This window comes from Microbulbifer sp. MKSA007, assembly GCA_032615215.1.
Taxonomy (GTDB): domain Bacteria; phylum Pseudomonadota; class Gammaproteobacteria; order Pseudomonadales; family Cellvibrionaceae; genus Microbulbifer.
In genome coordinates, this window is sequence record CP128433.1 from 519,045 (window position 1) to 707,500 (window position 188,456).

Genomic DNA, 188,456 nt, shown 5'->3' on the forward strand with positions numbered 1-188,456 from the left:
GGACTGTCCGAGAGGCTGATTAACCCGTAAGGAGCTAAAATGCGTCATTACGAAATTGTATTCCTGGTTCACCCGGACCAGAGCGAGCAGGTACCTGGCATGGTGGAGCGCTACACTGCGTCCATCAAGGAGAGCGGTGGACAGGTTCACCGTCTGGAAGACTGGGGCCGTCGCCGTCTGGCTTACCCGATCAACAAGATCCACAAGGCTCACTACATTCTGATGAACGTAGAATGTTCTGAAGAAGCCCTTGAGGAACTGACTACCAACTTCCGTTACAACGATGCGGTTATCCGTAATCTGGTAATTCGTGAAGATGAGGCGATCACTGAAGAGAGCCCGATCATGAAAGCGGAAAAAGAAAGCCGTGAGCGCAAAGCTGCCCGTGCAGAGCGCACCGAGCGTCGCGAGCGCGCCGGAGAAGAGAAAGCTTCTTCCGACGCTGCAGAAGCTTCTTCCGATAACGCTGAAAGCGAAGAGTAAGGGGATTATCAGATGGCACGTTTTTTCCGTCGTCGCAAGTTCTGCCGTTTCACCGCTGAAGGTGTTAAGCGTATCGACTACAAAGATCTCGATACCCTGAAAGCCTACATCTCCGAGACTGGCAAAATTGTTCCTAGCCGTATTACCGGTACCAAAGCCAAGTATCAGCGTCAGCTGGCCTCTGCGGTCAAGCGCGCTCGCTACCTGGCCCTGCTGCCGTACACGGACAGCCACGAAGCCTAAGCCGCAGTTTGCTTAGACTCATTAATAGAGAAGCTATCTAGATATGCGCGCCGTAGCTGAATTTATTATGCGCGGACGCGTCAGGGCGGTAATCCTCACCATGTTGGGGATTCCGCTGATAAGCCCGGCAATTCTCGCTCTGGTGAGTTTGCGCCGAGGCAGCAGTGACGGCCTGATGGTTTTGGCCTGGGCTCTGTTGCCGATTGTCGTTATGGGTATGAGTGGTCATGTACCACCACTGGTGACTGGTATATCCGCAGGCCATTTTGTTGCAGTTTTTTGCGGCGCCATGGCATTGCGCAGCAGTCGCTCCTGGGCCGCTGGCCTGGTGGCTGTAACGGCGGCATCAGCAGCAGGCATATTGCTGACCTCTCTCTTCAGTGGAGGACTGATGCAAGGGTTCTTGCAGGCAGTCGAGAATGCAGCGGAACAGCCCAATACTGTTCCAATGGATGAACTGAAGCAGATATTTTCGGGTGAATTGCAAATTACCGGTTACCTGGGCCTGATATCGGCGATGAGCGCCACATTGGCTCTGGTACTGGGGCGTTACTGGCAGGCCCTGCTGTACAACCCCGGCGGTTTCCGCCAGGAGTTCCACCAGCTGCGCCTGCCCCTGTGGCTGTCAGCGACAAGTATGTTGTTGTGGGTAGTCAGCTTGGTAACCCCAGGCTACGCATTTTGGGGAGCGGTGATTGCGTTCCCGATGGTGGTAGCTGGTATTGCCCTGGTCCACTGGCTGGTTGCCAGTCGCGGTTGGGGGGTAGGTCCCCTGGTGGCGATGTACATCATGCTGGTGATTGGAGGGCTGCCCCTGGCAGGCTTCCTCTGCGGCCTGGCCCTGGTAGATAGCTGGATAGATATTCGCGGACGCTCTTCCAAATAAGCGCGCCCGCACAATACAGAAATTGAGGAAACCGAGATGGAAGTTATTCTGCTCGATAAAGTAGGCAAACTGGGCAACGTGGGTGACCGCGTTGATGTTAAAGCCGGTTTTGGCCGCAATTTCCTGCTGCCGACTGGTAAGGCAATTGCTGCTACCGCCGCTAACATTGCTGAGTTCGAAGCTAAGCGCGCTGAACTGGAAGCCGCTGCCGCTGCTAAGCTGGCTGAAGCTGAGAGCCGCGCTACCAAGCTGGCCGATCTGGTTGTTACCATCGCTGCTAACGCTGGCGACGAAGGCAAGCTGTTCGGTTCTATCGGCACTCGCGACATCGCTGAAGCGATCTCCGCTGGTGGCGTTGAAGTAGCTAAAGCTGAAGTTAAGCTGCCGGAAGGCGCGCTGCGCGAAGTGGGCGAGTACGACGTAGACGTACAGCTGCACTCCGACGTAATTGCTGCAGTTAAAGTCGTTATCGAAGCCGAGTAAGGTTTTGCTGACGAACGGTTGGTGCTTCGGGCGCCAGCCGCGCTACAATCGGGCGCTGCACCCTATCGGGTCCAGCGCCTGTTTTGTTTTTACTATCCAGTAAAGTTCCATGATCGACGAAAACGCCGCCCCTGAAGAAGAGATCCACAGCGAAGAGAGTTCACCCCTGCCGCATTCGGTAGAGGCGGAGCAGTCTGTGCTCGGCGGCCTGATGCTAGACCCGGGCCGTATTGATGCCGTTGCCGAACAGCTGAGTGAAGAGGATTTCTTCAGCGCCAGTCACCGCAAGATCTTTGCGGTTATGGGCGAGCTGAGTAATGGCGAACAGCCCCTGGATATCGTTACCCTCGCCGAAGGCCTCGCCAGCCGCGACCTGCTCGGTGAAGTGGGTGGCCCTGCCTACCTGGCGGAATTGGCCGAAAATACCCCCTCCGCAGCGAATATCGTCGCCTACGCCAAGATCGTGCGTGAGCGCTCTATGCTGCGCCAGTTGATCGCCGCCGCCGGTGAGATCAGCCGCACCAGTTTTAATCCCGGTGGCCTCGCTTCCGCCGATCTGCTGCAGATGGCCGAGCGCCGCGTGGCGGAAATCGCCGAGGGGCGCGCCAAAGAGGGCGGCTTTGTCGGCGTGGATACCCTGCTGAAAAAGACCGTCGAGCGCATCGATGAGCTGTTCAAGACCGAGGGTGATATCACCGGTATCAGTACCGGTCTTACCGAATTGGACCAGCGCACCTCCGGCTGGCAGCCGGGCGAACTGGTTATTCTCGCCGCGCGTCCCTCCATGGGTAAGACCGCACTGGCATTGAATTTTATTGAGAGCGCCATGCTCTGCCAGGAGAGCCCGACACTGGTCTTCAGTATGGAGATGCCCTCGGACAGCCTGGTGATGCGGATGTTGTCCTCTATTGGTCGTATCGACCAGGGGCGCATCAGGAACGGCAAGCTGCAGGAAGAGGATTGGCCCAAGCTATCCAGTGCCGTGCAGAAGATGAAAGGCAAGTCCCTGTATATCGACGATACGCCGGCACTGAGTCCCAGCGAGGTACGCGCCCGTACCAAGCGCACGGTGCGCGATCACATCAACAAATTGATGCGCGAGAACCCCAAGTTAAGCCGCGAAGACGCCGAGGCCAAGAGTATGCCCGCCATGATTATGGTGGACTACCTGCAGCTGATGCAGGTGAAGGGGTCTACTGAGGGCCGCACCCAGGAGATCTCCGAGATCTCCCGCTCTCTCAAGGCGCTGGCGAAAGAATACGAATGCCCGGTGATTGCCCTGTCGCAGCTTAACCGGGGAGTAGAGCAGCGCCCCAACAAACGGCCGATGAACTCGGACCTGCGGGAATCCGGGGCGATCGAGCAGGACGCTGACGTGATCCTGTTTATCTACCGCGATGAATACTACAACGAGGACAGCCCGGATAAAGGCATGGCCGAGTTGATTATCGGCAAGCAGCGTAACGGTGAGATCGGCACCTGCCGCGCAGCCTTTGTGGGCAAATACACTCGCTTCGATAATCTGGCGCCGGAATACTACCAGGGCGAATAAGCCTTTCTGCTAGGTTTGCGGCTGTCGAATATCCGAGCCTAGGGGAGCCACTTCTTGTTATCCGAGCAAAAGATCCGCGCACTGGTGCTGCAACGCCAATTTATCCACAGCTCCTGGACTGGAGGATTGTCGGGGTTGTTGCAACATCTTGGCGCCCTACAGTTGGATGCTATCCAGCGAATTACCCGGGCCCACCACCACCAGCTCTACAATCGCCTGCCCCGTTACAGTGAGTCACACCTGGCTGAAGCTGAAGAGCACCGCGAAATTTTCGAGTACTGGTCCCACGCCGCTGCCTACCTGCCAATGGCCCACTACCCCTATGCGCGGGTGCGTATGGATCGTATCCGCGCCGGTCAGCGCCACTGGTTTGAAAAGAATGCGAAGCTGTGTCGCTATGTTCTCGATCGTGTGCGAGAGGAGGGTGCCCTGCGGGCCAGTGATTTTGTGCGCACCAAGAGTGGATGGTGGGAGTGGTCCGATGAAAAGAAAGCCCTGGAGCAGTTGTTTCATGAAGGTGAGCTGATGGTCAGCCACCGGGAGGGCTTTCAAAAAGTCTTCGATCTCCCGGAGCGGATACTGCCAGCAAGAATCTCGACCAATGCCGCCTCGGAAATTGAGTACGGCAGCCATCTGGTGCGAACTTTTCTGGGGTGCCAGGGGATTGGCCGAGCGGAGGAAATTGCTTACCTGCGGAGGGACGACAAACCCCTTATCCAGCAGGCCGTTAAGCGTATGCTGGCAAGTGGTGAGCTCACCCCGCAGGGAAAAGAGCTGATGCTCACCGGGCACCTGGACTGGGAGCCAGTACGACCATCGCGCAAAGTGCGCCTGTTATCCCCGTTTGACCCAGTGATATTGCAGCGCAAACGCCTGCGCCGGCTGTTTGATTTTGAATATCAATTGGAGTGCTATGTACCGGCGGCCAAGCGCCGCTATGGCTATTTTTGCCTGCCGATTTTATACGGCGATCAATTCGTGGGGCAGGTGGACTTGAAGGCAGACCGGGATGCGGGTGTATTGCGGGTAGAGGCCTTGCACTGGAATAAGAAACCCGGCGTCTCGCTGGAGGCGAGTTACCACCGGGCTCTGGGGCAGTTTGCCCGCTTTCACGGGCTGGAAAGCGAAGCCGCGCTTACAGCTTGACGACTACGTAGACCTCCTGGCCATCGCGCTGGGTAGGCATAAAGTAATTGCCGCCATAGCGGTAGTACTGGATGCCGTTGATAATTTCAGCGGCATAGCCATTGGGTAGGGTTTCCACCACTTGTCCGGGCTGGAAGCCCTGCGGGCCAGGGTCCGGGGTTGCAGGCACAGTAGCGGGAGCTGCTGCCGTTGCAACAGGAACGGCGACAGCCGGCGCAGGCGCTGGAACAACGGCTACGGGTGCTGGAGCTACAGCCACTGCAGGTGGTGCTACTACGACATAAGTTCGGGTAGCCGGGTGCCACTGATAGTAGGCATCGGCGTACTGGTAATAAGTAATTCCGCCTACATGGACTCTGACAGCACTAGTTGGCAGGGTGACTACCGAGGCTCCCAGAGGGGCGGCGACAACGACGTAACCACGGGGACCGTGGCGGTAGAAGTGTCCGCCATGGTAGTAAAAGGGACGTCCGCCAACTGCGACACGCACATGGCCAACGGGTAGTACGGGCGCAACAAATCCGATCGAAACACGTGGTCCGCGATAAACACCGCCACGGTGGTGGTGGCGATGATCTCCCCCGCGCTCATAACCGCGCGCATCGGCCGGTGGGCTAAAGGCAAAAGCGGCCAGCGCCAGGAACGCACTGGCGCCAATTACGACATTCAGTTTATTCACAGTCTCTCCAGCGAAGTGATTACTCACATTTGACATACTAACCCTTATCCTGACATTAAAGACAGGTTAATTGGTTAAGAATTGTCAAAGTACCGGAGGCTGGATCAGTGGTCAGCGGTTGCGCTGGATGATTCCCATCAGCTTGTACATCAGCTGTGCGGCGGCAAAGTCATAGGCGTGAAAGCCCTCGATCGGCGCAAATTCCAGCAGATCGAAGCCGATAATCTCTCTTTGTCGCGCAACGGATTCGAACAAGTTGAGGGTCTGGTACCAGCCGAGACCACCGGGTACCGGGGTGCCGGTGGAAGGGAAGACCGATGGGTCCATACCGTCCACATCCAATGTAAAGAAGACTTTCTTGGGGAAATTCTCCGGTAACTGGAATTCCTGCACATTGTTGGGCACCAGTTGGTGGGCATCCAGATAGCCCACGTTGTGGTCCTTGCGGGCTTGAACTTCCTCTTCGCAATAGGCGCGGATACCCAGCTGAAATAGGGGAACACCGGCTTCTACCACTAGACGCATCACGCTGGCGTGGCTGTGTTTGTGGCCCTCATAGCGATCGCGAAGGTCGGCGTGGGCATCGATCTGCACCACGCCAAAATCGGTTTCACCGGCGTCCAGTAGCCCTTTGATAATACCCCAGGTCACCGAATGCTCACCGCCGATACCCACCGGCATCTTGCCAAGCGCCAACACTTCTTTGGTGGCTGCGGCGATATTCTCCATCACCTGTTCTGCAGGGCCGGAAACCGAGACCGGCGAGCGGGTGTAGATGCCCAGGTCACAGGGGTTGGAGAAGTTGTCAAAAGTTTCCAGTTGCCAGGATGCTTCCAGGATGGAGGCCGGGCCCTTGCCGGTGCCGCCACCGTAGGAGACGGTTTCCTCATAGGGGATGGGGATAATGTGAAAGAGGGCGTCTTCCGGCTTCGGCTGCTCGATTTCGGAGCCGAGAAAAATGGGGTATTCGTTTTCTGACAACATCTACTGGTCCTCTGGCGGAGGCAATAACTCATTGCCTGCCGCATCTATCTCTATCGGCACTTTTTAGGAGAGGCGCTCCTTAAAATCTTCGTAGCCGAAAGTTTTGATCATCTTCAGGTCGTCGGTATCCGAATTCCACAGGGCGATAGCCGGTAGGGGGATACCGTTAAAAGTATTGGTTTTCACCATGGTGTAGTAGGCCATTTCCTCGAACACCAGTCGCTCGCCAATCCGCAGTGGTTGACTGAAACTGTATTCGCCGATGCTGTCGCCGGCCAGGCAACTCTGTCCGCCCAGGCGATAGGTGTGGGGTAAGTCACCGGGGCGAGCGGCACCGGTAATTTCCGGTCGGTAGGGCATTTCCAGCACATCGGGCATATGGCAGGTGGCAGAGGCGTCGAGGATGGCTTGGTTTTCACCATTCCAGGCGATATCCACTACTTCAGCCACAAGGACTCCTGCGAACAGGGAGATGGCCTCACCGGGTTCCAGGTAGACCTGTACATTGTGCTTGTCGGAAAAGCTGCGCACCGCTTCGACCAGCTCATCCACCTGGTAATCCCGGCGAGTAATATGGTGGCCGCCGCCGAAATTAATCCACTCCATTTGTGGTATCAGATCGCCAAACTTCTCCTCCACGGCAGCGATTGTGCGCTGCAGAGGTTTGAAATCCTGTTCACATAACGTGTGGAAGTGCAGGCCACTGATGCCTTCGAGGGACTCTCCTTCAAACAGCGAGCGCACGATGCCCAGGCGCGAACAAGGGGCGCAGGGGTCGTAGAGATCGGTGTGGCCCTCGGAGTGCTCGGGGTTGATACGCAGGCCAAAACGCAGCTCTGGCCGCTGCTGTTGCATATCCAGGCACAACTCCCGAAAACTCTTCCACTGGGAGAAGGAATTGAAAATTACATGGTGGGCAAATTGCAGTATTTCCCGTAGTTCCTCATCCTTGTAAGCGGCACTGAAGACATGAACTTCCTTGCCTTTGTCGCGACCGCCGTACTCTTCGAACCCCAGTTTGGCTTCGTGCAGGCCACTGGCACAGGTCCCGGATAGATATTCAGCCACGATGGGCCCGGTGCTGAACATGGAAAAGGCCTTGAGCGCTGCCAGTACCTTGGCACCGCTGCGTTCCTGTACATCGGCGAGCAGTGCCAAATTATTGCGCAGGGCAATTTCATCGATCACAAAACAGGGAGAGGGAACGCGGTAGGGATCGAAGCTGCCGAAATAGTCAACGGGGGGAGTGAGGTCCATGGTGCGTTATATCCTGGTGCGGCGGGGCGGGCACTGGAGTCCGCCCCGCTAGGTCGGGAAAGAAGCGATTTACTGGAAGGGCTTATCCAACCAGGTTTCCTGCCAGGGCAGGCCGTACTTGTTCAGGTCATCCATAAAGGGATCCGGGTCCATCTGCTCCATATTCCACACGCCGGGCTTCATCCACTTGCCTTCCAGCATCATCTTGGCACCGATCATGGCCGGTACGCCGGTGGTGTAGGAGATCGCCTGGGATTGAACTTCCTGGTAGCAGTCCTGGTGGTCACAGGTGTTGTAGACGTAGTAGATCTTCTCTTCGCCGTCTTTGCTGCCGCGAATAATGTTGCCGATGCAGGTCTTGCCCTTGGTCAAGGGGCCGAGGCTGGCGGGATCTGGCAGCAGCTCCTTAAGGAACTGGATAGGTACAATTTGCTGGCCCTGGAATTCCACTGGCTCAATACCGGTCATGCCGACGTTTTGCAGGACTTCCAGGTGCTTCAGGTAGCTCTCGCCAAAGGTCATCCAGAAGCGCGCGCGCTCGATTTCCGGGAAGTGCTTGGACAGGGACTCCAGCTCTTCGTGGTAGAGCAGGTAGATATCCTTGTCGCCAATGCCTTCGGGGAAGTTGAAGACGCGCTTTTCTTCCATCGGCTTGGTGGTTACCCACTGGCCGTTTTCCCAGTAGCGGCCGTTGGCGGTGATCTCGCGGATATTAATTTCCGGGTTGAAGTTGGTGGCGAACGGCAGGCCGTGGTCACCGGCATTGCAGTCGAGGATATCCAGGGTGTGGATACGATCGAAGTGGTGCTTCTTGGCGTAGGCGGTAAATACGCTGGTGACGCCGGGATCGAAGCCGCTGCCCAGCAGTGCCATCAGGCCGGCCTTCTCGAATTTTTCCTGGTAGGCCCACTGCCACTTGTACTCGAACTTGGCCTCTTCCGGCGGCTCGTAGTTGGCGGTGTCCAGGTAGTGCACGCCGGTTTCCAGACAGGCATCCATAATGTGCAGGTCCTGGTAGGGCAGGGCCACGTTGATAACCATGTCCGGCTTCACTTTCTCGATAAGCTTAACCAGCTCCGGCACATTGTCCGCGTCGACTTCAGCGGTGTCGATTTTGCGCGGCAGCATAGCGGCAATCTTGTCGCACTTGCTTTTGGTGCGGCTCGCCAGGGTGATATTTTCAAATACTTCAGGAACTCGTGCGCACTTGTGCGCAACCACCTGGCCGACACCGCCGGCGCCGATGATCAGTACGTTGGCCATAAAGATCTCCTTAATCTGCGGCTTTTGCGGCCGCTATCTTTGCAAAGGCGTTGGCGCCTTATTATTCACTTTTCGAAATAGGTGTAACCGCTCATGCTGGCGGTATAGGTTTGCAGAATCTGCTTGCGCTGGGCGGCAGTAATCAGCCCCTGTTTGACGGCGCGCTCCGCCAGGCGACGGAAGCGCTCGAACAGCGCTTTGGGCTGATATTCTACGTAACTCAGTACATCGGAAATACTGTCGCCGTGAATTTCGTGGCTGAAGTCGATACTGCCGTCTTCCTGGATGCGCACGCTCACCACATTGGTGTCCCCGAACAGGTTGTGCAGGTCGCCGAGGGTCTCCTGGTAGGCGCCGATCAGGAAGGTGCCGAGAATATAGTCCTCGCCGTCTTTGAGTTCGTGCAAGGGCAGGGTTTTCTGCTCTTTTTCCCGGCCTATAAAGCGGTCGATCTTGCCGTCACAGTCGCAGGTGATGTCGGCGATGATGGCGGAGCGGGTCGGCGCCTCGTCCAGGCGGTGGATCGGCAATAGCGGGAACACCTGATCGATAGCCCATATATCCGGCACCGATTGGAATACGCTCACATTGGCGTAGTAGATATCCGACAGCACTTCCGGCAGCGCCTGCAGGTCTGCGGGGATTTCCTCGGCTTCATCGAGCAGTTTGCGAATATCCTGGGCGCCCTGCAGGAACAGGTTTTCCGCATTGGCGCGCTCGCGCAGGCTCACCTGGCCGTGCAGGTACAGGGAGCGCACCTCGTCGCGATAGTAGAGCGCGTCGTTGTAGCTCTCTTGCAGGTTTTTGGGGGTGATACTGCGCACTGCGTCCTGCAGGTTGAGCAGCATCTGGTGGTCGCCTTCGCTGATCTTGGTGTGCTCCAGTTCCACCGGCTCGAAACGGGTAGTGTCGAGAATATCGAATAGCAGTACAGAGGAGTAGGCTACAGTGGCGCGGCCGGATTCGGTGATAATCACCGGATGTTCGACTCCCTCGCTATCGAGGGTGCCCATAATGGCTTCCACTACATCGACACAGTACTCGTCCAGGGAGTAATTCTTTGAGTGGGTGTAATTGGTCTTGCTGCCATCGTAATCCACCGCCAGGCCACCGCCCAGATCCAGGTAGCCCATGGGTGCGCCTTCTTCCACCAGATCGGCGTAGTAGCGGCAGGCTTCCAAAACTCCGGTGCGGATGTCGCGGATATTCGGTACCTGCGAGCCCAGGTGATAGTGCAACAACTTGAGACAGTCGAGCATATCGTGGTTGCGCAGTTGATCGACCATGGCGATCAGGTCGTTACTGCCCAGACCGAAAATACTGCGGTCGCCACTGGTCGCATTCCAGTAGCCGCCCACCTTGGAGGCGAGTTTTACCCGTGCGCCGATATTTGGGCGCACCTGCTCGCGCTCGGCGCAGCGGATAATGGTCTCCACTTCCGAGGGCGTTTCCACGACGAAGAAAACCTGTACGCCCAGGCGTTGGGCCTGCAGTCCGAGGTTAATAAATTCCTCGTCCTTATAGCCGTTGCAAACGATCAGGGATTCGGTGTTATCCAGAATGGACAGGGCAGCGATAAGTTCTGCTTTACTGCCCGCCTCCAGGCCGTGGTTAAAGCGGCGGCCGGCATTGGCAATTTCTTCAATGACCTGACACTGCTGGTTCACCTTAATGGGGAACACGCCGCGAAAAACATTGCCGTAGCCGCAATCGTCGATAGCGCGAGCAAAGGATTCGTTAATCCGAGCGATCTGCGCTTCGAGTAAATTCTCAATACGCAATAGCAGGGGCATACCCAGGCCGCGCTCGGTGGCGCCTCGGGCAATGTCCATCAGCGAAACACTGTGTGTTACCCCGTTGGGGCCGTCGACTTGCAGTGAAACTTCACCATTTTCGTTCAAATCGAAATATCCGGCGCCCCAATTGCGGATGCCGTAGAGCTCGGCCGAATCTTCGCAAGTCCAGTCTTTTACTTGTTGCTTTTTCATGGCGCCTTTCTGTTGATATTGGCGGGCGCGAATCTTGGGCCCAGCAGGGCCGGAAAGCAATAACTATAGATAAAAAAACGCTAATTTTTGCGCACTGAAAAGTAAATGGGGAGCGAGTGGATGGCCAGCTCTTTTGCACTCTGCGACAGGGGGCTTAAGAAGGTGATTGATCTGCGCAAATTTGAGTAAAAAAAGGCGGCCCGAGGGCCGCAGGGAGAGGGGGATTGGGTAATCAGTAATAGGTCGGCTTGGGGACAACCCGGTAGCCGCGGTGGCTATGGTCCCACAGGTAGTAGGTGTCATAGGCCACGTAGTAATTGTGTCCACCGGCTACCACGGTCAGTGCTGATGCTGGCAGGCTGTGCACGATGGCGCCGTGGGGGGCCTGGGCTACTACGTAGCCGTGAGAAGCCGGGCGATAAAAAATTCCATCGCTATAGTAGAAGCCCGCTGTTCCGATACTGATACTGACGAAATTACGCGGCAGGTGGCGCCAGCGGTATCCATAACCGTAGTGCGAGGGACGGTAGTGGGGGCGGTGGCCGCGATAACCGTGGCGGTAAACCGGTCTGTGTGCCGCGCGATATTCGTGGCGGTGGCCCTGCTTGTGGCCTTTTCTATGCCCTTTGTTATAGCCTTTGTTGTAGCCCTCTTTATAGGCGTGGCGAACTTCGCGGCGGTGCTGGCGCTCCTCTCTGCGTTCACGTCTGCGCTCTTCTTTCTTGCGCTCTTGTCTGCGGCGTTTCTTTTCCTGCTGGCGGTCGTGATGCTTGTCGTGCTGTTTCTTTAAGTGGCGCTGCTCGCGTTCGGCTCTTCCATATTTGTGGTGGTCGTCCATGGCGCGCTGGTGCCCGCGATGTGACTCGGACAGGGCGGGTGCTGCGATCAGCAGCAGGCTTAGGGTGGCGATGGCAGTAGTGAGGTGTTTCATAACATCTCTCCCGAGCGTGGGGCTCTTTTCTTTCAGATCAGGTCTTTTGTGTATCTTGGCGTGAAGTTTGCCCTGGCGGGTCTGAACACTTCCTGAACTGAATGGGGTAAAATTCGGCGGCAATCGACGGCGTAGATTGTGACTAATAGTTCAGATATGGGCAGAGATTGTCTGGCGGGGCCACAGGCTGGATTCTGCGGCGAAATCTTATTGAGAGCGGCAATTTTGCTATGTTGAGACACCTGGTCTCAGCGAGTATGATGCCGCGCTGATTCATAGTGAGCGGTAGCAAGATGCAAGTCTTCCACCACGTAGCAAGTCTGCGCGAGGCGCTGGCCCAGGCCCGCAAAGACGGCAAGACCGTCGGCTTTGTGCCAACCATGGGCAATCTGCACGATGCCCATATAGAACTGGTCAAAATCGCCCAGCAACACTGCGATCTGGTTGTGGTATCCATCTTCGTCAACCGACTGCAATTCGGTTTGAATGAGGATTGGGATAAGTATCCGCGCACTATGGAGCGGGATATGGCCCGCCTGCGGGAAGCGGACTGTGACTTCCTGTTCCATCCGGATGAGAGTGAGATTTACCCCAACGGCATGGACCAGCAGACCCGCGTGGTTTGTCCGGCGATGACCGATGTCCTGTGCGGCGCCAGCCGACCGGGTCACTTTGAAGGGGTCACCACCGTAGTTTCGAAGCTTTTCAACATTGTGCAGCCGGATAAGGCTATTTTCGGAATTAAGGATTTCCAGCAGTTAGCAGTGATTCGCCGTATGGTGGAAGACCTGTGTATGCCGGTGGAAATTGTGGCGGCGCCGGTGCACCGTGAGGAAGATGGCTTGGCAATGAGCTCTCGCAATGGTTATATCACTGCGGAAGAGCGACCGAAGGTTGCTGTGCTCAACCAGTTACTTAACTGGGCCAAGGATGAAATTGTGGCTGGACGCCGGGATTTCGCCGACCTCGAGACAGAGGCGCGCAAGCGAATTGAAGAGAGTGGCTTTCGAGTTGACTACTTCTCCATCTGTTACAGCAAGGATTTACAGCCAGCGGCAGATGACGATAAAGAAATCACGATCCTGGGAGCTATGTACACCAGTGCAGCGCGCCTGATCGACAATGTTTCCCTGGAACTCTGAGGGGCATCCAACTATGCAAATTGAAATGTTGAAGTGCAAGTTGCACATGGCCGCAGTGACTCAGGCCGAACTCTGGTATGACGGTTCCTGTGCAATTGATGAGGACCTGGTAGAACTGGCTGGCCTGCGCGAATTCGAGAAGATCGATATTTACAATGTGAGCAATGGTGAGCGCTTCCACACCTATGTGATCCTCGCCGAGCGCGGTTCCGGTATTATTTCCATGAACGGCGCCGCTGCACGTAGAGTGCAGGTGGGTGACCGCATTATTATCGCTTCCTATGCGCAGATGACAGAGGGCGAAGCCGATAACCACAAGCCCAAGCTGGTCTATCTGGATGAGAACAACAAAGTAGAGCGCAGCACTAATACGATTCCGGTTCAGCTAGCCGAAGCCTGATTCTTCTCGCTACAGGGCATTGTGCCCTGTAGCATCATCCCCGCCGCTTATTGAGCAGACATTAATAACACTTCCTGATTAAACCTCTTTTCTAGATAGGACTCGTCTAAGGTGTAGTGCCAGAGATTTTTCTTTTGTCCTTTAGCTAGAGCGATTTCGCCGATTCTGCCAGGGTTATATTTAATCGGTTGGGCGTGTTGGTATTTGGCGATAGGGTCCCGATAGGCCTCCTCTAAAGGAATTATCTCCCAGCCTTCCTTCCTCAGTCTTTCAGCCAGATCACCAATAAACAGGGCTGAAATATCCATTTCATGCAACAGTATGACGTGCTTTGGGGAGCGCCCGAGACATTTAATTGCCATATCGTCGTAGTACTTAATGCTCGCCATAAGAGCGTCGACATAAAAGTTGGAGAGTCTTTCCATATCAACTGGTTTTCCGTCTCTCACTGCTGTTTGGAAAAGTTCTTCGATATACCAGTCGTAATTGTTTAAGGTGATATAGGCGTTTTGATAGTTATTTTTCTGTAGTAGATCCCGGATACCGTCGCGTTTCTCGACAGTTTCACCCTCGCGCAGATAGGGAAAGCGAAAATAGGGTTTAAAGTTGTCAAATTGTTGAAGCAGCTGGTGGGCCTGCAAAAAATCCGCTTGATAAGTGGATAGCCCTGTTTCCAGAAAATTGGGATGGCTATGGGTGTGATTGCCAATAATATGCCCGGCTTTATCGTAGAGGTGCATCCGCTCTAACCCTTCCTCATCGAAGGATTGAGTATTGGAAAAGAAGGCTACTTTGCCAACTTTATATTCTTCTAAGTTTTCAATTAACGTTTTGGCCCGGGTTGGTCCATCAAAATAACCATCGGCTTTACGTGGGGCATCATCGAAAGTAATTGCCAGTTGTTTGGCGCTAGCGACTGGGATTGCCAATAAGTAAATTATCAATAATATGACTGAACGCTGCATGGTTTATTACTCTAATGAGTTTAATTACGAGCTGTTCGCCAGGCTAGGATTTAGTTGTCCTTCTATTCAGGTTTTCTGTCTTAATTTACTGGTCAGATAACCTGCGTTGTCCAGTAGCCTAGGCTCAGTTGCGGTAGAGTACGGCTTCCTATTGTGTCCACTATAGCTTCAGATGTATATGGCCAAAATACTTGTTAGTTCCTGCCTTTTGAACTGCGCCGTGCGCTATGACGGTAGTAGTGTTGAGGCTTGTAGCGATGATTTTGAGTGGCTTGTGGATACTCAGGAAATTGTTTCCTTGTGTCCGGAAGTGGCGGCGGGATTGCCTATTCCGAGGGTGCCGGCTGAGATCTGTGGCGCAAATGGAACAGAGGTGTTAGATGGAACTGCCGGGGTTATAGGTAGTGATAGAACAGATCTAACTGAGCAATTTATACTGGGGGCCAAACTGGCTCTGGAATTATGCAGGAAACACAATATCCAGTATGCAGTGCTTACGGAAAATAGTCCCTCTTGCGGAAGTAACTATATTTACGATGGCAGTTTTTCAGGAACAAAAATAATGGGTTCTGGTGTTGTATCTACGCTTCTTCAACGGGCGGGAATAATAGTTTTTAGTCAACATACTGTTGGGCAACTTAGAGAATTGATAAGTGCATCCAGAGCTAACTAAGTTGTTAGCATTAATAAAATTAGATCGGCAAAAAGGGCATTGGTCATAGTTAGGCCCTGTAGGTTGATTAATACCGGCGAAGCCGGTGGCTGCCAGATGTCGGTACGATTAGCGCAGTGTCCCTGAAAATTATCCTTTTGTGACGCAGCACCCAGCCTGTTAGGTTTTGTCATTTTTAGGGTCCAGATTGGCAGTGACTGCTGTGGCAATAAACAGGTAAGACTGAATACCCTGTTGGCTATTTAAATGGCTGCAGGAGGCAGTGGTGGAAGGCAAGTTTTTTAAAGCCGATAGCAAGTTTATCAAAGCCGCATTGGTACTGGCGATCAGTTCCGCGTTTTATGGCTGCAGCGGTGGCAGCGGTGGTGGTGAAGATCCTGCGCTTGTGGATACCACTCCGCCGAGCCTGACACTGACTCCCGCCAGCGGGGCCTCTATTGCAGCAACCGACACCCTACGGCTGGATTTTAGCGAAGCGGTGGCATTGGAGGATGTGTCCTTAAGTGGCGCCATGCAGGAAATGGGAGAGCTCTCTCAAGTCGATCAGGACACCCTGATCTTAACCCCGATAGCGGAGTGGGCAAAGGGACTAGAACTCTCCCTGACAATTGCCGCGCAGGATGCGGCTGGCAACCAGATGGCAGAGGTTGATGCTCACTATACCGTGGATGAAATTGCCCCTTCCGTAGTCAGTGTATCCCCAGCACAGGAGCGTTTGGAGAAGGATGGCGCAATCACGGTACAGTTTTCTGAGTCGATGGATCGCGACAGCCTGCAAATTAGCGGTTTGTTGCTGAATGATGAATACACTTTGACCTGGTCCCAGTCGCGCTTTAATGACGATACCTTGGTGATAGCTCCCAAGAGCCGCTGGCTGTCCGGGGAGAATCGCAGCCTGCACCTTGAAGCCAAAGACCCCGCTGGCCTGGATCTCCCCGCTGAACAGCACAATTTTACTGTGCCATTGTACTTTGAGAATTTTGACAGTGCGCAGGTCGTGATAGGCCAGGATGATTTTTCCAGTACTTTGACGGCCATCAATGCAAAAAATCTTGGCGAGGGGCCCCTGGGTTCCGCTGCCGTTACTGATGAGGGGAAGTTGTTCGTACCCGATTATACAAATAATCGGGTGTTAATTTTTAATTCGGTCCCCACAAGCAATGGAGCGCCGGCCAATGCGGCGCTTAATAAAGATAGTCTTGACGATAGCAGCGGGGGAGAGTTTGGTGGCGGGCCCACAAGCATAAGTTTTGATAGTGGAAAACTTTTAATAAATTACTTGTTTGGTACTCGGGGCCACAGTATTTTTGTTTACGATACTATTCCCGAAGATGGTCGGGCACTGCCTAGTGCCAAACTGCCGCAGGACAGCTGCCAGGGTAACGGCTCCGTATATTCCAGTGCAATGATTGCCGAGGGACGCGTATTCGCGGCCTCGTGGTCTAAAGCTCGAATGGTGGTGTGGGATGACTTGCCCTCAATGGAAGATACGGCACCGGATTGGCTGCTGGGCCAATCCACACTGGAAAACTGCACCCCTAACGACCGTGAGCAAGATGGCTCGGTTATGCAGGCCAGTGCTCGCACATTGGCTACGCCCGGAGATGTGTGGAGCGATGGAGAAAAGTTAGCTATCACCGACTCGGAAAATAACCGGGTACTTCTGTGGAACTCAATGCCTACTAGTAGCTTTGCTCCGGCGGATATAGTTCTGGGGCAAGCAGATTTTGTCAGCAATGAAAGCCAGCCCCCAAGTCGAAAAACCCTGAGTTTATTCGAACGGGGTATCTGGTCGAACGGCATTCAGCTATTTGTAGCGGACAGTGAAAATCACCGAGTATTGATCTGGAACCAGTGGCCACAGGAAAATTTCGCTCCGGCAGATGTTGTCTTGGGTCAGGAAGATTTTGATCGCAGTGCCTTCAACGACAGCAACCAGAATGGGGTTGCTGACGAGGGGGAGTTGCCAAGTGCTGCTACGCTGAAATGGCCCGACGGAATTACCGCTTATGAAGATAAGTTGATTATCAACGACTCGGGTAATAACCGCTTTCTTATTTTCCAATCTCGTTAGTTTTTTCTGCTAAATGTACCGGGCTGGTAACCCGGTACAGGCAAACTTAACTTGATTTTTTTCCAGTCGGACTGCCTGTTTCCAGGGTTCCGGCTGAGATTAGCGGCGGTAGAGGTGCAGAGGTTTTAGCGGGCTCAGCCAAAGTTTTAGGGATAAATAAAGAAGACTTAACTGAGCAATTTATACGGGGAGCTAAACGGGCATTACAGCTATGTCTGCAGCACAATATTAAATACGCAGTACTTACGGAAAATAGCCCATCATGTGGTGGTGATTATATTTACGATGGTAGTTTTTCTGGTGCGAAAATAGTTGGTTCTGGCGTTGTGTCTGCACTACTGAGGAGGGAGGGTATACAGGTATTTAACCAGAATATTGTGGGCAGGCTTAGGAAACTTTTGGAAGTATCCAGAGATAACTAAGCTTTCCAGATATATAGTCATATTAAAGGTAGGTATAAAAGTGAATTCTAAAGTTATCAATTTTAAAGAAAAATTGAACCTGTTCTCGGAGCACTGGTCCCCTAAAGTGATTGCCGAGATGAACGATTACCAGTTTAAATTGGTTAAGATCCAGGGTGAATTTACCTGGCATGATCATCCCGATACCGATGAGGTGTTTGTTGTAATTTCCGGGCATATGCAGATCGAGTTTCGCGATAGTGTCATATCCCTTGGACCTGGTGAGATGACGGTAGTACCAAAGGGTGTGGAGCATAAACCCAGAGCTGAACAGGAATGTGAAGTACTATTGATTGAGCCTAAAGGGGTCGTTAATACGGGCGATGCCGGTGGAGATCTAACTGCGAAAAATGATGTCTGGATCTAAGTGATTGAGCGGTTAATCAACTTTCTTTTACTGTTTGCTTGTCTGATTAACTTGCACCTTTCAGGGCCTGCGTTGGATTGTCTTCGCCCCATGCCAAATTTTGAGATGAGGGGACTGTTTCGCAGCGGCTATGTTATAAAGTGACAAGAATAAAGCTCTAATAAACTCAGATTTCTCTAGGCTAGCCATGCCGCGCTAATAATAAAGGAGAAGATGATGTCTGAAGTGCATACCCGCCCAGTCTCCCCCGGTTTTGCTGCCAATGCGCTTATTAGCGCCGAAGACTACGAGACAATGTACCGCCAGTCGGTAGAGAGCCCAGAGGCGTTCTGGGCACAACAGGCCAAGGACTTTTTGCAATGGGACAAGCCGTTCAGCCAGGTTCTTGAGGAGGATCTGCACAAAGGTCATACCGCCTGGTTCTCCGATGGCCAGTTGAACGTAACCGTGAACTGCATCGATCGGCACCTGGCCAGTCGTGGCGAGCAGACTGCGATTCTGTGGGAGGGAGATGATCCCGCTGATAGTAAGGCGGTCAGCTATCAGAGCCTGTACGAAAATGTGTGTCGCTTGGCCAACCTGCTGAAATCCCGGGGGTTAAAAAGGGGGATCGGGTGTGTATTTATATGCCAATGATCCCCGAAGCGGCCTACGCCATGCTCGCCTGTGCCCGTATCGGCGCTGTGCATTCGGTAGTATTTGGTGGTTTCTCCCCGGTGTCCCTGAAAGACCGTATTCTCGATTCCGATTGTCGTCTGGTGATCACTGCTGATGAAGCGGTTCGGGGCGGTAAGCGAGTACCGCTAAAAGCCAATGTGGATAAAGCACTGGTGGACTGCCCCAATGTTCATACGACAATTGTGGTTAAACACACGGGCACACCGGTAGACTGGGATAGCAAGCGGGATATCTGGTATAGCGAATCCATAGATGAGATGGAGCCGGACTGCGCGCCTGAAGTGATGGGAGCGGAGGACCCACTGTTTATCCTTTATACCTCGGGCTCTACCGGTAAACCCAAAGGGGTCCTGCATACCACTGCCGGCTATCTGCTGATGGCCACCATGACCTTCAAATATACCTTTGATTATCGCGAGGGAGAGATTTTCTGGTGTACTGCCGATGTGGGCTGGATCACTGGGCACAGCTATATCGTCTATGGACCCCTGTGCGCTGGGGCCACCAGTCTGATGTTTGAGGGCGTGCCCACTTTCCCGGATGCCTCACGCTTCTGGCAGGTTGTGGATAAGCATCAGGTCAATATTTTCTACACCGCGCCGACAGCGATTCGAGCGCTGATGGGAGCGGGTGACGAGTTTGTGAAAGCCACCGAGCGCAGTTCCCTGCGACTTTTAGGCACCGTGGGTGAGCCCATAAACCCGGAAGCCTGGGAGTGGTATTACAGCGTGGTGGGCGATGAGCGCTGCCCGATTGTGGACACCTGGTGGCAGACTGAAACCGGTGCGCAGATGATCACCCCATTGCCCGGTGCTATGGCATTGAAACCCGGGTCAGCCACTCGGCCCTTCTTTGGTGTACAGCCCGCGCTGCTGGATAGTGAAGGCCGGGAGATTGAAGGGGAAGGCGAGGGCTCTCTGGTGATTAAAAAGAGCTGGCCCTCCATGATTCGGGATGTGTACGGCAATCGCCAGAGAATGCTGGATACTTATTTTTCCGCATTCCCCGGCTATTACTTTACCGGCGATGGTGCCCGCCGCGATAGTGACGGTTATTACTGGATTACAGGGCGCATTGATGATGTGTTAAATGTCTCTGGACACCGCCTGGGAACAGCTGAGATTGAGAGCGCCCTGGTACTGCACAATGATACGGCGGAGGCAGCGGTGGTAGGTTATCCCCACGATATCAAAGGGCAGGGGATTTATGCCTTTGTAATGCTCAAATCTGGCCATAAGCCCAGTGATGAGCTGAAGGCTGAATTAATTGAGCTCTGCCGCAAGGAGATAGGGCCAATTGCCAAGCCTGACTTTATCCAATGGGCGCCTGCACTGCCAAAAACCCGTTCCGGCAAAATCATGCGGCGTATCCTGAGGAAGATTGCCTGCAATGAGCTGGATAATCTGGGAGATGTTTCCACTCTTGCCGATCCCACTGTGGTTGACGCATTGATTGATCACCGCGAAAATCGCTGACCATAGGTGTGGCGCGTGAAGGTTTTATTGGCCGGGCATAGCCCGGCCTTTTCATTGGGGCAAGAGGTTAAATTCCTCCCCGATTTTTGCGCCATTTTCAGCTAAATAGACAAGTAAATGCCTGCTGCTTTGCACAGTTAGTAACCCTCTAACTCCGGATATTGTTTTAAGGGTATTTACAGTTAAGGAGATTCCGTTTGGAACAGGGACAGTACCTCTGCGATCACTACCGCTTCGCCGCCGATCAGCGCCTCAAGGTTTTTAATTTTTTTGTTGTGTTAACCATGTTTGTTGAGGGCGGGATTTTCACTGCCATGGAGAAAGACTTCCACCCTCTAATCCTGGCGTTGCTGGGAGGGTTTGTGGTCATACTGGTCACTGTATTTTGGCTGATGGACATTCGCAGCCGCCAGCTTCTCAAGCTTGCAGTTCCGGCACTGAAAACCCTGGAAATGGGATTCCCGGAGGAAGCGAGAATTTTTTCCAACGATGCCATTCGCCGAGGTGACTTGGCCCGTTACACTTTCGCTTTCAGGGTTTTGTTGGTGGGGCAGCTGTTCTTTGGTCTGGGCGTCGCTTCTTACGGTATTTATCACTGGTATATCTCCCCCTAATCCCAACCTTGCAGTGGCGGGTATGATTGCATGAAGTGAACCACCTGCCACAACCTCCTCTTTGTCTCGTACGTTTTAAAGTCGGCGCTGCCGGCCTCTCTAGGCTATCTTGCAGAAGTATCCGCTTCTCTCCCGAGGTTTATACGATGCTTGATCATATTCGCCTTTATGTGCACAGCTATGAACGCAGTAAGGACTTCTATCAGCAGGCGCTGATGCCACTGGGATACCAGTTGGTGATGGAGTTTGACGATTGGGCGGGCTTTGGCTGGGCAGATAAAGCGGAATTCTGGATTCGTGGCGGGACCAGCACCACTCCACAATTGCATATTGCCTTTCGCGCTGAAGAGCGGCAGGTGGTCAGGGAGTTCTATCGCTTGGCCCTGGAGGCCGGGGGTAAAGACAATGGCGCACCGGCTGTCTACGAACAATATCACCCGGATTATTACGCCGCCTACGTGCTTGATCCCGATGGGCATAACCTGGAAGTGGTGTGTCATTTACCGGGGGACTTACAGGAATAAGTCGATCGAGATTTGGGAGTAATTTATGAACGAGGTAACTCGAGCAAAATACCTGCCAATAGCGCTGGTCGTTGTAGGAGTGCTTTTTATTCTGGCGATTTACCCGATGATGATGTGGATCTGGCCGGAAGGGTGGGGCTGGACTCCGCGGCAGCTAGAATACGAGCAAATGATTATCGGTATTTATGTCACCTTGGGGGTGTTTTTAATACGCGCTGCAAAAAATCCCGCCGCAAATGCCAGTTTAATTTGGTTCACTATATGGTCCAGCCTTGTACACGCCGTCATTATGTTGGTGCAGGCATTGGTGGATAAAACAGAGCGAATCAATTTGATGGGAGATATTCCCGCACTTTTTTTGATTGCCGCTGTGCTTTGGTACCTTATGCCCAGGCGAAAAAAATCTGATTGAGCATTTACTTTATTTTGACTTGCTAAAAAATCTGAATTGCTCTTTCTGACTCACCGTTATTGATCCCTACTATAAGAGCGATAACAAGGTCTAATTTCCCGCTTATTGTTCTCCCCTATAAGCTCTACTCCTGTAATAGAGATGGCAGTAGAGATAAATAATCCCATGAAATACTTACCCTTATTTGCATTAACTATCGGTCTGATAGGCGGAGCCAATGCAGGGACATTGACTCGCGATAATGGCGCACCTGTCGGAGACAACCAGAACGCACAAACCGCCGGAGAAAATGGCGGTAATTTGCTGCAAGATGTTCAACTGATTCAAAAATTGCAGCGTTTTGCCCGTGAACGTATTCCCGAGCGTGTAGTTCATGCTCGTGGAACTGGTGTTCACGGTGAATTTGTTGCGACGGCTGACCTCAGTGATTTAACCCGCGCAGCGGTGTTTGAGCGCGGTAGTAAAACGCCAGTGTTTGTGCGTTTTTCAACAGTAATCCACTCAAAAGGTTCCCCGGAAACCCTGCGCGATCCCCGTGGATTTGCCACCAAGTTTTATACGGAAGAAGGCAACTGGGATTTAGTGGGTAACAATCTGCCGGTATTTTTTATCCGCGACGCGATTAAATTCCCGGATATGGTTCACTCCCTAAAGCCCTCCCCGGTGACTAATCAACAGGACCCCAACCGTTTCTTTGATTTCTTTAGCCATGTGCCGGAATCCACCCATATGCTGAGCTGGGTCTATTCCGATTACGGTACACCGGCTAACCTGCGCCAGATGGATGGCTGGGGTGTTCACGCCTATAAATTTATCAATGACAAGGGTGAAGTGAACTATGTGAAATTCCACTGGAAAACCCGTCAGGGAATCAAGAACCTGACTGCGGAAGAGACAGCAGAAATTCAGAGCAAGGACTTCAGCCACGCAACTCGCGATATGTATGCCGCGATTGAAAAAGGCGAGTACCCCCAGTGGGATCTGTTTATTAAAGTACTGAAGCCCTCCCAGCTTAACAGCTTTAATTACAACCCCTTGGACGCCACCAAAATGTGGTTGGACGTGAAGGAAACTAAAGTGGGCACCATGACACTTAACCGTGTACCCACTAACTTCTTCCAGGAAACTGAGCAATCCGCGTTTGCGCCGGCCAATATTGTTCCGGGTATTGAGCCTTCGGAAGACCGCTTATTACAGGGCCGCGTATTCTCATACTCCGATACGCAAATGTATCGCCTGGGGGCCAACCACCAGCAATTGCCTATCAACCGTCCCCGTGTTGCAGTAAGTAACTGGAACCAGGATGGGGCGGGTAATTACGGCCAACAGACTTCAGGTGTGAACTATCAGCCGAGCCGTATCGATGCGCGCACCGAGGACCCCAAAGGTCTTTATAGCAACAAGGCGTTGAATGGCAGCACCCAGCAAAAGGCCATTGAAAAGAAACAGCCTTTTGCCCAGGCGGGTGCTTTCTACCGCAGCCTGAGTCCTGAAGAGCGCCAGAATCTGATTGAAAACCTCGCTGGTGATCTGGGTAAAGTGAGTGATGAAAACACTAAGCACATTATGCTGAGCCACTTCTATCAAGCGGACAAGGACTACGGACAGCGCTTAACCAAAGCGGTTGGTGGCGATCTGGATCGCGTGAAAAAACTGGCCCGGTAATTTTTACCCAAGTGCGGGCGACCTCTGTCGCCCGCTAAATTTATACAGGTGAAATTATGAGATCATTTTTATTCGCACTACTGTTTCTCACCTTGGGGGTTCAGGCAGGGGAGCCGGAAAAAACGGAATCTGATTTTACCGAACTCTCTCAGTATTATTTTGCCGCAGCCAGGATTGGTGATACCGAGGTGCTGCGTGAATTTTCGCAAGCGGGTTTCCCCCTGGATGTACGCAACCCGAAAGGTTACACCGCACTGATGATTGCCACTTACAACGGCAAGGGGGAAGCTGTGGATTACCTGTTGCAGAGAGGTGCAGATGCCTGTGCCCAGGATCGCCGTGGCAATACTGCCCTGATGGCAGCGATTTTTCGCGGTGAGTTCGTCCTTGCACGAACCCTGCTAAAGCAGGATTGCGATTCGCAGCAGGTGAATAAGGCCGGCCACTCCGCAGAGGATTTTGCCGAAGTTTTTGGTCGTGACCAAATGGTTCAGCTATTGCAGCAACAGCGGGCAAATGGAGACTAAGACAGTTTTTTGTGCGGTTGGCATTGGGTGGTGTCACCGCTCCTGTCCTGCGTGAACTCCTCTTGAGTTGGCCGCTTTAGCTTGCGGCACATTTCTCAGTTTGTCCCGGCCCCCGCGACCGCGTTAGCATAGCCAGCTGCAATCCAGTTGGTACCCACTATGACCTCGAATCATCATCCCTATGAAGCCCTCACGCCGGACGTGGTGATCGACTGTGTCGAGACTACCGGACTGATTTCCGATGCGCGTATTTTCCCTCTAAACAGTTATGAAAACCGCGTCTATCAGGTGGGTATTGAGGATGCCGAGCCGTTGATTGCCAAGTTCTATCGCCCGGGGCGCTGGAGTGATGAGCAGATATTAGAGGAGCACCAGTTCACCCTGGAGCTGGCAGAGGCCGAAATTCCTGTGGTGGCACCGATACAGTTTGATGGGCGCACCCTGATGGAGTCCGCTGGATTCCGTTTTGCGCTTTTCCCCCGACGGGGCGGTCGCCAGTTGGAGCTGGATAACTTTGACCACCTGGAACAGGTGGGGACCATGTTGGGTCGTATTCATGCGGCCGGCAGCGCCAAACCTTTCAGCTATCGCCCATCCCTCACTTTGCAGCGATTCGCAATCGATAGCCGGGAATTTATCCTGAATGGAGATTTCCTGCCACGTGAGAACCGCGAGGCTTACGCTTCCGTCACGGGCCACATTATCGAACAGATAGCCCCGCTGTTTGAGCGGGACTGGGGTATGCTGCGCTTGCACGGTGATTGCCACAGTGGCAACTTCCTGTGGCGGGATGAGACTCCCTGGTTTGTGGACTTGGACGACTGCCTGATGGGGCCGGCGATCCAGGATATCTGGATGTTGATTTCCGGCAATCGCGCAGAGCAAACCGCTTACCTGGATGCAGTGTTGGAAGGCTATGAAACCTTCTATAGTTTTGATCCCCAGCAGCTGCAGCTGGTGGAGCCTCTGCGCTGCCTGCGGCAGATGCATCACGCCGCCTGGTTGGCGCGACGCTGGCAGGACCCGGCTTTTCCCCAGGCGTTTCCCTGGTTTAATACTGCCCGTTACTGGGCAGAGCATATACTGGCATTGCGCGAGCAGCAGTCTGCGCTGCTGGAGCCCCCGTTGACCCTGGGGGCTGTGTAACATGGAGAAAGCAATAATGGATGCGACATGCACCGAGGCTGAGGCGGATCTGATCTGGGAGAAGATTCGTATAGAGGTGGCGCAGCAGGTAGAGCGGGAGCCGATCCTGGCCAGCTTTCTACACGCGACCATCCTGAACCACAATTCCCTGGAGGCGGCGCTCAGCTTTCACCTGGCCAACAAGCTGGACAATGCGGTGGCACCGGCGCTGTTAATTCGCGAGGTTATCGATGAGGCGCTACAAGCTGACCCTTCCATAGGGCATGCGGCGCGAGCGGATTTGAACGCAATTTACCTGCGGGATTCCGCCTGCCACTCCCTGCACGAGCCGTTCCTGTACTTTAAGGGCTTTCACGCCTTGCAGGTTCACCGTGTGGCCCACTGGCTGTGGCAGCAGCAGCGCCGCTCCCTGGCTATGTTCTTACAGCACCGTGTCTCTGTCGTATTCAGTGTGGATATTCACCCGGCTGCGCGTATGGGTGACGGTATATTGCTGGATCACGCGACCGGTATCGTTATAGGTGAAACGGCTGTAGTGGAAAACAATGTTTCCATCATGCAGTCCGTTACACTGGGCGGCACTGGTAAAGAGAGCGGGGACCGCCATCCGAAAATCCGCCACGGGGTTTTAATCGGTGCGGGCAGCAAGGTGCTGGGTAATATTGAAATTGGCGAGTGCGCCCAGATTGCTTCGGGAAGTGTGGTTCTTAAAACGGTACCGGCAAAGGTGTTAGTGGCCGGAGTGCCGGCAAAAGTTGTCGGGGCAGCCACCTGTGCTGAACCGGCTTTATCCATGGATCAGTGTGCCCTGTCGCAAGTTCAGAAGTAAGGCTTGTCGCCCCGTAGCGAACACAGGCTGCGGGGCTGGGATCACTGGGGAAATGATGCAACGGCACTGTTCTTGGCACTATCCTTTGACCCATGAAATATAGTCTCAGCGCGAAAAATCTTACCTGCCGAAATTTGGAGGCTTATGCGGACTACCGCGCGAGCCTTGTAACTCCGGATTGCACCAAGGAAATTACAGGTATTGTCCGCAGTGATAGCGGCCTGCCTTCCATTGGGCTCAATCAGGTGATTTCCAATATGGTAATGCCGCCGCGCATTATTCAGCGTTTTGCGCTGGATTATTTTGCCGAGCGGCACAGCCCCTTCACCCTTTGGCACAGTGCCACCAAACCCCTGGACAATGACGCTTTGGATGAACTTGGGCTAAAGCGGCGCCAGTCCCTGGTAGCTATGGCCGCCGAGATACCCCGACTCAGCGTTGCCGAGGTTCCGGTAGTGGAACGGCTGACTATTAGTGCGGTGAAAAAGGAGGCCTTGCCTGATTACGGCGCGGTGCAGGCAGCGGCGGCAGGGGAGCTGGAGGGGGCACAATTGACGCACTTCTATCAGGGCCTGCAGGAAATCCCCGAGCAGCGGCGCGGGCGGTTGAAGTTGTTTCTCGCTAGCCTGGATGGTGTGCCGGTGGCCGCCGGTTGCCTGTTTGCGGCAGCGGATGCACTGGGGCTCTATGACCTGGTGACACTTCCGGATTACCGGGGTCGCGGGATTGGTCGGGCCCTGTTCAAGCATCTGCTAACCGCTGCCCAAGGTAGCCACCATAAAAATCTTGTAGCTTTAGTGCCGGCGGATCGTCAGCAGCTACTGCTCGATAGTGGCTTTTTTGCAGTTGGCGAGGTTGCCCGTTATCAATACACTCCGGCGCCGGCGGCCCCTAAGCCCGACTGAAAGGGAAGGCGATAACTTCCTCAATCGATTGGTAACCCGCTTTTAACATCAGCAGTCGGTCGACTCCCAGCGCGACCCCGGCGCACTCGGGCATGCCTTGATCCAGAGCCGCAACCAGACGCTCTTCAAAGGGGTGTACAGGGCGCTGGTTAGCACGGCGGTATTCCAGATCCTTTTCAAAGCGGCGCTGCTGTTCCGCGCTGTCGGTTAGCTCCCAATAGCCATTGGCCAGTTCCAATCCACCCACATAGGCTTCGAAGCGCCTGGCTACGGGGGTCCCCTGTTCGTCTGCCACCACTTTTGCCAGTGCCGCTTGCTCTGCGGGGAAGTCGTAGAGCAGGGTGATGCCCTCCCTCATGGTGGGTTCCAGGCGGTGGCTCATCAGCAGGTCCAGGCACTCACTGCGTTCACGGGGTACAAAAGACAATTCCATTTCCCGCTTAACGCAGGAAATCAGCTCGGCTTCGCTGGCACTGTGGGGGTCCAGTTGCAGCTCCCTTAAAAACAATTCCCGGTAACTGAGGGACTGAACCTGGTCCGTCGCCAAAATACCGCAGAGCAGCTTGGCGACCTCCTCCATCAGTTGGTGATCGTCCCAACCGCAGCGGTACCACTCCAACATGGTGAACTCGGGGTTGTGTCGACCGCCGGATTCGCCCTGGCGAAAAGCCTTACCCAAGTAGTAGCAATCTCCGAGTCCTGCGGCGAGTAAACGCTTTAAACCAAATTCAGGGCTGGTGGCCAGGTAGGCGTTTTCGCCCCGGCACTCGGTGGTGATGGACTCGATATGGGGGTCGCTGGTGGCGCGCTGGGATAGCACCGGAACTTCAGCCTCTACAACATTTCGCTCAGCAAAAAATGTGCGTATTTCAGCGAGTAGCGCAGCGCGTTGGCGCAGGGCTGCAATAGTGGCGGTGGGGCGCCAGGTATCTGTGCTCATGGGGGGTGCTCTGGAGAGGAGCGGCCGTAGGCCGCTCGAGGGGAGGAGGTACTTAGTCTTCCTTGGCACGGCCCAGGTATTCGGCAGTGCGGGTGTCTACCTTGATGGTTTCACCGATTTCCAGGAACAGAGGAACCTTCACAACGGCGCCGGTAGCCAAAGTGGCCGGCTTGGTGCCGCCCTGGGCGGTGTCTCCGCGCAGGCCCGGATCGGTATCGGTAATTTCCAAGATAACGTGGTTGGGGGAGTAACTGCCAGCGGAGAGCCGTTGTACAGGGTTACAGTGCAGATATCCTGCTCTTTGAGCCATTTTGAAGCATCGCCCACAGCATCGCTGCTGGCTTGGTGCTGCTCAAAAGTCTCGGGCTCCATGAAATGGTAAAACTCGCCATCGTTGTACAAGTATTCCATTTCGCGATCCATCACATCCGCAGCTTCCAGGCTTTCACCGGAGCGGAAGGTGCGTTCCCATACGCGACCGGTTTTCAGGTTGCGAAGCTTCACGCGGTTGAACGCCTGGCCCTTACCAGGTTTGACGAATTCGTTTTCCACGATTGAGCAGGGGTCGCCGTCCAGCATCACCTTGAGGCCGCCCTTGAATTCGTTAGTGGAGTAACTAGCCATAGCAAATAGAGCCCTTTAAGTCATTTATCTATATGATTTTTAACGAGTTTTTTGTTTCTAGCCGATTCCGGCCAAGGCTGGGCTAACGCCCTCCGCTTCCGCCACAAATGGTAGCCGCACGTAACTCGTCTGGCTGGGGAAAAGAGACTTCACCGCCAGCCCTGCATGATGGAGCGGGATTATACAGGAGGGTGAGAGCTTGAACGAATAGCCAGAGAGAAATGGAGGGGAGGCGTTCCGGTTGTTATAGCCAAGCTGCAATTATTGGGGCAGCCGGCAGTGCAATGGGCTTTAGCCCATTGCACAAAAAGCACTTAACTTAATGGATCGTCCCCGCCGCCATAACCTTTTCTCTGCATGCGACGCACAAAGTAAGCAAAAGTCGCTTGCGTGCGTTTTTCCTGGAGAATCCAGTCGTGGGCTTCGCGGCCCAATTCGGGATCAATATCCTGGATGGTGCCGGCGGATTCAGCCAGTATTTGCAGTTTGGCAGCGCGCTCGCACTGAACCGCCATTACACAGGCTTCCTCTACAGAGCGACAGGCCATAATCAGGCCGTGGTGTCCCAGTAGGATTGCGCGCTTGTCTCCAATAGCGGCGGAAATCAGCTCACCCTCGCTGTTACCCACGGGCACACCCGGCCAGTCTTTGAGGAAGGCAATATCCTCATACAACATGCAGGCGTCCATATGGGAAATCTTTAGCGGGCGTTCCAGCATGGAAAGTGCACATACGTGCATGGGGTGGGTATGCACAATACAGTTCACATCGGGGCGCGCCCGGTAGATCCAGGAGTGAAAGCGGTTGGCCGGATTGGCCATGCCCTCTCCGGACAGTACTTCGAGGTCTTCGTTGACCTCCAATAAGTTGGATGAGGTAATTTCATCGAAGCCGAGGCCCAGGCGTTGGGTGTAATAAGTACCGGGTTTTTCCGCGCGGGCGGTAATTTGCCCAGCCAGGCCGGAGTCGTGACCATCGTTAAATAAAATTCGGCAAGTCAGCGCAAGCTTTTCTCTCAGAGACCACTCGGGGGTGCTGAGGTGCTGTTTCATTGCTTCACTGGCTCGTTCAACCAGTTCGTTTTTTGCCAGTGATAGTGTTTCAGCCATTGTTATCTCCAATTCTCACAGCAAGTCATATTAATTCTGCGATATTTAATAAATTTTCCTTTTTTATTTTCTTATCGCAGAATAATTTTTAAAAACCTAACTCAAAATGATTCGATCTCTGTCGAATTTATGTTGGTGGCATTTCCCTATGCCCGTGCTTTCTCCAACAACACCTGTGAGTGGGTTGATAAGTGCTTGCTCATTAAGCTGTAACAGCTTCAACTTTTTTATGTTTAGTGGAGTGGTAGGCGGTTTCAATAGAATCGAAGAATTGTAAGCGGGCCTCTACAAGGTGGCGCCCGGCTTCAAGCATTATGTCCAGTTGGCTTGGATCCTTGGAGCCAATATCTACCATAATATCGCGAATGGTTTCTGCATGGCCGTCATCACATTCAATATGCAGCAGGAAAAATTGCATTTCTGCATCGGTTACGCCGCAAGAGCGGAATCCGGCAACAATATCTGTATATAAATCGGGTACCAGGGCTTCGGCTCCCAGGCATAGGGCACCCAATCCTGCACTGGCCCTGAGGTCCCGGCAGTTTTTGAACATGGTATCGATCAGGTGCTGAGTGCCTGGTAAAACTTCTGCGTTTTCCAGGGTTAAACCAAAATGCTCGAGGGTTTCGCGATAGATTTCTGCGTGCGGTTTGGGGCTGTCTGGTTCCAGGCCCAGCTCTTCCATTAGATTCTCGGCAAGCTCCAGGACTTCGTGGTTACTCGGAAGGTTTGCCATCATTGCACAGAGATATCTAACAAAAAATCCACTGTAAATACCTTGTTGAACCAAAAATATTTTTAATTCGTCCAACGTAATGGAGCCTTCACGGCAACGCTTCAAGAAAGGATGTGCGCGAGTTTGCTCAATCAGTAGGTCTTTATTGGCTTCAAGCAATTCAAGCTGCATTTCCATTGGGTAATTCCTTTTTGTAATTCTAAACTTACTGTTTGAACACCTTTTAGGTGTTTTATTTATTTCTTGATAGTGCCCGCCTTTGGCGGGGTCGACAAAATGGTTTTTCTTTGCCGGCGTTTAAATTAACACCAAATTATCCCTATTGTGAATAAGGGAATTATGAATTTTTTGATATTTGTTGATGGTTTTTGGAGGATGTTTTTTCTAGTGATAAAAATTTTATTAATAAATAATTTTTGCTTTGCTTTATCCTTGCCGAATTTCTCAAGGAAAATGTTTTTTGCTCCCTGAATTCATTGTGGAAATGTCGACTGTGTAGATTTTCTTTGTTGCAGTGGAGTGTTTTGTGGGGTAAGGGTTTTTATTGGTAGGTAGAGTGAATACTTGCTTCGCCGATAATGAGTCTATTCCTAAATTCAGGTAAAGAAGAGTTAAGGCTCTGGTTGCTTAAAGATACAGTCCAACTATCCGATATTTTTCCACAGAAGGTTGGTGAAGGTTTTTTGATTATGTTTATAGGGTTTCTGCAAAAATAAATTCAGTTTATGTAATTACCCTAGGGAATCGATTTGAGGGTTCAACTAACTCACTAGATAGGCTCTGAAACAGATGCCATTTCTCTAATGGGTTTGTACGCATTCCCATGTCTACCTGGTCACGGCACCCTTTGTGGGGCATCACTGTCAGTGGTGGCGGGAGATTGCAGTGGGGGATCTGATACAATCTCTTATTTTGTAGTGTATCTCCATGATGGCGTCATCATCGGCCCCCGGTATAGAGCTTATCGACACACAGGAATCCCGCTGCTGGCAGGATGAGTTGTCTGATTTGGTCACTGATCCGGCAGAGTTGATTCAATTACTACAGCTAGACCCGCGTAAGCTCCCCAAGGCCTTGCAAGCAGCTTCGGGCTTTTCCCTGCGCGTGCCGCGCCCCTTTGTCCGGCGCATGCGTTGCGGCGATCCCGAAGACCCATTGTTGTTACAGGTTTTACCCGGTGCGGATGAGTTGGAGAAAGTGCCGGGATTTAGTTCAGACCCCCTTGAAGAGGCAGAAGCTAACCCTCTGCCTGGAGTTGTTCACAAATACCACGGGCGCCTACTGCTGATCACTGCGGGCCAGTGTGCGGTCAATTGTCGTTACTGTTTCCGACGTGAATTCCCCTACGGTGACAACCACCTAACTCGCAGACAGAGCCTGGCAGCTCTAGACTACATTCGCGCGCGCACTGAGCTGCGCGAAGTGATTCTGAGCGGCGGTGATCCTTTGGTTATGAGTGACCGTCAACTGGCCTGGCTCACCGATGAGCTGGCCGAGATTCCCCATGTGGATAAGCTGCGAATTCACAGCCGCCTCCCGATAGTTGCTCCCAGCCGGGTAAACCAGAAAATGTTGGACTGGTTTACCGGTTCCCGCTTGAAGCCCGTGCTGGTGTTGCACTGCAACCACGCCAATGAAATTGATAGTGAGGTGCGGGAGTCTCTGCAAAAGTTGCGAAGCGCAGGGGTTACCCTGCTCAACCAGGCGGTGCTATTAAAAGGCGTCAATGATAGTCGCGAGGCGCTGGGTGCGTTGAGCGAATCCCTCTTTACAGCAGGAGTACTTCCGTACTATTTGCATCAGCTGGATCGAGTAAATGGTGCCGCACATTTTGAAGTCTCTGATGCGAAAGCGCTGGAGCTAATCGAACACCTCCGCCAGCAGTTACCCGGTTATCTGGTACCAAAACTGGTGCGTGAAATCCCCGGCGTCCCATCAAAATCCCCGGTAGTTGCTGAACATAGCTAAACCTCAGCTGATAGCTGTAAGGGTTATCTTTGTGTATTCGACAGGGATTTTCATAAAGAGAGATAGGTTGGGCGAATAAATATCGCCAAATTGATCTAGGCTAACCCTATAACGCCAGTGCCAGATATAGTTGGCCGGTCGACCTATTCAGCAGCTGCTATTTCGCTTTATAGCGCTGTATCCAGGGGCTTCTTAGGTTGGGAAAGTTTGATTAGCGGCTGTGGTTTCGCAAATGGGAAAGGTGGAAGCTTTTGTAGGGGGTGTTGTGTGATTTAGATCACAGGTACCAGTTTGATCTACCCTTGTATGCCATCCTTGACGCCCCCTAAAATTACCGCCAGCGGTAGCTGTGTGCCGCCATTAAAAAAATAGAGCAAATAATGAGTAGCAACGACACAATACGACTTCTCCTGATTCACGATACCCCGTCGGAAGCCCAGCGCCTTGTGAGTATGCTGCACAACGCAGGCCGCCCCAATCGAGCACAGCATGTGGCCAGCGAGGCTGTGTTTAACCGCCTGCTCCAGGATAAAACCTGGGATTTAGTGATCGCGGCTGAAAGCAGTACTCAGGTGCCCCCCTCAGTGGCGTTGCGCACCATCAGCAAGCTGCAAAAAGATGTCCCGGTAATTATGCTGACCGAGCGCACCGGTGCCCAACCTGTGGTGGAAGGTTTGAAGCTCGGAGCCCGCGATGTCGTAGTGGTGGATGAAGACCAACACCTTCTCTTTGTGATACAGCGGGAGCTGGGGGCGCTCGCCAATCGCCGTCAGGCTCGCCTACACGACCGCCGCTATCACGCGACCCTTAACCGTGCCAAGGAGCTACTCGATAGCTCCAAAGATGCCATCGCTTATATATCTGATGGCTTGATCGTCTACGCCAATGACTCCCTTGCAGAGCGCTTTGGTTACGACTCTGGCGAGGACATCGAATACCAGCCACTGATTGATATGCTGGCTGAAAATGAGCAGGAAGAGGGGCGTGAATTCCTCAAAAGCTGCGCTATCGACAACAATGAGCTGGAGGCGAAAGAGTGGAAATTTACCGCTAAGACCGCCTCTGGCGAATCCCTGCCCACTCGCGCAGAAGTACTCAGCACCACTTACGACGATGAGCGCTGTCTGCAGGTGCGTATTGCCTCGCGCCGGGGTGATACGGAGCAATTGGAAGCGCAGCTCAGCGATATCAAGAACCGCGATCCGCTGACCGGGCTTTTCAATCGTCAGCACTTCCTGCAGGTATTGGATTCCAGCATCAAATCTGCAGCGGACTCCCACAATACCGGCGGTCTGATGCTGATAGAAGTGGATCGCTTTGAAGATGAAGTGTTAAAAGTTGTTGGGGTGGCCGGTGCCGATGCTCTGCAAAAAGGCATGGCGGAATTACTCAAGTCCTGCCAACGCAGTGGCGATACCTTGGCCCGGTACAGTGAAGATGCTTTTTGCCTGCTCAGCCCGAATACGACTCCGGACAGCATCGAGCAACGCGCGCAGGATATATTGAAGAAGATTTCCGACACCATCTTCGATGCAGATGGCAAAACCCTGCAAATTACCGCCTCTATCGGTATTTCCTTGATGAGTGAAGCCTCCAGCGGTGCGCAACAGGTGCTGGACCAAGCGTTATCTGCTCACAAGCAGGCTCTGGGTGAAGAAAAGAAAGGTGGGAATTTTGCGCTCTACGAGCCGGATACTGAAGGTGGTGCCGACGCCGATACCTATCACCGTGCACGGGTGGTTCAGGCCCTGGAGGCCGGCAGTCTGAAGCTGCTTTATCAGCCAATTCTCAGTTTGCAGGGAACTGGCGAGCAGTTGTACGAAGTATTGGTGCGTATGCTCGATGACAAGGAAGAGCTGGCACCGCTGGCCTTCCTGCAGGAACTCGGCGATGCGGGCCTGTCGGCGAAAATGGATCGCTGGGTAATTATTACCGCGATCAAGGCCGCCGCAGCCGCCAGGGCTGAGGGTAAGAATATTTCTTTGATGCTGCATATCACCACTGCTTCACTGGTGGACAGCAGCTTACCCGGCTGGCTGGGGGTTGCCTTCAAAGCTGCCAAGGTTGCTCCGGGAACGGTGATCTTCCAGTTGCGTCAGGAGGATATCAACAGCAACCTGCACGCGGCCCGGGACTTTACCACTCAGGTCCAGCAATTGGGTTGTCGCGTTTCGGTCTGTCATTTCGGCACCGGACTCAATCCGTTCAAGGCTCTTGAGCATGTGAAAGTGGATATCGCCAAGATCGATCCCTCCTTCGTGCGCGAGGTCCAGGATGAAGGCGAGAGCAGTGACTCCCTGGCAGGATTGGTACAGCGCTTGGGTGAGGCGGATACCAAGGTGATAGTGCCCCATATTGAGCAGGCCAGTATGCTGCCGACTTTGTGGCAGACCGGTACTGATTATATTCAGGGGTACTATGTGCAGGCGCCGGCGGAGGATATGAACTTCGATTTCAGTCTCGAATAATTTTTCTCTGTAAGCTTTTAAAAAACCGCACCGCCTTAACAGGGGTGCGGTTTTTTATTGCCTGCAAATCAGACGTTGTAGCGGCTGCGTAGGGCGGCGATGGTATTGCGCGCTAGGGCGCCGTACTGCGGTGCCGGTGCCGGTACCAACTCATCAGCTGTGCTTTCACTCCAGGCACGCTGGATATGGTTCTGCCCCGCTTCCTGCTTATAAATCCTTGCCAGGCTGGCGTTGTAATTCTGACTGGTGACTGTATCTACGTGATACCAGTGGGCCTTGGCGCGGGAGTGGGAAACATCCATCAACAGGTAACCGCGCTGGGTGATCTCTACCCACTTGAGGTGTGGTATTAACCCGTCCATAGCAATCGCTGCAACATCCGTCAGGTGGGATTTGTCCAGGAAGCTGGAGGTTACTCCGGGGGTGACAAATTCTCCGCCGAGAGCACCGCGTCCGGTCAGGCGCCCGTATTTCAAGATGCTGAAAGGATTGCTGGCCAGATCCCAGGCCCAGGAGCTGTGGATATCTCCAGTGAGGACGACAAAGTTGTCGATATTATTGTCGGCAATATGGCCGAACAGGCGCTCGCGGGAAGCAGTGTATCCATCCCACTGGTCCATATTCACAGACAAATCCCTGGCCAGGGTGAGTTGCGCCATCATTACCTGTTGCCCCAATACCCGCCAGCGTACGCCATCCGACTGGGACTGGGTCAGGCTGTTGTGCAGCCATTGTTCCTGCTGGGTACCGAGGATGCTGCGCTCCGGGTCGTCGGCGGTCTGCTGATCAAACCAGTTGGCCTGCTCGGAGCGCGCGGCGATGCGGGTATCCAGCATCATCAGGTCCATCAGGTTGCCGAAGCGGAAGCTGCGGTAGATGGCCCTGTCACCAAATAGATCAAAAATGCCGTTATCGCGGATGGGCATCCACTCGAAGTAGGCCTGGTTGGCTACCGAGCGGCGTACAAACCAGTCGCCCTCGCCATCTTGGACATTGTGGTTCTCAGCACCGCCAGCCCATGCGTTGTTAGTGGTTTCATGGTCGTCCCAGACGCAGATAAACGGGTGTTGACGGTGTACCTCCTGTAAATCCGGGTCGGAGCGGTACTGAGCGTAGCGCTCGCGGTAATCCTGGATATCCACCATTTCCTTGGCGGGGATTGGCTCTCGTCCCAGGCCCGTGCCGGTACCGTAGCCACCGGGTCCGTACTCGTAAATGTAATCCCCCAGGTGCAGTACCACATCCAGGTCTGCACGCAGGGCAATTTCCCGGTAAACATTGAAATAACCCATGGGATAGTTGGAGCAGCTGGTCACCGCAAAGCGCAGTTTATCCACATGGCCGATGGGCAGGGTGCGAGTGCGGCCTATGGGCGAGTCGATACCGTTAGAGTAGAAGCGGTAGTAGTAACTGGTGCCGGGTTGCAGACCGCTGGCATCCACTTTGATGGTGTAGTCCACATCGGGCCCGGTAATACCGCTGCCACTATTGACCACCATAGCCATTTCCGGGTCCAGGGCGACTTGCCAGGTGTAGGGCACCATGGACTGGAATTCTGGGTCTGCAGACGGAGTGATACGAGTCCAGAGAATTACGCGATCTGCCAGGGGGTCACCGCTGGCTACGCCGTGCTGGAAGGGCTCCTGGCCGGAACCGTAGGCTTTCAGTAGGGGCAGGGCCGCCAGGCTTGCGCCGGAAAATTGTAGAAACCGCCTCCGGGACAGAGACATGGGGTTCTCCTTATAGTGCTTGTTATAAAAGAACCGCAGTCTGAATCTGGAAAGTGAACGATGTATTAATTCCCGGTCAGTATTTTTCTTCCCTCGCTGCTATTAGTCATGAAATTCGTCCTAAGGCGACGAAACTGAGACATTAATCTGGTTTATTGGCAAAACGCGGCATGACCGTCGGTACCCGTGGCTCGAGTGGGTGATCAGTGAGCCCCCTTACGGCGGGTGCAGAGTCCCCTGTCGTTTCTCATCTGCGCTCTGTCAGGTATCCTGTGGCGCAAATTGAAAAGCTGAACTCAGGGAGTAGACCCATGTTGCCCCGTTTACTGTGTACCAGTCTGATCGTTGGCGGCCTTGCCGTTGCCGGTGGCTGTTCCAAGTCGGAGCCTTCCAAGGCCGAAGTAGACAGTGCGAGCGCGCCGATGAAGGCGTCCGCTGTGATCGAGAAGAAGCCGGGTGTTGAAAAAGCGCCCCAGTCCGGAGTGGATTACCACTCTTTTGCCAACAGCAATGATTACCAGGTGCAACACCTGGATCTGGACCTGACTGTCGACTTCTCCCGCAAGGTTCTTGAAGGTGAAGCCAAGTTGGACTTCAAGCGTCTCAACGACAAGAACCTGCCGATGGTACTGGATACCCGCGAACTGGAAGTGGTTTCTGTATCCGCTAATGGCGCGCCAGTAAAATTCTCCATGGGCGAGAAAGACAGTCACCTGGGCACTCCGCTGAATATTGAGCTTCCGGAAGATGCCGACAGCATTACTATCCGCTACCGTACAGCGCCTGGCGCCTCCGGTGTTCAGTGGCTGGAGCCTCAGCAGACTGCGGGTAAAAAGCATCCGTTCCTGTTTACCCAGGCCCAGGCGATTCACGCGCGCAGCTTTATTCCGCTGCAGGACTCCCCGAAAGTTCGTATCACTTACAACGCCACTGTACGCACTCCGAAAGAACTGCGTGCAGTCATGAGTGCGAACAATGACCCGCAGTCAGCCAAAGATGGCGTCTATGAGTTTGAGATGCCCCAGCGCATTCCTTCCTATCTGATTGCCCTGGCGGTTGGTGACCTGCAGTTCAAACCTATGGGTGAGCGCACCGGTGTCTACGCTGAGCCCTCCATGCTGGAATCTGCAGCGGCGGAGTTTGCCGATACCGAATCCATGCTGGAAGTGACCGAAAAGGCGTATGGCCCCTACCACTGGGATCGTTACGACCTGCTGATTCTGCCACCCAGCTTCCCCTTCGGTGGTATGGAAAACCCGCGCCTTAGCTTTATCACTCCGACGGTGATCGCAGGCGATAAGAGCCTGGTAGCCCTGATTGCCCACGAACTGGCCCACTCCTGGTCCGGCAACCTGGTGACCAATGCCAGCTGGCGCGACCTTTGGCTGAATGAAGGTTTCACCACCTACCTGACTAACCGCATTATGCAGTTCGTCTACGGTGATGAGCGCTACCAGATGGAAATGGCCCTGGGCTATGACGATCTGCAAGCGGATCTGGCTGATAAAGAGCCCCGCGATGAGATTATGGCGATCGACCTGCGCGGACGTGACCCCGATGAAGTCTTCTCCAATATTCCCTACGAGAAAGGTTCCCTATTCCTGTATGAGCTGGAGCAGAAAGTAGGTCGCGAAGCGTTTGACCGCTTCCTGATGGAGTACTTCAACCACTTCTCCTTCCAGAGCATCACCACCGAGGACTTCGTCAAGTATCTCGACAAGACCCTGTTGGTTGAGCACGCCGACAAGCTGGACCGCGATCGCATCCTTCAGTGGATCTTCGATCCGGGTATTCCCGAAGGTGCGCCGCATCCGAAGTCCGATGCCTTCACTAAATTGGATCCAGTACGTCAACAGTGGCTGGACGGCAAACTGGTGGCGAAGGATATTGATACCAAAGGCTGGACTTTCCACCAGTGGAAGTACTTCCTCGATGGTATGCCGGAGAAACTGACGGAAGCGCAGTTGAAGGAATTGGACGGCGCCTTTGGCCTGACCGAATCCCGCAATAACGAGGTGGCTTTCAGCTGGCTGATGATCGCAGTGCGCAACGACTATGAGCCGGCCTTCGAGCGCCTTGAGAATTTCCTCACCAGTATCGGCCGCAACAAGTTCCTGCGCCCGCTATATCGCAATATGGTTGAGACCGGTAAAAAAGACGTGGCTGCGCGTATTTTTGAGCGCGCCAAGGTGGGTTATCACCCGCTGACGGTAAAAGTAAATAGCCTGGTTATTTACGGTAAAAAAGAGAGTTAATCGCTCTCTTTTCCCAGTTGTCGCAATTCCCATAGGTCAATATGAGAGTTGCGGCAACTCTCCCCTTTCTTTTTCCCTTCCACTTTGGCTAATGCTAAAGTTTGCTCCACAAAATATTTTTTATGGGCATTCTTTCAGTTTGTTTTTATAGCTAAGTGAACTGGTACGATAGCGTGATTAATACGCCAGATTTCTGGCATAAAAATCATTAAACGGCTGTTCAAATGGATTGCCTTTGCGTACTCTGCTGCCCAGAGATTTTACTCAGGAAGGGAGGCACCTATGTATAAACGGGCTTTACTAATAGTTGTCCTGGGGCTTTTTCTTGCCAGTTGTGGGCAGAAACCCGGGCCCAGTGCTTGCACGGATCACAACAAGCGGCCCAGTTTCCCTTTTCCTCACGCGATGCTTTAAGAGCTAAGCCGGGTTATACCCCGAGCTTGGCAATTTGTTGGTCATTGAGACCAAATAAGTAGAGGGCGGCGTCCAGGCCAAACAGATTGATGGCCTGGGGGGCCTGTAGCCTCACCTTGGGCTTGGGGTGAATGGCGATACCCACTTCCCCTAAATTCAACATGGGAATATCGTTGGCGCCGTCACCCATAGCGACCACACTTTCCAGTGCCAAATCTAAGCTTCCGGCAATTTCCTGCAGTAACTTGCGTTTGCGATCGCCATCAATAATGGGTTCCACTACTTCGCCGGTGAGGGCCCCTTCGGCAAATGTCAGTTGATTGGCATGGATATAATCCAGGGGCAGGCGCTCTCGCTGCAGGAATTTCGCGAAGTAGGTAAAGCCGCCGGAAAGCAGTGCCGTTTTGCAGCCCAGTGCGCGCAAGGCTGCCAGTAACTCATAGGCCCCTTCTTTTAACGGCAATTCCCGGGCAATTTCTGCCAAACGCTGCTCGGAAAAACCTTTTAGCAGGGCCATACGCCGTTTAAAGCTCTCGCAGAAATCTATGTCCCCGGCCATGGCCGATTGGGTGATGGCGGCAACCTGATCACCGATACCAGTAATTTTTGCCAGCTCGTCAATGACTTCAGCATCAATCAGGGTTGAATCCATATCAAAGCCCGCCAGCTTTGGCACTCTCTGGGTAACAGAAGCCTGGATTGTTAGGTCTACTCCCAACTCATCGGCCACTCCAAGGCAGGCCAGGCGCGCGCTGTCAAAATCGAGGTCGCCATCAATTTGGAAGCGGATAACGGTGCGATCGTGTCTTTGTGCCAAAGTATCAGCGGTGAATAGGCTCCACTGTTGTTCATCAAAAAATCGCAGAAGGTATTGGAGTTGGGATAGGGAGGCAGAGGGGCTCAGCAGGGTGATACACCAAATGGCTTCAAGTGCACTCGGTTCTTCGGGGGCGGGGTAAAGTCCGTAGCCTCACCGGGAAAAGGGGCTACACCGGAATACTCCAGGCCGAGCTTGGCGACTTGATCTCGATAGCTCAGGTAGCGCAGGGTGCCACTTCCTGAAGCCTGGGAAATCTGTTTCAGGGAGAGGTGGAATTCCTGTGAATTTATTTGATCACCCATAAGCTCTGTCCCGATTGAATTAAATGTCCGGCGCATTATAGCTCTTATGAGATTCTTCGCTAAAATTGCCGGGCTTTAATTTCATTGACTGCCGGTCAGCAGGGTTTTTAATGGGCTCAGTTCGAATGGGGAGTAAAATTCCTTTTCGAATTGTGCGAGTTGAATTGAACTATTTCGCCATCTGCTTTACCAATCGCTCAGGAATTAATTGGGTATGCACAATTTTGGTGCCTACCGTTAAAATGCTCGCTGCTCCAAAACAGCTGGGGCAATAGTAAAAAAACAATACGCAAGATGTCTGCCGCCGTTTATGTCAGTTTCCATTGTATCTATTCTTCGCAAAATACCGGCTCAATTAGCACAGTTGTCCAAACGCGCCCGCCAGCGTTTATTGGCACTGGTTATCTGGCTAACACTGGCAATATTCTGTGCGGCGGCACTGGGGCATTTTTATGGTCAGCAGCGCACCGGCCAGATAGAGCGAGACAGAGTTACCGCGAAGGCGGCAGCAACTATTCTCGCGGGGCAGAGCCTGGAGAGTATTGTGGCCGGGGATCGTATCAGCTTACAGCTGATCGCTCGCCAACTGCTGGAGCTTCCAATGGTTTCTGGCATTTTAATTGAGGATGTGGAATCGAATTCCCTGGCCGAAGTGGGGGACCTGAAAGAGGGGGAGACGATCACCGAGCCAGTGGTCCTGCACGATAGTATTGCCGGCAATATTACCGTAGCGTTTGAGCCCGGTAATTCCGTTACCTTCCCTTGGGCCAGCTTGTTGCTGACCCTCGTTTTTGCCCTGCCATTTAGTGCAGCTGCGGCCCTGCTTACCGGTAGCTTGTCCCGGGAGCGCAAATTGCCCGCACAAGTTACTGAGTCTGCTCAAGCTGTAGCTGAAGTTACCGAGCCCAGCGTTGGGCTTTATCTTCGCCCCCTCAACTGGGCGCAGTTGGGCAACCAGTTAAGTCGCAGCGCCCTGGAGGGTTTGCAGCGGGAGCTAGATGGACGTATGCGTTTGCTGCAGCGCATATACGGTGCCACCCCCTGAGTTGCGCTGGGCCACAGATCGGCCTGGATTTCTCTGGAACTGATGCGGCCTTCCGCGCAGTCTGCTGTGGTTTATTGCTGCGGGAGATGCAGAGCGTTAGCCGTGCGACCGGTTTGAAGCTGGCTCTGGCGGTAGTCCCATCCCAGCCACAGAGTCCGGATTTCTGTGCCGATCAGCTACTCAACCAGTCCCGTGGCTTGTTTTTGCACCCGGAACTTCTTGAGGACAGTTCCCTGGTGGGGCGAATTGAGCACCACGGTGCCGGTTGGGCATTGGAGGTGACCGGCCTAACCCCTTCCTATCAAAAACTTCTCAACAATCAGTTGCAACAGCTGCTCGGCGCTGAGTCTACTCCCCACAGGACCCCCGTAGGCTAAGTGACTGGAAGTGCCTTAGGGTTCTTTTTTGGCGCGTGCTTTACGTTTACGTTAACGTAAACTCTTGCTAGGCTTGATGGCATCTTGAGGAAGTCGTTATGAAAGCAGAAGCAAGCCAAATGGAGCCCCATAGTTACAGCATTTCCGAGCTGGCGCGGGAGTTCGATATCACTACTCGCGCCATCCGCTTCTATGAGGACAAGGGCCTGCTCAATCCGGAGCGTCGCGGCCAGACTCGCGTCTATAGTCCCGAAGAGCGTGTGCGCCTAAAGCTGATTCTGCGCGGAAAGCGGCTGGGATTCTCCCTGGATGAGAGCCGCGAAATTATCGATATGTACGACCCGGCCCACGGCAATGTAGAGCAGTTGCACCGTCTATTGGAGCGCATCGCGCAAAAGCGACTGCAGTTACAACAGCAACTGCGGGATATTGAAAGCCTGATGGAAGAGTTGGATGAAGCTGAATCCAGGGCCCGTGAGTCCCTGGCGCAAAGCGATGACAGCAGCGTTTCCTAAACAGATTTCGGCACTGTGCCAAGAGTGGCGCAGTTGCCTCATGTGGTATTGAACAGCCGCCAAGGCGGTTATTTGAATTAAAGACATTTTTAAATATCAGTGGAGCCGTTATGAACACCTCCTACCCAACCCTGAATTTCGGTCTCGGTGAAGACATCGATATGCTCCGTGACATGGTTTACAAGTTCTGCCAGGCGGAGCTGGCCCCGCGCGCGGCGCAGATCGATGAAGAGAACCTGTTTCCAGCGGACATGTGGAAAAAGTTTGGCGAGCTGGGTCTGCTGGGCATGACCGTGGAAGAGGAGTTCGGCGGTTCCAATATGGGTTACCTGGCACACGCTGTAGCCATGGAAGAGATTTCCCGCGCCTCCGCCTCTGTGGGCTTGTCCTACGGTGCCCACTCCAATCTGTGCGTAAACCAGATCCGTAAAAATGGTACCCGTGAGCAGAAGCTCAAGTACCTGCCCAAGCTGTGTTCCGGTGAACATGTAGGCGCCTTGGCCATGAGTGAACCCAACTCCGGTTCCGACGTGGTAAGTCTGCAACTGCGCGCCGAGAAGCGCGGTGATCGCTTTGTTTTGAACGGCAATAAAATGTGGATCACCAACGGTCCCGATGCCGATACCTATGTGATCTACGCTCGCACTGAGCCGGGCATCAGCTCCGGTGGTATCACTGCATTTATCGTTGAGCGCGGTTTTGCCGGCTTCTCCCAGGCGCAAAAGCTCGACAAGCTGGGCATGCGCGGTTCCAACACCTGTGAGCTGGTGTTCGAAGACTGTGAAGTGCCGGAAGAAAATATCCTCGGTGAACTGAACGGCGGTGTACGCGTATTGATGAGCGGTCTCGACTACGAGCGCACGATTCTCTCTGGAGGCCCTGTCGGAATTATGCAGGCCTGCCTGGATGTGGTGGTTCCCTATATTCACGAGCGCAAGCAGTTCGGCAAGGCCATCGGTGAGTTCCAGCTGATGCAGGGCAAGATCGCCGATATGTACGCTGACCTGAATGCCAGCCGCTCTTACTTGTACGCTGTGGCCCGGGCTTGTGATCGCGGTGAGGACTCGCGCAAGGACGCCGCCGCTGTAATCCTGTTTACTGCGGAGCGCGCAACACAGATGGCCCTGCAGGCTATCCAGACACTGGGCGGCAATGGCTACATCAACGAGTACGCCACTGGTCGTCTGCTGCGCGATGCCAAGCTCTACGAAATCGGCGCGGGCACTTCTGAAGTGCGCCGTATGCTGATTGGTCGCGAGCTGTTTAAAGAGACCCGCTAAGGCTGGGCATTTCTTCTCGCCGCCGGCGCCTGTCGGCGGCAGCTGTCTCCAGCCGGGCACTGCGGCAATAAGCTGCGCCCTGTGGAGGTCTTTTCTCCGGGAAAGTGAATCGGACTTTATGAATCAGTTGCAGAGCAAAATAAACACGCGCGACGCCGCCTTTGGCGAAAACCGCGAGCAGATGCAGGCGCTGGTGGCAGACCTGCGCGAGAAAGTGGAAGCCATCGCCCAGGGCGGCGGCGAGCGCGCAAGGGAAAAACACCTGGCGCGAGGAAAATTATTGCCACGGGACCGTATCGATGCGCTGCTCGATCCGGGTAGCCCTTTTATGGAATTCTCCCAGCTGGCGGCTCACGAGGTTTACGGTGAGGATGTTCCGGCCGCGGGTATTATTACCGGTATTGGCACCGTTTCCGGTCAGCCCTGTGTGATAGTAGCTAACGATGCCACTGTAAAAGGTGGAACCTATTATCCCCTCACAGTAAAAAAACACCTGCGCGCGCAGACCATCGCCGAGCAGAACAATCTGCCATGCATTTACCTGGTGGATTCCGGTGGTGCTAATTTGCCGCGCCAGGACGACGTTTTCCCAGACCGTGAGCACTTCGGTCGCATCTTCTTTAACCAAGCCAATCTCTCTGCACAGAATATTCCGCAGATCGCGGTGGTTATGGGTAGCTGCACCGCCGGTGGAGCCTATGTGCCGGCCATGGCAGACGAATCCATTATGGTGAAAGAGCAGGCCACCATCTTCCTGGCGGGCCCGCCCCTGGTGAAAGCGGCCACCGGTGAAGAAGTTTCCGCGGAGGAACTTGGCGGTGCCGAGGTGCACTGTCGCACTTCCGGGGTTTCCGATCACTACGCCAATAATGATGTACACGCCCTGCAGTTAGCGCGCCGCTCTGTAGCTCGCCTGAACCGTATCAAAAATCCTGGCCTGGATATCCAAAAGCCTGTGGAGCCGATTTATCCATCGGAAGACATTTACGGCGTGGTGCCCAAAGATTCGCGCCAGCCGTTTGACGTGCGCGAGATTATAGCGCGGGTTGTGGACGGATCTGAGTTCGATGAATTTAAAGCGTTGTACGGCACCACCCTGGTAACCGGTTTTGCCCGTATCCAGGGCTATCCGGTGGGAATTGTTGCCAATAATGGCATCCTGTTTGCGGAGAGTGCGCAGAAGGGCGCGCACTTTATTGAGTTGTGCGCGCAGCGCAAGATTCCATTGGTTTTCCTGCAAAATATCACTGGTTTCATGGTGGGCAAGCAGTACGAGGCGGGCGGTATCGCCAAACACGGCGCCAAGATGGTGACCGCTGTCGCTACCGCCAAGGTGCCCAAAATTACCATCCTTATCGGCGGCTCTTTCGGCGCCGGTAACTACGGTATGTGTGGCCGCGCCTACGATCCCAACTTCCTGTTTATGTGGCCCAATGCGCGTATCTCGGTTATGGGAGGGGAACAGGCTGCTGGCGTATTGGCCCAGGTGAAGCGCGACCAGATGGCCGCCCGAGGGGAATCCTGGAGCGAAGAGGAAGAGCGCCAGTTTAAGCAGCCGATTGTGGATAACTACGAACACCAGGGGCACCCATACTACGCCTCCGCGCGCTTGTGGGATGACGGCGTTATCGATCCGGCGGATACCCGCCGCGTGCTCGGTCTGTGCCTGGCGGCGGCCAGCCACAAGGAACCGGAAGAGACCAAGTTCGGCGTGTTCCGCATGTAAGGAACCGTGGTTGCGGCGCCAGCGAAATGTTCCGGTGCCGCTTTTGATAGACGCCCCAATCGAGGAATTACAATGAGCGATAAATTGCTGTGCGAAGTGGATAGCGAGGGCGTGGCCACGGTCACCCTGAACCGGCCGGAAATCCACAACGCTTTTGATGATGAACTGATCCACGAGCTGGCCACCACCTTTGACACCCTGGCGCAAAACCCCGCTGTACGTGTGCTGGTACTGGCCTCCAATGGCAAGAGCTTTTCTGCCGGAGCCGACCTCAACTGGATGAAGCGCATGGCGACTTATTCAGAAGAGGAAAACCGCCGCGACGCAGCTGCGCTCGCCGCCATGCTGTACAAGCTCGACACTTTTCCTGCGCCCACCATTGCGCGAGTACAGGGCGCCGCTTTTGGCGGGGCCGTGGGCCTGGTGAGCTGCTGCGATATGGCCGTGGCCTCTGAGCGCGCCAGCTTCTGTTTGTCCGAAGTCAAAATCGGGTTGCTGCCCGCCACCATCAGTCCCTATGTCATCAATGCTATCGGCACTCGCCATGCGCGTCGTTACTTTGTCACAGCGGAACGTTTCCCCGCCGAGCGCGCGGAACAGATCGGTTTGGTATCCGAAGTCTGTGCCGAGGCCGATCTGGATCTGCACGTGCAGAAATTAGTGAACGCCATTGCCGACAACGGCCCCAAGGCAGTTGCAATGGCCAAACAGCTGGCCATGTCCATGTCCAACCGGGTTATTAATAATGAGTTGCAAGGGCAGACCAGCGCGCTGATCGCTGCCGTTCGTGTGTCGCCGGAGGGACAGGAAGGGTTGAGTGCGTTTTTGGAAAAGCGTGCACCCAGTTGGATGAATGGTAGCGAAGGGTAATTTTTATGATTCGCAAACTGTTAATAGCTAATCGCGGCGAAATTGCCTGTCGCATTATCAAGACCGCACGCCGCCTGGGGGTGTCCACTGTCGCCGTTTATTCCGATGCGGATGCCGACGCCCTGCATGTGCAGATGGCGGACGAAGCGGTGCACTTAGGTCCGGCCCAGGCCAGGGATTCGTATCTGGATATCGACAAAGTATTGGCTGCTGCCAAGCAGACTGGTGCCGATGCCATCCATCCGGGTTATGGCTTCCTGTCGGAAAATGCGGAGTTTTGCCGCGCCTGCGATAGCGCCGGCATTATTTTTGTCGGCCCACCCACCGGCGCGATTGAGGCGATGGGCTCCAAGTCCGCGGCCAAGCGTATTATGGAAGAGGCCAATGTGCCTCTGGTGCCCGGTTACCACGGTACCAATCAAAATGAAGAGCTGTTGGAAGGCCATGCCAATCGCATCGGATATCCGGTATTGCTGAAAGCTGCTGCCGGCGGCGGTGGTAAGGGAATGCGCCGTGTCGACAGTGCCGATGAATTCCACGAAGCTCTGGCCGCTGCCAAGCGTGAGGCCATGAATGCCTTTGGCGACGACATTATGTTGCTAGAGCGCTATGTGGTGAGTCCCCGCCATGTGGAAATCCAGGTGTTCTGTGATCAGCAGGGCAATGGCGTCTACCTGTTTGAACGGGATTGCTCGGTGCAGCGCCGCCACCAAAAAGTAGTGGAAGAAGCTCCCGCACCGGGCATGACTCCGGAGCTGCGCGCCCGCATGGGTGAAGCGGCCCTGCGCGCGGCCCACGCGATTGGTTACGTGGGGGCCGGCACGGTGGAATTCCTGCTGGATGCCAGCGGTGCCTTCTACTTTATGGAAATGAATACCCGCCTACAGGTGGAGCACCCGGTGACGGAAATGATCACCGACCAGGATCTTGTGGCCTGGCAGCTGTCAGTTGCCGCTGGCGATACCCTGCCCATGAGCCAGGATGAGCTGCAGATCAACGGCCACGCCATGGAAGTGCGCATCTACGCCGAAGACCCGGACAATGATTTCCTGCCGGCAACCGGCGTGTTGGTGCGCCACCAGCCCCCGGCGGAAGGCGAGGGTGTGCGGGTGGATACCGGTGTGCAGACTGGCGATGAAATCAGCGTGCATTACGACCCGATGATCGCCAAATTGATCTGCCACGGCCGCACCCGCAAAGAAGCCCTGGCCAAATTGGATCGCGCCCTGCGTGATTATCAGATTGCCGGTGTGCGCCACAATATCGAATTCCTGCGCCGAGTGATCAATCACCAAGCCTTTGCCAGCGGTTGTATTTCGACGCACTTTATCGAGGACTACGAGGCGGAAGTACTGCATCAGGAGCAGACACTGACGCCGTTGAAATGTGCTGCTATTGCCGGTTATTTGCAGCAGCGTGAAGAGCGCGATCTGCGCAATAGTGCACCTCAGTGGGACCCTTTCTCCCCTTGGCACAATGGCGATAACTGGCGCAATGCTCTGGCTGGCAGTCGCACCCAGACCGTGGACTACCGTGGCCAGCACGCTCAAATTCGCTTTGTTGCGGAGGGCGATAGCCTGCGCTGGACTTGCGATGCCTTGCCTGAGGAACAAAACAGCGGTGACATTCGCCTGCTGCCAGGGCGCGACTTGATGCTGGTGGATGGCCGTCGCATGAGTTTCTCCGCCGTGGATACCCGCGATGGTGGGGCTGTATTTATTGATGGCACTCAGGTGGAATTCAAGCTGTTGCCACCGGATATGGGCGAGAGCAATGACCAGGCCCACGGCCTCGATGCCCCCATGAACGGCACCATAATTTCGCTGCTGGTTGAGGCCGGCTCTATGGTGGAAAAAGACCAGCCGCTACTGGTAATGGAAGCCATGAAAATGGAACACACCCTGCGGGCTCCAGCCGCTGGCACCGTACAGCAGTTCTTCTGTGCCGAAGGTGAATTAGTGGATGGCGGTAGTCTGCTGGTGGATTTTGCCGGGGAGGAGCAGTAATGACTTTGCCCAAGCAAGTCAAAATCGTCGAAGTGGGCCCCCGCGATGGACTGCAAAATGAAAAGCAGCCTATCTCTGTGGAGACCCGTATCGCTCTGGTGGACAAGCTCAGTGCCAGTGGGCTGTCGGTTATTGAAGCCGGCAGTTTTGTCAGCCCCAAATGGGTACCGCAAATGGCCGCCAGCGAGGAAGTGCTGGCGGGTATCCAGCGCAAAGACGGTGTTATCTACAGCGCGCTCACGCCAAACTTAAAAGGCTATGAGCGCGCAGTGGAAGCCAAAGCAGATGAGGTCGCCGTATTCGGTGCGGCCTCGGAAGCCTTCACCCAGAAAAATATTAATTGCAGTATCGCTGAGAGTCTGGAGCGCTTCCGCCCACTGGTGGAAAAGGCCAAGCAAGACGGCATACCCGTGCGCGGATACGTATCCTGCGTACTTGGTTGCCCCTATGAAGGCGATATTGACCCGGCCAAAGTGGCAGAAGTTAGTGCCGCTCTATTGGAAATGGGTTGCTACGAAATTTCCCTCGGCGACACCATCGGTGTCGGCACCCCGGAATCCGCCAAGCGTATGCTGGAGCAGGTGATGGCCCGTGTACCTGTGGAAAAACTTGCTGTGCATTTCCACGATACCTACGGCCAGGCCTTGGCCAATATCTACGCGGCCTTACAAATGGGTGTCGCAGTAGTAGATTCCGCCGTAGCCGGCCTGGGCGGCTGCCCCTATGCCCGCGGCGCTTCCGGTAATGTTGCCAGTGAGGATGTGCTTTATATGCTCAATGGCATGGGTATTGAAACCGGCGTGGATTTACAGTTGCTGGCAGAGGCTGGGAACTTTATTTCTGAACAGCTGGGGAGGGTGACTAACTCCCGTGTGGCTAAGGCTTTGGTGCCCTGCTGAGGAATTTCTGGGGCGGTTAGAGCGCCGCCCTGAAACTACAAACTTGAAGATCAGATATCTACCCGATAAATCAGAGGGTGGTTATTTCCGTTACCCTCTCTGCAACCCTCTACTCCAAAACCTACGGTATTAGATTTAGCAAAATATGCAGCCATAAGTGATGAAAATTGCTCTTTAGTGTCATTATTGTCTGTTCCATCATTGTGATCGAACTCTATGACTACATGGTTACTTGACCCAGATGAGCAGTCTTCCCCTAATTCGTCACCAATAGCATCTGGTGAGAATTTAATAACCGCGTAGTATTTATAAGTAGTAATACCTTCGATAGTTTTATTCGGCTCAATGGTACTTGATGCAAAACTGGTGCTGGATAGTAGCGCGAGTAGTAGTCCGGAGAATAAATTTTTCATTTTCATAAAAACTAATATTTTTTTGGTTCTCTGTAAATAGGATGGAAACTATTAAGTGGTTTTTCTATTCTGTGATATTGCTTGTGCAAGTAACGTTATTTCTAATAATAGAATGGTCATCGGCAGCGGCTTATTTATCAGAGTAAATCATTATATAATTTATGTTGGCTAGTCCAGCTTCATTACAATTTGTGCCACTTTCCATAACTTGTACAATTTTCCCTGCCATCAACGCAGCAAGAGCAGTGCTATGCTGGGCTTCATTTACTATGGTAATTCTATCTTGTGCATTTGTGTTCTCACACATAGAGTTAGTTATATCGGTATCAAGATATAAAACATTATAGTTCTCTCCAATGCCTTCGGCCTGGATCTTTGTTATTTTTGCTGTCCAAGCAGCAGAGAAAACATTTGCGGAGAATGCAAGTAATATAGTTGCAGTCAAAAATTTTTTCATCTGGATCTCTTGATTAGTTTTAATCAGAATGATTATATTTGGATTTGATGGTTTATATTTTAGTATAAAATAATTTTATGTTTTTGCATATAGTTTTCTCCTTTTTGAGATTTTGCTTGGTGGAACGTATGTCCAGATTTTGAGGGAGGTTGTGTCTTTTATTGCCCTCAATGCTGAACTGCTCTAGGGATCCTCTGATCAACGAAGCATTTTTCCAGAATTAAGCTGAGCTGCTTGAAAAATTCACTTTATTACGCACAAACGCGTAATTTTCGCGTAATAGTCCCCTAATTTTTCATCTGAAACCCTCAATAGGTGGGTTTCAGGCGAACCACCCCTAGGCAGCCAAGTATTTTCTCCCTATTAATAAGTTGGTAAAGCCTGCCAGTAAGCACAGCCTCTCAGTATTTTTTACCAGTCCCCGATAGCGGACCTTGTCATAACCAAATACCCGTTTGATGTAGCGGAAGGGGTGCTCGACCTTCGCTCTTATCTGCGCCTTGATCTTTTCCGCTTTACGGAGTGCATCACGCCCTGGAAGAGTTTTTAGCTTGCTCGGCTTCATTGCTATATACCAATCCGCCTCCCGCTCTTTCAACTCTTCACGTTTCTCCGCACCAATGTACCCAGAGTCTCCCCAGATTCTTTTCTCCTCCCCGTGGAGAACTCGCTCTGTGGTTGTGACATCATGCGAATTCGCTGCTGTTGTATCTATGCTATGTATTACTCCGAGCACATCATCAACCCCGATATGCATTTTCATCCCAAAATGCCACTGATTGATCCTACCCATCAACGATGGACACTCTCTTAAGCGATAAACTACGCAGCAGAGGTGCTCTATGACAAGATCAAATAAACCAACCAAAACCACTCGTAAACAATACTCAGAGGAGTATAGGAAGGATGCCCTAGCACTGGCGCTCAAGGTCGGGGTAAGCGTTGCCGCTAAACAGCTTGGATTGCATCCTTCCCAGATTTACGGATGGCGAAGTAAGTCTAAGTTACATCAGAGCCGAGGGGATGCGGAGAGAGAGCTGGCCACAGAAAATGCTCGACTTAAGCGGCAGCTGGCTGAGCAGGCAGAGGAGCTGGCGATCTTAAAAAAGGCCGCAGCGTACTTTGCAAAGAGCCTGAAATGAGGTACGCCTTCATGCAAAAGCACAGGCATGAATTCAGCATCAAAGCGATGGCCAAGGTATTGGGCGTATCTCGCAGTGGCTTTTATAACTGGGTTTCAAGATCGGCTGACCAATCCAAGCACCAGCAGTACCGAATGCAGCTCGATAGCTTGGTACAGCAGCGCTTTATAGCCAGCAAAGAACGTAGCGGCGCCCCTCGTCTGACGAAGGAGTTGGCCAGTGAGGGGAGTAAATATAATCAGAAAACAATTGCTGCCAGCATGCGTCGACAGGGCCTACGGGCTAAAGCAGGCAGGAGGTATAAAGCCACAACCTACTCAAAACATGGTCTGCCAGTAGCTCCAAATTTGCTTGAGCAGAACTTTAATGCTGAAGCGCCGAATCAGAAATGGGCTGGGGATATTACCTACCTACGAACGGAAGAAGGTTGGTTATATCTGGCTGTAGTGATAGACCTATATAGTCGGCTGATTATTGGTTGGGCGATGTCAGAAACGATGACGGCTACATTGGTCTGTGACGCCCTTCAAATGGCTTTATGGCGACGTAAGAAACCTACGAATGTTATCGTGCATACTGACAGGGGAAGCCAGTATTGTTCTAAAGATTATCAATCTTTAATTACAGCGTATGATCTGCGGTGCAGCATGAGCGCCAAAGGTAATTGCTATGATAATGCTTGTGCAGAAACGTTCTTCCACTCACTTAAGGTAGAAGCAATCCATGGTAACCGCTTTCCTACAAGGTGCCTCATGCGAGAAACCGTATTTGAGTATATAGAGATAGACTACAATCGAAATCGCTTACACAGCGCCAATGGCTATCTCAGCCCTGAGGCGTTTGAGGAACAACTAGTCGCTTAGTGGTGTGTTCGTTGTTGATGGGTAGGATCAGATTGCCTTTCTTTGTTTGATGCATTTCCGGGTCACGTTCTTTCTTTTCATTCTTAGTTGAAGTTGGCGCAGAGATAATAGTGGCATCTACAATCGTGCCTTCACGCAGTACCATCCCATTCTCAGCAAGGTGTTTGTTGATTTCATCAAAAAGAGCTGCACCTAGCTGATTGAGCTCCAGTAAGTGGCGAAAGTTAAGAATCGTTGTTTCATCGGGAATTGGGCTACTCAAAGTCAATCCAGCAAAACTACGCATGGATTCAATTTCATACAGTGCATCTTCCATAGCGGGATCACTGAGATTGTAAAATAGCTGCATGCAATGAATACGAAGCATGACACTCAATGGATATGGCTGTCGGCCACGTTTACCTTGTGGGTAACAAGGAGTGATCTGAGCTTCTAGTCGCTGCCATGGGACGAGGGTTTCCATTTGAGAAAGAAACTTCTCTCGGCGAGTTATACGACGCTTTAGCTTATATTCTGCTTCGGCAAAGGTGACTTGGTGCATGATTCATCGTAGTCTTGATGGGTAGGTGAATATTACCAAATTGACTCAGAATTATTCAGAGGTTCCCTAGATGTTTTAATATCTTAAGGTTTGGTTTTCGTGGCACTATTGGTGGAGATATCTTATTGTTTAGCAAATAATTGATATTTTTATTTTTTTCATTATTTTCTGTAAACATCTTTGCAGGGCTGATTTCTCAAGTGCGGCTGATGAATTATAATTGCCAGTGATGGTGCGTTTCATCGATATTTTTTTTAAAGTTCTGTTGTTTTAATTGGCTTTTAAGTGGTGGAAGATGTAGATGTCGTTGAGGGAGTTAAGATTATTGTTGGTGTTATATTTATAATTTAATAGTTAAAGCCGTATTTGGATCTAACTGGCGGCTAGACACTTTTTGATTTATTTGATTTATTTGATTTTTTGCTGGCCTAAGGCATTGAATTAAGGTTGGTAGATTAGTTGCTATTTACTGGCTCTGATTCCATTACCCTAAATGGCCGCATCATATCGTAATCCTCATGGGATAGTAGATGGCAGTGCCATACATAAAGGCCTTCGCGGTCAAAGCGCGCAATTACCCGGGTCACTTGGCCGGGAAGCGCGATGACCGTATCTTTGGGGCCGCTTTCTTCTGGTTGTGGTGGAAGGGGTTTTCCCTGTAGAGATTCTATTTCCAGGCGTGCACCCTGAAATATCTTATCTGTATGCATAAATTTCTGCTGCTTGGCAATAAGTTTTCCTTTAAAAGGCTGGCGATCCAGTACCTGGAATTCCACCAGATGAATATGGATTGGATGAGCCGATACTGTAGGGTTGTATATTTCCCAGATCTCAACGGCGTTGTGTTGGATTATTTCTGTAGTAGGGTCTTCAAAAAATAGGGAGCCCTCCTTTACTGGACCTAACATGAGCAGATTGCGGCCATAGGGATCATCCAACCGATAGGTGGCAAGTTGTCGTGTGCGACTGGCTTGGTTAAGCCTATTAAGTGGGGTGCGCAAGGGAGTATTTAGGCTGAGTTTTAAATCTCCAGTGGTATTTTTAATCTCTGATTTCTGTTTATTAGAAGGGGGGATCGGTGTTGAAGCAATATGAAATTGTAGGATTTGGCCTGTAGTATTTGGATCGGTAGCTGGTGTGATGCCGCCGCGTCCATCGCTTAATACGCGTTTACCTCCCGGGTTGTAGACAAGTGGAATCGAACTCTTTGGGTCATTGGCCTCTACAAAGCCTTTAAAAGGGACATCCGGTCCAAAGTTTCGCAGTGTTAGTTCACGTCCTTCATAACCGCTGAAATCTACTAAAACATCTGCTCGCTCTGCGGGTGCCAATATCAACTCGTTCAATTTTACAGGGTAATCGAGAAATCCGCCGTCACCGCCGACTTGTACAAAGGGTGTATTTTCGTCGATCCTGAGTATCAGTGTGCGAGTATCAGATGCGTTGAGTAATCGCAATCGATAGACGTGTGGAGTGACACTGACTTTGGGCCAGGTCATACCGTTTACCAGAATAAAATTGCCAAAAAATTCGTCGAGATGGGACGGATTGGGCCAATTGGCCTTAACCACCTCATGGGAAACCGGTGATGGAGGCTGGTCCCTCCAGCCAGGAAAATACAGCTGCCCATCGGAGCTAAACAAGCTGTCTGTAATAGCGGCTACAAAAGTGCGCTCTTCTGCAGGGAGGAGCCTCTCCTGTATCAGACGGTCTTCATTGTCATCGCCAACCAGGTAAAAACCGAATAGACCTGCGTAAACATTAAGGCGCGTCATGCCTAGGGTGTGGTCGTGATACCAGATAGTGGCGGCATCCTGGGAATTGTCGTATTCGTAAATCCTTTTCTCAAATAATGGTCCCGTCTCACGGTAATTGCGGGTGTACCAAGCGAGGGGGTTGCCGTCACTTTTCCACTCTGTATGCCCGCCGTGAAGGTGGATAACCATAGGTACAGCTTTTGGATCTTTTACGTCGGCGAGGTGAATGGATCGATCCACAGGAAATAGATGCGGACCCGGTAGCTCATTGGCCCAGTGTACAAATACCGGTTGGCCTTCTCGGGCGCGAATAGTAGGGCCAGGAGAGTGGATGCGACCTGCATATTCAAAACCCCAGGCTTTTGTCATTAAACGTTTGCCTTCCTTATCCCGTAGCCCCATCCAAACTTCAGTGGGGCGGGCGGGTAGTTTAATCGAGGCTGAGCCCTGAGGGCGGATTTCTACGGGTATTGGCAGTTCATTGACGAACTTATCCACAGTTGCTGGATCCAGCAGCCGCAGGGGAGTTGCTTTAGCCGCATCTTCAGCTGTAGTCAGGGCAAGGGGAATTAACAACAGCAGGGAAAAGATTACCCGAAACATTGGCTGTTTTTAGCAGTAAGTATTTAACAGTCAAGTATAGGTAAACAAGCGGTATCGGTGGAGTTAACTTGGGGGCAGGGAAGGGTGTACAGGGCCCTTCCCTGATGCGAACTTTCATTAGATAAAGCGATTGATCGCCGTTTTGGCATTGTCTTGATAGGTAGGATTGTCCAGGTCCGGGAAAAGCTTCCGCTGTTCACCAAGAGGTCCAGTCAATCCACGTTCACTGCCGTAAAAAATACCTGTGCGGAAGGATCTTGTATCCAGCAGGGCATCGATATAGCGCTTGGCGCCTATTTCTACTTTGTGGACTTTGCCCAATAGCAGCATAATCCGCATCATGCCCTTCATCATATATTGCTTGAATAACGACAGTGTATTGAAGCCCTCTGTGCCTACAGTAGCCCCGGGGCTCATGGTTACGAAGCGGATATGGGGGAATTCCCGCGCCATGGAAGACATCCATAGGGCGCCCATATACTTTATCGGACCATAGGGTACCGTAGCGTCTTTGGTACTCGCATAGAGCTCTCCTTCGCAGATCTGCATAAATTCCTCCACAGAGGCGCTTTTCAGCTCTGGTCGCTTCATCCCCATCTCTTTGACGCCGCGAGCGGCCTCGGAGCCGGCGTAGATAGCAGCCTGCGTTAATTTATTGGCTTTCAGCAACTCGTTAGTCAGTAGTGCATGCCCGAGCAGGTTGACGGCGAAAATTTGTGTGACTCCCTCAGGGGTCTTGTTGTAAAACTCTTTCCCCCCGGTACCGCCAGCATTCATAACCAGAGCATCAACCGGGGAGTCCAGGTTCTTAACTGCCTCTTTCACAGATTGTTGATCCGCGACATCGATCAGCAATACTTCGAAGATATTCCTGCCTGTTTCCGACACCAGCTCGGCCTGGGCTTCCTTGGCCTTGTGCAGATTGCGGCAGCCGAGATAGATCTTGTTAATCTGCTGGTATTCCGCCAGTTGCTTGGCGCACTCCCTGCCTAAGCCTGCATTCGCTCCGGTAATCAAAACACTCTTAATCATCTTTCTGTCTCTGTGGATATTGGGAACTGGTGCCCGGATATGGATATACCCGGCTGTTGGAGAGAAAGATAAGCGGTTAAGCGCCTCGTCTTTTGACATTTCTTGCTGTCTTAGTGGGATACCAAGACCGCAAGAAATATCAAAAATAGGGCCTTACTGGCCAATATGATTAGGTCATCACTCCAAATACGGCAAACTAAGGTGACACTATGAATCAGGCGAGTTCTATAGAAAGAAAAATTTTCCAATTGTTAGTGGTAGCGCTAGCGGTGATCTGTTTTGTACCCGGTGGTATCAGTGCATTTGGAGGGCTGAATGGCAGTGCTGCTCTTAGTGGTGGTGCTATGATTTTTGGCCCGGATAGCCCCTTGAGAGGATTTGGGGATAATCAATATCGATTTGCCTTTGGTGTTTTCTTTGCCCAGGGGTTGGTTCTACTGTATTTCCTGAGCAATATCGAAAAACATAAAGCATTGTTTTACTTCGTGGCTTTATCCCTCTTTATTGGCGGTCTGGGCCGCTTAAGCAATATTCTGGAATTTGGATTGGTGGATGATCAGGTCTTACCCCCTACGATTATTGAGCTTGCGATAGTTCCACTTCTGGTTTTTTGGCATAGGCGAGTAGCCTCTCAAGGTTAGTCATTAGAAGCTATTAGTTAAGCAACTAAAAGTTATTTACGCTTAAGAGGTTATTGCTTTGTTACCAGTATTTTTACATATAGAGTCTTCACCAAACCTGAAAGAATCGCAGGCATTTGATCAGTATATAGGTCTGGCACCGCAATTAATGCAACAGTATGGAGGAGTGCCTATTGCCTCTTATGATGTGGAAGAGGTCTTGGACGGAGGTCGGTCACCAAAGGCATTTGTTGTGGTATCTTTTCCGGATCGGGAGGCGATCTATGCATTCTTTAATGATCCAGCCTACCAGGCAATTATTCCTTTGAGGCACAAGGCATTTACCCATTTACGCTTTTTTATCACTAGTGAGCGAATTTGATTTAAAGGCAAGCTAATGCGGGAAGGTGTTGCTCGAAAATCTCACCGTCCCAACGTAAACAGGCAGTAAAGGAGCCTCTCATGCAGCGATTTTTTAAAAGTATCAACTTCGTAGAGCAGCATCTATACGACAAAATTTCTGTTCATGAAATTGCCGCGGCCTCTCATTACTCAACCTATCACTTCAGTCGTATTTTTAAAGCATTAGTGGGGGACTCACCGAAAGAGTACTTGCGTAAGCGCCGATTGACCGTCGCCGCAAAGAGGTTGTTGAGTGAAGATATTGGTATTCTTGAGCTTTCCATGGAGTGCCAATTTGATTCCCAAGAAGCCTTCACTCGCGCGTTTAAAGCTTTATTTAATGTAACCCCGGCGCAGTATCGAAAGCAGCAGGATCCTTTTCGGTTGTTGTATAAGGATCAATTTAGCCCTCATATGCTGCACTTTTTGCAAAATGAGCTATCCATGGAGCCACAAATTATTTCTCGGCCTGCGATGCAATTGGTGGGGGTAGCGCAGGAATATGATCATGAAAATCTCAGCTTGCCAAAGCTCTGGTCTGCATTTCGGCCCTACAGGGATAAAATCCCCAATCGTATCAGCGATGAATCTTTTGGTATTTATGAGTGTTATGAGGAAGCGGGTGATGAAATTCAGTTTAAGTATGTCTGCTGTGCGCCGGTTGCCGACCTGACTCAGGTACCCGAGGGTATGGTGACGCGGGAACTACCGGAGCAGCTATATGCAAAATTTGTTCACCGTGGATCTATTACCACCCTGGAACAGACATTGAAGTATATTTGGGGAAGCTGGTTGCCAAAGTCCAATTACGACTATATTGAGAGGCCAGACTTTGAGCTGTACCCACCCAGATATCAGGTTGCCAGCCCGACAGCGGAAATGTTTCTCCATATCCCGGTCAAAGAAAGGCCGTAATCGCTTGGAAATAGCGTAGTTTTTTCGCTACTCAATCTTTTCGGTTGCCTGGCCGGCGTTGTATCGGTAATGCCCGGTAATTTTAAAGGAAAACAACATATCTTCCAGCACGGGTCCAGCCCCGATATTGTGTGCGACCAAGTACCGGTTGGTTTTTTGAGAGCGTTTCGCAGTCACAATACCGATATGCGGTAAATTACCGGGCAGCATCCAGGTAACGATGTCCCCCGGTAGATAATCCTCTGCCTTGTCACTTATTGAGAGTGATTGCCCTTTGCGAGTAAAAAAAGCCTGTAGATTGGGTACTCGCCGGTGATCAATATTTTTATCTGGCCTGGAAAGTCCCCATATGCGTTTAGACGGGTAGGCTTGAAAATGGCCCGATATATCCTCGTGAACTTCTTTTTGCAAATCGATCCCCAGCTTCCTATATGATCGAATCACTACGTCGGTACAAACACCGGTATCAGCCGGCACATCTCCATTTGGATAGGGGATAGACACATAAGCAGGATCGTAGCGTACCTTATGATAGGTTCGCTCCAGAGCAGCTTCGGCCAAAGTTATATTTTGTGCATAACTGGCGGCAGAAATCAGGGTACCCAAAAATAGAAATATTCGTTTCACTAGGGCTCCAGTTTTTTTGAGTCTGGGCTGAAATCCTATACTATCGTTTATTTACCCTGCAACACATCAATAACTATTTTACCTTTGGCTCTTCCCTTATTTGGGTAGTCGAGTGCGGCTTGAGTTTCATGTATGGGGTAGACCCGATCAATAACCGGTTTCAAAAATCTTTTCTCAAGTAATGAGGCAAGTTCTGCGAGAGTAGTGCCACTTGGCCATGAATAGACTAGTTGGAGGCGCTGCCTCATCTTTTCAATTAAGGTATCTGACCCTTTAGCTTTGACGGAGACTGATACTAATAGACCATGTTTGTTAAGAACTTTGGCAGACCTTTCTAATACTTCTCCGCCTAAAGAGTCGAGTACAAGGTCATAATCCTTGAGTAATTCCTCAAATTTTTCGGTTTTATAATTGATAACAGTGTCGGCACCGAGTCGTTTGACTAATGTAAAGTTGGCATCACTGGTGGTTGTGGCTACGAAGGCGCCAATATATTTGGCTATTTGTATAGCGATAGTACCGACTCCGCCGGAGCCGGCGTGGATAAGAACTCTTTGCCCTTTCTGTAATTTTCCCACTTCAATGAGATATTGCCAGGCTCTTAAACCCACGAGAGGGAAAGCGGCACACTCATTGTTGGAAAGATTGCAGGGGCGGATAGCTGCGTCCATTGCTTTGATTGAAGTGTATTCGGCAATCGTACCCGTTTGATTTGTATCGGGGCGTGCAAATATCAGATCGCCAATTTTAAAATTTCTGACAGCGCTGCCATAAGACCTGATAATAGCGGCTTGCATATTTCACAGCTCTAAAATTAGAGGATTGATAGCTTTAGTGTGTTGAAAGACTTGCTAGTTTAGTAACTGTAAAAAAATAACGATTGAAAAAAGGGCCCGAAGGCCCCTTGTAGCAGTAAATATAGCCACAATGGCTAGCGCAAGTTACTGATACAGCGGTTATATTCGCGAATATAAATCTTACCACCTACTGCAGGGTTAGCATTTGCCATATCTGCAGCGGCATTCATACAGCCTTCTACCTGGTCTCTAGTCAGACCCCAAGTTTGGGGGCGAGGTTGTGAGCCGCGGATATACATATCCCGGGGATTCTCATAACTACGAATAGAGGTGGGGGGCTGTACTCTGTAGAAATAACGGCCCTGCTCATTAAAGGCATAGAAAGTATTACCACTTTGATAATAAGTCTTGCCGAGAATCTGCACGGGTTCAGCGTTGGATGGGAGGCGCGTCATGCGGTCATCTGCATAACTGAAACCTGCGAGAGAACACAAGAGCACCATTGAAACAAGATATCGCATAACGTCTTCTCCTTCTCCTAGTTTGGCCACAAGTCTACTCAAACTGGGGGAGTGTCCCAACGTGCGGTAATGGAAGTTTCGGTTGTTGTAAAGGTATGTTTTAAGATCCGATCGAGATAACGGTTATGAATTCAATAATTATTTTTTACATGAATAGGTAGAAATCAAAACAATTTCCTAGATAGCGGTTTTCTTATAGTAATCAGGACCTTTATTTTGTTGAGGTATTTGTAAGAAAGCTAAATCGTGGAGATAAGAATCTGGATTAGATTGAAATACAAGAAAAATAGATTGTTACCTACCATTTAAAATGGCTCTGATTAAGGGAAAGTTAAAGGGTGGTTTAAAAAATTACATTGTTGTTTAAAGCTGTCATCGAGCCATAAAATTACTCAGGCGTGCCACAGGAGATAAAGAGACTTGTGAGCTGATCTCTAGCGATAATGGTCAATTTCAATTTATGGCTGCTCACAAAGCCCTTTTCTTAGGCTTGATCAGAGCTTTTGAAATATTAGATTTACTAATTTACAAGCCGAGATTCTGCTCTTTAGAAATGGGTCGTAGGTCCTTATGCCGTGGTTGATGAATGTTCAGCACTCGTACTAAGTAACGAGGCTCTTGTCGCACTAATAGCCTCATAATCTGATACCATCGGCGCAAACCCCTTCGCTAGATGATTTTTTATGAAACTACTGCGTTCACTTCTATTTATTGTGCTTGCCCTAATGGTGATATCTGCCCTGGCTGCGCCGGGTTTTATCGGCCCCAAAGTAGAGGAAATTTGGAAGCAGCAGTTGGGCCGCTTGCAGGGGGGAATTCCACGGGTTACGAACGCGGATGGTTTGGTGCTGAAACCAATACTGAGGTGGCATTGCCGGATGGCACTACCCAGCTCAATACAGAGATCCATCACGGGCCGGTGTTGCTTACCTCTAAGGGGCCGCGCCTGGGTGTGGTTTATACCGAGACCCGGCTGGAGCTGGATCAACTACAGCCTGAATTGCGCGCTCAATTGGAGTCCATTTATGGCGCTTTACAGGCGAGTCCGGTAGTTCTGGAAACCCTGGTTACCGCCGACAACCGGGTGCTGAATACCCTGCGCTTAGACCCTTTCAAAAATACCGGCCCACTCGGAGAGTTGGAGTTTGACGGTGGGGAGATTGCCGTATCTACGGATTACAGCGGTGCTGTGCTGAACGGTGTCGTGGAGCTGGGAAGCTTGCGCCATATTCGCGAAGGTATCGAAGTACTGTTTACCGAGCCCCTTGAAGGCGAGTTTGAATATATGCCCGGCGAGGGCGGTAATGCGGAGCTGCGCTTGTCGTTGCTGAGGGCAGAATCAGATTCCGGGCCGGTTCAATTGCGCGATGTTACCCTAGGTCTGACCTTGGAAGAATTGGCGGCTCAGACCCTGAAAATTATCAGTGACCTGAAGCTCCCCACCGTGGACTCGGCAACACCGATTACCTCTGTGCGCCAGCAGATGACTTTGCCGAGAATTAAGACTGCGGATCTGGGGCACTACCTGCGCGTATTGTTGCCGGCCCCTGAGCGGAATTGGGCCCGTGAAATGAGCCGCCCGCTGCGCCTGGAGCAACAGCTGGCGATTCAATCTCGCAATGGCCCGGTGTTAGTAGATGCTGATATCGATTGGCGGGGTATGCGCAAATCCTCCCGCCGAGGTGCCAGTGAGATCGATCAGTGGCTCAAACCGCTGGTAGGTAGTATGACCGTTAGCGCTGCAGAGCAGGCGCTCTTGCAGTCCCCCCTGGTAGGTCAGGCAATGCTTCTGCGAGATTATGGCCTGCTGATCGAAGACAAGGGTGAGCTGCAAATGTATCTCAAGGTCAACCGCGGCCAGTTGGAGGTGAATGGAGAGCAGTTGCCGGCAGACCTGTTCGTGATGGCACTTACCGGCAGATTCTGATTGCTTGGGGGCCTGCTGTTGTGAAAAAAGCAGGCCTCAAATCCCAGTATCATCACAGCTGCCGTGGTCTTTTAACCCGTATTGCGCATGCCCGCTGCAATCCCTGCGATAGTGACCATCAGCGCACTTTCCAGTACCGCATCACTTTCCCGTTCGCGCAAACGTGCCATCAGCTCGGCCTGCAATAGGTGCAAAGGGTCAGTGTAGGGATCGCGCACGCGGATGGACCAGCGCATTACGGGATTGTTATCCAACAAGCTCTCCCGCCCGGTAAGCTGTTTTAGGGCCTCTACGGTGTGAGCCAGTCGCTCTCTCAAACTGACACCCAGTTGGATTAGGTCTGCATCCTGGGTGAGTCGTTCTTCGTACCAGGAGGCAACGCGGGGATCGGCCTTGGCCAGTACCATTTCTAGCATATCCACAACGCCTTGGAAAAAGGGCCATTGGCGGCTCATATCCCGCAAGATATCAGTTTCATCTGCGTGCTTGAGGGCATTCTCCAAGGCGGCGCCAGTGCCCAGCCAGGCCGGTAACATCAGTCGTATCTGGGTCCAGGCAAACACCCACGGAATCGCCCGCAGTGATTCGACACCGCCACCGGGTTTACGCCTTGCCGGGCGACTGCCCAGGGCCAGGCGGCTCAGCTCGGTTTCCGGGGTGACAGTGCGCAAGTAAGCCACCAGGGCTGGGTCATCCTGCACGACTTCCCGATAGTTGCCGACGGAGACTTCCGTGAGCCGGTCCATCTCCGCGCGCCACTCCGAACGCGGCTCTGCCGGGGGCATCAGTGTCGCCTCCAGAGTTGCGGCGACATACTGCTCCAGGTTGTAGGCGGCTACAGAGGGACGGCCGTATTTGAAGCGAATCATTTCTCCCTGTTCGGTAACGCGAATACGTCCGGCTATTGATCCCGGTGGTTGCGACAGCAGGGCCATACGAGTAGGAGAGCCGCCCCGGGATATGGAGCCGCCACGGCCGTGAAACAGAGTTAGGGGGATACCGTGGTTGCGGAATATTCCGGTGAGAGCTTCCTGTGTGCGGTACTGGGCCCAGGCGGCGCCCAGGAAGCCGGCGTCCTTGGCGGAGTCCGAGTAGCCGATCATCACTTCCTGGCCATCGAGCACACGCTGCTTGTAGAGGGGGATATTCAGCAGGGTACTCATAGTGGTAGCTGCACCATCGAGATCGTCGAGAGTTTCAAACAGGGGAACCACTCGCATTGGCACCTGCACCCCGGCAATTTTTTGCAGCAGCATTACAGCGAGAACATCGGAAGGTGTGGTCGCCATTGAGATAACGTAGGCACCTAATCCCTCGGGACCCTGTTCGGCAATGACCTTGCAGGTCTGTAAGACTTCACTTACCTCTTCGCCACAGAAATCACTGCGGTAAAAGCTCTCGTCCACCAGTGGGCGGCGGCTGTCCAGCTCGGACACCAGGAACTCCTGTTTCTCCTCTTCACTCCAACTGCTGTAATTGCCCATACCCAGATAGCGGGTAATGGCATCCAGAGTGTCAGCGTGGCGGGTGGATTCCTGTCGTATATCCAAGCGCAATAAAGTGATGCCGAAGCAGTTGAGTCGCCTCAGGGTATCTTTAAGTTGGCCATCGGCGATGGCTGAGAGGCCCACATCGCGCAGGGAGCGGTCGATCAGGCGCAGCTCGTCGGCCAGCTGCTCGCTGCTGGTAAACGCGAGGCCGGAAGGCTCTGCACGTCGACCAATGCGGGCCTCCATTTTTTCCCGGGTTATTTTGAGACGGTCGCGAACCTGGCGCAGCACCAGGCGATAGGGCTCGTGGCTGGGGCCAGTGCGCTGTAAAAGTTCTTCGCTGGCGCGATGCATGGACAAGTCTGCGAGCAGGTTTTCCACATCGCGCAGATAGAGGTCGGCGGCCATCCAGCGGGCTAGGTGCAGGACTTCCCGGGTGACGCTGGCGGTGACATTGGGGTTACCGTCCCGATCTCCCCCCATCCAAGAGGCAAAGTGGATGGGAACCCAGTCAACCGGCAGAGGGGGAAGCTTGGCCAGGGCCAATTCACTGTCTATTTCCCGCATACTCCTCGGAACTGCCTGCCACAGGGATTGTTCGATGGTGGCAAAGCCCCACCTGGCTTCATCAACTGGGGTGGGCCTGGAGCGGCGGATCTCGTCGGTGCTCCAGGCGGAAAGAATCTGCTCTTGAAGGTGGCGACGTAAATCCTGGGATTCTTCTGGGGTCAGGTCGGGCCTGTCCAGTGTGTTGAGTAGGTCTGCAACTCGATCGTATTTGCGAATTAGGGTACGGCGTGTCACTTCGGTGGGATGAGCGGTTAGGACCAGTTCTACGGATAACTCTTTAAGTGTCCCGTGGATTTCCTCGGGAGACTTACCCGCTTTGCTTAGCTCTGCCAGTACCTGTCGCAGGCCGCGGTCTGTATCGGGATCTCCGGGAAAGCGCTGGTGCTGGCGGTGCAGTCTCTCGCGATGGCGCTGTTCGGCAATATTGGCAAGGTTTAGAAACTGGCTGAATGCCCGGGCAACTTCCAATAGGGTCGCATCATCCAGGGGGTCGAGTAGCTCTCGCAAGTGATCGGCCTGCATCGCCCCTTTGCTGCGGCTTTCAACGGCCGCCTGACGAATATTCTCAACGGTATCAAATAGTGGCTCGCCAACTTGGTTTCGCAATACTGCGCCGAGCTCTTCACCTAGCAGGCGTACATCTTCCCGCAAGGGGGCATTCTGGTCCTGGTTCACGAATCTATTTCTCCCTGTTAACAACGCGGTGAAAGTCAATCGGATAGGCATATTCGCACACTTTGTGATGAAGCATGCAATGTTGCAGCTGCAACTTCTGGCGAATAAGGGCTTGAGAAAGTAAATGAGGAAAAGTTGGTACAGCCTTTTGGCTAGTCAATCTGCTTTTGTCTTTTACGAGGTGTGAAAGTCGGTAATTTCAGTCAGGGAATCTTGGATTCATTTCTTACTGAGAAGTAGATGGGTCCAAGATACTGGGCCCATCTAATAGAATATTTGCCATTAATAAGCTGGGCGCCGGTCAACAAGTGTCAGCCAGCCGCGAATAACCCGATAGATTACCCATACCCAGTTAATTGCCAGAATCAGGTAGCCCAGCCCCAGTACCCAAATGGTTAGGGAGCCAACAATGGTCCACAGCAGCCAAAACCAGAAGGTGCGAATCTGCCAGCGGAAATGGGACTCGGCCAGGGTGCCGCGAACATCGCTGCGCTTAAAGTAGTTGATTAATACCCCGATAAAAAATGGTACTGCGGTAAATAAGCTGATCGCCTGGATCAGGTAAACCATGATGGCCAGGTCGCGCCCACTTTGTTCTCGGGCTTCCTGACTGCGTTCGGGATACTGCTCTGACATAACTTGTTCTCTCTACTATTCACTCCAATATAGTGTGGTGCAAATAGTGCATTTCAACTTAGCTGCGCTGGGATGTGTTATTTGCGCGGTGGATTGCAGACGCCTTTTCCGCCCCATTATTTCCCAGTAAGAGTACTGTGGCTCGAAATCGGAGCACAGTAGGGTAGTCTATTTTAATGCCCACTCAGTGTGAACATTGCGCTCGCGCCAGGCCTTTAGCTGGCGCACAGATTCGCGCATAAGCTGTAAAAGCTCTGTGCGCTGTTGGCGACAATGTTCTCTTTCACTATCGATAGAGAGGTTTGCGGCCAGGGTACGCAAGCGAGAAGCTATTGTTTCGAGGCCGACCTCAATAGCTGAGCGAGCCAGTCTTTGTGCCTGCTGTTCTGCATCAAGCCAGTGGCGTCCAGTAATAGCGCTGGTTAATGACGTTATTTGTTTTGGCAGGGTAGCGGTGCGCTCGCTGAGTAATTCGGCAAACGTATGGTGGTCCAATGTATCCCGCAGGCGAAATAGGGTATTGGTATTCAGCAGTCGAGTGGGCTTTGCTCCCTGGGGGCCTGCAATGCCCTGGCTTCGGCGAACAGCCCAGCTCAATAATTGCATCAGCTGTCGGTCGCCGATCGGGTGGGTCAATACCCCGGTAAAGCCTCTGGCCTGGTAGCGCTCCTTATCGCCAGAGCTGGCATTTTGTAAAAGGGCAAAAATAGGTAGTTCAGCACCTCTCTCCCTGCGGATTTCCCGCACTGCTTCAACGCCATCCATCAACGGAAGATGGGTATCTGCCAAAATAAGATCGAAGTTTTTTTGCAGTGCAGCGCTGCTACCATCGATCCCATTGCACTCCCGCTGTACGTTATGGCCCATGGTTTCCAGGGTGGGTTGAAGGGAGTCATGCTTACTGTTTTCAACGAGTAAAACAGAGAGCTGTTTGCCGGGCGCACGATGGCTTTCAGTGGGGAGTTTTAATTCTACTGTCTCAACATTACCGCACTGATGTAAGTTCTCCAGGGATTTAAGGGCGCTGTTTAATTGTCTTTTCCCGATTTCTACCAGGGCGCGCGTATTGTTGTCTTCGCTGCGAGCTAATAAATTCAAAGTGCCGAGAAGTGTATCCAGCGGATGCTGTAAATGGTGCCGGGTTATGGTGAGGAGATCAGATTTCTCCTGGCGCAATTGTTCCAGCTCACTGAGAGCATCAGCAAGTTGTTTTTCCAGTGCGATAAATTCGCTGTTACGACTGTGTACCTGTTGGAAAAGATTGCTATTTTCCTTGCTCAAATTTTTAAGCCGGGCATTGGTATCGAGGGTTAATTGGCGTAATTTAACTTGCCTATTTATTGCAAACGCACAAATTAGCAGTAGAAGCACAGCAGGTATTCCCATCCAAAAGAGCGGGACCTGACTTTTTAGTGTGGTAATAACATCGGCCTGTGCAGTACTCGATAAAAATACCGAACCCGAGACCAATAGGCCGAGGCATATGGCACGCAAGAATACGCGACGAGAGGGAATTCCCCCAGACAAAGTGGTTTCTATCATCCTTGTAACCAACGTTATTTAAATTGGACTAAATCCTGCAGTCCAAAAAGGTTTTAATACGACTTGTTGTAATGGATACCCAGGCACATCGGAGATTTTTGATACTGCAATAAGCCCGCTTTTGGTACAAGAAAAATTTTACTTCTGCTGTGGGGGCAGCAGAGGCGCTTCAGTGAACGTACCAATAGAGAAGTAGCCCGCCAGCCCCGTCTGCCCTGCCCTTGGATCGGGTAGCCGGGTTGTTGGCAGGGAGTTAATCTACAGATTGCATCTGATTACATAGAGGGATCTAGCAGCAATGTACTAGGTTGAATGGGTAGTTTAGCGACAGCTTCAGAACAAATTACGCCGGAGCTGTCGCGAGGAAATAGTATTCAGGCAGCCTGGGGAATGCGCTCTTGCAGCAATTGCAACATACGCTCTGAGGGAAGGAAAAGGCGAATGCCATCGCAGTGTGCGAGCAGTTCCCGATAAAAATAATCGAAATGGGTGCAGCCCAAAATCAGGATCTGTACGCCGCTTTTCACCAGTGCCGCGACCAAGTCATCAAGGGCATGTTGGCGAACAATCATTTCTGCGGCGAGGCCGTCCTCGATATCTTCCACAATTTGCAAGTTGCCAATACCGATGACTTTGGCGGTTGTATTGCGCTCGAGTATTTCCCGCTCGATATTGGCGCAGCTCTGGCAGTTGGCGGCCAGCAGTCCAAAGTTGCGATAGCGCTGGGTAAGCTCAGCGTAGACCTCGAGAGGGGATACCACCTCAATGGGGGAGGCAGCTTTTACCGCCGTCATATCCACAGCACCGGAAAGTGAGTTGCAATAGATCATGGCCGCTTCTGCACCGGCCTGGTACAGCTGCTCAATGGCTTCGATCAATTGTTGGGTAAGGGCGTCGCGCTCCAGCGCCTGCAATTGAGTCTGGGCCTGGGGAGAGGAAGATAGGGACAGGCCCACGCCACGAAGTTGGCGCGCGGCGAGGAAGTTCAATCCGAAGCGGGTATCTGTGGGGGTGCCGGCGACCACGCCAACGGTCATGGAACTGTTTTCAATGGCGTTATCGGTCAACACAGTCATGTTCCTCTCTCGTAATGCCTAATCGAGTATCGGTGACCCCTCAGGCAGCGCGTTTGCTCCACAGGGGGACAAGCGTATTAATCCACACTCGGCGCACCCAGTCGAGATAAATTCCGTAGGGGCGGCCAAGAGCTCCCGCGATGAGCATAAAAGTAATACTGGCGGTGGCAATTTCGTCCCAGCTGGCCCCACCGAGGCGCATATTGGCCATATATAGCGGGAACTGGAAGCTGAGGAATACAAAGGTGTCTACCAGATAGGCATTGATAAAGCCGCCACCCCCAAAACGGTTCACAATCCAGTTGCGATACATACTGAATGGACGGGCGATAAGGGTATTGAATACCAGGGCCATCAGGCGAACTTTCAGGTGTTCGTTCCAACTCATACCCGCCAGAATCAGCTCGATGGGGATCGCTACAGCCCAAGAGAAGCTATTCATGGCGAAGATGTCCAGCATAAAGTCCCAGCGGCGCGCACCAGATGCCTTTTCATCTGGGGCATCTGGACTGGATGGGGATAGTGCGGGCGCGGACATTGGGCAAACAACCTCGTAGACAGTGGCCGCCTAAACGACTTTGGCGACAGACCGGCGATTATATCTACAATTTGCATAAAAGCTAGCCTTACATCTCGACTGATAGTTTCTAACGATACATTTGTCCTATTTTTTAATGTTTTTTTAATCTAATTATCTTGTTGTGAAAATCTGGCAGCTGGTCACGAATGGCTGGCACCGGTTAATATGCAACTCTTTGCATAAGATGAGTTGGAGTTTTCATGTCCCTGCGCTTTGCCGTTCTCACCTTGCTGGATATTGAGCCCGGCAGTGGTTATGACCTTAAGCGGCGCTTTGAGCGCAGCGTCTCCCACTTCTGGAGTGCCAGCCATCAACAAATGTATCGCGAGCTGCACAAGTTACATGAGGAGGGCCTGCTGGACTGTGAGGAGCAAGCCCAAGAAGGCAAGCCGGACAAGAAGGTCTATAGCCTCACGGATCTAGGTCGCGCCGAGCTGCGTGACTGGGTCACTCAGCCCAGTGCGCCGCAGAAGATTCGCGAGCCTTTCCTGGTGCGTATGTTCGCCGGTCACAACCTGAGCAAGGATGAAATGCGAGATGCTCTGGAGGCCCAACTGCGCCAACATCGCAGCTCTCTGGAAAGTTACCAGGAGCAAAATGAGCGGGTATTAAAGAGTGATACAGCGCTCCAGGAGCGCTACTGGTTGGCACATCAAACCCTGCTTTTGGGGATTGAGGCGGAAAAGACCTGGATTAGTTGGGCGGAAGGTCTGCTGAGTGAGCTTGAAGAGTCCGTAAAAAAATAACCGCTACTCGCTTGGAATGACGTGCCCGAATCTGGCCAGCGATGCCGTTTGGTGTTCAGTAACCTCGCTCTTTTAGCAAGTGGGGTGACCTTAGCCATGACTTTTACCGTAACACCTATCCGCGAAGATTTTTTAGAAAAGGTTCGTCAAGCAGGTCTAGATGATCTAGGGCAGCCGGTACGGCAGCTGAGCGCCAAGGGCGGTGAGCCATGTCGTGATGTGCGACGGCGCGCACGGCCGGGGGAGAAAATCCTCCTGGCGAGCTACTGCCCTTTCTCTTTTGCCGGTCCTTATCGGGAATACGGGCCTGTATTTGTACTGGCGCAGCCGGGGCCGGAACAAGACTTCAGAGCACAGAACAGCTTCCCCCCGCTAAATAATAATGCGGAAGATTATTTCAAGAGTGGTGTGCCACTAGTGCTTCGCGCCTATAGCGCTGAAGAGCATATCGTGTCTGCGAAATTGGTGGGTCCCGAACAAATAAAAACAGAAGTGAGTGAATATTTTATGCAGGGTGAGATTGATTTCGCTCTGCTGCGCTTCGCTGCTTATGGTTGCTACGCGCTGCGGCTGGATCGCGCATAGTTTTAATAGATATTTGTGAAGGCCAGGTCGCCGGTTAATAAAATCCTGATGTCAGTGGTAGTGAGAACCACGGGTCTTTTTGGTGGTTGTTTCGGAGTTCAGTATTTATTCCCGAACTCCGAAAATATTTCAAAATTAAATGGAGATTTTTTCCAATACCAAGCTGCCAATAGAATAGCCTGCGCCAAAGGAACAGATAATTCCCCGGTCGCCGACCTGCAAGTCATCGCTGTGCAAATTAAACGCAATAACTGAACCGGCACTTGCCGTGTTGGCGTAGCGGTCCAGAACGATGGGCGCGCGTTCAACGCTTGCATTGTCACCCATTAGCTTCTTGGCGATCAGGTTGTTCATATTGATATTGGCCTGATGGAGCCAGTAGCGGCGCACGCTGTGAGGATCGGTGTCCGTCTCTTGCAGATGGGCTTCAATATGAGATGCCGCCATGGGGCAAACTTCTTTAAATACCTTTCGGCCATTCTGGCGGAACAACTTACCGGGACCAAAAGGGTCCACATCGGCGGCGCGAGCGGTGTAGCCAAAGTTCGAACGGATATTGTTGGAGAAAACGGTTTTCGCTTTGGTGCCGAGAATTTCCCAGGCGCTTTCGACAGTACAGGTTTCTCTGCGCTCGATAATGCTGGCTACGGCTACATCGCCAAAGATAAAGTGGCTGTCTCGGTCGGTGTAATCCACTTGTGGTGAGGCCAGCTCGGCATTGATGACCAGTACAGTTTTGGCTGAGCCTGAGCAGATCGCATCCACCGCACGCTGAAGTGAGAAGGTAGCTGAGGAGCAGGCTACTTCCATATCAAAGGCAAAACCATCGATACCCAGTGCACCTTGGATTTCAATAGCAATAGCGGGGTAGGCGCGCTGCATATAGGAGGCACCGACAATGACCAAATCAATGTCAGACGCCTGCTTATCGGCTTTCTCCAGGGCTAGTCTGGCGGCCTTTAAGCCCATTTCGGCTTGAACACTTAGCTCGTCATCTGCACGCTCGGGAATAAGGGGGCGCATGCGCTTCGGATCAAGGATGCCATCGCGAGTCACCACATAGCGGCTCTTGATGCCCGAGGCCTTCTCGATAAATTCTGCAGAAGAGAAAGGTTTTGCCGCGCGCTCACCGGCCTCAATCTCTTGAGCATGCTCAAGATTGTACTGCTCGGCATGGGTGTTATAGGCATCTACCAACTCTTCATTGCTAATAGATTCCGGTGGGGTCCACAGGCCTGTGCCGCTGATGACAATGCCCCGTGGCAACTTGTATTCACTCATCGCTGAATTCCTGGCCCGCGACAACAGAAATGCGGGCAATTTAGTCGCTGTTAGAACCTTAGCAGTGCTGGCAGATGAGGGACTGAGGCGCCAGAACGGCAAGGTAAGCTATTGTGACGGTGGGGTGACTATGGGTCTATTTGTAGTCGCGCCGAACAGTCATGGCGTTCTGGCCAAAACGAAGGCGCTGACCTGTTTTGCCCCGGCTGTGAGTAGCTGGCGAGTGATGATTTCAAGGGTCGCTCCCGTGGTTACAACATCGTCTACCAGGCCGATATGGGCACCCGATATTTCTCCGCGCACGGCAAAGCTGTCAGACAGGTTTTTCAGCCGTTGGTTGCGGCTGAGTTGAGACTGGGTTTTGGTGGATGTTGTTTTGCGCAGTAGTTGCAGATCTACTGGCAGGCACCAGTATTGCCCCAGCCCACTGGCAATAAGTTGAGCCTGGTTGTAACCGCGTTGCCAATAGCGACGCCAGTGCAGAGGAACCGGGGTAAGTATGTCAGGCATATCCTCTGGAGGCCCCAATTGGCGGGCAGCTAGCTGTATAAGGCTGTGTCCGGCGGCCAGGTCCCGGTGGTATTTGAAATGTTGGATTAAGTGGTTGATCGGGTAAGCGTATTGCCAGGCAGCGCTGATCTTCTTTAAGGCGGGTGGCCTCTGTAAACAGGCCGCGCAAATATTATCTTTTGCCGCCGCCAAGGGTAGGGCGCAGTAGCGGCAGCTACGGCCTAGCGCCGGTAGTTCCTGAGTGCAGGCAGAACAGATTCCAACCTCTCCCGATGCTCCGCCGCACAGCAGGCAGCGGGCCAGACTTTGGGCAAGTTTTCTACTGAAAAGCTTGTAAACCATATCGTCTCTTCCGAGTTGACAGCGGTTTGGCCGTGGCTAAACTGGCCAGTCTGGTGGATTGAACGGCAGGCGCTGAATTAGAGCTCGCTGATCGATGCCGCTAGAGCCTGCTAACAGGCTGTGAGTATCCGATTTTAATAAGCAACAGAGAGAGTACGCCCTGTGACTGCCGCCCAGCAAATGCCCGCCGCAGAGATCCGCCACGACTGGACCCGCCAGCAGGTACTGGACCTCTTCGCCATGCCGTTTAGCGACTTGATTTTTACCGCGCAGCAAGTGCACAGAGCTTATTTTGATGCCAATCGGGTACAGGTCAGTACCCTTTGCTCTATCAAGACCGGTGCTTGCCCTGAGGACTGTGCCTACTGTCCCCAAAGTGCCCGCTATGACACCGGGCTGGAGCGGGAAAAACTGATGAAGGTTGAAAAGGTGTTGCAGGAGGCAAGGGCAGCTAAGGCCGGCGGTGCTACCCGCTTCTGCATGGGGGCCGCCTGGCGCTCCCCCAAGAAAAAAGATATGCCTTACGTGACCCAGATGGTACGAGAAGTAAAGGCGTTGGGTATGGAAACCTGTATGACCCTGGGCATGCTAAATGATGATCAGGCCCAGGAGTTGGCGGATGCAGGCCTCGATTACTACAACCACAATTTGGATACTTCGCCGGAATATTACGGTGAGATTATTACCACTCGCACTTACCAGGATCGCCTGGAAACCTTGGGGCGAGTGCGCTCAGCGGGAATGAAGGTCTGTGCTGGTGGCATTGTGGGAATGGGTGAAGGCGATAAAGATCGCGCCGGGTTATTGATGCAATTGGCGAACCTGCCGGAGCACCCCGAATCAGTGCCCATCAATATGCTGGTAAAAGTCGCAGGTACCCCGCTGGAAGAACAAAAGGACCTGGATCCCTTCGAGTTTATTCGCTGCATTGCTGTGGCTCGTATCATGATGCCGAAATCCCATGTGCGCCTATCCGCCGGTCGCGAGCAGATGAGCGATGAGATGCAGGCAATGGCCTTCCTCGCCGGCGCCAACTCTATTTTCTACGGTGAAAAACTGCTGACGACTGCGAATCCGGAAGCTAACGAAGATATGCAGTTGTTCAGTCGCCTGGGTATTAAGCCAGAAGAGTATCAGCAGTACGCCGATGAGGCTGAGGTGGAAGCGGAATTGAACGCTCAGATCACCGAACAGCAAAATGATGCCTTCTTCTACGACGCGGCCAAATGACCCTGAATGAAGTCCTGCAACAGCGCCTCGCCGAGCGCCGCCAGCAGAATCTGTACCGGGAGCTAAAAACCCTCGATCGTGCACCCGGGCCGCGAGCCCGGGTCGATGGGCGGGAGCTACTGGTATTTAGCAGTAACGACTACTTGGGGCTTGCCAGCCGCGAGGAAGTCATCGCAGCACAGAAGGCGGGAGCGGAGTGTGGTGCAGGCGCCACAGCCTCTCACCTGGTTAATGGTCACCTGGATATTCATCACCGCTTGCAGCAGTGCATCGCCGAGGTAACCGGGCGAGAAGCGGCGCTGATATTCTCGAGTGGCTACATGGCGAATATCGGCACTATTTGTGCCCTGCTGGGGCGAGCCGACAATATTGTTTCGGACAGGCTTAATCACGCCTCACTGATTGACGGTGCCCGTTTGAGTGGCGCCAACAGTCTGCGCTTTGCCCATAACGATCTCGCTGGCCTTGAACGCCAATTGCAGCGCGCTACTAGCCGGGGTGGCGCTACTTTAGTAGCGGTGGATGGCGTTTACAGCATGGATGGTGATTTGGCCCCTCTGGCTGAGATTGCCACTCTGTGTAAGCAATACAACGCCTGGTTAATGGTTGATGAGGCCCACGGCTTTGGCGTAATGGGTAGCGAAGCATACCCACTGGCGGGCAGCTGTGCCCTGGCGGGGCTGTCCCAGGAACAAGCCCCGGTTGTGATGGGTACCCTGGGGAAAGCGGTTGGCAATGCCGGTGCCTTTATTGCGGGCTCCCGGTCACTGATAGATTTCCTCACCCAGTTTGCGCGGCCCTATATCTATACCACCGGAATGACGCCAGCAGTGGCTGCCGGCGCCTTGGCTGCTATCGCATTGATTCGCGATGAGCCTCAGTTACAAGGGCGCTTGCGGGTAAATATCGCTTATTTCCGCCGGGGGGCACTACAGCTCGGTCTACCTCTTCAGGCGTCAGCCAGTGCGATACAGCCGCTGGTGTTGGGCTGTGAAAACACTGTGATGGCGGTTGCCAGAGAATTGCAGGAGCGCGGGTTCCTGGTGGGTGCCATTCGCCCGCCTACAGTGCCGCCGGGCACTGCGCGCTTGCGCATTACCCTGAGCGCGGCTCACCGGGCCGAGGATATTGATGAGCTACTAGGCGCGCTGCAGCAGATTTTGCAGGACGCAGGGGTACTGGATAAGTGACACGGGTTGAACACTTGGTTTTCCTGCATGGGTGGGGCGGGAGTGCAGACCTTTGGCGGCCGCTTATAGAATCCCTGGCGCGTCGTCCAGAAGTGCAACTCCACTGTATTGAGTTACCTGGATTTACTACACAAGGTGCTGAGGACTGGCCCCCACTAGAAGCTTTGCTGCAGAAGCTTTACCAGCAACTTCCCCCTCGCTGTATCCTGGTTGGCCACTCCCTCGGCGGTATGCTTGCTGTTCGCCTGGCTTCTATAGCGAAGCAGGACAAAGTTCTGGGGTTAATGACCATAGCTGCCAATGCCTGCTTTGTGGAGCGAGATGGCTGGCCGGGCATGGCCGAGAGCACTTTCAAGGCATTTTTCGATGCTTTTACATCATCTCCGGAGAGTACCTGGGAGCGATTTTGCTCACTACAGGCAAGGGGTGATAGCGCCATGCGCTCTTTGCTTAAAGACCTTAAGGCACAAAAACCTCAAATAAATAGTGATGCCTGGCGGGGAGCATTGTGCTGTCTGGCAGAGTTGGATAACCGCCAATACCTGGAACGTCTGTCCGTGCCCGCACGGCACCTGTTTGGTGACAGGGATGCCCTGGTTCCCATTGAGGCTGCTCGGTCCATTGAGGCGTGTGGGGGCACTATTAAAGTCATACCCGAGACGGGCCATTTACCCCATTGCACCAAGGCTGATATCGTCGCTGAATATCTATTCGAGTTTCTGGGGCCTATTGGCCCCCCCGGCTGAGCCGTTTGATAAGGCTGCGGTAGCTCGCTCTTTTACCCGGGCAGCACAGGGCTACGATGATTGCGCCCATCTGCAGCGGGCAGTCTGCCGGCAACTGTTGGCCCAAGCCGATGACAGCTGGGCACCCCGCACAATCCTCGATTTGGGCAGTGGCACCGGATTCGGTACTGAACTGTTGCGGCGGCATTTTCCTGAGGCGCAAATTATTGCCCTGGATCTGGCGGAGGGGATGCTGAAATTTGCCCGGACGCAAAGACCCGAAGCTGATGGTTACGTTGCGGCCGATGCCGAGCAGTTACCCCTGGCGGCGGGTAGTATTGATTTGGTGTTTTCAAGTATGGCGCTGCAATGGTGCTACCGCCTGCCGCAATTGTTTGCTGAGTTGCAGCGAATACTGGCCCCTGAAGGGCGGTGCCTGGTTGCCACCCTTGGCCCTAAAACCCTGGTGGAATTGAAACAGAGTTGGGCTCAAGTGGATGGGGGTGTACATGTCAATCAGTTCCTGCCCGCCGAGCAATGGCGTGAAGCGGCACTGCACAGTGACCTCAGCGGATTGGTTACGGATGAATTGCGCCTACTGCACTTTGATAGCCTGCGCCAGTTGATGCGGGAGCTTAAGGGAGTGGGTGCACACAATATTAACCGGGCGGCGGATAAAGGTATGACAGGTCGCCGCAAACTGCAGCACTTGTCCGTGGCCTATGAGAATAAGCGGGAAGAGCGTGGATTGCCGGTAACTTACGAGGTGATCTATATGAATCTCACCGCTTGCAGGGCAAAAAAATCCGGCTGACCTGCGCCTATCGCAACGCAGGGAGCCGGGTGCAAGATTGAAGAGATCAGGGGTAGATGTCGATAGGGATTGGCGTCTTCACCAGAGCCCAGATTTCGTCCATTTCGCGATTGGAGGCCACGGCGATACAGCCATCGGTCCAGTTGGTGCGGCGCAGGTGTTTTTCCATATAGGACCATTGGGGCTTGATACCGTGGATCATAATGTCACCGCCGGGACTGACCCCCATTTTGGCTGCCCGTGCACGGTCCTGCTTGTTGGGATAGGACACGTGGATTGAACGGTAAAAACGGCTGTTGGGATTCTTCCAGTCCAGTGTGTAGCGGCCTTCAGGGGTGCGCTCGTCCCCCTGGCGAACCTTGTGTCCCCTGGGGTTATCGCCAAAAGACACGGTATAGCTTTTCACGACACGGCCGTCCCGTATCAGCTGCATGAGTTTCTTGGACTTATAAACTACGACGTGGTCAACGGGATCAACTTTCGCTGAAGCAAAGATTGGCACCAGCAGGAGCAGGGCAAAGGTCAGGTATCGCATGGTCTTTAAGCAGTTCGGGTAGTTGTCGGTTATTTCGCAATGACACCGCATCCCTGCTGTCTGTCCCCTTTAAAAGGGGGTTATTGTGTGAGCGCAACCCCGTGCCTTCTTATCGATGTACGGCCTGATTTGTTCAAAATTTGCGCTACCGGGTTAATTTATCACCATCTGAGTGGCGTGAAAAGTCACGTTATGAAAAAAGTTAACTTTTATTGGAGGAGGGGGTTAGGCCTTGGCAAAAACCTATTTTATCGCCGGTACTGACACCGAGGTCGGCAAGACATATGTGAGCGCCGCACTGCTATCGGCAGCGGCGGAGGCAGGCTTGCAAACGGCGGCAGTGAAGCCTGTGGCATCTGGATGTGAGCACACGGATGATGGCCTGCGCAATGAAGATGCCCTTTTGCTCCAGGAAGCGATGACTCTGAAGCTGCCTTACCAGCAAGTAAACCCCTTTGCCCTGGAGCCCGCTATTGCTCCGCATATAGCGGCCGCAGAGGTGGGTAAGCAGTTAAATGTTGCGCGGATGGCTGGCGTCTGTCGGGGAGTGATGTCTGCAGGGGCCGACCTGGTTTTGATCGAAGGTGCTGGTGGCTGGCGCACCCCGTTGGGCCCAAGAAGCTTTCTGTCCCAGTTGCCCCGGGAACTAAACCTACCGGTCATACTCGTGGTGGGCATGCAACTTGGCTGTATCAACCATGCATTACTCACAGTAGAGGCAATCCGCCGTGATGGGCTTCCGTTAGTGGGTTGGGTAGCCAACTTTGTGCGTGGTGAGGGTATGGCTCGCGCAGAGGAGAATCTGCATACCCTTAAGGCTCTACTGCCGGCTCCTCTTCTAGGCTCTCTTCCATTCGATAGCGCCGCGAACTATCGCAATGCTGCCCAGTACCTGGATATCGATGGGTTAATTGCCCAAGCCGATCACTGATGGGGCGGTAGGATAAGGAGAAGGCGCAAAATGCTGTCCTTACAAGGTGATATTACTAGGCCTGATTATATCTGATTTAAAAAGCTAGTTCGTAGGGCGATATCATTTTCCAGAAGTTGGGCGATATTTCGTGTGTCATCGATACCGGAATGCAGTCGCCCACTAAATGTAAGCCCCGATAGTTTAATAGCCTTGGCTAGGTTGACGCGGTGTCCTTTATTGTCAGCGAATATTTGCTTCACATTAATGTGAGGCAGGTACTGTAAGGGGTTTGCTATTTCCTTTCTGCCTGTTTCCATGCGCAATTGCCATGCATCAAAATTTCCCCAGCTGCCCCATGCGGCTAATTCATAGTTGGAAAGCCAATCTTTGAATTTATCCAGTACCCCGGGTAACAACGAGGCCTTATCAACCTGCTCCTGAGTAATACCCGTTAATTCGGTACAAAATAGTGTCAATTTCCTGTGATGAAAGGGTTTTACGTATAGCTGCCTTTCATCTAATTGAACAAAAGATTTTTGTGTCAAACTTCCCACTATCGCACCCAACTCTATGGTTTCGGCTTCTTCTGGAGGGAGGGGCGGCTCGTTATCACAAGTACATTCGAGATCAACCAAAAGGATACAGGTTTGATTCTTCATCGTTAATTGAGAAGCTTTTTGCAAGAATATTCATGACAATGTTTAATTTATAGTCTATGTAGTTATTCGGATAAAGCTGGCGTGATTTTCTCTAATTTTTCATTATTTCCTAACTCGGTTATTGCAGTTATTGGATTTGCGTTATTGATTTATTAAAGGGGGAAACAAAACGCGCACCAAAAATTTGTATCGTCCAGCAGTAAAAAGTAGATGGATATATTCTTATGGGGATATCTCTTTGATTGGGGTTGGGAAATTGACTACGAATGAGCATACAAATGGCTGGCAACCACCGATTCTTGAAGATCCCAGCAGATACTTGAAACTAGCAAATAATTCTTGGTTTAACTTGCTGGTAGATTTGCAAGACATACTTACTCGAGAGACAGCAATGTTCTGGCGAGGCCAGGGAATTGGAACCGTTCACTTACCTGTTACGACTGGTAGTATTTCGAGCCCAGTTGGGCTGGGCAGTGATTCAATTCCTGTGAGTATTCAATTAAATGGTCAGGAAACATATCTAGCCGACTCCATGCAGTTTCAGCTTGAGTTGTGTTGTCGAATGAAGCCTCGGGGCGCTTATTATCTAATGCCGTCATTTCGTGGGGAGGACTGGGACGCTACACATCTCTGTCAGTTTATGCACAGCGAGGTAGAAATTAGTGGCGACTTGGATGAGGCTATGTCTTTGGCTGAAGGATATATCCGTGTGCTTTGCGAAGCGATACTTAGGGAGCAAGCTGAGTCAATTACACGAGCAATCGGCAGCTTAAGTCACTTAGAGTCAGTGGCAAACGGAGATTTAACTTTTAATTCTGTTACTTTTGATGAAGCCGCCAAGCTTCTTCAGGACAAGCCGGAGTTTATCGATAAAACGGATTACGGGCGAAATCTTACTAGAGCGGGAGAGCGAGAGCTTATCAGAACTATTGGCCCCTTTGTTTGGGTTACCAAGTGGGACCATGGAATTGTTCCTTTTTATCAAGCCATGGATAAAAACGGCTATAGCGCATTAAATAGTGATCTCTTATTTGGATGTGGCGAAGTGGTTGGTTGTGGTGAGAGACATGTTGACGATCTGGCCGTTCTCACAGCTATGAAGGTACATGGGGTAAATCCAGAATCCTATAAGTGGTATACGAATATGAAGCGGGTTTACCCATTGAGAACGGCTGGATTTGGCATGGGTGTTGAGCGATTTTTGATGTGGGTGCTCCAACACGATGATATTCGGGATCTCCAGATATTACCTCGTAGAAATGGATTTGAATTGTCACCATGAGTTCTTTCGATAGGGACCCTTCAAGTTACAATATTTCTAATCAGGTAAGAATTAGCTCACTGGGATTAGCTGAAGATAGAGTACCTCAGCACTTACACCCCATACTTTCATTTATCAATTCATGGGCAAATCAACAAGATGTACCAGTGACTATAACTATAGGTGGAAGCATCGCATCTGGTGAAGCCGATGCTTTTAGTGATTTGGATATCACGGCAGTCTATGAGTCGACTAATCCACTCAATAGGGCCAGAGCTGAATTTGAGCAGATGTTCACCCGGTATTTTAATATTTGCGTGACATTCTCTGCTGTGCATGCGGGAATCCCAAATTTACTTGTTTTCTATACTCGACAAGATGACTGGATTGTAAAGTTAGATATAAGTTTTTTGTATTGTGCAGATCCTCCCTGCTGTATCCAAGAACCATTCATCGTCTTGCGTAAAGATATTCCTATCAACCAAAACACCATGCCTGATACGGAATCAATGTCAGTGCAGGATATTATTCCTCGTTATTGTGGATGGCTTTGGTATACATTTGCAAAAATTAAAAGAGGTGAGAGTCTGGCTGCTTGTGACTCTCTCGCCTTTACACGTAAACATGCCATTATCCCACTTATTCAACAGGCTACAGGTGTTAAATTACAGGGGGATCGGCGATTAGAGCAGCGATTGCCGACCGACTGGGTAGAACAACTTCATAACACTCACCCTCGTACTTTGAAGCCTGAGGATCTTTATTTGAGTCAAGCTAGCCTTCATCAAATTTTCCTGCGAGCGGTTAATGAAATAGGAAAGTCTGATTTGTTACTAGAGGAGCAAAAATATAATCAGCTTGTTGATGTGTTACGACGGCAGGGGCTAACCATTGACTGGCCTGAATAATGATGCAATGTCGGTAAACTTTGGGCGCTCTGGGCATAAGCCCAGAGAAACAATGTTCGAAATGAAAAGTTTACGCTATCAATATGAATAACAGGTTTTATCCTAAGTTAATACCGGGAAAGGCGATAGCAATATATTCACCCTCTTCAAATGTAGCAAGTGAATATCCTGACCGATTAATTCGGAGCGTCAAAGCCTTGGAGCGAACCTTGAATACAAAGGTTGTACTGCCGGAGCAGGTGTGCTTTTCAAGAGGATTTACGGCAGGGACTGCATTGGAGCGGGCTCAGGCGTTTGAGAGTTTATTACTCGATCACTCGATTGCGGGAATCATGTGTTCAATTGGAGGATTCAACTCAGCTGAAATATTAGAACACTTGAATCGAGATATTGTTTGCCGATACCCCAAAGTGTTAATTGGCAACAGCGATGCGACAGCCTTGATTTTAGGTATTTTTAGTTTGAGTGGATGGACTACTTATTTTGGCCCCACGCTGTTACCTCAGTTTGGCGAATACCCTCAGCCTTTTGCTTTTACGATCGAGAACCTTTTTTCTGCCATTGGTAATAATGAGACCTTGACAGAGCTAAGAGATCCTGCTGCATGGACTCGTGAATTTACTGACTGGGGTGAAAGTCCGCAACGGCGTCGTTTGATGGGAAAAGACAGTCACCGAATAGTTTATCGAGAAGGGCTGGGTGAGGGGATATTGTTTGGAGGGAATATAGAGACGCTAAATATGCTTGTGGGTACGCCATATCTTAATATCCCCTCAGATATTATTTTTTTCTGGGAGGCCCACGCTGAAGAAGCGCGACTAGAGAGGGTTCGTCGTGCCCTTACCCATTTGCGTCAATCAGGGATACTCTCTCACGTTAGAGGTATGCTTATTGGACGCTCGCCATATTGCACTGATATAGCCGGCGTCACGCTAAAAGATACGGTTCTTGAGGCTTGTGCGGATTTCGACTTTCCAATAGTGGCGAATCTAAGCTTTGGGCACACAGATCCCATGTTGACTTTACCAATCGGTGTTTTGGCTAATGTTTGTGTAATGAAAGGTAGTGAGGCCCGTATCACAATTGTCTAACTTACTTTTATCAAAACAGGGATGCCCATGCGGTTATTGCTTGAGTACCCCGGGGGAGAGGTCGCAATTTACTGTCTGCCAAAATGATGTTGCGACCGCACTAATACCGATACGGCCGAGAATTAGGGGGAATGTGGTGGTGGTGCCTCACGTCTATCATACGGATTTTTCCACATTCAATCAGAGTGAGTTCCGCGATCTATTTAAGTGTGTCAGGGAGTCTACTTTTGCAGTAGAAAACCTCTATGATCCTGATGGCACCAATGTCTGGTGTGATTGGGGGGAAATTACGGGGCGATCCTATCTTCACTTAGTTTGGGAGATTGTCCCCAGGAGTGACAGGAAAGCGGGTAGAAAATATCGCTATACGGATATTTTTTCGTGTCCGCAATGGAGTTCGCCGGAGAGGGCGAAGGAAGCTGCACGTCTACGCGGTGCTCTCAATTTCTCGAAATAACCCCTATTATAAAACGATCATAACTTGTATTGAGTTTGCTGTGCCTTATACGTTTCGAGTTCGAAGGCCGTGCCCGCTATGTACACTGATGCATTCGAATGTTCCGCTGGTAAAGGAGATGAAGCACGCTTGCCTGGCGGTAAATCCGAGGCAGCGCAGTAAAGGCGCATTGTTAGTAATCCCTTCTTGGCACACGAATCATTTTACCGCTTGTGACTCGGCAGTTTTATCAGATGTCAGCAATTTGATCCTAACGGGTGTTGATATTCTGCGAGAGGCATTTCAGCCAGATGGTATTCATACATTCTGCAATTCTGGAGTGTCCGCAGGCCAGTCTGAAGATCACATGCATGTGCAAATCATCCCGCGATATGCAGATGAGCCCTATTCATTTGTACCCAGTGATGAGATTCCACTATTAGCTGAGGATAAGTTAGCCGAACTCGTCAGCGTTCTACTGCGAAGGAGCGCCAATGTAGACTAGCAGCAGTTTTTTCAGCCGGCTCTAGTGAGCGGTACAGCATCCATTCAACAGATTGTTCCCACTCTTTAGAACTGAGTGCTTGTCAGGTTCCTCAAAGCCCGAGACTGTTGACATTAGGGCGCTTCGGCCCTAGATTCAAACGAGCGTTTGAAACACTTGAATGAGGACCGGGAGCATGGCCGACTATAAGGCGCCACTAAGGGAGATGAACTTCCTACTTCACGAGGTATTTGCTGCGGAAAAACTCTGGGCGGAATTGCCCGGGTTGGCTGGAGCGGTAGATCGTGAGACCGCAGATGCGATTCTCGAAGAGATGGCCAAGCTGGCTGCCAACACCCTGGATCCGATCAATCGCACTGGCGACGAAGAGGGCTGCCAGTGGAATGACGGTGTGGTGACCACGCCGAAAGGCTTTAAAGAAGCCTATGCCACCTTCTGTGAAGGCGGCTGGGGTGGACTGCTGGGCAACCCGGAATACGGCGGCATGGGTATGCCGAAAATGCTGGGCGCTCAGGTTGAGGAGATGATCAATGCTTCAAATATCTCTTTTGCACTCTACCCGGTTCTGACTAACGGCGCCTGCCTGGCAATTGATGCCCACGCCAGTGATGCGCTGAAAGAAAAATACCTGCCCAAGATGTATGAGGGAACCTGGGCTGGTGCCATGGGCCTTACCGAGCCTCACGCCGGTACAGACCTGGGTATTATCCGCACCAAGGCCGAGCCCCGTGGCGATGGCAGCTTTAGCATTAGCGGCAGCAAGATCTTTATCACCGGCGGTGATCAGGATCTGTCCGAAAACATAATTCACCTGGTATTGGCAAAATTGCCAGACGCACCCAAGGGACCGAGAGGCATCTCGCTGTTCCTGGTGCCCAAATACAAGGTGAACGAAGACAACAGCATCGGCGAGCACAATGATGTGAACTGTGGCTCGATCGAGCACAAAATGGGTATCAAGGCCTCCGCTACCTGTGCGATGAACTTCGACGGCGCCCAAGGCTGGCTGGTCGGCGAGGAGAACAAAGGACTCGCGGCCATGTTTACCATGATGAACTACGAGCGTCTGGGTGTCGGTATCCAGGGCCTCGGCGCTTCAGATCGCTCCTATCAGAATGCTGTTGAATACGCTCGCGACCGTATCCAAAGCCGCTCTCCAGCGGGCGCCAAGCAGCCGGAGAAAGCCGCAGACCCCATCATTGTGCACCCGGATGTGCGCCGTATGCTGCTTACCCAAAAAGCTTTGGTGAATGGTGGCCGCGCCCTGTCCACTTACGTGGCCAAGTGGTTGGATATTTCCAAGTTCGGCGAGGGTGAAGAGAAAAGGAACGCGGAGAATATGGTTGCCTTGCTGACCCCGGTAGCCAAAGCCTTTACTACCGATATGGGATTGGATTGCACGATCCTCGGTCAGCAGGTCTTCGGTGGCCACGGTTATATCCGCGAATGGGGCCAGGAACAGTTGGTACGCGATGTGCGTATTACCCAGATCTATGAAGGAACCAATGGTATCCAGGCTCTGGATCTGGTGGGCCGTAAGACTGTAGCCACTGGCGGTGCTCTATTCGAATTGTTTGCTGCAGATGTACAGGGCTTTATCGATGCCCAGATTGATCGAGAGGAAATGGCAGAGTTTATCCAGCCGCTCATCGCTGAGATGCAACGCCTGCGTGAAGCAACTGAGAATATGGTTGCCGCCACTCAGCAAGACCCCCACGCACCGGGTGCTGCCTCTGTAGAGTACCTGCACCTGTTCGGCTACGTCGCTTACGCCTTTATGTGGGCGAAAATTGTGTCTGCGGCGCTGCCGAAAGCGGAAGCGGATAGCTTCTACAGCGGCCAGATAAAGACAGCGCGCTTCTACTTTGCTCGCCTGTTGCCACGTACCCAGGCATTGGCCGGCAGTGTCAATGCAGGCAGCGCTAGCTTGATGGACTTGGAGGAAGAGCTGTTCTAACAGCCCCCAAAGAAAGTGTTAAAAAGCCCCGCATCGCGGGGCTTTTTTGTGGAGCTGTAGAAAGCTTTCTCCTAAACTCAGGGCACAAAAATAACGAGCGAAAGTGCCCATGTTAGATCCCTCCGAAAAGAAACTCTCCGATGAAGACCAAGCCAAGGTCGATAAATACCTGCAGTCCGGCATCAACAGTGTCGAACGCAAGCCTTTCCGTCCCTGGGTATTGTTACTAGGCTTGTTAGCGTTATTGACGCTGCTATCGTTGCTGAGCCTGTATATCGCCCAGACAAAAGGTATCGTTTAGCGCGGCGTGGAGCTTCCCAAGTGCTGGAGTAGCTGCCATTCGTCACCGGAAACTGGCTGGATAGACAGGCGCCCCTGTTTTACCAGCACCATCTCAGCCAATTGGGGGATGCCCTTGATTTCTGCGAGGGGCACCGGCCGTTGGAACTCACTTCGCCAGCGAATATCCACGCAGTACCAGCGCGGTTTATCTTCGCTGGCCTTGGGGTCAAAGTACTTGCTTTCCGGGTCGAACTGGGCCGGATCGGGGTAGGCAGAGCGAACCACTACAGCGGTGCCCACAACTGCCGGCACCTTACAGGCACTGTGATAAAACAGCACGCCATCTCCTTCCTTCACCTTATCGCGCAAAAAATTGCGTGCCTGATAATTGCGGATACCATCCCAGCTACCGCAACCGCTGGATTCGGCAGCGAGGTCCTGGAGGCTGTATTCATCGGGCTCAGATTTAAATAACCAGTACGTCATGCGGCAGTTTGTCTCTTTGCTGCGCCGGTTGGTGTTTCGCCGGCTTTCGACGCCATTTAGTATGAAGCTGCCGATTAGTGTCAAATCGGCGCATAGATTTTTACCCAATAAGCGGGAGATTATGGGAAGCAAAACACTTCAGTGGCTCTCACAGAAGCTGGCCAGTCGTCGCTCACAGTACTGGGCCCTGCAGCTTTCTGGTTGGGGGGGCTATACGCTGTTGACCTTTGTAGGCAGTTTTTTCTGGGTGAATGATCACTGGATTCACTCTGGTTACATCATAGTTGCCACTACAGCGGGGGTTGTTCTCAGCGAGAGCATGCGTTTGGGTTTTCACCGCCTGTGGAGTAAGCCTCCGGCACTGAGATTGCTAGGCTCTTTACTGCTGGTGGTAATGGCGGCAGTGATTTGGGCAGCAATTAAATTCGCCGGCTCCCTGTGGCTTTATGGTCACGACGGTGATGAGCACCCGGCACTCCTGGCTATCTACTGGTTCACCTATTCATTTCTGATTCTGATGACCTGGGCGGCGCTCTATTACGGCATCAAGTATTACCGCTCCTCTCAGGCGCAGCAGGAGAAGGCGCTGCGGGCGGAATCAATGGCGCACCAGGCTCAATTAAAAATGTTGCGCTACCAGTTAAATCCGCACTTCCTGTTTAATACGCTCAACGCAATTTCTACTTTGATCCTCGATAATGACGGGCGCACGGCCAACAATATGGTGACGCGCCTGTCCCAATTCTTGCGCCACTCTCTGGATAATGACCCTATGCAGAAGGTCACCCTGGCGAAGGAAGTTGAGGCGCTGATGTTGTATCTGGACATTGAGAAGGTACGCTTCGCCGATCGCTTGGGGGTGAATCTGGATTTACAGGGGGAGTCGCCCCAGGCTCTGGTGCCGAGCCTGTTGTTGCAACCGTTGGTTGAAAACGCGATCAAATACGGGATTTCACAGCTGGAGTGGGGCGGTGAGATTGGCATCAAGTCACGGGTTTTCGCCGGCGAATTGTTACTGGAGGTCAGTGATAACGGCCCCGGCATGTCGGAAGAGGAGCTGCGCCTGATTGGCAAAGGCTACGGAGTGGGTATTCGCAATACCTGTGAGCGCCTTAAGGCCCTTTATGGCGATGACCAGAGAGTGCGTTTCCGCAACCGCCCAGAAGGGGGCTTGTCGGTAAATATTCGTATTCCCTTTGAACAGGAATAAAGAGATGAGTGGAGTAGAGACCCTGAGGGCGATCGTTGTCGATGATGAACCCCTGGCTCGTCGCGGTTTGCGGCTGCGCCTGGAGCAGATGGCTAATATCGAGGTGGTTGCAGAGAGCGGCAATGGTCGCGATGCGTTAGACAAAATACTAGAGCTGAAGCCCAATGTAGCATTTGTGGATATCCAGATGCCCGGCGTAAACGGTTTGCAACTGGTTCAGTTGATTCCGGTGGACTCTCTACCTCATGTCGTTTTTGTCACGGCCTACGACCAGTATGCGGTAGAGGCTTTTGAAATCAATGCGGTGGACTACGTATTAAAACCCATCGAAGAAGAGCGCTTGGAGTTGGCTCTTACCCGAGTCAGGGAACAGAGAGCTAACGCTGATATCGCTAACCAACGAGAGCAATTACTTGAAGCTGTTGCCGATTTGACCAAGGAATCCCCTGAGGTGCTGGAGCAGAAGCTGGTTAGCGGGCAATTTGCCGGCAGTGCCTATCCGGACAAAATTGCAGTGAAAGATGCGGGCAAAATAACTTTGGTGCCCTCCAGTGAAATCGACTGGATCGATGCTGCCGGTGATTATATGTGCGTTCACGCTCGGGGTGAGACCCATGTGATGCGTATCACCATGAAAGAACTGGAGCAGCAGTTGGACCCGAAACTTTTCCAGCGCATACACCGTTCAACCATCGTCAATTTAAGTCGGGTAAGGGAAATACGTGCCCATATTAATGGCGAATACCATCTGGTGTTAGATAGCGGTGAATGTTTAAAAATGAGCCGCAGCTATAAAAATAAAGTCCAGCACTTCCTCTGATTCATAACTTTTATATGGCTCTCGGTTGAGGCAGCAAAGCAGCTGGGTTTTTCAGCTATAGCGCTGCCTCTAAATACATGGATTTCATTTTGTGAATTTGTATTTTCTTTCCGGCGAATAAACGGGCTCTTCATGGCCTGATCGAATTTTCCTGGCAACTAGTCGCAATTGCCTTGTAAGGAATTCATATTCCGCTAGCCTTCAGTCCCAATAAAAAACTGGGGCTGAAGTAATGGCATTAACACGCGCCGCTTTAAAAAATCCCGCTGCTGCGGGGGTCGCAGTGGTTATGGCTGTTCTGCTTGGAGCTTTCCTCGCCAGCCAGCTGCCGGTTCAACTTTTCCCCGATATCGACAATCCTCGTATCGCTATCCAGGCAGGCTGGAGAGCGGCCGCACCGAAAGAGGTGGAGGCGGAAATTGTCGAGCCGATCGAATCCGTATTACAGGGCCTCACCGGTCTGGAAATGATGCAAGTCAACGCCGGTCGCGGTGGCGCCTGGGCAAACCTGGAATTTGCCATGGGCACCGATATGAACAAGGTGCTGATTGATGTTATCAGTCGTATGAGCAGCCTGCCGCCACTGCCCCGGGATGCGGAGCCACCGCGAGTAATGCTGGGTGGCTGGGGTGGCGATGCCACAGCACTGACCTATTTCTTTCTGCAAAAATTACCTGATAACCAGAATAACCTGGATGACTACGCTGGCCTGATCGAAGATGTACTGCGCCCGGAGTTGGAGTCGGTGCCCGGGGTTGCCAGTGTCCAGGCCCAGTCTGGGAGTGCGGCACAGGAAGAGTTACAGATTATTTTTGATCCCTGGAAAGCAGCTGAACTGGGAGTAGAGCTGCCTACAGTGAGTCGGCAGCTGGCGTCTGCCAGGGATGTCTCCGGCGGATTTACCGACGTGGGGCGTCGTCGCTATACCCTGCGCTTTGTCGGCGAGTATGAACCCAGAGACTTATCCGAATTAGTGTTGGAATGGCGCAATGGACAGCCGGTGCGCCTGGGCGATATTGCTGAGGTCAAGGTGGGGCCGTCAGAATCCCGCGGTGTCACCACGCAGAATGGCAACCCGGCAGTTTCTCTCCGTATTAACCGTACCAACAATGCCAATATGCTGGCTACTTTGGAGCGGGTTAAGCAAAAAGTCGCTGAGCTGAATGAAACTAAATTGAAAGCTGAGCAGCTTGTGCTGGTGCAATCATTTGATGCATCAGTATTTGTTTATCGGGCTTTAAACTTGCTCGGCGGTAATATGATTTTAGGTATCGTATTAGCTGTCGGAGTGCTCTGGTGGTTTATGCGACGCATGCGTGCGACCTTGATCGTTGCCGCAGCGATTCCAATTTCATTACTTTCGACCTTTGTGGTGCTGTCGGCCGCAGGCCGCAGTGTGAATGTAATTTCTCTGGCGGGACTGGCCTTTGCCACCGGTATGGTGCTCGATGCTGCGATCGTAGTGTTGGAGAATATTGTGCGCCTGAGAGAAAAAGGTCGGGGGGCAGAGGAGGCTGCGGAGCAGGGTGCAGGCCAGGTGTGGGGTGCACTGTTGGCCAGTACTGCGACAACCGTTGCGATATTCCTTCCGGTATTTTTCCTTAACAGTGTCGAAGGGCAGGTCTTCGGTGACCTGGCCCTGACTATTGCTGTGGCTGTGGTGTTTTCCCTGTTGGTTGCGGTGGCTGTGGTTCCCCTGGCTGCGCGTTTGTGGCTACCCTCTATCTCTACTGAAGACCGTCTCTCCCGAGTGTGGGAAAAAATAACTGCGCGGGTAATGGCTTTGACGAGTACCAGGACCCGCCGTTGGCAGGTGATCGGGGGCTTTTATTAATGCCCATGGTTGCGACTTATTTATTCTTACCAAACCTGGATTATTTACCGCCGGTAAAAAGAGATGCAGTTGATGTGTGGATGAATTTCCCCGCATCCACTAATACCAAAACTTTAGAAACAGAAATCGTCAACGAGTTGGATAAGCGCATGGCACCCTACATGAGTGGTGAGCGCGAACCAGCCCTGAAGAACTACTACGTGATCACCTGGCCGAATGGCGGCACTATGGGAGTGCGGGTTAAGGATATGGATCAAGCCAAGGAGATGGAGAGAATCCTGCGGGAAGAAATCCTGGTGGATATTCCTGATTTCCAGGGATTTGCTGCGCGGGGTAATCTGTTTGGCCAATTCGGTGGTGACCGCAACATTGCTTTACATCTGCAATCCCGTGATGCCGAAGCATTGATGCGTGCGGCTGCCCTTGGGGTGGAGGTTGTTGAAGAGGTGATGCCGGGAACGCCGGTGCAGACCAACCCGGGCTTATCTTTATCAGAACCTGAATTGACAGTGCGCCCCAATGATCGCGCAATGTTGGAGCAGGGTTGGAATCGCCAGGATATGGGCGGACTGGTTCGAACGCTGGGCAATGGTCTCTATGTCGGCGAGTATTTTGACGGTGAAAAGCGCCTGGATATTATTTTTAAAGCGCAGCCCTGGAGTACTCCCGAGCAACTGCAAAATACGCCGCTGGTAACGCCCCGTGGAGAAGTGGTGCCGCTCAGTCAGCTGGCCAGTGTGGAGCGGACTGTGGGGCCGGGCAGTTTGCGCCGGGTTGATGGTCGGCGCACTATTACACTGAATATAGTACCGCCGGAAGAGGTGTCCCTAGAAGAGGTGCGCGCACAGCTGGAAACGGATGTATTGCCGAAGATTCGCGAAGCTCTGCCCGCTGACGGGAGTATTTTGGTGGGAGGAAATGCCAGTGACTTGGATAAGGCGTTGGCTTCGCTTTCCAAGAATTTCCTGTTAGCGCTGCTAATTTTATTCCTGCTGATGAGTGCACTGTTCCGCTCCTTGCGGGATGCCTCTCTGGTACTGCTCACCGTGCCCCTGGCGACAGTGGGCGGCGTGTTGGCGCTACAAATTTTAAACTTGATCGATTTCCAACCACTGGATCTGCTCACCATGATTGGCTTTGTGATATTGCTAGGCCTGGTGGTGAATAATGCTATTTTGCTGGTACACCAGACGCGAGCGGCAGAAGTGGCGGGTAGCACTCGGGTGGACGCGGTAGAGCAGGCTTTACGCCTGCGTTTGCGCCCTATTTTTATGAGTACCCTGACCAGCGTGTTTGGCATGTTGCCACTGTTGGTTGCTCCCGGTGAGGGCAGTGTTATTTACCGCGGCCTGGCCGCAGTGATTGTGGGCGGCATGGCAGTGAGCACGCTCTTTACCCTGGTTTTATTGCCGGCATTACTGCAAACCGGCAGCCTGCCGCTACCCAAATTTACGGCTATGCGCGAAAGGTTTGCCCTGAGGAGTTCACAATGAAGAAATTACTCGCAGGTATCGTTTTATCTCTGAGTGCCAATGGCGTTTGGGCACAGGGTGATCCTATTGCGGTATTGGTGGATCGGGCCCAAGTTCGGGAAATTGCTCCGAGTCAGTGGTCTGCAGGTGAGGTGGTGAGCCGACGGGATATCCTGGTTTCTTCTGAACTGGATGGTGTGTTGGAATTTGTCGCTGAGCCCGGCAGCTTTATTAAAAAGGGTGAGCGCCTGGCCGAGCTGGACAGTACTCATTGGCGATTACAGCTGCGCAATAGTGACAGCCGTATTGCACAATTGCGTGCGCGGTTGACCTATATGGATGCTCAGTTAAATCGACTGAGTAAGTTGGCGGAAACCAATAGTACCTCTCGAGCCGCATTGGAAGAGCAGCAGGCTGAGCGCGAGGCAATGGCTCAGGACCTGATTGCGGCTCAAATTGAGCGCGACCGCCGGGCCTATGAATTATCTAAAACAGCCATTGATGCAACCTTTGATACTTTAGTGGTGAGCCGCGAATTACAGGCGGGAGAATATGTGCGCACCGGTTCGGAATTACTGCGAGCCCTGGATATGTCACAGATGGAAGTGGAGGCGGATATTCCCTTGACGGCTCTGCCGCTGATTCGCATCGGTGACACAGTGGCGCTGCGCAGTGATTCTGTCTCTCTGCCGGGAGAGGCACGGGTGGATGATCAATTATTTAGCGGCCGGGTACGTCAATTTGTGCCTGTGGCCAGCGATCGCTCCCGGCGAGTTAAGCTGATGGTAACTTTGCCACAGAGTGCGCCGGAGCAGTGGGACTGGATTGTCGGTATGCCGGTACAGGTCTCTGTGCCCATTGCGCAGGCGCAGGCCACCATGTCTGTGCCAAGGGATGCCTTGGTTTTAAGAAATGGCGATACCTTCGTATATCGAGTGGGCGAGGAGGATAAGGCTGAGCGATTATCTGTGCGTATCGGCAGTGGCGATGGTGAATGGGTGTCGGTAAGCGGTGATCTCACCAAGGGCGATCGTGTGATAGTGCGTGGTGCTGAGCGCTTGCAGCCCGGACAGGAAGTTAAAGTGCTGTCGGAAGTGGTGCGAGATAAAGAGCCATTACAGGCGGGCAGTGGCTAATTCCTGATTTTTCCTGAAGGCCTTCTGATCAAATACAGGGTGACTCGCTGCTTGTGATCGCCCTGGCCCTCCTAATCTTTCACCAAGTAATGATGTTCCCTCCCCATCCAAACTATTTGTGGGTACATCGACTAAATAATAATCATTCGCATTGACTGACGTATATTTCTTCAAATATCATCCGCTCCGTTTATGGTGCCCCTGCACCGTTCACTGATTTGGAATGAGGTTTTAGCCGATGAAAATTAACGGCTTAATGAAGAAAAAAGCGCTGTCAGCCTGGATTGCTGCCGCCGTGCTCGCCCCGCTGGGAAGTTCTGCTTGGTCTGCTGAAAGCGAAACTGCTGAAACCATGGAAGAAGTCAGTGTCTACGGAGAGCAGGAAGAGACCAGTACTGCCTCTCGCCTAAGCCTATCTGTTTACGATACTCCGCAAACGGTAACAACTGTATCCCAAGCTCAAATCCAGGACTTTGCCCTACAGGATATTAATGAGCTGCTGAAATATACCCCAGGGGTAACCGTAGAGAACGTAGAGACGGATCGTACTTATTACACCGCTCGCGGCTTTGATATTGTGAACTTCCAATACGATGGAATCGGTGTTCCCTTTTCCTCTGGTTTATCCCATGGGCATCAAGACACCGCGATATTCGACCAGGTTGAAGTGGTGAAGGGCGCAGCAGCTCTGACCACAGGTCTGGCTAACCCCTCAGCGACGGTTAACTTTATCCGCAAGCGTCCGACAGAAGAGTTCAAGGCGGGTGTAGATCTGGTTGTCGGTGAAGAGGGACGTTTGCGCACCCAGGGAGATATCTCAGGTTCTATCAGCGATAACGTCCGAGGACGGTTGGTGGTTGCAGAGGATCAGGCTGACTCTTATCTTGACCGCTACGAAACTGACGGCAGTGTCTACTACGGTATTGTGGAAGCAGATTTGACTGACTCCACCACCCTGACCTTAGGCCGCAGCCAAAATCGCAGTGAAACCGATGGCAGCATGTCCGGTGCCCTGCCACTTTACTACACCGATGGCAGCGCTACCGATTACGATGTTTCCACAAGTACGGCACCAGACTGGGCTTTCCGCAATGTAGACAGAACCCAGACTTTTGTTGAACTGAAGCAGGGTCTTTCCGCAAACTGGTCCGTCACTGCATTACTGACCCAGAATGAAATCGATATGGATGTCGAGGAGATGTATGTCTACGGCACTCCAGACAGAGAGACCGAACTGGGTTTATATGGATATGCGTTTGGCTACAAGTTGGATGAAAAGCAAAAGATTGCGGATGTATTCCTGTCAGGAACCTACAATTTGTTCGGCCGCGATCACGAATTGGTGGTGGGTGCCAACTATGCAGATATCGAACTAAGCGGCCAATCTTTCTACAGCTACTCCGACGGTTATCCGGTTCTTGGCAGTGACTGGGCTAATGGCACAACGGCGCGGCCTGACTTTGTTGATTTTGATCCTTATGAAGATGGCCACAAAGACGATCAAGAACACAAGTCCCTGTACTTTGCCACTCGTTTGAATATTACCGACAGCCTGTCTTTATTGGCCGGCGCACGCAAAATGGAAGTGGAACAATCCGGCTACAATTATGGTGTTGATGCTGACACTTCGGCGGATGAAACTGTTCCCTATGTAGGGGCCACTTTTGATTTGAACGATAGTTTCTCATTCTACGGTAGCTATACTGAAGTCTTTACCCCGCAGTCTTGGGTTAACCCTGAATTTAAACCACTGGGCGCCGCAGAGGGAGATAGTTCCGAGGTGGGGTTTAAGTACTCCCTTGCGGGTGGACAAGCAACGGCTAGTGTTGGGCTATTTGAATCCAACCTGAATAATCTCGGTGAATACCTAGATAAGGTTGATGGAAAGAATGTTTACGAGAGTGGTGATTTCACTACAAAGGGCGTTGAGCTGGAGCTAATCGGTTCAATTACCGAGAATTTCAATGTTAGTTTTGGCCTTACCCACTTAAGTGAAGTAGTCAATAAAGACGGTGAGGAAGATCGCACTTATATTCCGCGCAACACCCTGAAGGTGGCCGTGGCCTACGATTTACCTCAAGTTCAAGGCTTGAAGTTCGGAGGCGGTATCAATTGGCAGGATGATATTTACATTGAGCCTGTCGAGGGTGTTCGTGTAGAGCAGGATAGCTATGCGTTGCTCAGCGCCTTTGCCAAGTATGATATTTCTGATGCTTTAACGGTTGGCCTCAATATTGATAACCTGACCAACGAGAAATATATCAACAGCCTCTATTGGACCCAGGGCTATTACGGCGCTCCGCGTCAGGCACAATTGAGTGTGAGCTGGCGCTACTAAGGCGCCTAGTTAACTCCGTTGCAGTTTAACCCGGTACTTGTGCCGGGTTTTCTGTTTTTTAGTTTTAGGTAAATGTTATGCGTCAAACCCTGGTTCTTTTACATCGTTACCTGGGGCTTACTACTGCGGTCTTCCTGATAGTCACCGGGCTAACCGGCGCTATTATCTCCTGGGATCACGAACTGGATGAGTGGCTCAATCCCCACTTATATAAAACTACTTCCAGCGGCGAACCCTTAGCCTCTATCGAGTTGGCAGAACGGCTTGAAGAGTCCTTGCCGCAAGTCCAAATATCCTATTTTGAATTAGTACAGGAGCCTGGGCATACCCAGTATTTCTGGGTAGAGCCTCGAATTGACCCCGCTACCGGTCAATTCTTTGCGGTGGATTACAACCAGGTATTTGTCGATCCGACCAGTGGGGAAATTGTTGGTAAGCGCGAATGGGGACGTGTCTGGCCGATAACAACTGAAACACTGATGTCGTTTTTGTACAAGCTGCATTACAGTTTTCATATTCCTGAATTTTGGGGCACTGACCACTGGGGGATTTGGCTGCTGGGCGTTATTGCACTGGTATGGACAGTCGATTGCTTTGTGGGGCTAGCGGTGACTTTACCTCGCCGCAAGAAATCCACTCGAAAGCCATCTCGGACTTGGTGGCAGCGCTGGAAGCCCGCATGGATGATTAAGGCCGGCGCTGGGCGTGCCAGGCTCACATTTGATTTACATCGTGCGTTCAGCCTGTGGACTTGGGCGCTGCTGCTGACAATTGCATTTACGGCCTTCTCGCTGAATCTCTATCGAGAAGTGTTTTTTCCTCTGATGTCGCTGGTATCAGATGTGACTCCGTCGCCCTTGGAAGAGCGCACACCTAACGATCACAGCAATCCAATTACCCCCTCGTTGTCTTTTCGGGATATAGCCGCGATTGGAGAAAACCAAGCTGCGCAGATTGGCTGGCAGCAACCGTTGAATTCCCTGTGGTATGCCCGGGAGTGGGGGATATATCGGGCTGAATTTTTTGATGCCAGCGCAGGGCATGGTGCCGGGGGGGTTGGTCACAAGGCTCTATTTTTTGATGGCCACAGTGGCGAATATCTCGGAGACTTTATCCCCTGGGAAGGGACGGCAGCAGACTTATTTGTACAGGCGCAATTCCCAGTGCATTCCGGTAGGATCCTCGGTCTCCCAGGTCGCATACTGATTTCAATTATGGGGGTGGTGATTGCGATGTTGAGTGTGACTGGAGTTTTAATCTGGTTACGTAAACGTCGTGTGGCAGTCAGTAGTCGGGTGGATAGCAGGTCTCCCTTGCCGAGTACTGCTGTATAACTCTATTGGTTAGACCAGTGGTAATTGGAGCAATTTAATGGCGCTCTAGTTACCGCTTGGGATAGCCTTGGGGATGACTTGTTCGCACCATACCCTTAGTGGATTGCAATTTGCTGATGACATTAGCCATGCGATCCCTGATTACCCTATTTCTTGTATTCTTCTGTTCTGTTTCGGAGTCTCAGGTTCGATCGGACCACCTGCCTCCCGGAGCTGAACCTATCGAAGTGAATAACCAGACGGTTTTTTATAAAAATGGTTATTTCTACCGCAAAGGCTCCGACGCCTATACCCGGATTGAGCCGCCTCTGGGAGCTCGGGTCTCCCGAGTACCTTTTGGAACCCCCATTAACTTGGGTAACAAGCATTATATGCTTGCGGGTAATGGTACCTTTTTCTTATTAGACCCCAGGGACAATCAATATGTGGTGGTCACGCCCCCTCCCAATTGGCAGCATGTTAATCGCAATCCCCTAGCTCCGAAAAAGAAAATATATCCCCGAGCGTATCCGCCCCGCCATTTGCGGCACCGCTCAGAGGGTAAACGAGTCGATCGTAAGGATTGGGATATTTACTGTGAAGCCCGGGCGGCAAATTTGCTGCGCCGTACGGGTGAGCCTGGTAAAACAACCAGGCGGGCTATGCGTGAATATCGCAAGATATACAGAAAATGTTTGCGTCAAAGTCGGCGCTTCAGGTAAATGCATGGGGCAGGGAAGTCCCTGGGCTACACTGAACAATATGGCCCAGTAGGCGCCTATTTTATTAGTGCCGTATTTTTTCACGGATAGAAGTATTTTATGCCGGGTGCCAGCCTTTTCATCCCTCGTTGTAGTGCCGGCAAAGAATTTTCTTTTCTTCACCTCGCCCTTTCATTTCTCCTTTTCTTTAGCGTCGCCTGTCTATCTGTTTCCAGTGTCGCGCAGCTTCCCGGTAGTAAACCCAAGGAGTTTAAGCCAGAAGTTCCGGATTTTGCTGACCCCTCTGCCGATTGGTGGACTGGGTGGACCAGTGCCTCTCCCGAAGAGCGACGAGAATGGCTTAGCTTGGTCACAAAGAGCTGGGAGGAGTGGGAAAAGGATTTGCCGGAGGATGAGGCCTTACAGGAAGGTGCAGAAAAGATTAGCCAAAGTTTACAAGGGATCGCAATTACCTGGAAAAAACGAGAGGAGTACCTGAAAGTCCCTTTAATGCCGGATGTGGATTTTCCAGAGAACCCAACGGTATTGAACTGGGCCAAGGCCGATTCTGCCATCAGCCGTGGCCGACGTAGGTTGAAAGGCGTAGAACTGGAGGCTCGCCAACTTAAATCAACCCAGTCCCAGTCTCTATCTTTACTGCGTAAACAAGTGATTGTACTGCGCGATTCCAGTGGACGAGAGGAGGATGAGGCGGCGCAGGCTCTACTTTTAGCTCAAATAAATCACCTAAATATTATTGAGCAGCTGAGTACCGTTAATACTTTCCTGGGAACCTGGCGGGAAAAGATTAACAGCGCAGAAATTAAATTGCGGAGACTTCTGGATACCCTCGTCTACTCCAGTAAAGATGCAGAGGAAATAGATAAGGATATTGCCGCGAACGAAAAGAAAATCGAACGTATTTCTGCGACCCGCACCAGTATTCAAAGCACTACAGAACCCTCCACTGACCCCACCATCAATATGCAGAAAGACCTCACCCTGATGCAGCTTGAAGTGGACTTGTTGGAGGAGCAGTTGGAAAAACGCAAAAGTGAGTTGCTGCAATCCATCAATGAGGTCCTGAATGAAGAGGGCGAAGAGCGCCCGCTGATTATCAGTCGGGATTTATTGGAAAACGCCAACTCTGTGATTGAAAGTGCGTCGCGGGAGCTGGCGGTACGCCAGCGTCAAGTGGTGGCCTGGCGCGAAGATGAAGAGAACGAAGACCTGAGTCGCTGGTGGTCTTACTTTGAGCGTATTGGCAGTGGCCTGGCCCGCGCCAATGACCTCGAGCAGGATATTCAGCGCTATGAAAAGGCCCAGCTGGAGGTTTACAAGGAGCGCCAGGGTTGGTGGGCAACAGTGCGCGAACGGGTCGCACTGGGCGCAAGACAAGCTTATAACCGCTGGCGTAAGTTGGCGGACTATCAGCTATTTACTGTTGCCCAGAACCCGATAACCCTGCGGTTGATCGCCAAGATGATTGTGGTCTTGGTGGGGGCCTGGCTATTGTCTGGACTCACCCAGGCCTTCCTGCGCCGGCTTGTGCGCAGGGAGCATGCCAGTGAATCCTCCATGTACAATCTTGGGCGGGTGTTGCACTACATCTTTATTTCTGCGGCCCTGATTGTGGTGCTCAGCATGTTAGGCCTGGATACCTCCAAGTTGGCCCTGGTCGCTGGAGCCCTGTCGGTAGGTATTGGCTTTGGGCTCCAGGCAATCTTCTCGAATTTTATCTCCGGTTTGATTTTGCTGTTTGAGCGCCCTCTCAAAGTGGGTGATCTGGTGGAGCTGGAGTCGGGCGTTTTTGGCCGCATCCGCGATATCAGCGTGCGCTCAACCCGTATTACCACGCGGGACAATGTGGATATCTTGGTGCCCAACACTGAGTTTGTTGCGGGCCGGGTTATTAACCACACACTGGATGATCCTGTGCGCCGTATTCATGTACCCTTTGGTGTGTCTTATGCCTCGGACCCAGATTTGGTGCGGGAAGCTGCCCTGGAAGCTGCCGCTCGAGTCAATATCACCCATACCGACTGGAAGCGAAAAACCGAGGTGTGGCTGATGGGGTTCGGAGATAATGCCCTCGACTTCAAGTTGGTGGTGTGGGTCAACAGCAATATGGTGACTTCCCTGGGAGACTCCTATGCCCTGTACAACTTGGAGTTGTTGCGGGAATTTCGCGATAAGGGTATTGAGGTACCTTTCCCTCAGAGAGATCTGCATCTGCGCAGTTGGGATGTTCCGGCGATCATTGGCCGTACCGCCAGGAAGTAAGTGAGGTCCGGCTGGCATGACACCTCCGGGATTTCATAGTATTTTCAGCCCACTGGCCTTTGTGTCGGTGCAAGTTCATTTACCGGTGTTACTGCGTTTTCTCACAGGGCGCTGATGAAATCACAATAAGGGAAGCCCGTGCTGATCATCCCCATCCAAAACAAACCCGACTGGCGCCGGCCGCCATTAATGTGTTTTGCGTTGATTGCCCTTAACTTGCTGATGTTTGTTTTCTATCAAGGGGGGATGAAGCTCGCTGGCAGGAAGCTGAAGATTACTATTTTGAGAGTGACTTACCGGACCTCGAAGAGCAACGTTTTCTTGTGTATGTCAATGAAATGCACCCAGAGTGGAGAGCGCAGATGGGTGTGGAAGGGGAGGAGTTTTTTTACCGGGAATCCCTCGGTAACCCTGAATTCCACCACTGGCTGTTGCCGAAGCTCGAAGCAGAGGGTGAGACCGAGTGGTTACGTCAGAGGCAGGAGTTTGCCCAACTGCGGGATAGGGTCAGTAGCAACGCACTGGGGCTGATACCGGCAGACCCGAGTATTGCTGGGGCCTTTGGCCATATGTTTCTACACGGAAGCTGGGATCACCTTATCGGCAATATGGTGTTTCTGCTGTTGTTTGGCTTGTCTGTTGAACTAGCCCTGGGTGGGGCGTGGTTTATAGGGCTCTACCTGGTGGGAGGATTGGCGGCAGCAGGTCTGCATGTGCTGGTAGAATCCGGCAGCCATGTACCGATGGTGGGTGCCTCCGGTGCAGTCTCGGCAATTATGGGCATGTTCGTCGCGGTTTACGGTGTGCGCCGGTTGCGTTTCTTTTACACCATTGGTTTTATGTTTGGCGAATTCAGTGCACCGGCGCTGCTGGTGTTACCGCTGTGGTTGGGTAAAGAGATTTTCGGTTATTTGTATGGAGATGCCAGCATTGCCTACTGGGCCCATACTGGTGGTTTACTTGCGGGTTTTGCCCTGACTTTGGCGGTGCTGTACTGGCGCCCGATGGTGGAACCTATGCCGGAGGAAGAGGAGGCCCCGTCCCCCCAAAGGGTAGCCTTGGCGCGGATTGATCGTTTTTTGGAAGAGGGAAAAATCCTGGAAGCCACTGAAGCGGCAGCCTCAGCGGTGCGGCAATATCCACAGGCGTTAACACTGATTGAGCGCTATATAGAACTGACCTCAGCGGCGCCAGAGAGTGAAGGGTACCACCGGGCCAATCTCGCTTTATTTGCCCAGGCAGGAAATCTGGAGATCGATGGCCATACCCTGGCAAGTGGCTATCGCCGCTACTTGGCTGCAACAAAAAGTCCAAAGGCGCTCACCGGAAAGGCAAACTTATTGATGGCACGGCGCGCAGCGGAGGAAAAGGACTGGCCATGGCTAGAGGAATTACTGCGCCACTTGAAACAGCAGCGAGTGAACCACCCCTTGATTCCGAAGCTGGGAATGGTTCTGGTCAATTACTATCGTCGACTGGGTGAGGAAGGCCGTGCGCGCGAAGTGAAAGAGATGACGCAAGATATGGCTGCCTCAGGTTGAAGATCATAATTCGGTATGTGTTATAAATAATTAAGTAATGTATTGGGGGCAGAGTGAGTCGCTATATTTTGACCGGGTCTGAAATTACAGAGATGGAGGGGGAGCGCAAGGTACATTTCCTCAATGCCAATGCGGTGCGTAAAAACAAATCCCTGGGTGATCTTACCGGCATATCCGGCTTTGGTTTCCATATGATCGAAATCGAGCCAGGCTATGATTCCACAGAATTCCATTGTCACTATTTTGAAGACGAATGTGTTTATATCCTGGAGGGTAGGGCCGAGGTGCGTATTGGTGACGATCACCACCAGGTTTCTGCAGGGGATTTTATTGGCTACCCCGCTGGCGGCCCGGCTCATGTGATGCGCAATGTGGGGGAAGTGACCTTGCGCTGCATAGTTGTAGGCCAGCGACTGCAACATGATGTTGCCGACTACCCAGATAAAAATCAGCGGATCTACCGAAATAGTGGTTTACCTTGGGAGTTGGTGAATCGAGATGATATTGACCACCCTAAGTAGTTTTCGCCGGTAGAAAAAGAATGGATTTTTAGCATATGCCTGAAAAGATTCGGGTCTTTTATAATTCCGCCTGTCCAGTTTGTAACGCAGGAATTTCAGCACAACAGAAAAAGTCCGTCTCCAGCCAAATAGATTGGGAGGATGTTCATATTGATGAAGATAAAGCGAAGGAACTGAATACAGATTTAGAGTTCGTCCGTGAGCGGTTGCATGTATTGGATGCGGATGGAAATCTGAAAGTAGGCTACGAAGCTTTTATTACAATTTGGGAGAACTCTCCCAAGGAGCAATGGAAGGCTAGGGTGTCGAAACTAGCCGGCCTTAGGTGGTTTTTGAATAAAGGTTACAACGTTTTTGCGCGAGGTTTGTATCTATGGAATCGGGCGCTAAAGCATTGGTAGCGAATGTCGGGCTAGGTTTAGGGTAGCCACCATAGATGGCTACCCATATTTTGCTATTTAGTGAATTTCGGCAGTGCTTTTAAGTACTTTCCACAGGGTATCGATTTCAGAACGCAAAGCACTCTCTGGAAATTTCTGTCGGACAAAGTGCAGTAGTTTTTTTGCCAAGTCCTCTCTACCCAATCCATCCATATACACTTGTGCCAATAACAGATAGGCAGCATCGAGTTGTGGATAGGCCTCTTTATGTAAATTATTGAGCAGCTGTGCTGCCAATTGGTACTTATGCTGTTGGTATAGCACCTTGGCTAGTGCATGGCGTATCTCGGGCTTAGCCACAGGCGGGCTGGGCTCTGTGGCCATATACAGTTCAGCTGCCTTATGTGGGCGATTTATCTGTACAAATTTTTCTAATAGATGTGGCCCCAGCTCCTGAAGGGCTTTTTTATCATCGGTAGCAAGTAAAAGGCGGTAGTAGCGCTCATTAAGAGTTTCGTCGTTAGGGAAGCGGCGCAACCCTTCAACCAAAGCCTGGCGAGCGCCCTTGAAGTCCCCTTCGCGTAAAAATATTTGCGCTTCAGCCCGAGCGCGCTTACACAGGAATTCATTTTCCTCTAAGTAATTTTCATCATCTTCTTGTATTGAAGCTATTCCCAGTTTTTGCTGTCGAGTTAAGCAGATATATCCCATTACAGCACTTGAGACGATGGAAAAGTAAGAGACAATGGCTGCCGTGGTCGGGAAAATTGCCCAAGCCGGCAGTTTATCGCTGACCACGGCCATTAGTAAATTGGGTGCGAAAGAAATGATATTGGTAATAATTAACAGCAACCAATAGGGCCAGCCAATGATTAGGGTAAATTCCAATAATTTGAGAGGGTTGATTGCGGACCTCAAACTATGGGTAAGCGCCAAGGCAATCATTGCAGCCGGCGCTAAAAATGACAGGGCGGCTGCATAAATCATTATGACATTGAGGCTTCCAGTAAATTGTACAAGCTTGTAGCCAACGAAACCGGCGATCAATGTCATTCCAATGACTTTCAGAAATAACATTGCACCATTGCCATCAAGTGCATCTGCCAGTGGAGGGGCTTCCAGTTGGCCTCCTGCGAGTCTTTCGATGACCAAGAGATTGTAGCGGGATACAACAGCTACAATGGCTACCAAAGCGACAAGAGCCAGAAGACCCATTGACGTTATTGCCATACTGCCCGCTGCTGCAACAGCCATGATTGTTAGAGGGCCAGGCTTAAAAGCATAGAGAAAGTAAAATAACCCCATTTGCCAAAAAGGCTTGGCGTTGTTACTGGCTCCAATATATTCCAGGCTATCGCGGCAGAGCGGGCATTCGGGACACTGCCCATGGTAATTGGTACTCGAACCCGGAATACACTCGCCACAGAACTGACGGTTGCAGGGCTGGCACTGCCAGGATGCAGTCTTGCTAGTGTGATAGTGGCAGGAATCAGCCATTTATTCTTCCCTAACGAATTTCTCTACTTAATAGTTATTTTGTCTTGGTTCACAGTTTATCTGTCGACTCGGTGGCGGTGCAATCATCAAGTATTTTTAATGTCCTGTTAGAATGCAGGAGAAATACCGATAAAATTGGTACACAAGTTTCAAAATAGGTGTTGTATGACAAAGGCTATGCATATTCATTTGGTTGAGGGCTTTGCGCCGGAACCCTGGGGAGAATCAGCTCTGCTGAGCTTTGATGGTAGCGCTGCCAATATTCATATTAGCGCTGCGAAAGGCGCTGTGTTGGTTGCAGCGCAGCGAGCTGCCCGAAAGCTCGATGGTATGGGGGTCAACGATGTTGTCCTCAAAGGAGAAAGCTGGAGCATTGAAAGCCGCTGGGCATTTTGGGCAGGTTTTTTTAACCCGCGTAAATCCAACAAAATTGACTGGGGGACTGATGACAGCGCCGAGTTAAAAGAACTCGCCGCCCGTGAAAATGCCAGTCGCTGGGTTCGTGAAATTACTAATGGTACTCCTGATGATGTGTCTCCGCGTGTATTGGCGGAGAGCGCTGCAGAAATGCTGCAAAAGCTGGCTCCCAGTGCGGTAACTTACCGTATAGTTGCCGGGGATGACCTGCTGCGTGAAGGGTTTGTCGGTATCCATAACGTTGGGCGTGGTAGTGTACGTGAGCCCGTGATGTTACAAGTGGACTTCAACCCGACGGGTGATGACCAGGCGCCGGTTGATATGTGTTTGGTGGGTAAAGGAATTACTTTTGACTCCGGCGGCTACAGCATTAAGCCGTCCAACAACATGGCCACAATGAAATCCGATATGGGGGGCGCGGCCATGGTAACTGGAGGCTTGGCTCTCGCAATAGCCAGAGGTCTCAACAAGCGGGTTAAACTCTATCTCTGCTGCGCAGAAAATCTGATCTCCGGTCATGCCTTTAAATTGGGCGATATTATTAAATATAAAAACGGAGTGAGTGTAGAAATACTGAATACCGATGCTGAAGGGCGCCTGGTGCTGGCCGACGGTTTAATTGCAGCTTCGGAAGAAGAGCCTCGCTGGTTATTGGATGCCGCTACTCTGACAGGTGCAGCAAAGATGGCTGTAGGTCGGGATTTCAACTCTGTCTTTAGTTTTGAAGATGAAGCAGCTCAAAAGGTATTGTCTGCAGCTTCTGAGGAAAATGAAAAGGCGTGGAGACTTCCTTTAGAGCGTTTCCACCTTGAGCAAACCCCGTCCAATTTTGCCGATATCGCCAATGTTGGTATTGAGGGAAGTCCTGGTGCATCTACGGCAGCCTCCTTCCTGGCTCGCTTTGTACGGGATGAAGGTCGCAATTGGGTGCATATGGACCTTTCAGGCTCTTACCAGCCCAGTGGCAATGATCAGTGGGCGCCAGGTGCTAAAGGGCACGGCCTGCGTACAATTGCACGCTTCCTTTTGGATAATTAGCAACCGGCAATTTATGCCAAATTCCCTTCGAAACGCGCCTAATAGTCGGCGCGTTTCTTTTACCTCTCCCTTAATACCTATAAGTCATTAAAAAAATTGTACTCCAGCTGATATTCGGGATATTAGTAGAGTTCTGCTAATTGAGGTATTTCGGTTCTGGTTCGTTAGCAGATACTTGGGCCTGGAAGCTTTTGCCAGGTGAATAAGATAATCAGTGATTCGGTGAGCGGTAATGAGCACTGCAACCTCTACAAATAATTCGGATTATAATCCAAACCATTGTGCCAATTGTCATGCAGAGCTATTGGGGCCCCATTGCTATGCCTGTGGTCAGCCGGTTAAAGGCATGGTTCGTCATTTCTCCTCAGTAATTGGAGACTTTTTTGATACCCTGCTTGCTTTTGATTCTCGCACATGGAAAACAATACCCTCTCTGTTTTTTAGACCTGGATTTTTAACCGCTGAGTATTTCTCTGGTCGACGGGTCCGTTATGTCAGCCCTGTACGCTTGTTTATCTTTCTATGTATCACCAGCTTCTTTGTAACCCAGATAAATAGTGATTGGGCTATTAATTTTGGAAATGTAGACGTTGAGTCAGTCGATGTTGAAAAAGCGAGCCAAGGTTATAACGACGCCATCGAAGATATTCGAAAAGGCAAAGAAAAGCACGTAAACAATAGTTATGCTGTCGCTGTTTTGGAAGATGTTGAGAAAAATCTGATTAGCGAACAAGAGAAGCTTACCGGTGGTTTGCATAAACTCAATGAAGATTTAAGTGAGATTGATGGAGGCCAGAATGGATCGGAAAACCTTTCTAAAGAGGAACTGGCCTCAGGATTAAATGAGACTATTAGTGAGTTAGATAGAGAGTTTCTTCAAGTTGATTGGCTTCCCAAACCATTAGAAGATTGGGTTAACCGTAAAGTAGAGAGCGCCCATAAAAATGTAGAAAGGGTGACCGATGATCCAAATCGTTTCAAAAAAGCTTTCTTGGGAGCTCTTCCGTCAACTCTTATAGTCATACTGCCAATATTTGCCATGATGCTGTGGGTGCTTTACGTCTTTAAACGCAGACTTTATATGGAGCACCTGATTGTAGCGTTACACAGCCAGGCTTTTATCTGCCTGAGTATTCTGATTGGCAACCTTTTTTATAGTATAAGTAGTCAACTGGAAGGGTACGCATTTATATCCTCATCTCTTAATAGCCTGATGGCACTATTAGTTCTTTGGGTTCCTGTATATCTTTTTTGGATGCAAAAGCGTGTATATCAGCAGGGTTGGTTCATGACATTGTTTAAGTATTCTTTTTTGGGGTTGGCCTATCTAGTTTTATTATCTGTTGGTGCGGCTCTTACTGTATTTTGGAGTTTGGCAGAGTTATAAGGATATATCCTAATAGGATTCCAACCATTAAACGTATAAGCGTTAAATGGTTGGTGTTGGTGAAACTGTGCTGTTTAGATGTTAAGTTATTCAAACTAGAGAGTTTACTCGCAGCACTGTCTATATTCAGAATATTGTATTGCAAATTTTTATATCCGTAATTCTGTTCAGAAAATTGGACTTTCGATTACTGGTGGTAAGTAGTTAAAGGGAATGTCGAAGGAAGTAGATCTTGAGTAGTACGACATCAATAGCAAGTGTTTGTAATGAAGATAATAAGTGCGCAAACTGCTGTACACAGTTGTTAGGTCCCCATTGTTATGCTTGTGGTCAGCCCGTTAAAGGTATGGTGCGGCATTTTTCATCTGTAATCGGTGATTTCTTAGATACCTTGTTGGCGTTTGACTCCAGAACATGGAAAACCATACCTGCGCTATTATTCCGACCAGGGTTTTTAACAACAGAGTATTTTTCTGGTCGTCGTGTTCGATATGTAAGCCCTGTACGGCTATTTATTTTTCTCTGTATCACCAGTCTTTTTGTAACTCGTTTGAGTGGAGACTGGACAATCAATTTTATGGATGCTGATGCTTCAAATGAAGGACCTCAGTTAGAAGCGTCGGGTGTCGACCTCCTTTTGCAGGCGGATCGGCCAGTACATACTGAAATTCCTGAACAAAAAGGCCTGCTAGGAGAAATTAAGAAGGCTGAAATAAGTCTTATCGAAGCTAAAGAGGAGATTGAAGAGGGTATTAAAAGAGGTATTAAAAATGAGATTGTTAAAGGCAGTGATAAGGGGCGAATAATTTCTCAAGACGACTCGGAGCCGGTTTGGCAGTCATCAGCCAATGATCCAGATAATAAATTGATAAGAATGGATATCAAAGGCCTACCAAAGCCCATGCAAGACTGGATGGATGCCAAGATTGAAAATGCCAACCAGAATATTAAGCAAGTTACTGAAAATCCAAATCGGTTCAAGAAAGCATTTCTTAAGACGCTTCCTTATGCACTGTTAATCATGTTGCCAATGTTTGCCATGATGTTATGGGTGCTCTATATCTTTAAGCGTCGACTATATATGGAGCACTTAATTGTAGCTTTACATAGTCATGCTTTTATATTTCTAAGTATCCTGATTGGAAATATCTTATACGTGCTAAGTGTTAACATGGCTGGGTATACTCCTATAACATTAGCTTTAGAGGCCCTGATAACCTTATTGATTTTTTGGGTTCTGGTTTATCTCCTTTGGATGCAAAAGCGTATATATAGGCAAGGCTGGTTTGTAACCTTTTGTAAATATTCAGTATTGGGGATGGCTTACTTGTATCTATTATCAATTGGAGCGGTTTTTGCCATCGTTTGGAGCTTGGCTGGATTGTAATAACGGTTTTAGCGATATAAATTGATGGACATTTAAAGTTTACAGTTATATATAATCGGAAGATATAGTGGGTATTAAAAGTCGAAAGGAAGCCTCGGTAGAGAGGCAAGATTATTGCTCTAACTGTAATACAATTTTATTGGGGCATTTCTGTTATGGCTGTGGACAGTCAGCAGAAGGTATTGTGAGACGCTTATCAAGTGTGATTAGAGACTTTCTAAATACCCTTGTGGCATTTGATTCACGTTTGTGGAGAACACTGCCGGCTTTACTGTTATCCCCAGGATTTTTGACGATAGAATATTTATCTGGAAGGCGAGCACGATATGTAAGCCCGGTAAAGCTGTTTATCTTTCTTTGCGTAAGTGCCTTTTTTCTGATTCGTATTAGTAGTGATTGGAGTATTGCTCAAGAGCAGTCTATCCGTACTAGTGAGAATGTTGCCGCAAAAATGGTTCAGTCATCCACAGGTGATACAGAAAAACAATTTGACTGGGATCTGCCTGGTGGCAGGAAATTGAAAGTTCGTGGAGCAGAAAATAAGCAAGAAGTATGGTCGATATCTTTTAATCGAGTACTCTCAATTATTGAAGAAAAAGTCTATGCCGTAGAAATTATGCCGCAGTCATGGCGTCATTGGTTTGATATCGAATTCAAAAAGGCGAGAAGTAATATTGAGCGAGTGTCGGAAAACCCTACAATCTTTGCCAAAGCTTTCTTCGGATCTCTTCCTACAATGCTGTTACTTATGCTGCCAATATACTCAGGTATATTGTGGCTACTTTATGCATGTAGAGAAAAATTGTATATGGAACATGTTATTGTATCGCTCCATAGTCATGCCTATGTGAGCCTAACGTTGTTGCTAGGAACTGCTATTTTTCTCTTGCAAGAATTTGTTGAGCCTTTGTTCTGGATGGAAATTTTATGTTATGGGATTTTGCTGCTGCTTTTCCTTTGGATGCCAATAAATTTACTAGTGATGCAAAAGAATATCTATAAAGAGGGGTGGATCTCGACCTGTATTAAATACTCGGCTTTAAATTTTGTTTATCTGCCACTAATTATACTCTGTACGGTAATGGCCGCATTTTATAGTTTGGCTGAATTATAAATTTCTGGTTATTCCAATTTGTGATTCTTGATCCAGCTGCGTAATTTTGTTATTTATAATTGTATGATAGATGGATTTCTATTCTAATTGTTATTAGAAATACGCGGTTTGAAGGTGTTTGTTTTTTGTTTTCATTCAATAGAAAGCAAAATTAATGCCCGCCAGAATTTTACTGTCTCCATAGATATTCATTAAGCACAGTTTACAATCGCTCTGCCCATAAATTCAGTCTAAGTTACATGAATCTGGATGGGTAAATTTATAGGTGTATTCACTTAAATGGAGGGCGTTATGTTTAAATCTATATTGCGTGTAGTTATCTTAGGGATTTTAGCTTCTAGCAGTTATGCAGATCCAATTCAAGATTTAAGTATGCAAAACTATGAAGCGGGTTGGTTTCCAAATTATTGGCAGGGGCAGGGTCCACTGACATGTCGTCGGACTTGTGCAATTTGGGTTGGAGGGGTGCCTGAGTCAGAGGTTGCTACTGACCTGATAGATGATTTTGAATCTACCAGTGTTTGTAAGGTAACTCGCGACCCTGAAATAATCGAGAAACCTGTCAATGACCCATCATCTCACTGGCTCTATGGCAATCAGTTTGACGATAAGTCGGTTTGCTATGTCGGAACTCCTTATGGTGTCAAAGAAGATGATCACTATATGTGTCTGTGTGTATGTAATAAACCTGACCTGATAGTGAGCCAAATCTATGATCCGATCTGGAATCCTGGAACCGGGCAATCCATCATCGTAGTCGATATCACTAATATAGGTGCTCTGGCAGCGCCAATCAGCCAGGCTCGCCTTTTAGATATTGATACACTAGCCAACGATGTACAGGCGACGCCTGCAATTCCTGCTGGTGGCACTGTAAGTATTGTATTTACTTTGGGTTACTGGGTTTTTGACCCGGATGCGGTTTTAGAGGTAACTGCTGACTTTACCAATCTCGTCGATGAGTGTAACGAAAATAACAATACACTGACTTATGCCGAGCAAGGGTAGTAGTAGATAGGGGGAGAGCTCCCGGAACTAAGCCGTAGGGAGCTTTGAGATACTAAATAAGATTAGCTCGAAAGAAACACATTAATAACCTGGCAGCTTTCTTTATCCACCGCAGCATTAGGCTGTTCATTACCGACTGTTTGCTCCCCTGATATTTTAGGTAGCACGAGATACATTCGTGGATAGTCTCGGACTATATAATCTTTTTTATCTGCACTCAGCCAAGGGTATTCAGCGGCAATGGCTGTTACTCCACGGAGTAAAGCGATACCATCTGTGCAACTATTAGGAGTAGTAGCTGTGGTGAGCATGGCAAAAGCTAATGAAGAGAAGTTCATAATCTCTGCTATCCCAATGGGTCTTCAGACTGACGTTATGTTTATTCTGGGGACAGTATAGCTGAGCTCGATTATGAGCAACAGGCAGTTCTATTAAAGCGGCCAGCCGAAGCTGGCCATCTTCTTTACTATGCGTGCTTTACAGAGGTTTCTTCGACTTTCACCCAGAGGCGTGTCTCTGTCGGACTAATTAATTTGGACAAAAGATTCGGGGCCACAGAGGTTAGCCCAATAAAACCAACTATCGCACGGAGAATAAATGAGTCAAGCCAGTAGATAAGGCCAATTAACAGTATTGCTATCACAAGTGACGGTAGAGTGGCTTGCAAACGAGACCGCTGAATATGCTGATAATCCATTGTCTCAGGTAGTTGTTTCTCGATACGCTCTAATGCGTGCGCTTTTACTGTTTGATTTAAGAACTCAACAGAATGGGTCTTATCCCCGTGCTTGATAGTTATTACATCTGAATTGTGGTCACTGCTAAGTGAATTTATTTCATTGAGAGGGATTCGTGCTGCGGTATTAGGTTTACATAAATGATATATTTCTTCAGGGGATTTCCCCGCTTGATAGGCGGATTGAGCAGTTAAAGCCTGTTTTTTCGGGATATCAAAATAGACGAGTTCATCTCCTTCTAAGGCGACGAGGTAGTTATCATCAATATCAAGCCAGGACGTCTCAGTATAAAAGCCCTCGGGTAGTGCTTTTTTTGATTCCCTTACAAACAAGAAGCTTAAAATCCAATATAAGACGAGGCAGATACCTATAGTGATAGGTGCTGCTTGAATCAGGTTTCCTACAGGTGTGTTACTTTCGATATCTCTTTGAGCATTCTGCGCCAATACATGACCGTAGATGTCGCCCTCTGGAAACCATACTTCGATAGGTTGACCTTGTTCATATTGACTATAAATTCCTTTTGAAACCTCTGCGGAGGATTCAAAGTCCTCATCTTCATAGTTAAACTGATAGTCAATATAGTAATTTGTACGATAGCGCTTTTTATCTTTGCGGCCCCTGTACTCTTCTTCCTCCTCTCTTAACGCTACTACTTCAGCATCTAGAGCTTGATGATTTTCGACCCAACTTAATGATTCATTGTTGGCACGAGAGTAATAGTTTGACAGAAAGTAAGTCAGAATAAGGAAAACTAAAATACATACTGTACGCACCATCGATTTTCTTTTTTGTCCGGGGGACTTCTGTAACGCCATTTAATACATCCTTACTGTATTTCTTGTGCTTTTAGGTATTGGTACTTTTGGAGTAATAAGTTGTTTTTTATAGATTGGGAAATTGGTGTGGGTGCAAAATGCAACTGCAGTTTGTTTGGTAAATAAAACTGAAGGTTAACTCTAAATTAATTTTTATTACTTGACCGGCATCATGGTTGGTTCATTTGCATATTGAGTATTTTCTTAAAGATTATTTTTTATTAAGTAAAACTTCCTACTTAGGATAAGAGCTGACCAATTTGGTACAAACGGTTTAGGTAATACAAACCTTACAAACATTGAGTAGCTGAATGGTAGAGTTTTAATTGCTGTGGGATTTGGACTGACTAGCTAATCTTTTGCCAGCCTTATGAGATTGGGTGGTTCAGTTTCATGGAGGTAGTTCTATGTTGAACTAGTTCAGGTGAAGTACCAATGTCGTTTTGTGTCGTAAATGTGTCATAGCAGACGCGCCCACTGGAGTACAATTCCCTGTGTGGAGGAGATGCTATGACCAAGAAGATAGGTTTTTTTGTTGCTGATGGATTCCAGGCTTTAGACCTCTTTGGGCCCTTGGATGCCTTTATGGAGGCTAATAGTTTCGTTAGTGAGGCCTATAAAAGTTGTTTGATAGGTTTAACCAATGCATCAGTTAAAACCACGTACGGCCAAGCCCTATCTGTGGATTTTGATATTTACCAGGATAGGGAAATTGATTACCTGGTCATTACTGGCGGTACTGGGATGCGGCAGCTGCGCTTAAGCCCTAAGCAGGTAAATGCGCTGCGTGCAATCGCAGACAAAGCAGAGCGTGTCTTGAGTATCTGTACAGGTGCATTCTTGCTAACAGATATATTTCCGGAACAAAAGCACCGTATTACCACTCACTGGCGGCATTGCCGGCAGCTTGCCGAGCAAGCAGTCAATTATCAGGTTGAGCAGGACCCCTTATTTATTGAAAGCGGAAAACTGTGGTCTTCAGCGGGAATTCTATCTGGAGTCGACTTGGCCCTGGAAGTGATTCGCCAGGATTATGGCAATACGATTGCGGCCAGTGTGGCTAAAGACCTGGTGGTTTATCTACAGCGCAGGGGAGGGCAGTCCCAGTACTCTGATCTGCTTAAAGTGCAATCCAGTGACAGTATGAGGCTCAATCCTCTATTGGAGTGGCTGTCGGAGAATTACCAGAAATCAATCAGCGTTTCCGATATGGCGGAGCGTATTTCTGTTAGCGATCGCCAGTTAACTCGCTTGTTCAAGCAACATCTTAATAGCACCCCCGGACATTATCTAAACCAACTCCGTTTAAACCGGGCGCGGGATTTAATCACCTGTGAATCAGCAAGCCTTGTTCAGGTAGCTCGGCAGGTGGGGTTTGCAAGCTATGATAGCTTTCGCCGGGCTTTTTATGGCCAATTTGGAGTTTCCCCCTCATATTTCAGTAGGAATAGTTAAGCCGCGCTCTCACAAGTGTCTTAGCTTTAAGAGTGCGGCGAGATTGAGAGCTACTCCATTACCACTCGACGCAGATCTTGCCAAAGTGTGACCCGCTGGTCTGGTACTCAAATGCCGCAGCCAGTTCCTCCATAGGGTAAGTCTTATCAATCACTGGCTGTATCTGGTTGGCTTCCAATGCGGTGACATATTCCCGTTGATCCCTACGGCTTCCAACGATCAAGCCCTGTAACCGGGCCTGCTTGGCCATCAACAGTGCTGTGGGCACTTCTCCCGAGCGGCCCGTTAAAACACCAATCAATGAAATATGGCCGCCAACTCTGACTGAATGGATCGATTGCTCTAGTGTACCGGGGCCACCGAGCTCAATAATATGGTCCGCACCTTTGCCTTCCGTAAGCTCCATAACCTTTTTTGACCACTGTGTATGGGTGCGATAGTTGACGCCATGATCGGCGCCTAATTTTTTAGCACGCTCCAGTTTCTCGTCGGAAGAAGAAGTAACAATAACTTTGGCCCCCAGTATTTTGGCAATCTGAATTACCGTAATAGATACTCCGCCAGTGCCTAGAGTCAATATTGTGTCGCCAGGCTTAACCTTGCCGTCTACTACCAATGCCCGCCAAGCAGTAAGGCCTGCGGTAGTAATGGTTGCCGCCTGAGCGTGGCTCCAGCCTTTTGGGGCAAGGGTAAAAGCGCTCTGATCGCGCACAACAAACTCAGCGGCCATCCCATCGATACCGTCACCAGGCGTATTGGCAAAGTTACCCACGGAAGCCATAGGCGTACCTGCTGGCCACTGTGGGAAAAAGCACGACACAACAGAATCGCCGACCTGAAAATCGGTAACATCCTCACCGACTGCATCCACGATACCGCCGCCATCAGACATCAGAATGCGGCCGTCTTCTGCGGGAATACCGCCGTTGGCAACCAAAAGATCGTGGAAGTTGAGGGAGGAGGCTTTAATTGCAACACGGATTTGGCCTGGGCCGGGTGCTCCCGGGCCAGCGATGTCGCTAACCGAAATATTTTCTAGTCCGCCTGGTGTTTTTAGCGCTATTACTTTCATTATTTCTTCCCTATGTGTTGAGTGATAGTTCCCTATACCCAAGTGTATGGAAGTTAATCATTGAGTTTTACAGCCCTAAATTGATGTCTATGAATGAGGTCATTAGGCTGCGATGGTTATTATCTATGTCAATCACTTCCGCGATTCATAAGTCTTAGATAGACTGGGGTTAATTGTAGTGGCATATACGTAGGTAACCAGCTACCAGGCGTAATAAGCACATTTATAGCTCTTAAATACCCAAAACCGAGGTCTATCAATGTATCAAATTGACAGGAATACTAATCGACTCGAGCCACTAAAGTTGAAAAAGTTTTCTGATTTAGGCTTCCGTGAACGCGAACATCTGCAAGAGTGGTTAGCAACCAACCCCGAAGTGCTGGGTGAGGAATTGCTTATTATTCAAAAAGAATTTGATGGTTTTAATGAGACTCGTGAACGCCTAGACCTGCTTGTCCTGGATAAACATGGTCATTTAGTAATTATTGAAAATAAACTCGATGATTCTGGACGTGATGTAGTGTGGCAAGCACTAAAGTACGCGTCCTACTGCGCCAGCTTAACAAAAAGTCAGATCATAGATATCTATCAGCGTTTTCTTGATAAAAGAGGTTGCGAGCAGAATCAAAGTGCGCGGGAACGTTTAGTGGAATTCTTTGCTGATAGGGATTTCGATGAGCTGATTTTGAACCCTGATGCTGAGCAGCGCATCATTCTTGTTGCTGCGCATTTTCGTCGAGGAGTAACTTCTACTGCACACTGGTTGATGCGTCATAACCTGCGTCTTCAGTGTATTAAGGCTGTGCCCTACGCGAAAGGGGATCAATTGTTCCTAAGTCTAGAGCAGATATTACCAATGAGAGAGGTCGAGGATTATGTGATCGGCCTGGCAGAAAAGAAGCAGGAAGAGCAGTCCAATGCTCGTGAGCTAGCTCAGCGTCACCATACACGGCGAGAGTTCTGGAAGCAGTTCATTGAAATTATGCGTGAAAGTGACTGTAGGTTGTTTGATAATGCAAATGCCGTGACTCAGAACAGTCTCCGAGGGGGATCTGGTTTGGCTAAGGTGACTTACCAAGTTGTATTGAATCAAGACACCATCCGGGCTGAATTTATCATAGGGCGTTCGGAGCGTGATGAAAATAAATATTTGTTTGATTCTTTGTTTTCTAAAAAGAATAAAATTGAATCGCGCTTTGGTGATACTTTGGTGTGGGACCGTCTGGATAGTTATATCGGCTCCAGGGTATTTATAGAAATTTCTGCAAATGGCCACAATAAAGAAGAATGGCCGACGCTGAACACCTGGTTATGCCAGAAAATTACAAGTTTGGAAGAAGCTTTTTCTCCGGAGATTGGGCATTGCAGAGAACTTCTGAAAGCGTCTGACTACAGAGCAAAGGAACCTGTCACAATTTTAAATGAAGTTTTAGAGTGAAATATGGCGGCTTTATACTCCTTAAGACGTGTATAAATTTTTAAGCTTGTTGCCTCCTTTAAACTTGGTTTATGAATTCAAAAGTCAATTTCATTTGAGATAAATATATTAAGACCTCATTGTAACTTTGGGATGCAAAAAGTGAGCACTCATTTCCAAGATTAGGAGTGGATGTTACTACACCAAAATAGAAGCTGATCTTTCGCAGCTTATCGGCAAAACTTTAAATATATATATTTTTTAACGAGTAAAGTTGCTCGAGCAACGATAAATCACGTATTTTTGATGCGAAATGGGATTGGTACCCAGTGGTTTGATTTTTTCACTAGGTCTTAAGCAAAAATCACAACGTATTGTGAGCATAAGAAAGTGGTGGGCCCTCCGGGACTCGAACCCAGGACCTGCCGATTATGAGTCGGATGCTCTAACCAACTGAGCTAAGGGCCCACACATTGCTTGCGAGGATCGTTGCAAGCGGTTGGGAAAAGTACAAGATTTTCCCTTGCAAATCAATGCCTTTGTTAGCACTCAAAGCCGATATAGGCAAATTCTAGAAATCTTCTTTCCCTGTTGCTCAAGCTTTCGCCAATAACTGATCTTTATGGAATAGATGCCCACCTTGAGAGAGCTGCCAAACAGCTTAATTGGTTCGAGTGTCTTAACTAGAGGCTTTAATTGGTACGACTGTCTTTCTTATGCGAAATGGAGGCTAAAACCCCATACTAAAGTATTTAAATCGGCAGTTTGGGGATAAGAATACAGCACCAAACCAGGAATGCAGCGAAGAGGGCGACGGCCACGGCGGCGGAGCCTGTGTCTTTAGCAATCTTGGCCAGCGGGTGTTTCTCGGGGCCGATGCGGTCCACGGTCGCCTCAATAGCGCTGTTGATAAGTTCGATTGGGAGGACAAACATCACGGCTGCAATCAATATGGCGCGCTCAGTAGGTGTCTCCCCGGCCCAGAGTGCGAGAGGCAGCATTAGGCAGGCGGCAATTACTTCCTGGCGAAAAGCCTCCTCATTGCGCCATGCAGCGACGAGCCCCTGACTGGAGTAGCTAGTGGCAGCCAGGAGGCGAGCAAACCCCTTCTTGCCGGGCTTGTTGGCAATCTCTTCAGATTTTTCCTGCTTATTCGCCATTTCTTTTTGCATGCTTATCTCCTGCTTTCACTAAGCCTGCGTGGGGAGGTCATCTTTATGTCATAAAAAAAGCCCGGTTGAACCGGGCTTTAGTCTAGCGCTTACTCGTCGAGGAAGCTGCGTAAATGCTCCGACCTGGAGGGGTGTCGCAGTTTGCGCAATGCTTTCGCTTCGATCTGACGGATACGCTCGCGGGTTACGTCAAACTGTTTGCCCACCTCTTCCAGAGTGTGGTCGGTATTCATATCAATACCGAAACGCATACGCAGTACCTTGGCTTCACGGGCGGTGAGGCCGGAGAGTACGGAGCGGGTAGCGTCGTGCAGGCCAGTTTGAGTGGCGGTATCCACCGGCGAGGATTGATTTTGGTCCTCGATAAAGTCACCCAGATGGGAGTCTTCGTCGTCGCCGATAGGCGTCTCCATGGAGATCGGCTCTTTGGCGATCTTGAGGACTTTGCGCACCTTGTCTTCCGGCATTTCCATGCGCTCGCCCAGTTCTTCCGGAGTGGGCTCGCGACCCATTTCCTGCAGCATCTGGCGGCTGATACGGTTGAGCTTATTAATAGTCTCAATCATATGTACCGGAATACGGATGGTACGGGCCTGGTCTGCAATAGAGCGGGTAATGGCCTGGCGAATCCACCAGGTGGCATAAGTGGAGAACTTGTAACCGCGGCGGTACTCGAACTTATCCACAGCCTTCATCAAGCCGATGTTGCCCTCTTGGATCAGGTCCAGGAATTGCAGGCCGCGGTTGGTATACTTCTTGGCGATAGAGATAACCAGACGCAGGTTGGCTTCGACCATCTCTTTCTTGGCGCGGCGTGAACGGGCCTCACCAATGGACATGCGGCGGTTGATCTCTTTGATCTGGCCTACGTCCAGCTTAGCGCGCTCCTGGAACTGGGCCAGTTTGCGCTGGGCGCGAACAACTTCGTCTACGACGTGGCGCAGGGCATCGGAGTAATCGCGCTTTTTCTTGATGATTGCGGGAATCCAATCATCATTGGTCTCGTTGCCGGGGAATTCCTTGATAAAGGTCTTGCGCGGCATGCGGGCGCGTTTGATACACATGGCCATAACCACGCGCTCTTGCTCGCGCACGCTGTCGAGTACGTAGCGAACTTCGCCGTACAGCGGATCGAACTGGCGGGGAGCCAGTTTAAAGAAGCGGAATACATCGCCAACGGCTTCTAGGGCCTGGCCAGCTTCTTTGGAATCGCGACCGTGGGCGGCGATGGCTTCGTCGGCAGCTTTCTGTGCGGCGATCAGCGCGTTCATGCGCTCGGCGAGCTCTTCGGGGTCGATACCGCCGGTAGCTTCCTCTTCTTCTTCGCTGCTGTCGTCATCGCTGTCGTCGTCTTCGGCGTCGTCATCGGAATCTGATGACTCCGGCGCGCTGGCAGCGGCGGCGGCTTGGCCGGCCTGGGCTCCGGGCGGTACCTCGTCGGCGGGGTCGAGCCAACCGGAGATAATATCGGGGATGCGGCGCTCTTCTTTTTCGATCAGAGCGTACTCATCGATGATCTGCTGCACTGCACCCGGCCAGTAGGCCAGGGCGGCCATCAGTTCGCGCAGGCCCTCTTCGATACGCTTGGCAATGGCGATCTCGCCTTCGCGCGTGAGCAGCTCTACGGTGCCCATTTCGCGCATATACATGCGTACTGGATCGGTGGTTCGGCCTACGTCGGACTCTACGGCTGCCAGGGCAGCGGCAGCTTCGGCTGCGGCGATTTCATCAGCGGAGCTGTCGCCTTCAGCCATCAACAACTCTTCGGCATCCGGTGCGGTTTCAAACACCTTGATGCCCATGTCGTTGATCATGCCAATAATGTCTTCCACCTGATCGGGATCGGAAATATCTTCCGGTAGGTGGTCATTTACCTCGGCATAGGTCAGATAGCCCTGCTCTTTACCGCGGGCGATCAGTTCCTTAATGCGGGACTGTTGCTGGGTTTTGTCGGTCATGCACAACCCTGAATTCTGGGAATGAAAATACGGGACAAAGACGCGGGATTATAGCGTATTTGCACTAGCAATAACCACTCTAGCTGTCAAGTAACGGCGTAGGTGCGATGTTTAGGGTGCTGGGGTTCCTGATCCCGCCCGGCGGGGGTGAGTGAATATAGTGCTGAGCCCGCAGTTTTCAAGGGGTTGGCGCTTATTAATTCTGCTTTTTTCGCCAATTGGCTAATAGAGCCAGTTGTTCTTCGGGGCTCAACTGGGCGCTGTTCTTGAGTTGATCGAGTAAATCGCGGTTGCGCTGCTTGTCTGCAGCTTGTTTAAGGCGCTGCAGACAGTCGTTAAATTCGGTGTGCGGATCGTATTCCAGGTTGCTGTCATCCTGGGCGAGTTGCCGCGCTACCGATACCAGTGGAGAAATAGCGAGCTTGGCCAGGGTGTCGCAAGATTCTGCGCTGTGGTGTGCACGCCAGTGGCCGATCAATTGATAGAAATTTAATTGGGGGCGGCTTTTGTACAGCTCTACCAGCTGGATAAACAATGCCAGGTCTGCATTGCCCTTGATGGGGAACTGCTGTGGATTTTCGATTTGTGCCGCCAGCTCCGGATGGTGCAATAGCAGGGCGATCAGCATGCGCTCTGGCGGCAGGAGATATTGGCTCTGGCGGCGCGGACTGTCGTAACTCGGTGCTGCACTTTCACTGAAGTTGTTGTCGCGCTGCCAGGGTTCCGGCGGTGTGCGGTGCTCCAGCTCCTCGTGAGGGGAGGGTGCTTGGCTTGGATCTCCCTGTGCAGCTGTAGGTTGCGGGTGAGGCTGTTGTGGCGCGCGAGCTTTTTCTGTGCGGATAACCTCTTGCAGGGTTTCCTTGTCGAGTCCGGTGCGCGAGGCCAGTTGTTGGAACATCAGCTGGCGGTAGACGCCATCGGGCAGCAGGTCCAGCAGGGGAGCGGCGAGTTTGGACAGGCGCGCGCGGCCGTCCATGGTCTGCAGGTTGATATCTTCGCTCAGTAGGTCGAAGAGAAAATCTTCCAGCGGTAGGGATTGCTCCTTAATTAACTGCTGGAAACGTTCACCGCCCAGTTGGCGTACCAGGGTGTCCGGGTCCTCGCCTTCCGGCAGCAGCAGGAAGCGCAGGCTGCGCCCGTCCTGCATCTGCGGCAGGGCCGACTCCAAAGCTCGGCGGGCGGCGGCGCGGCCGGCGCGGTCGCCGTCAAAGCAAAACAGCAGTTCCGAGGTGTGGCGGAAGGCGAGTTGAATATGGTCTTCGCCACAAGCGGTACCCAGGGTGGCGACGGCGCAGCGGATATCGAACTGGGCCAGGGCCACCACATCCATATAGCCTTCAACCACAATCAAGCGCTCTAAATTGCGGTTGGCCTGGCGCGCTTCCCACAGGCCGTAGAGTTCGCGGCTCTTGTGGAAAATCGGGGTTTCCGGGGAGTTCAGGTACTTGGGTTTGTCGTCGCCCAGTACCCGCCCGCCAAAGGCGATGGCGCGCCCGCGCTGGTCGCGGATCGGGAAAATAATACGGTTGCGGAAGCGGTCGTAGTGGTGGCGCGCGTTGGGCTTGGTGTTGCCATCACTGTCCTGGCGGCGAATGGCCAGGCCTGCCAGTTCCAGTTGATCCGCTTTCTCGGGGGTATCGGCTAATGCATTGAGCAGGTTGTCCCAGCCCGGGGGCGCAAGGCCGATACCAAAGTCCCGGGCAATCTCACCGGAGAGGCCGCGATTGCGCAAGTAGGCTACCGCATTGCCTGCGGCGGGGTGGTTGCGCAACTGTTCACGGTAGTAGTCGGCGGCTTTCTCTGTGAGCTGGTAGAGAGTTTGACTCTCCCGCTGACGCTTTTCTTGCCCAGGTGCCAGTTGCTCCCTGGGAACTTCCAGTCCACGGGTGGCCGCGAGTTTTTCCACCGCTTCGGGGAAGGGCAGGCGGTCGTACTCCATCAGGAAGCCGATGGCATTGCCATTGGCGCCGCAGCCGAAGCAGTAATAAAACTGCTTGTCCGCACTCACGGTAAACGATGGGGTTTTCTCGTCGTGGAAGGGGCAGCAGGCAGAGTAGTTTTTGCCGGTTTTACGCAGCTTGACCCGGCTGTCCACCAGCTCGACGATATCTGCCCTTGCGAGCAGATCGTCTATAAAGTGCTGGGGTATCTTGCCGGCCATGGGGATTCGCTCAGCTTAGGCCAGTTGGGCTTTCACCAGTTTGCTCACCGCGCCCATATCTGCACGGCCCTGCACCTGGGGTTTAACCTGGGCGATGACTTTTCCCATATCCGCCATGCTGTTGGCACCGGTGTCTTTGACGGCGGAGGCAACGATATCGGTGATCTCAGCTTCGCTCAGCTGCTTCGGCAGGAATTCCTGGATAACTTCAATTTCAGCCTGCTCTACTGCTGCCAGCTCAGCCCGGCCAGCTTTCTCGTACTGGGTAATGGAGTCGCGGCGCTGCTTGGTCATTTTGTCCAGCAGGGCGAGGATGCGGGCGTCATCCAGGTCGATTCGCTCGTCGACTTCAACGCGTTTGATCTCGGCGTTGATCAGGCGCAGGGTGGCCAGGCGCTCTTTGTCTCGCGCTTTCATTGCGTCTTTAGTGGCTTGAGTCAGGGTTTCCTTGAGAGTGCTCATAGTGAGTGTTCCGAGATTGTTGGCAATGAATTTTGGATCAGGGGTTTAGGATAGCTTGTCTGTTGGGCGGGGGAAATGCGTTAGCCCAAACGAAAAACGGCGCGCGAGTATGGCTCGCACGCCGTTCTTTATAGCTCCGCTACGGGCTAAGCCCGTCCGGCCGCCTCGCTGCGACAGGCTTATGCAGCCTGCGGCTCTTAGTAGAGACGCTGGAACTTGCGGTTTTCGCGCTGAAGCTTTTTAGCGTGACGCTTTACAGCGGCAGCAGCTTTGCGCTTACGAACAGCGGTGGGCTTCTCGTAGAACTCGCGACGACGTACTTCAGACAGTACGCCTGCTTTTTCACAGGAGCGCTTGAAACGGCGCAGGGCGATATCGAAAGGTTCGTTGTCTTTGATTCGTACAGAGGGCATTAGGATACCTGTTAAAATTCGTTTCTCTCGGCCATTCCGGCAATGCTCTCGCAGTTGCATCCGGTGGCCGGTTCACAGCGAGGGCGCAAATTCTAAACACTCCTATACGGGATCGCAACCCCATTTTCCAGTATGATAACCACCCCTCGAAGTAGTCACGAGAATGAGATCAAGTGCGCGTCCTTGGTATAGAAACTTCCTGCGATGAAACTGGCGTCGCTATTTACGATTCTGAGTCCGGTTTGCTCAGCCATGCCCTGTTCAGTCAAGTGGACCTGCATGCCGATTATGGCGGTGTAGTCCCCGAGCTGGCGAGCCGCGATCATGTGCGCAAACTCTTGCCGCTGATTCGAAAGGTAATGAAGAAGGCCGATACCAGCCCTTCAGACCTCAATGGTATCGCCTATACCGCGGGCCCCGGTCTGGTGGGAGCGCTGATGGTCGGGGCCTGCGCGGCCCGTGCACTGGCCTATGGCTGGGATATCCCGGCGGTGGCGGTGCACCATATGGAAGGCCACCTGCTGGCCCCAATGCTGGAGGATAATCCGCCCGCCTTTCCTTTTGTGGCCCTGCTTGTTTCCGGCGGACACACCCAGCTGGTGGAGGTGCGAGGGCTCGGCGATTACGAATTGATGGGTGAATCCCTGGATGACGCCGCCGGCGAAGCCTTTGACAAGGCCGCCAAAATGCTCGACCTGGATTACCCCGGTGGCCCGCGTTTGGCTGCCCTGGCGGAGAGAGGTGACCCCAAGCGTTTTACCTTCCCGCGCCCCATGACCGATCGGCCGGGGTTGGATTTCAGTTTTTCAGGTCTTAAAACCTTCACCCTGACGACGGTGCGCAAGCACGCCCTCGAGGATGGTTTGCCGGACGAGCAGACTTGCGCAGATATTGCTGCGGCTTTCCAGGAGGCGGTAGTGGACACCCTGGTGATTAAATGTCGTCGCGCTATTAAGGCTTCCGGCTATAAAACCCTGGTGATTGCCGGTGGAGTTTCTGCAAATAAATTATTGCGTGAGCGTTTGGAAATGAGCCTGCGAAAGGATAACGCCAGCGTCTACTATCCGCGCCATGAATTCTGCACTGATAACGGCGCCATGATCGCCTACGCCGGTAGTTTGCGTTTAAAAGCAGGGGAGCAGACGAGCCTTGCGGTAGATGTGCGTCCGCGCTGGCCTATGACAGAATTGCCCAAGACCGAACTTTAAAAATCCCAGGAATAGCCTGGCAGTAAAAAGAAAAGAGCCGATAAATGGATATTGTTTATATACGGGATTTAAAGGTGAATACCATTATTGGTATTTACGATTGGGAGCGGGAAGTACGCCAGACGGTCAGTCTCGATTTGGAGATGGCCTTCGATATTAGTGAGGCGGCGCGCACAGACAATATCGAGTACACACTTAACTATAAAGCGGTGGCCAAGCGCTTGATCGCTTTTATTGAAAGCAGTGAGTTTCTGTTGGTGGAGACCATGGCAGAGCAGGCTGCGGCAATTGTTAGGGAAGAGTTTTCTGTAAGTTGGCTGCGACTGCGGTTGTCCAAGCCGGGTGCGGTCAGAGGGGCCAGGGATGTGGGTGTCATTATTGAGCGCGGCGAGAGGCCGGCAAAAGGTGCAGCAGCGATGTCTGCGGGAGTGTAAACGTGGCTCAGGTGTATCTCAGCCTCGGCAGTAATATCAATCGTGCGCAATATATCCGCGCAGCGTTGGATGCCCTAACCGGGCGGTTTGGCGAATTACAGGTGTCCCGGGTCTTCGAAAGTGAAGCGGTGGGTTTCCAGGGCGATAACTTTTACAACCTGGTGGTGGGGCTGCAGACTGACCTGCCGGTAGGGCAGCTGGCCCTGTGTCTGCGAGGTATTGAAGATGCCAACGGCCGCCTGCGCTCCGGGCCTAAGTTCAGCGCTCGCACCCTGGATATTGATACCCTCACCTACGACCACCTGACCGGAACTGTCGACGGGGTAAAATTGCCTCGAGGTGAGATTGTAAAAAATGCCTTTGTATTGCAGCCTCTGGCAGAGATAGCACCGGAAGTACTGCATCCGGTCGAGCAGAAAACTTACCGTCAACTGTGGAATGAGTACGACCAGGACTCGCAAAAATTGTGGCCGGTAGAATTTATTTGGCCGTGATTCCAATAAATTTTTAAAAAATGTAGATAAAAAAGCAGCCCTTTGCGGCTGCTTTTTTGTTAGGAATAATTAACTTAGGCTCATTAGCGCTTCTTTGGTGAACGGGGTGATTTCTTCCGCGCGATCTTCACGCACCTTGGCGAACCAGTGTGGGTCTTGTAATAGCGCGCGGCCAACGGCAATCAGGTCGAACTCCTGGTTGTCCATACGGCGGGTCAGTTCGCCTAAATCGGTAGGATTGGCAGTGCCGCCCATGCCCTGGTTATTGCCGCCGATAAAATCATCGTCGAGGCCGACACTGCCGACAGAAATTACCGGTTTTCCCGTCAATTCCTTGGTCCAGCCTGCCAGGTTGAGATCAGAACCCTCAAATTCTGGCACCCAGAAGCGTCTTGTAGAGGCGTGGAAAATATCAACGCCGGCTTCAACCAGTGGTGCTAGGAAGCGTTTTAGCTCTTCCGGGTTTTGCGCCAGTTTGGCGTCATAATCCTGCTGCTTCCACTGGGAGTAGCGCAGTACTATGACGAAATCTTCGCCCACGGCTTCACGTACGGCTTTGATAATTTCCACCGCAAAGCGGGTGCGGTTTTCGATGGAGCCGCCGTACTCGTCATCGCGTTGGTTGGTACCTTCCCAGAAAAACTGGTCGATCAGATAGCCGTGGGCGCCGTGGATCTCTACGCCGTCAAATCCAATTTCCTTGGCTGCTTTCGCCGCGTCCGCAAAAGCTTGTACAACTTCCTGGATGTCCTCTTTGCTCATCGCCTGGCCATTGGGCTTGCCGGGTTTGAACAGGCCTGAGGGGGAGTAGCCGGGCACTGATTTATCCGGGCCTATGCCCTCTTTGCGCACGGAGCCTACGTGCCATAACTGCGGGATAATCTGGCCACCGGCAGCGTGTACTTCGTCTACCACTTTTTTCCAGCCGGCGAGAGCGGCCTCACCGTAGATTGCCGGAACATTCTCGTAGCCGTTGGCGGCTTTATGATTAACGAAGGTTCCTTCGGTAATAATTAGTCCCACTTCACCTTCAGCTCGGCGGCGGTAATAACCGGCCACTTGGTCATTGGCTGAATAGCCTGGTGACATAGTGCGGGTCATGGGGGCCATTGCGACCCGGTTGCGCAGCTTTAGGGATTTATGCTCGAAAGGACGCAGTAGGTTGTCCAGGGAACCACTCATATTTCTCTCCTGAATGTCTCGATTCAACACTGGGACTCACTGGTCCCACTAGGTCACAATTAAAACGGTTGCGTTATAAGACCTTATTTTAAGGTTGAGTTCAATATCTGGTTTCGTATTGCAACTCTTTTGCCGGTATACTGGCTAGGGAGCCTCTGAATAACTCCGTGATGCCTCTGCGGGCCATGAAGGCTGCAGATGTTAGGCGCAGCTCGCCGCGAATGGCTCAGTCCTTTGCAAGAGCTGCAACGCAGCAGCTGTGGCCTTCAAGGCCCGCCCTTCGAGGCTTGCAGAGCGATTCACACTCCGCGTTGCGACTTCTTGAAAGGTCTAGACATTCCTGCGAAGCCGCGCCTTGATTGTGAACCGCTCTGCATGCCAGAGGTATCACGGAGTTATTTAGAGGCTCCCTATATGTCACGTAAACGCTTTGATGATCTTGATTGCTCCCTGGCTTGTGCCCTGAATGAGGTGGGGGACTGGTGGTCCCTGTTGATAATTAAGCAGGCGATGCTGGGTACCCGCCGTTTTGTGGATTTCCAAAGAAACCTGGGAATTGCCAAAAATATCCTTGTGGATCGGTTATCCCGTCTGGTGGATAACGAGGTGCTGGTACGCTTTGATGCGGGTGAACACGGCACTCGCTACGAGTACCGCTTAACGGAAAAAGGTCGGGACCTGTTTACGGTGGTAATCGCCCTGCGCCAGTGGAATCTGCGCTGGAATGGCAATAAAGATGGGATGCACCTGGTTGATAAAAACAGTGGTGAGCCTATCTCCGAAGTTGCTGTGCAGAATGCCCAAGGGCAAAAACTCAGTATTCGCGATGTATTATTTGTGGATGAAAATGGCCAGCCCCTAGAGCAGGCTGGCTAGCTGGCTTCTTGAGGGGCTCTATCAATCCTGGCTCTTGGACAGCAGTCTGATTATATCCAGAGCCCTGCCCGGCTCCCAACGCATAACAGAGACAACGCCGTGCATGGCCAGTAGGCGCTGGTCTATTTTCCCTCTCTCCTGAAGCTTTTGTAATTTCTCTGTGGCCTCGGTAAAGCCGCGCTGCTCATAAGTGAGTAGTAATTTGACGGTCTGCTCCGCCGGAGTGGTTTGGCGTGGAACAGGGGTATACCCCATCGCGCTTACCATACTCTCAGCCGCCAGCCAGGTGGACCAGGGGTTTTGCCCGGTAATAAGCTGGCCATCCACGCTGACTTGCTCCAGGTAAGTGGGCCCAGCCTGAAAAAACGCGCCTTGCTCACGTAAGCGATCCTCAAGCAGGAATGGAAATCGTTGCTCGGCGTCAGGGATAAGAAAAAGCTCCTCTTCGTTAGTAAAAGCACTGATCTGCCGATCGGCGATTAAGGGCTTGCCATTATCCAGGGTGACATTGGCAAGGGCTGCTGGCCCGTGGCATACCGCTCCGATAATTTTGCCGCTGTTATAGATTTCCCGCACCAGGGACTGGATATGGGGATTGTCGGGGAAATCGAACATGGTGCCTTTACCGCCGACAAAAAATACTGCCTGATAATCCTCTGCTGATACCTGATCGATAGGAATACTGTGATTGACCTTTTGTTGTGCCTCCGGGTCATTGAGAAAGGCATAGTCGAAAGGCCCCAGATCATCTTTATCGATCACCGCAGGCGGTTTGCCGCCTTTGGGACTGGCAATATCGACAATAAATCCGTTGGCTGAGAAGATGTAATAGGGGCGTGCCAGTTCAGTTAATTCATAACCAGTTGCCTTGCCATTATCTCCCATCGTTTCAGTACTGGTGACAACAGCTAAGATTTTTCCTCGGCTTTCCCTGGGTAATTGTTGTAAATACGACAGGTCACTTACTGTCGTAGTGGAAAAGTCCTGCTCTTGGGGTGGAATTAGGCCCTTAATCCAAATAATAAAACCAAAAAATACGGACAAAGTCAGAGCCAGGGAAATAACAATTTTCTTCAACATATTAATCTCCAAAATTGCAGTAGCAGACGGAAAATCTTCTAGTGAGTTCGTAGGAGAATAAGGGATGGAAGGTGAAATTCAGGTGAGATTGCAATTGCTATTTAGGAAGAAAGAAAAAGCTGCACTCGAGATCGTATAAGGTATGGATGCTGATTCACTGTGCATCTCGAGCGCATACGGTAAAAATTTGAATCTTAGAACGCTACTGTGTAAAAGATAGAGAGCACTGATAAATATTTTTTTTACACTGGATAGAGATGGTCCAATTTAAGGCTTCACAGATTCTCTTGGCCAGGAAAAGGCCTTGACCAATGCCGTCACTGCCTTCCCTCTTTTGGCCGGGTAAGAGGGAGGTTTCTAGATCTAATTGGTTGTCTGTGGCGTTCTCAAAAAAGAGTGTGTCCCCCTTATAGGTAATAACCAATTCAGGGCTGGCAGCGTGCTGTAATGCATTGCTGATCAAGTTGTCGAAGAGCAGACTTACCAGGTGTCGATTGGCCAGGACTCCGACTTTGTGCCCTAACTTTAAATCAACATTAAAATGCTTTTGTACAATTAACTGGTGTTGAGCTAAAAGACGTTCCTCTAGTAAAGCGCACAATGGGATATCTTCCGACTGTAGAGACTCAGAGCGGGCGAGGGCTAATAGTGTCTTAACGGTTTTTTCCATACCGGTAACAGTTTCTAATAGCTCATTTTTCTCAGCTAAAGTCATTTCCCGATTTTGACTGAGAGCCAGTGTGCTTTTCAGAATGGTTAGCCCGGTGCGCAACTCATGGCTCGTATCCCGGGTAAACTCAGTTTCCCTGCGCAATGTTAGCTTGAGCTGGTTAAGTGTATCTTGCAACGTACTTGCGAGATAACCGATTTCATCTTGTTCATTGTTATAGGGCAGGGAAATTTGAGAATCGCAGTTTCTCTGCTGCTGAACTGCTTTAGCAAGGGTTACTACAGGAGCGATGGTTTTACGGGAAATACGAAAAGCACAATAGAGGGCTAAGAGTAGGGTCAAGATACAGGCGCTGGCAAAGAGCCAAAGAAGTTTTGAAGATTGTCGCGTAACAGTGAGCAATTCACTGACTTCAGCTACGAGAACGGCGGAATGGTTGTCCGGAAAATGTACTCTGCGTAAATGGAAGTGATGTTCAGTATCACTAAACCACTCAGCCTTTTCTGCATAGCTTGGTAGGGCAGTGCGCAGTTCGGCCGGAATTATTTTGCTTTCAGTGTATAGCGTTAAATAGGGTAGGCGTGGCTCTGGGGTCGCATTAGTCAGTCTTGCCTGCTGTTCGAGGTAGCGGACTTCTCCGGCCAATAAGTTATCGAGTAAATGGTCTTCAACTACATAGGCCACCATCATACAAATGGCAAAAAACACCAAGCATAGCAGTAGGGTAAAACTGCCAAAAATAGCGAAGACCTTCCTCTGTAAATTACTGGTTTCGCGCATTGGGAGTTTCCAACTGATAACCGAGATTGGTGATGGTTTTCAACATAGGGGCCTGGAAAGGCTTATCCAGTGTTTGGCGAAGACTATAAATGTGGGATTTTAAGGCGTCTGTTTCTGGGGGTTCATCACCCCAAATATGGTGGATTATTGCCGAGCGGCTTACTGGTGCTGGCGACGCCTGGGCAAGCATAGTGAGAATGCGAAAACCGATAGTTGTCAGGGGCAGAGGTTGTTTATCCCGGTAGGCCGTTTGTTGGCGCTGGTTTATCTGTAAATCACCGACCTTAATTTCTTCACTGGTATGCAGCTGGTGTCTACGTGCCAGGGCGCGGCATCTCAATATCAGTTCCCTTGGTTCGAAGGGCTTACATAAGTAGTCATCGGCACCGATACCAAATCCGCGTTCTTTATCTGCGAGAGCATCTCGGGCAGTTAACATCAGAATTGGCATATTAACTGGCGCTTGTGCCTTGATCTTTTCGCAGACCTCCAAGCCGTCCATATCCGGCAGGCCCAGGTCGAGAATAATCAGGTCGAAGATTTGTTCCAGGGCCAGCTGTAAGCCCTGGCGGCCCCGCTGGGCATAATCTATCTGCCAGCCCTCAGCGTGCAGGAATTCGGCAAGCTGGCGGGCGATAGTGGGGTTATCTTCAATCAACAATATCTTCAGTGAGCGCACCGGCAAATCTCTTGTGGCAGAGGAAGTTACAAAGCATTCTGACAGAGTGCCGGTGAAATTGAAGTGAAGCCCCGTTGTTGGACTGTTTTAGATATTGGTTGGACCGCTCTAGATATTGAGGTTGCGGCCGCCGTCAACGGCAATAACCTGACCGTTGATATAGGGGGCATCACAGACCAGGAAGCGCACGGTTTTGGCGATATCGCTGGGGTCACCGGTTCGGGCCAAAGGAATGCGATGGGTGATTTGTGCTTTCTTGGCTTCGTTAGTTGCCTCTTGCTCCGGCCAAAGAATGGCACCGGGGGCGACTGCATTGACCCGGACCTGGGGAGACAGCTCCAGAGCGAGGCTTTTTGACAGCATTACCAGCCCAGCCTTGGCGGCGCAGTAAATAGTGTGCTCGGGCATCGGGCGCTCGGCGTGAATATCCGCCATATTAACAACGCAACCCTGTTGTTGGCTGAGTGTTTCTTTCAGGGCCTGAGTGAGAAAGAAGGGGGCTTTGAGGTTACTGCCTACCAGCCGATCCCAGTCCTCCTCGGTCGCCTTCCCCACAGGCGTGGGGTGAAATGCTGAGGCATTGTTGATCAAAACATCAATACCGCCCCAGGCCTCTTGTGCACGTTGGGCCAGATTGGAACAGGCTTCGGCGCTATTCAACTCACTGTGCAACGCTATGGCAGAGTTGGGACGACGTTGGTTCAGCTCGTTTGCCAGTGCCTTGGCAGCATCAGCCGAGTTGCGATAGTGAATAACAACTCTGTGATCTCTATGTAGTTCTTCAGCAATAGCACGACCCAGGCGTGCAGCGGCACCGGTAATTAGCACATTACGCAATGTAGTCATCCTTTACTTTGGCGATTGCCTTGATGCGCTCCCGGTCCAGTGCTTGCCCGAGTTTCGCACCCTGGTAGCCCTGTTTAATCAACTCCTCAGCAGTTACTGCCGCTGCCCCATCTCGAGCGGCGCGCAAAAAGTCCACCTGTGGATAATCTCGATTCTCCAGTCCCTCACGACCTCGGGCATCAGCCTCACAGGCGCGAAGAAAGTTTTCAAATCGCTCGGGACGTCGCAAGGCATCCAGACTGCGGATCATCTTCATAATGGTCTGTGGGCGCAATTCGAAGGCTCTGTGGCAATGCAGGTGATATTCGCAGACCCCGACAGCTAGTGCTGTCAGGTCTTTTGGGGTACGCCAGCGCTCACAGACGGCCTTTACAAGAGGTACGCCTGCGGCCTCGTGGCCGTGGTGGCTGGGGAGAATCTCCTCGGGAGTCAGTCCTTTGCCCAGGTCGTGTAGCAGTACTGCAAAACGCAAGGGGAGCTCTGCCGGTGCGGCGCGCAGGGCTAGTAGTACGTGTTCTCCAGTGTCCACTTCGGGATGGTGTTTGGGCGGCTGAGGAACACCAAACAAATTCTCTAACTCTGGTAAAAGTACTGATAGGGCGCCGCAGTCTCGCAGTACCCGAATAAAAATATCGGGGTCTGGCTCGGTAAGTGCCCGGCTTACCTCTTTCCAGACCCTCTCGGCCACCAGATATTCCACTTCACCTGCTTCTACCATGTGGCGCATGAGTATCATGGTCTCAGGAGCAACGCTAAAGCCGAGGTGATGGTAGCGGGCGGCAAAGCGGGCCACTCGCAGTACTCTTAGGGGGTCTTCTGCAAAAGCAGGGGAAACATGGCGCAAAAGCCGAGCTCCAAGATCTTCCTGCCCACCGTAGGGGTCAATTAGATTGCCGTTGGTGTCTTCTGCAATGGCATTAATAGTGAGATCTCGCCTCAGAAGATCCTCTTCCAGGGTGATATTGGCATCGGCATTAACGGTAAATCCGCCATAGCCGTGTCCGCTCTTTCTTTCGGTGCGAGCGAGCGCGTATTCTTCACCGGTCTCAGGGTGTAGGAATACTGGAAAATCTTTGCCGACAGGGCTGTATCCGAGGTCCTGCATTCTATCTGCATCTGCCCCAACCACTACCCAGTCACGCTCGGTGACTGGACGATTCAAAAGTTTGTCGCGCACTGCGCCGCCAACAAGGTAGATCTTCAAAGCATTTGCTCCAGAGCTGGAGGGACCTGTGATCTGATAGGTGATTGTACTGCCATAAGTCCATTTGTTCCGGCGTTGTTCCAGGTTTGTCTGCTGGACGGAGGGTGAGGGGTGGGGATGTAAGAAGCTTCGGCAAGATAAAAAAAAGGCCCCAAAAAAACAAGGGGGCCCAGGGTCTTAGGGTATTCGCTTAGCAAACATTTCTTCGCCAACTATGGGGGCTCTGACTTAACAACCACTCCACTGGAAGGGATCCCGTGACAAGTCCCAAGTCACGAATCTAGCGCCATTCTAAGGAACCTGTCTTACCTGTCAACTATATCTATTAGTATTTTTTGAGGGGGTTGTTCCGCTGTTCGTTAATAAATTACATGGACCGAATTTCGGGCTGGGTTTGCAGCATTAAACAGCATAATTTATAGGGGCGGTTCAGCTGGACAGGATAATTTCACGTGTAACTCTGTGGGGCAGAGGATACTTTCGGGAAGTTGACTGTTCTTCTTTTTAATCGCAGTTGTTGGGGAGAATAAAGATGAGCGAATTACATGTGCTAACCACCGGGGAAGCAGCCAGGTACTGCGGTGTTAACTTCCGAACGGTGATTCGCTGGATTGAGCGTGGCCAGCTCAAGGCATACAAACTTCCAGGGCGCGGTGACCACCGTATCTGTGTTGAGGATTTCGTGGGCTTCCTGCGGGATAACTCAATGCCAGTTCCAAACGACTTGGCAGTTCCCAGTCGAAAAGTGCTCTTGTTAACGACTGATCCTGAGCTGACTTCAAGTGGACGCCAGGCGCTTCAACAGATGGGGTGTGAGGTTGAAGTAGCCAGTGATAGTTTTTCCGCCGGTATCATGATGGCGAGTGCCAAGCCGGCGTTGTTAGTGGTTGACACTGGGTTGCTTGGGGAGAGTGGGTTTCAGGTGCTGGACTACCTCAGATCCCGCAGTGAGTATTCGAACTTGAGCATTCTAGTTGTACCTTCTGATGATGATGGAGAGAAAGCCCGTTGGCTGGATGCTGGAGCTGATGCCCTTTTAACTCACCGCTCTGAGCACGGTGAACTTTCTGCAAAGGCCAAGCTTTTGTTGGAAGCTGATGCCTAAGTAGCGTGATCCGCTAGAAGGCATTATTTCCCCATTCTGTGCGGGGCTGGTATTTCAACAGTTCCCGTGCTGAAACCTAAATGGGTTTTGGTATTAGCATGGACTCCTCTTCACCCTCCGGTCGGTCCCGACCTTGCTCCGGGCAGTGACAACTGGCCGTTATTTGATCCCCGTTCAAACTGTTCAGGTGAACATCGAAGCCCCATAGCCGGTGAAGATGCCTTAGCACCTCTGTTGTATCTTTACCGAGAGGTCGGCGGCGGTGCTGCGTATGGTGCAGGGTCAGTGAACGGTCACCACGGGTATCTACTGAATATACTTGGATATTCGGTTCCCGATTGCCCAGGTTGTACTGTCCCGCAAGGTTCTCCCTTAACTGGCGATAACCGCTCTCATCGTGAATTGCGCTGACAATGATATCGTTCTCTTTATCGTTGTCGCTGATACAAAATAGTTTCATGTCTCGCATAACCTTGGGAGACAGGAATTGTAAAATAAAACTTTCATCTTTGAAGTCGCGCATGGCGAACTGAAGGGTTTCACGCCAATTACTTCCAGCAATGTCTGGGAACCAGCAGCGATCCTCTTCAGTGGGGCTTTCACAGATACGCCGTAAGTCAGTAAAAATACTGAAGCCCAGGGTATAGGGATTGATACCGCTGTAGTGAGGGCTGTCAAAAGAGGGTTGGTAGATAACATTGGTGTGGCTTTGTAGAAACTCCATCATAAAGCCTTCAGTCACCCGCCCGCGCTTGTACAGCTCGGTTAAGAGAGTGTAGTGCCAGAAGGTAGCCCAGCCCTCATTCATTACTTGGGTTTGCCGCTGTGGATAAAAGTATTGGGCCAGCTTACGTACAATGCGCACCAGTTCCCGTTGCCAGTTTTCCAGTAGAGGGGCATTTTTCTCAACAAAGTACAGGATATTCTCCTGAGGCTCTTCGGGGAAGCGTTTCTCCTTTGTCTCCTCTATACCGTCACCGAGTTTTGGGATGGTCCTCCATAAATCATTGAGCTGTCTTTGGCGGTACTCTTCTCGCTCTTGCTGTTGGCGTTCTTCTTCAATAGCCGAGATTGGGTAAGGGCGTTTATAGCGATCTACACCGTAATTCATTAGGGCATGACAGGAGTCGAGAATGGCCTCGACTTCATCAAGCCCATAGCGCTCTTCACAGCGGGAAATATAATTTTTGGCAAAGATCAGATAGTCAATAATACTGCTGGCATCTGTCCAGGAGCGAAACAGGTAATTCCCTTTAAAGAAAGAGTTGTGCCCATAGGAGGCGTGAGCAATCACCAAAGCCTGCATTGTCATGGTATTTTCTTCCATGAGGTAAGCGATGCAGGGATTAGAATTAATCACTATTTCATAAGCCAGCCCCATCAATCCGCGCTGGTAATTATTTTCCACGCTGATAAATTGCTTGCCAAAAGACCAGTGGTGATAACCCACTGGCATTCCTACCGAGGAGTAGGCATCCATCATCTGCTCGGAGCAGATAACTTCAATCTGATTTGGGTAGGTATCTAACCCAAATTCTTCTGCCAGTGCGCCGATGGCGCGATCATATTCCTGAATTAATTCAAAAGTCCATTCTGAGCTTGTTGATATGGGCTGACGCGACTCAGATTCAGGTGCTTCAGCGCCACTGGCAAATTTGTCGAGCATCAGGCAGTCACCTTTTTGCGGAACAGTTGTCGGAACACCGGATAAATATCCTGTACATCGACAATCTGCTCCATAGCAAAGTGATCAGGGAATAAAGTGCGGACACTTTCATACTCTTCCCACAGGGCCTGGTGATCTCTGGGAGTGATTTCCACATAAGAGTAATACTGCACATGGGGCATAATATCGTCGATAAGGATTCGGTGGCAGGTACTGGAGTCATCGTTCCAGTTATCACCATCTGAGGCCTGGGCTCCATAGATATTCCATTCGCTGGCGGGGTAGCGATCTCTTATAATACGTCGCATTAATTTGAGCGCGCTTGAGACAATGGTGCCGCCAGTTTCCCGTGAATAGAAAAACTCCTCTTCATCAACTTCTTTGGCGCTAGTGTGGTGTCGAATAAAAACGACTTCTGTATATTCATAACTGCGCTGTAGGAACAAATATAAAAGTAAGAAGAAGCGTTTGGCCATATCCTTTGTGGCTTGGTTCATCGAGCCGGATACATCCATCAGGCAAAACATCACTGCCCTAGATCGAGGTTTTGGTTGTCGAATCAGCAGGTTATATTTCAGGTCGAAATCATCGAGGAAAGGGACTCGATTGATACGGCTGCGAAGTTCGGCGATTTGGTTTTTAAGAGCCTCAATTTTGCGCTGGTCTCGCAGAGCAGTATCTTTGTTTTCTTCTTGGGATAGGTCTTCCTCTAAATTGCGCAGGTTTCTTCGCTTATTACTGGTCAAGGCGATGCGTCTTGCATGGGCAGCCCTGAGTGAGCGGATCACATTGAGACGACCTGGAGTTCCTTCATTACTAATTCCGGCACGTACTATTTGAAAAGACTCGTTGCCGGCCAGGCGTTGCTTGATCATATTGGGCAGCTGGAGCCCCTCAAACATAAAGTCCAGAAACTCTTCTTGTGATATCTGGAAGACAAATTCATCAACCCCTTCCCCGCTATCACTGGCACCACCACCATTTCCATCACCGCCTCGCTGACCTTGACGAGGGATACGATCACCAGCAGTAAATTGCTTGTTTCCGGGTAGAACTCGCTCTACGTGCCCACCGCTACCGTGAGAAAATAAGGGTTCGCTGATATCCCGAGTAGGGATACTGATTTGCTCTCCCTTATCCATGTCCATAATAGAGCGGCTATTCATGGCGTCGCCGACAGCTTTCTTAATGTGAGCTTTGTAGCGCCTTAAGAATCGCTGCCGATTAACCGTACTCTTTTTCTTTCCATTCAAGCGGCGGTCGATGATATAGCTCATATTTCTGCCTTTGTTCTGAATAAAGCTCACAGGCATCCATCGCCATAAATCTATTCAGAATATTTCCTGCTGAATCCACCAAACACAATTGTTGGTATCTTCACTATAGCGAGCCATTGAGGGTCCCGATGAGATGCTGTGAAATCACTCAAGTGCTCACTAAAAGTTAATGATCTAATCAGTATCCGGATTTGGCTTCCTCGTATTTTTCCAGTGACCTTAATAGAGGAAAACCTTACTACTGAGATTTTCTCACTCGTAGATACCATTCGGATAACAGTCTAACCTGCTTCTCGGTATAGCCCCGTTCAACCATACGCGCAACGAAGTCTGCATGCTTGCGTTTATCATCTGCTGAGGCCTTGGTATTAAAGGATATAACTGGCAGAAGATCTTCCGTATTGGAGAACATTTTTTTCTCGATAACGGCACGTAGTTTCTCGTAAGATCTCCAGTCGGGATTTTTTCCTTGATTGTTAGCCCTGGCGCGGAGAACAAAATTGACTATTTCATTGCGGAAATCTTTTGGATTGGAAATTCCTGCAGGTTTTTCTGTCTTTTCAAGCTCTTCATTAAGGGCGCCGCGATCCAGTATTTCACCGGTTTCGGGATCGCGATATTCCTGGTCCTGTATCCAAAAATCAGCGTAAGTGACATAGCGATCAAACAAGTTTTGGCCGTATTCAGCGTAGGATTCCAGGTAAGCTGTTTGGATTTCCTTACCGATAAATTCTACGTATCTTGGAGCTAAATATTCCTTGATAAACCCGAGGTAAGTCTCTTGCACTTCTGGTGGAAATTGCTCCTGCTCTATTTGTTGTTCCAGAACATAGAGTAGGTGGACTGGATTTGCCGCCACCTCAGTAGCATCGAAATTAAAAACTTTTGAGAGGATCTTAAAGGAGAAACGGGTGGATAGTCCGTTCATGCCTTCGTCTACCCCTGCATTATCCCTGTACTCCTGAATGGTTTTTGCTTTGGGGTCGGTATCCTTTAGGTTTTCACCATCATAGATACGCATCTTTGAATAAAGGCTGGAGTTCTCAGGGTTTTTAACTCTCGATAATACAGAGAATTGCGCCAACATCCGCAGGGTGTCTGGTGCACAGGGCGCTTTTGACAAGGAGCTATTTTCTAGCAGTTTCTGATAGATTCGTATTTCTTCCTGCACTCTTACACAGTAGGGCACCTTGACGATATAAATACGATCCAGGAAAGCCTCATTGTTGCGATTATTGCGGAAGGATTGCCATTCTGATTCATTGGAATGAGCGAGGATTGTACCGTTGAACGGAATTGACCCCAATCCCTCTGTACTGTTGTAATTTCCTTCTTGTGTTGCAGTTAGTAGGGGGTGAAGCACCTTGATAGGCGCTTTGAACATCTCGACAAACTCCATCAGTCCCTGGTTGGCCCTGCATAAACTACCAGAAAAGCTATAGGCGTCAGGGTCATTCTGGGGGAAATCCTCAAGCTTACGAATGTCGATTTTGCCAACTAGTGATGAAATATCCTGGTTATTTTCATCACCGGGCTCTGTTTTTGAGATAGCAACTTGATCGAGAATAGAAGGACGAATTTTTACGACACGGAATTTACTGATGTCCCCTTTAAATTCATGCAATCGCTTAACAGACCAGGGAGACATAATAGTGTTAACGTATCGACGTGCAATTCCGTAGTCCTCTTCAAGGATGCGGCCATCCTCAGTAGGAGAGAAAAGGCTCAAGGGAGATTCAAATACTGGCGATCCCTTAATTGCATAGATGGGCACCTGCTCCATCAAGGCTTTTAGCCGCTCTGCAAGGGATGACTTTCCGCCACCAACAGGACCTAGCAAGTACAGGATTTGCTTCTTCTCTTCCAGACCCTGTGCGGCATGTCGGAAGAAAGAGACAATTTGCTCTATGGCTTCCTCCATACCATAGAATTCACTGAAGGCCTTGTATCGCTTAATAACCTTATTACAGAAAATACGTGACAGGCGCGGGTCCCGTGAGGTGTCTACCAGTTCGGCCTCGCCAATGGCCATCAGCATCCTCTCAGCTGGTGACGCATAGGCACTGCGGTCTGTCTTACACAGCTCCAGGTATTCCTGAATACTGAGTTCCTCGTCCTGGATAGATTCGTATCTTTCCAAGTAGTGATTGAAAATTGTCATGGTGTCTACCTCCCTGTAGCCTACTGGAATTAGCTCAGTTTCCTGCTTTGGTTAGGATGTCGTACGCCCTTGGCTTCTCTTGCCCAAATGGGACGAGCGATGCATGAGCTGTAAAGTCCAGATCGTGTTTGGGATACGCTTGGCGTGAAGCACTATCGTTATTGCCGCTGTGAACCTTGTTCTTTGCTGGAGTAAGTATTGAATGCCCCCCAGCTTTTCCAGCATAGCTTTCCCTTTGAATGAGACAGTGGAATGTCACTTATATAGGTTGAATTGGGCGGCTGTTTTACGCTTTACTACAGCCCATATTGGGTAGTAGAAAAATATTGAGGAATGGAAATGTCGATTTTGGTGACTGGAGGTGCTGGATATATTGGCAGTCATACCTGCATAGAGTTGCTTGCTGCCGACTTTGAGCCTGTAGTTGTGGATAACCTATCGAACAGCAGTGAGGAAGCCCTACGGAGGGTTGAATTAATTACTGGCAAAGATATTCCTTTTCACAATCTGGATATTAGTGATAAGGAAGGTTTACGCAAAGTATTCTCTGATCATAAGATTGACGCTGTAATTCACTTTGCGGGGTTAAAAGCAGTTGGTGAATCTGTTGCGCAGCCACTGCGCTATTACCAGAATAATGTAGCTGGGACCTTGACCTTATGCGAGGTGATGGAGGAGTTTGGGGTTCACCGCCTGATCTTCAGTTCGTCGGCAACGGTTTATGGTGATCCTGAAACAGTACCAATTAAAGAAGATTTCCCTACTGGCGCAACCAACCCCTATGGCTCAAGTAAGTTGATTGTGGAAAACATGTTGCGAGACCTTTGTGCTGCACCGAACAGCCAGTGGAAAGTGAGCTTGTTGCGTTACTTCAATCCGATTGGAGCCCATGAAAGTGGGACTATTGGTGAAGATCCCAGTGGTATCCCCAATAACTTACTACCCTATGTTTCCCAAGTGGCAGTAGGTAGATTGGAGCAGTTGCAGGTTTTTGGTGGTGATTATGATACCGTCGATGGTACTGGAGTTCGAGATTATATACATGTAGTTGATCTGGCTCGCGGACACTTGGCGGCGCTGAATTTAATTTGTAGAGAAGATATTTCTGAGGGTTGTTATACCCATAATTTGGGGACGGGACAGGGCAGTTCTGTTTTACAAGTCGTACGTGCTTTCGAGAGTGTCAGTGGGAAGGAAATCCCCTATAACATTGCTCCACGGAGACCCGGAGATATTGCAGAGTGCTATGCAGATCCAGACCTGGCTGAAACAGAGTTGGGGTGGAAAGCTGAGTATGATTTAGTGCGTATGGTGAAAGATACTTGGCGTTGGCAGTATAAAAATCCTAAAGGGTACAGTGCAGATTAGGCAAAATTAAGTCAAGGAGATTTGATCCTATTTTTGCCCACAGATGATTAGGTTTTTCTATCAATCTAATAATACTCATTGCTTGCGTAGCTCCTTGCAGATGTTGCAAGCGGTGAGTTCTTTTCATGTTCTAAATAAAATTATGTCAACAGTACTTGGTTTAAGGGGCCATTAAGCTACTGATAAATACAATCCTGTTGATTGACTGGAACGCTTCTGATTAGCTAAGAATAAGAATTATTTGTCTGTCTGGTTGTATGTATAACTCTGTATTGATAGTTATCAATATATGGAAGCATTTATTACTTCAATTTTTATTTATTTTTCTCAATCTAAAAGGAGTTAAGATTGAAATATATTCAGTTTTTACTGTTATTTTTAACTGGTTTTTCAGCTTTAGCTGAAGATATATCTGGGGTGGATATCGCGATTGAGAAGCAGGGCGATAAGCTCTGGAAGCTTACCTATCAAATGGATAGGCCGGCAAGCCGGATTAGCTTTGTACGTAACCCGGATGCCTCTCGTATAAAACACTGGAAGTCTGTGTCACCAGAATTTGAATTAGTTTCTATGGATGGTGAAGAGTTTATGGTTAGAAAAGATAGAAGTTCATTCGAACACATTGAAATTTATTTGACGCCTAGCTATATATCTCTTCCCAAAGACTATGCACCTTTCTCCCCGTATTCAGATGGTGGAAGCCTGATATACACAGGCCGCTTTTTTGCTTGTATTGACAACTGTGATGATAAAGTAAAAGCCTGGCGAATAACTATGCAAGTTCCCCCAGGTGAGCATATGATCATTAACGGGAAGATAAATGTTGGGACCGCCAGCTGGATTGATCGTGATAATGGAATGAATATCTATGTTGGAACTCAAGAACCTATAAATACAGCTAGTGTTGTAGCTGTTATTGATAACGGTTTGCCGGAAAAATTGAGATTGTCTTTAGAGTCAGATATTCCCAGGTTAATGAGTTATTTTGAGCAAAGGCTTGGGGCACTAAGTGGAACAAAGCCGGCCTTGTATGCATCATATGCGAATGTCGACGATAACTCTTGGCAGGGGGGACCTTGCCACATCAGGTTTTTATGCATTGGAATATGAATGAACTTGATGGGAAATTTTCCGACCCTAACTTTATTAATGAAACCATTTGGTTTTTTGCTCATGAGGTCGCACATTTATACCAGCAGGGTAGTGAAACAGGATTGTATGGTGATGCAAATGAAACGTGGTTACATGAAGGGAATGCGGATTGGTTAGCCGCGCTGGCTTTATTAGATTTGTATCCCGAGTCATCAAAATATGTCTCTAATAAAATTAAGGCTTTTAAGGAAAGTTGCACAAAAGGTGTAAAAGAGATTCCTTTGGTTGAGGCTGCTAACAGGGGCAGGTTTGATCTGTATTATAGCTGTGGTCTGCTCATACATCGAGCAATTGACCTGTTTCTGCAAGGTGAAAATACTGATCCTTCAAATATTTTTTCAATGTGGAGCAGTTTTCGTCAAGAGGTCGAGGGCGGCGGAGAAAAAGGCGCTGATACTTTCTTGGTGCTTCTCAGCCAGAGGGAAGGAGCAGCGGAACTTGTTAATTCTATTGAGCTTTTACTTGATGGGAAACCGTCGAGTGTAGGAGTTGCTTTGGATCAATTAACTTATGGCTTATAAGGTTATTCAAGCTAGGTAAACTGACAGTTACACTCCCAGGTGATAACTGTCAGTTTATTTTTTTAGATTCGGTCGGTTTAAATTCTTCTTTTAGGCTTCAGGGCGAAGTGATTTTTATAAGCTGCAGTCTGTACAAAAAAATTCTTCATCACTTAATCGCATTGCAGTCAGGTACCCTCCCCAAACGCAACCTGTGTCTAGGGCATAGATATTCTCAGTATCTGCGCGGCCTTCCAGGGCAGCCCAATGCCCAAAAATAACCTTGTCATTTCTGGTTTTTCGATTGGGAAAGCTAAACCATGGCTGGTATTCACCGTGAGAGGCCTGGACCCCCTTTTTATTGATTAGATCCAGAGTGCCATCAGCCTTACAAAATCGCATTCTTGTGAAGTAATTGGTAATGGACCGCAGGCGTTCGATGCCGATCAAATGATCATCCCAACAGTGTGGCTCATTACCGTACATGCCATAAAAATATGCCTTTGCCATAGCTTCGTCGGCGAGGGCCTTATGCACTTCAGTGGCGAGCTTTTGCGCTTTAGTAACGCTCCAAATGGGGGGGATACCCGCATGCACCATGGTGTACCCCTTCTTATGTACTAGAAGGGGTAGGCTTTGTAGCCACTCCAGTAACTTATCAGAATCTTTTGCTTTTAAAACCTTGGCAAGGTCGTGCTCTTTTTCAGACAGAGATTTAGCGCCATGGGCGATCGCCAGTAAATGGAGATCATGGTTGCCCAACACTGCTGTAACCTGCTGGCGGTGCTGATAGAGATAGCGAAGGGTGCTCAGGCTATCCTCACCCCGGTGAACCAAGTCTCCGGCAAGCCAGAGTTTGTCACGGTCAGCACTAAAATTGATTTTCTTAAGAAGGCTTTGAAAAGCTGCAAAGCATCCTTGAATATCTCCGATGGCGTAAGTTGCCAAGGTTCCCCCCAATAATGTGAAAAATAATTATTGTTGTTGCAAGTTTGTACAGTAGTCGGCCAGCTTAACAAAGTCCTCGACGCTTAAGGTTTCTGCTCGGCGGCCGGCATCAATGGGTAGCAGCTCGGGGTCGAGATCCGGGAATAGGGGTTTTAAAGCATTGCGCAGGGTCTTACGGCGCTGCTGGAAGGCTATATTGACGATTCTTTCCAATAATCCTTCATCTTTTGCGGTAAATGGCAGAGTGCTGTGGGGAACCAATCTCACGATGGCAGAATCCACCTTAGGGGCGGGCCGGAAAGACTGCGGGGGTACAGGGAACAGGCCCTGTACGCGACAGTAATATTGAACCATCACGCTAAGTCGCCCATAAGATTTAGTCGAAGGCGTAGCGCTGAGCCGATCTACCACCTCTTTCTGCAGCATAAAATGCATATCCTGGACTTGCCCGCGAAAACTGAGCAGATGGAACAGTAACGGTGTGGATATGTTATATGGAAGGTTACCGACAATGCGTAGCTGCTTATCTCCAGCAAAGGTGCCAAAGTCAAATTTTAATGCGTCCTTTTCAATGATGCTAAATTCCGGGTATTCCCTGAATTTAAATTCCAGCATCGGAATCAGGTCGCGATCCAGTTCGACAGCGGTTAGAGATGGGCAGCGTTTTAATAGTAATTCTGTAATTGCCCCTTGACCCGGGCCAATTTCCACTAGCGTATCTGATTCTTTAGGGCCTACCGCACGAACAATGCGCTCGATAATATTTTCATCGACGAGAAAGTTTTGTCCAAAGCGTTTGCGGGCTTTGTGTTGAAAGAAGTTATCCATTGATATATCTGTAACCTGGATGATTAATTTTGCGGTTAAGCCTTGGGGTGCTAGTGAGCATTTCAGTTGGATACCCTTTAGGGCCTTTCACTGCGCTCACGTGGTGAGGGCATGGTTCACTCTTTCTCCAAGCAAGTTTTAGGCACTGCGCAATTTAGCTATCGCCACAGCCTGAGACAGTGCGGTTTTGAGGCTGCCGCAGTCTGCAATGCCTGTGCCCGCGATATTGAGAGCTGTGCCGTGGTCTACTGAAGTGCGGATAAAGGGTAGCCCCAAAGTGATATTGACGGCGTGGCCAAAACCCTTGAATTTTAACACTGGAAGCCCCTGATCGTGATACATAGCTAAAACGGCGTCACATTCCGACAAATGCGGCGGGGTAAAAAGAGTGTCTGCGGGAAGTGGACCTTTCAGTGATATACCTTGGTGGCGCAAGTGTTCAAGTGTGGGTTCAATTATTTCTACTTCCTCATGGCCTAAGTGTCCCCCTTCTCCAGCATGGGGGTTGAGGCCGCAAACGCTAATACGAGGATTGGAGATGCAGAAATGTTCCCGCAAACTGGCGTCGAGGATGGTAATAATCTGCTCTAGAAGCGGGGGGTGATAGCAGCGCTCACCTCTTTGAGGGGCAGGTGAGTTGTCACCAGAGCAACTCGAAGGTCCTCTGCTGCTAGCATCATAACGACACGCTCAACACCGGCTTTTTCAGCAAAGAACTCTGTATGGCCGCTAAATGGAGTGCCGGCATCATTGATAATGCCTTTGTGTACGGGCCCTGTAACCACGGCATCAAACTGGCCGGCCAGGCAACCCTCTGCCGCAACTGAAAGAGTTTCCAATACATAGGGTGCATTGACTGCATTCAGTAGGCCGGGTTTAGCAGGCTCGGCTATGGAGACCGGTAGTATGTAGAGAGCACCGGCAGGTGTTCCCTCTGTGCCTGCTTTGGACAGAGGAAGGAGCTGAAGAGGCAACCCCAATGCCGCAGCGGTATCTGTCAGTAGCTGGGGATCAGCAATTGCGACAATCTGTGCAGGAGAACTCTCTTGTGCAATCTTCACGGCGAGCTCAGGGCCAATACCTGCAGGTTCTCCGGGGGTGAAGGCAATTTTAGGAGCCATTGCTATATAACTTTCCTGTAGCTACAAAAAAAAACCGGGCACAGGGCCCGGTCTTTACCGCTGAAAAAGCGGCTTACTATTGGTTTCCTGAGTCCTCGGTGGTCTCAGAGTCCGGCAATTTGATCTCAACGTACGCCTGGTCGCGAATCTCACGACGCCAGTTTTGTAGTTCCTCTTCATAGCGGCGGTTGCGCAGCAAGTTGGCTGCCTGATTGCGGATATATTTGTCGGTCATATCCTGCTTGCGCCGATCTTCAACCTGCAGGATATGCCAGCCGAACTGGCTGCGGAAAGGCAGGCTAATGCTGCCAATCTCAGTTGCATCCATAGCCTGGGTAAACTCTGGCACAAACTGTCCGGGCATAGACCAGCCAAGATCGCCACCGGATAGCATAGAACCTATATCCTCTGAGTTCTCGCGCGCGAGCTCGCTAAAGTTATCGCTGGCCATGGCCTCTTCACGGAGCTCAATCAGCTTATTGTAAGCCTGGTCATCGGTAAGAATAGCGGATGGCTTAAGCAGGATATGGCGAACTTTTGTCTGTTCCACCAACTGCTCGCTGGCGCCTTTCTGCGCGTGAATCTTTAATAGGTGAAAGCCGGCATCACTGCGGAAAGGCTCGGTAACATCACCGGCTTTTAAGTCGGTGAGGGCATCGGCAAAAAGAGTGGGAAGCTCGACGGTCTTGCGCCAACCCAGGTCGCCACCGGAGAGGGCATTCTGGCCGGCAGAGTTTGCGATTGCCAGGCGGCGGAAGTCAGCGCCGTCTTTGGCCTGTTGGGCTAGGTCTTCAGCCTTCTCCCGTGCCTGGGTAACTTCGCTGGTGGGAGCGCTGGAACTCACGGGGATCAGGATATGGCCCAGTTCAAATTGAGGGGACTTCCAAAACTCCCCCTCCTTGGAGCGCAGGAAGTTATCGATATCCTGGTCAGTAATCTGGATCCGGCGGTTAACGCTGCCTTGCTCAACCCGGCGAATCATCAGCTCTTGGCGAATTTGCTGACGAAAGCTCTTCATGCTCATACCGTCAGCGAGCAGGCGTTGGCGGAACTCTTCGGGGCTGACTCCGGCATTTTGTTGGACACGGGCGATAGCTTGGTCCAGCTCCGATTCAGAAACGGTGACACCTGCGCGAGAGGCCATTTGCAGTTGCAAACGCTCGATAATGAGTTGTTCGAGAACCTGGCGGCGCAAAACATCCACTGGAGGAGCCTGCACCTGTTGTGCTTGGATTTGGCTTGCGATGGTATTCATGCGCTGGGCCAGTTCACTGGCCATCACAACATCGTCATCAACAACAGCAACTACCCGGTCAAGGTTTCTGACTTGTGCGGTGGCAGTGGCGGCGATCAGAGCGCCAGCTGCCAGTACGGGTGCCAGGCCCAGCTTCGGTATGAATTTCTTAATTATTCTCATCACTGTTTCAGCTCTTCTCTCTGATCAAAGTTGGCAATCCCCTGGGTCAGCATTTCTGTCACGGTTGAACCAAAGCCTGCTAGCCCTTTGAGTTCGACTTCAAGATAGATACCTTCGTCATACTCAAGGTCTTCAGCAGATACAACCCCTGCGAGATCATTGTCCAGCGTGCGTCGCCACACCAGTCGGGTACGGTAGCAGCAGTCGTCATATTCGATTCCTGCCAGGTATTCCAGTTCCCGATTCAAAGTAAGATCATAGCTGGCACCAGCCATGAGTGAGGTATGAGTACCAAGTGGGAGGACAGTTGAGGCGTTTAGTTGGCTCACGGTTTCATCTTCATCTTCGTCCTCATCATCGTCATCCGTTGCGTCCGGGCGCTCGTAGTAATAGCTTAAGTTAAAGATGCGGTAATCGTCGTCAAGATAGCGCAGGCTGAAATTACCGCGATTAATATTGTGCTCACTATCTTCATAGACCAGCTCAGTCCCCAAACGGAGGGATTCGAAAGGGCGACTTTCGATTCGTGCAGCCAGCTCTGACCGTTGGGTATCCTCAATGTAAGAGTCACGGCCAATTTGTCGGTCACTGGAGTAATAGACTTGCCCGACACTGGCTGAGAAGAGGTCCCGACCACTAACGGGATCGATATAGCGGGTTGTCAGGCCAAGGGCAATTCTGTCCGCATCGTCGATTCGGTCATTACCGGTAAACCGGCTATCGCGGAACAATTGGTCGTAACTGAAAGTGTAAAGTGATGTGTCGTATAACAAGTTGTTACTATTTGGGTCGATATCCTCGGCATCATCACTGATATTAAAGAAATCACTCTGATCGGCATTGCTACTAATCAGGGTAAACAACCGTGGCTCCAGCGTCTGGATAAAGTCGCGGTTAAATAGGTGGCTATCGCGCTCAAAGTAGAGCCCAGTATCCAGAATAAACTGGGCAGCAGCCGCATCGGGGGTGTCGTCGGCATCCTCAGGTAGAAACAGGTCACTCACACTGTAAGCGAGGTAGCGACCAGCAACTCCCGGCTTGAAATATCCCCAGAGCCACTCTTTATCCCAGTAGAATTCATAGTCGAGGCGCAGCCGATCTGCAGTGATAAAGTCTCGTGTTTGAGTCGTGACACTGTCGGGGTCATCGGTGTCTTCAATAAACCTTATGGTTTGTGTGTCACTGTGATCCCAGCTGGTGACTTCGTTCTGCATAGTCAACAGCCAGTCATCCCAGCGGTAATCGCCGTCTATATCAAAACGGGGGTATTGGGCAAATGTATCGAAGGCGTCATTTTCCAGTACCTGATAGTCTTGGGTACGTAGCGTTGCTTGCCAGTGCTCGCTGCGCAGTTGCCCCTGAACTTTCTGGCTAACTCGGGTTTCTGCATTGATATCGAGGTTGGCCGTGCTTAAATCACGGAAATAGTCTGGGTCGCTGACCTTGGTGTAGTCGATATCGGTACGCCAGACGCTACCGCTGTAGCCCCCTTGCTGCTCCAAACTGATCAGCCAGCGGTCATCACCTTTGTAGGGGAGAACCAGGTCCTCAGGGAAGCCCTCATCAATCAGGTCCTGGGCAAGGTTATTATTGCCGCCATCGTCGTCGGGGAGATCGGCAAGACGGATTTCTGTACTAAACATTTCTGCCAGGTGCCTGAACTCAACCTCTAGCCCGGCTCCGCGATATTGGATGTAACGCGGGGAAATGGTGGCGTCCATCTGCGGGGCAATATTCCAGTAGTAGGGAATGGAGAGGTCCCAGCCATTCTTATCGCTGTTGCTGAGTGTGGGAAACAGGAAGCCGGACATGCGCGCATCGCCTACAGGAAAGCGGAAATACGGCAGGTATAAGACAGGAACGTCCAGAATCTCCAGGCGCACATCCCGTGCAGTCCCCTGGCTTTCTACTTCATCAATATTGATCTCGCGGCCCGTAAGTTGCCAGAATTCACGCCCGGGCTCACAGCGGGTATATGTGCCCTCTGTCAGGGTTAGCTCACCACTGGTTTGACGTGCAGCTAGCTCGGCGTCCCCATGAATAAAAGCATCGTGTACCACATAGGTAGCATCCTCAATAGAGGCCGCTTCGCTTTCGGTATGGACTTCAGCGGAGGAGCCGCGGATCAGTAAACCTGGCTCCCGAAGCTCAACCGCACCATCTAAAGTAGCGATATTTTCCGGGCGATTCAGTTTGACCTGGTCGGCGAAGAGCTGTCGGTAACCTTGGGTAATATGTACATTCCCGCTCAGCTCGGCTGAACCATCTTCCAGCCACTGGGATTTCTCAGCAGTGGCTCTGAGCGGGGCCTCCCCAGGGGGCAGGTCAGAACCGGGATAGTTGCGCGGAGGGGCCACAAAGGCGCCAGAGCACACCGCAGGTAAATTGGCTAGCTCCTCCGGGGTTAGCTCAGAGCGGGGCAACCAGTCCAAGTACAAATAGGGGTTGTAGTCGGGATCAGGATACGGTTCGCCCTGATTGGCTTGCGCCCACAAGGGCTGAGCAGCGATCAGGCCGAGAGCGATGGAGCGGGCTTGGGAGTTATTAGCAATCGCCAGAGCGAGGCGACGCCACCGGGAGACTTCAAGCATCAAACGATATGTTCCAGCTATCTTTTAGTGTTTCTTTATCGATGGATACGTGCGACAGCTTTCGAGCCGGGGCGCGCAAAATCATCGTCCGATTCTACTTGAATGTAGATGTGGTTAATAGCCGTACTGAAGTCGTAATGTTACAGCTAGAGGCTCAGCTTCGAAACGTAAATTACCTGGAACTCGTGTTCTGTTTTTAGCTGAGGCAAAGTAGGGGCTCCAATAAATAGTGATGGCGTCTCTGGACGCAGAGAGGCTCGGGGTTAAAATGCAGCTAGAAACAGTTGGAATATAAGATGAGCCTAAGATCGAGCAGTGAAGTTGAGCAAGGGTGCGAGATCGACACCGATCCCAGACGCAATACCTTGTGTGAGTGGGTTGGCGTGGCCCTGGGTATGGAGGCTCCGGCTGATTTATTGAGCCTGGCGGGAGATGCTGGATTTCGCCGTTATTTTCGCACTCTAACCGAGCCGTCACTGATAGCGGTAGATACCCCTCCCCAATTGACTAACCCCGCCCGCTTTGTGGCTCTGGCTGATTACTTGCGCCGCAACGGTATCCATACGCCGATGGTGGTTGCTGCAGACACCGCAGAGGGGTACCTGCTGCTGGAAGATTTGGGGGATACCCAATTGTATAGCGTGCTCAACAGCGACAGTGTTGAGGGACTCTACGCAGAGGTAATGAGTGAACTTTTATGCCTGCAGCAAATCCCTTTTGAGGAACAATTATTCCCAACTTATAGTCGGGAACTACTTCTTAAGGAAATGCAGGTTATGCCTGAGTGGCTGGTGCGAGAGCTACTTGGCTACCAGCTTTCAGAGCGGGAAGAAAAGCTGCTGGAGCAAACCTTTGAATTGTTGCTTAACAGTGCGGAGGAGCAGCCTCACACGATTGTTCACCGGGATTACCACAGTCGCAACCTGATGATCCGCGACGGGGAAAGGCCGGGGATTGTCGATTTTCAAGACGCAGTGTGGGGGCCCGCCACCTACGATCTGGTGTCTCTGCTCAAAGATTGCTATATCCGTTGGCCCCGCGAGCGGGTAGAGCGCTGGGTGCTGGCTTACGTCGCGACTGCTGAAGCGGCGGGTGTTATGCAGCCTGTGGACCCACAACTTTATCTTCGTTGGTTCGACTGGATGGGGTTACAGCGTCATATTAAAGTGCTGGGTCTGTTCCCGCGCCTCAGTCTGCGTGATGGAAAGCAGGGATACTTGCAGCACCTGCCGCTGGTGATTCGCTATGTTTTGGAAACCGCTGAGCGCTACCCAGAGCTGGAGCCGTTTACTGATTGGTTCAGCGGCACCCTACTGCCGCAGATAGAGCCTTTGCCCTGGTACAGCGATTACCGCTGTGCCGGTGACTAGCCGAAGTAGGCCGTACGAAAACTGTACAGATTAATTTAATGAGCAAACCCAAAGAGAATTCCCCTTTGACTGCCATGGTATTGGCAGCAGGTTTTGGGCGCCGTATGCGCCCACTGACTGACCAAACTCCAAAGCCTCTGTTACCGATTGCCGGTAAGCCCCTGATTGAATATGCGATTGAGCGCTTGGCAGCTATTGGTGTGCAAAAGGTCGTGATTAACCTGGGCTACTTAGGACCCAAAATTCGTCAACAGCTTGGTTCTGGTTCCCGCTGGGGGTTGGATATTCACTACTCCGTCGAGCATGAGGAGGAGCCACTGGAAACTGCCGGCGGGATTCTCAAGGCGCTGCCACTGATCGGCGATTCATCGTTTTTGGTGGTTAATGGTGATGTCTGGTGTGACTATGACCTGTCGCAATGGATCGAGAGATCGCTGCCGGAGTCTTGCCCTGGACGCCTTTTGATGGTCCCCAATCCTCCCCATAACCCCGGTGGAGATTTTGGCATAGAGGGTGGCTTGCTGTCGGGTACAGCCAAGCCCCGCTATACCTTTGCAGGTATTAGCTGGCTGCGAGCTGAAACCCTCACCAAATACCCTAAGCGTCGCGAATGCTTCGGGCTTGGGGAAGTGTTCACCTTTAATGAGGATAAGCTACAAGCTGAACTCTATGAGGGGGACTGGTGCGATGTGGGAACCCCCGAGCGCCTGGAAAATTTAGATCGCCGACTGACTGGCGAAAGTTGAGTTACCAAAGGATATTTTGATGTCAGATTACAAGATCGCTCCCTCTATTCTCTCTGCAGATTTCGCACGTTTGGGTGAAGAAGTGGACAATGTGTTGGCAGCCGGAGCGGACTGGGTGCATTTTGATGTGATGGACAATCACTATGTGCCAAATCTCACGATTGGCCCTATGGTATGCCAGGCCCTGCGCAAACACGGTGTTGAGGCTCCGATTGATGTGCACCTGATGGTGGAGCCGGTGGATGAGATGATTCGCATGTTCGCCGATGCCGGAGCTACCTATATTACGTTCCACCCAGAAGCCTCTCGTCACCCGGACCGCTCCCTACAATTGATTCGCAGTCTCGGCTGTAAAGCGGGGCTGGTGTTCAATCCAGCCAGTGGCCTCGATGCGGCCAAGTATGTAATGGATAAGCTGGATATGATCCTACTGATGTCGGTGAACCCGGGTTTTGGTGGGCAGAAGTTTATCCCCAATACCCTGACCAAGTTAAAAGAAGCTCGCAAGTTGATTGATGAGTCTGGGTTTGATATTCGCCTTGAGATCGACGGCGGTGTGAATCGCGACAATATTGCCGAAATTGCTGCAGCTGGAGCAGATACCTTTGTCGCTGGGTCTGCCATATTCAATACCCCGGACTACGCTGAAGTGATTGCAGCCATGCGTAAAAGTTTGGCTTAATTTACAAAACTGGCGGGCAATCTCTTGCCCGCCATAGACGGGATTTGTTAACTTGTGCGCCTGCACTGAGGGAATTTCCGTGAACCACTCTTTCTCCCTGACAAACAGTTGGCGATGGCGCCACTGACCTGCTGAGGCCCAATCGAGTTTGGCGATTGAGGCACCTTTCCCGTGGGCGCTGCTTATACTCTGGCGCCAATCATAAAAGAATGAAAAATTGATCGGAGTCTCCATGACCCCTACTGAATACGCTCAACTTGCGTCTGAGGGTTATAACCGTATCCCCCTGGTAAGGCGCGTACTGGCGGATATTGAAACGCCACTGTCCACCTATTTGAAACTGGCCGGAGGCCGTTACAGCTATTTGCTGGAATCGGTCCAGGGCGGGGAGAAGTGGGGACGCTATTCCATTATTGGTTTACCTGCGCGGACTCTGCTCAGGGTTAAGGGCACTGACATCACCGTGGAAACTGATGGTGAGGTTGTAGAGAGCTACAGCGTCGCCGACCCTCTGGAGTTTGTTGAGCAGTTTCAGCAGCGCTATCAGGTGCCTGAATTAGCGGATCTGCCTCGTTTTAACGGCGGGTTGGTGGGCTATTTTGGCTATGACTGCGTGCGCTATATCGAACCGCGTCTGGCCGCCAGTACTCCGCCGGATACCCTGGGTAATCCGGACATCCTGTTGATGGTCAGCGATGAATTGGTGGTTTTTGACAATCTTGCCGGTGCGGTAATTCTGATTGTCCACGCAAATACAGCTGAAGAAGCAGCCTATGAAAAAGCCCAGCAGCGCCTGGACCAATTGGTTGGCCAGTTAGCACAACCGCTGCCGGATACTGTGCCCCTCGATTTGCATGGGCGCGGCATTGATGAGAGCGAATTCCAATCCCACTTTGGCGAGGATAACTTTAAGCGCGCAGTAGACCGGGTTAAAGAGTACGTGCTTGCCGGTGATGTGATGCAGGTGGTGCCCTCCCAGCGCCTGTCTGCGCCTTTCAATGCGCCGCCACTCAATTTTTACCGTGCTTTACGCAGTTTGAACCCTTCGCCGTATATGTATTTCCTCGATCTGGGTGATCACCATGTGGTGGGCTCCAGCCCAGAAATTTTGGTGCATTTAGAAGAGGGGGAAATGACTGTGCGACCTCTGGCGGGAACCCGCCATCGGGGAGCCACTGAGGAGGAGGATCTTGCCCTGGAGGAAGAGCTGTTGGCAGATCCCAAAGAACTCGCCGAACATCTGATGCTGATTGACCTGGGGCGCAATGATATCGGCAGGGTGGCTGATACTGGCAGTGTCAAAGTCACCGACCAAATGTTTGTCGAGCGCTATTCCCACGTGATGCATATCACCTCCAATGTTGTCGGCCGGTTAAAGTCGGGCCTCAGCGCCATGGATGCTCTGCGCGCGGCACTGCCGGCCGGTACCCTGTCGGGCGCCCCCAAGATTCGCGCTATGGAAATTATCGATGAGCTGGAGCCAGAAAAGCGTGGCATTTACGGTGGGGCGGTCGGCTACCTGGCTTGGAATGGCAATATGGATACCGCTATCGCCATTCGTACTGCAGTTATCAAGGGTGGCCGACTATATGTGCAGGCGGGGGCTGGCCTGGTGGCCGACTCAGATCCACAGTCAGAGTGGAATGAAACAATGAATAAGGCCCGAGCGCTTTTCCGCGCTGCCGGTATGGCGCTGGCCAAGAGTAGTGACCCTTTAAAGATCGAGCAAGATGAGCGAAGTTAGTATTTCTCAAAAGTTGACCCTGGCTGAACGCTGCGAGCGAGTCGTCGCAGCGCCGTTATTTAACCAAATCATTATCGGAATGATTCTACTCAATGCTGTCGCTGTTGGGTTGGAGACTTCCACTTGGGTGACGGAGCGCTTTGGTACGCTGCTGGGCGCTATTAATCAACTGATTCTCGCCTCATTTGTTATTGAGGCGCTGGTTAAAATTTTTGCCCATGGGGCCCGTCCCTGGCGTTACTTTGCCAGTGGTTGGAATTGCTTTGATTTTACTATTATTGCACTGAGTTTGATCCCTGCTACAGGGCCGCTAGCTACCCTGGCGCGTTTGGTGCGGGTATTAAGGGTTTTGCGGCTGGTGTCTGCATTCCCGGAACTCCGCACACTGGTGGACACGCTTTTGCGCAGTTTGCCAAGCATGATGCACATTGCTTTGTTGATGAGCATCATTTTCTATATCTATGGTGTAGCGGGTTATTTCCTATTTCACGATATTGATCCAACTCACTGGCGCACTTTACCCATCGCATTTTTGAGTTTATTCCGCATAGTCACCTTTGAGGACTGGACGGATATTATGTATACAGCGATGGATTCGATGCCTTGGGCCTGGCTTTACTTCGTCAGCTTTGTGGTCATGGGGGCGTTCGTAATGATTAACCTCTTTATCGGTGTAGTCTTGAATAACCTGGAAGAGGCCAAATTGCGACGAATGGATGAAATGTGTCTGCCTCCAAGCCAGACCGAAATCCTGCGCGAACTCCGCGCAACCCAGGCCTCTCTCGCACGCCTGCAAAAAAGAATGGAAGAATCCACTTATCAACCAGAGGCTAAGGGGGCCGCACAATGATTTTAATGATCGATAACTACGACTCCTTTACCTGGAATGTAGTGCAGTACCTGGAAGAGCTGGGTGCAAAAGTGGTGGTAAAACGCAACGACGAAATTACCCTGGAAGAAATCGAGGCAATGGCGCCAGAGAAAATTGTGATTTCGCCGGGTCCCTGTACCCCCAATGAGGCGGGTATTTCTCTCGATACCATTCGCCGCTTTGCCGGCAGTATCCCTATTTTGGGTATTTGTCTGGGGCACCAGAGTATTGGGCAGGTCTTCGGTGGCAGGGTAGTTCGTGCCCGGCAGGTTATGCACGGCAAAACATCTCCTATAGTGCACAACAATTTGGGGGTGTTCCACGGTTTGTCCAACCCATTTGAGGCGACTCGCTATCACTCACTGGTAGTGGAGAAAAGCAGTTTACCGGAATGCCTGGAGATCACTGCCTGGACTGAGACAGAGGATGGTGAAATTGACGAGATCATGGGCGTGAAGCACCGGGAATTAGCAGTAGAAGGGGTGCAATTTCATCCTGAGTCAATTCTCACCATGCACGGTCACGATATGTTGAGAAACTTTATCGAGTCTTGAGGGCCGGAAGAACAAGTGCGCGGCGGGCAGGTCCCGCCAGAATCAATAACCAGAGTGGGGCAAAGGGGGAAAAATGAATATTCAACAGGCCATTGCCAAACTGGTGGATGGCGAACACCTTACTCGTGAAGAAATGCGCGAAACCGTGGGCCAGATTATGCGTGGCGAAGCGCTGGAGTCACAGATAGGCGCACTCCTTATAGCACTGCGTATACGCGGTGAGACAGTCGATGAAATTGTCGGCGCAGTGGAAACCATGCGTGAGCTGGCGGTAAAGGTTGAGCTCGACCTGGAAAACACAGTTGATATTGTCGGCACCGGTGGCGATGGCGCCAATCTATTTAACGTGTCCAGTGCGAGCAGCTTTGTTGCAGCTGCTGCCGGAGCTAAGGTAGCCAAGCATGGCAATCGCTCGGTGTCGTCCAGTAGTGGTTCTGCGGACCTGCTTGAGCACGCCGGCGTATTTTTGGAATTGAGTCCCTCGCAGATGGCGCGTTGCGTAGAGACTATCGGTATTGGCTTTATGTTTGCGCCCAGCTTTCACAATGCAATGCGCCACGTTGGCCCATCGCGAAAGGCATTGGGACTGCGTACCATCTTCAATCTACTCGGGCCGATGACAAATCCGGCGGGGGTAAAGCGCAAAGTAATCGGTGTGTATGACAAGCGCTACTGTCGCCTGTTGGCTGAGGTTCTGCAAAAGCTCGGTTCAGAGCATGTGCTGGTTTTACATAGTGATGATGGGCTCGATGAAGCCAGTATTGCTGCGGATACCTTTGCTGTGGAATTAAAGGATGGTGCCTTGCAGGAATATACCCTCAAGCCTGAAGACTTTGGCTTGCTGCGCCGTGACCTCTCTGATCTTAGTGTTTCTGGTTCCGAGGACTCCCTGGCCCTGATTCGCAATGCGCTGGGTAAGCGCAATACTGAGGCGGGGCAAAAAGCCGCGGATATTATTGCGCTTAACGCAGGCCTGGCAATTTATGTCAGCGGCGTTGCGCACTCTGCAGAGCAAGGTGTCGCTATGGCACAAGATGCTATCGACAGCGGTCTCGCCGGAGGGAAAATTAACGATCTTGCCGCGTTTACCAGTGCGTTTCGCCCAGAGGAAATTCAATCGTGAGTACACCGACCATTTTAAAAACAATTGTCGAGCGCAAGTGGCAGGAGGTTGCTGAGCGGAAGGCTGAGTGCTCCACCGACGAAGTTCGCCTTCGCGCCAGGGATCAGGAACCGGTGAGAGGCTTTGTCGATGCAGTGGATCGCAAGATTTCCACTGGTGAGGCTGCAGTAATTGCCGAAATTAAAAAAGCCTCTCCCAGTAAAGGCGTGATTCGCGAGGATTTCCTTCCTGCAGAAATTGCTACCAGCTATGAAAAAGGTGGCGCGGCTTGTCTGTCAGTACTAACCGATGTCGACTTTTTTCAGGGTGCAGATAATTACTTGCAGCAGGCCCGAGATGCCGTACGCCTACCGGTGCTGCGCAAGGACTTTACCGTTGATCCCTACCAAATCTATGAAGCTCGCGCGATTGGGGCCGACTGTATTTTGCTGATTGCAGCCTGCCTGGAAGATCCACAGATGGCGGATCTCAACGGGCTCGCTTTGGAGTTGGGTTTGGATGTCTTGGTGGAAGTGCATAACCACAAGGAGTTGGAGAGGGCCCTGGCATTACCTAACCGCTTAATCGGCATCAATAATCGCAATCTGCACACTTTCGATGTGCAGCTGGAAAATACCTTTAAGTTACTGGACTTGATCCCCGACGACCGTCTTGTGGTCACGGAAAGTGGTATTCATACCACAGATGATGTTGCGGCGATGCGTGGTCATAACGTCAATGCTTTCCTGGTGGGAGAGGCCTTTATGCGGGAGGAGGAGCCGGGCAGAAAATTGATGGAAATGTTTAACTGACCGCTTACTCCAGTAGTAGAAATAAAAAAGGGCGATGTAAAAATCGCCCTTTTTTTATGCGGTGTATTTATTCGGTTACTAGCGGGTACCGTACACCACCATGGTTTTACCTTTAACGGAAACCAGGCCCTGTTCTTCCAGGGTTTTTAATACGCGGCCCACCATTTCCCGGGAGCAGCCGACGATACGGCCAATTTCCTGGCGGGTGATTTTTATTTGCATGCCCTCGGGGTGAGTCATTGCATCCGGCTCATTGCAGAGGTCGAGCAGGGTGCGAGCGACACGCCCGGTGACATCCAGGAAGGCGAGATCACCAACTTTGCGTGTGGTGTTGCGCAGGCGGCCTGCCATTTGGGTGGCCAGGGCAAAAAGAAACTCTGGGTGCTGGCGAGTGAGTTCCTGGAACTTGGTGTAGGAGATTTCTGCCACCTCACACTCGGTTTTGGTGCGGACCCAGGCACTGCGGGTGTCCTGATCGAACAGGCCCATCTCACCGAAAAAGTCTCCGTCGTTGAGGTAGGCAACGATCATCTCGCGGCCTTCATCGTCCTCAATCAGAACTGTAACGGAACCGCGCATAATGAAATAAAGGGATTCACAGCGGTCGCCAGCATAGATAATTGTGCTCTTGGCCGGGTAGCGACGCCGGTGGCAGTGGGCCAGAAAGTCTTCAATATTGCCGATAGTCATGGGGTCTTCGATAGCAACCGTCACGGATTTATTCCTCATTTTTTGTCTTGTGCTCTATCCCGGCTTTAGCAGCTGAGCACTATTGAATTATCGCGCGAAAACAAAATCCCCAACAGGGGCTGACCGCGGCAAAGTTCCGCAGTGTGACCTGTGACACTATGGCACTGGGTCGCTTGGACTTCATAAACCACGATGCGTTCATAGAAAAAGCATTTGATCATGCGTCATTCGGCTTTCGCGCGGAGGCGTACCAGACACTATACCGGAAACATACAGGTGCCGGGATAGACTTCGCCAATATGCTAAGCTTCGCCGCTGAAGTTTTAATGGGAGTGGAGTGATGCAGGGGAAAGTAACCTGGGTAAATGATTTAACCTTTGTCGGTGAAGCCGGCAGTGGTAATTCGGTAGTGATGGAAGGCGGCCGCACAAATAATGGTGTGCGCCCGATGGAAATGATTTTGCTGGGCGTCGGTGGCTGCGCGGCTTACGATGTGGTGAGTATTTTACAGAAGGCGAGACAAGACATTATTTCCTGTCATTGCGAACTGGAAGGTGTGCGCCCGGATACAACCCCATCGCCGTTTGAGCGAATTGAAATGAAGTTTGTAGTGCGCGGTCGCGGATTGAAGGAATCCCATGTTGCCCGTGCAGTGGAACTCTCCGCAGAGAAATACTGCTCAGGCTCCATCATGTTGCGCAATGCGGGCGTCGAGATTGTGCACAGCTACAGCGTTGAAGAAGCTTGAAAGGAAATTAGCAGGGAGGAAAGGGAGGAAAGGGAGGAAAGGGAGGATACTGGGCGTAACCTCCCTAAAATCCAAGTCGTTTTAGTGAGTGAAGAGTAACGGTCAGATCTTATAACTGGCTGAAGTCATTACTTTGGATACCAGAGACATCACTCCTTTTACCGGAGCGGGGAAGCGGGCACCACCGGCGGCCAGTGCGGCGTGGGCGTGCTCGTCTTCGTCAATTAACATCTGTTCCACTACCGCACGGCTTCTCTTGTCGTCGGCGGGAAGCTTTTCGAGGTGGCTCTCAAGATGTTTACACACCTGGTCTTCCGTAGCGGCCACAAAACCGAGGCTGATTCGGTCGCTGATTTTCCCGGCGGCGGCGCCGAGCCCAAAGGACATGCCATACCACAGCGGGTTGAGTAGGCTGGGGCGGCTGTCCAATTCCTTCAAGCGCTGTTCACACCAGGCCAGATGGTCGATCTCCTCATCGGCAGCGCGCTCCATTTCCCCCCGCACCTCGGGCAGCTTGGCTGTCAGGGCCTGGCCCTGGTAGAGCGCCTGGGCGCAGACTTCACCGCTATGGTTGACCCGCATAAGGCCAGCGGCGTGTTTGCGTTCGCTGTCGGTGAGGTCTGTCTCGGCTTCACCCTTCGCCGGGGATGCCCGGCCGTGGCAGGGTTCGCCGGGGCTCAGGGTGCGCAGAGCCCGATCCGCTTGAATTAACAGGCGGTCGAGTCCGCTGAGGCTGCGTTTACTCATAGTATTCTGCTCCCTGTGGGAGGCGACCGCTTATGAGCGGCCGCCGAGGCCAGCTGTTAGTCCTGCTGCTCTGCAGAAACCTTTTCTCTTTCGACAGCGCGGTAGCCGATATCTTTCCGGAAGAACACGCCGTCCCAGTAGATAGCCCGAGCTGAGTCATAGGCATTTTCCTGAGCTTTAGCGACGGTATCTCCCATTGCTGTTGCGCACAACACCCGGCCACCATTGGTGACTACGCGCTCACCATCCAGTGCGGTACCGGCGTGGAAGACCTTGGCATTGTCACTGTCTGCTTTGTCTAGGCCGCTGATGGCATCGCCTTTGCGGTAGCTGCCGGGATAGCCGTGAGCGGCAAGTACCACACCCAGGGCTGGGCGGGGGTCCCACTCAGCAGTGACAGTGTCCAGCTTCTTGTCCAGAGCAGCCATGCACAGGTCGACCAGGTCCGACTTCAGACGAATCATAATTGGCTGGGTTTCCGGATCGCCAAAGCGGCAGTTGTACTCGATAACCTTCGGAGTACCGTCGCTGTCGATCATCAGGCCGGCGTAAAGGAAACCGGTGTAGGGCGTACCCTCAGAGGCCAGGCCTTTAACGGTGGGTTCGATTACCTCTTGCATAATGCGCTGGTAAATGGTGTCAGTCACCACCGGTGCCGGGGAGTAGGCACCCATACCGCCCGTATTAGGGCCGGTATCGCCATCGCCAACGCGCTTGTGATCCTGGCTGGTGGCCATCGGCAGGATATTTTCACCATCCACCATCACGATAAAGCTCGCTTCCTCACCCTGGAGGAACTCCTCGATAACCACGCGGCAGCCGGCTTCACCAAAGGCGTTTCCAGACAGCATATCGCGTACAGCGAGCTCAGCCTGCTCTTCGGTTTCGGCAACGATTACACCCTTGCCCGCAGCCAAGCCGTCGGCTTTAACCACGATGGGCGCGCCGCGCTCGCGAATGTAGGCAACCGCCGGCTCCACTTCGGTGAAATTGCGGTAGGCAGCGGTGGGGATTTTGTGGCGCTCGAGAAAGTCCTTGGTAAAGGCTTTGGAGCCCTCCAGTTGGGAGGCGCCTTTGCTGGGGCCAAAAATAGCGAGGCCACGGGCATTAAAGAAATCGACAATACCCTCTACCAGCGGTGCTTCCGGGCCGACAATAGTTAGTTCTACGCCGTTTTCTTCGGCGAAATCTGCCAGGGCGGCGAAGTTATCCACACCGATCGCGATATTTTCCAGCTTGGGTTCGCGGGCAGTGCCGGCGTTGCCTGGGGCAACATAGACGGTGCCGACATTTGGGTTTTGCGCTGCTTTCCACGCCAGAGCGTGCTCGCGGCCACCTGATCCGATAACCAATACGTTCATTCTTAAATCCCCCTAAGTCGACCGATCCGGTCCATTGCACAGGTTATAGGTGTGCTAGTTTAACGTGGAATTGATTCTGGGGCCTGAGTCTCGCCCCTGGATTCAAATGATTTGTGCGGGCTGGGAAGTATCGATACTTCCCAGCCCGTTGATCATAGCCCGCAGCAATAAGCATTTGCGGGCGTACAATCTTAGTGGCGGAAGTGGCGCATACCGGTAAATACCATGGCCATATTGTGCTCGTCCGCTGCGGCGATCACTTCTTCATCGCGCATGGAGCCGCCGGGCTGGATGACCGCCTGGATTCCTACAGCGGCAGCATTATCGATGCCGTCGCGGAAGGGGAAGAAGGCATCGGAAGCCATAACGGATCCTGCAACGGCGAGGCCGGCGTGCTCGGCCTTGATCGCGGCGATACGCGCGGAGTTTACGCGGCTCATCTGGCCTGCGCCTACGCCCACAGTGCGACCGTCTTTGCCGTATACGATGGCATTGGATTTTACGAACTTGGCCACTTTCCAGGTAAACAGCAGATCGCGGATTTCCTCTTCAGTGGGCTGGCGCTTGGAGACCACTTTCAGGTCGGCAGCGGTGATCAGGCCGTCGTCGCGGTCCTGAACCAGCAGGCCGCCATTGACGCGCTTGTAGTCCAGCGCCGGGGTGCGCTCGCTGCTCCACTGGCCGCATACCAGCAGGCGCAGGTTCTTCTTCTCGGCAACGGCCTGTTTGACCTCTTCGGAGACTGACGGTGCGATGATGACTTCAACAAACTGTCGCTCGACGATAGCGCGGGCAGTGGCGCCATCGAGTTCCCGGTTGAAGGCGATGATACCGCCAAAGGCGGATTCGCTGTCGGTAGCGAAAGCCAGGTCGTAGGCCGTGCGAATATCTTCAGCGATCGCCACACCACAGGGGTTGGCGTGTTTAACGATCACGCAGGCGGGTTGCTCGAAGGACTTAACGCACTCCAGTGCGGCATCGGTATCGGCGATATTGTTGTAGGACAGCTCTTTGCCCTGCAGCTGGGTGGCAGTGGAAATACTGGCCTCAGCTGGGTTGGCTTCGGTATAGAAAGCGGATTTCTGGTGCGGGTTCTCACCGTAGCGTAGATCCAGTTTCTTGATAAATTGGCTGTTGTAGGTGCGCGGGAACAGCTGCTTTTCTTCGCCTTTAATGGCGCCCAGGTAATTGGCAATAGCGCCGTCGTAGCCCGCAGTGTGTTCGAAGGCTTTTACCGCCAGATCAAAGCGGCTGACGTGGCTCAGGGCACCATCGTTAGCTTTCATCTCCTCGATGATCTTGCCGTAATCGCTGGCATTGACCACGATAGTGACATCTTTGTGGTTCTTGGCGGCAGCGCGAACCATGGTAGGGCCGCCGATATCGATGTTCTCGATAGCGTCTTCGAGGGAACAGTCGGGCTTGGCAACGGTTTGAGCGAAGGGGTAGAGGTTAACCACCACCATATCGATCGGGGTGATACCGTGCTCGCCCATGATGGCATCATCGGTACCACGGCGCCCCAGAATGCCACCGTGTACTTTCGGGTGCAGAGTTTTGACACGGCCGTCCATCATTTCGGGGAAGCCGGTGTAGTCGGAAACTTCTACCACGGGAATACCCGCTTCCTTGAGCTGGCGGTGGGTTCCGCCGGTGGAAAGAATCTCAACCCCCATTGCGGAGAGCTGTTGAGCGAACTCTACAATGCCACTCTTGTCAGAGACACTAATTAGAGCGCGGCGGATGGAAACCTTGTCTGTCATTGCACTTGATCCAACTGGTTTTCGAAAAGGATGTTTAAAGGGTTTTAGCGGTTGTCCACTGTGGCAACAAAAACGCTGCCGGGAAAATAGCGAAGGGGGATGAGTTACCTCATCCCCCTTCAAAATTTCGCTCGGTGGGAAGCTTACAGCAGGCCGTAGCGCTTCAGCTTCTTGCGCAGGGTGCCACGGTTGAGACCCAGTAATTGCGCGGCGCGGGTCTGGTTGTGGCGGGTGTATTTCATCACCACTTCGAGCATGGGCGCTTCGATCTCCGACAGCACCATGTCGTAGACATCGGTTACCATCTGGCCATCCAGGTGGCGGAAGTAGTTCTCCATTGCGTGCTCGACGGCATCGCGCAGGGACTGCTGCTGTGGCTGTGCCAGTTGAGTCTGTCCCCTGGAGGATACTTCTTCATTGCCAGTATCCGGAATTAATACTTCGTTGTTCATGCCGCTTGTGCCCCTCTCGTTATTCGGCGTTCAAACCACTCGTGAACGCTGGCATGTTGTACTTCTGCACTCTCTATTTGGAAAAAGGTCTTGCGGAAGGACTCGCTATCCGCGAGCGTCTTCAAGTACCAGCCCACATGTTTGCGAGCGATACGGACCCCCATCACTTCACCGTAGAATCGGTGTAGTTCGCCCAAATGGGCGAGCAAAATATTCCTGACTTCATCCAATGTCGGTTCGGGTAGCCGCTCGCCAGTGGCGAGATAGTGGGCTATTTCCCGAAAAATCCATGGTCGTCCCTGTGCTGCACGGCCAATCATGACCGCCGATGCGCCAGTGTAATCGAGCACCTCTCGGGCTCTCTCAGCACTGCAGATGTCGCCATTGGCAAAAACCGGGATTTTTACCCTGGATACAATTTCGGCAATGGTATCGAATTCAGCCTGTCCGTGGTAGCCACAGGCGCGAGTGCGACCGTGAACCGCCAGTGCAGCGACCCCGGAATCCTCGGCCATTTTGGCTACAGTGACGCCATTGCGGGAATCCGGGCACCAGCCGGTGCGGATCTTTAGCGTCACCGGGACGGAAACAGACTGGACCACGGCTTGAAGAATATCCGCTACCAGCTTTTCATCCCGCAGCAGGGCGGAGCCCGCTGCTTTCTTACACACCTTTTTTGCCGGGCAACCCATATTAATATCGATGATTTGCGCGCCGCGACGAGCATTCTCCCGAGCGGCTTCCGCCATCATCTCAGGATCACCGCCGGCGATCTGCACCGATATGGGCGCCGCTTCGCCACCGTGATCCAGGCGCAAGCGGGACTTGCGGCTGTTCCACAGGCGAGTGTCCGAGGTCACCATCTCCGAAACCACCAATCCGGCGCCGAGTTCTCGGCACAGCTGGCGGAAGGGGCGGTCGGTGACACCGGCCATGGGCGCCAGAATTACCGGGTTGTCGATAATATAGGGGCCAATGGCAGTAGACACGGTAGCTCCATTTGGGCTGTAGGAAGGGCAATCTGTGCCCCGGCAAAACAGCCGCCTATGATAGCGGCTGGCCCGTTAATGGCAAAGCGAAAAAGCGGGCAATTTGATCGAACACTGTTCATTTAGCCTGCTGAATGCGCAGGTTTGGTTGTTTATGGCGCCAAATCCCCTTTGCTAAAAACTTGGCCGGGGTGCTTGTGTGCGCTCAGTGAGTGATGTTCAACTCGTAGTTTACCGCTTCTGCACCGGGGTCAACCACCTCAATCGCGATATGAATGGGGCTGTCCTGGGGCATTAGTTTGCGTCCGGCCAACTCCCCCTGTAGGTACTCGTTCGGGGTAAACCGGCGACTGGCCACAGCCTTGTCCTTCAGGTCGCTGAAGTTCAGCAACAGGTTGGGGAAGGGTTGTGCGTAGGGGGCGGTATTTAGCAGCACTGCATCCACTACCAGGGCGCCCTGCAGCTGCGGGTGGGTACGCACCATTAAGTTTGTGGCCTGGATCGCCCGGGTATCTTTTAGTTGAGGTAAGGTGCAGCCGAATAGTGGGCAGGCGGCAGCATAGAAGTCGCGCCAGGGTTGTTTGCGGCTGAGGCTATCGAACTGGAAGTATGCAACCTGAATCACTATGCCGAGGATCGATAGGGGAATCAATGCGCGCCATAGCCAGGGAGAGGCGGTGCGTTTCTTTTTGGGGACTCCCCACGACATCTCCACAGGCGCGGGCTGGATGGCTGAGATCAATTGCTCCCGCTGCGGCTCTTCAGCAGTGGTAGATTCGCCACCGAAGTAAGGCTCCTGGCGGCTTTCCTCAGTGGGGGGAGGTGTATCTACAGACTCGGTTGATACTGCAGGCTCATTGTTGTCCCAAGACGATTCCTCAGCGAGGGAGCTAGAAGTTTCAAACTCCGGTACTTCAGGTTGGCCGTTGTACTCGGGCGAAGGGTCAGAATCAAAATCAGGAAGTTCTTCCCAGTCCGGCTTGAGGATTTTATCCAGGTCCTCTTCGGGTTCCGCTTCCTCTTCGGTGTGAGATGCTTCCAGCTCCTGCCACTCATGGTCGCCAAAGGCGTCACCAATTAATTCCTGCGCTGCTGCACTATATTCTTTTGGTTCAGATTTGGGCGCGCTGTCAGGTGCCCCCTCATTGGTTGCACTCTCCCGACCGGCAGTTTGATCTACAGCTGGTGGAGATGGCGGGGTGGCGGGTTCGTCCTCGTCGAGCTCGATATCGTCGTGGATCAGGAAGTCATCGTCTTCCAGCAAAGCCTCCAAATCATTGCGGCTCTCGCTATCACTTTCTGAGAAAACGATATTTTCGTCTGCGCGAAACACCTGCAGGCAAGACCCACAGCGAACGGCGCCGCGGGCAGCGCGCAGTTGCTGGTCATTAATATGAAATGATGTGCTGCAATGAGGGCAGCGGGTTACCAGTTGAGACATTCGACTAGAGCGCAGTTTATTTAGCAGCCAAGTTTATCAGCCCAAAGGGGTCCCGCGTAGTGCTGGGGAGCGCATTTAGCGCACCCGCTTGCCTGTCAGTCTGACCCATCCCTCGTGTTCGCCGTCAGGATCGAACTCAATCCATTCGCTGTAAGCATTTTTCACCTGCTCTGCCTGGGAACTGAGGATGCCGGACAGACAGATTTTTCCGCCCAATTGAGTGAGCTGTATCAGTTGAGGGGCGAGTTCTACAAGGGGACCGGCGAGGATATTGGCCAACATAACATCGGCGGCTTCGCTCGGCATTTGTTCTGGCAGGTAGACCGGGAAGCGCTCGGGGTTTATGCCGTTGCGCTGGGCATTGTCGCGGCTGGCGAGCAATGCCTGGGGATCGATATCGGTGCCGAGAACTCGCTCTGCTCCCAGTAGTAGTGCGCTAATTCCCAGAATGCCCGAGCCGCAACCGAAGTCGATGGCACTCTTACCTGCGAGTTCCTGCTGCGCCAACCATTGCAGACATAGGAAAGTAGTTGGGTGCGTGCCAGTGCCGAAGGCAAGGCCCGGATCGAGCAGCAGGTTCACGGCGTCTGGCTGTGGTGGTTCACACCAGCTGGGGCAGATCCATAAATTGGGGCCGCACTGGATGGGTTTGTAGTGGGTCATCCACTCTCGCTCCCAATCCTTGTCCTCAAGTTGCTCCCAGCGGGCATTGGGCAACATTTCGCATAGGAAGGAAGCTGCTTTTGCCTCGGTAACTGAGGTATCCACTTCCGCATCGAACAACCCGGTAACCCGTGTTTGCTCCCATAGGGGCACCTCTCCGAGCCCGGGTTCAAGGATCGGTTGGTCAGCGTTGTCTTGCAGGGTGACAGATACGGCACCGGCAAAAAGCAGTGCGTCTTCGATTTTTTCCGCGTGATCACGGTCGGTGTCCACGCGGAGTTGTAGCCAGGGCATAATTATTCCGGAATTGTTATAGCGATGTTTACGGCATTGTTGCGGCCGGGCCGCACTCAGATAACGACGCTTGCCACGCCATCCATGGCAAGGTTCAGTGTCGTTTTGTTTGCCGCAATTCTCGCTAACTTTGCCCCGGCTGGCGAGCGCTTAAAGACCTAACTTCTTCTCCAGGTAGTGGATATTGACCCCACCCTTGGCAAAGTTTTCATCTCGTACCAACTCTTCCTGTAGGGGAATATTGGTTTTGATGCCGTCCACTACCAGCTCCGACAGGGCCACACGCATACGCGCCAACGCGGTTTCACGATCTTCCGCATGGGTGATCAGCTTGGCGATCATGGAATCGTAGTTGGGGGGTACCGAGTATCCGGAGTAGAGATGGGAGTCGACCCGCACACCCAGGCCGCCAGGCATATGGAAGTTGTTTACCTTGCCGGGGCTGGGGAAGAAGGTCTGTGGGTCTTCGGCATTGATACGGCACTCAAAGGCGTGACCTTTGATTACGATATCTTCCTGCTTCAGGGATAGCTTCTCACCGGCACAAACCCGAATCTGCTCCTTGATCAGGTCGACGCCGGTTACCATTTCGGTAACGGGGTGCTCCACCTGGATACGGGTGTTCATTTCGATAAAGTAGAAGCGCTCATTTTCATACAGGAATTCAAAAGTACCCGCGCCGCGATAGCCGATATCGATACAGGCTTGTACACAGGACTCATGTACCTGCTCGCGTACCTCATCGGGAATGCCCGGAGCTGGGGCTTCTTCCAAAACTTTTTGATGGCGGCGCTGCAGGGAGCAGTCGCGATCGCCCAGATGGATGGCGTTGCCCTGGCCATCGGCCATTACCTGGATCTCAACATGGCGGGGATTCTGCAGGAATTTTTCCATGTAGACGGTGCCGTCACCGAAGGCCGCCTGGGCTTCGGACTTGGTCACGGCAATCGCGTTCACCAGTTCCTCTTCCCTTTCTACTACGCGCATGCCGCGACCACCGCCACCGGCGGCAGCTTTAATAATGACCGGATAACCGATGCTGCGGCCGATCTCCATGCAGCGTTCGCTATTATCGGGCAGCGGGCCGTCAGAGCCTGGAACGGTGGGAACGCCAGCCTTTTTCATGGCGGCAATTGCAGACACCTTGTCCCCCATCAGGCGGATCACATCCGGGTCAGGGCCAATAAAGGTAAAGCCGCTCTTTTGCACCTGCTCGGCGAAGTCCGCGTTCTCTGCGAGAAAGCCATAGCCGGGGTGCACGGCTACTGCGTCGGTGATTTCCATGGCGGAGATCAGGGCCGGCACATTTAGGTAGCTCTGCGGGGATGGGTTGGGGCCGATACATACAGATTCGTCGGCCAGGCGTACATGCTTGAGATTGCGGTCTACCAAAGAGTGCACCGCCACAGTGGCGATGCCCATCTCTTTACAGGCGCGCAAAATCCGCAAGGCGATTTCGCCGCGGTTGGCGATTAGGATTTTGTCGAACATTGTGACTTACCCCACTCAGACGATGGTCACGAGGGGCTGGTCAAACTCAACCGGTTGGCCGTCTTCCAGCAGGATCGACTCAATGGTACCGGCCTTGTCGGCTTCGATCTGGTTCATCATTTTCATCGCTTCGACGATGCACACAACATCGCCAACTTTGACCTGCTGGCCCACTTTCACGAAGGCCTCGGCGCCAGGGCTGGGGGCAGCGTAATAGGTGCCTACCATCGGGGATTTTACCGCGTGTCCGCTGATAGCCGGCTTGGACTCTTTTTCAGCTGGGGCAGCAGGAGCGCTGGGCGCCGGAGCAGCGGGGGCGGCAACCGGTGCGGGAGGCGCGCTGTAAATCGGTGCAACGGGTTGGGCTGCGCTGCTGACGCCGCGACTGATGCGCACGGACTCTTCGCCTTCTTTGATTTCCAGCTCGCCGATATCCGATTCTTCGAGCAGCTCAATCAATTTTTTAATTTTGCGGATATCCATAGTTATTTACTCGCAGTTTGATTCATTGTTGTGCAGGTGTGGCATCCAGTTGGTGGATGGCTGCCTGTAAGGCCAGGGTGTAGCTGTTGGCGCCAAAGCCACAGATTACGCCGCAGGCCAGATCTGAAAGATAGGAATGGTGTCGGAAAGCTTCCCTGGCGTGGGGATTGGACAGGTGAAGCTCAATAAACGGGATGGCAACGGCTGCCAGGGCATCGCGCAAGGCGACACTGGTATGGGTGAACGCAGCGGGATTGATCACGATAAAGTCGACCCCACTGGTCGCCGCCAAGTGGATTCGTTCGAGCAGGGCTGATTCACTATTGCTCTGCAGGACTTCCAGTTCGTGGCCGGCGGCGTCGCACTGGCGCTCGGCGGCTTCATTGATATCCGCCAGGGTGGTAGACCCGTAGATGTGCGGTTCGCGACTGCCTAAAAGATTTAGGTTGGGGCCGTGAAGGAGAAGAAGTTTAGCCATAATTCGCCCTGAAGAAAGTTGCCGAAAACCCATATAAAGTGGGTTAAAATTGGCTATCTTGCGGGCAAACTCGAAATTTCGGCCTAGCTGCCCGAACTCATTAACCGAGTCTGCCGCAAAAGTGACTCCCTGTCCATGCCAGACTCGGAGTTTATCGAAGTTAGCAGCAGTTCGGCGATATTGGGCAAAAAATTAGTTCAAAATATCCGGGCTGTGGCCTGTTTACCTTGGGTTATTGGCTACAAAGGCGTCAAAAACTTTACTGAGTCACCCCAGTGCTCAAAGGGGAGTCCACAGCGTTCTCCAATTCCTGTAGTAAATCATCTTGAGAAAGTATTTGCGGCAGTATTTTTGCGTCGCCCCCATCGGCGGGATAGAGGAGATACAGCGGCACACTGGTACGCCCGTATTTGGCCAATAATTCGCTGATTCGCGGATCCTGGTTGGTCCAATCTCCTTTCAGCGCGACCACGTTGAGGCGCTCCAAAGCATCACTGACCTCGGTGCTCGACAGCACAGCTTTCTCATTCATCAGGCAGGTGATGCACCAGGCCGCGGTCATATTGGCCAGAACTGCACGCCCCTCACTGCGCGCAGTCTCCAGTCTCTCTGCCGAATAGGGCTCCCAGTAATCGCTGCTGGACAATTGTTCGGACTGATTGATGGTTTTCAGTTGCGGAAGTAGAAAAACCGCCAAGGCCAGGGAGGCCAGGGCCAGGGAACCGCGCAGCCAGTGCCATTGCGGACGCGGCCAAAGCCACAGGGCAAATGCAATGGCTACAGCACCAGCCAGTACCAGGGCAACCCCATCCCCCCCGGCTTGCCGGCCCAGAACCCACAGTAGCCATACCGCAGTGAGATACATCGGAAATGCCAACAGCTGCTTCAGGCGATCCATCCAGGGGCCGGGTTTGGGCAGCTTTTCCGCCAGAGCGGGGATATAGGTCAACAACAGGAAGGGGGCCGCCATACCGGCGCCAAGGGCGGCAAAAACACTTAGCGCAATTAGCGCGGGCTGCGTAACAGCAAACCCCAGTGCGGAGCCCATCAGCGGTGCAGTACAGGGGCTGGCCACCAGGGTTGCCAGCGCGCCGGATGCCACAGAGCCCGACAACCCCTGACGTTTATTCAGGTTGCCGCCAATACCCATCAGGTTACTGCCGAGCTCGGTCATTCCGGACAGACTCAACCCCATGATAAAAAACAGGTAGGCGAGTGCTGCCACCAACCAGGGGGATTGAAGCTGGAAGCCCCAGCCGACAGCCTCTCCGCCGGCGCGAAGGGCGAGCATCACAGCGGCGATAGCCACAAAGCTCAAAACTACGCCCAGTGTATAAGCCCAGCCGTGGTGGTGCCTTTGGCTTGCATTTTGTGCCGCCTGGCTCACTGCTAGTAATTTAATCGACAGTACTGGGAAGACACAGGGCATCAGGTTCAGGATCAGGCCACCGGCAAATGCGAGAAGCAGCGCCAGTGATAAGGTGACATTGCTATTGCCTGCGGCACCGCCAGCACTCGCTGGCGGAGTGGGTGCGCCTGTAATTAAGGCGCTGTCCTGCGGTTCTATATCCTGACTGGCAAAATCCACACTGTAGTATCGGGTCTGAGGTGGATAGCAAAGGCCGGCATCTGCGCAGCCTTGATAGTGGAGCTCCAGTTGGGTAGAACCGCTGGTTTCAGGGATTTCCAGGGCAAATTCGAGCTGGCCTCGGTAGACCTCAGTCTCTTTCTCGAAATAGTCGTCCCAAATGACTTCACCGGTTGGCAGGTTCAGGGGGATGGGAGTTTTCTCACCATTATCGACCCTGTACAGCGCCAGTTTTTCGCGATAGAGGTAGTACTCTGGGGCAATCTGGAAGAGTGCACTGAGGCCGTTGGCATCAAAGAGCAGATCTTGCTGATAAGCTTCATCGACCGGCAGGAAAGTGTTTTCCTGGGCGCTGCTCAGCGAGGCAAAAGGGTTATCGGAATTCTGCGCTGTAGCTCCAATGCTGGTTGTGGCCAGCAGGATTGTCAGCAGAACGAGGAAATTTTTTCGGAAACTTTTGGTCATCACAGCCATAGATGAAAAAATTCATTATAGTCGGGCGCATAGTTCAGACTGCTGCACCAGACGGGGGTTCAGTCGCCGCAGCAGTATAGCGACGCCAGTGGTACAAAAAAACAACAATAGGGGATTGTTTTGCCGTCATTTGAACGCCTTCACAGCCTTGGGGTTTTACTGCTACTGGCATTTTGCCTGGGGGCCTGCTCATCCAATAAGCCCGCACCTAAAACGGTTGTCCCTCCTCCCGCCCCTAAAAAGACGCCATCCCAAGACCAGGTTCGGCGCAACAATATTTCCTTTTTTTGAGTCGTGCGGAACAGGCGCTACGCAAAGGGCATCTAACCCAGCCTGCCGGCGCCAGTGCCTACGACTATTACCTGCGTGTATTGCAACTGCAACCGGATAACAGCAAGGCAGAAACTGGTATTCAAACCATTGTGGTCACCTATGTTGAGCGGGCGCGAGACGCCCTGCGTCGCAGGGATTTTGGGGAGGTGAATACCCTGTTGAAACGGGCTGAGATGCTGGCCCCGGCCAATCCGCTGGTGGCTGAAGTGCGTACACAGTTGGTCCGTGAGCGGGGGAGAGCGCAGCTCGATTTACCGCAAGGGGAGGTGATAGGTCTACCAGCCGGTGAACTCGCAGTAAGGTCTGCCGGGCTGGTGGAACAGTTGCAGCGAGTAGCGGGCAGGATTCGCAGCGAGCAGCTGCGCGTCATTATCGTAGCGCGCAGTGATGCTGAGGGCCGTTGGGTTTATCAGCAACTGCGCGAGGCTGTGCCCGGGTATCGGGTGCGTGGAGATATCAAAGTCGGGAATCCGGCGAAACTGATTCTGATTAAGCCCAGCGGAGGGGCACCATGAAAAAAGTATTGGCATTTGCCTTTTTAATCACCGCACTCCTTGTGTCTAAGGGCGCCTATTCCATAGGAATTACGGCGGAGGGGTATGCCCGGGAAACACCTCCCGGACCTTCGATGAGCGCTGCCTTTGTGTCGCTGCACAACACTGGTGATTCGAGTCAGGTACTCACAGGTGTGGAGCTGCCGGGTGTTGAACAGGCTTCGGCAGACCTGCATACCACTATATCGGAGAACGGAATAAACCGGATGCGCCCGCTGGATCAGCTGACGATTGCTGCAGGGGCAAGTGTAGATATGGCTCCCGGTGGAGTTCACTTAATGATTAAAGGTCTGCGCCTGCAGGCGGGGGAGGAGTTGCCGTTGCGACTGCTTTTTGCCGATGGCAGCAGTGTAGATATTCTTGTGCCAATAGTTCGGATGAGTGATGAGGGTGAGCACCACCACCATCACCATGGCTGAATTGGCAGTTTTTTTGAAGTGAGGGGGAATTAAACATGAAGAAGTTATTGGTTTTTGCCGGTGCACTGCTACTCAGCGCTTGTGCTCACAGCCCGCTGCAGATTTGGCTGCAGCCTCAGGTCCAGGTTGCTCCTGAAGCGATAGGCGAAGGCTTTAGTATGAGTGTGATGGGAGTTAATGAACTGCCCTCTGGCGGCTTGGGATCATTGGGGGGTGTTTATGCGGATACTGCTCAGGTAAGTATTGGCAATGACGCTGGTGAGGCTATTGCAGCGGGATTGCGTAATGGTTTTTCAAATTGGTCATTTCGAATTACCGATACCGCGCCGGAAGTTCAGGTGATCGCAAAATTGGTAAAACTCACCTACAACAGTCCAAATACGGTTTATACCACTGAGATTGACACCGCTGCTGAAATTCACCTGGAAGTGAAAATTGGTCCTCGCACTTATTTCGGCACTTACAGCGCTTCCGGCAAAGATCGGAACCTGGTTAAGCCCAGTCGTGAAGAAGTCCAAAGTCGTGTGAATGGACTGCTTAGCGCAACTCTACAACGAGTATTTGAAGACGAGAAATTAAAAAATTTCTTGCGCAGCAATCTGTGAATGTGCAATTTATACATTTGTAGAAAAAACTCGGCTGGGAGGCTGGATAATTGAATAAAATCGGCGATCGTGGGCGATGATGTCGGTAACCTTTTTCGGTTATGGCCTGTCGCAAGGCACCTCCCCGCTGCCGGGAAAGGTTTGCGCTTTGCTCTGTTGTGTTTTGAGTGAGTTTTCCCGTGACGCTGTTTAATCCAGAGGCGGCAAGTTATCTCGGCCCCCTCGCCCAGTTGGAAGAGGGGCTGCGCCCCTGTGAGCAGATCAGTTTACAGGCGGCGGAGGCGGCTCTCGGTGAAGTTGCCGATGGTGTCATTGTCACCGATGCTGCGGGTACGGTGGTTTACACCAACCCCCTGGTCAACGAAATGACTGGGGACCTGGTTGGATTGCTGCCCGGCCAGCCACTCAGCGAAGGTTTGCGCCTGTGCAATAGCCGGGGCGATGCGATAGAGCCGATACTGCCGGCATCCAGTGACCTGGGTGAAGTACCCAGAACCAGAGAGTTTAATGCCTGTATTGAGCGCCCAGGGGAAGAGCATGTCCCGCTTGAAGTGACCGTGCAGGTAATGGCTCTTTGGGATATGGGGGTGCTAAAAAATTATGTTTTGGTGCTGCGGGATACCTCTGCCGCGCGCCGGGTTTCCACCCGCCTTATGTGGCAGAGCAGCCACGACGCCTTAACCCGACTGCCTAACCGACAATTCTTTGAGAGTGAGCTGCAAAGCCAACTCAGCCTCTGTATCGATAAACGCCAGCACCATGTATTGCTCTACCTGGATGTTTATCAATTCAAAGTTATTAACGACACCCTGGGCTTTGTTGCCGGGGACCAGTTGTTGGTTCAGTTGGTGGAGTTAATCAAGCGCTGCCTCTCCAGCGACGATCTGTTTGCCCGGGTGGGCAGTGATGAGTTTGCGATACTACTGCGCGACTGCACCCTGGAAGAGGGTGGTCGTGTGGTGGCTCGGCTGCGCGACTCTGTGCAGAGCTTCAGTTTTTTCTGGGAGGGGAATGACAACCGGGTCGCAGTGTCGATTGGTGTTGTTGGTGTCGATCACTTTACCCCCAGTGCCAGTCAGTTACTGGCGTCGGCCAATGATGCCTGTTGCAGTGCCCGGGAGCAGGGCAGAAATCGCGTTAAGCTATTTGGCGACTCTCGCAAGGTATTGGAGAAGCGTCGCGAGACCACCTGGGTTGCGGAAATTCACGCGGCTTTGCGGGAAGACCGCCTGATGTTGTACCGGCAGCCAGTGGTTTCACTAAAGGGGGACCGCAATGTCCACCACTATGAAATCCTGGTGCGGATGCGCGGCCGTGATGGTGGAGTGATTTCACCGGGGCTGTTTTTGCCAGCCGCAGAGCGCTATGGCTTGATCGAGGAAGTGGACCGTTGGGTAATTCGCCGGGTCTTTGACTATATGGCCCAGGAGCAGCGCCTGGGGATGGGCGGAATTAATTATGCGGTCAATATTTCCGGCATCAGCCTGGGGGATGAGACCTTTGCTGATTTTGTGCTGCAGTCTTTGTCCGATGCCGGTGTAACGCCCTCGCGGGTTCAATTTGAAATTACAGAAACCAGCGCCATCAATAATCTTGAACGAGCCCTGATATTTATCCACAAGCTGAGAGCCGCCGGTTGCAGCTTTGCCCTGGATGACTTTGGTCGCGGTGTTTCCTCCCTGGCTTATCTGCGCCAGCTGCCGGTAGATTTTCTTAAAATCGATGGAAGCTTTGTGCGCAATATGCTCGAGGATGAAATTGATAGCGCAATGGTGAGCACTATTGATCACTTGGCGAAGAGAATGGGTATCAGCACTATCGCCGAGTATGTAGAGAGCCCGGAGTTAATGGAAAAATTGAGCCAGATGGGGGTGGACTATGCCCAGGGGTTCGGTATTTCCGCAGCGACGGGGTTGCCGGAGCTGGATAGCTACCCGGGGATGCTCCACCATTCCAGAGGGCCCAAGCCTTAGGGGCCCCTGGAAATCATGTGTCTATAGATAACTGCTATTAGGCAATTGCTATTAAACAACCGGTGCGAGTAATTCGGAGTGCTGCTCGGCTTCTAGTCGCGGGCCGTATTGGCTCACTACCTGGGCGGCAGCGCGGCAAGCGAGTTCGCCGGCTTCGGTAAAACTCATTTCGCGGTTAATACCGTAGAGGAAAGCACCGGCAAACATATCGCCTGCGCCGTTGGTATCGATGGCGCGGACTTCGGGGCTCTCTATGCGGTGAACGTCGTTGCCGTCCCATAGCAGTGCGCCATCGGCACCCAGGGTAATCGCGAAACTGCGGCAGTAATCGCGCAGCGCTTCAACGGCGCCCTCCACAGAGTCGGTACCGGTAAAGCCCAGAGCCTCATCCCGGTTGCAGAACAGCATATCCACACCGCCGCCAATCATTTCCCGCAGCCCTTCGCCGAAGAACTGAACCATAGCCGGGTCAGACAGGCTGAGAGCGGTTTTAACTCCGTGGGCTTCGGCTTCTTCGCGAAGCTTGATCGCTGCGGCACGACCCGTTTCAGAGGAGACCAGGTAGCCTTCGATATAGGCCCACTTGGAGGCGGACAGTGCATCGCTATCCAGCTCAGCGACTGAGAGCTGTTCACTCATTCCCAGATAGGTGTTCATACTGCGTTCGGCATCCGGGGTGATAAGTACCAGGCATTTGCCGGTAGTGCCCTCATCAGCTTGCTTCAGTGTTTCGGGGTAGTCGACCCCGGCGCTGTTAAGGTTGTTTCTGTAGAAATCACCATTCTCGTCAGCGGCAACTTTGCACGAATAGAAGGTGCGGAGACCGAAATAGCTGGCAGCAATGACTGTATTGGCACCGGAGCCACCGCAAGCCAATTTGGCAGTGACCATATGGTTTTGAAGGTCGTCTACCAGCTGTTGCTGACGGGCATCATCTACCAGGGTCATGATTCCCTTTTCCACGCCAAGGCTGCTCAAATCCTGGTCCGACACTTCGATTTCTGTATCGAGTAGGGCGGCACCTATGCCGTAGAGATCGTATTGCTGCATATCATTCCTATTCGGGCTTATTGTCTACATTTCCGCCGCATTATGGACGTGATTTTGCCAAGTGCAAGGCATTGGGGAGGGCTGGCGACAGCAAACCCTCACATAGGCGCTTGTTACATCTTGGTGAACTTATAGGCGGTTGCTGCGGTCAATCCTCGCACAGGTGTAAATAGCACCTTCACGTAAACCTCCAGGTGATAGATACTGCCAAGCCTGGATTTTAGCCCGCTAATTGAGTGGGCCCGCCAGTGCTGAAAGGCACTGGCAGCAAGATACCAGCGGAGCTGCCACCTGCTGGTACCCTGCCTTCGACTCTTCGATTGGGGCTGGTTAGGTCTCATGAGTCGCTTGATGTACTGAGTTGGCAGCGGGACTGAATCCTCATATGGCATCAACGAAGCGCCGGCGCGTCAGAGCGTCAAAGCCCAAACGACGATATCGCTGGCTCAAGCTGCTAGTGCTTTTAGCCCTGGTGGGCTCCCTGGCGCTGGCAGCGTATATGGCTTACCTGGATGTGCAGCTGCGCGAGCGACTGGATAGCCGTCAATACCAACTCCCCGCCCGAGTCTACGCTCGTCCGCTGGTGCTGCGCGAGGGTATGGCAATGCATCCGGATGAGTTGGAGTCCGAATTTGCTGCCTTGAATTACCGCAAGCAGGGCACTCTGAGTGAGCCTGGCTCCTGGGTTCAGGACGGAATGAATTACAAGGTCTGGCGCCGGGACTTTATCCATGCCAATGGCCGCCAGCCTGCTGCAGTGGTCTCCTTCCGTCTGCGCAATGATCAAATTAGCGGCCTGCGTGATGACAATGGCCGAAGCCTGGCAGAATTCCGCCTGGACGCAGCTAATATCGGCTCTCTACTAGGGGGAGGCGATGACCGCAATCCAGTGCGTTTCGATGATATTCCTCCCTTGGTAGCCAATACCCTGATTGCTGTTGAGGATCAGGACTTCCTCAATCACTTTGGTGTTTCCCCTCGCGGTATTGCCCGGGCCATGGTGGCCAACGCAAAAGCCGGACGATTGGTACAGGGTGGCTCCACAATTACCCAGCAGTTGGTCAAAAATATCTTTTTTGACCATAAGCCCAGCCTAAGGCGTAAATTCAACGAGGCCCTGATGGCCATCCTGATGGAGGTGCACTACGACAAGCGCTATATCCTGCAGGAATACATCAATGAAGTGTGGCTGGGTCAGCAGGGTGCCAGAGGTATTTATGGCTTTGGGTTGGCCTCCGAATTCTATTTCCAGCAGCCCCTGGATACCTTGGAACCCCATCAGGTAGCGCTGTTGGTGGGGCTGGCGAAAGGTGCGTCTTACTACAACCCCTGGCGCAATCCCGAGAGAGCACTGCAAAGGCGCAATACCGTGCTGGAATTGATGCTGGAGCAGGGGCTGATTACTCAGGAGGAGTTCCAGAAGTATTCCGCCAAGCCTCTGGGGGTGGTCAAGGGTGGTGTCGGTGCGCAGAATCCTTACCCGGCCTTTACTGAGCGGCTGTTGATTGAATTGCGTCCCTACTATTCCTACGAGGAATTGCGCACTTCGGGTTTACGGGTTTACACCACCTTGGCCCCTTCGGTGCAGAAGTTGGCGGAGGAGTCCATCAGTCAGGGCGTTAGCCAGCTGGAGAAAGACCGAGGGATCAAAGCCAATTCACTCCAGGCCGCGACAGTATTGTTGGATAATCGCAACGGTAATGTGCTGGCCATGGTGGGAGATCGGAACCCGGACTACCCAGGCTTCAACCGGGCGCTGGAAGCCCGCCGCCAGGTGGGCTCCCTGATTAAGCCGGCTGTGTTTCTCACTGCTCTAGAGCGACCGGAAGAGTACAATCTGGCCACCCTGATCGATGACGCCCCGGTGAGAATTGAAGAGGCGGATGGCGATGTATGGATGCCGCAGAACTTCGATAAGCGCGCTCACGGACAGATACCGCTTTATATCGCCCTGGCCAAGTCCTATAACCTGGCGACGGCTCATTTGGGATTGGATCTCGGCCTGCAGAATGTACGCCAGACGATTCGCCGCCTGGGTGTTGAATCCAGGCTCCCCCGAGTGCCGGCGATGTTGCTTGGTGCTGTGGAGATGACCCCGTTCGAAGTTGCCGGTATGTATCAGACCATTGCGAACAATGGTGAGACGGTACAGCCGCGCACACTGCTGGCGGTATCCGATGCCCAGGGCGGCCGTGTACAGCACTTCCGCCGCAAGGCTAATCGCGGTGTCGACCCCGTTCCAGCTTACCTGTTGCGCTGGGGGCTGGAGCAGGCCATGCGTGAGGGTACCGGACGCCGCTCCGCCAAGCGCTTGCCAAGTAGCATCGCCTTTGCCGGGAAAACCGGAACCACTAACAATAACCGCGATAGTTGGTTTGCGGGCTTCTCCCCGGAAGTAACCGCCGTAGTCTGGCTCGGGCGCGACGACAATGAGCGCACGCGCCTAACTGGCTCCACCGGCGCACTGCCGATCTGGACGGAGATTATGCGCAAGCTGCCCCATCAACACGGACCGGCAGAGATGCCCCGAGGAGTGGAGCTTAAGTCAGTGAACTCCCGGGGGCAGTTTATGGACCCGGATTACTGTCGCGGTGGTTATGAGATTCCTTTCTCCTACGAGAGCCAGCTGCAACCGGCGCCGGAATGTCGGGGGCAGAACCGCTGGCGCTGGTTCCGCAATCTCTTTGGCAATGGTCGCGACGAAGCGGCTCCCAGAGAGGAGATGAGTCCCGGTTGGGGGGTGGATACCAGTGAGCAGCAGATGCGCGATCAGCGCCGCCAACAATTGCAGGAGCAACTTCGAGGTGACGATGCGGAAGAGTTTGGTGTAGATCCCGAGTATGGCTCCGATTATGAAGAGGAGCCCCTGGAGCTGCCAAGAGATAATACTTTTGGCGGGAGGGCTCACAGCGTACCGGCAGAGGAAGCCCAGCCGGTGGGGCCTGACCTGGAAGATCAGTGGCCCTAGGGAAGGTAGCGCGCGATTGAATCGCGCGCTTTATCGCCGGCTATCAGTCTTGCAGCAACTGTGCGGCTTCTTCGGCGAAATAGGTGAGGATGCCGTCGGCACCGGCGCGCTTAAAGGCCAGTAAGGACTCCAGAATAACCGCCTCTCGCTTCAGCCAGCCATTTTCAAATGCGGCGCAATGCATCGCATACTCCCCACTTACCTGATAGGCGAAAGTGGGAACCCGCAATTCTTCTTTTACCCGACGCACTATATCCAGGTAGGGCATACCGGGTTTCACCATCACCATATCCGCGCCCTCTTGCAGATCCAGGGCGCACTCGTGCAATGCCTCATCGGTGTTGGCGGGGTCCATTTGGTAGCTCGCTTTATTGCCACCTTTCAAGTTCCCGGCAGAGCCCACTGCATCGCGGAAAGGACCGTAGTAAGCGGAGGCATATTTAGCGGCGTAGGACATAATCAGGGTATTGCTGTGGCCCGCGCCTTCGAGAGCATCGCGAATGGCTCCGATACGGCCATCCATCATATCCGAGGGGGCTACCATATCGGCACCGGCCGCAGCGTGTGACAGGGCCTGCTGTACCAATACCTCAACGGTTTCGTCGTTGACGATATAACCGCTGTGGTCCATCAGCCCGTCCTGGCCGTGGTTGGTAAAGGGGTCCAGGGCTACATCGGTGATAACTCCCAATTCCGGTACCGCATTTTTCAGCTCGCGAACAGCCCTTTGTGCCAAGCCATCGGCGTCGTGGGCGGCACTGGCGCAATCGGACTTTGCCGACGGGTCGACTACCGGAAACAGGGCTATTGCGGGGATTCCCAACTCTCGAACTGTCTTCGCTTTCTTGGCCAACAGGTCCACGCTCAGGCGTTCAACACCCGGCATTGAGGCGACTTTTTGGGTTTCGTTACGCCCCTCAATAACAAACAGTGGCAGGATCAAGTCGTCACTGCTCAACTGGGTTTCCCGCACCAGTCGACGGGAAAAATCCTTTGCACGCAGGCGACGCAGGCGAGTGTTGGGGTAGGCACCACGGCCGAAACTTTGGCTCATCGGGAAATTACTCCGGCTATCCATAGGGCCGCAGAAATCCCGCAGCCGCAATTGGCAGCCATCATATCAAATTGCCGCAGTGGGTGATTTTCGATTGCTGAGGGAAAGCGGTTTAAAAATGGGGCTGATGTAAGTGCCTTACCAATAGTTTGCCGGCGGCTTCTATATGTTTTGCCAGCAGTGCGGCGGCTTGGTCCCCGTTTCCCTCTTGGAGTGCATTGAGTATTGCAAAGTGCTCGTCCTGACTGGTGTCCTGGTAATTCAGGCCGTGGGATTGGTAACCGATATAGCGCTCACATTGCCGGTGCAGTTGCTCGACGGTACTAAATAGCGTGGGTCTTGCAGCTGCCTGGTAAATACAGGCATGGAACTCCCAATTCATTTTTCCGATCTGTTCGGCGGAGAGTTCAGGTTTGGCTTGCATGGATTCCAGAATATCTCTGGCCCGCCCCAGGATCTCTCCATTAAGGTTTTCCAGTGCCAGGGATTGCAGCAGCGGTTCCAGGCGCATGCGCATCAGGTAGAGGTCTTCCACTTCAATAGGGTCAAACTGCGGCACTGCGACGCCGCGCTTGCCGTGTCCGGTTAACCAGCCCTCATTTTTCAATCTTTGTAGAGCGTCCCTAACCGGAATACGGCTCACTGAGTAAAGTTCGGCCAGCTCGACTTGTTTTAGCACTTGGCCGGCGGCGAAGCGCCCATGCTGCAAGTCCGACTTAATTTTTTCGTAGAGGCCCATCGATGTTTATTAATTCCTGCGCTTGAAAAACCAGTAACACACCAGCCCTCCCAGCAGCCCCCAAAAGGCAGAGCTAATGCCAAAGAGGCTGATACCGGAAGCACTGATCAGAAAAGTGATAATTCCGGCTTCGCGACTGTCGGCCTCGGCTGTTGCGCCAGCCAGGCTGCTACCAATGACGCCAAGCAGTGCCAAGCCGGCGAGGCCGGCAATCAGTGCCTGGGGAAAGGCGCTGAATAATGCCACAACGCTAGCGCCGCAGAGGCCCACCAGCAGATAAAAAATACCGGCGGCAATGCCGGCGGTATAGCGTTTATCGGGGTTGGGATGGGCTTCCGGGCCGGTGCAAATAGCAGCGGTAATAGCCGCCAGATTAAATGCAAAGCCACCAAACGGTGTCAGCAATAAAGAGGTGAGGCCGGTGCCGCTAATAACAGGAGATATAGGCACTCTACTGTAGCCACTGGCGGCCAGGGTTGCCGCTCCGGGCAGGTTCTGAGAGGTCATAGTGACGATAAAAAGAGGAAGGCCAATGCCAATTAAAGTGGAGAGGCGGAATTCTGGCGTGACCCAAACAGGGTGTGCCGCTTGCCAGCCGATCTGGGCCGATGCAATGAGTTGCAACTTCCAGCAAGTCGCCACTCCAGCCGCTAGTACCAAAATAATGGCATAGCGAGGCGCCCAACGGCGCCCGACTAGATAGGTCAGTAACATGATGCCGACCAATAGCGGTTGCGCCTGCAGAGAAGTAAATACTGAGAGACCAAATTGCAGAAGTATGCCTGCGAGCATAGCGCTGGCAATCGGTGCCGGCACCATTCGCGCTACCCGCTCAAAGGCTCCGGACAAGCCCACGAGGAGTGTTAACAGGGCGCTAAACGCAAAAGCACCAATCGCCTCAGCAATGGGGATGCCACTTAAACTGGTGGCCAAAAGTGCAGCACCTGGAGTCGACCAGGCAGTGATTACCGGGGCGCGGTAATACCAAGAGAAGGCAATACAGGTAATGCCCATCCCCAGGCCCAGGGCGCCAATCCAGGAGGCGATCATTACTTCACTTGCGCCAGCTGCACGTGCGGCTTCAAAGACTATGGCGGCGGAACTGGCTACTCCCACCAGCACGGCGACAAAGCCCGCGCTGATGGCGGACAAGCTGGTATCTGAAAACGGTGAGTTTTTCAAAATGTATACCTTTTATATTTTGTATACATTTTTAGCTGTTAGTTTTTTTGAGCGCAATAACTTTGCGGTGAAGCGACTGAGGCTTTATAGGAGGGGGGGGTAAAGTTAAACGGGCATAGAGGCAGCACCCGCAGGCTGCGGGTGCTGGAGAGAGGTGGGCAATTAGCCGAGGCGGGCGAAGACGCGCTCAGCGGCAGTGATTGTGGCCTCAATATCCTCATCGGTATGAGCTGCGGACATAAACCCTGCCTCATAGGAGGCCGGTGCCAGGTAGACACCTTCTTCCAGCATGCCGTGGAAGAAACGGTTAAAGCGCTCGTTATCGCAGGCCATTACCTGTTGATAGTTAGTTACTTTAGGTTCTTCGGTGAAGAAGAAACCGAACATGGTTCCGGCCTTATTGGCGGTAATTGGGATACCTGCGGCCTTACCAGCCGCCAGGATGCCCTCTACCAAACGGTCGGTTTTGGCAATTAAAGGCTCGTAGAAGGCGGGTTCTTCCACCAAACGCAGGGTTTCCAAGCCCGCGACCATAGCCACAGGGTTACCGGACAGGGTGCCCGCCTGGTAAACCGGACCCAGGGGTGCGATTTGTTCCATGATCTCGCGTTTACCGCCAAAGGCGCCAACGGGCATACCGCCGCCGATGACTTTGCCGAGGGTGGTGATATCCGCCTCGATACCGTAGAAGCCCTGGGCCCCGGTCAAGCTCACCCGGAAGCCGGTCATCACCTCATCGAGAATCAACAGGGCACCGTGTTGGTCGCAAACTTCGCGCAGGGTTTCCAGGAAGCCGGGTACCGGCGGAATGCAGTTCATATTGCCGGCAACAGGCTCGACGATGATACAGGCGATTTGATCGCCCAGCTCTTCGAAGCAGCTGCGCACACTATCAGCATCGTTGTAGCTCAAGGTGATGGTGTGATCTGCCAGGGCGGCGGGAACGCCGGGAGAAGAGGGTACACCCATGGTCAGGGCCCCGGAGCCGGCCTTAACCAACAGGGAGTCGGAGTGGCCGTGGTAGCAGCCCTCGAACTTCACAATCTTGTCGCGCCCGGTAAATCCACGGGCCAGGCGAATCGCGCTCATGGTGGCTTCGGTACCGGAATTGACGAAGCGCACCAGGTCCATATTCGGCCACAGGCGGCAGAGTTCTTCGGCCAGTTCGGTTTCCAGTTCGGTTGGCGCACCGAAGCTCAGTCCCGATTGGGCCTGTTCCACCACGGCTTCAATAACTTCCGGGTGTGCGTGGCCCAGCACCATGGGGCCCCAGGACTGTACGTAGTCGATGTAGCGCTTCTCGTCTGCATCGTAGAGGTAGGCGCCCTCGGCACGGCGGATAAACACCGGGGTACCGCCGACTGCGCGAAAAGCCCGTACCGGAGAGTTAACGCCGCCGGGAATGTACTGCTGTGCTTCTGCAAAGAGCTGCTCGGATTTACTCATAAACTTATATTCAGGTTCTGCATAAAGGGCCTGAGGAGCATTATCGCGGGGGTGGCGCCTGAGGACAATGTGTAGATTGGCGACGACCGGTCACAGACTGTGTAGACAGAAGATCTCACCGTCATGGGGACGGTGAGACTGATCGGGGCAGGGGCGAAATTTGTGTCAGCAGCTCCAGGTTTAGCGTTCGCACCAGAACAGCCGGTTGGGGATCGGCCTTCCCATTCCCAGGCGCCGGCTGTCTTTGATCGCACTCCAAGCGTATTGCTGACTGCGGGTAACCGCTTCGATAATGGTCAGCCCGTGGGCGATATGGCAGGCAATGGCGGTAGCGAGGGTGCCACAGACGCCATAGGCCGCTGGCTGCAAGCGCTCCCACTTGAACTCCCGCATGAGGCCGCGCTCATCGTAGAGCCGGTTCTGTAATTGTTGCTCGTGGGGCACGCCAGTCAGCAACAGGTAGCGACAGCCGGATTCGAGGATTTCCTGGGCCATGGCATCGAGGACATCGGCCTCCACAGCCATGGCGCGCGCTTCCCTGCGGTTGGGACACACCATGGTTGCCTTGGGCAACAACAGCGACACCATAGCCTCCCACAGAGGCGGGGCGAGTACGCTATCTTTGTCGGCCAGTGTGGCATCGGGGTCGATAACGACGGGAATATCCGGGTAGTCGTGGAGTACGCTGTGAAGCGCGCGCACATTCTCCACAGAGCCCAGGTAGCCGACCTTGATCGCGGCGATCGGCATGTCTTCCAAAACGGCTCGGGTTTGTTCAATTAGCAGGCTGTCGTCGACTGGGGCGACACCCAGCAATTCACCGGTATTACACACGCTGATGGCGGTAACTGCCGAGGCCGCATGGCAGCCGAGACTGACCGCTGTCTCAGTATCTGCGGCAATTCCGGCGCTGCCGCTGGGGTCGTGGTGAGTGACGGTCAGAATAACGGGCTGAGGTGTATCCATAAGTGCTCTACATGACGGCCATTAGCTGTGCGCCTAATTCTAGTTGCTGAGCGCCTTTGACAAGGAATGAATACGCGCCAAATTAAAATGGCTTTACGACAACCAAAATGACGATGGCGACAAGTGCAACTGCTGGGAACTCATTAAATACTAGGAAGTAGCGGCGGCTGCGGGTAACGGTTCCCCGGGCAAACTTGCGAACATAGGCGCCACAGATATGGTGATAGCCCAGGAGGAGAACAACAAAAGTCAGTTTTGCGTGCATCCAGCCGGCGGAGGTGTAGTAGGCCGGGTTCAAACTGTAGAGCCAAATGCCCAAGGCAACGGTGGCCAGCATGGAAGGAATGGCAATACCGCGATAAAGGCGGCGTTCCATAATACAGAAGCGGTCGCGACTAACGGCATCAGTGGCATCGACATGGTAGACAAACAGTCGTGGCAGATAAAAAAGTGCGGCAAACCAGCACACCATCGCAATAATGTGAAAAGCCTTGATCCACAGCATTGAAAGTCCCCTTAAAAGAAACGGGAAGAAAAATTACTTCCGGTAAAAGTTGTTAATTTGTAGCGGCAGAATAATGCCCGCCGTGCGATTGTCCAGCGAACCGCTTTTATGACGGCAGACATATAGGCCATCCGCGCCACTTCTCTCCAGCTTTTGCGAGGCCTCCAGCATTGTCGCTCGCCAGCTTAGGGACGCCAGCTGTTTGCGTTCGCCGGGTAGTCTCAATAAATCGATCATTTCTCCCGGGTCTAGTAATTTATCTGATGCGGAGGAAACTTGTTTTTCGCTCTCGGCCGCCTCTTTCGCACCACCGCGAAGAAAAGTTGCCAAGTCTGCTGCACGCAGTAGTTGCGGTGCCGGCTCCTTGGGTAAATCGATAAGAATCCATTCGGGGTGTTGATTAATTAATTCTGTTGCCGCAGCGCGGGTAATTTCCCTAGGCGTCACAACAAAGCTCTGATTCATTTCGCTGGCAACTCCGACACTGCTCAGCATTTGCTGTCGCCAACTTGGCATTCCCGCTTTATTCAGGGCTCGCAGCGTTTCGTGATAGAGACCGATAGTGGAAAAGAGTTGGCGGCTTACTAATGTGGCCACCACGATCATCATCATTCCAGGGAATAAAATATGTGGGTTATAGGTAAGTTCCAAGATAGCGAGTAGCGCAGCTAGAGGCGCATTGAGCATGGCAGCCATCATTGCCGCCATACCCACCATGGCATAAAAGCCTGGACTCGCGGTGTGCTCACCCAGCCACAAGTTAGCCAGGCCACCGGCAATACCACCGATACAGGCACCGATAATCAGGCTGGGGCCTATTACCCCACCGGGAATTCCGAGCCCTGCCCCCAAAGCGGTTGCAACTAATTTCGCGGCGACAATAGCAATGAGTGTCGCTACCCCCAACTCTCCCAGCATTGCCATCTGCAAAGTGTCATATCCACCGCCCAGGATTTCCGGTACCCAGATACCCAAGGTGCCAGTAACAAGGCCAACCAAGAGAAATCGAAGAAGTGGGGAGTAACGCTGCTGGGGAATCAAAATACGCTGGGAGCGGATAAATAATCCGGCGAGAACCCCAATAACCAGTGCGCACACAAAAAGTAGCGGCAGCTCGGCAAGGGAATTGAGTTGAATCGCGGGTACATTAAAGTCCGGTTGGCTACCGAAAGTCAGCTGGGTGATGGCGCTACCGGCAACAGCCGCGAGAATTATCGGTAAAAAACCTGCCACAGTATATTCCAGCATCACGACTTCCATCGCGAATACTACGCCCGCCAGCGGGGTATTAAAGGAGGCCGCAATTGCTGCGGCTACACCACACCCCAGTAGGTTGCGACCGGAATTATTGGGGAGCTTCAGCGCCCTAGCTAACCAGCTGCCACTGGCGGCTCCCAAGTGTACAGCTGGGCCTTCCCGCCCCACCGAGTGGCCGCTAATTAAAATTATTGCGCCGGCAAAAAACTGTAGCAGGGCATTTTGCATTGGCATTTGCCCCTGGTGATTGTAGAGCCGGTCCAGGACATGGACCACTCCCACCTGGCGGCGTCTGGGGTTTAGAAATAAATAGATACATCCCACTACCAGAGAGCCGATGACTGGCAATGCGAAGCGCCAGAAAGGGGGAAGGGATTCGTAATTTTGTGGGATTGATAAAAACAGCGTGGTCGGCCACTCCATCGCCAGCCGAAAAAGTACAGTTACCCCTCCGGCCAGGATGCCGGTGATCAGGGCCATCCCCAGTAAAGGCGCCAGCGCGTCTTTGGAGGAAAGCTGTAAGCGTATATTTTCGAGGCTGCCAGGCCTAACTAAATAACGCGAAAACGACTTTTTTAGCGAGTTCCTTGGGGGCTGTGACACCGCACATCCTTAAAATGCTGGGGCTTGTGGTAGAGTGCCTGTCTGGTTTTACGATTATCGTCTCAGTTGGCGGATATACCGGAGATTTTAGCAAGGTGATAAAAGTAGCGATTGTCGGGGGCACCGGCTATACAGGGGTGGAATTACTTCGGCTTCTCTCAACACATCCACAAGCGGAAGTTACCGCAATCACCTCCCGTTCGTTGAATGGTACCCCGGTTGCCGAGCTTTTCCCTAGCCTGAGAGGGCACTCGCAGCTGTCTTTCTGTAGCCCCGATCTCGAACAGCTGGCGGATTGTGACGTTGTATTCTTCGCTACACCTCATGGCGTTGCCCAGGCCCAGGTACCGGCACTTATTGAACGCGGAGTTCGAGTGATCGATTTGTCCGCCGATTTCCGTTTGAAAGATATACCTACCTGGGAGCAGTGGTACGGTCAGGCCCACGCCGCTCCGGAATTAGCTCAAAGCGCTGTTTATGGTTTGCCAGAAGTTAATCGGGAACAGATTGCCAATGCGCAGTTGATAGCCTGCCCGGGCTGTTATCCCACCGCGATTCAATTGGGATGGATACCGCTTTTGGAAAAGGGCCTGGTAGAACCTGGTGAGCTGATCGCCAGTGCGGCCAGTGGTATCAGTGGTGCGGGGCGACAGGGTAAGACCGACTTGATTATGGCTGAGAATAGCGACAACTTCCGCGCATATTCTGCCGCCGGGCACCGTCATTTACCCGAGATTGAACAGGGGCTTCGTCGAGTGCAGGCCACTGAATCCTCTCCCGCGCAGGTGACTTTTGTACCGCATTTACTTCCCATGATTCGCGGTATCCACGCTACTTTATTTGCCCGGTCAGTGGGGAAGGTTGATGCCGATGAGCTTCAACAGATCTTTGAAAACCGCTATAAAAATGCGCCTTTTGTAGATGTGATGCCGGCGGGCAGCCACCCTCAGACTCGTACGGTTAGAGGGACCAATATGTGCCGCATCTCGGTATTGCAACCCCAGGAGCGGGATACGGTACTGGTATTATCGGCCATTGATAACCTGGCCAAAGGCGCGTCCGCCCAGGCAATCCAGAATATGAATATTATGTTTGGCTTAACTGAGACGTTGGGCCTGGATAGCCCGGCACTGCTGCCTTAGAATCGGGTGTTTCCCGACAATCGATAAATCCCGGATAAGACTTAGCAGATTTCATGGTGCTCAAAGTTAAAGGCAGCAAGCAGTACCGCATGAAAGTGGTGCCTCATAAACCCTTCTCTGGTGTCATTGCCGTAGTGGGGGTCGTTTTTTTGGTATTAGTGACCTCGGCCGGGTCCTATTTCGCCGGGCAGTATCAGCTGCGCCAGAGCCTCGATCGCAAGACACTGGAGCATACTCAAGTACTCGATCGTGTTACCGCGCTTCAGAGTGAGAATGAATCCCTGCGAATGAGGGTTGCCACTGCAGAGCAGTCGCTGACTATCGGTGAGCAGGCGAGTGAGTCGGTGCGTGCGGAACTGGTGCAGAAAGAGAGCCAGATCGCAGAGCTAAAGCAGGAAATTTCTTTCTATCGCGGCGTCATGGCCCCTGAAGATGGGGGTGAGGGGGTGTCCATTGGACGCTTTATCCTCTCGCAGACCGGCGATCCAAAAAGTTACCAGTACAAGTTACAGATCAAACAGTCCGCAGCGCGTCGGGATGTTGTAAAAGGCACGGCCACATTTACCGTAGTGGGCCGTCAGGATGGGGAACCGAAGAGTTACCCTCTGAAGGAACTGTCGGAGCAGGTGAATAGTGAGTCGATTCAGCTGCGTTTTAAATATTTTCAGAATATCGAGGGAGAGCTGCGCTTGCCGGAGGGGTTTGTGCCCGAAGGTGTGGAGTTGTCACTTAAATCTTCTGGGCGCAAGGGCTTTAATATTGAGCAGCGCTACGGTTGGTTAGTACAGGAAAGTTAGCATAGGTGCCAAAGGCACGAGGTTTTGGGGATTATGTTAAGAAAAAAAGAGAAACAGATAACTATGGCCAATACCGGTAGTAACCACACGACTTTGATCGCTCGTCAGACTGAGATCAGCGGTGATATCCACTTCCGTGGCAACCTGGTCATCGAAGGTAAGGTGCGTGGCAATGTTACCGCTCACAGTGATAGTGATGCGCGCCTGCAAATTGTGGATGGCGGTATCATTGAGGGTGAAATTCGTGTGCCTCAGGTAGTGATCAATGGCAATGTCAAAGGGGATGTGTTTGCTGCGCGCCACCTGGAGCTCGCTTCCAAGGCAATGGTAGAAGGCAATGTACACTATAAGCTGATCGAGATGCTGAAAGGTGCCCAGGTAAACGGTGCCCTGGTATCCAGTGCCGACTTGAGTAGCGCGGGTGAGCCCCATATGCTCGGCTATTCCGAAGATGAAACTGTCATTGAAGCCTCTTAAGTCCGGGTAGTATTGGCTGGCGCTGGTACTTTGTTGTACCGGCCCACCTGCCGGTTAATACTTGACTGAATTGCTGGGTTTAAGCAAGATGACGCCCCCGGGGCTGCACTCGTTATAACTTTTATACGAGCGGTGAATGTCCCGATGAGTTGAGAGAGACTTATGTCAGAAGCTGTATCCTTTTCTCCCGCGCCACTCGTGGTCACAGACAAGGCTGTGGCCAAGGTAAAAAGCCTGTTGGAAGAGGAGGGCAACCCGGAGCTGAAACTCAGGGTGTTCGTGACCGGAGGCGGCTGTTCCGGTTTCCAATACGGTTTTACCTTTGATGAATTGGTTGCCGAAGATGATGCCATCATAGAAAAGGATGGCATTCAGGTCTTGGTGGATGCGATGAGCTACCCCTACCTGGTTGGCGCCAATGTTGATTACGAAGAAGGCCTTTCGGGGTCGCGCTTCGTAGTACAAAATCCCAATGCGTCCGCTACCTGTGGCTGCGGCTCCTCTTTCTCTATTTGAGAAATCCTAACCCGCCCTATTGATCAGGGCGGGTAAATAGCCCCTAGAACCGCCTCTTTCTGCGCGCCAGTCACTCCCGGGCAATTACCGGGCAGCCCTCTCAATGTCTGGCGGGCCAACCAAGCAAATCCCACGGCTTCGAGCCAGTCTGCGTCAATACCGTAACTGCCCGTGTCAGTAATAGACCAGGTGGGCAAGCGACGCTGTAATCGTGTAACCAAGTCCTTGTTTTTTGCCCCGCCCCCGCAAGTGAGCAGCTCGCCGCCTTCGGCAAAATTATGCACGGCGTCGGCGATACTGGCTGCGGTCACTTCAGACAGGGTCGCCTGCACATCTACCGGCGCCACTTCCAAACCGGCGCAGGCCTGTTCGAGCCAGCTGGGGTTAAAAGTTTCACGGCCAGTGCTCTTGGGTGGCTCGGCGGAGAAATAGGGATCTGAAAGCAGGCGGTTGAGAAGTTCAGCATTGGCGCGACCGCTCGCGGCCCAGTCTCCATTTCTATCGTAGGGCTGGTTTTTGTGTAGGTTCACCCAGTAGTCGAGCAATGCATTACCTGGACCTGTGTCATAGCCGTAAACCTGGCCATCTGCCGTCAGCTCAGTGATATTGGCCATCCCCCCAATATTGACCACAGCACGGCTTCCATCAGTTTTGAAAGCGGCCTGGTGAAACGCCGGCATTAAAGGCGCTCCTTGACCACCGAGAGCGATATCCCGGCGACGGAAATCCGCAACGGTGCAGATGCCCGTCAGTGCTGAGATGGTGTTGGGGTCACCGAGTTGCAAAGTAAAGGGAGAAGTCACTGTGCCTGGGGGGCGGTGGCGTACGGTTTGGCCGTGACTGCCAATGGCGGTAACAGACTGACCCTCAACACCGGCTCGGGCTAGCAGGGTATTGGTGGCTTCGGCAAAAACCTGTCCCAGTTGCCGGTCTAACTGTCCGGCGCGATCCAACTCTGAAGGGCCGGGGGCACAGAGGCTGAGGATAGCCTCGCGCAGGCCGCTGTGAATCGGGTGGGCTAACGCAGCCAGGATACGGGTGTTTATTTTTTCTTCATCGCCAAAATCGACCAGCACCGCGTCAATGGAGTCAACGCTGGTGCCGGACATCAGGCCGATAAACAGATCGGGCATATTCGTTGGCGCTTGTTAGGGGCTTTCTTCATCCAGTTGAGCCAGAGCCGGCCCCTGGAAGTTTTCTAGTTTCGCCAGAAGTGGCTGGGTCTGGTTTTTAAAACGGATCATCTCAGAAGTCGGTACCGACTTTGCCTTGGGCAATTTGCGCACAATGGTGGCGGGGTTGCGATGTCTGCCATCCACCAGGAATTCGTAGTGCAAGTGCGGGCCGGTGGCATAACCGGTAGACCCCACAGTGCCAATAACCTGGCGCTGCTTAACGCGCTGGCCCTTTTTGACTTTGCGCTTGGTCAGGTGGAGATAGCGGGTTACATACCGTTCGCCGTGCTGGATAAATACGTAGTTGCCATTGGGCTTGCTATAGCCAGACGCGATAACCCGACCATCGCCAGTAGAGTAAACGGGGGTGCCTCTTGGAGCGGCATAGTCGGTGCCATTATGAGGTCGGCGTGACTTGAATACTGGGTGCAGGCGGCTCGGGTTGAAGTGAGAGCTGATGCGGACTATGTCCAGTGGTGTGCGGATAAATGCCTTGCGCATACTTTTGCCTTCAGGCGTGTAGTAATTGGCATCACCACTGTTATCCACATAGCGCACAGCGCTAAAAGTTCTTCCTTGGTTGGTAAAACTGACCGCAAGGATAGGACCGTTGCCAATTTTCTCCCCATCCAGGAACAACTCTTCGAACATCACACTAAAGTTGTCGCCCTTGCGAATATCGAGGGCAAAGTCGATATCGGAGCTGAATACATCCGCCATCTCCATTATCAGGCTGTCACTCAGCCCAGCATCGCTACCGGCCAGGAATAGGGAACTATCGATCTGGGCCTGTCGGTAAGCCGGATGGCTGTCGGGCTCACGAGTTATCAGTGCGTGTTCAAACTTATCTGCATTTGTGCGGGTAAACTCAATTTGATTGAGTCGATCTCGCTGCAATTTCAGGGACTGCAGCTGGCCATCATTATTTGTTTGAAAGGTCAGCTCTTCACCCGGAGTTAGACGTGCCAGCTGTTTTGCCTCTTTGCCGCTACCCAGAAGCTGGTACATCTCTTTGGCGCTGATTTTTGCACGTTGAAATAGGTCTGACAGGGTATCCCCGTTACGTACTTCAAGGCTCAACGACTTGACCGCCTCGACACTGACGTTAAGCAGTGGCGTTTCCGCCGGCGTATAAGTGAGAGCAGGTTTGGCTTCAGTGCTGTCGCCGCTTGTGACCTCTGAAAGTTTGACGGGTAGGGATGTGCGCTTAGAGGAAATCTCCGGTGAAGGAATCAGAACGGCCAGCATAAGGACAAAGGCTGCGATGCCAGCGGTCAGCGCATGAACGCGGGGAAAATGCTTGGGTAAGCCGCCAATACGGAGGCCTGTACTCGATTTACGATGGTTTTGCATGGCGTTAGCGGATGGTACTGGCGGTCGTTGTTATTTGCGCTTGAAAAACTGAGTGTCTAAAAAACAGGCATTGGAGGGGCTTTATAGCAAAAAAGCCGCCTTGGTTCACGAGATAATTGACACGTCTTTGCACGGTTTGGTTCCTCATGAATTTTGTTTTTAGTGCGGATGCTGGGCTGCTGCACGCTTGTATTTGCCGCAAACTTCGGTAATGTTGCAGCGCATTTTGCCGCCGCTTGGTGGCGCTAATTTCAAGCCTATATATGAGGGGAAAGCATGGCTGGGGTCGACATGACACTGCTAGAAGACTTGGACCGTCGCGGATTAATTAATCAAGCGACTGGTGACGGCGAACTGACGCAGCATTTGTCGGAGAGTCGAACCCTGTATTGCGGTTTTGATCCCACTGCAGACTCCCTTCATATAGGCAGTCTAGTACCGTTGCTGACCTTGAAGAGGTTTCAGGCGGCAGGGCATAAACCAATTGCACTGGTTGGCGGTGCCACGGGGTTGATTGGTGACCCCTCTTTTAAGGCTCAGGAGCGCAGTTTGAATACCCCCGATATTGTTGCGGGTTGGGTAGACAAGCTGAAAAGCCAGGTTTCCCAATTTATCAATTTCGATTGTGGGGAAAATAGTGCCATTGTCGCCAATAACCTCGACTGGACTTGC

Annotated in this window: 170 protein-coding genes, 1 tRNA gene and 4 pseudogenes (1 of these 175 only partly in view); 96 read left to right on the plus strand and 79 right to left on the minus strand. The window is 51.9% G+C overall.

The genetic code is table 11. The features are described 5' to 3' along the window. Positions 1 to 39 precede the first annotated feature (39 nt). The 6 genes from rpsF (at position 40) to QT397_04920 (ending at position 4,793) form a co-directional block, all read left to right on the plus strand. Positions 40 to 483, plus strand: a complete 444-nt coding sequence (gene rpsF / locus QT397_04895) for a 30S ribosomal protein S6 (GenBank protein WNZ56704.1) — start codon at positions 40 to 42, stop codon at positions 481 to 483. A gap of 12 nt (positions 484 to 495) precedes the next feature. Then, the gene (gene rpsR, locus QT397_04900; protein ID WNZ56705.1) at positions 496 to 726 is read left to right on the plus strand and encodes a 30S ribosomal protein S18; all 231 of its coding nucleotides are present in this window, start codon (positions 496 to 498) and stop codon (positions 724 to 726) included. Positions 727 to 769: 43 nt separating this feature from the next. After that, positions 770 to 1,612 carry a hypothetical protein gene (locus QT397_04905; protein WNZ56706.1) on the plus strand — a complete coding sequence of 281 codons (843 nt, stop codon included), beginning with the start codon at positions 770 to 772 and terminating at the stop codon, positions 1,610 to 1,612. Positions 1,613 to 1,648: 36 nt separating this feature from the next. Then, positions 1,649 to 2,095: a 50S ribosomal protein L9 gene (gene rplI / locus QT397_04910; protein WNZ56707.1), complete on the plus strand. Its 447-nt coding sequence runs from the start codon at positions 1,649 to 1,651 to the stop codon at positions 2,093 to 2,095. A gap of 109 nt (positions 2,096 to 2,204) precedes the next feature. Further along, complete coding sequence (gene dnaB, locus QT397_04915; protein ID WNZ56708.1) at positions 2,205 to 3,647, plus strand: replicative DNA helicase; 1,443 nt, start codon at positions 2,205 to 2,207, stop codon at positions 3,645 to 3,647. 54 nt (positions 3,648 to 3,701) lie between these two features. Then, the gene (locus tag QT397_04920; protein ID WNZ56709.1) at positions 3,702 to 4,793 is read left to right on the plus strand and encodes a crosslink repair DNA glycosylase YcaQ family protein; all 1,092 of its coding nucleotides are present in this window, start codon (positions 3,702 to 3,704) and stop codon (positions 4,791 to 4,793) included. On the opposite strand, the gene QT397_04925 is transcribed toward QT397_04920, so the two are convergent. From QT397_04925 to QT397_04950, 6 genes are all read right to left on the minus strand, one after another. Continuing rightward, a complete protein-coding gene (locus QT397_04925) occupies positions 4,783 to 5,472 on the minus strand; it encodes a DUF6515 family protein (protein ID WNZ56710.1) in 690 nt (229 codons plus the stop codon). The genes QT397_04920 and QT397_04925 overlap by 11 nt on opposite strands. Before the next feature lie 111 nt (positions 5,473 to 5,583). Continuing rightward, positions 5,584 to 6,456: an agmatinase gene (gene speB / locus QT397_04930; protein ID WNZ56711.1), complete on the minus strand. Its 873-nt coding sequence runs from the start codon at positions 6,454 to 6,456 to the stop codon at positions 5,584 to 5,586. A gap of 63 nt (positions 6,457 to 6,519) precedes the next feature. After that, positions 6,520 to 7,713 carry a carboxynorspermidine decarboxylase gene (gene nspC, locus QT397_04935; GenBank protein ID WNZ56712.1) on the minus strand — a complete coding sequence of 398 codons (1,194 nt, stop codon included), beginning with the start codon at positions 7,711 to 7,713 and terminating at the stop codon, positions 6,520 to 6,522. Between the two features lie 69 nt (positions 7,714 to 7,782). Next, the gene (locus tag QT397_04940; GenBank protein ID WNZ56713.1) at positions 7,783 to 8,976 is read right to left on the minus strand and encodes a saccharopine dehydrogenase family protein; all 1,194 of its coding nucleotides are present in this window, start codon (positions 8,974 to 8,976) and stop codon (positions 7,783 to 7,785) included. 65 nt (positions 8,977 to 9,041) lie between these two features. Then, positions 9,042 to 10,964, minus strand: a complete 1,923-nt coding sequence (speA, locus tag QT397_04945) for a biosynthetic arginine decarboxylase (GenBank protein ID WNZ56714.1) — start codon at positions 10,962 to 10,964, stop codon at positions 9,042 to 9,044. A gap of 232 nt (positions 10,965 to 11,196) precedes the next feature. Then, positions 11,197 to 11,895 carry a DUF6515 family protein gene (locus QT397_04950; GenBank protein WNZ56715.1) on the minus strand — a complete coding sequence of 233 codons (699 nt, stop codon included), beginning with the start codon at positions 11,893 to 11,895 and terminating at the stop codon, positions 11,197 to 11,199. 293 nt (positions 11,896 to 12,188) lie between these two features. On the opposite strand from QT397_04950, the gene panC reads away from it, so the two are divergent. Together panC and panD are read left to right on the plus strand one after the other, a co-directional pair. Further along, positions 12,189 to 13,037 carry a pantoate--beta-alanine ligase gene (panC, locus tag QT397_04955; protein WNZ58498.1) on the plus strand — a complete coding sequence of 283 codons (849 nt, stop codon included), beginning with the start codon at positions 12,189 to 12,191 and terminating at the stop codon, positions 13,035 to 13,037. A 13-nt stretch (positions 13,038 to 13,050) separates the two neighbouring features. Further along, positions 13,051 to 13,437: an aspartate 1-decarboxylase gene (panD, locus tag QT397_04960; protein WNZ56716.1), complete on the plus strand. Its 387-nt coding sequence runs from the start codon at positions 13,051 to 13,053 to the stop codon at positions 13,435 to 13,437. Between the two features lie 47 nt (positions 13,438 to 13,484). Here the strand turns inward: panD and QT397_04965 are convergent, their stop codons facing one another. Beyond that, positions 13,485 to 14,402: a polysaccharide deacetylase family protein gene (locus tag QT397_04965; protein ID WNZ56717.1), complete on the minus strand. Its 918-nt coding sequence runs from the start codon at positions 14,400 to 14,402 to the stop codon at positions 13,485 to 13,487. A 178-nt stretch (positions 14,403 to 14,580) separates the two neighbouring features. Between QT397_04965 and QT397_04970 the strand changes: the two genes are divergently transcribed. The 13 genes and pseudogenes from QT397_04970 (at position 14,581) to QT397_05030 (ending at position 26,752) form a co-directional block, all read left to right on the plus strand. Then, positions 14,581 to 15,075 carry a DUF523 domain-containing protein gene (locus tag QT397_04970; protein ID WNZ58499.1) on the plus strand — a complete coding sequence of 165 codons (495 nt, stop codon included), beginning with the start codon at positions 14,581 to 14,583 and terminating at the stop codon, positions 15,073 to 15,075. Positions 15,076 to 15,340: 265 nt separating this feature from the next. Beyond that, positions 15,341 to 17,149, plus strand: coding sequence for an Ig-like domain-containing protein (locus QT397_04975; protein ID WNZ56718.1), 1,809 nt, complete (start codon positions 15,341 to 15,343; stop codon positions 17,147 to 17,149). A gap of 71 nt (positions 17,150 to 17,220) precedes the next feature. Next, positions 17,221 to 17,571, plus strand: a complete 351-nt coding sequence (locus QT397_04980) for a DUF523 domain-containing protein (protein ID WNZ58500.1) — start codon at positions 17,221 to 17,223, stop codon at positions 17,569 to 17,571. A gap of 40 nt (positions 17,572 to 17,611) precedes the next feature. Continuing rightward, positions 17,612 to 17,977 (plus strand): cupin domain-containing protein, encoded by a 366-nt coding sequence (locus QT397_04985; protein ID WNZ56719.1) that lies wholly within the window; start codon positions 17,612 to 17,614, stop codon positions 17,975 to 17,977. Positions 17,978 to 18,193: 216 nt separating this feature from the next. Then, positions 18,194 to 20,130, plus strand: a pseudogene (gene acs, locus QT397_04990) (acetate--CoA ligase). 197 nt (positions 20,131 to 20,327) lie between these two features. Continuing rightward, the gene (locus QT397_04995) at positions 20,328 to 20,744 is read left to right on the plus strand and encodes a hypothetical protein (GenBank protein WNZ56720.1); all 417 of its coding nucleotides are present in this window, start codon (positions 20,328 to 20,330) and stop codon (positions 20,742 to 20,744) included. Positions 20,745 to 20,890: 146 nt separating this feature from the next. Beyond that, entirely contained in the window at positions 20,891 to 21,268 is a 378-nt protein-coding gene (locus tag QT397_05000) for a VOC family protein (GenBank protein WNZ56721.1), read from the plus strand. Positions 21,269 to 21,293: 25 nt separating this feature from the next. Beyond that, positions 21,294 to 21,680 carry a hypothetical protein gene (locus QT397_05005; GenBank protein ID WNZ56722.1) on the plus strand — a complete coding sequence of 129 codons (387 nt, stop codon included), beginning with the start codon at positions 21,294 to 21,296 and terminating at the stop codon, positions 21,678 to 21,680. A 165-nt stretch (positions 21,681 to 21,845) separates the two neighbouring features. Next, positions 21,846 to 23,345 (plus strand): catalase, encoded by a 1,500-nt coding sequence (locus tag QT397_05010; protein ID WNZ56723.1) that lies wholly within the window; start codon positions 21,846 to 21,848, stop codon positions 23,343 to 23,345. 56 nt (positions 23,346 to 23,401) lie between these two features. After that, positions 23,402 to 23,872, plus strand: a complete 471-nt coding sequence (locus tag QT397_05015) for an ankyrin repeat domain-containing protein (GenBank protein WNZ56724.1) — start codon at positions 23,402 to 23,404, stop codon at positions 23,870 to 23,872. A 159-nt stretch (positions 23,873 to 24,031) separates the two neighbouring features. Continuing rightward, on the plus strand, positions 24,032 to 25,018 hold the full coding sequence (locus QT397_05020) for a serine/threonine protein kinase (GenBank protein WNZ56725.1): 987 nt from the start codon (positions 24,032 to 24,034) through the stop codon (positions 25,016 to 25,018). Positions 25,019 to 25,034: 16 nt separating this feature from the next. Continuing rightward, on the plus strand, positions 25,035 to 25,847 hold the full coding sequence (cysE, locus tag QT397_05025; GenBank protein WNZ56726.1) for a serine O-acetyltransferase: 813 nt from the start codon (positions 25,035 to 25,037) through the stop codon (positions 25,845 to 25,847). Between the two features lie 92 nt (positions 25,848 to 25,939). Next, the gene (locus QT397_05030) at positions 25,940 to 26,752 is read left to right on the plus strand and encodes a GNAT family N-acetyltransferase (protein ID WNZ56727.1); all 813 of its coding nucleotides are present in this window, start codon (positions 25,940 to 25,942) and stop codon (positions 26,750 to 26,752) included. Here QT397_05030 and epmA read toward each other — a convergent pair. The 4 genes and pseudogenes from epmA to QT397_05050 form a co-directional block, all read right to left on the minus strand. Continuing rightward, positions 26,739 to 27,692 (minus strand): EF-P lysine aminoacylase EpmA, encoded by a 954-nt coding sequence (gene epmA / locus QT397_05035; protein WNZ56728.1) that lies wholly within the window; start codon positions 27,690 to 27,692, stop codon positions 26,739 to 26,741. The genes QT397_05030 and epmA overlap by 14 nt on opposite strands. A gap of 52 nt (positions 27,693 to 27,744) precedes the next feature. Further along, positions 27,745 to 28,316: pseudogene (gene efp, locus QT397_05040) on the minus strand (elongation factor P). A gap of 314 nt (positions 28,317 to 28,630) precedes the next feature. Then, positions 28,631 to 29,425 (minus strand): aldolase, encoded by a 795-nt coding sequence (locus QT397_05045; protein ID WNZ56729.1) that lies wholly within the window; start codon positions 29,423 to 29,425, stop codon positions 28,631 to 28,633. 202 nt (positions 29,426 to 29,627) lie between these two features. After that, the gene (locus QT397_05050) at positions 29,628 to 30,338 is read right to left on the minus strand and encodes an iron-containing redox enzyme family protein (protein WNZ56730.1); all 711 of its coding nucleotides are present in this window, start codon (positions 30,336 to 30,338) and stop codon (positions 29,628 to 29,630) included. Between the two features lie 750 nt (positions 30,339 to 31,088). Here QT397_05050 and epmB point away from each other — a divergent pair. Continuing rightward, positions 31,089 to 32,129, plus strand: a complete 1,041-nt coding sequence (gene epmB, locus QT397_05055) for an EF-P beta-lysylation protein EpmB (protein ID WNZ56731.1) — start codon at positions 31,089 to 31,091, stop codon at positions 32,127 to 32,129. A 380-nt stretch (positions 32,130 to 32,509) separates the two neighbouring features. Beyond that, the gene (locus QT397_05060) at positions 32,510 to 34,597 is read left to right on the plus strand and encodes an EAL domain-containing protein (protein ID WNZ56732.1); all 2,088 of its coding nucleotides are present in this window, start codon (positions 32,510 to 32,512) and stop codon (positions 34,595 to 34,597) included. 68 nt (positions 34,598 to 34,665) lie between these two features. On the opposite strand, the gene QT397_05065 is transcribed toward QT397_05060, so the two are convergent. Next, on the minus strand, positions 34,666 to 36,327 hold the full coding sequence (locus QT397_05065) for an alkaline phosphatase D family protein (GenBank protein ID WNZ56733.1): 1,662 nt from the start codon (positions 36,325 to 36,327) through the stop codon (positions 34,666 to 34,668). A 311-nt stretch (positions 36,328 to 36,638) separates the two neighbouring features. Between QT397_05065 and QT397_05070 the strand changes: the two genes are divergently transcribed. Then, positions 36,639 to 38,582, plus strand: coding sequence for a M1 family metallopeptidase (locus QT397_05070; GenBank protein ID WNZ56734.1), 1,944 nt, complete (start codon positions 36,639 to 36,641; stop codon positions 38,580 to 38,582). A 427-nt stretch (positions 38,583 to 39,009) separates the two neighbouring features. On the opposite strand, the gene serB is transcribed toward QT397_05070, so the two are convergent. Both serB and QT397_05080 read right to left on the minus strand, forming a co-directional pair. Next, on the minus strand, positions 39,010 to 39,813 hold the full coding sequence (serB, locus tag QT397_05075; protein ID WNZ56735.1) for a phosphoserine phosphatase SerB: 804 nt from the start codon (positions 39,811 to 39,813) through the stop codon (positions 39,010 to 39,012). 83 nt (positions 39,814 to 39,896) lie between these two features. Then, positions 39,897 to 40,118, minus strand: a complete 222-nt coding sequence (locus QT397_05080; protein ID WNZ56736.1) for a hypothetical protein — start codon at positions 40,116 to 40,118, stop codon at positions 39,897 to 39,899. Positions 40,119 to 40,428: 310 nt separating this feature from the next. Here QT397_05080 and QT397_05085 point away from each other — a divergent pair, with 310 nt between their 5' ends. The 8 genes from QT397_05085 (at position 40,429) to QT397_05120 (ending at position 48,836) form a co-directional block, all read left to right on the plus strand. Then, entirely contained in the window at positions 40,429 to 41,163 is a 735-nt protein-coding gene (locus QT397_05085; protein ID WNZ56737.1) for a hypothetical protein, read from the plus strand. 86 nt (positions 41,164 to 41,249) lie between these two features. After that, entirely contained in the window at positions 41,250 to 41,540 is a 291-nt protein-coding gene (locus QT397_05090; protein WNZ56738.1) for a hypothetical protein, read from the plus strand. Positions 41,541 to 41,638: 98 nt separating this feature from the next. Beyond that, positions 41,639 to 42,055, plus strand: coding sequence for a MerR family DNA-binding transcriptional regulator (locus QT397_05095; protein WNZ56739.1), 417 nt, complete (start codon positions 41,639 to 41,641; stop codon positions 42,053 to 42,055). 110 nt (positions 42,056 to 42,165) lie between these two features. After that, the gene (locus QT397_05100; GenBank protein WNZ56740.1) at positions 42,166 to 43,335 is read left to right on the plus strand and encodes an isovaleryl-CoA dehydrogenase; all 1,170 of its coding nucleotides are present in this window, start codon (positions 42,166 to 42,168) and stop codon (positions 43,333 to 43,335) included. Positions 43,336 to 43,453: 118 nt separating this feature from the next. Further along, on the plus strand, positions 43,454 to 45,061 hold the full coding sequence (locus QT397_05105) for a carboxyl transferase domain-containing protein (protein ID WNZ56741.1): 1,608 nt from the start codon (positions 43,454 to 43,456) through the stop codon (positions 45,059 to 45,061). Between the two features lie 72 nt (positions 45,062 to 45,133). Continuing rightward, complete coding sequence (locus QT397_05110; protein WNZ58501.1) at positions 45,134 to 45,931, plus strand: enoyl-CoA hydratase/isomerase family protein; 798 nt, start codon at positions 45,134 to 45,136, stop codon at positions 45,929 to 45,931. 5 nt (positions 45,932 to 45,936) lie between these two features. Further along, positions 45,937 to 47,937: an acetyl/propionyl/methylcrotonyl-CoA carboxylase subunit alpha gene (locus tag QT397_05115; protein ID WNZ56742.1), complete on the plus strand. Its 2,001-nt coding sequence runs from the start codon at positions 45,937 to 45,939 to the stop codon at positions 47,935 to 47,937. Then, complete coding sequence (locus QT397_05120; GenBank protein WNZ56743.1) at positions 47,937 to 48,836, plus strand: hydroxymethylglutaryl-CoA lyase; 900 nt, start codon at positions 47,937 to 47,939, stop codon at positions 48,834 to 48,836. The genes QT397_05115 and QT397_05120 overlap by 1 nt, the downstream gene beginning before the upstream one ends. A 50-nt stretch (positions 48,837 to 48,886) precedes the next feature. Here QT397_05120 and QT397_05125 read toward each other — a convergent pair whose 3' ends face one another. The 3 genes from QT397_05125 to QT397_05135 all read right to left on the minus strand — a co-directional run bounded on the left by QT397_05125 (position 48,887) and on the right by QT397_05135 (position 50,499). Further along, a complete protein-coding gene (locus QT397_05125; GenBank protein WNZ56744.1) occupies positions 48,887 to 49,249 on the minus strand; it encodes a hypothetical protein in 363 nt (120 codons plus the stop codon). 130 nt (positions 49,250 to 49,379) lie between these two features. After that, a complete protein-coding gene (locus tag QT397_05130; GenBank protein ID WNZ56745.1) occupies positions 49,380 to 49,706 on the minus strand; it encodes a hypothetical protein in 327 nt (108 codons plus the stop codon). Between the two features lie 337 nt (positions 49,707 to 50,043). After that, the gene (locus QT397_05135; protein ID WNZ56746.1) at positions 50,044 to 50,499 is read right to left on the minus strand and encodes an IS5 family transposase; all 456 of its coding nucleotides are present in this window, start codon (positions 50,497 to 50,499) and stop codon (positions 50,044 to 50,046) included. Between the two features lie 49 nt (positions 50,500 to 50,548). On the opposite strand from QT397_05135, the gene QT397_05140 reads away from it, so the two are divergent. Beyond that, positions 50,549 to 51,711, plus strand: a protein-coding gene (locus tag QT397_05140) for an IS3 family transposase (protein WNZ56747.1) whose coding sequence is annotated in 2 segments (ribosomal slippage) — positions 50,549 to 50,807 and positions 50,807 to 51,711 — 1,164 coding nt in all. Because the reading frame shifts where the segments join, the coding sequence is not laid out codon by codon here. Positions 51,712 to 51,742: 31 nt separating this feature from the next. On the opposite strand, the pseudogene QT397_05145 reads toward QT397_05140, so the two are convergent. From QT397_05145 to QT397_05155, 3 genes and pseudogenes are all read right to left on the minus strand, one after another. Further along, a pseudogene (locus QT397_05145) lies at positions 51,743 to 52,252 on the minus strand (IS5 family transposase). A gap of 455 nt (positions 52,253 to 52,707) precedes the next feature. Further along, positions 52,708 to 54,612 (minus strand): multicopper oxidase domain-containing protein, encoded by a 1,905-nt coding sequence (locus QT397_05150; GenBank protein ID WNZ56748.1) that lies wholly within the window; start codon positions 54,610 to 54,612, stop codon positions 52,708 to 52,710. Between the two features lie 117 nt (positions 54,613 to 54,729). Continuing rightward, positions 54,730 to 55,644, minus strand: coding sequence for an SDR family NAD(P)-dependent oxidoreductase (locus QT397_05155; protein WNZ56749.1), 915 nt, complete (start codon positions 55,642 to 55,644; stop codon positions 54,730 to 54,732). 209 nt (positions 55,645 to 55,853) lie between these two features. Here QT397_05155 and QT397_05160 point away from each other — a divergent pair, with 209 nt between their 5' ends. The 3 genes from QT397_05160 (at position 55,854) to QT397_05170 (ending at position 57,581) form a co-directional block, all read left to right on the plus strand. Next, positions 55,854 to 56,285, plus strand: coding sequence for a DUF4345 domain-containing protein (locus QT397_05160; protein ID WNZ56750.1), 432 nt, complete (start codon positions 55,854 to 55,856; stop codon positions 56,283 to 56,285). 58 nt (positions 56,286 to 56,343) lie between these two features. After that, positions 56,344 to 56,646 (plus strand): DUF1330 domain-containing protein, encoded by a 303-nt coding sequence (locus tag QT397_05165; GenBank protein ID WNZ56751.1) that lies wholly within the window; start codon positions 56,344 to 56,346, stop codon positions 56,644 to 56,646. Positions 56,647 to 56,726: 80 nt separating this feature from the next. Next, on the plus strand, positions 56,727 to 57,581 hold the full coding sequence (locus tag QT397_05170; protein ID WNZ56752.1) for a GyrI-like domain-containing protein: 855 nt from the start codon (positions 56,727 to 56,729) through the stop codon (positions 57,579 to 57,581). 27 nt (positions 57,582 to 57,608) lie between these two features. Here the strand turns inward: QT397_05170 and QT397_05175 are convergent, their stop codons facing one another. From QT397_05175 to QT397_05185, 3 genes are all read right to left on the minus strand, one after another. Beyond that, a complete protein-coding gene (locus QT397_05175) occupies positions 57,609 to 58,208 on the minus strand; it encodes a DUF1287 domain-containing protein (GenBank protein ID WNZ56753.1) in 600 nt (199 codons plus the stop codon). A gap of 47 nt (positions 58,209 to 58,255) precedes the next feature. After that, a complete protein-coding gene (locus QT397_05180) occupies positions 58,256 to 59,005 on the minus strand; it encodes an NADP-dependent oxidoreductase (GenBank protein ID WNZ56754.1) in 750 nt (249 codons plus the stop codon). 134 nt (positions 59,006 to 59,139) lie between these two features. After that, entirely contained in the window at positions 59,140 to 59,526 is a 387-nt protein-coding gene (locus QT397_05185; GenBank protein WNZ56755.1) for a hypothetical protein, read from the minus strand. A gap of 781 nt (positions 59,527 to 60,307) precedes the next feature. On the opposite strand from QT397_05185, the gene QT397_05190 reads away from it, so the two are divergent. Continuing rightward, positions 60,308 to 61,453, plus strand: a complete 1,146-nt coding sequence (locus tag QT397_05190) for a DUF945 family protein (GenBank protein ID WNZ56756.1) — start codon at positions 60,308 to 60,310, stop codon at positions 61,451 to 61,453. 71 nt (positions 61,454 to 61,524) lie between these two features. On the opposite strand, the gene ppc is transcribed toward QT397_05190, so the two are convergent. From ppc to alaE, 5 genes are all read right to left on the minus strand, one after another. After that, complete coding sequence (ppc, locus tag QT397_05195) at positions 61,525 to 64,188, minus strand: phosphoenolpyruvate carboxylase (GenBank protein WNZ56757.1); 2,664 nt, start codon at positions 64,186 to 64,188, stop codon at positions 61,525 to 61,527. Between the two features lie 282 nt (positions 64,189 to 64,470). Next, positions 64,471 to 64,824: a hypothetical protein gene (locus QT397_05200; protein WNZ56758.1), complete on the minus strand. Its 354-nt coding sequence runs from the start codon at positions 64,822 to 64,824 to the stop codon at positions 64,471 to 64,473. A 168-nt stretch (positions 64,825 to 64,992) separates the two neighbouring features. Then, complete coding sequence (locus tag QT397_05205) at positions 64,993 to 66,366, minus strand: response regulator (protein WNZ56759.1); 1,374 nt, start codon at positions 66,364 to 66,366, stop codon at positions 64,993 to 64,995. A gap of 374 nt (positions 66,367 to 66,740) precedes the next feature. After that, complete coding sequence (locus QT397_05210) at positions 66,741 to 67,442, minus strand: aspartate/glutamate racemase family protein (protein ID WNZ56760.1); 702 nt, start codon at positions 67,440 to 67,442, stop codon at positions 66,741 to 66,743. Positions 67,443 to 67,482: 40 nt separating this feature from the next. Continuing rightward, positions 67,483 to 67,980: an L-alanine exporter AlaE gene (alaE, locus tag QT397_05215; GenBank protein WNZ56761.1), complete on the minus strand. Its 498-nt coding sequence runs from the start codon at positions 67,978 to 67,980 to the stop codon at positions 67,483 to 67,485. Between the two features lie 242 nt (positions 67,981 to 68,222). Between alaE and QT397_05220 the strand changes: the two genes are divergently transcribed. Then, positions 68,223 to 68,768 (plus strand): PadR family transcriptional regulator, encoded by a 546-nt coding sequence (locus tag QT397_05220; GenBank protein WNZ56762.1) that lies wholly within the window; start codon positions 68,223 to 68,225, stop codon positions 68,766 to 68,768. A gap of 96 nt (positions 68,769 to 68,864) precedes the next feature. Next, on the plus strand, positions 68,865 to 69,353 hold the full coding sequence (locus tag QT397_05225) for a DUF1203 domain-containing protein (protein WNZ56763.1): 489 nt from the start codon (positions 68,865 to 68,867) through the stop codon (positions 69,351 to 69,353). Positions 69,354 to 69,488: 135 nt separating this feature from the next. Here the strand turns inward: QT397_05225 and QT397_05230 are convergent, their stop codons facing one another. Continuing rightward, positions 69,489 to 70,634 carry a beta-ketoacyl-ACP synthase III gene (locus QT397_05230; protein WNZ56764.1) on the minus strand — a complete coding sequence of 382 codons (1,146 nt, stop codon included), beginning with the start codon at positions 70,632 to 70,634 and terminating at the stop codon, positions 69,489 to 69,491. 159 nt (positions 70,635 to 70,793) lie between these two features. Then, the gene (locus QT397_05235) at positions 70,794 to 71,486 is read right to left on the minus strand and encodes a ComF family protein (protein ID WNZ56765.1); all 693 of its coding nucleotides are present in this window, start codon (positions 71,484 to 71,486) and stop codon (positions 70,794 to 70,796) included. 180 nt (positions 71,487 to 71,666) lie between these two features. Here QT397_05235 and bioB point away from each other — a divergent pair, with 180 nt between their 5' ends. Genes bioB through bioC form a run of 4 tightly spaced genes read left to right on the plus strand, consistent with a single transcriptional unit; the run spans position 71,667 to position 75,445 of the window. Further along, positions 71,667 to 72,716, plus strand: a complete 1,050-nt coding sequence (bioB, locus tag QT397_05240; protein WNZ58502.1) for a biotin synthase BioB — start codon at positions 71,667 to 71,669, stop codon at positions 72,714 to 72,716. Then, entirely contained in the window at positions 72,713 to 73,906 is a 1,194-nt protein-coding gene (bioF, locus tag QT397_05245) for an 8-amino-7-oxononanoate synthase (GenBank protein ID WNZ56766.1), read from the plus strand. The genes bioB and bioF overlap by 4 nt, the downstream gene beginning before the upstream one ends. Further along, on the plus strand, positions 73,903 to 74,652 hold the full coding sequence (locus tag QT397_05250) for an alpha/beta fold hydrolase (GenBank protein ID WNZ56767.1): 750 nt from the start codon (positions 73,903 to 73,905) through the stop codon (positions 74,650 to 74,652). The genes bioF and QT397_05250 overlap by 4 nt, the downstream gene beginning before the upstream one ends. Then, a complete protein-coding gene (bioC, locus tag QT397_05255) occupies positions 74,636 to 75,445 on the plus strand; it encodes a malonyl-ACP O-methyltransferase BioC (GenBank protein ID WNZ56768.1) in 810 nt (269 codons plus the stop codon). Before QT397_05250 ends, bioC begins: the two co-directional genes overlap by 17 nt. A gap of 46 nt (positions 75,446 to 75,491) precedes the next feature. Here the strand turns inward: bioC and QT397_05260 are convergent, their stop codons facing one another. Beyond that, positions 75,492 to 76,031 (minus strand): L,D-transpeptidase family protein, encoded by a 540-nt coding sequence (locus tag QT397_05260; protein WNZ56769.1) that lies wholly within the window; start codon positions 76,029 to 76,031, stop codon positions 75,492 to 75,494. 181 nt (positions 76,032 to 76,212) lie between these two features. Between QT397_05260 and bioD the strand changes: the two genes are divergently transcribed. Then, positions 76,213 to 76,911, plus strand: a complete 699-nt coding sequence (gene bioD, locus QT397_05265; protein ID WNZ56770.1) for a dethiobiotin synthase — start codon at positions 76,213 to 76,215, stop codon at positions 76,909 to 76,911. A gap of 65 nt (positions 76,912 to 76,976) precedes the next feature. Here bioD and QT397_05270 read toward each other — a convergent pair whose 3' ends face one another. Then, entirely contained in the window at positions 76,977 to 77,576 is a 600-nt protein-coding gene (locus tag QT397_05270) for a 3'-5' exonuclease (protein ID WNZ56771.1), read from the minus strand. Between the two features lie 295 nt (positions 77,577 to 77,871). Between QT397_05270 and QT397_05275 the strand changes: the two genes are divergently transcribed. The 6 genes from QT397_05275 to QT397_05300 all read left to right on the plus strand — a co-directional run bounded on the left by QT397_05275 (position 77,872) and on the right by QT397_05300 (position 84,011). Next, positions 77,872 to 78,834, plus strand: coding sequence for an amino acid--tRNA ligase-related protein (locus QT397_05275; GenBank protein ID WNZ58503.1), 963 nt, complete (start codon positions 77,872 to 77,874; stop codon positions 78,832 to 78,834). Then, positions 78,831 to 79,721 carry a hypothetical protein gene (locus QT397_05280; GenBank protein ID WNZ56772.1) on the plus strand — a complete coding sequence of 297 codons (891 nt, stop codon included), beginning with the start codon at positions 78,831 to 78,833 and terminating at the stop codon, positions 79,719 to 79,721. The genes QT397_05275 and QT397_05280 overlap by 4 nt, the downstream gene beginning before the upstream one ends. Before the next feature lie 83 nt (positions 79,722 to 79,804). Continuing rightward, the gene (locus QT397_05285; protein ID WNZ56773.1) at positions 79,805 to 80,812 is read left to right on the plus strand and encodes an LD-carboxypeptidase; all 1,008 of its coding nucleotides are present in this window, start codon (positions 79,805 to 79,807) and stop codon (positions 80,810 to 80,812) included. Positions 80,813 to 81,387: 575 nt separating this feature from the next. Next, entirely contained in the window at positions 81,388 to 81,753 is a 366-nt protein-coding gene (locus tag QT397_05290) for an HIT family protein (GenBank protein WNZ56774.1), read from the plus strand. Positions 81,754 to 81,928: 175 nt separating this feature from the next. After that, complete coding sequence (locus tag QT397_05295; GenBank protein WNZ56775.1) at positions 81,929 to 83,710, plus strand: acyl-CoA dehydrogenase C-terminal domain-containing protein; 1,782 nt, start codon at positions 81,929 to 81,931, stop codon at positions 83,708 to 83,710. A gap of 109 nt (positions 83,711 to 83,819) precedes the next feature. Further along, complete coding sequence (locus QT397_05300) at positions 83,820 to 84,011, plus strand: DUF3094 family protein (GenBank protein ID WNZ56776.1); 192 nt, start codon at positions 83,820 to 83,822, stop codon at positions 84,009 to 84,011. On the opposite strand, the gene QT397_05305 is transcribed toward QT397_05300, so the two are convergent. Next, positions 84,008 to 84,478, minus strand: a complete 471-nt coding sequence (locus QT397_05305; GenBank protein ID WNZ56777.1) for an EVE domain-containing protein — start codon at positions 84,476 to 84,478, stop codon at positions 84,008 to 84,010. The genes QT397_05300 and QT397_05305 overlap by 4 nt on opposite strands. Before the next feature lie 121 nt (positions 84,479 to 84,599). On the opposite strand from QT397_05305, the gene QT397_05310 reads away from it, so the two are divergent. The 12 genes from QT397_05310 to QT397_05365 all read left to right on the plus strand — a co-directional run bounded on the left by QT397_05310 (position 84,600) and on the right by QT397_05365 (position 100,048). Beyond that, positions 84,600 to 85,688, plus strand: a complete 1,089-nt coding sequence (locus tag QT397_05310; GenBank protein ID WNZ56778.1) for a histidine kinase — start codon at positions 84,600 to 84,602, stop codon at positions 85,686 to 85,688. Positions 85,689 to 85,692: 4 nt separating this feature from the next. Then, on the plus strand, positions 85,693 to 86,508 hold the full coding sequence (locus QT397_05315; GenBank protein ID WNZ56779.1) for a LytTR family DNA-binding domain-containing protein: 816 nt from the start codon (positions 85,693 to 85,695) through the stop codon (positions 86,506 to 86,508). Between the two features lie 232 nt (positions 86,509 to 86,740). Further along, positions 86,741 to 88,342: an efflux RND transporter permease subunit gene (locus tag QT397_05320; GenBank protein ID WNZ56780.1), complete on the plus strand. Its 1,602-nt coding sequence runs from the start codon at positions 86,741 to 86,743 to the stop codon at positions 88,340 to 88,342. Continuing rightward, positions 88,315 to 89,835: an efflux RND transporter permease subunit gene (locus QT397_05325; protein ID WNZ56781.1), complete on the plus strand. Its 1,521-nt coding sequence runs from the start codon at positions 88,315 to 88,317 to the stop codon at positions 89,833 to 89,835. Before QT397_05320 ends, QT397_05325 begins: the two co-directional genes overlap by 28 nt. Beyond that, on the plus strand, positions 89,832 to 90,950 hold the full coding sequence (locus tag QT397_05330; protein ID WNZ56782.1) for an efflux RND transporter periplasmic adaptor subunit: 1,119 nt from the start codon (positions 89,832 to 89,834) through the stop codon (positions 90,948 to 90,950). The genes QT397_05325 and QT397_05330 overlap by 4 nt, the downstream gene beginning before the upstream one ends. A 238-nt stretch (positions 90,951 to 91,188) precedes the next feature. After that, a complete protein-coding gene (locus QT397_05335; GenBank protein ID WNZ56783.1) occupies positions 91,189 to 93,288 on the plus strand; it encodes a TonB-dependent siderophore receptor in 2,100 nt (699 codons plus the stop codon). 77 nt (positions 93,289 to 93,365) lie between these two features. Further along, complete coding sequence (locus QT397_05340) at positions 93,366 to 94,622, plus strand: PepSY-associated TM helix domain-containing protein (protein WNZ56784.1); 1,257 nt, start codon at positions 93,366 to 93,368, stop codon at positions 94,620 to 94,622. A 116-nt stretch (positions 94,623 to 94,738) separates the two neighbouring features. Then, the gene (locus QT397_05345) at positions 94,739 to 95,323 is read left to right on the plus strand and encodes a hypothetical protein (protein ID WNZ56785.1); all 585 of its coding nucleotides are present in this window, start codon (positions 94,739 to 94,741) and stop codon (positions 95,321 to 95,323) included. Between the two features lie 99 nt (positions 95,324 to 95,422). Further along, a complete protein-coding gene (locus QT397_05350) occupies positions 95,423 to 97,585 on the plus strand; it encodes a mechanosensitive ion channel (protein ID WNZ56786.1) in 2,163 nt (720 codons plus the stop codon). 362 nt (positions 97,586 to 97,947) lie between these two features. Further along, a complete protein-coding gene (locus QT397_05355; protein ID WNZ56787.1) occupies positions 97,948 to 99,126 on the plus strand; it encodes a rhomboid family intramembrane serine protease in 1,179 nt (392 codons plus the stop codon). Positions 99,127 to 99,179: 53 nt separating this feature from the next. Then, positions 99,180 to 99,647 (plus strand): cupin domain-containing protein, encoded by a 468-nt coding sequence (locus tag QT397_05360; protein WNZ56788.1) that lies wholly within the window; start codon positions 99,180 to 99,182, stop codon positions 99,645 to 99,647. Between the two features lie 35 nt (positions 99,648 to 99,682). Then, on the plus strand, positions 99,683 to 100,048 hold the full coding sequence (locus QT397_05365) for a DUF393 domain-containing protein (GenBank protein WNZ56789.1): 366 nt from the start codon (positions 99,683 to 99,685) through the stop codon (positions 100,046 to 100,048). 57 nt (positions 100,049 to 100,105) lie between these two features. On the opposite strand, the gene QT397_05370 is transcribed toward QT397_05365, so the two are convergent. Then, positions 100,106 to 101,524 carry a hypothetical protein gene (locus tag QT397_05370; GenBank protein ID WNZ56790.1) on the minus strand — a complete coding sequence of 473 codons (1,419 nt, stop codon included), beginning with the start codon at positions 101,522 to 101,524 and terminating at the stop codon, positions 100,106 to 100,108. A gap of 165 nt (positions 101,525 to 101,689) precedes the next feature. On the opposite strand from QT397_05370, the gene pepB reads away from it, so the two are divergent. The 5 genes from pepB to QT397_05395 all read left to right on the plus strand — a co-directional run bounded on the left by pepB (position 101,690) and on the right by QT397_05395 (position 107,875). Beyond that, positions 101,690 to 102,979, plus strand: a complete 1,290-nt coding sequence (gene pepB, locus QT397_05375) for an aminopeptidase PepB (GenBank protein ID WNZ56791.1) — start codon at positions 101,690 to 101,692, stop codon at positions 102,977 to 102,979. Between the two features lie 232 nt (positions 102,980 to 103,211). After that, complete coding sequence (locus QT397_05380; GenBank protein WNZ56792.1) at positions 103,212 to 104,366, plus strand: DUF3667 domain-containing protein; 1,155 nt, start codon at positions 103,212 to 103,214, stop codon at positions 104,364 to 104,366. A 232-nt stretch (positions 104,367 to 104,598) separates the two neighbouring features. After that, positions 104,599 to 105,753, plus strand: a complete 1,155-nt coding sequence (locus QT397_05385) for a DUF3667 domain-containing protein (protein ID WNZ56793.1) — start codon at positions 104,599 to 104,601, stop codon at positions 105,751 to 105,753. A 67-nt stretch (positions 105,754 to 105,820) separates the two neighbouring features. Then, positions 105,821 to 106,867, plus strand: coding sequence for a DUF3667 domain-containing protein (locus QT397_05390; protein WNZ56794.1), 1,047 nt, complete (start codon positions 105,821 to 105,823; stop codon positions 106,865 to 106,867). 291 nt (positions 106,868 to 107,158) lie between these two features. Then, a complete protein-coding gene (locus QT397_05395; protein WNZ56795.1) occupies positions 107,159 to 107,875 on the plus strand; it encodes a CARDB domain-containing protein in 717 nt (238 codons plus the stop codon). A 62-nt stretch (positions 107,876 to 107,937) separates the two neighbouring features. Here QT397_05395 and QT397_05400 read toward each other — a convergent pair whose 3' ends face one another. Further along, positions 107,938 to 108,213, minus strand: a complete 276-nt coding sequence (locus tag QT397_05400) for a hypothetical protein (protein ID WNZ56796.1) — start codon at positions 108,211 to 108,213, stop codon at positions 107,938 to 107,940. 128 nt (positions 108,214 to 108,341) lie between these two features. Continuing rightward, on the minus strand, positions 108,342 to 109,430 hold the full coding sequence (locus QT397_05405; protein WNZ56797.1) for a hypothetical protein: 1,089 nt from the start codon (positions 109,428 to 109,430) through the stop codon (positions 108,342 to 108,344). 510 nt (positions 109,431 to 109,940) lie between these two features. On the opposite strand from QT397_05405, the gene QT397_05410 reads away from it, so the two are divergent. Beyond that, positions 109,941 to 110,885 (plus strand): DJ-1/PfpI family protein, encoded by a 945-nt coding sequence (locus QT397_05410; protein WNZ56798.1) that lies wholly within the window; start codon positions 109,941 to 109,943, stop codon positions 110,883 to 110,885. 58 nt (positions 110,886 to 110,943) lie between these two features. On the opposite strand, the gene QT397_05415 is transcribed toward QT397_05410, so the two are convergent. Further along, entirely contained in the window at positions 110,944 to 111,957 is a 1,014-nt protein-coding gene (locus QT397_05415; GenBank protein WNZ56799.1) for an NAD(P)-dependent alcohol dehydrogenase, read from the minus strand. A gap of 259 nt (positions 111,958 to 112,216) precedes the next feature. Here QT397_05415 and QT397_05420 point away from each other — a divergent pair, with 259 nt between their 5' ends. Continuing rightward, positions 112,217 to 113,395, plus strand: a complete 1,179-nt coding sequence (locus QT397_05420; GenBank protein ID WNZ56800.1) for a DUF4268 domain-containing protein — start codon at positions 112,217 to 112,219, stop codon at positions 113,393 to 113,395. A 370-nt stretch (positions 113,396 to 113,765) separates the two neighbouring features. On the opposite strand, the gene QT397_05425 is transcribed toward QT397_05420, so the two are convergent. The 6 genes from QT397_05425 to rpsU form a co-directional block, all read right to left on the minus strand. Continuing rightward, positions 113,766 to 113,842, minus strand: a tRNA-Ile gene (locus QT397_05425). Positions 113,843 to 114,126: 284 nt separating this feature from the next. Further along, positions 114,127 to 114,546 carry a diacylglycerol kinase gene (locus QT397_05430; GenBank protein WNZ56801.1) on the minus strand — a complete coding sequence of 140 codons (420 nt, stop codon included), beginning with the start codon at positions 114,544 to 114,546 and terminating at the stop codon, positions 114,127 to 114,129. A gap of 89 nt (positions 114,547 to 114,635) precedes the next feature. After that, positions 114,636 to 116,504, minus strand: a complete 1,869-nt coding sequence (gene rpoD, locus QT397_05435) for an RNA polymerase sigma factor RpoD (GenBank protein ID WNZ56802.1) — start codon at positions 116,502 to 116,504, stop codon at positions 114,636 to 114,638. Between the two features lie 196 nt (positions 116,505 to 116,700). Then, positions 116,701 to 118,665 carry a DNA primase gene (gene dnaG, locus QT397_05440; GenBank protein ID WNZ56803.1) on the minus strand — a complete coding sequence of 655 codons (1,965 nt, stop codon included), beginning with the start codon at positions 118,663 to 118,665 and terminating at the stop codon, positions 116,701 to 116,703. A 15-nt stretch (positions 118,666 to 118,680) separates the two neighbouring features. Next, entirely contained in the window at positions 118,681 to 119,127 is a 447-nt protein-coding gene (locus tag QT397_05445; protein ID WNZ56804.1) for a GatB/YqeY domain-containing protein, read from the minus strand. A gap of 197 nt (positions 119,128 to 119,324) precedes the next feature. Beyond that, positions 119,325 to 119,540, minus strand: coding sequence for a 30S ribosomal protein S21 (gene rpsU, locus QT397_05450; protein WNZ56805.1), 216 nt, complete (start codon positions 119,538 to 119,540; stop codon positions 119,325 to 119,327). 173 nt (positions 119,541 to 119,713) lie between these two features. On the opposite strand from rpsU, the gene tsaD reads away from it, so the two are divergent. Genes tsaD through folK form a run of 3 tightly spaced genes read left to right on the plus strand, consistent with a single transcriptional unit; the run spans position 119,714 to position 121,676 of the window. Continuing rightward, positions 119,714 to 120,748 (plus strand): tRNA (adenosine(37)-N6)-threonylcarbamoyltransferase complex transferase subunit TsaD, encoded by a 1,035-nt coding sequence (gene tsaD / locus QT397_05455; protein WNZ56806.1) that lies wholly within the window; start codon positions 119,714 to 119,716, stop codon positions 120,746 to 120,748. Between the two features lie 44 nt (positions 120,749 to 120,792). After that, on the plus strand, positions 120,793 to 121,182 hold the full coding sequence (folB, locus tag QT397_05460) for a dihydroneopterin aldolase (GenBank protein ID WNZ56807.1): 390 nt from the start codon (positions 120,793 to 120,795) through the stop codon (positions 121,180 to 121,182). Between the two features lie 2 nt (positions 121,183 to 121,184). Then, the gene (gene folK / locus QT397_05465) at positions 121,185 to 121,676 is read left to right on the plus strand and encodes a 2-amino-4-hydroxy-6-hydroxymethyldihydropteridine diphosphokinase (GenBank protein ID WNZ56808.1); all 492 of its coding nucleotides are present in this window, start codon (positions 121,185 to 121,187) and stop codon (positions 121,674 to 121,676) included. 69 nt (positions 121,677 to 121,745) lie between these two features. Here folK and QT397_05470 read toward each other — a convergent pair whose 3' ends face one another. Further along, positions 121,746 to 122,858 carry an NADH:flavin oxidoreductase gene (locus QT397_05470; protein ID WNZ56809.1) on the minus strand — a complete coding sequence of 371 codons (1,113 nt, stop codon included), beginning with the start codon at positions 122,856 to 122,858 and terminating at the stop codon, positions 121,746 to 121,748. A 414-nt stretch (positions 122,859 to 123,272) separates the two neighbouring features. Between QT397_05470 and QT397_05475 the strand changes: the two genes are divergently transcribed. Then, complete coding sequence (locus QT397_05475) at positions 123,273 to 123,734, plus strand: helix-turn-helix domain-containing protein (protein WNZ56810.1); 462 nt, start codon at positions 123,273 to 123,275, stop codon at positions 123,732 to 123,734. 21 nt (positions 123,735 to 123,755) lie between these two features. Here QT397_05475 and QT397_05480 read toward each other — a convergent pair whose 3' ends face one another. The 5 genes from QT397_05480 to QT397_05500 form a co-directional block, all read right to left on the minus strand. Next, positions 123,756 to 124,814 carry a type 1 glutamine amidotransferase domain-containing protein gene (locus QT397_05480; protein WNZ56811.1) on the minus strand — a complete coding sequence of 353 codons (1,059 nt, stop codon included), beginning with the start codon at positions 124,812 to 124,814 and terminating at the stop codon, positions 123,756 to 123,758. Positions 124,815 to 125,016: 202 nt separating this feature from the next. Continuing rightward, positions 125,017 to 126,264 carry a HAMP domain-containing sensor histidine kinase gene (locus QT397_05485; GenBank protein ID WNZ56812.1) on the minus strand — a complete coding sequence of 416 codons (1,248 nt, stop codon included), beginning with the start codon at positions 126,262 to 126,264 and terminating at the stop codon, positions 125,017 to 125,019. Further along, positions 126,248 to 126,943, minus strand: coding sequence for a response regulator transcription factor (locus tag QT397_05490; GenBank protein ID WNZ56813.1), 696 nt, complete (start codon positions 126,941 to 126,943; stop codon positions 126,248 to 126,250). The genes QT397_05485 and QT397_05490 overlap by 17 nt, the downstream gene beginning before the upstream one ends. A 108-nt stretch (positions 126,944 to 127,051) precedes the next feature. Continuing rightward, positions 127,052 to 127,780 carry a pteridine reductase gene (locus QT397_05495; protein ID WNZ56814.1) on the minus strand — a complete coding sequence of 243 codons (729 nt, stop codon included), beginning with the start codon at positions 127,778 to 127,780 and terminating at the stop codon, positions 127,052 to 127,054. Then, a complete protein-coding gene (locus QT397_05500) occupies positions 127,773 to 128,993 on the minus strand; it encodes a multifunctional CCA addition/repair protein (GenBank protein ID WNZ56815.1) in 1,221 nt (406 codons plus the stop codon). Before QT397_05500 ends, QT397_05495 begins: the two co-directional genes overlap by 8 nt. 532 nt (positions 128,994 to 129,525) lie before the next feature. On the opposite strand from QT397_05500, the gene QT397_05505 reads away from it, so the two are divergent. After that, a complete protein-coding gene (locus QT397_05505; GenBank protein WNZ56816.1) occupies positions 129,526 to 130,098 on the plus strand; it encodes a helix-turn-helix domain-containing protein in 573 nt (190 codons plus the stop codon). 76 nt (positions 130,099 to 130,174) lie between these two features. Here QT397_05505 and QT397_05510 read toward each other — a convergent pair whose 3' ends face one another. The 3 genes from QT397_05510 to QT397_05520 all read right to left on the minus strand — a co-directional run bounded on the left by QT397_05510 (position 130,175) and on the right by QT397_05520 (position 135,202). Continuing rightward, positions 130,175 to 131,764: a SpoVR family protein gene (locus QT397_05510; protein WNZ56817.1), complete on the minus strand. Its 1,590-nt coding sequence runs from the start codon at positions 131,762 to 131,764 to the stop codon at positions 130,175 to 130,177. Beyond that, entirely contained in the window at positions 131,764 to 133,041 is a 1,278-nt protein-coding gene (locus tag QT397_05515; GenBank protein WNZ56818.1) for a YeaH/YhbH family protein, read from the minus strand. The genes QT397_05510 and QT397_05515 overlap by 1 nt, the downstream gene beginning before the upstream one ends. Positions 133,042 to 133,279: 238 nt before the next feature. Continuing rightward, positions 133,280 to 135,202, minus strand: a complete 1,923-nt coding sequence (locus QT397_05520; GenBank protein ID WNZ56819.1) for a PrkA family serine protein kinase — start codon at positions 135,200 to 135,202, stop codon at positions 133,280 to 133,282. A 339-nt stretch (positions 135,203 to 135,541) separates the two neighbouring features. On the opposite strand from QT397_05520, the gene galE reads away from it, so the two are divergent. From galE to QT397_05535, 3 genes are all read left to right on the plus strand, one after another. Then, a complete protein-coding gene (galE, locus tag QT397_05525) occupies positions 135,542 to 136,570 on the plus strand; it encodes a UDP-glucose 4-epimerase GalE (GenBank protein WNZ56820.1) in 1,029 nt (342 codons plus the stop codon). A 348-nt stretch (positions 136,571 to 136,918) separates the two neighbouring features. Continuing rightward, positions 136,919 to 137,680, plus strand: coding sequence for a hypothetical protein (locus QT397_05530; protein WNZ56821.1), 762 nt, complete (start codon positions 136,919 to 136,921; stop codon positions 137,678 to 137,680). After that, on the plus strand, positions 137,677 to 138,243 hold the full coding sequence (locus QT397_05535; protein WNZ56822.1) for a hypothetical protein: 567 nt from the start codon (positions 137,677 to 137,679) through the stop codon (positions 138,241 to 138,243). The genes QT397_05530 and QT397_05535 overlap by 4 nt, the downstream gene beginning before the upstream one ends. 114 nt (positions 138,244 to 138,357) lie before the next feature. On the opposite strand, the gene QT397_05540 is transcribed toward QT397_05535, so the two are convergent. The 5 genes and pseudogenes from QT397_05540 to lptD all read right to left on the minus strand — a co-directional run bounded on the left by QT397_05540 (position 138,358) and on the right by lptD (position 145,127). After that, the gene (locus tag QT397_05540; GenBank protein ID WNZ56823.1) at positions 138,358 to 139,170 is read right to left on the minus strand and encodes a symmetrical bis(5'-nucleosyl)-tetraphosphatase; all 813 of its coding nucleotides are present in this window, start codon (positions 139,168 to 139,170) and stop codon (positions 138,358 to 138,360) included. Between the two features lie 27 nt (positions 139,171 to 139,197). Beyond that, entirely contained in the window at positions 139,198 to 139,998 is an 801-nt protein-coding gene (gene rsmA, locus QT397_05545) for a 16S rRNA (adenine(1518)-N(6)/adenine(1519)-N(6))-dimethyltransferase RsmA (protein WNZ56824.1), read from the minus strand. A gap of 138 nt (positions 139,999 to 140,136) precedes the next feature. Continuing rightward, positions 140,137 to 141,119, minus strand: a pseudogene (pdxA, locus tag QT397_05550) (4-hydroxythreonine-4-phosphate dehydrogenase PdxA). Between the two features lie 76 nt (positions 141,120 to 141,195). Beyond that, on the minus strand, positions 141,196 to 142,536 hold the full coding sequence (locus tag QT397_05555; protein ID WNZ58504.1) for a peptidylprolyl isomerase: 1,341 nt from the start codon (positions 142,534 to 142,536) through the stop codon (positions 141,196 to 141,198). Continuing rightward, entirely contained in the window at positions 142,536 to 145,127 is a 2,592-nt protein-coding gene (lptD, locus tag QT397_05560) for an LPS assembly protein LptD (protein ID WNZ56825.1), read from the minus strand. Before lptD ends, QT397_05555 begins: the two co-directional genes overlap by 1 nt. Positions 145,128 to 145,423: 296 nt before the next feature. Between lptD and QT397_05565 the strand changes: the two genes are divergently transcribed. From QT397_05565 to trpC, 8 genes are all read left to right on the plus strand, one after another. Continuing rightward, the gene (locus QT397_05565) at positions 145,424 to 146,497 is read left to right on the plus strand and encodes a phosphotransferase (GenBank protein ID WNZ56826.1); all 1,074 of its coding nucleotides are present in this window, start codon (positions 145,424 to 145,426) and stop codon (positions 146,495 to 146,497) included. Between the two features lie 38 nt (positions 146,498 to 146,535). Continuing rightward, a complete protein-coding gene (locus QT397_05570) occupies positions 146,536 to 147,243 on the plus strand; it encodes a nucleotidyltransferase family protein (GenBank protein WNZ56827.1) in 708 nt (235 codons plus the stop codon). 19 nt (positions 147,244 to 147,262) lie between these two features. After that, positions 147,263 to 147,925, plus strand: a complete 663-nt coding sequence (gene rpe / locus QT397_05575; protein ID WNZ56828.1) for a ribulose-phosphate 3-epimerase — start codon at positions 147,263 to 147,265, stop codon at positions 147,923 to 147,925. Between the two features lie 232 nt (positions 147,926 to 148,157). After that, positions 148,158 to 149,669, plus strand: coding sequence for an anthranilate synthase component I (gene trpE, locus QT397_05580; GenBank protein ID WNZ56829.1), 1,512 nt, complete (start codon positions 148,158 to 148,160; stop codon positions 149,667 to 149,669). Then, complete coding sequence (locus QT397_05585) at positions 149,656 to 150,519, plus strand: ion transporter (protein WNZ56830.1); 864 nt, start codon at positions 149,656 to 149,658, stop codon at positions 150,517 to 150,519. Before trpE ends, QT397_05585 begins: the two co-directional genes overlap by 14 nt. Next, entirely contained in the window at positions 150,516 to 151,094 is a 579-nt protein-coding gene (locus QT397_05590; protein ID WNZ56831.1) for an aminodeoxychorismate/anthranilate synthase component II, read from the plus strand. The genes QT397_05585 and QT397_05590 overlap by 4 nt, the downstream gene beginning before the upstream one ends. Before the next feature lie 73 nt (positions 151,095 to 151,167). Next, a complete protein-coding gene (gene trpD / locus QT397_05595; GenBank protein ID WNZ56832.1) occupies positions 151,168 to 152,217 on the plus strand; it encodes an anthranilate phosphoribosyltransferase in 1,050 nt (349 codons plus the stop codon). Continuing rightward, on the plus strand, positions 152,211 to 153,008 hold the full coding sequence (trpC, locus tag QT397_05600; GenBank protein ID WNZ58505.1) for an indole-3-glycerol phosphate synthase TrpC: 798 nt from the start codon (positions 152,211 to 152,213) through the stop codon (positions 153,006 to 153,008). Before trpD ends, trpC begins: the two co-directional genes overlap by 7 nt. A 78-nt stretch (positions 153,009 to 153,086) precedes the next feature. Here trpC and crp read toward each other — a convergent pair whose 3' ends face one another. Then, the gene (gene crp, locus QT397_05605; GenBank protein ID WNZ56833.1) at positions 153,087 to 153,737 is read right to left on the minus strand and encodes a cAMP-activated global transcriptional regulator CRP; all 651 of its coding nucleotides are present in this window, start codon (positions 153,735 to 153,737) and stop codon (positions 153,087 to 153,089) included. Positions 153,738 to 154,038: 301 nt separating this feature from the next. Here crp and QT397_05610 point away from each other — a divergent pair, with 301 nt between their 5' ends. Further along, on the plus strand, positions 154,039 to 154,446 hold the full coding sequence (locus QT397_05610; GenBank protein ID WNZ56834.1) for an OsmC family protein: 408 nt from the start codon (positions 154,039 to 154,041) through the stop codon (positions 154,444 to 154,446). Positions 154,447 to 154,548: 102 nt separating this feature from the next. Here QT397_05610 and coq7 read toward each other — a convergent pair whose 3' ends face one another. The 11 genes from coq7 to QT397_05665 form a co-directional block, all read right to left on the minus strand. Beyond that, entirely contained in the window at positions 154,549 to 155,193 is a 645-nt protein-coding gene (coq7, locus tag QT397_05615; GenBank protein WNZ56835.1) for a 2-polyprenyl-3-methyl-6-methoxy-1,4-benzoquinone monooxygenase, read from the minus strand. Positions 155,194 to 155,249: 56 nt separating this feature from the next. Further along, complete coding sequence (gene purD, locus QT397_05620; GenBank protein WNZ56836.1) at positions 155,250 to 156,554, minus strand: phosphoribosylamine--glycine ligase; 1,305 nt, start codon at positions 156,552 to 156,554, stop codon at positions 155,250 to 155,252. Positions 156,555 to 156,745: 191 nt separating this feature from the next. Continuing rightward, positions 156,746 to 158,317, minus strand: coding sequence for a bifunctional phosphoribosylaminoimidazolecarboxamide formyltransferase/IMP cyclohydrolase (gene purH / locus QT397_05625; protein WNZ56837.1), 1,572 nt, complete (start codon positions 158,315 to 158,317; stop codon positions 156,746 to 156,748). A gap of 143 nt (positions 158,318 to 158,460) precedes the next feature. Beyond that, positions 158,461 to 158,769, minus strand: a complete 309-nt coding sequence (fis, locus tag QT397_05630) for a DNA-binding transcriptional regulator Fis (protein WNZ56838.1) — start codon at positions 158,767 to 158,769, stop codon at positions 158,461 to 158,463. Beyond that, positions 158,766 to 159,704, minus strand: coding sequence for a tRNA dihydrouridine synthase DusB (gene dusB, locus QT397_05635; GenBank protein ID WNZ58506.1), 939 nt, complete (start codon positions 159,702 to 159,704; stop codon positions 158,766 to 158,768). Before dusB ends, fis begins: the two co-directional genes overlap by 4 nt. 259 nt (positions 159,705 to 159,963) lie before the next feature. Continuing rightward, positions 159,964 to 161,199, minus strand: coding sequence for a DUF3426 domain-containing protein (locus QT397_05640; GenBank protein ID WNZ56839.1), 1,236 nt, complete (start codon positions 161,197 to 161,199; stop codon positions 159,964 to 159,966). Positions 161,200 to 161,274: 75 nt separating this feature from the next. After that, positions 161,275 to 162,156 (minus strand): 50S ribosomal protein L11 methyltransferase, encoded by an 882-nt coding sequence (gene prmA / locus QT397_05645; protein ID WNZ56840.1) that lies wholly within the window; start codon positions 162,154 to 162,156, stop codon positions 161,275 to 161,277. 150 nt (positions 162,157 to 162,306) lie between these two features. After that, entirely contained in the window at positions 162,307 to 163,647 is a 1,341-nt protein-coding gene (gene accC, locus QT397_05650) for an acetyl-CoA carboxylase biotin carboxylase subunit (protein WNZ56841.1), read from the minus strand. Positions 163,648 to 163,662: 15 nt separating this feature from the next. Then, entirely contained in the window at positions 163,663 to 164,130 is a 468-nt protein-coding gene (gene accB / locus QT397_05655; GenBank protein ID WNZ56842.1) for an acetyl-CoA carboxylase biotin carboxyl carrier protein, read from the minus strand. Positions 164,131 to 164,152: 22 nt separating this feature from the next. Next, complete coding sequence (gene aroQ / locus QT397_05660) at positions 164,153 to 164,608, minus strand: type II 3-dehydroquinate dehydratase (protein WNZ56843.1); 456 nt, start codon at positions 164,606 to 164,608, stop codon at positions 164,153 to 164,155. A 259-nt stretch (positions 164,609 to 164,867) separates the two neighbouring features. Then, on the minus strand, positions 164,868 to 166,661 hold the full coding sequence (locus QT397_05665) for a protein-disulfide reductase DsbD (GenBank protein WNZ56844.1): 1,794 nt from the start codon (positions 166,659 to 166,661) through the stop codon (positions 164,868 to 164,870). Between the two features lie 296 nt (positions 166,662 to 166,957). On the opposite strand from QT397_05665, the gene QT397_05670 reads away from it, so the two are divergent. From QT397_05670 to QT397_05685, 4 genes are all read left to right on the plus strand, one after another. Then, positions 166,958 to 167,518 carry an N-acetylglucosaminyltransferase gene (locus QT397_05670; protein ID WNZ56845.1) on the plus strand — a complete coding sequence of 187 codons (561 nt, stop codon included), beginning with the start codon at positions 166,958 to 166,960 and terminating at the stop codon, positions 167,516 to 167,518. After that, complete coding sequence (locus QT397_05675) at positions 167,515 to 167,976, plus strand: copper chaperone PCu(A)C (GenBank protein WNZ56846.1); 462 nt, start codon at positions 167,515 to 167,517, stop codon at positions 167,974 to 167,976. Before QT397_05670 ends, QT397_05675 begins: the two co-directional genes overlap by 4 nt. 35 nt (positions 167,977 to 168,011) lie before the next feature. Continuing rightward, positions 168,012 to 168,581, plus strand: coding sequence for a YajG family lipoprotein (locus tag QT397_05680; GenBank protein WNZ56847.1), 570 nt, complete (start codon positions 168,012 to 168,014; stop codon positions 168,579 to 168,581). A gap of 179 nt (positions 168,582 to 168,760) precedes the next feature. Beyond that, complete coding sequence (locus QT397_05685) at positions 168,761 to 170,554, plus strand: EAL domain-containing protein (protein WNZ56848.1); 1,794 nt, start codon at positions 168,761 to 168,763, stop codon at positions 170,552 to 170,554. Between the two features lie 51 nt (positions 170,555 to 170,605). Here the strand turns inward: QT397_05685 and QT397_05690 are convergent, their stop codons facing one another. Beyond that, positions 170,606 to 171,604 (minus strand): adenosine kinase, encoded by a 999-nt coding sequence (locus tag QT397_05690; GenBank protein ID WNZ56849.1) that lies wholly within the window; start codon positions 171,602 to 171,604, stop codon positions 170,606 to 170,608. 385 nt (positions 171,605 to 171,989) lie between these two features. Here QT397_05690 and mrcB point away from each other — a divergent pair, with 385 nt between their 5' ends. Next, positions 171,990 to 174,572, plus strand: coding sequence for a penicillin-binding protein 1B (gene mrcB / locus QT397_05695; GenBank protein WNZ56850.1), 2,583 nt, complete (start codon positions 171,990 to 171,992; stop codon positions 174,570 to 174,572). A gap of 43 nt (positions 174,573 to 174,615) precedes the next feature. Here the strand turns inward: mrcB and hemB are convergent, their stop codons facing one another. The 7 genes from hemB to QT397_05730 form a co-directional block, all read right to left on the minus strand. Further along, on the minus strand, positions 174,616 to 175,626 hold the full coding sequence (gene hemB / locus QT397_05700) for a porphobilinogen synthase (protein WNZ56851.1): 1,011 nt from the start codon (positions 175,624 to 175,626) through the stop codon (positions 174,616 to 174,618). Positions 175,627 to 175,738: 112 nt separating this feature from the next. Further along, positions 175,739 to 176,365 carry a GntR family transcriptional regulator gene (locus tag QT397_05705; protein ID WNZ56852.1) on the minus strand — a complete coding sequence of 209 codons (627 nt, stop codon included), beginning with the start codon at positions 176,363 to 176,365 and terminating at the stop codon, positions 175,739 to 175,741. A 9-nt stretch (positions 176,366 to 176,374) separates the two neighbouring features. Then, positions 176,375 to 177,547: a benzoate/H(+) symporter BenE family transporter gene (locus QT397_05710; protein WNZ56853.1), complete on the minus strand. Its 1,173-nt coding sequence runs from the start codon at positions 177,545 to 177,547 to the stop codon at positions 176,375 to 176,377. 162 nt (positions 177,548 to 177,709) lie between these two features. Continuing rightward, positions 177,710 to 178,993 carry a glutamate-1-semialdehyde 2,1-aminomutase gene (gene hemL / locus QT397_05715; protein WNZ56854.1) on the minus strand — a complete coding sequence of 428 codons (1,284 nt, stop codon included), beginning with the start codon at positions 178,991 to 178,993 and terminating at the stop codon, positions 177,710 to 177,712. Positions 178,994 to 179,173: 180 nt separating this feature from the next. Next, positions 179,174 to 179,959, minus strand: coding sequence for a hydroxymethylpyrimidine/phosphomethylpyrimidine kinase (locus QT397_05720; protein WNZ56855.1), 786 nt, complete (start codon positions 179,957 to 179,959; stop codon positions 179,174 to 179,176). Between the two features lie 82 nt (positions 179,960 to 180,041). Then, entirely contained in the window at positions 180,042 to 180,464 is a 423-nt protein-coding gene (gene hemJ / locus QT397_05725) for a protoporphyrinogen oxidase HemJ (protein WNZ56856.1), read from the minus strand. A gap of 33 nt (positions 180,465 to 180,497) precedes the next feature. Then, positions 180,498 to 182,324: a chloride channel protein gene (locus QT397_05730; protein WNZ56857.1), complete on the minus strand. Its 1,827-nt coding sequence runs from the start codon at positions 182,322 to 182,324 to the stop codon at positions 180,498 to 180,500. A gap of 95 nt (positions 182,325 to 182,419) precedes the next feature. Here QT397_05730 and argC point away from each other — a divergent pair, with 95 nt between their 5' ends. The 4 genes from argC to erpA all read left to right on the plus strand — a co-directional run bounded on the left by argC (position 182,420) and on the right by erpA (position 185,256). Beyond that, a complete protein-coding gene (argC, locus tag QT397_05735; protein WNZ58507.1) occupies positions 182,420 to 183,466 on the plus strand; it encodes an N-acetyl-gamma-glutamyl-phosphate reductase in 1,047 nt (348 codons plus the stop codon). Positions 183,467 to 183,519: 53 nt separating this feature from the next. After that, positions 183,520 to 184,263, plus strand: coding sequence for a hypothetical protein (locus QT397_05740; protein WNZ56858.1), 744 nt, complete (start codon positions 183,520 to 183,522; stop codon positions 184,261 to 184,263). A gap of 33 nt (positions 184,264 to 184,296) precedes the next feature. After that, positions 184,297 to 184,740: a polymer-forming cytoskeletal protein gene (locus tag QT397_05745; GenBank protein WNZ56859.1), complete on the plus strand. Its 444-nt coding sequence runs from the start codon at positions 184,297 to 184,299 to the stop codon at positions 184,738 to 184,740. Between the two features lie 162 nt (positions 184,741 to 184,902). After that, the gene (erpA, locus tag QT397_05750) at positions 184,903 to 185,256 is read left to right on the plus strand and encodes an iron-sulfur cluster insertion protein ErpA (protein ID WNZ56860.1); all 354 of its coding nucleotides are present in this window, start codon (positions 184,903 to 184,905) and stop codon (positions 185,254 to 185,256) included. Between the two features lie 23 nt (positions 185,257 to 185,279). Here the strand turns inward: erpA and QT397_05755 are convergent, their stop codons facing one another. Beyond that, positions 185,280 to 186,389 (minus strand): anhydro-N-acetylmuramic acid kinase, encoded by a 1,110-nt coding sequence (locus QT397_05755; GenBank protein WNZ56861.1) that lies wholly within the window; start codon positions 186,387 to 186,389, stop codon positions 185,280 to 185,282. Between the two features lie 15 nt (positions 186,390 to 186,404). Then, positions 186,405 to 187,784, minus strand: a complete 1,380-nt coding sequence (locus QT397_05760; protein ID WNZ56862.1) for a peptidoglycan DD-metalloendopeptidase family protein — start codon at positions 187,782 to 187,784, stop codon at positions 186,405 to 186,407. Positions 187,785 to 188,060: 276 nt separating this feature from the next. Between QT397_05760 and tyrS the strand changes: the two genes are divergently transcribed. Further along, positions 188,061 to 188,456 carry the start of a tyrosine--tRNA ligase gene (tyrS, locus tag QT397_05765; GenBank protein WNZ56863.1) on the plus strand. 909 nt of this gene lie beyond the right edge of the window, so only the first 396 of its 1,305 coding nucleotides appear in the window; the start codon lies at positions 188,061 to 188,063; its stop codon lies beyond the right edge, outside the window.

What these genes read in the sequence shown, in the direction of transcription:
- rpsF (WNZ56704.1), top strand. Translation starts at nt 40, where the DNA reads ATGCGTCATTACGAAATTGTATTCCTGGTTCACCCGGACCAGAGCGAG.
- rpsR (WNZ56705.1), top strand. Translation starts at nt 496, where the DNA reads ATGGCACGTTTTTTCCGTCGTCGCAAGTTCTGCCGTTTCACCGCTGAA.
- QT397_04905 (WNZ56706.1), top strand. Translation starts at nt 770, where the DNA reads ATGCGCGCCGTAGCTGAATTTATTATGCGCGGACGCGTCAGGGCGGTA.
- rplI (WNZ56707.1), top strand. Translation starts at nt 1,649, where the DNA reads ATGGAAGTTATTCTGCTCGATAAAGTAGGCAAACTGGGCAACGTGGGT.
- dnaB (WNZ56708.1), top strand. Translation starts at nt 2,205, where the DNA reads ATGATCGACGAAAACGCCGCCCCTGAAGAAGAGATCCACAGCGAAGAG.
- speB (WNZ56711.1), bottom strand. Translation starts at nt 6,456, where the DNA reads ATGTTGTCAGAAAACGAATACCCCATTTTTCTCGGCTCCGAAATCGAG.
- nspC (WNZ56712.1), bottom strand. Translation starts at nt 7,713, where the DNA reads ATGGACCTCACTCCCCCCGTTGACTATTTCGGCAGCTTCGATCCCTAC.
- QT397_04940 (WNZ56713.1), bottom strand. Translation starts at nt 8,976, where the DNA reads ATGGCCAACGTACTGATCATCGGCGCCGGCGGTGTCGGCCAGGTGGTT.
- speA (WNZ56714.1), bottom strand. Translation starts at nt 10,964, where the DNA reads ATGAAAAAGCAACAAGTAAAAGACTGGACTTGCGAAGATTCGGCCGAG.
- QT397_04950 (WNZ56715.1), bottom strand. Translation starts at nt 11,895, where the DNA reads ATGAAACACCTCACTACTGCCATCGCCACCCTAAGCCTGCTGCTGATC.
- panC (WNZ58498.1), top strand. Translation starts at nt 12,189, where the DNA reads ATGCAAGTCTTCCACCACGTAGCAAGTCTGCGCGAGGCGCTGGCCCAG.
- panD (WNZ56716.1), top strand. Translation starts at nt 13,051, where the DNA reads ATGCAAATTGAAATGTTGAAGTGCAAGTTGCACATGGCCGCAGTGACT.
- QT397_04965 (WNZ56717.1), bottom strand. Translation starts at nt 14,402, where the DNA reads ATGCAGCGTTCAGTCATATTATTGATAATTTACTTATTGGCAATCCCA.
- QT397_04970 (WNZ58499.1), top strand. Translation starts at nt 14,581, where the DNA reads ATGGCCAAAATACTTGTTAGTTCCTGCCTTTTGAACTGCGCCGTGCGC.
- QT397_05000 (WNZ56721.1), top strand. Translation starts at nt 20,891, where the DNA reads ATGCTTGATCATATTCGCCTTTATGTGCACAGCTATGAACGCAGTAAG.
- QT397_05005 (WNZ56722.1), top strand. Translation starts at nt 21,294, where the DNA reads ATGAACGAGGTAACTCGAGCAAAATACCTGCCAATAGCGCTGGTCGTT.
- QT397_05010 (WNZ56723.1), top strand. Translation starts at nt 21,846, where the DNA reads ATGAAATACTTACCCTTATTTGCATTAACTATCGGTCTGATAGGCGGA.
- QT397_05015 (WNZ56724.1), top strand. Translation starts at nt 23,402, where the DNA reads ATGAGATCATTTTTATTCGCACTACTGTTTCTCACCTTGGGGGTTCAG.
- QT397_05020 (WNZ56725.1), top strand. Translation starts at nt 24,032, where the DNA reads ATGACCTCGAATCATCATCCCTATGAAGCCCTCACGCCGGACGTGGTG.
- cysE (WNZ56726.1), top strand. Translation starts at nt 25,035, where the DNA reads ATGGATGCGACATGCACCGAGGCTGAGGCGGATCTGATCTGGGAGAAG.
- QT397_05030 (WNZ56727.1), top strand. Translation starts at nt 25,940, where the DNA reads ATGAAATATAGTCTCAGCGCGAAAAATCTTACCTGCCGAAATTTGGAG.
- epmA (WNZ56728.1), bottom strand. Translation starts at nt 27,692, where the DNA reads ATGAGCACAGATACCTGGCGCCCCACCGCCACTATTGCAGCCCTGCGC.
- QT397_05045 (WNZ56729.1), bottom strand. Translation starts at nt 29,425, where the DNA reads ATGGCTGAAACACTATCACTGGCAAAAAACGAACTGGTTGAACGAGCC.
- QT397_05050 (WNZ56730.1), bottom strand. Translation starts at nt 30,338, where the DNA reads ATGGAAATGCAGCTTGAATTGCTTGAAGCCAATAAAGACCTACTGATT.
- epmB (WNZ56731.1), top strand. Translation starts at nt 31,089, where the DNA reads ATGATGGCGTCATCATCGGCCCCCGGTATAGAGCTTATCGACACACAG.
- QT397_05060 (WNZ56732.1), top strand. Translation starts at nt 32,510, where the DNA reads ATGAGTAGCAACGACACAATACGACTTCTCCTGATTCACGATACCCCG.
- QT397_05065 (WNZ56733.1), bottom strand. Translation starts at nt 36,327, where the DNA reads ATGTCTCTGTCCCGGAGGCGGTTTCTACAATTTTCCGGCGCAAGCCTG.
- QT397_05070 (WNZ56734.1), top strand. Translation starts at nt 36,639, where the DNA reads ATGTTGCCCCGTTTACTGTGTACCAGTCTGATCGTTGGCGGCCTTGCC.
- QT397_05080 (WNZ56736.1), bottom strand. Translation starts at nt 40,118, where the DNA reads ATGGGTGATCAAATAAATTCACAGGAATTCCACCTCTCCCTGAAACAG.
- QT397_05085 (WNZ56737.1), top strand. Translation starts at nt 40,429, where the DNA reads ATGTCAGTTTCCATTGTATCTATTCTTCGCAAAATACCGGCTCAATTA.
- QT397_05090 (WNZ56738.1), top strand. Translation starts at nt 41,250, where the DNA reads ATGCAGAGCGTTAGCCGTGCGACCGGTTTGAAGCTGGCTCTGGCGGTA.
- QT397_05095 (WNZ56739.1), top strand. Translation starts at nt 41,639, where the DNA reads ATGAAAGCAGAAGCAAGCCAAATGGAGCCCCATAGTTACAGCATTTCC.
- QT397_05100 (WNZ56740.1), top strand. Translation starts at nt 42,166, where the DNA reads ATGAACACCTCCTACCCAACCCTGAATTTCGGTCTCGGTGAAGACATC.
- QT397_05105 (WNZ56741.1), top strand. Translation starts at nt 43,454, where the DNA reads ATGAATCAGTTGCAGAGCAAAATAAACACGCGCGACGCCGCCTTTGGC.
- QT397_05110 (WNZ58501.1), top strand. Translation starts at nt 45,134, where the DNA reads ATGAGCGATAAATTGCTGTGCGAAGTGGATAGCGAGGGCGTGGCCACG.
- QT397_05115 (WNZ56742.1), top strand. Translation starts at nt 45,937, where the DNA reads ATGATTCGCAAACTGTTAATAGCTAATCGCGGCGAAATTGCCTGTCGC.
- QT397_05120 (WNZ56743.1), top strand. Translation starts at nt 47,937, where the DNA reads ATGACTTTGCCCAAGCAAGTCAAAATCGTCGAAGTGGGCCCCCGCGAT.
- QT397_05125 (WNZ56744.1), bottom strand. Translation starts at nt 49,249, where the DNA reads ATGAAAAATTTATTCTCCGGACTACTACTCGCGCTACTATCCAGCACC.
- QT397_05130 (WNZ56745.1), bottom strand. Translation starts at nt 49,706, where the DNA reads ATGAAAAAATTTTTGACTGCAACTATATTACTTGCATTCTCCGCAAAT.
- QT397_05135 (WNZ56746.1), bottom strand. Translation starts at nt 50,499, where the DNA reads ATGGGTAGGATCAATCAGTGGCATTTTGGGATGAAAATGCATATCGGG.
- QT397_05150 (WNZ56748.1), bottom strand. Translation starts at nt 54,612, where the DNA reads ATGTTTCGGGTAATCTTTTCCCTGCTGTTGTTAATTCCCCTTGCCCTG.
- QT397_05155 (WNZ56749.1), bottom strand. Translation starts at nt 55,644, where the DNA reads ATGATTAAGAGTGTTTTGATTACCGGAGCGAATGCAGGCTTAGGCAGG.
- QT397_05160 (WNZ56750.1), top strand. Translation starts at nt 55,854, where the DNA reads ATGAATCAGGCGAGTTCTATAGAAAGAAAAATTTTCCAATTGTTAGTG.
- QT397_05170 (WNZ56752.1), top strand. Translation starts at nt 56,727, where the DNA reads ATGCAGCGATTTTTTAAAAGTATCAACTTCGTAGAGCAGCATCTATAC.
- QT397_05180 (WNZ56754.1), bottom strand. Translation starts at nt 59,005, where the DNA reads ATGCAAGCCGCTATTATCAGGTCTTATGGCAGCGCTGTCAGAAATTTT.
- QT397_05185 (WNZ56755.1), bottom strand. Translation starts at nt 59,526, where the DNA reads ATGCGATATCTTGTTTCAATGGTGCTCTTGTGTTCTCTCGCAGGTTTC.
- QT397_05200 (WNZ56758.1), bottom strand. Translation starts at nt 64,824, where the DNA reads ATGTCAGAGCAGTATCCCGAACGCAGTCAGGAAGCCCGAGAACAAAGT.
- QT397_05205 (WNZ56759.1), bottom strand. Translation starts at nt 66,366, where the DNA reads ATGATAGAAACCACTTTGTCTGGGGGAATTCCCTCTCGTCGCGTATTC.
- QT397_05210 (WNZ56760.1), bottom strand. Translation starts at nt 67,442, where the DNA reads ATGACTGTGTTGACCGATAACGCCATTGAAAACAGTTCCATGACCGTT.
- alaE (WNZ56761.1), bottom strand. Translation starts at nt 67,980, where the DNA reads ATGTCCGCGCCCGCACTATCCCCATCCAGTCCAGATGCCCCAGATGAA.
- QT397_05220 (WNZ56762.1), top strand. Translation starts at nt 68,223, where the DNA reads ATGTCCCTGCGCTTTGCCGTTCTCACCTTGCTGGATATTGAGCCCGGC.
- QT397_05225 (WNZ56763.1), top strand. Translation starts at nt 68,865, where the DNA reads ATGACTTTTACCGTAACACCTATCCGCGAAGATTTTTTAGAAAAGGTT.
- QT397_05230 (WNZ56764.1), bottom strand. Translation starts at nt 70,634, where the DNA reads ATGAGTGAATACAAGTTGCCACGGGGCATTGTCATCAGCGGCACAGGC.
- QT397_05235 (WNZ56765.1), bottom strand. Translation starts at nt 71,486, where the DNA reads ATGGTTTACAAGCTTTTCAGTAGAAAACTTGCCCAAAGTCTGGCCCGC.
- bioB (WNZ58502.1), top strand. Translation starts at nt 71,667, where the DNA reads ATGCCCGCCGCAGAGATCCGCCACGACTGGACCCGCCAGCAGGTACTG.
- bioF (WNZ56766.1), top strand. Translation starts at nt 72,713, where the DNA reads ATGACCCTGAATGAAGTCCTGCAACAGCGCCTCGCCGAGCGCCGCCAG.
- QT397_05260 (WNZ56769.1), bottom strand. Translation starts at nt 76,031, where the DNA reads ATGCGGTGTCATTGCGAAATAACCGACAACTACCCGAACTGCTTAAAG.
- QT397_05280 (WNZ56772.1), top strand. Translation starts at nt 78,831, where the DNA reads ATGAGTTCTTTCGATAGGGACCCTTCAAGTTACAATATTTCTAATCAG.
- QT397_05285 (WNZ56773.1), top strand. Translation starts at nt 79,805, where the DNA reads ATGAATAACAGGTTTTATCCTAAGTTAATACCGGGAAAGGCGATAGCA.
- QT397_05290 (WNZ56774.1), top strand. Translation starts at nt 81,388, where the DNA reads ATGAAGCACGCTTGCCTGGCGGTAAATCCGAGGCAGCGCAGTAAAGGC.
- QT397_05295 (WNZ56775.1), top strand. Translation starts at nt 81,929, where the DNA reads ATGGCCGACTATAAGGCGCCACTAAGGGAGATGAACTTCCTACTTCAC.
- QT397_05300 (WNZ56776.1), top strand. Translation starts at nt 83,820, where the DNA reads ATGTTAGATCCCTCCGAAAAGAAACTCTCCGATGAAGACCAAGCCAAG.
- QT397_05305 (WNZ56777.1), bottom strand. Translation starts at nt 84,478, where the DNA reads ATGACGTACTGGTTATTTAAATCTGAGCCCGATGAATACAGCCTCCAG.
- QT397_05310 (WNZ56778.1), top strand. Translation starts at nt 84,600, where the DNA reads ATGGGAAGCAAAACACTTCAGTGGCTCTCACAGAAGCTGGCCAGTCGT.
- QT397_05315 (WNZ56779.1), top strand. Translation starts at nt 85,693, where the DNA reads ATGAGTGGAGTAGAGACCCTGAGGGCGATCGTTGTCGATGATGAACCC.
- QT397_05320 (WNZ56780.1), top strand. Translation starts at nt 86,741, where the DNA reads ATGGCATTAACACGCGCCGCTTTAAAAAATCCCGCTGCTGCGGGGGTC.
- QT397_05330 (WNZ56782.1), top strand. Translation starts at nt 89,832, where the DNA reads ATGAAGAAATTACTCGCAGGTATCGTTTTATCTCTGAGTGCCAATGGC.
- QT397_05335 (WNZ56783.1), top strand. Translation starts at nt 91,189, where the DNA reads ATGAAAATTAACGGCTTAATGAAGAAAAAAGCGCTGTCAGCCTGGATT.
- QT397_05340 (WNZ56784.1), top strand. Translation starts at nt 93,366, where the DNA reads ATGCGTCAAACCCTGGTTCTTTTACATCGTTACCTGGGGCTTACTACT.
- QT397_05345 (WNZ56785.1), top strand. Translation starts at nt 94,739, where the DNA reads ATGACATTAGCCATGCGATCCCTGATTACCCTATTTCTTGTATTCTTC.
- QT397_05350 (WNZ56786.1), top strand. Translation starts at nt 95,423, where the DNA reads ATGCCGGGTGCCAGCCTTTTCATCCCTCGTTGTAGTGCCGGCAAAGAA.
- QT397_05355 (WNZ56787.1), top strand. Translation starts at nt 97,948, where the DNA reads ATGGGTGTGGAAGGGGAGGAGTTTTTTTACCGGGAATCCCTCGGTAAC.
- QT397_05365 (WNZ56789.1), top strand. Translation starts at nt 99,683, where the DNA reads ATGCCTGAAAAGATTCGGGTCTTTTATAATTCCGCCTGTCCAGTTTGT.
- QT397_05370 (WNZ56790.1), bottom strand. Translation starts at nt 101,524, where the DNA reads ATGGCTGATTCCTGCCACTATCACACTAGCAAGACTGCATCCTGGCAG.
- pepB (WNZ56791.1), top strand. Translation starts at nt 101,690, where the DNA reads ATGACAAAGGCTATGCATATTCATTTGGTTGAGGGCTTTGCGCCGGAA.
- QT397_05380 (WNZ56792.1), top strand. Translation starts at nt 103,212, where the DNA reads ATGAGCACTGCAACCTCTACAAATAATTCGGATTATAATCCAAACCAT.
- QT397_05395 (WNZ56795.1), top strand. Translation starts at nt 107,159, where the DNA reads ATGTTTAAATCTATATTGCGTGTAGTTATCTTAGGGATTTTAGCTTCT.
- QT397_05400 (WNZ56796.1), bottom strand. Translation starts at nt 108,213, where the DNA reads ATGAACTTCTCTTCATTAGCTTTTGCCATGCTCACCACAGCTACTACT.
- QT397_05405 (WNZ56797.1), bottom strand. Translation starts at nt 109,430, where the DNA reads ATGGCGTTACAGAAGTCCCCCGGACAAAAAAGAAAATCGATGGTGCGT.
- QT397_05410 (WNZ56798.1), top strand. Translation starts at nt 109,941, where the DNA reads ATGACCAAGAAGATAGGTTTTTTTGTTGCTGATGGATTCCAGGCTTTA.
- QT397_05415 (WNZ56799.1), bottom strand. Translation starts at nt 111,957, where the DNA reads ATGAAAGTAATAGCGCTAAAAACACCAGGCGGACTAGAAAATATTTCG.
- QT397_05420 (WNZ56800.1), top strand. Translation starts at nt 112,217, where the DNA reads ATGTATCAAATTGACAGGAATACTAATCGACTCGAGCCACTAAAGTTG.
- QT397_05430 (WNZ56801.1), bottom strand. Translation starts at nt 114,546, where the DNA reads ATGCAAAAAGAAATGGCGAATAAGCAGGAAAAATCTGAAGAGATTGCC.
- rpoD (WNZ56802.1), bottom strand. Translation starts at nt 116,504, where the DNA reads ATGACCGACAAAACCCAGCAACAGTCCCGCATTAAGGAACTGATCGCC.
- dnaG (WNZ56803.1), bottom strand. Translation starts at nt 118,665, where the DNA reads ATGGCCGGCAAGATACCCCAGCACTTTATAGACGATCTGCTCGCAAGG.
- QT397_05445 (WNZ56804.1), bottom strand. Translation starts at nt 119,127, where the DNA reads ATGAGCACTCTCAAGGAAACCCTGACTCAAGCCACTAAAGACGCAATG.
- rpsU (WNZ56805.1), bottom strand. Translation starts at nt 119,540, where the DNA reads ATGCCCTCTGTACGAATCAAAGACAACGAACCTTTCGATATCGCCCTG.
- folB (WNZ56807.1), top strand. Translation starts at nt 120,793, where the DNA reads ATGGATATTGTTTATATACGGGATTTAAAGGTGAATACCATTATTGGT.
- QT397_05470 (WNZ56809.1), bottom strand. Translation starts at nt 122,858, where the DNA reads ATGAGTGGTTCCCTGGACAACCTACTGCGTCCTTTCGAGCATAAATCC.
- QT397_05475 (WNZ56810.1), top strand. Translation starts at nt 123,273, where the DNA reads ATGTCACGTAAACGCTTTGATGATCTTGATTGCTCCCTGGCTTGTGCC.
- QT397_05480 (WNZ56811.1), bottom strand. Translation starts at nt 124,814, where the DNA reads ATGTTGAAGAAAATTGTTATTTCCCTGGCTCTGACTTTGTCCGTATTT.
- QT397_05485 (WNZ56812.1), bottom strand. Translation starts at nt 126,264, where the DNA reads ATGCGCGAAACCAGTAATTTACAGAGGAAGGTCTTCGCTATTTTTGGC.
- QT397_05505 (WNZ56816.1), top strand. Translation starts at nt 129,526, where the DNA reads ATGAGCGAATTACATGTGCTAACCACCGGGGAAGCAGCCAGGTACTGC.
- QT397_05510 (WNZ56817.1), bottom strand. Translation starts at nt 131,764, where the DNA reads ATGCTCGACAAATTTGCCAGTGGCGCTGAAGCACCTGAATCTGAGTCG.
- QT397_05515 (WNZ56818.1), bottom strand. Translation starts at nt 133,041, where the DNA reads ATGAGCTATATCATCGACCGCCGCTTGAATGGAAAGAAAAAGAGTACG.
- QT397_05520 (WNZ56819.1), bottom strand. Translation starts at nt 135,202, where the DNA reads ATGACAATTTTCAATCACTACTTGGAAAGATACGAATCTATCCAGGAC.
- galE (WNZ56820.1), top strand. Translation starts at nt 135,542, where the DNA reads ATGTCGATTTTGGTGACTGGAGGTGCTGGATATATTGGCAGTCATACC.
- QT397_05535 (WNZ56822.1), top strand. Translation starts at nt 137,677, where the DNA reads ATGAATGAACTTGATGGGAAATTTTCCGACCCTAACTTTATTAATGAA.
- rsmA (WNZ56824.1), bottom strand. Translation starts at nt 139,998, where the DNA reads ATGGATAACTTCTTTCAACACAAAGCCCGCAAACGCTTTGGACAAAAC.
- QT397_05555 (WNZ58504.1), bottom strand. Translation starts at nt 142,536, where the DNA reads ATGAGAATAATTAAGAAATTCATACCGAAGCTGGGCCTGGCACCCGTA.
- lptD (WNZ56825.1), bottom strand. Translation starts at nt 145,127, where the DNA reads ATGCTTGAAGTCTCCCGGTGGCGTCGCCTCGCTCTGGCGATTGCTAAT.
- QT397_05565 (WNZ56826.1), top strand. Translation starts at nt 145,424, where the DNA reads ATGAGCCTAAGATCGAGCAGTGAAGTTGAGCAAGGGTGCGAGATCGAC.
- QT397_05570 (WNZ56827.1), top strand. Translation starts at nt 146,536, where the DNA reads ATGAGCAAACCCAAAGAGAATTCCCCTTTGACTGCCATGGTATTGGCA.
- rpe (WNZ56828.1), top strand. Translation starts at nt 147,263, where the DNA reads ATGTCAGATTACAAGATCGCTCCCTCTATTCTCTCTGCAGATTTCGCA.
- trpE (WNZ56829.1), top strand. Translation starts at nt 148,158, where the DNA reads ATGACCCCTACTGAATACGCTCAACTTGCGTCTGAGGGTTATAACCGT.
- QT397_05585 (WNZ56830.1), top strand. Translation starts at nt 149,656, where the DNA reads ATGAGCGAAGTTAGTATTTCTCAAAAGTTGACCCTGGCTGAACGCTGC.
- QT397_05590 (WNZ56831.1), top strand. Translation starts at nt 150,516, where the DNA reads ATGATTTTAATGATCGATAACTACGACTCCTTTACCTGGAATGTAGTG.
- trpD (WNZ56832.1), top strand. Translation starts at nt 151,168, where the DNA reads ATGAATATTCAACAGGCCATTGCCAAACTGGTGGATGGCGAACACCTT.
- crp (WNZ56833.1), bottom strand. Translation starts at nt 153,737, where the DNA reads ATGAGGAATAAATCCGTGACGGTTGCTATCGAAGACCCCATGACTATC.
- QT397_05610 (WNZ56834.1), top strand. Translation starts at nt 154,039, where the DNA reads ATGCAGGGGAAAGTAACCTGGGTAAATGATTTAACCTTTGTCGGTGAA.
- coq7 (WNZ56835.1), bottom strand. Translation starts at nt 155,193, where the DNA reads ATGAGTAAACGCAGCCTCAGCGGACTCGACCGCCTGTTAATTCAAGCG.
- purD (WNZ56836.1), bottom strand. Translation starts at nt 156,554, where the DNA reads ATGAACGTATTGGTTATCGGATCAGGTGGCCGCGAGCACGCTCTGGCG.
- purH (WNZ56837.1), bottom strand. Translation starts at nt 158,317, where the DNA reads ATGACAGACAAGGTTTCCATCCGCCGCGCTCTAATTAGTGTCTCTGAC.
- fis (WNZ56838.1), bottom strand. Translation starts at nt 158,769, where the DNA reads ATGAACAACGAAGTATTAATTCCGGATACTGGCAATGAAGAAGTATCC.
- dusB (WNZ58506.1), bottom strand. Translation starts at nt 159,704, where the DNA reads ATGGCCGGTGTCACCGACCGCCCCTTCCGCCAGCTGTGCCGAGAACTC.
- QT397_05640 (WNZ56839.1), bottom strand. Translation starts at nt 161,199, where the DNA reads ATGTCTCAACTGGTAACCCGCTGCCCTCATTGCAGCACATCATTTCAT.
- prmA (WNZ56840.1), bottom strand. Translation starts at nt 162,156, where the DNA reads ATGCCCTGGCTACAACTCCGCGTGGACACCGACCGTGATCACGCGGAA.
- accC (WNZ56841.1), bottom strand. Translation starts at nt 163,647, where the DNA reads ATGTTCGACAAAATCCTAATCGCCAACCGCGGCGAAATCGCCTTGCGG.
- accB (WNZ56842.1), bottom strand. Translation starts at nt 164,130, where the DNA reads ATGGATATCCGCAAAATTAAAAAATTGATTGAGCTGCTCGAAGAATCG.
- aroQ (WNZ56843.1), bottom strand. Translation starts at nt 164,608, where the DNA reads ATGGCTAAACTTCTTCTCCTTCACGGCCCCAACCTAAATCTTTTAGGC.
- QT397_05665 (WNZ56844.1), bottom strand. Translation starts at nt 166,661, where the DNA reads ATGACCAAAAGTTTCCGAAAAAATTTCCTCGTTCTGCTGACAATCCTG.
- QT397_05675 (WNZ56846.1), top strand. Translation starts at nt 167,515, where the DNA reads ATGAAAAAAGTATTGGCATTTGCCTTTTTAATCACCGCACTCCTTGTG.
- QT397_05680 (WNZ56847.1), top strand. Translation starts at nt 168,012, where the DNA reads ATGAAGAAGTTATTGGTTTTTGCCGGTGCACTGCTACTCAGCGCTTGT.
- QT397_05690 (WNZ56849.1), bottom strand. Translation starts at nt 171,604, where the DNA reads ATGCAGCAATACGATCTCTACGGCATAGGTGCCGCCCTACTCGATACA.
- mrcB (WNZ56850.1), top strand. Translation starts at nt 171,990, where the DNA reads ATGGCATCAACGAAGCGCCGGCGCGTCAGAGCGTCAAAGCCCAAACGA.
- hemB (WNZ56851.1), bottom strand. Translation starts at nt 175,626, where the DNA reads ATGAGCCAAAGTTTCGGCCGTGGTGCCTACCCCAACACTCGCCTGCGT.
- QT397_05705 (WNZ56852.1), bottom strand. Translation starts at nt 176,365, where the DNA reads ATGGGCCTCTACGAAAAAATTAAGTCGGACTTGCAGCATGGGCGCTTC.
- hemL (WNZ56854.1), bottom strand. Translation starts at nt 178,993, where the DNA reads ATGAGTAAATCCGAGCAGCTCTTTGCAGAAGCACAGCAGTACATTCCC.
- QT397_05720 (WNZ56855.1), bottom strand. Translation starts at nt 179,959, where the DNA reads ATGGATACACCTCAGCCCGTTATTCTGACCGTCACTCACCACGACCCC.
- hemJ (WNZ56856.1), bottom strand. Translation starts at nt 180,464, where the DNA reads ATGCTGTGGATCAAGGCTTTTCACATTATTGCGATGGTGTGCTGGTTT.
- QT397_05740 (WNZ56858.1), top strand. Translation starts at nt 183,520, where the DNA reads ATGGTGCTCAAAGTTAAAGGCAGCAAGCAGTACCGCATGAAAGTGGTG.
- QT397_05745 (WNZ56859.1), top strand. Translation starts at nt 184,297, where the DNA reads ATGTTAAGAAAAAAAGAGAAACAGATAACTATGGCCAATACCGGTAGT.
- erpA (WNZ56860.1), top strand. Translation starts at nt 184,903, where the DNA reads ATGTCAGAAGCTGTATCCTTTTCTCCCGCGCCACTCGTGGTCACAGAC.
- QT397_05755 (WNZ56861.1), bottom strand. Translation starts at nt 186,389, where the DNA reads ATGCCCGATCTGTTTATCGGCCTGATGTCCGGCACCAGCGTTGACTCC.
- QT397_05760 (WNZ56862.1), bottom strand. Translation starts at nt 187,784, where the DNA reads ATGCAAAACCATCGTAAATCGAGTACAGGCCTCCGTATTGGCGGCTTA.